This is a genomic window from Sphingomonas sp. BE138, from assembly GCF_031456125.1.
Taxonomy (GTDB): Bacteria; Pseudomonadota; Alphaproteobacteria; order Sphingomonadales; family Sphingomonadaceae; genus Sphingomonas.
Genome location: NZ_JAVDUC010000001.1, coordinates 1 through 229,778, shown reverse-complemented (window position 1 = coordinate 229,778; position 229,778 = coordinate 1). Strand labels below are relative to the sequence as shown.

Genomic DNA, 229,778 nt, shown 5'->3' with positions numbered 1-229,778 from the left:
GGCGAGGACGCGCCCCCTTCCCCCGCCAACGTCGGCCAGCGCGTGTCGGCGCTGCGCCATGCGCGCCGCCACGCCGGGACGAAGCGACGCGCCCCGATCGCGCTGGTCACCACCGGCGAGGCGCTCGCCCGCGCCTATCCGCCGCCCGCCGCCTTCGATGCCGAGCCGCCGACGGTGAAGATCGACACCGCGCTCGATCTCGCCGCGCTTCACGCCGAGCTGGCCGACCTCGGCTATATCGCCGACGAACGCGTCGACGAACCCGGCGAGATCGCGCTGCGCGGACAGGTGCTCGACGTCTTTCCCGCCGACGCCGCGCTGCCGCTGCGCATCGAGGTGGCGGACGGCAAGGTCGTGTCGCTGCGCTGCTACGACCCCGCCGACCAGCGCTCGATCGACGATGTGGCGGAGCGCGAGCTGGGCCGCGTCGCCGAGCCGGCGCTCGGCGACGATCGCACCACCCTGCTCGATCACCTGCCCGAGGCGCGGGTCGTCATCGACGACGCCGCCGACGACCGCCGCCGCCGCTTCCTCGCGCTCGTGAACGACGCCACCCGCCGCGCCCGCAAGCGCGCCGCGCGCGACGTGATCGAGGACGCCGCCTGGAAGAAGGCGGTCGCCGCGCGCACGCTGGTCACCCCCGCGCGCGCCGGCGACCCGCCCCCGCGCTTCGCCGAACAGAAGGCGCCGTTGCGCGCCTTCGCCACCCTCGCCCGACAGGCGCGCGAGGAAGGCGAGCGCGTCGTCCTGCTCGGCAGCGCGCGCGACCTGCGCTTCCTGCGTCGCCGCGTCGCCAAGGCGTTGAAGGAGGACCCCGCCACTGTCGCCTCGTGGAGCGCGGTCGCGGAGGCCAGGCCGGGCGCGTTGCTTGCGCTCGAACTCGCCGCCGACCGCGGCTTCCGTCGCGACGGCGTGCTCGCGATCGCCGCCGCCGACCTGCTCGGCAGCCGCGCCGATCGCGAACAGATCGCCGGCGCGCCGGCCGACCCGACCCTGCTCGACCTGGGCGAGATCCGCATCGGCGACGTGGTGGTCCACGAGGATCACGGCATCAGCGTCGTCGCCGGGCTGGAGCGATTGCCCGACGACGGCGGCGACGCGATCAAGCTGACCTATGCCAATGACGGCGTGCGGCTGGTGCCGGTCGGCGAGGCCGATCGCATCTGGCGCTACGGCGCGGAGGCCGATGCGGTCACGCTCGACCGGCTCGACGGATCGAGCTGGCAGAAGCGCCGGGGCGAAATCGACGCGGCCATTGCGCAAAGCGCACGCGACCTGACCGCGCTCGCCGAGGAACGCAGCCGCCGCGACGCGCCCGCGCTGGAGCCCGACACCGCCGCCTACGAACGCTTCGCCGCCGGCTTTGCCTTCACCGAAACCGCCGATCAGGCCAAAGCGATCGCCGCGGTCCGCGCCGACCTGGCCGCCGGCCGCCCGATGGACCGGCTGGTGATCGGCGACGTCGGCTACGGCAAGACCGAGGTCGCGCTGCGCGCCGCCGCGCTTGCCGCGCTCGCCGGCAAGCAGGTGGCGATCGCGGCGCCGACCACCGTGCTCGCGCGCCAGCATCTCGAAACCTTCACCGCGCGCTTCGAAGGCTCCGGTATCGCGGTCGCCGGCCTCTCGCGGCTGTCGAGCGCCGCGGAGAAGAAGCGCGTCAAGGCGGCGCTCGCCGACGGCTCGGTGCAGATCGTCGTCGGCACCGGCGCGGTCGCGGGCAAGGGCGTCGTCTACAAGGACCTCGCGCTCGTCGTCATCGACGAGGAACAGCGCTTCGGCGCGGCCGACAAGGACAAGCTGCGCACGCTCTCGGCCGGACACGTGCTGACATTGTCGGCAACCCCGATCCCCCGGACGCTGCAATCCGCCTTGGTCGGGCTGCAACAACTCTCGATCATCGCCACGCCCCCCGCACGTCGCCAGCCGATCCGCACCGCGGTCGGCGCGTTCGCGCCCGAGACGCTGCGCGCGGCGCTGCTGCGCGAAAAGAGCCGCGGCGGGCAAAGCTTCGTCGTCGTGCCGCGCATCGCCGACATGGCGCCGCTTGGCGAGCAACTCGCCCGGCTGGTCCCCGAGCTCGAGGTGCTGGAGGCGCACGGCAAGCTGCCGGCCGACGAGATCGACGCCGCGATGGTCCGCTTCGGCGCGGGCGAGGGCGACGTGCTGCTGGCGACCAACATCATCGAGGCCGGGCTCGACGTGCCGCGCGCCAACACGATGGTGATCGTCCACGCCGACCGCTTCGGGCTGTCGCAGCTCCACCAGCTGCGCGGGCGGGTCGGGCGCGGCAGCCGGCGCGGCCAGGTGCTGCTGTTCACCGATCCCGACCATGCGATCGCGCCGCGCACGCTCAAGCGGCTGCGTACGCTGGAGGCGTTCGACCGGCTCGGCGCCGGCTTCGCGATCAGCGCGCGCGACCTCGACATGCGCGGCGCAGGCGACCTGCTGGGCGAGACGCAGGCCGGGCACATGAAGCTGATCGGCATCGACCTCTACCAGCAACTTCTGGAAGGCGCGCTGCGCCGCGCCCGTGGCGAGGAAGTCGAGCGCTGGACGCCCGAGCTGCACCTCGGCATCGACGGTCGCCTGCCCGAGACGTGGATCCCCGACGAGGAACTGCGCGTCACCCTCTACACCCGGCTGGCGCGGATCACCGACGGCGAGACGCTCGATGCGCTAGCCGACGAACTGGAGGACCGCTTCGGTGCGCTGCCCGACGAGGCGCGCACCTTGCTGGCGACCGCGCGGATGCGCGTCGATGCGCGCGCCGCCGGCATCGCGAAGATCAGCGCCGGTCCCGCCGCGGTCGCGCTGGAGCCGCACAACGGCACTGCGATCGACGCCGCCGCGTTCGGGCTGGAGGAGAAGGACCGCCGCTTCCTGCTGCGCGAGCGCATCGACGACCCGCTCGCCCGGCTGGAGCGCACCGGCGAGCTGGTGCGGGAGATGGCGGAGGCGTAACACCCTGCCGTTCGCCCCGAGCTTGTCGAAGCCTGTCCTGAGCGCCTGCCTTGGCAGGCAGTCGAACGGGGCGTGTCACAAACCACGCGCTAGCGGCATGTGCTTCGACAGGCTCGGCACGAACGGCGTGGGCGGCGATCTGGCTGTGAGCGCCCCGCCCCCGCTTGCACCGCCCCCCCGCGCCGGTTAGGCAGCGGCCTTGATGACCCGATCGGACCACCGCCCCGCCACGCTGATCCCCGGAGGCGCGGTGTTTCCGCACCGTCACCTGACCGGCATCGAAGGTCTCGAACCGCACGAGATCACCTTCCTGCTCGACGAGGCGGAAACCTGGGTGGCGGCGAACCGCACCCGCGCCGCCCCCGATCAGCGGCTGGCCGGCTTCACGCAAATCAACGCCTTCTTCGAGAACAGCACCCGTACGTTGCTCAGCTTCGAGATCGCGGGCAAGCGGCTGGGCGCCGATGTCGTCAACATGCACGCCGCGCAGTCGAGCGTGAAGAAGGGCGAGACGCTGATCGATACCGCGATGACGCTGAACGCGATGCGCGCCGACGTGATCGTCATCCGCCACATGTCGTCGGGCGCGGTGCGGCTGATCGCCGACAAGGTCGATTGCCCGGTGCTCAACGCCGGCGACGGGCGCCACGAGCATCCGACGCAGGCGCTGCTCGATGCGCTGACGATCCGCCGCCGGCTGGGCGGGATCGCCAACAAGCGCGTCGTGATCTGCGGCGACCTGCTGCATAGCCGCGTCGCGCGCTCGAACATCCTGGCGCTGACCGCGCTGGCGGCGGAGGTACGCGTCTGCGCGCCCTCGACGTTGATGCCGCCGGCGATCGAACGCTTCGGCGTCACCGCCTTCACCGATTTCGACAAGGCGATCGAGGGCGCCGATGTGGTCATGATGCTGCGGCTCCAGACCGAGCGGATGGCGGGCGGCTACGTCCCCTCCACCCGCGAATATCACCTGCGCTACGGCCTGACGCTGGAGCGGCTCAACACCCGCGCGCCCGGCGCGCTGGTCATGCACCCCGGCCCCATGAACCGCGGGGTCGAGATCGATTCGGCCGTCGCCGACCATGTCGAGCAATCCGCGATCACCGAGCAGGTGCAGATGGGCGTGGCGGTCCGCATGGCGTGCCTCGACGTACTCACCCGGCGTGCGCGCGGGGTGGAGGGATGGGCATGACGCAGGCACTTGCCCTCACCAACGCCCGCATCGTCTGCCCGGCGGGCGGCGAGCGCACCGGCGACCTGCTGATCGTCGACGGCATCATCGCCGCGGGGGAGGCGCCGAGCCATGCCGAGCGCGTCGATTGCCGCGGCAAGCTGCTGGCACCGGGCATCATCGACGTCGGCGTCGCGCGGATCGATCGCGCCGCGGCACGCGCCGGCGGCGTGGTGCGGGTGGCGCCGATGCCCGACCAGAATCCGGTGCTCGACGAACCCGGCGCGGTGCAGCGCCTCGCGCTGATCGGCCGGCCGGATCTGTGGATCCACCCGATCGCGGCGGCGACGCGCGGGTTGGCGGGCAAAGATCTCGCCGAGATGGCGGTCTGCCTGTCGGCGGGCGCGCGCGCGGTCGGCACCGGGCGCGGCTGGATCGCCGATTCCGGCGTCATGCACCGCGTGTTGATGTACGCGCGCGACCTCGACGTCACGGTCGTCGCGCATGCCGAGGACGGCGGTCTCGCGGCAGGCGCGGTCGCGACCGAGGGCGAGACCGCCACCCGCCTCGGCCTGGCCTCTGCGCCATCGCTTGCCGAGCCGCTGGCGATCGCGCGCGACCTGATGCTCGCCGAGGAGACCGGCGCGCGTCTCCACCTGCGCTGCGTCACCACCGCCGCCGGCTTTGCGCTGGTCCGCGCCGCCAAGGCGCGCGGGGTGCGCGTCACCTGCGGGACCACGCCGGCCTATGCGCTGCTCAGCGACAATGCGATGAGCGACTTCCGCACCTTCGCGCACCTCTCGCCGCCGCTGCGCAGCGAGGACGATCGCAAGGCGACGCTCGCGGCGATGTCGGACGGAACGATCGACCTGCTCTGCTCGGGGCACGACCCGCGCGGGCCGGAGGAGAAGCGCCTGCCGTTCGCCGACGCCAGCCCCGGCGCCGCCGACGCCGCGACGCTGCTGCCGCTCGCGCTCGGGCTGGTCCGCGACGGCCGGCTGACGCTCCCGCGCCTCTTCGCGCTCCTGGCGCAAGCACCCGCGACGCTGCTCGGGCTGGAGGCGGGGACGCTCGCCGAAGGGATGTCGGGCGACGTGATCCTGATCGACGAGCACGCGCCGTGGCGGATCGACGCCGACGACCTGCCCGGCATGGCCGGCAACACGCCGTTCGACGGCCTGCCCGTGCAGGGCCGCGTGCTGGCGATGTGGAAAGGCGGCCGCGCGATCGGATGACCTTCGTCGCCCCTGCGCAGGCAGGAGCGACGACGAGTTACCCTTGCGTCATCTCTTCACCCGTTCGCGCCGAGCCTGTCGAAGCACGTGCCGCACACACCACGGGCCGAAAGCCTGGCGCCGCTTCAGTTCACCGCCTTGGGCGGCACCACCGGCAGCGGCAAGGGCGCGATCGGCACGCCCTCGTCGGCCAATTGCTTCGCCTCCGCCAAGCTCGCCTGCCCGTGGATCGGCGCGTCGGGCTTCTCGCCGACATGCATCGCCCGCGCCTCTGCGGCGAAGTCACTGCCGACCCACCGCGACCCGGCCAGCGCCTGCTTCTGCGCCGCCGCGACCTTCGCGAGCAGCGCCTTCGCTTCCGCCGCCATCACGCCGCGATTGCCCTTGGCGGCGACATTCGGCGCCATCAGCGCCTTCTCGACCTCACCAGCGCCGCACGCGGGACAGCTCAGCAGCCCGCGTGCCTTCTGCTCGTCGAACGCCGCCGACGACGCGAACCACGCCTCGAACACATGCCCATCGCGCGCACACCGCAGGTCGAAGACGATCACGCCGCGCGCGCCGCGTCAGCGGCCGAGCATCGCATCGAGCTTGCCCGCCCGCTCCAGCGCCGCGAGATCGTCGGAGCCGCCGACATGCGTGCCGTCGATGAAAATCTGCGGCACGGTGGTGCGCCCGCTCGCGCGGTCGATCATCTCCCCGCGCTTCGCCGTGTTCATGCCGATGTCCGTCTCCTCGACCGCGACGCCCTTCGACGCCAGCAGGTTCATCGCGCGCGCGCAATACGGACAGAACGCCTTGGTGTAGATCTCGACCCGTGCCATCCCGCCTAGGTGTGATCGCCACCCCGCGCTGTCAATCGCCGATCACGCGCGCCCATGCCAGGATCGTCACCGACGCCGCTCCCGCCGTCTTCAGCACGCGCACGCACGCCTCCGCCGTCGCGCCGCTGGTGTAGACGTCGTCGACCAGCACCACCGCGCGCCCCCGCACCGCGTCGCGTCCCGCGTCCGTCATCCGGAACGCCCCTGCCACGGTCGCGCGCCGCTCGCGCGGGGAACGATCGCGCAACGGCGGAGTCGCGCGATGTCGCTCCAGCGCATGCAACGCGACCGTCATTCCCGTCCCGCGCCCCAGCGCCCGCGCGATCAGCGCCGCCTGGTTATACCCGCGCCACCATAGCCGCCGGCGATGCAGCGGCACCGGCACCAGCAACGCCGGTCGCTCGGGCAAGTGCCGCCGCATCAGTGCCGCCATCGCCTCGGCATAGGCCGTCCGCCCGCCGTATTTCAGTCGCAACGCCACCGTCCGCGCGACCGCGCCATAGGCGACGGCCGCGCGCACCCCGTCGTGCGCCGGCTGATCGGCAAGACACTGGCCGCAGCGCGCATCGTCGCCGCGATGATGCTCGAACGGCAGGTTGCATCCCGCACACCACGGCGGTCCCAGGAACCGCAGGCTCGACCAGCAGCCGGCGCAGAACCGCCCCTGCCCCGCCACCGTCGCGCCGCAGCCGGGGCAACGCGGCGGCAGCGCAAGGTCGATCAGCCGGTGGAGCACGCCCACCCTTGTGGCGGCGCCCGCGAACGGGCACAAGTCGCCGCATCGCCATGGCCTCGCCCGACATCTTCGATCGCTCCGCGCGCCGCCGACGCCGCGACCGCGCTGCCGCCGGGTACGGCGCGCACGACTTCCTGCGCGCCGCGATGCTCGACGGGATTGCCGACCGGCTGGGTGCGGTCACGCGCGACTTCACCGACGTGCTCGACCTCGGCTGTTTCGACGCCGCCTTCGTCCCGCCGCCCGGCACCCGCGTCGCCCGGCTCGATCCCGGCTTCGGCTTCGCGAAGGCGGGCGGCGGAGTGCAGGCCGACGAGGATCGGCTGCCGTTCGCGGACGGCGCGTTCGACCTGGTGGTCGCGGCCGGCACGCTCGACAGCGTCGGCGACCTGCCCGGCGCGCTCACGCTCATTCGCCGCACGCTCCGCCCCGACGGCCTGTTCCTCGGCGCGTTCGTCGGCGGCAACAGCCTGTCGACGTTGCGGGCGGTGCTGCGCGAGGCGGAGGGCGACCGCCCGGTCGCGCGGCTCCACCCGATGGTAGACCTGCGCTCGGCCGGCGACCTGCTGGTGCGCGCCGGCCTGACGCTGCCGGTCGCCGACAGCGAGACGCTGACGGTCCGCTACGCCTCGTTCGGTCGCCTGCTCGACGATCTGCGCGGCATGGCGGGGAGCAACCTGCTCGCCTCGCGTCATCCGCTCCGCCGCGACGCCCTGGCGCGCGCCGCCGCCGCCTTCGCCGCGCGCAGCGGCCCCGACGGCCGCACCGACGAGCGCTTCGACCTCATCTTCCTGACCGGCTGGTCGCCGTCGCCCGACCAGCCCAAGCCGGCACGCCGCGGCAGCGCCGGTGCCTCGCTCGCTGCGGCGCTGCGCCCGCCTTCGGGATAAGATCGAGGCACGCCCCCTCCGCTCGTGCTGAGCCTGTCGAAGCCGGTCCTGAGCGCCTGCCTTGACAGGTAGTCGAAGGGCACGTGCCCGGAACACGCCCTTCGACACGCTCAGAACGAACGGCGGATGAGGGTCACGTCGGTCGCCCCGGCGCAGGCCAGGGTCCACCGCTCCGCACACTCGGGACTTTCGGGCCCTGCGGGCACCGTCTTCCCGGCTTACGCGGGAAGACGGAAGGACGTGACCAAAAACGTGGCCGCATCATCCCCGCGCGCCCTGCCCCTCAGAAGTCGCGCGAATACCGTACCTGCACGTTCGACCCGCCGAACGACCCGGCCTGCGACAGGATGCTGATCGACTTGGTCAGCGCGATCGTCAGCTGGGTCGCGGTGAAGCCGCGCGCGTCGGTGACGATCTCGATATAGATATCGTTCGTCAGATACTTGCCCGCCGCCAGCGCCGATCCGCGCCCGCTCGCCTCGTCCGCGCCCAGGATGCGCAGTCGGTCGAACCCGGTCGCCGAGCGCAGCTTGCCGAGCGGGTTCAGCCCGCCGCCCGACCCGCGCAGCGAGTTGAGCGCGGAGGCGAGTTGCAGCGCCTCGGTCGCCGACAGATTCTCCGGGTTGGTCCCGAACAGCAGGCGGCTCAGCACCTCGTCCTGCGGCAACGAAGGGGTGGAGGTGAAGGCGATCTGCGGGCGCTGCCCGGTGCCGGTGATGTTGATGTTGAACGTCACCCCGTCGTTGCTGGTCGTCGCCAGGATGTTGATGTCAGGATCGGTCAGCGCCGCGCCGCCACGGAACCGCACCTGCCCGCGCTGCACGTCGAAGCGCTTGCCGGCGAAGGAGTAGGTGCCGCGCACGAGGTCCAGCCCGCCCGCGATCGTCGGCGCCGCGCTGGTGCCGCCGATGCGCAGGTCCATCGACCATTCGCTCTCCAGCCCCATGCCCGAGACATACAGCTGGTTGTCGGCGCGCACGCGCAGGTCCAGCTTGAACAGCCCCACCGGCGGCGGTGTCGGCCGGTCGGTCGGCTTGGGCGCGCGAATGTCGCTCTTGCGGCGTACGCCGGTCAGCTCGGGCACCTCGGCCGAGCCCTGCCGGATGATCTCGTACCGCGCATTGGGCACGCGGATATCGCCCGAGATCAGCCCGCCGTTTGCGCCGTTCTGGATGCGGATGTCGCCGCTGGCGGTCGCGCCGAGCGCGTCGGAGCGCGCCAGCTGCGCATTGCGCATCGCGACCCGCACGTCGAGCGGGAAGCCCTGCGCCGCCGCCAGGCTGACGTTGCCCTGCGCCTGCACCGTGCCCTGCCCCGCGCGTGCCTGCAGTTGCGACAGTTCCAGCCGGTCGTTGTTGAAGCGCGCCGCGACCCGCATGTTGGTCAACCGCGTGCCATAGGTCTCGTTGGTATAGGTCAGGTTGTCCGCGCGCACGAGGCCGTTGATCCGCGGCGCGCCGACCGTTCCGCCGAAGTCGGCGGCGATCGCCACCGGCCCCGACAATTGCTGCTCCGCCAACCCGGCGAGGCTGAAGAGTACCCCCGACGGCCCGTTGTAGCGGATCCCGCCCGACAGCGGCCCCTGCATCAGCCGCGTGGTCCAGCTACCGCTGCCGCTCGGCGTCAGCGTCGCCACCATCCGCCCGACCGGCGTGCCGCCACGCTTGATCAGCGCACGTCCCTCGCCCGCCGCGCTGGTCAGCCGGCCCTGGAACACGATGTCGACCGGCTCCGAGACCGAGGTCAGGCTGGAGCGCGTGAAATTGGCGATGTTCAGCCGCGCGTCCGCGCGCGGGAACGCCTCGCCCGCCGCCTGGACATAGTCCACGCTGCCGGTGGCCTGGCCGCCGACGCCGATATTGGGCACCAGCGCGCTGATCAGCGACAGGTCGAGCCGGTCGAGCCGCATCTGCGCCTCGGTCGCACCGCCGCCGAACCGCCCGGCGACCCGCAGCGAGCCCTTGTCGAAGTCGATCCGCGCCGGCTGCAACCGGTATCCGCCACGCTCGGCGACGATCCGCGCCGGCGCGGCGGTGCGGAACGCCACTTCGTTCGCCGCGCCCTGAAGCGCGACCAGATACTGGCCCGGCGACAGTCGCGCGTTTGCCGCGAGGCGGAACGGCACGCTGTTCGACCCGGTCAGGAACGCCTGCGCGGTCCCGGATCCGCCGGCATAGTTCACGCGCACCCGCCCCTTGTCGAGCACCGTCGCCCCGTAGCGGAGGTCGGCCACCTGCGCATCGGCGCGCACCTGCGGCTTGTCATAGAGCACCACGTCGGCGTTGATCAGCGCGCGCCCGATCGTGAAGTCGACCATGCCCGGGATCTTTGCCGACAGCGCCCGCGCGTTGACGCTGGCGCGCTGGTACTTGCCCTGCGCGCCCAGCGTCGCCAGCCCGTTCAGCCCCTGCCCGTTGAAGCGGACCTGGCCCGCGAACGGCCCCGCGGCGGTCTGCACGACGCGTCCCGCGAACTGCACGCCCGCGAACAGCACGCGGCGGATGTCGACCGCCAGTTGCCGGCCCGGCGTCACCAGCACGTCGGCGGTGAACGGCCCGTAATTGGTGCCGCCGGTCGCGTTGACCTGATACGATCCCCCGCGCCCGACGACCCGCGCATCGAGGTTGGCGAGCCCGATCCCGACACCCGGTCGCGGCGCGCGCAGCCGCACGACCGGTGCGGTCGCCGATCCGGTCACGCGCGCGAACAGCGGGCCGTATTGCGTCGAATAGGCGTCGGCATCGACCAGCAACGCGCCGCTCGCCGGATCGAACCGCCCCTGCCCGCGCGTGATGCGGAACTGCGGCGCATTCATCTTCAGGCTCTCGAAGGTGACGACCCCCTCGGGCGAATAGCCGAAACGCGTGCTGAGCACCGCATTGCCGCCCAGGAAGGTGCGCGCGCCCTCGTTGAACAATTGCTTGGTCTGCACCGCGACGCGGCCGGTGATCCCGAACCCGCCGCGCGCACCGGGCACCAGCTTGGCATCGGTCTGGATATTGAGGATGCCGACGCTGTCGACGCGGAAGTTGTTGACGCGCCCCTGCAACCCGCCGGTGTAGCGCCCGGTCTGCATGTTCGCCGCGATGATCGCGGTGGCATCGATCGTGTCGGACCGGATGCGCAGATTGTCCGACAGGATGTTGGGCATCTGGATCGCCAGATCGCCGTCGACGCGCGCGTTGGTGGTGAGGCCGCCCAGCGCCGGGTTCAGCCCCGCAATGCGCTTCGCACGCGCATGGACCGGCACCAGGATGCGGTCGCTGTTCACGCGCGCCAGTCCCTCGGCGTACAGATTCTCGACGCTCATCGCGCCGAAGCCGAGCGAGGTCGCCCGCACCTTGTAATCGACGGTCGGGGTCGCGAACGCGCCGTTCAGCACCACGCGCGCCAGCACGTCGCGTCCGCGCAGATTGGGCGCGATCGCACCCGGCGTCAGCAGCCTGGCGTCGACCGCGAAATTGCCGAAGCGACTGTTCTTCAGGTCGAGCATCCCGCCCGCGTCGACCGCCAGCGCGCTCGACGCCAGCTTGATGCGCGTGTCGGCGCTGCGCTCGCCCAGCGTCACGTCGGCCGCGACCTGCAAGGCGGGGGCGGTCAGCCGCTCGACCGGGCCCTCCAGGTACAGCCCCGGCCGCGTCGGCCCGCGCACCTCGATGTGCCCGTTTCGCGCGGTGAGCGACAGGTTGGCCAGCTCACCGCCGCCCAGCGTCGCCAGCGCGCGACCCTGCCACGACGCCCAGCTACCACGCCCGGTGACGGTCGCGGTCAGCGGCGCCTTCAACCCCGCCAGCTGCGCGACGACGCCGCCCGCCGGCGCGGCCAGCCGCACGTCTACGTCCAATTTGTTGTCGTCGGGCACCGCGTCGATCTTCACCCGCGCCGTGTCGCCGCCCGCGACGCCCGGCGCGCGCAGCGCCACCGCGTCGACCGTCAGCTGCGCGCGGCGATCGGCGATATGCGCCTGCCCGTCGAAGCGCGCGATATGCCGCGCGCCCGACACCGCCGGCTCCATCACGAACCGCGCGACCTGCAAGCGGCCGATGTCGATATCGAGATCGGGCAGCAGCGGTGCGTTGGGATCGGTCGGCTCGGTCGACGGCTTCAACTCGGGGTTGCGTCGCAGCGTGATCAGCTCGCTACCGACGCTGCGCACGTCGACATGGTTGTTCACGAACGCGAACGGTCGCCAGTCGACGTCCAGCCGCGGCGAGGTCAGGAACACGCCCTTGGGATCGCTGACCCGCACGTCGCTCAGCCGCATCCGGCCGTAGAGCGATCCGTCGATCCGCCCGACCTTGATGTTCAGCCCCGATGCCGTCGTATAGCCGCCGATCTGGTCGGCCACGAACCGCCGGCCGGGATCGGTGTTGATCCCCAGCACGATCACCACCACCAGCATCAACAGCGCCAGCAGCGCGATGCCGATCCACTTCAGGATGCGCAGCCACAGCGGCCGGTGCCGCTCCTGCACGACCACGTTCTCGCCTTCCGTGCCACGGGGCGCCAGCGTGTCGTCAGCCATCAGAACGCCTGCCCGATCGAGATGTACAAAGCGACCTTGGCATCGCCCGGACGCGGGTTGAGCGGCGTCGCGACGTCGACGCGCATCGGCCCGAAATTGGTATAGAAGCGCCCGCCGATGCCCGCGCCGAAGCGCAGGTCGCTGGCGTTGGGCAGCGTGCTTTCATACGCATTGCCGGCGTCGAGGAACGGCACGATCCCGAAGTTGCCGAAGCGATAGCGCGCCTCGATCGAGAATTCGTTGAGGCTGCGTCCGCCGATCGGGCGCAGGTCCTTCACCTCGTCGCGATCCTCGTCACCCGGCACCAGCGAGCTTTCCGGTTCGAGCGGCCCGAGCCGCTGGAAGCCATAACCGCGCACCGATCCGCCGCCGCCGCCGTAATACCGCCTGGACGGCGCGATATCGTCACGCGCGATCCCGAAGATGCTGCCAGCGCGCACGCGGCCTGCGATCACCAGCTTGTCGGACACCGGGTAGTAAGCGGTCGCCTCGACCAGGCTGCGGCCATACGGACGCACCGACCCCTGCACCGAGGTTTCCGGGCTCAGGCTCAGCTTCAGGCGATAGCCGCGCGTCGGATTGAGCAGGTCGTCGGACGTGTCGAACTGCACTTGCCCCGGCAGCGCCAGCACGCCGTAGGTGCGGCGCACGCGGTCGTTCTCGCCGAAGTCGAACACGCTCTCGTTCGTGCCGACCAGTTCGAAGCCATAGGCATAGGTGAACTTCTTCTGCCAGATCGGCGTCGAATCGTACGAGATGCGCCCCGACAGCGTCCCCGTGAACGCCTCGAACGCATCGTAATTGGCGCGCAGCGCGCTGGCGACAAGCGTCACGGTGCGGTCGCGCTTGCCGGCGTTCTGGCGGCGGAACGTACCCGAAATCCCCTGCTGCTGCGTGCCCGCGATCGCGCCCAGGATCAGCGCGCCTTCGGGCGGGAAGCGGTTGCGGTTGGTGAACGTGCCCTCCACGGTCACGCCCTGCCCGGTCTGGAACCCCGCGCCGCCCGACAGGCTCTTGGCCGGTCCGCGCGTCTGGCGCACCATCAGGTCGACCTGCTCGGTCCCGTCGGGCAGGATCGTGCCGGTCCGCACCGGCTGCACGCCGACGCCGTTGAACAGCCCCGTCGCGACCAGCGCCTCGCGCAGGTCGTCCGCCTTGCGGTTGTCGTAGAGCTGCCCCTGTTCGAAACGCGGGAAGACGTTCAGATGCTTCAGGTCGAACACCGGGTCGCCCTCGGTCCTGAGCACCCCGAACGACGATCGCGGCCCGGTGTCGACCGGCAGCGTATAGTCGCCGCGCGCGGTCTGCTCGTCGAGCAGGATGTCGCGCTCCCCGACCTTCACGAACGGATAGCCCTGCTGCGGCAGCTTCAGGCTGACGTTCGCCTCCGCGCCCTGCACCCGCGCCGCCTCGATGGGGTCGCCGGTCTTCAGCGGCAGCTCGCGCCGCACCAGGTCGGGCGGCGTCGTCGGCTGCGCCTGCACGGTGATCGTGCCCAGCTTGTAGAGCTGCCCCGGCGTCGCGCTGACGATCGCCTTCACCTGCTGCTTCTCGCCCGGCACATTCTCGATCCGCGAGATCGCGGTGCCGTCGTAATAGCCGAGCGACTTCATCAGCCGCACCGCCAGCTGCTCGTCCTCGCGCCCGCGCGCGGCCACCTGCGTGGCATTGTCGGCCTTGCCCTTGCCCTCGCGCAGCGCCGACAGCGCGTTGAATTCGTCGGTCAGCCCGAGCGGATCGAGCCCGCGCACCTCGCTGACATAGCGGATGTCGGGCGCGTCCTCGCCCTTCACGTCCGCGACGCTTTGCAACGGCGTGGAATTGAACGCCGACAACGGCTCCAGCGGTTGCGCCAGCGCCGGATCGGCGGGCGGCGCGGGCGGCAACGTGCCCGGCGTGATCGGTGCCTGCGCGGCGTCCTGCGCCGGGGCGGGCGCCGGAGTCGCGGTGCTGGTCGCGGGGGCGGTCGTGGTGCGCGTCGCATCGGCCGGCATCGGCTCCAGCGGCGCGTTGATATCGCCCGACAGCGGCGGCAGCGCCTGGTCGAACTCGGCGTCGGGCACGATCGGCGCATTGCCCTGGCTGTCGGGGCCGGCGGGATCGCGCGGTGCATCCGGGCCCCGCGCCGGCGCGGTACCCGGGGTCTGGATCTGTGCCTGCGCCTGTCCCACGACCAGCGCGAACCCGGCGGTGGCCAGGAGCAGACGGGAGTGACGAACCGTAAAAGCCAAGTATGACGCCCCTTTGCGCGAGCAAACGCCGGCATTCCGGTACGTTTCCGCGTCAGGTGCCAACGATCCACACGCGAAACGGTTGCGCGCCTGCGACCGGCAACGCGGCTGGCGCATCGCGAAGGGAGGTCGTAGGAGGTCGGCAACGACGGCTGGGAGAGCGCATGAACTTCGATCTCGACGACGATCACCGCATGATCGCGGAGCTGGCGCGCCGCTTCGTCGACGACGAACTCGTGCCGCTCGAAAACGCGCTGCTGGAGCGCGAGAGCCAGGGCCACGGTCTCGAACTGACGCCCGCGGAACGCGCGCGCATCGACGCCGTCTCGCGCGACCTGGGGCTGTGGGGGCTCGACGCGCCCGAGGACGTCGGCGGGCATGACCTTCCCGCCGTGGCGATGGTGGCGGTCAACGAGGCGCTCGGCCGCACGATCGTGCCGTGGACCCTGCCCCCCGACTCGCCCAACCTCCGGATGCTCGCCGCCACCGTCGACGATCGCCAGCGCGCGGCGTATCTGGCGCCGTATGTCCGCGGCGAGACGATCTCGGCGATCGGCATCTCCGAGCCCGGCGCCGGGTCCGACCCGGCGGGCATGAAGACCACCGCGGTGCGCGACGGCGACGACTGGGTGCTCAACGGCCGCAAGATCTGGATCACCAAGGCCGATCGTGCCGACTTCACGATCGTGATCGCGGTCACCGACAAGGAGAAGCGCCAGCGCGGCGGGATGAGCGCGTTCCTCGTCGATCGCGACGCGCCGGGCTTCTCGGTCGTACGCCCGATCCCGATGATCGGGGGCGAGACGACCTATGAGGTCGCGCTCGACGATTGCCGCGTCGCCGCATGGAAGCTGCTCGGCACCGAGGGCCAGGGGTTCGCGCCGATGCAGCTGCGCCTCAACACCCGGCGGGCGGAGATGGCCGCCAACGCGATCGGCATGGCCGCCCGCGCGCTCGACATGCTGGTCGACTATGCGCCGCAGCGCACGACCTTCGGCAAGCCGCTCAGCGAGCGCCAGACGATCCAGAACTGGGTCGCCGACGCCGCGATCCGCATCCATGCCGCGCGGCTGATGGCCTATGACTGCGCGTGGAAGATCGACCAGCGCCGCGACGCGCGCACCGAGGTGTCGATGCTCAAGAGCTTCGCGCTGGAAATGGCGTGGGAGGTGCTCGACCACGTCATGCAGGCGTTCGGCGCGATGGGCATGACGCGCGAGATGCCGCTGGCGCAGATGGCGGCGCGCATCCGCCTGATGCGCATCTACGACGGCCCGACCGAGATCCACAACTGGGTCGTCGCCCGCAACCTCCTGGGAACCCGCGCATGAAGCAGCATATTTCGGTCACGCGCGACGGCCATGTCGCGACCGTCGTCATCGACCGCGCACCGCACAACCACGTCAACGCCGCGCTGATCCATGCGCTCGCCGACGTGCTCGACGCGTGCGACGCCGATCCCGAGGTGCGCGCGGTGGTGCTGGCCACCGAAGGCCGCGTGTTCTGCGGCGGCGCCGACCTGACCGGCGACACGCCGCTGGTCGACGAGCACGGCGAGAGCGAGACCCCTGCGCTCTATCGCGGCGCCGTGCGGCTGTTCTCCGCCCGCAAGCCGATCGTCGCCGCGATCCAGGGCGCGGCGGTCGGCGCCGGGCTCGGCCTCGCGCTCGTCGCCGACTTCCGCGTCGCCGCCGCGGAGGCGCGCTTCTCCGCCAATTTCGTCGCGCTCGGCTTCCACGCCGGCTTCGGGATCAGCCTGACCCTGCCGCGCGTCGTCGGCGTGCAGCACGCCAGCCTGATGCTGCTGACCGGCCGCCGCGTGAAGGCCGAGGAGGCACTGCGCTACGGCCTCGTCGACCAGATCGCGCCGCTCGCCGAGGTCCGCGCCGCCGCGCAAGGACTCGCCGCCGAGATCGCCGCCAACGCGCCGCTGGCGGTCGAGGCGACGCGCGCCACCTTGCGCGCCGACATCGCCGAGGCGGTCCGCCAGCGCACCGAGCACGAGCGCGCCGAGCAGGACCGGCTGATGCAGACCGCGGACTTCCGCGAGGGATTGCAGGCGGTTGCCGAGCGCCGCGCGGGCAATTTCCGCCGCGGCTGACAAATAAAAGGTCGCCGCTGCGAAACATTTGCGACAAATAGCGCTTAGCCGGTGCATTCCCCCGGTTCGGACAAGGCACAGAGTGGCGACAGCGATGATGGGACGGCGGGCGCGCGACGCGGCCGGGCTGGTGACGCTTGCGGCGGCGCTTGCGCTTGCGGCATGCAGCGGCGGCAGCGGCAGCGAGGGCGGGCAAGGCAGCGGACAGGGCAAGGGCAAGGGCGGCCCCGGCGGCCCGGGCGGCGGCCCGACCACCGTCGGCTATGTCGTCGTGCAACCGACCGCGGTCGAGACGGTCAGCGAACTGCCCGGCCGCACCGTCGCCTATGAAAGCTCGCAGGTCCGCCCGCAGATCACCGGCGTGATCCAGAAGCGCTTCTTCACCGAGGGCGCGCTCGTCAGGCGCGGCCAGCCGCTCTACCAGATCGACCCCTCGATCTACCGCGCCGCCGCCAATCAGGCGCGCGCCAACGTCGCCAACGCGCAGGCGACCTTCGCCGCCGCCAAGATCCGCGCCGACCGCTACAAGCCGCTCGCCGAAATGGAGGCGATCAGCGCGCAGGACTATACCGATGCGGTCGCGCAGCAGCGGCAGGCCGCCGCGCAGATCGGCGTCAACACCGCGCAGCTCGACAGCGCGCGCGTCAACCTGCGCTTCACCACCGTTCCCGCCCCGATCACCGGGCGGATCGGCCGTTCGCTGTTCACGGTCGGCGCGCTCGTCAGCGCGACGCAGGCCGATCCGCTCGCGACCATCCAGCAGCTTGATCCGATGTTCGTCGACATCCAGCAGTCGAGCGCCAACCTCCTCGGCTTGCGCCGCGCGCTCGCCGCCGGCGGCGCCGCCCCGGCGCGCGCCGAGGTGACGCTGAAGCTGGAGGACGGCACCGACTACGGCATCAAGGGAACGGTCGAGTTCGCCGAGGTCGTCGTCGACCCCAGCACCGGCACCGTTACGCTGCGCGCGCGCTTCCCCAATCCGCAGGGGTTGCTGCTGCCCGGCATGTTCGTCCGCGCCGCCTTTGCGCAGGCCATCCAGAAGAACGCCTTCCTGGTGCCCCAGGTCGCGATCAGCCGCGATGCGAAGGGCAATGCGACGCTGTTCGTCGTCGGCGCGAACGGCAAGGCCGAGCAGCGCTCGATCAAGGCCGACCGCACGCAGGGGCAATATTGGGTCGTCACCGACGGGCTGAAGGGCGGCGAGCACGTCATCACGCAGGGGCTCGCCAACCTGCGCCCCGGCGCCGCGATCCGCGCGGTGCCCGCCAACGCGCCGCAACCGGTAAAGGCGCCTTCGCCCGAACAGATGGAGAAGATGGGCGGTACCAAGGGCAAGGCAGGCTAACCGGCCATGTCCCGCATCTTCATCGACCGCCCCATCTTCGCATGGGTGCTGGCCATTATCGTGATGCTGGCCGGGGTCGGCGCGATCCTGTCGCTGCCGATCGCGCAATATCCCGACGTCGCGCCGCCGCAGGTCTCGATCCGCGCCACCTTCCCCGGCGCCAATGCGCAGACGATCCAGAACAGCGTCACCCAGGTGATCGAGCAGCAGCTGACCGGCATCGACGGGCTGCTCTATTTCCAGTCGAGCTCGTCCAGCCGCGGCTCGGTGACGATCACCGCCACCTTCGACAAGGGCACCGATCCCGACATCGCGCAGGTGCAGGTCCAGAACCAGGTCCAACAGGCGCTCAGCCGCCTGCCGCAACAGGTCCAGCAGCAGGGCCTCGTCGTCCGCAAGTCCAACCCGGACTTCCTGCTGATCGTCGGCGTGTACGACACCACCGACAAGCTGACCAACCAGGACATGTCGGACTTCCTCGTCTCCAACCTCCAGGACCCGCTCGGGCGCATCCAGGGCGTCGGCGACACCAACGTCTTCGGCTCGCAATATGCAATGCGCATCTGGCTCGACCCGGCCAGGCTCAACAGCTTCCAGCTGATGCCCGGCGACGTGGTCACCGCGATCCAGAACCAGAATACGGAGGTCGCCGCCGGCGAGATCGGCGGACAGCCCAGCCCCGCGACGCAGATGCTGAACGCGGTCGTCACCGCGCAGTCGCGGCTCCAGACGCCGGCGCAATTCGCGCAGATCATCCTCAAGACCGAGCAGGACGGCGGCACCGTCCGCCTGTCTGACGTCGGCCGGATCGAGCTGGGCGCGGAAAGCTACAACGCGTTCAGCCGCGTGAACCGCCACCCCGGCGCCGGCATCGCGGTGCTGCTCGCGCCCGGCGCCGATGCGCTCAAGACCGCTGAGCTGGTCAAGGCGCAGGTCGAGCAGGCGTCGAAGGGTTTTCCGCCCGGCCTCACCTACGCGTTCGCCAACGACACCACCGACTTCATCAAGCTGTCGATCGAGGAAGTGGTCAAGACGCTGATCGAGGCGATCATCCTCGTCGTCATCGTGATGTTCGTCTTTCTGCAAAGCTGGCGCGCCACGCTCGTCCCCGCCATCGCGGTGCCGGTCGTGCTGCTCGGCACCTTTGCGGTGTTCTACGTCGCCGGCTTCTCGATCAACACGCTGACGCTGTTCGGGCTCGTGCTCGCGATCGGCCTGCTGGTCGACGATGCGATCGTCGTCGTCGAGAACGTGGAGCGCCTGCTGGAGGAGAACCCCGGCATGACCCCGCGCGAGGCGACGATCGAATCGATGAAGGAGATCACGGTCGCGCTGGTCGCGATCGCGCTCGTCCTGTCGGCGGTCTTCATGCCGATGGCGTTCTTCGGCGGGTCGACCGGCGTGATCTACCGCCAATTCTCGCTGACGATCGTCTCGGCGATGGTGCTGTCGGTGCTGGTGGCGGTCATCCTGTCGCCCGCGCTGACCGCGACCCTGCTCAAGCAGACGCACGACGAACACGGCGATCCGATCGAGCAGAGCTGGGTGGGCCGCAAGTTCCCGCGCGTCGCGCACGCGCTGGAGCGGGCGCGCGACGGCTTCAACGACACCTTCGACCGCGGCGTGGCGCGCTATGTCGCGGGCGTGCGGCGGGTGATCGACCGCAAGGCGCTGTTCCTGCTGATCTACCTGGCTACCGTCGCCTTGCTCGCGGTGCTGTTCCTGCGGATGCCCACCGGCTTCCTGCCCACCGAGGACCAGGGTTCGGCAATTGTCCAGTTCCAGCTCCCCGCCGGCGCCACCCGCTCGCGCACCGAGGAGGTGCAGCACAAGGTCGAGGATTATCTCGCCACCAGCGAGGGCGCGAACGTCCGGACGATGTTCACCGTCAGCGGCGGCGGCGGCGGCGGCGCCAGCGGCCAGAACACCGGGCAGGGCTTCGTGAACCTCGCGCCGTGGGAGGATCGCCACGGCAAGGAGAACACCGCCGACGCCATCGTCGCGCGCGCCTCCGCGGCGTTCCGGGGCTTGCGCGACGCGCGCGTCTTCGCGCTGGTCCCCCCCGCAGTGCGCGGCCTCGGCCAGTCGAACGGCTTCACGATGGAATTGCAGAACAGCAGCGGGCTGACGCAGGAGCAGTTCGCCGCGGCGAAGGACAAGTTGCTCGCCGCCGCCAATGCCGATCCCGAACTGGAATCGGTGCGCCTCACCGAATTGCCCGATACGCCGACGCTGAAGGTCGACATCGACCAGCAGAAGCTCGCCGCGCTGGGGCTGACGCAGGCCGACGTGAACACCACGCTGTCGACCGCCTGGGGCGGCCGCTACGTCAACGACTTCGTCGACCGCGGCCGCGTGAAGCGCGTGTTCGTGCAGGGCGATGCGCCGTACCGCGCCGCGCCGACCGACCTGAACCAGTGGTTCGTGCGCGGGTCGGCCGGGCAGATGGTGCCCTTCGCCGCCTTCGCGCAGATCGGCTGGAGCCAGGCGCCGGTCACGCTGTCGCGCTTCAACGGCATCCCGTCCTACGAATTCCAGGGCTCGGCCGCCGAGGGCAAGAGTTCGGGCGAGGCGATGACGCGTATCGAGGAACTCGCGGGCCAGATCCCCGGCACCAGCGTGTCCTGGGCCGGCCTGTCGTTCCAGGAACGGCTGTCCGCCGGGCAGGCGCCGCTCCTCTACGGCCTGTCGATCCTCGTCGTCTTCCTGTGCCTTGCCGCGCTGTACGAAAGCTGGTCGATCCCGTTCGCGGTGCTGCTCGTCATCCCGCTCGGGCTGATCGGCGCGATCCTGTTCACGACGCTGCGCGGCCTCGTCAACGACGTCTACCTCCAGATCGGTCTGCTGACGACGATGGGGCTGGCGGCGAAGAACGCGATCCTGATGATCGAATTCGCCGAGCAGGAGGAGAAGAAGGGCAAGCGCGTCATCGACGCGGCGCTGGCCGCCGCCAGGATCCGCCTGCGCCCGATCCTGATGACCAGCCTCGCCTTCATCTTCGGCGTGCTGCCGCTCGCGATCTCGACCGGCGCGGGCGCGAACAGCCGCATCGCGATCGGCACCTCGGTGATCGGCGGCATGATCACCGCGACCGTGCTGGCGATCTTCTACATTCCGCTGTTCTTCGTGCTGGTGCGCCGCGGCTTCCGCGACGGCTGGAAGGGCCTGCGCCGCGGCGCCGATCCCAGCCCTGATTCCGGCCCGGACGACGACGGCCCGCACGACCACGGCGGCCACGCCGCACCCGACGCGCCGAAGCAACTGCCGCGTCCGATCGACAAGCCCGCGCTGCCCGCGCCGGAGGGGGCATGATGTTCCGCCGTATCGCCGCCCTTTCCGCGCCCATGTCGGCTATGGCCGCGCTCGCCGGCTGCTCGCTCGCGCCCACCTATGTCCGCCCGACGCCGCCGATCCCGGCCTCCTGGCCGGTCGGCGACGCCTACCTGCGGCAAAGCGAGGCGACGCTGCCCAGCGTCACCTACCGCGACATCTTCCGCGACGCGCGACTCCAGGCGCTGATCGACCAGGCGCTGGCCAACAACCGCGACCTGCGCGTCGCGGTCGCCAACATCGCCGCGACGCGCGCGCAATATCGCATCCAGCGCGGCGACCTGTTCCCGCAGCTCAACGCCACCGGCGCCTACAGCTATCGCGAGAGCAGCCGCTCGGGGGTCACCACCGGGATCAACACCGGCGCAGGTGGCGGAACCGGCGGGACGGGCACCGGCACGGGCGGCACCGGCACCGGCACCGGCGGGACGGGCACCGGTACCGGCGGCACCGGCAACACCACGGTCGTTTCCAATTCCAACAGCACCTTTCAGGCGCAGCTCGGCGTCACCGCGTTCGAGATCGACCTGTTCGGGCGCGTCCGCTCGCTCACCGGCGCGGCGCTGTCGCGCTATTTCGCGCAGGAAGCCGCCGCGCGTGCCACCCGCCTCACGCTGATCGGCGACATCGCCAACGCCTGGCTCACCTATGCCGCCGACAAGAGCCTGCTGACCGTCGCCGAGCAGACCGCTGCCGCCGCGCGGATCAGCGTCCGGCTCACCGACGCGCGGCGGCGCGGCGGCGTGTCGCCGCGCACCGACGTGCGCCAGGCCGAACAGATCCTCGCCACCGCCGAGGCCGACCTCGCCGAACAGCGCACGCTGCTGGCGCAGGACGTCAATGCGCTGCAATTGCTGGTCGGCGCGCCCGTCGACCCCGCGCTGCTGCCCGCCGGGATCGAGCAGGCGGCGCAGACGATCGGCGAACTGCCCGCCGGCATCGACTCGGGCGTGCTGCTGCGCCGTCCCGACGTGGTGCAGGCCGAATATTCGCTGCGCGCCTTCAATGCCGAGATCGGCGCGGCGCGCGCGGCGCTGTTCCCGCGCATCACGCTCACCGGGCTGGTCGGCTTCGCCAGCACCGCGCTGCGCACGTTGTTCGCGGGCGATTCGTTCAACTGGTCGGTCGCGCCCAACGCCAGCTACCCGATCTTCCGCGCCGGCGCCGGGCGCGCGGGCGTCGAATACAGCGTGGCGCAGCGCGACGCCGCGCTCGCCACCTACGAACAGACGATCCAGACCGCGTTCAGCGAAGTGTCCGACGCGCTCGCCCGCCGCGGCACGATCACCGAGCAGCTGGCCGCCAACCAGCGTTTCTATGTCGCGGCGCAGGACACGCTGAACCTGACCAACGCGCGCTACCGCGGCGGCATCGACACGTATCTGACCTCGCTCGACGCGCAACGGCAGCTCTATTCGGCGCAACGCACGCTGGTCGCCACGCAACTCGTGCGCGCCACCAACCTGGTCACCCTCTACCGCACGCTGGGCGGCGACTCGCTGCTCGACGCGACGGATCAGGGGCCGAGGCCGGTCGGGAGCGCGGCGGTCCGCCCTGCCCCAGGATCGTGATCGATAGTCCCCCGTTCGTGCTGAGCCTGTCGAAGCACGTGCCCGGAACACGCCCTTCGACAAGCTCGGGGCGACCGGTGGAGGGGCGGCGAAAACTCGCCGCTACCAGAGCGACTTGACCTCCCCGCCGCCAGCGGGAACGATGTTCGCCGCCCTCACGGCAAGGACCGCGCCGATGCCGCAAACCCGCATACGCCGCCTTCAGGAACGCGACCGGCTGCCGACGCAGGTCTTCGCCGCCGGCGTCCCCGAACACGACCTGCTGTTCCTGGGTCGCGACCTGCGCCAGCCGCGCGTGATCGCGGCCTGGCTGGAGGCGATCGCGCAAGGCTGGATCGACGGGCTGGTCGCCGAGGAGGACGGCGCGCTCGTCGGCACCGCCGCGCTGGTCCGCGATCCGCTGAGCTGGAGCGCGCACGTCGGCGAGATCCGCCTGCTCGTCGCCCCCGACCGCCGCGGCACCGGGCTCGGCCACGACCTGCTCCAGGCGGTGATGCAGATCGCCGCCACGCACGGGCTGGCGAAGCTCACCGTCGCGATGACCGCGGACCGCGTGCGAACGCTCGCCCTGTTCGACAGCCTCGGCTTCGTCGTCGAGGCGCGGCTGCGCGACCATGTCCGCGACGGCAGCGGCACGCCGCACGACCTGGTCGTGCTGGCGCACCACGCCGCCGGGTGATCCTCAGCCCTGCTGGCCGCTCCCGCCGCTGCCCGGGGTTACCGCCGCGCGGCCGAACTGCATGATCAGCTGACCGATCTCGCGCGCCTGCTCCATCGATCGCTGGCCCTGGCTGCGCAGATAGTCGCTCTGGATCTGCATCACCTGCGACAGGTCCTTGGCCTGCGACGCCGCGCGCATTGCGGCGAACGCTTCCTGCGTGTTGGCCTCGACCTGATCGAGGATCTTGCTGCTGATCGTCTGCCCGCTCTCCACCATATGCTGGCCCGACGCGCGCAGCCGGTCGGTCGCCTGCTGCGCCGCATCCGCCGCCGCCCGGCCCATCTGGTCCGCGCCCGTCTCGTTTCGCTGGTCGGTCATCGTCGTTCTCCCCTTGCCGTTGCGGCAGGCTGCCTGTCCGCGCTCAACCCGGCAAGGCGGCGCTTGGTTGCTGCGGATCGTCGCGCCGGGCTGGCCGAAGCGGCACGACGGGTTTATGGAAGCGCCATGTTCCCGCTCGCGCCGAAACCCGCCCTCCTGCTGGCACCGATGCTGCTGTTGTCGCTGCCCATGGCGTCGCTGCCGGCACGCGCGCAGGATGCCCCGCTGCCAGATGCCGCCTGCACCGCGGCCCGCCCGCTCCTGCCGGCGGGGTTCGAGAGCTGGAACACGCGCATGCCCGTCGAGGCCGGCGCCGGCACGCGCAGCGCTCCCGTGATCGTGATCGGCCGCGCCGCCGAGCTCCGGCTGGTGCCCACCGACCGGCTCACTCCCGCCGCCCCGCCGACCCGCCCGGTCGAGGGGGGCAGCAACGCCGGCATGGCGCTGTTCCAGGTCGCGCGCGCCGGCACCTATCGCATCGCACTCGGCGCACCGGCGTGGATCGAGGTCGTCCGCGCCGGTCGCGCGCTGCCCGCCGCCACCCACGCGCACGGCCCGGCGTGCAGCGGCATCCGCAAGATCGTCGACTATTCCCTCGCACCCGGGCGTTACGTCCTGCAACTGACCGGCGCGCAGGCCGCCGTGCTCCCGGTCCTGATCGCCCCGGCACGGCGGGCCGCGGCATGATCGCCGCCCTCGCGCTCCTGCTCGCCGCGCCGCAGGTCACCGCGCCCGCGCCGCCTCCGCCCGCGCCCGCCGCGACGTCGGTGCCCGCTGCGCCCCCGTCCCCCGCCGCTCCGGTCCCCGCGACGCTGACCCGCGTGGTCCTCACCACCGCCGCCGGCCCGATCGTGATCGGCGTCGATACGAAGGCCGCGCCCGTCACCGCCGCCAACTTCCTCAAATATGTCGACGGCAAGCGGCTGGACGGCACCAACTTCTACCGCGCGGTGAAGGTCGGCGACGGCTACGGCCTCGTCCAGTTCGGCACCCGCAACGATCCCAAGCGCACGCTGCCGGCCATCAAGCACGAGCCGACGACGCAGACCGGGCTCAGCCACACCGACGGCACGATCTCGATGGCGATGGCCGCGCCGGGCACCGCGACCGGCGACTTCTTCGTGACGGTCGGGAATTTGACATCGATGGACGCCGCGGACGGCCAGCCCGGCTTCGCCGCCTTCGGCCGCGTGCTGGAGGGGATGGACGTCATCCGCACGATCCTCGCCGCGCCGACCTCCCCGACGCTCGGCGAGGGCGCGATGAAGGGGCAGATGCTGGCACCTGCGATCCGCATCGTCACGGCGCGACGCCTGCCCTGACGCGCTTCCGCGTGGGTGACGGATCGGTTACAGCGGCCACCCAAAGGAGTCCGTCCATGACCAGCACGCTCGCCGACCGAACCGACTGGAGCGCGATCGGCGCCGCCGAGCTTGCCGAGATCGTCGCCCTGCGCCGCGCGATCCATGCCGAGCCCGAGGTCGGGCTGCACTGTCCGCTGACCACCGCCAAGGCGAAGGCAGCGCTCGCCGGACTGCCGCTGGAGATCCACGACAGCACCAGCACCACCGGCTTCATCGCGATCCTGCGCGGCGGGCGCGCGGGCGCGGGGTCGAACGGGCGCACCGTGCTGCTGCGCGGCGACATGGACGCGCTGCCGATGACCGAGGAGACCGGGCTGCCGTTCGCCTCTACCATTCCGGGCCGGATGCACGCCTGCGGCCATGACGCGCACACCGCGATGCTGGCCGGCGCGGCGCGCGCATTGGCGGCGCGGCGCGAGGAGCTGTCCGGAACGATCGTGTTCATGTTCCAGCCCGGCGAGGAAGGCCATCACGGCGCGCGCCACATGATCGCCGACGGGCTGCTCGACATCGCACGGCCGGAGGCGGCGTTCGCGCTCCACATCCTCCCCAACGCCCCCGCCGGCATGTTCGTCGGGCGCGACGGCGCGATGCTCGCCTCCACCGACACCGTGCTCGCCACGATCCGCGGCAAGGGCGGTCACGCCGCGATGCCGCACGAGGCGATCGACCCGATCCCGGTCGCCTGCGCGATCGTCACCGCGCTGCAACAGCATGTCGCGCGCCGCGTGCCGGTCGCCGATCCCGCGGTGCTGACGATGACGCAGATCCACGCCGGCTCCTCGCACAACATCATCCCCGGCGAAGTGCAGCTGATGGGCACGCTGCGCACGCTGTCCGAGGCGACCCGTGAGCAGATGCGCGCCGCGTTCCACCGGATCGCGCAGGGGATCGCGGCCGCGCACGGCTGCGTCGCGGACACGTCGATCGAGGAAGGCTATCCGGTCACCGTCAACGATCGCCGCGCCGCGCGGCTGCTGCGCGATCTGTCGTCGCAGGTGCCCGGCGGCGCCGGCTGGACCGCGATGCCCGCGCCGATGATGGGCGGCGAGGATTTCAGCTACGTGCTGCGGGAAATACCCGGCGCGATGGCGTTCCTCGGCGTCGCCGCACCGGGCAGCGACTGGCGCACCAACCCGCCGCTCCACAACACCCGCATGACGATCGAGGAGGACGTGCTGGCGACCGGCGTGGCGATGCACTGCGCGGTCGCGGAACGCTTCCTGGAGCGCGGACTGGACTGACGCCGGTGTCCGCGATGACGATGCTGCGCGACGCCACCGGCGCGGCGCACGAGCAGGTCGATGCCGCGTTCGGCGCGCACCACCTTGCCGCGCCCGCGGCGTACCGCGCGTTCCTGCTGGCCCACGCCCGCGCGCTGCCGGTCGCCGAGGCGGCGATGGCCGCGCTGCCGTTCGCCGCGACGCTTCCCCCGCGCACCCCGCTGCTCGCCGCGGATCTCGCCGATCTCGGCGCGGCGCTGCCCGCTCCCCTGCCCTTCGCGCCCGGCGAGGATGCGGCGAGCCGCTGGGGCGTGCTGTACGTCGTGGAGGGATCGCGGCTCGGCGGCGCGCTGCTGGCGCGACAGGTGCCCGCGGGCACGCCCTGCCGCTACCTGGGCGCGGTCCACGCCCCCGGCCAGTGGCGGGCGGTTCGCGCGGCGCTGGACGAGGCCGCCGCCGGGCAGGACGCCGACTGGACCGGCCGGATGATCGCCGGCGCGCTCGCCACCTTCGCGCTCTACGCCGCGGCGGCGCGGGACGATTGATCCCGGGCGCTTCTCCCTAGCGCCGGCCGACCCACCCAGCCGTTCGCACCGAGCTTGTCGACGTGCGTGTCTCAGCCGCCGTGCCCGGACGCGCGTGCTTCGACAGGCTCGGCACGAACGGAACGGGTGGTCCGCCCCTCAGTCCGCCTCGATCGGTGCGGTCAGCACCGCGCGCAACCCCGGTGCGTTGTCGAGGTAATCGATCTCGCCGTCGATCCGCTGGATCACCGCGCGCATCATGCGGCTGCCGAACCCTTCGCCGTCACCCTGCTTGCCGGCGCCGTTGTCCGCGACGATCAGGCGCAGCCGGTTGCGATATTGCTCCAGCACGATCTCGATCGGCCCGCCGCTCTGCCCCGGATAGGCATATTTGGTCGCGTTGATGACCAGTTCGGCGGCGATCAGCCCGATGTTCACCGCGCGATCGGCGGGGATCAGCACCGGCGCCAGCGACAGCGTCATCGCGCGCGACCATTCGTCGCCCAGCGACGCCTTCAAATCGTCGATCAGCTCGCCCAGGTAGCGGCTGAGGTCGATCGTCTCGATCTGGTCGTCGCGGTACAGGCGGCGATGCACCAGCGCCACCGCCGACAGCCGCGAGCGTGCCTCGCGCAGCTGGTCGGCGACCACCCCCGGCCCGGCGTCGCGCGCCTGGATCGCCAGGAACGACGACACGAGCTGAAGGCTGTTCTGCACGCGGTGGTCGACCTCGCGCATCAGCAGGTCCTTCTGCGCCAGCAACGCGTCCTTCTCCGCCCCCGCGCGCTCCAGCTCCTGGTTCAGCCGGCGCAGCTCGGTCGAGGCGCGCGCCTCGCGCAGCAGCCGGCGCAGCCGCACGGCGCCCTCCACCTGCTCCAGCGTCCAGCGCCGCGCGCGCCCGCGCACCGTCTCGTGCCACGATTCGAACGAGGCGCGCGGGTGGAGCGTCGCCTGCGGGTCGAGCGGGACCGCCTTGTGCGGATTGCCCGCCCATTCGATCTCCTCGATCTGCTCGACGCGCGTCCAGACCAGCACCTGCCGGTCGTCGACGCGCATCGCCAGCACGCCGCTGTTCGCGCCGAAGCGCCCGGCCGCGGGCCAGTCGACCGCCAGCTCGCGCGTCGCGAACGGCGCGGCATCCTCGCGCAGCCGCAGGCCGCGAACCAGCTCCAGCACGTCCTCGTCCGCGGGCACCACGCCGCTCGACGCCAGCGTCCGGTCGCGGATCAGCACCAGGCCGTCGGCATCCAGCATCCGCCGCAACTCGTCGGCACGCCGGGTCAGCGTCGCGAACGGATCGCCGTCGTCCGCCAGCAATTGCCGCAGCGCGTCCTCCTCGCTGCGCAGCGCCAGCCGGGTGCGATACGCCTCCGCCTCTTCCTTCGCCAGGATCTGCCGCGCCAGCGCGCTCGCCATCGCCGCGCCGGCGGCGCGGATGCTGCGCGGCATCAGCCGGGGGGTGAGATTGTGGCACGCCACCAGTCCCCACAGCAGCCCGTCCTTGACGATCGAGATCGACGCCGACGCCGCAACCCCCATGTTGCGCAGGTATTCGACATGCACCGGCGAGACGCTGCGGATCGCGACGTCGCTCAGGTCGACGGTCTTGAACCCGGCCGGGCGCAGCGCGGCGGGCGTGTAGTTTATGTCGGGGATCACGCGCGTGCGGTTGCGCACGTACAGCGCGCGCGCCTGCCGCGGAATGTCGGTCGCCGGGAAATGGTGGTGGAGGAACGACGACAACGCCGGGTCGCGGTCCTCCGCAACGACGCACCCCGCCTCGTCGTCGAGGAAGCGGTAGATCATTACCCGGTCGAACCCGGTCAGCGCGCGAAACGCCGCCGCGGCGCGGTCGCACAGCATCTTCAGCGTGCCGGCGCGCTCGAACCCTGCGGCGATCGCGTCGAGCCAGCCCAGCGTCGCGGCGACGCTGCCCGGCTGTTCCTCGATCGGCTCCAGCTCGGCGATCAGCCACGGCCCGGCGCGGTGCAGCGCGACGTCGTGCCCGAGCAGCGGCGCGGCCAGCACCGTGCCCCCCGGGCCGACCGGCGCGGCCTGCGCCACCGCGGCGACATCCTGCCGCAACAGCACCGACAGGTCCTGCCCCAGCCAGTCGTCGCCCAGCTTGTCCTCGATCGCGCCCGCCCCGGCGACGACACGCAGCGTGCGCGGGTCGGCGACCAGCATCAGCCCGTGGGGCTGAACCGCGCCCGACAGGTGGATCGGCTCACGATCGCACGGCGTGAGTTCGGCAGCGTCCGGAAGAAGCGCGCCCTCCGACGCCGTTTGCGGGTCCATCGCCGGCCACTAGGACAAGACGCCCGCCGCTGGCAACCACCGCGGGTCAAACTCATGACTTTTTGGGTACGTACAACCGAAACGGTGACGAAACAATCTATCTTCCATCGCGCGCCGTCATGCTAAGGGACATCGGCGATGTCCGATTCGACACCCCGTGAACCGCGCAGCAGCGTCATCCTGTATGCCCGCATCGACCATGTCGACCGGGCGGTCGAGGTCCGCGTGCGCAATCTGTCCGCCACCGGCGCCTGCATCGAAAATCCGGGCGAACTGCATCAGGGCGATCAGGTCGCGGTGACGATGGGCACGCTGGTCGCGCTCCCGGCCGAGGTGATGTGGACCTCCGCGGCGCTCGCCGGGCTGCACTTCAGCGACGGTGCGATCGACATCGCGGAGGCGCGCCGCCCGCGCGAACGCGGCGCCAACAACGTGAAGGCGAGCGCGGGCTGGATCAGCAACATCCAGCACGCCTACCGCCGCCGCGACAGCTGAGCGCATCTCCGAACCGACCCTGACCGTCGCGCGCGCGCATATTGCCGCTGCCCCGGTCGCTTCGTAGGGAAGGCGGCATGACCCGCCTGACCGTCAACAACGAGGCCGTCGAATATCGCCTGCCCGCGGACACTCCGCTGCTGTGGGCGTTGCGCGATGCCTCCAACCTGACCGGCACCAAATACGGCTGCGGCACCGGCAGCTGCGGGGCGTGCACCGTCGATGTCGACGGACGCGCGCTGCGGTCGTGCCAGGTGACGCTGCGACAGGCGGAGGGCGCGTTCGTCACCACGATCGAGGGGCTGTCGCGCGACCGCACCCACCCGGTGCAGCTTGCGCTGATCGCCTGCAACGTCCCCCAATGCGGCTATTGCATTCCCGGCATCACCATGGCCGCCGCCGCCCTGCTGAAGCGCGATCCCGCCCCGTCGGAGGCGGCGATCCGCGCCGCGATCACCAACATCTGCCGGTGCGGCATCTATCCGCGGCTGGTGGAGGCGATCCAGCGCGCCGGCCGCGCGATCCGCGGCGACGAACGCCTGCCCGCCGCACCGCGCCCCGGCATCGACCCGGCCGAGGCCGCACGGCTGGTCCCCGCGCTCGATCCGGGCCACCGGCCTTCGGATCAGAGGTGAAGCGCTCATCCCGTTCGCACTGAGCCTGTCGAAGTGCGTGCTTCATACGCCCGCCTCGTTCACGTGCTTCGACAGGCTCAGCACGAACGGCGCAGGTGACTCAGCTTCGGAACGCTTCCGATCCCGCCGGGCCCTTCACCCGTCCCGCCCGTAGACATCGTCGCGGAACGCCAGCTGCGCCCCCGTGCTGCCGGCGGTCAGATAGGTCAGATACACCGGCGTCGGCGCGGTCAGCGCCACCGCCTGCTCGGGCTTGCCGCCCGCGCGCAGCGGACGCCCCATCAACCACCGCGCCAGCCGCGGCGCATCCTCCAGCCGGATGCACCCGTTGCTGAAATGGCGGTCGTCCTTCGTCAGCAGCGCGCGGTTCGGCGTGTCGTGCAGGTAGATGCCCTCGTCGTTCGGGAACAGGAACTTGACCTTCCCCATCGAATTGGCCGGTCCCGGCAATTCCCGCACCCGCAGGTCGCGCTTGCCCGCCGCCACCGCGCGCCAGTCGATCGTGTCGGCGGGCAGCGGCCGCGCCGCATCGCTCCAGTCGCTCAGCGCCTCCATCTTCATCGACGCCAGCGTCCGCCCGCCCAGGATCTTCACCGCGACGTTCTTGCGGACCAGATAGTCGGGCACATTCCAATACGGGTTCACGATCGCCCATTGCAGCGTGCCGGCCAGCATCGGCGTCTGCGTCTCGCGCGTGCCGACCACGACGCGCATCGTGCCCTTCTGCTCGCCCGCCTCGTAGAACCACAGCCGCCCCGACGAGGCATCGACCTCGACATGCCGCGTCCACGGCCCCGGAAGGATCCGCGCGCGGTCGAGGTTCAGCCGCAGCCGCGTCAGCGCCGCCGGCGTGATCCCGCCGCGCCGCGCCAGTGCCGAGGCGCGCCGCAGCTCGACGTAGCGCGGGCTCATCCACGCCATCTTGCTCACATAGGTCGCGAAAGAGGGCGGAAAGGTCGCGGCGCGCAACACCGCCTCCGGCTTGGGACGGCTCGGCTTCAGGCGCTTGTCGGCCCAGGTCATGCCGACGTCGCGCGGGCGGCGCTGGTCGCGGACGTAATCGACGAACGCGGCGGACAGCGCCAGCTCGGCCGCGGCCACCGCCGCGGGCGCACCGCCGCGCGCGGCATCGATCCGCTGGCGCAGCTTGCCCACGTCGTAGGACGACGGCTTTAGGTTGTCGAGGTCGGCGTCGTTCAGATACGCGATCAGCGTGCCGGCGGCCGGGCCGATCGTCGCAGCGCCCGTCTCCCCGCCCGTCCACAGCGGGCGATAGCCGCGCTGCGCATAGACGCGCGCCATCCACCCGCCGGCGGCGGCGCGGATCGCGACCGCCAGCGCCTGGTCGCGCGCGGAATCGACCCTGGCCTTGGCGGCGCGCGGCGCGGGCGACCGCTTGCCCTTCGCGACGGCGTTCGCCTTGCCAACCGGCTTTACCTTGGCGGCGGGCTTCGTCTTGACGTTAGCCTTGGTCCTGACGGCAGCAGCCGCCGACGTCGCGGGCATCATCGGCACCGCGATCGCCAGCGACAGCGTCAGCAACCGAAAGGGAGAGCGGCACCGCCGCCCTCCCCGCATACGGACGATCAGCCCCGTTCCCCGCGGCGGGTCGGCGCGGGCGGCGGCGGCGGCGGGGCCGGCGGCGCATAGGGGTGATAGATGCCGTCGGAGGTGTAATAGCCGTCGACGATCCCGTCGCCGTCGCGGTCGGCGGCGTGGCTGCCCGCAACCGCGCCCGGGGGCGGCGGCGGGGGCGGCGGGGCCGGCGGCGCCTTCTTGGCGCAGGCACCCAGCATCATCATGCCGCACGCGGCCAGCATGATCGAACGGTAACGCATGAACATATCTCCCTTTGGACGTCAGCGACTTGGGGGTGCTGCGCCCGTCTCCCCTGTCCGCTTATGGCTGATCCATCGCCGCCGCTGCGACCATCCATGCTGCGACCGGACGTGCGCGGGGCGCGCCAGTATGGTTAAGCGGCGTCGATGCGCCGCATGCGGGAACATCGCCGCCGCTTCCGTTTTGTCGACGGCGACGATGACGAAAGGACATGGACCTATGGCGGCCGACCGGCTTGAGATCAGCCTCGACACGCTGCTCGACAACATCGACGAGCGGCAGGTGGAGTTCACCGGCGAGGCGGACGGCGACGAATATGAATTCGCGGTCCAGTACGACGTGCTGGAGGCGCTGAGCGGCGACGCGCCGGACGGCGACGCGGTCGACATGTTCAACCGCTTCTCCGACACGATCGCCGACGCTGCCCTCTCCGCGCTCGCCCGCAACGCCGACGCACAGCCGATCGTCGTCAGCGAGAGCGATCTCGAATAACGTAAGACACCATCCCTCGCCCCTCTCCGAGGGGAGAGGGACGCGCAGACTTGATCTTTGCGCAGCGAAGACCTGGTCGAAGCTGGATGCGGGGTGGCGCTCGCGCATGCGAGCGCGCGCGCCACCGGCTCGCTCGCTCCCTCCTCCCTCCGCACGAAACAATCATGCCGCCGCGACTTATCGGTTGCGGCCGCCCGTACTTGCGTCCACTCTCCGACGCACAAAACGAAAAGCCGCCCATGACGGCGGCAGGGAGAGGATGATGGACATACCGAGCTTCATGGTGATCGGCGTGGGTGCGGTCGGCGCGCTCGGCACGCTGGCGATGGTGGTGTTTCTGGCCCGTCGCGCGCCGCAGCGCTGATCGACACTGTTAATTTGCCGGCGTTGGACGTCCGCACGCCGGTATTTTCGCGGTCGTGCCGGCACCGCAGCGCAATGTTGCGGTACCGGCGCGCCCCCGCGTGATCGGCGATCGGACGATTGGTCCTGTCGGCCCGATCGTGCCCTCCATACCTGACCCTACCATTCACCATACCAATGTTGGTTGCGACCGACGCCAGGACGTGCATGCTAGCCGCACGCACGAAACGGGGTGGAGGGTGGAATGACGGACAGACGGTCGATGATGGCCGGCATCGCGGCGCTCGGCGCCGCCGCGCCGCTGGCGGCGCGCGCCACACCCGCCACCCCGGCGATCATCGTCTCCACCTGGGACTTCGGCGCCGCCGCCAACGACGCCGCTTTCGCCGCGATGACGGCCGGCGGCTCGCTGCTCGACGCGGTCGAGGCCGGCGCGAAAGTGCCCGAGGCCGATCCGAACAACCACTCGGTCGGCTATAGCGGCTACCCGGACCGCGACGGCCATGTGACGCTGGACGCGGTCATCATGGACGATGCCGGCGGCGTCGGCGCGGTCGCCGCGCTGGAGAATACGACCCATGCGATCTCGGTCGCGCGCCGCGTGATGGAGAAGACGCCGCACACGCTGCTGGTCGGCGAAGGCGCGACGCGGTTCGCGAAGGATCAAGGCTTTCCGCAGCAGGATCTGCTCACGCCGGAGGCCGAGCAGGCATGGCGCGACTGGCTGAAAACCGCCGATTATCAACCGGTCGCCAACAGCGAGACCGGCACCTACGGCACGCGGCGGCACGTCACGCCGGGCGGTGCGCTCGACCATGACACGATCGGGCTGCTCGCCCGTCGCGCCGATGGTCGCATGGCGGGCGCCTGCACCACCTCCGGCATGGCGTTCAAGATGCGCGGCCGCGTCGGCGATTCGCCGCAGGTCGGCGCCGGGCTCTATGTCGAGCGCGGCGTCGGCGGCGCGACCTCGACGGGGCTCGGCGAGGAGGTGACCCGCGTCTCCGGCAGCGCGCGCGTCGTCGCATCGATGCGTGGCGGGCTGTCGCCGCAACAGGCGTGCGAGGAGGTGGTCCGACACATCGCGCGGCTGCGCGGGCCGGCGATCAAGGGGGTGCAGGTCGGCTTCCTGGCGCTCGATCCGCGCGGACGCGTCGGCGCCTTCTGCCTGCTGCCCGGCTTCACCTATGCGGTCACCGACGCGGCCGGGCGCACGACGGTTCACAAGGCCGCATCGCTGTTCGCGGCATGAACGGACCGCTGCTGGAAGTCTGCGTCGAGGACGCGCGCGGCATCGCGGCGGCGGTCGCCGGCGGTGCGGACCGGATCGAACTGTGCGCGGCGCTCGACCTCGGTGGGCTCACCCCGCCCGCCTCGCTGGTGCGCGCCGCCGCGCAGGCGCCGCTCCCGGTCCACCTCCTCGCCCGCCCCCGCGCTGGCGGCTTCGCTTACGACGTCGCCGAGCGTGCGCTGGTCGCCGAGGACATCCGCACCGCCGCCGACGCCGGGCTGGCCGGGGTCGTGATCGGCGCCAGCCGCGACGACGGTCGGCTCGACATCGATACGCTTGCCGACTGGGTCGCGGTCGCGCGCGAACGCGGGACGGCGCGCGGCCACCCGCTGTCGCTGACGCTGCACCGCGCCTTCGATCTCGTGCCCGACTTGCCCCGGGCGCTGGAGGACGCGGTCGCGCTCGGCTTCGATCGCATCCTCACCTCGGGCGGCGCGCCTCACGTGGCCGACGCGCTGCCGATGCTGGCGCGGCTGGTCGCGCAGGCCGGCGAGCGCATCACGATCCTGGCGGGCAGCGGCGTGTCGGCGGCGACGCTCCCGGCGCTGCTGTCGACCGGCGTCCGCGAGGTCCACGCCTCGTGCCGCACCGCCGTCCCCGCGGGCGATCCGGCGCTCGCGCGCTTCGGCTTCAGCGCGACGATCGAAAGGCGCACCGACGCAACGACGGTCGGCGAACTTGCCGCCATCTTGCGTTCGCAGCGGGCTTGAACAATACCAATCTATGACTTAGGACGATGTGCAGCGGGATGACCGCTCCGGGGAAGCGCCTCTACATGACCACTCGTGCCGACCAGACGTTGATGTTCGCCGAAGCCGGCGAGGCTTCCGCCGCGGTCGCGCGGATGCTGGACGCCAATCGGAAGACGGCGCGCGATCTTGCGCGGCTGCTGCGTGCCGCGCCGCCCGCGGTGGTCGTCACCTGCGCGCGCGGCTCCTCGGATCATGCTGCAACCTATGGCAAATATCTGATCGAGACCGTCGTCGGCGTGCCGGTCGCTTCTGCCGCTCCCTCGGTCGCGTCGGTGTACGAATCGGCGGTGAAGACCCCGGCCGCGCCGCTGTGCATCGCGATCTCGCAAAGCGGGCGCAGTCCCGACCTGCTCGCCACCGTCGCCGCGCAGAAGGCGGCGGGCGCGCACGTCGTCGCGCTGGTCAACGATACCAATTCGCCGCTCGCCGCCGCCGCCGACACGCTGGTGCCGCTGATGGCCGGACCGGAAAAGTCCGTCGCGGCGACCAAATCCTACATCACCGCGCTCGCCGCGCTGGCGCTGCTGGTCGCGGAATGGGCGGAGGACGACGGTCTGCGTCAGGCGGTCGCGCGGCTGCCCGAGCGGCTCGCCGCCGCCTGGGCGCTCGACTGGCGCGAGGTGGTCGACATGCTGGTCGACGCCAACAACCTGTTCGTGATCGGGCGCGGGCTCGGCTTCGGCATCGCGCAGGAAGCGGCGTTGAAGCTCAAGGAAACCTGCGCACTCCATGCCGAGGCGTTCAGCGCCGCCGAGGTTCGCCACGGCCCGATGGCGATCGTCAACGAAGGCTTTCCGCTGATCGCCTTCGCCACCTCCGACACCGCCGGCGACGGCGTGCGCGAGGCGGCGGCCGAGTTCGCGGGGCGCGGCGCGCGCGTCGCGCTCGCCGACGCGAGCGCCGACGGCGACAGCCACCCGCCCGCGCTCGCCGATCATCCCGCGATCGAGCCGATTCTGGCGATCCAGAGTTTCTACCGCATGGCCAATGCCCTGTCGGTCGCGCGCGGGCTGGATCCCGACGCCCCTCTCCACCTGAGCAAGGTTACCCGCACGCTATGACGCGGCACAGCTTCACCAACGGCCATGTCGTCACGCCCTCGGCCACGCTGACCGACGCGACCTTCACCGTCGCGGACGGGCGGATCGTCGCGATCGACGCGGCGGCCGATGCGGACGCGCACGACCTTGGCGGCGGCTGGGTCATGCCCGGCTTCATCGACACGCAGGTGAACGGCGGCGGCGGCGTGCTGTTCAACGACACGCCGACGGTCGACGGCCTGGCGACGATCGCTGCCGCCCACGCACGCTACGGCACCACCGCGACGATGCCGACGCTCATCAGCGACACGCCCGACGTGATCGCGCGCGGGCTGGAGGCGGTGGATGCCGCGATCGAGGCGGGCGTGCCCGGTGTGATCGGCATCCACGTCGAGGGTCCCGTCATCAGTGTCGCGCGCAAGGGCATCCACGATCCGGCGCGCTTCCGGCCGCTCGACGACGAACTGCTGGCCCTGCTCACCGCGCCGCGCCGTGGGCGGGTGATGGTGACGCTGGCGCCCGAGCGCGTCTCCGCCGAGCAGATCGCCTCGTTGGTCGCCGCCGGCGTGCGCGTCTGCCTGGGGCACACCGACGCCGATTATGCGACCGCCACCGCCGCCTTCGCGGCGGGTGCCAGCGGCGTGACGCACCTGTTCAACGCCATGTCGCCGCTCGTGCACCGCGCGCCCGGCGTGGTCGGCGCCGCACTCGACAACGACAGCGCCTGGTGCGGGATCATCGTCGACGGCTTCCACGTCGACGATGCCGCGTTGCGTATCGCGTTGCGCGCGCGCCCGGCGGATCGCTTCATGCTGGTGTCGGATGCGATGCCGTGCGTCGGCGCCGCGCAGAAGGACTTCGTGTTGCAGGGCAAGCCGATCCGTGTCGAGGGCGGCCGCTGCGTCGGCGCCGACGGGACGCTGGCGGGTTCGGATCTCGACATGGCGGGCGCGGTGCGCGGCGCGGTCACGCGGCTCGGCCTCGCGCCCGAGGCGGCGGCGGGGCTGGCGGCGACGAGCCCGGCGGCGTTCCTCGGCCTGTCGGACGAGCGCGGGACACTGGCGGTCGGACAGCGCGCGGACTGGGCGATCCTGACGCACGACCTCCATCCCGCCGGCACCTGGATCGGTGCGCAACCGGTCGCCTGACCCTTTCTCCGGAGACGCCATGGCCCCCCTTTCGCTGTTCGCGCCGCTCGACGGCTGGGCCGGTCCGCTGGACGAGGTGCCGGACGCGGTCTTTGCGGAGCGGATGCTGGGCGATGGCGTGGCGATCGATCCGATTGGCGATACATTGGTCGCACCCTGCGACGCATGCGTGATCACCGTGCAACCGACCGCCCACGCAATCACGCTCCGCGCCCCCCAAGGGCCGGAGCTGCTGATCCATATCGGGCTCGACACCGTGAACCTGGGCGGCCGCGGCTTCACCCCGCTGGTCGCGGCAGGAGAGCATGTGACGCGCGGGCAGCCGCTGATCCGCTTCGACCTGGACCTGATCGTGCGCGAGGCGCGCGCCGCGGTGACCCCGATCGTGGTCACCAACGGCGAGCGGTTCGCGGTCGACACGCACGTCGCGCCGGGCACCGTCGCGGTCGGCGACGCCTTCATGACGCTCACCCCGCGCGCGGCATCGGCCGCACAGGCGACGAGCGACGGGCCGAGCGCCACGCGCACCATCGCCGTGCCGCTGCCGCACGGCCTCCACGCCCGCCCCGCGGCACGCATCGCCGAAGTCGCGCGCGGCTTCGACGCCGTCGTGACGCTCGCCAAGCAGGGCGGCGCCCCCGCCAGCGCAACCAGCCCTGTCGGGCTTCTCTCACTGATCGTCGCGCACAACGATGCGGTGACGATCACCGCAACCGGCGCGCAGGCCGAGGCAGCGGTTGCGGCGGTCGCCGATCTGATCCTGCACGGCATTACCGAAGAACCCGCCGCGCCCCCGCGCCAAGCCGCGCCGCCTCGCCACACCGAGGTGCCCGCGGGCGCGATCGCGGGCGTCACCGCCGCGCCGGGGCTGGCGATCGGCCCGGTCGCGCGCTGGGACGTGCAGGATCTCGACGTGCCGAGCGACGGCTGCGGGATCGCGGCGGAAGAAGCCGCCTTTGCGCATGCCTGCACCGCGCTGTCCGGCGAATTGATCGCCCGATCCGCCACCGCCAGCGGCCCGATGCGCGCGATCCTCGACGCCCACGCCGCGATGCTGTCCGACGAGGCGCTGCTCGGCACCGCGCGCGCCATGATCGCGGACGGGCGCAGCGCCGCTTTCGCGTGGCGCGCCGCGATCCGGCCGCAGGCCGATGCGCTACGCTCCGGGGGTGACCCGCGGCTTGCCGAGCGCGCGGACGACATGCGCGACCTCGAACGCCAGCTGATCGCGCGGCTGATGGGGGTGGAGGACGCGGGCGTGGCGCTTCCGCAGGGCGCGATCCTGGTGGCCGACGACTTGCTACCCTCGCAGTTCATGGCGCTCGATCTCGATCGGCTCGCCGGGTTGGCGGTCGTGCGCGGCGGGCCGACCTCGCACGTTGCGATCCTCGCCGCGGCGCGCGGCGTGCCGATGCTGGTGGCGCTGGGCGATGCGCTGCGCGACGTGGGCGCCGGTACCCGCGTGATCCTGGACGCCGGGGCCGGGCTGCTCCATGCCACGCCCTCTGCCGAAACGCTGGCCGATGCCGAAGCGCGCGTCGTTGCCGCCGCCGCCCGCCGCGTCGCCGCGATGGCGCGCGCGGATGAGGAATGCCGCACCGCCGACGGCACGCGGATCGAATTGTTCGCCAATTGCGGTTCGCCCGCGGATGCCGCCGTTGCGGTGAGGAACGGCGCGGAGGGCTGCGGGCTGCTGCGCACCGAATTGCTGTTCCTCGATCGCGATACCGCACCCGACATCGCGGAGCAGACGGCCGATTACCAGGCGGTCGTCGACGCGCTGGACGGTCGTCCGCTGATCGTCCGCCTGCTCGATATCGGCGGCGACAAGCCCGCGCCGTACCTGCCGATCGACGGCGAGGAGAACCCGGCGCTCGGACTTCGCGGCGTTCGCGTCGTCCTCGCGCACCCGCACATTCTCGAGGATCAACTCAAGGCGATCCTCGCCGTCCGCCCGCGCGGACGCTGCCGGATCATGGTGCCGATGGTCGCAGGCGTCGACGAACTGCTCCGCGTGCGCGACGTGCTCGACCGGCTGAGCGGCGGCGTGCGCGATATCGAACTGGGCGTGATGGTGGAGACACCCGCCGCAGCGATCGGTGCCGACCTGCTGGCGGCGGAGGCCGACTTCCTGTCGATCGGCACCAACGACCTAACCCAATATACGCTGGCGATGGATCGCGGCAATGCGGCGGTGGCAGGCGCGCTCGACGGGTTGCATCCCGCGGTGCTGCGGCTGATCGGCGAGACGGTGCGCGGTGGGGCCTTGCGGCACCGCTGGACCGGCGTCTGCGGCAGCCTTGCCTCCGATCCGCTCGCCGTCCCGATCCTGCTCGGGCTCGGGGTCACCGAATTGTCGGTGGCTCCGGCGGCGGTGCCGGAGATCAAGGCGCTGGTTCGCGACGTCGATCTGGCGGCGGCGCGCGATCATGCCCGCGCCGCGCTCGCCTGTCCGGATGCCGCCGCAGTCCGCCGCCTTGCACGGGAGTTTGCGCGATGAAGTCAATCCTCGGCACTCTCCAGCCGCTCGGCCGTGCGTTGATGCTGCCGATCGCGGTGCTGCCGATCGCCGGGCTGCTGCTCCGCCTGGGCCAGCCGGACCTGCTAGACATCGCCTTCGTCAGCGCGGCGGGTGACGCGATCTTCTCGCATCTCGGCCTCCTGTTCGCGATCGGCGTCGCCACCGGGTTCGCGCGCGACGGCAACGGCGCCGCATGCCTGGCGGGCGTCGTCTGCTTCCTGGTCGCGACGGAAGCTGCCAAGGTGCTGCTGGCCGTCCCGCCGGACGTGACCGCCGGGCTCGCCGCGCCCTCCGCCGATCTGGCGGTCGCGGCGTGGAAGGCCAAGGCGATCGCGCGCCTCGACGTGCCGGCCGGCATCCTCTCCGGGCTGGTCGGCGGGCTGTTCTACAATCGGTTCTCCACGATCAAGCTGCCGGAATATCTCGCCTTCTTCGGCGGCCGCCGCTTCGTGCCGATCGTCAGCGGATTGGCGGGCCTTGTCCTCGCGGTCGTGATCGGCACCGGCTTCGCCGCGATCGCCAGCGGCATCGACCGGCTCAGCTACGGCATCGCGGCATCCGGCGGAGCGGGATTGTTCCTGTTCGGACTGCTCAACCGGCTGCTGCTGGTCACCGGGCTGCACCATCTGCTGAATAACATCGTGTGGTTCGTGATGGGCGATTATCACGGCACCACCGGCGACCTCCGCCGCTTCTTCGCGGGCGATCCGAGCGCGGGCGCGTTCATGGCGGGGTTCTTCCCGGTCATGATGTTCGGCCTGCCCGCCGCCTGCCTGGCGATGTACCATGCCGCCCTGCCGGAGCGGCGCAAGGCGGTCGGAGGAATGCTGTTCAGCCTCGCGCTCACCTCCGCGCTGACTGGCGTGACCGAGCCAATCGAGTTCAGCTTCATGTTTCTCGCCCCCGTGCTCTACGCGGTGCATGCGGTGCTGACCGGCGCGTCGATGGCGCTGATGAACGCGCTGGGCGTGAAGCTGGGCTTCGGCTTCTCCGCCGGGCTGCTCGACTATGTGCTGAACTACAACCGCGCGACCCGCCCGCTGCTGCTGCTACCGGTGGGGGCGGTGTATTTTGCGCTTTATTACGGGCTGTTCCGCTTCTTTATCGCGCGCTTCGACCTGAAGACGCCGGGGCGCGAGCCGCTCGAGGCCGGTGCCCCGGCGAGCGTCGCGGCCGGCGAGCGCGGCGCCGCCTTTGCGCGCGCGCTGGGTGGGGCCGCGAACCTGACCGAGGTCGGCGCCTGCACCACCCGCCTTCGCCTCAACGTCCGCGATCAGGCGGCGGTCGACGATGCGGCATTGAAGGCGCTGGGCGCGCGCGGGCTGATCCGCCCGTCCGCGACCGCGTTGCAGGTGGTGCTCGGCCCGATCGCGGACGTCGTCGCGGTGGAGATCCGCGATGCGTTGGCGGCCGGCGGCGTCTCGGTCGCCCCGACATCGGTGGCGGACCCGATCAGCGAAGCCCCCGTCGTGCTGTCGGCCGAGACGCTCAAGGCATTGGGCGGGGCTGCGAACGTTCGCGGCGCGAGCCTTCACCCCGGCCGCGTCCGCGTGACGCTCGCCGGCGCGTCGGTGGACGAGGCGGCGCTGCGGTCGCTGGGGGTTCGTGCCGTGGCACGCCCGGCCGACCGAACGCTGCACCTGCTCGTTGCCGACGCGGCGGTACTTACCGCCTGACCTGGATCGTCATCCCCGCGACGTCGGGGATGACGACGCTGCCCGCCTTACAGGTCCGACAATTCCGCAACGAAGTCATAGGCGTCCCCGCGATAATAGGAGCGCGTGAACTCCACGGCACGCCCGTCGCGGCGGAACCCGCGCCGTTCGATCAGCAGCCCGGCATGCCCGGCGTCGACGCCGAGCATCTTCGCATGTTCCGGCCCGAACGGCACCGCGCGCAGCCGCTGAAGCGCGCGCACCGGCCGGCTCCCCGCCTTGTCGAGCGCGCTGTAGAGCGAGTCCTGCACCGCATCCGCCGACGGCAGGCAATAGCCGGCGATCGCCGACATCTCGAGCGCCATCGGTTCGTTGTCGGCGTGACGGATACGCTGGAACCGGAAGACGGGCGCGCCGGGTGACAGACCCAGCGCCATGCTCTCCTCCGGGTTCACCGTGCTTGCGACCCGGCTGATCCAGCTGCTGGACGCCGTCTTGCCGCGCGCCGCCATGTCCTCCGAAAAGGACGACAGCTTGGAAAAGCTTTTCTCGACCCGGCCGGCGACGAACGTTCCCGCCCCGCGGCGCCGCGTCAGCAGGCCGTCCTCGACCAGCCCGCCGATCGCCTTCCTGACCGTGATCCGCGACACGTCATATTCGGTCGCCAGGTCACGCTCGGCGGGGATCGCGTCGCCTTGGTTCAGGATCCCGCCCTGGATGGCGTCACGGATAACCTGTTGTAGCTGCAGATATAGTGGCGCCGCATTGCCCTCACGAAACCGTCCCACCTCGTCCGAAAAGGCCATCCACGTCGCTCCCCATTCCTTCGGACGCACAGCCGGCGCGCGACGGAGCCGGACCGTAACCAAAGGCGGCCCGCACCACAACCGATCCGCGACATCCCTTGCGGTGTCGCAAAAAAGTCACATCCATCCGAAAACATTAAAATTTCATTTTGCAGATGAAATTCTAACGTAACTTTTCATATCCTTCGGTATAATTTGGTCCTATTACCAATTGTGGATCTGGTCGGGAGGAAACGCGGTGCACAAGCACCGCCCTCCCGCCGGCATACCGAGGGACAGGCGCGACCGTGTCGCGCCTTTGAGGGGATTTGACATGCGCTTGCGTCGATACATGCTGGTCACCACCGCCCTGCTGGGTTTTGCCGGTACGGCGCACGCGCAGGAAACGACCACGCCGCCGTCGACCACGCCGCCCAGCGGCGCGGCGTCTACCGAAGACGCGGTCGGCGACGACATCGTCGTCACCGGCTATGCCGGCAGCCTTCGCCAGGCGATCGAGCTGAAGCGCAACGCCAATGCGGTCGTCGACGCGATCTCGGCCGAGGACATCGGCAAGTTTCCCGATCGTAACGTCGCGGAATCGCTGGCACATATTCCCGGCGTGTCGATCGACCGCCGCTTCGGCGAGGGCGAGAAGGTCGCGATCCTCGGCACCGATCCGGCGCTCAACCGCATGCTGCTCGACGGCCATGCCCTCGCCTCCGCCGACTGGGGCGGCAACGACAACGATCCGTCGAGCCGCACCTTCAACTATTCGCTGCTCGCACCGGAACTGGTCGACCGGCTCGAGGTCTACAAGTCGCCCGAAGCGCGGCTGGAGGATGGCAGCCTCGGCGGCACGGTGATCGTGCGCACGCGGCGTCCGCTGGAGCTGGACGCCAATTCGCTGTTCGCCTCGGGCGGCTACACCTACAACGACCGTTCCGAGAAGGGCAGCATCCGCGGCTCGGGCCTGTACAGCTGGAAGAACGCCGACGAGACGTTCGGCTTCCTCGTCGCGGGCACCTATGACAAGCAGCAGCTGGTCCGTTCGGGCATCGAATTCTTCGGTTACGAGCGGGGCGATGGTCGCTTCTTCCAGACCGTCAACGACGCCAACGGCGATCCGACGCGCGATGCGAGCGGCAACCCGATCTTGGTGCGTGACGCGTCGGGCCAGCCGGTACTGAAGAACCCGAATGCGACCATCACCGGCGGCAACCGCAACGATCTGGCCAACGCCACGCTGCCGTTCGGCATCAATTATGCCTATTTCCAGCAACAGCGCGAGCGCACCAGCGTGTCGGGAACGGTGCAATATCGTCCGGCCAGCAACCTGACGCTGACGCTGAACGGGCTGCACATCGACGGCAATTACAACAACTACAGCCAGTCGATGTACACCATTCCGGGCGCGTGGAGCGGTGCGGACCTGCAATCGGCCACCATCACCAACGGCCTGGTCACCGCCGCCTCGTTCGGCGCGGCCACCAGCCAGCGCAATGCGCAGCTCGACACGCTGGTCCGCTCGACGAAGCTGAAGACCGACAATCTGAACTTCTTCGCCGACTGGGAAGGCGACAACGGCGCAAAGGTGTCCTTCCTCGGCGGCTGGAGCAAGGCCACCGGCGGGCGCAATCCTGAATATCTGTTCAACGTGCAGACCAAGCTGCCGTTCAGCTATGCGATCACCCCGACCACGGCAGAGGTGAACTTCACCGGCGACCTGACGAACCCGGCGAACTACTTCACCAACCCCAGCAATCAGCTGGTGACGATCGAAGGCCGCCCGTTCAACGTCAACGGTACGCAGCTGAATGCGGCGCAGATCGGCGGTCTCGACTATAGCGTCACCACCGACCGCGACATCTTCGGCGGCTTCGACGCGGTCGTTCCGCTCGGCGACGGCTTCTTCAAGCAGGTCCTGATCGGCGCGCGCATCACCGACCACGTCAACCGGATCGACGCGCGCGGCATCAACAGCTATTTGACCAGCTCGCAGCTAGGCAATCAGCTGGGCGTGACCACGCTCACGACCCCGGACGGTATCTTCGACGGCACCGGCGGTTCGGGCACCGCCACCAAGTATCTGAATCTGCCGCGCGAAGCCGTGATCGACATTCTGGCGAACAGCATCAACACCCCGCTGTTCACCAAGGTCGGCGCGTCGACCCGCGTCGAGGAGCGGACCGCCGCCAGCTACGTCCAGGTCAATTTCGACGGCAACGGCCTGCGCGGCAACCTGGGTGGTCGCCTGGTCTATACCCGCGACGTATCCTATTACGCGCTGTCGCTGCCAACGGCGGCGAACCCGAACCCGGTACCGGTCCCGACCAGCACGTCGACCGACTACCTCAAGTTCCTGCCGGCGCTGAACGTCGCGTATGAAGTATCCCCGCAGTTCATCGTACGCGGTGCGGCGGCCAAAGTGATCTCGCGGCCGCGCTATCAGGATCTGGCGGCGTCGATTTCGCAGAACGACACGACGCTCGACGCGGGCGGCGGCAACCCGAACCTGAAGCCGTACGAGTCGACCAACTACGAGATCACCGCAGAATTCTACCCGCGTGCCGGCGCCTTGCTGTCGCTCGAACTGTACCGCCGCGAGATCGACAATTACATCCTGTCGACGACCATCACCAACCAGAGCTTCTTCAACTCGCTCGAGGGACGCGTGGTCAACACCTATCGCCTCTCCAGTCCGATCAACGCCGGCAAGGCGAAGGTCAACGGCGTGCTGGTGAACGGTCAGGCGGAGATCTGGGGCGGCTTCGGCATTCAGGCGAACTATGCATATCAGGACAGTTCCACGTCGGTGATCCCGGGAATTACGGGAGATCTCAACCTGCCGTACCTGTCCAAGCATACCGTCAACGTCATTCCGTATTTCGAGAAGGGGCCGTTCCAGGCGCGGGTGAGCTACAATTATCGCTCCTCCTATTTCCGGGCGATCGGTCGCCTGAACTCGGTCGACATGGTGGCGCCGTACAACCAGCTCGACGCCTCGGCGTCGCTGGCGCTGACCAAGAACATCTCGCTGACTGTGAACGCGCAGAATCTGCTCGACGAGACCTACCTGCAGTACAGCGGGACGCGCGATCGTCCGGCGGCATTCTACAAGAACGGCCGTACCTATGTCGGCAGCATTACTTTCCGCTTGTAATTTTAACCGGTTGTTCGATCCCTGTCCCGGGCCTCCGCAGATCGCGGGGGCCCATTTTTTTTGAGCTGCGGCATGGACGCGGGCGGTGGCGGGCGGCATGATGTGCCCAATACCAAAACAGAACCAAGGAGCTGCGATGCGCCGCCGCATGAAGACCGGAATGGCCGCATTCTCGCTGACGTGCCTCGCCGTTCCGGGCTTTGCGCAGTCGCTGCTGCCGCTGCCGCGGTCGATCGTGCGGGGTGCGGGGAGCATCACGGTGGCGGACGGGGCCACGATCGGTGCGGTTCCGGAGGCTTCGGGGGCCGCCAAGGTGCTCATCGAGCATGTGAAGGCGACACGCGGGTTGTCGCTGGCGATCACCGACGGTGTCGCCCGGATCCGCTTCGAGCGCGAAAATAGCAGCCCCGGGGCAGAAGACTATCGGATCATCGTCGCCAGGGATGCCATCCGGGTGCGCGCGGGCACACCGGCGGGCTTCCTGAACGGCGCGATGACCGTCGCGCAGCTCTTGACCCCCGACGCGCAGGTCGGGCGCCCGGTGCGCGTGCCGGCGATGACGATCGACGACGGCCCACGTTTCGGGTGGCGCGGGTTGATGATCGATCCGGCGCGGCACGTCCTGCCGATGGCGGAGCTGCGGCGGATCGTCGACCAGATGGCGGCGGTGAAGCTCAACACGCTGCACCTGCATCTGACCGACGATCAGGGCTGGCGGTTCGAGGTGAAGCGCTATCCGAAGCTGACCGAGGTCGGCGCGTGGCGGACGCCGCCGTCGATCGGCGGACCCGCCCCCGCCACGCGCGTCGGCGGTTTCTATACGCAGGACGCGTTGCGGGCGCTGGTCGCCTATGCCGCCGAGCGCAACGTGACGATCGTGCCCGAGATCGATCTGCCCGGCCATGCGACCGCGTTGGTTTCGGCCTATCCCGAGCTCGGCATCCTCGGCGACAAGCCGCCGGTCGGCAACCGCTGGGGGATCGAGCCGTACCTCTTCAATCCGGGGCCGGAGGGAATCGCGTTCGTCAAGGCGGTGCTCGACGAGCTGACCGACGTCTTCCCGGGCACCTACGTCCATCTCGGCGGCGACGAGGCGCTGAAGGACCAATGGCAGCGCAGCGCGGCGGTGCAGGCGCAGATCAAGGCGCTGGGGCTGGCGAACGAGGAAGCGCTGCAAAGCTGGATGATCGACCAATTCGGCGCCTATCTGCAGACCAAGGGCCGGCGGCTGATCGGCTGGGACGAGATCCTGGAGGGCGGCCTGCCCGCATCGGCGTCGATCATGTCGTGGCGCGGCGAGCAGGGCGCGATCGCCGCCGCCAACCAGGGGCATGACGTGGTGCTGTCGCCGGGCACGCCGCTGTACCTCGACCGCGTGCAGAGCAACCTGGCCAGCGAGGTGCCGGGGCAGAATGTCGTCAGCTCGCTGGCCGACGTCTATGGCTATGAGCCGATCCCGGCGGGCATCCCGGCCGACCGCGCACACCATGTGCTGGGCGCGCAAGGCAATGTGTGGAGCGAGTATCTGGTCACGCCGGCGGCGGTGCAGTTCCACATCTTCCCGCGCGCGGCCGCGATCGCCGAAATCACCTGGTCGGCGAAGGACAAGCGCGACCTGAAAGGGTTCCTGCCACGGGTGCGGCAGCAGTCGGCGCGCTGGACCGGTGCGGGGATGGATGTCGCGGACAGCGCGTTCGCGGTCGATTTCACGATCGCGGGCAGCCGCGGCGATGCGCTGCGCGCGAACCGCGTGCCGCTGACGCTCGCCACGCAGAGCGGGTACGGGACGATCCGCTACACGACCGACGGCAGCGCGCCGACCGCCCGGTCGCGCGCCTATCGCGCACCATTGTCGCTGACGCCGGGTACGGTGGTGCGCGCCGCCGCCTTCGATGCTGCAGGCGTCGCGACCGCGGCGGTGCGGCAGTTCGATACGTCGCGTCGTGCGCTGCTGACGCGCGGCAACGGTGCGCTGGTGCCGTGCGCGGGCACGCCGTTCGGGTTGCGCGTGCCGCTGACCCCGGACGCGCCCGAGCGGACGCCCGCGTTCAACCTGAATTTGTTCAACACCTGCGCGGTCTATCCCGCCGCGCCGCTGGACGTGGCCGGCAGCTACTCGGTCGAGGTGACGCGGCTGGCGCGCAACTGGGCGCTGGGGCACGATCAGGCGAAGCTGCGCGACTATTATCCGGTGTCGCCGCACGGCGAGTTGCTGGTGCAGATCGGCTGCACGGCTCCGGTCAATGGGCCGTTCAATGGGTCGACGAACGGTCAGCAGGCCGCAGCCAGGAACGCCAGACCCGTGCCGATCGGCACCTTTCCGCTACCCGATCCGGCCACCGCGCCGCAAACCTTCACCTTTACCGGCACGCTGCCGAAGACGACCGGGGATCAGGACCTTTGCCTTCAGTTCACCGCCCCGCTCGGCGATCCCTATTACGCGGTCGCCAGCGTGCAATTGACGGAGCGGCGCCGATGAAGTGGCTGGCGCTGCCGTTGCTGCTCGCCTCGACCGCGGCGGTCGCGGCGCCGAAGACGGTGACCGCGCTGGATAGCGGATGGCAGGTGCGGATCGACCCGCAGGACGCGGCGGCGGCCAGGGCGCATCCGCGCGCGGCGACATGGTTTGCCGCGACGGTGACTGGCAGCGTGCAGCAGGCGTTGATCGCGACGAAACAGGTGCCCGATCCCTTCAAGGGCACCAACGAAGCGGCGATCCAATGGGCCGGGCTGACCGGATGGCAGTATCAGCGCACGCTGACGCTGACGCCTGCGCAGCTGGCGCGCGATCACCTCGACCTCGTCTTCGACGCGCTGGACACGTTCGCGATCGTCGCGGTCAACGGGCAGGAGGTGCTGCGCACCGACAACGCGCACCGGCAGTGGCGCGTCGATGCCAAACGCTTCCTGACGGCGGGGAAGAACACGATCACCCTCACCTTCGCGTCGCCGATCAGGACGATGCAGCCGAAGGTGCTGACCGAGGCCCATCCGCTGCCGGGCGAATATGATTCCGCGTTCGGCGACGAGCCCAAGGGCAAGCAGACCTCGCCCTACATCCGCAAGCCCAAGTACGACTGGAGCTGGGACTGGGGGCCGCGGATCATCAACATCGGGCCGACGCAGCCGATGCGGCTGGAGGCGTGGGACGATGCGCGGCTGGCGATGCTGCGCGTCGAGCAGGTCGCGCTGAACGAAGCCGAGGCGCGGCTGGACACGAAATTCGACGTCGTCGCGGATCGCAGCGGCCCCGCGCTGGTGCGCGCAGCCGTCACCGGTCCGGACGGCATGGTGGTGACCGCCGAGCAGCGGGTCATGCTGGCGGCGGGCGACAATCGCGTCACGGTGCCGCTGACGATCGCGCAGCCGCAGCGCTGGCAGCCGGTCGGTTATGGCGCGCAGCCGCTGTACCGGGTGGCGGGGACGCTGGTCGAGAACGGCGTCGACAGCGACCGGGCGGAGCGGCGCATCGGGTTGCGGACCGTGGAGTTGATCCGCGGGGGCGCTGGTCAGGATCGGGGCGCGTTCGGGTTCAGGGTGAACGGCACGCCGATCTTCGCCAAGGGCGCCAACCTGATCCCGTTCGACAATTTCCCCGCGCGCGTGACGGCGGAGAAGATGCGCGCAATCCTGACCGACGCGACATCGGTTCATATGAACATGATCCGCATCTGGGGCGGCGGTTATTACCTGCCTGACGCGTTCTTCGACGCCGCCGACGAACTGGGGCTGATGATCTGGTCGGACTTCATGTTCGGGGGCGCGGTGACCCCGCCGGACGCGGCGTTCCGCGAGAACGTGCGGATCGAGGCCGAGCAGCAGGTCGCGCGCGTCGCCGGCCACCCGTCGATCGTGCTGTGGGCGGGCGGGAACGAAGTGCTGTCCGGCTGGGAGAACTGGTCGGATCGCAAGGCGTTCAAGAAGGCGGTCGGTGCGGACGCACAGGAGCGGATCGGCGCCGGGATGGCGGTGCTGTTCGACGGCGTGCTGCGGCAGGCGGTGCGCGACTTCGATCCGGCGGTGCCCTATTGGCCGGGGTCGCCGTCGACCGATTACGACGGCCCGGTCGATACCGATGCGGCGGGGGACCGGCATTTCTGGGACGTATGGTCGGGGTCGAAGCCGGTCGCGAATTATTTGAACTCCTGCCCGCGCTTCATGTCCGAATACGGGTTCCAGGCGATGCCGGACCTCGCGACAATCAGGGACTTTGCGGGGACGCTGGACGTGTCGCCGACCGACGCGGTGATGAAGGCGCACCAGAAATTCCTGGCGGGCGAAGGCAACGACCGGCTGCTGTTCTACATCCGCGAGCGGCTGGGCGAGCCCCGGGGGCTGGCGGACTACGTCTATCTGAGCCAGGTCAATCAGGCGCAGGCGATCGAGATGGCGGCGCTGCACCAGCGCGCGTGCCGTCCGGTGACGATGGGATCGCTGTACTGGCAGTTGAATGACACGTGGCCGGCGATCTCGTGGTCGAGCATCGATTATGACGGGCGGTGGAAGCTGCTGCATCATGCCGCCCGGCGCTTCTTCGCGGATCAGGTGATCGTCGCTGAGCACACGGGCGGGTCCGGCGACGGCGCGACGCGGGTCGCCCTGGTCTCGGATGCGACCGCGCCGGTGGCGGCGGTCTGGCGGGTGCGCGCGCTGCGCACCGATGGTCATGTGATCGACGAGCGTAGCGGCGCGGTGACGCTCGCGCCGCTGTCCGCAACCGAGGTGGCGACGCTGCCCGATGCCGAGATGTTCGGGATGACCGATCCGAAGGACAGTGTCGTGCTCGCCGAATTGTCGATCGGCGACCGGGTGGTCGATCGCCGCATCGTCGAGCGCGTGCTGCCGAAGGACGTGCGCTGGCCCGATCCGGGGCTGTCGGCGCGGTGGGACGGGCGGACGGTGACGATCACCGCCACCCGCCTCGCCCGCGCGGTGATGCTCGATTTCGGCGCGGTATCGGCGCGGCCGTCCGACGACGGCTTCGACCTGTTGCCGGGCGAGCGCCGGACGATCACCGTGGCGTCGCCGGCGACGCCGGCACAATTGCGGCGCGCGTTGACGCTGCGCTCGCTGGGAGGACGCAAATGATCTGGTTGCTGCTGGCGAGCGCCGCCGCCGATCCGGTCGCGGCGACGGTCGCGACGATGACGATCGAGGAAAAGGCCGCGCAATTGCAGAGCACGGCGCCGGCGGACGCGAAGGCCGGGCTGCCCGCCTACGACTGGTGGAACGAAGGGCTGCACGGCCTGGCGCGCAACGGCCATGCGACGGTGTTCCCGCAGGCGATCGGGATGGCGGCGACGTGGGATGCGCCGCTGGTCCATCGCATCGGCGACGTGGTCGCGACCGAGGCGCGCGCGAAGTTCAACGCGAACCCTGTGGGCGCGGACCGGCGCATCTACGAAGGGCTGACGATCTGGTCGCCGAATATCAACATCTTCCGCGATCCGCGCTGGGGCCGCGGGCAGGAAACCTATGGCGAGGACCCGTATCTGACCGGCAGCATGGGGGTGGCGTTCGTCACCGGCCTGCAAGGGCCGGACCCGCTGCACCCCAAGGTGATCGCCACGCCGAAGCATCTGGCGGTGCACAGCGGGCCGGAGGCGGGGCGCGACGGGTTCGACGTCGATCCCAGCCCGCAGGATCTGGAGGCGACGTACCTGCCCGCGTTCCGGATGGCGGTGACGCAGGGCAAGGCGCAGTCGCTGATGTGCGCCTATAACTCGATCCTGGGAACGCCGGCGTGCGCGTCGGGCATGTTGCTCAACGACCGGGTGCGGCGCGACTGGGGCTTCACGGGCTTCACCGTGTCGGATTGCGACGCGGTGGCGAACATCCACCTGTTCCATCACTATCGCCTGGATGCCGCCGCCGCCGCGGCCGCGGCGATCAGGGGCGGGAACGACCTGAATTGCGGGAACACCTATGCCGCCCTGCCCGAGGCGGTGAAGCGCGGGCTGGTGAGCGAGGCGGAGGTGGATACCGCGCTCGCCCGCTCGCTGGAGGCGCGGCGGCGGCTGGGGATCGCGTTCGGGGCGACCAGCCCGTGGGCGTCGGTGAAGGCGGATGCGGTGAACACGCCCGCTCACCGCGCGCTGGCGCTGGAGGCGGCGCGCAAGGCGATCGTGCTGCTCCAGAACCACAACCAGCGGCTGCCGCTGGCGACGGGCACGAAGCTGGCCGTGATCGGCGCCAACGCCGACGATCTGGGGGTGTTGCAGGGCAATTACCACGGCACCGCGGTGGCGCCGGTGACGCCGCTGGAGGGGCTGCGGCGGCGGTTCGCGGATGTGACCTATGCGCAGGGATCGGTGCTGGCGGACGGCGCGCCGGTGGTGTTGCCCGAGACGGCGCTGACGGGACTGACCGCCAGCTACAGCGTCGACGGGCGCGAGGTGTTGCGGCGGGCGGAGCGGCGGGTCGACCTCGACCTAACGCGGGTGCCGCCGGCGCCGGGGCTGCCGGTGCAGGGCTATGTCGCGCGCTGGACGGGCACGCTGACCCCGCCGGGGCCGGGCGCGTACCGGCTGGTGCTGGATCAGGCGCAATGCTGGAAGGATTGCAGCACCCACGACACCGCGACGCTGTCGCTGGGCGGCCGGGTGCTGCACGACGGCGCGCTGTCCAGGGGGCGGGTCGAGATCGCATGGGACAGCGATGGACGCGCGCAGCCGCTGGAACTGGTGCTGAACCATGCGAGCCAGGACGAGACGTTCCGGCTGCTGTGGCTGCCGCCCGAGGCGCCGTTGATCGCGGAGGCGGTGAAGGCGGCGCAGGCGTCGGACGTGGTGGTGATGGTCGGCGGGCTGTCGCCCGATCTGGAGGGCGAGGCGTTGCAGGTGCAGGTGCCCGGCTTCGTCGGCGGCGACCGCAGCGACATCGCGCTGCCGTTCGCGCAACAACGGCTGCTCGGCGCGCTGAAGGCCACGGGCAAGCCGGTTGTGCTGGTGCTGGCGAGCGGGAGTGCGGTGGCGGTCGATCCCGGGGCGGCCGATGCGGTGGTGGAATTGTGGTATCCGGGCGAGGCGGGCGGGACGGCGCTGGCCGACGTGCTGTCGGGCGCGGTCAATCCGTCGGGGCGGCTGCCAATAACCTTCTACAAGGCGACGACCGACCTGCCGGCGTTCGTCGACTACGGCATGAAGGAGCGGACCTATCGCTACTTCACCGGCACCCCGCTGTGGGGGTTCGGGCACGGGCTGTCCTATACCACGTTCGGTTATGACCAGGTGGCGGCGGCGCCGAGCGTCGCGAGCGGGCAGCCGCTGCGCGTCTCGGCGCGGGTGACCAACAGCGGCGCGCGCGACGGCGAGGAGGTGGTGCAGGCGTATCTGGTGCCGCCGAAGGTCGCAGGCGGCGGGTTCACCGCGCCGGTGCTGCAACGGCAGCTGGTCGGATTCCAGCGGGTGCCGTTGCGTGCGGGCAGGAGCGCGACCGCGCGGTTCACGATCGATCCGCGGATGATGAGCGTCGTCGACCGCAACGGGCGGCGGCATATCGTGCCGGGGGCGTATCGCCTGTGGATCGGGGGCGGGCAGCCGGGGAGCGCGGCGGGCCAGTGGACCGAGTTTGCGGTGACCGGGCAGGACGTGGAGCTGCCGAAGTGATGTTGGTGGTGACCTCACCTCCTGCTCGTCACCCCGGCGAAGGCCGGGGTCCAGCTGCGGAACGTTGATGACGACGCGCAGCGCTCCCTTACGACGCCCTTCCCGACTGGGCCCCGGCCTTCGCCGGGGTGACGGTGGTGGGTGGGGTGAAGGCATGTTCAGCCAATCGAGGACCCCCGCATGACCATCGACCGCCGCGCCTTCCTTGCCGGGACCGCCGCGTTGGCCGCGACGCCCGCCATCGCTGCGCCCGCCGCCGGCTATGCCAGCAAGCGCCCTGCCCCGGCCGACCGGCGCTTCACCTCGCCCGCGGTCGAGCGCGAGCTGGCGCGGGTGGCGAAGCAGATCGCCGACCCGAAGCTGCGGTGGATGTTCGGGAATTGCTATCCCAACACGCTCGACACCACCGTCAAGATGGCGACGGTCGACGGCAAGCCCGATGCGTTCGTCATCACCGGCGATATCGACGCGCTGTGGCTGCGCGACAGCTCGGCGCAGGTCACGCCGTACCTGCACCTCGTCCGCGAGGACCCGAAGCTGGGCGAGCTGTTCCGCGGACTGATCGCGCGGCAGGCGCGGTCGATCCTGATCGATCCCTACGCCAATGCCTATACGCATGATCCGCGGGCGATGACGCAGCTCGAATGGTCGCTGAAGGACCAAACCGAGATGAAGCCCGGGGTGGCGGAGCGGAAGTGGGAAATCGACTCGCTGTGCTACCCGATGCGGCTCGCGCACGGTTACTGGCAGGCGACGCGTGACGCGCGGCCGTTCGACGCGACCTGGGCGCAGGCGGCACGCGCGAGCATCCGCACCTTTCGCGAGCAGCAGCGCAAGGACGGGCGTGGGCCGTACCGCTTCCTGCGCACCTCCAACCGCAATACCGAGACGATGCCGCTGGAGGGCTGGGGCAACCCGATGCGCCCCGTGGGGCTGATCGTCTCCGGATTCCGCCCCTCGGACGACGCGTGCCAATATCCGTTCCTGATCCCGTCGAACCTGTTCGCGGTCACCGCGCTGCGCCAGCTGGCGGCGGTCGCGAACGAGGCGGCGCACGACGCGGCGCTCGCCAGCGACGCCACCGCGCTGGCCGCCGAGGTGGAGGCGGCGCTGCGCCAGTACGGCACGATGCGGCTGCGCGACGGCGGCGAGGTGTGGGCGTATGAGGTCGACGGGTTCGGCAACGCGCTGTTCATGGACGACGCCAACGTGCCGTCGCTGTCGGGACTGGCCTATCTCGGCTGCGTCGCGCCCGACGACGCGCTGTGGCGGCGGACGCAGGCGGCGGCGTGGAGTGAGGCCAATCCGTATTTCTTCAAGGGTAGCGCCGGCGAAGGGATCGGCGGGCCGCACGTCGGGCTGGGGCAGATCTGGCCGATGTCGCTGATCGTCCGCGCACTGTCGACGACCGACGCGGCGACGATCCGAGCGTGCCTGAAGACCTTGCGCGATACCGATGCCGGTACCGGGTTCATGCACGAGAGCTTCGACATGAACGATCCGACGACATGGACCCGGCACTGGTTCGCCTGGGCCAACGGCCTGTTCGGCGAATTGATCGTGCGCCTTGCCCGCACGAACCCTGCGATCCTGAAGGAAGCATTCTGATGATCAGCCGCCGCGCGCTGCTCGCGACCACCGCCACCGTCGCGGTCACCCCCCTGCCCGCCTTCGCCGCGCGGCCCGCGCGGACGACGCCGAACCTGTTCGTCGGCACCGGCGGCGACGGGCACACCTATCCGGGCGCGACATTGCCGTTCGGGATGGTGCAGCTGTCGCCGGACACCGATGTCGCGCGCTGGGATACCTGCTCGGGCTATCACCACGGCGACGGGTCGATCATGGGGTTCAGCCACACGCATCTGTCCGGCACCGGGATCGGCGACATGCTGGACGTGCTGGTGGTGCCGACGCGCGGGCCGGTGCAGTTGCAGCCCGGGCCGATCGAGAACCCCGACGCGGGGTACCGGCAGCGGTATTCGGACGAACATGCCGAGCCGGGATATTACCGCGTCGCGCTGGAAAGCGGGGTGCGGGCCGAGCTGAGCGTGACCGACCGCACCGGCTGGCACCGCTACACCTTCCCCAAGGGCGCGGGGCACATCCTGATCGACATGGCGCACATGATCCTGGACAAATGGGACAATCCGCCGCTGATCGACGACGGCAGCCTGGCCATCGGCACGGACGGCGTGCTGACCGGCAGCCGCCGCGTCCATCGCTGGGCCAAGGGGCGGCGCATCCATTTCGCGATGCAACTGTCGCGCAAGCCCGATCGCATCGCCTTCTACGGCGACGAGGATGCCGCACAGCCGCAGGGCGCGACCAGTGTCGCGGGCAAGCGCGTGAAGGCGGTGCTGTTCTACGACGATGCCGGAGCCGCGCCGATCGTGATCCGCTGCGGCATCTCGGCGGTCGACGTCGCGGGGGCGCGGGCGAACCTGAACGCCGAGGCGGCGCGTGGCGACTTCGACGGCGTGCGGCGGGCGGCGGCGCGGCGCTGGGCCGAGGCGCTGGGCGCGATCACGGTCGAGGGCGGGACACCCGACCAGCGCACGATCATGGCGAGCGCGCTGTATCACGCGATGGTGGCCCCGACGCTCTATTCGGATGTCGACGGGCGCTATGTCGGGCTCGACCGGCAGGTGCACACCGTGCCGGCCGGGCAGCACGCCTATTCGACCTATTCGCTGTGGGACACGTACCGGGCGCTCCATCCGCTGCTGACGATCGTCGCGCCCGATCGCGTGAAGTCGCTGGTCGACGACCTGATCCGCCAGACGCAGCAGAGCCCGTATGGCCCGCCGGTGTGGCCGTTGCAGGGCGTCGAGACGGGGACGATGATCGGCTGGCACGCCGTCCCGGTGCTGGCCGAGGCGCAGGCCAAGGGGATCCCCGCCGATTATGCCGCGGCGTGGCCGGGGATCCGGAAGCGCTCGTTCGATTTCACCGCCCCCGACCTCGACAACAGCAAGGGCCGCGACCTGTACGATGCCAAGGGCTATGTCCCCGCCGACAAATGGTTCGAGAGCGTCAGCCGCACGCAGGAATATGCCTATGACGACTGGGCGGCGTCGAAGCTCGCCACGGCGGCGGGGGCAACGGCGGACTCGGCGCGGCTGCTCAAGCGATCGGGCAACTGGCGCAACGTAATCGACCCCTCGATCGGCTTCGCGCGACCGAAGTTCGACGACGGCAGCTGGTGGACGCCGTACGATCCCATCCAGCTCGGCCATATGCCCAAGCCCTGGTGGCGGGATTATACCGAGGCGAACGGCTGGCAGGCGACGTTCCTGAACCAGCACGACGTATACGGCCTGATCGCGCACATGGGTGGCGACGCCAAGTTCGAGGCGAAGCTGGACGCGCTGTTCACCGCGCCCTCCACCCTGCCCAAGAACGCGCCGCCCGACATCAGCGGGCTGGTGGGGCAATATGCGCACGGCAACGAGCCGGACCAGCATGTCGCCTATCTCTATGCCTTCACCGGCGCACCGTGGAAGACGCAGAAGATGGTGCGGCGGCTGTGCACCGAGATGTACAGGAACGATCCCGACGGCGTGATCGGCAACGACGATTGCGGGCAGATGAGCGCGTGGTTCGTGCTGTCGTCGCTCGGCTTCTATCCGGTCGATCCGGTCGAGGCGGCGTATGTGTTCGGCTCGCCGCTGTTCGAGCGCACGACGGTCGCGCTGCCGGGCGGCAAGCGGCTGGTGGTCGAGGCGCCGGGGAATACCGAAGCGACGCCGTATGTGACCGCGGTGACGTGGAACGGGCGACCGTGGACGAAGAGCTGGATCGCGCATGCCGATCTGGTGAAGGGCGGTACGTTGCGGTTCGCGATGAGCTCGACGCCGAACCCGGCCTTCGGGCGCGCGCTGGCGGACCGTCCGCCGTCGTTCGGACGGGTGCCGGGGTGACGCGCGATTGTTTCAGGAGCCATCGATGACCGACCTCACCCGACGCGCGCTGCTGGCCGCCGGCGCCGCCACCACCGCGCTTCCCGCGCTGGCGCAAGGGACCGCCGCGCCGACACCGTGGGGGGCGACGCCGTCGAAGCGGCAGCTCGCGTGGCATATGCGCGAGCAATATGCCTTCATCCATTTCTCGATCAACACCTTCACCGATCGCGAATGGGGTTATGGCGACGAGAGCCCCAAGCTGTTCAACCCGAGCGATTTCGACGCCGACCAGATCGTCGGCGCGGCGAAGGCGGGGGGGATGCGCGGGATCATCCTGACCGCCAAGCATCACGACGGCTTCTGCCTGTGGCCGACGATGCTGACCGACCATTGCATCCGCAACAGCCCGTACAAGAACGGCAAGGGCGACATCGTCGGCGAGATGGAGCGCGCGACGCGGCGCGCCGGGCTGGCGTTCGGATTGTACCTGTCGCCATGGGATCGCAACCACGCCGAATACGGGCGCCCGGCCTATATCGATTATTACCGCAAGCAGGTGGTGGAGTTGTGCACGCGCTACGGCGAGCTGTTCGAATTCTGGTTCGACGGCGCGAACGGCGGCGACGGCTATTACGGCGGCGCGCGCGAGACGCGGAAGATCGATGCGCCCAAATACTACAACTGGCCGTCGATCATCGCGCTGGTGCACCGGCATCAGCCGATGGCGTGCACCTTCGACCCGCTGGGCGCCGACATCCGCTGGGTCGGCAACGAGGACGGCATCGCGGGCGATCCGTGCTGGCCGACGATGCCCGACCATCCGTATGTCCAGTCGGAAGGCAATTCGGGGGTGCGCGGCGCGCCGTTGTGGTGGCCGGCGGAGACCAACACCTCGATCCGCCCCGGCTGGTTCTATCACGCCGACGAGGATGCGAAGGTGAAGAGCCCGGCGCGGCTGCTGCGGTATTTCGACGAGTCCGTGGCGCGCGGGACCAACATGCACCTGAACATCCCGCCCGACCGGCGCGGGCGCATCGCGGATCACGATGCAGCGGTGCTCAGGAGCTTCGGCGAGGCGCAGGCGGCGACCTATGCGCGAAACCTGGCGCAGGGCGCGGTCGCGCATGCCAGCGCGGAGCGCGGTACGGCGTATGCGGCGTCGCGCGTGCTGGACGGCCGCCGCGATACCTATTGGTCGACCCCGGATCGCGACACGACGCCGACGCTGACGCTCGACCTGCCGCCGGGGCGGTCGTTCGACCTGATCCGCGTGCGCGAGTTCCTGCCGCTCGGCGTGCGCGTCACGCGCTTCGCGATCGACCTGGAGGAAGGCGGCGCGTGGAAGACGGTCGCCGAGCATGAATGCATCGGTGCGCAGCGCATCGTGCGCTTGCCGCAGCTGTCGTCGGCGCGGCGGGTGCGGCTGCGGATCCTGGAGGCGCCCGCCTGTCCGGCGATCAGCGAGATCGCGCTGTTCCGGCAGGTGCAGCCGGTGGCGGTGGCCGCGCCGAAGGTGAGCGATCCGACGATCATCGCGCGCGACGGCTGGCAGATCGCGGCGGCAAGCGGCGCGGGCGCGGAGGCGCTGATCGACGGCGATGCGCAGACGCGCTGGACGGTGCCCGCGCCGACCGTCGCTGCGCCCGCGAGCGTCACGATCGACCTCGGGCGTGCGCTGCCGCTCGCCGGGTTCAGCCTGACGCCATCGCGGACGATCGCCAAGGATACCGCGCCGCCGCGCGGCTATGTCGCGGAGACGAGCGTCGACGGAAGGGTGTGGACGCCGGCGGCGACCGGCGAGTTCGGGAACATCGCCTATGCGCTCGCCACGCAGCGGGTGGCGTTCGCAGGCCGGCGCGCGCGCTTCCTGCGGCTGCGCTTCGATGCGACGGCGGTACCGGCGGGGACGCTGACGGTGGCCGATATCGGAGCGTTTACGGGGTGAGGTAGCGAAACGGTCCAACCCCCGTTCGTGCTGAGCTTGTCGAAGCTCGTGCATCGTGCGCCGCGTCTGGAACACGCACTTCGACAGGCTCAGTGCGAACGGATTGGATCGCCCCGTCGCCCGTCGCCCCGGCCTTCTGCGGGGTGACGGGCGGTGGCTTCGCTCAGAACGACGACCAGTCGTCCTCGCTGGTCGCCAGCGCGGTGTTGCCGAGCGTACGCGGGGCGGCGCGCACGGCGCGCGGCGGGGCGGTGATGTGGCGCGCGCGCGGTGCGGGGGTGGCGGCGACGGTGCGGAGCGGCGCATCCTCGACGGTGAAGATCGCGACCGCACCCGCCAGCTGCTCGGATTCGCGCGCGAGCAGGTTGGCGGCGGCGGTCGATTCCTCGACCATCGCGGCGTTCTGCTGCGTCACGCCGTCCATCTCGTTGATCGCGATGTTGACCTGACCGAGGCTCTGCGCCTGATGGTCGGAATTGCGCGCGATCGTGTCCATGATGACGCTGACGCTGCCGACGCGGTCGATGATCCGGTGCAGCGCCTGCCCGGTCGCATCGACCAGCTCGACCCCCGACTGGACGTGGTGGATCGCCGACATGATGCGCGTCTTGACGTCCGACGCGGCGTCGGCGGAGCGCTGCGCCAGTGCGCGCACCTCGCTCGCCACGACCGCGAAGCCCTTGCCCGCCTCGCCGGCCCGCGCCGCCTCGACCCCGGCGTTCAGCGCGAGGAGGTTGGTCTGGAAGGCGATCCCGTCGATGACGCTGATGATGTCGGCGATCTCGCGGCTGGCCTGGTCGATGCCGTTCATCGCCGCGACCGACTTCCGGACGACCTCGCCGCCGTGCTCCGCGGCGTCGCGTGCCTCGGCCATCGCCTTGTTCGCATCCGCCGCGTTCGCCGCGCCTTCGCGCACGGTGCCGGTGATCTCGTCCATTGCCGCTGCGGTTTCGCGCAGGGACGACGCCTGCTGCTCGCTGCGCGCCGACAGGTCGCGCGCCGACTGGCTGATCTCGTCGGCGTTCTGCTTGATCGTCTCGACGCTGCGCCGCACGTTGCAGGTCAGGTCGGACAGTTTGCCGACCGCATCGTTGAAATCCTGCGCCAGCGCCGCGAACGAGCCCGGCAGCGCGCCCAGCCGCACCGTCAGGTCGGCATCCGACAGGCGGTGCAGCCCGTCGCCGATCGCGCGCATCGCCTGCTCGCGCTCCTGATCGGAGGTCAGCTTGGCCTGCGCGGCGTCGCGGAAGACCAGCACCGCGCGCGCCATGTCGCCCAGCTCGTCGGCGCGGCCCGCATCGGGCACGTCGACGTCGTTCTTGCCCGCCGCCAGATCGGCCATCCGCCGCGTCAGCGCGGTGATCGGACGCGCGATGCTGCGGCTGAGCGCCATCTGCAACATGACCGCGATGCCGATGAGCGCGAGACCGCCCAGCACCAGCGCGATCGTCGCGGTGGTCAGCGCCTGTTCCTGCTTCGCCGCATTCTGCTCGATCGCGGCGGTTTCCTGATCGCGCAGGTCGCGCAGCGGCAGGACCACCGCGCTGGTCAGCACCTTCTTGCCGGCGTCGCGCACCGCCTGCTCGGCGGCCTCGCGCTGCCCGGCCTTGACCATCGCGGCCAGCCGGTCGCTCCAGTCGCGCCGCCACTTCGCGGTTTCCTGCCGCGACTTCAGCACCAGGTCGCGCTTGGCCTCGTCCGGCAGCAGCTTCTCCAGCGCGACGGTGGTCTCGTCATACTCGTCGCGCGCCTCGTTGTACGACTTCAGGTACGACGAGTCCGCGGTCACCAGATAGCCGCGCAGCTGGCTGTTCTCGCGCAGGATCGACGTCTCCAGCGTCAACGCCTTGGCATAGACTTCCTGGCTGTGGTTGTTGTTCGCGGTCGCCGTGCGGATCATCCACACGTTCGCGAAGAAGACGACCATCATGATCGCCGCGGAAGCGTTGATCACGAGGAAGGATACGCCCAGCTTCCTCGGAATGCTAAGAGCCTTGAACATCAGCCGTCTCTTTTCCCGGATGCAGGGGTGATGGGTGCGGCGGCGCGACACCGCCCGGTGTGGTGCGCCGCCGCCATGTCAGAAGTCGAACCGGGCAGTGGCGGACACGGTGCGACCGTTCAGGACGCGCCCGCGCACGATCCCCGACGCCGGCAACGTCGCGTCGTCGATCGCGACGAAGGCGCGCGTGTCGAACAGGTTGCTGGCGTTCAGCGACAGCGTCAGGCGGTCCGCGGGGCGGACCTGCACGAAGCCGTTCGTCGTCACGTAGCCGGGCATGCGCAGCAGGTTGCTGTCCTGCGCGAACGATCCGGTGGTGCCGACGAAGACCGCGCCGACGCTGAACCGGCCGGTGATCACCTGCGGCGTCGCCTGGAAGATGAACTTGGCCTGATGCCGCGGCGTGTTGCCTTCGAGCGCGGGGGTCACCTGATCCTTGTCGATCTCGGCATGGGTGTAGGTCGCCCCGCCGTTCAACTGGAAGATTCCGCGGCGCACCCCGCCTTCGAACTCGAGCCCATAGGCCTTGTAGTCGCGCGAGATCAGCGCCGAGATGACCGGATCGGTGTTGGTGTCCTGGGTCTTGGCCCAGAAGCCGGTCAGGTTGAGCGTCACCTGCTCGGTACGATATTTCACCCCGATCTCGGCCTGCTTGACGGGATCATAGGCGGCCCGCTCCTGCACCAGCTTGCCGGTGTTCGCGTTCACGCCGCCGCCGACCAGCAGGCGGTCGCCGGGCGCGCGCGCACCTCGGCTGTAGCGGGCGAAGACCGCCAGCGGCTCGGAAATGCGGAAGTTGATGCCGGTGGAATAGGAGAGGTAGTTGTACGTGTAATCGACCAGCGCCGCCCGCGTCTGCGGCAACACGCCCACCCGCGTTTCCGGTGCGGTGATCACGCCGTCGCCGTTGATGTCGCGGGTAACGGTGTTGACACCGCCGGTCAGGTTCGCACCGGCAACCTGTCCCTGCGCGCTGCCGTAATCGTAGCGGATGCTGCCGCCGATCGCCACGCGCCCGATGTGGTAGTTCAGCGAGGCGAAGGGCGCGTTGACGGCGTAATCGACCGCGACGTGGAAGCGCCGGCCGCCCCCCACCAGCGCCAGATTATAGGCGTAATAGCCGTCCTGCGTCACCGGCACGCCGGCGGCGGTCGTCACGTCGATCAGCGCCGCACGGCCATCGCCGCGCACGTCCGACACCTGCGTCGTCCACAGCACGCTTTCGTCCACCGTCTGACGAGCGGCGTAGAAGCCGGCAGTCCCGGTCAGATCGCCGCCACCGACGTCCCAGACGCGGCTACCGCGGATGTCGTTGGTGAAGTTGTTCAAATCGTTGACCCGCAGGTCGAGCATGTTGATCAGCGTCAGCAGGCCGTTGCCGTTCAGCCCCTGCGGGTCGGCGATCGCCTGCCCGGCCAGCGGACCGTTGGCATAGCTGAGCCGCGCACCGGGACCGCCGAGCAGCTGCGACGCGGCCGTCGCGGGCGCGAACACACTGGTGTACGGCGCGATCAGCGTGCCGGACTGCGACGCGTAGCGGAAGCGTTCGGTGATGGTCCATCCGGCCAGATCGATGCGGGTTTCGACGCCGAAGGTCGCGGCCTTGGCGCGCTGCCCATCGGCCACGTCGTGGCGCACCGGATTGTTGTTCTGGTCCAGCACCAGGTTCGAGCGGATGTTGCGCGACAGGCTGGTGTCGCGGCGCCCGTCGAAGCCGGGCAGCGCGCCGAAGCTGGGATCGGCGTCGGTGCCGGTCGCCAGGAACGGCACCGCATCGTAATGGGGCGTGCGATCGTCCAGATACTTGCCATAGAAGCGGATATAGCCGCCGGCGAAGTCACGCGTGACGTTCACCTTGATCTGGCCGCCCTTCTGCGCGTCGTACCCGGCGCGGCGCGGCCCCTCGCCCTGGCGGTAGAAGCCGCCGACGTGGAAGCGCAGGTTCTCGCTCAATCGCGCGCCGTAATCGAAGTCCGAGCGATACGACTTGTAATCGAGCCCGGCGGTGACCGCGATCGCGCCGCCCTCGACCTCGCCGGTCTTGGACTGGAAGTTGATGATGCCGCCGGGCGAGTTCGACGCGAAGGTCGATGCCGAGCCGCCGCGGATCACCTCGACCTGCGCCAGGTTCATGTCGAGGCGCAGGTAGCTGTCCGCCGACTTGCCCAGCAGGTCGCCGAACTCGAGGATCGGCAGGCCGTCCTCCTGGAGCTGCACGAACTTGGCGCCGGTCGTGGCGATCGGCAGCCCGCGGATCGACAAGCTGTTCTGCCCGTCATCGGTCGAGGCCTCCGACCGGATGCCGGGCGCGTCGCGCAGCAGATCGGCAACGGAGCGTGGGCCGAATCGCTCGATGTCGGCGGGACGCAGGACGCTGGTCGAGGTCGCGCTGTCCAGACGATCGCGTCCCTTAGCGACGCCGGTCGTGATCGTATCCTTGTCCTGTACGGCGCCGGCGGCGGAAGTTGAGTCCGGCTCTGGGCTGGTTTCCGCAAAGGCGGGAAGCGACATCATGAGGGCGAGTGGGGAAACGACGGAAAGAAGAAAGCGATTTTGCACGAAGGTCCCTCTTTTATGATGCTGCTTATTGTTCGAGGGGCATAATGTTGATCAGTTAAATTAGAATAAACCGACGCGTTTTACGCCCGCCAGTCGATCCAGTTGCCATAGGGATGACAGGTGGCGAGGACGCACGTGTTTCCGTCCGGCCAGCACGTCAGCCGCAATTCGACCTCGCTGCGTGTCGCATTCCATTCGAAGCCGATCCGCGCGAGCGGGCGCGTCGCATCGGCGCGCGCGCCGGCGGCGGCGATCGTCGCCAGCCCGGCGCGCCGATGCTCTGGCTCGACGTATTGCAGCACCATCGAATGAAAGAGGACGCGGACCCGCCCGGCCGGCTGCGGCTCGGCCAGCCGCTCCGCCAGCCATGACACCGCATCGCCGCGGGTCACCGCCGGACGGTGTACGCATGCGATCGACAGCGCATGCGCCAGCCGCGCCGATCGTGCCGGCTGGTCGGCGAAGACATAGGCCATCAACCGCTCGCAGGTCGCCGCGTCGCGCGCGTCGAGCGGGTGAAGGTCGACCCCGCACGCGGCGGCGATCTCGACCGGCGCGTCGGGCGCGGGTGCACCGCGCCATTCCGGCGCGATCCGCACCGGCGACGAAGGATCGCCCGCCGCGACCCCGCCCAGGTCATAGGCATAATGCGCCAGGTTCAGGTTCAGTCCGACGCTGGACCCGATCTCCAGCAACTCGACCGGCATCGCGAAGCGCTGCCGCACCGTCATCAGCGCCGCCAGGATCGCCGCGGCGCGCCCGACCTCGTTGGTCTGCGGCGTGTCGCGCATCCACGCGGCGATGAAGCCATCGTGCGCGGCCAGCGCGGCGGCGACCGCGCCGTCGACATCGTCGTGCGCGCCGCGATAGAGCGCCCCCAGCGACGCCGGCGTGTCGCGCCGCGCCAGCGCGTGGAGCGCGGCGTTGAAGCGGCTGGCGACCGCTGCGGCGGCGGGATCGCCGGGCCAGTCGGCCAGCATCGCGCGCGTCAGCGGCGCATGATGCAGCTGCCGCTCGGCCGCGGCCAGCACGTCCGCGACGAACGGCGAGCCGATCGCCCGCATGACGATCGACTGGCGCCCCAGTTCGCCCACTTCCCTCTCCGCTTCGATCGGTTTCAACGCTGTGAACAAGTGGACCCGTCCGCTGGGCAGGATTGCCCCTGGCCCCTCAATGGTGGCGATTGGTTGTTATCGGATTAACCGGCCGCAGGCCCGCAGGGGGCTTTTCCCGTGATCTCCGTGATTAACGTCATTTTAGGACCGCACGGGCACATAAGCGCACAACCCGCCGTTCCCTTGCCTTCCGGGCGAGAGGGCCGGCGATCACGAAGGGGATCGGGGAGACGTCCGTCGCGCCGCTCTCCCGCCGCCTGACAGGAAGCCTTGCGATGTCGATCGTCCTTACCTCCCGACTGGATACCGCCGCCGCCGGGCCGTTGCGCCAGTCGTTGAAAAAGCTGGTCGAAGAAGGGCAGCCGATCGCGATCGACGCCAGCGAGGTCGACCAGATCGGCCAGGCGTGCCTTCAGGTGCTGGCGGCGGCGCGTGCCGCCGCGGTGGCGCGCAGCCTGGCGTGGCAGGTCGCCGCGCCCAGCATGGCGATGATCGAGGCCGGGCAACTCGCCGCGCTCGACGTGCTGACCGCCGCCTGATCCCCCTATCTCCAGACATTCTCGCGCAGGAGCCCGACCTTGGACCTCGACGCAATCCAGCAGATCTTCTTCCAGGAATGCGAGGAAGGGCTGGCCGGCATGGAAAGCGCCTTTGCCGCGCTTCGGGACCAGCAATATGACGGCGAGACGATCAACGGCATCTTCCGTGCGGTCCATTCGATCAAGGGCGGCGCGGGTGCGTTCGGGCACGAGCGGCTCCAGGCCTATACCCACCAGTACGAGACGCTGCTCGACCTGCTGCGCAGCGAATCGCTGGCGCTGACCCCGCCGCTGGTCGACCTGATCGTCGCGGCGTTCGACATGCTGGCCGATCACGTCGCCGCCGCGCGTGACGGCGGCGAAGCCCCCGACGACGCGGCGATGCTGGCGCGGCTGATCGCGGCCGCCAGCGGCGAAGCGCCGGTTCCGGCGGCGGCAACCGCCGCGGCCGCCACCGACTCGGCCGGCGAGGCGCCGGCGGGGATCGCCGACGATTTCGACGACCTGATGGCCATGCTCGACGATGTCGGCGGTGCCGCCGCCGCGCCCGAGCCCGCGGCGGCCGAGCCGGTCCCGCCGGCGTGGCTGGTGACGTTCCGCCCGACCCGCAACGCATTCGACCACGGCGCCGAGCCGCTGCTGCTGGTGCGCGAACTGCTGCGGATGGGCGGGGTCGTGCTGTCGTGCGACGCCGATTCGCTGCCGACGCTCGCCGCACTCGATCCCGAGATATCGTACCTGGCCTGGCAGATCGGGGTGCCGGGCACGGTCGAGGAAGACGATATCCGCGCGGTGTTCGAATTCACCGACGGCTGCGCGGTAACGCTGCTGCGCGGCGACGGTCCGATGCCGGTGCCGTCGGCGCCGACGATCGTGGTCGAGCCGGTGGTGGCGGCGCCGACCCCGGCGCCTGCCCCTGCACCTGCCCCTGCTCCCGCACCCGCGCCCGCCGCCGTACCGCTGGCGGCAGCCGCTGCCCCGGTCGTCGCAGCGGCTCCGCCCGCGCCGCGCCCGGCCGCCGCACCGACGCCAGCAGCGGCCCCCGCCGCGCAGACGATTCGCGTCGACCTCGACAAGCTCGACCGGCTGGTGAACCTCGTCGGCGAGCTGGTCATCACGCAAGCGATGCTGGCGCAGCGCCTCAGCGAAAACGACATGGCCGGCATCTCCGAGCTGACCGACCTCGACCACCTGACGCGCGAGCTGCAGGAATCGACGATGGCGATCCGCGCGCAGCCAATGAAGACCGTCTTCAGCCGCGTGCCGCGCATCATCCGCGAACTGGAGGGCGAAACCGGCAAGCGCGTCCGCCTGGATATCGAAGGCGAGATGACCGAGGTCGACAAGACCGTGGTCGAGCGGATCGGCGAACCGCTGACCCACCTGATCCGCAACGCGGTCGACCACGGGCTGGAGACGACCGAGGAGCGCATCAAGGCCGGCAAGCCCGAGACGGGCGTCGTCACCCTGTCCGCCGCGCATCATTCGGGGCGGATCGTCATCACCGTCGCCGACGACGGGCGCGGGATCGACCGGACGCGCGTGCGCGCCAAGGCCGTGGAGCGCGGGATCATCCTGCCCGACGCGGTGCTGAGCGACGAGGAAGTCGACAACCTGATCTTCGCGCCCGGCTTCTCGACCGCCGCGACCGTCTCGAACATCTCGGGGCGTGGCGTCGGGATGGACGTGGTGCGCAAGAACGTCCAGGCGCTGGGCGGCCGCATCGGCATCCATTCGCGGTTCGGCTCGGGCTCCAGCTTCTCGCTCAGCCTGCCGCTGACGCTGGCGGTCGTCGACGGGATGATCGTCACGGTCGGCGACCAGACGTTCGTGATCCCGCTCAGCCATATCGTGGAGAGCCTGCGCCCGTCCGATCGCGCGGTGACCGGGATCGGTATCAGCGGCGCGGTGCTCGACGTGCGCGGCTCCTACGTGCCGATCTATCCGGTTGCCGAGCAGCTGGGCATCGGCGGCGGCGAACGCGATCCGCAGAAGGCGGTGCTGATCGTGGTCGAGGGCGACCAGGGTCAGGCGGCGCTGCTGGTCGACTCGATCCAGGACCAGCGGCAGGTCGTGGTGAAGAGCCTGGAAGCCAATTACCAGGCGATCGACGGCCTGGCCGGTGCGACGATCCTGGGCGACGGTCGCGTCGCGCTGATCATCGACGTCGACGCGCTCACGTCGCAGCGCGCGCGCCGCGGCCAGCTGGCGCACGCGGCATGAGCGCGGCCGCGGCCATGGCGGCCGGAAGCCGGCGTGAATTCGACTTCGCGCCCGCGGATCATCAGGCGATCGCCAAGATCGTCTACGACACGCTCGGCATCCTGTTGCCCGAGGGCAAGGCGCAACTGGTCTACGGTCGCGTCGCGCCGCGCGTGCGCGCCTGCGGCGTCGCCAGCGTGTCGGAGTATCTGCGGATCGTCGCGCAGGACGACGAGGAACGCGGCCGGATGCTGGACGCGCTGACCACCAACCACACGAGCTTCTTCCGGGAGGCGCACCATTTCGAGGATTTCGTCGAGCGGATGTGGCCGACGCTGGCGCAGCGGCTGGCGAGCGGCGGGCGCGTGCGGCTGTGGTCGGCGGCGTGTTCGAGTGGCGAGGAGCCGTACACCTGGCTGATGGCGGCGCTGGGCAGCGACAAGAACGCAGCGCAGCGGCTGCTGAAGGGCGACCTGCGGCTGTTGGCGACCGACGTGTCGCCCAGCGTCCTCGATACCGCGCGGGCCGGTCGCTACTCGGCCGACACGCTGCGCACCGTCCCGGCCAAGCTGCGCGCGACGTGGGTCGACAGCCGGCTGACCGTCGACCCGCTGCTGCGCGACGCGATCTCGTTCCGCCCGCTCAACCTGCTCGGCCCGTGGCCGATGAAGGGGCGGTTCGATGCGATCTGCTGTCGCAACGTCATGATCTATTTCGACGAACCAACGAAGGCCAAGCTGCAAGGGCGGCTGGCCGATCATCTGGAGACCGGGGGGATGCTGTATATCGGTCATTCAGAGCGGCTGTCGCCCGACGTGGCGAAGCGGTTCGAGTGCGTGGGGCGCACCGCCTATCTGAAGGTGCGCGCATGAGCGTCCGCACCCTCGTGGTCGACGATTCGCTGACCATGCAGGCGCTGATCCAGCGCACCCTCGCCAGCGATCCCGCCATCCAGGTCGTCGGCACCGCATCGAGCGCCGAGGAGGCGCGCGCGCGAATCAAGGAACTCGACCCCGACGTCGTCACGCTCGACATCGAGATGCCGGGAATGAACGGGCTCGACTTCCTCGAGCGGCTGATGCGGCTGCGGCCGACCCCGGTCGTCATGCTCTCGACGCTGACCTCCGAGGGCGCCGACGCCAGCATCGCGGCGCTGGAGCTGGGCGCGTTCGAGTGTTTCGACAAGCTGGCCCTGCGCCGCCCCGAGGAGGCGATCCGGCTGCCGGCGCTGGTCCGCGCCGCCTCCGGTTCGCGCGGGCGAAGCGCCGCGGCGGCGCCGCGCGTGCCCGAGAGCGCGCCAGCCGCCGATTACGTGCCCCGCGATCAGGCGATGATCGCGGTCGGCGCATCGACCGGCGGGGTCGAGGCGCTAATCGAGCTGCTGTCGGGCTTTCCCGCCGACTGTCCGCCGACCGTGATCGTGCAGCACATGCCGCCCAGCTTCACCGCCAGCTTCGCCGCCCGGCTCGACCGGCTGTGCAAGCCGAGCGTCGAGGAAGCGCGCGCCGGTGCGGTGCTGCGCGTCGGAAAGGTCTACCTCGCCCCCGGCGGCGACCAGCATCTCGAGATCGCCGGCCCCGCGACGCGCCGCTACTGCCGCCTGCTGCCGGGCCCCAAGATGAGCGGGCACCAGCCGTCGGTCGACGTGCTGTTCCACTCGGTCGCGCGGATCGCCGGGGCCGATGCGGTCGGCGCGATCCTGACCGGCATGGGTGCCGACGGCGCCGAGGGGATGCTGGCGATGCGCCAGGCCGGATCGGTGACGATCGGCCAGGACGAGGCGTCGAGCGTCGTCTACGGCATGCCCGCGGTCGCGCACCGCATCGGCGCGGTCGTGCAGCAGATGCCGTTGCGCCGGATCGCCGCGCGCCTGCTCCAGGAGTGCCGCGCATGAACGGCCTCACGCTTCGCGACGGGCTGCGCCGGCTGACGGTGGCACAGGGCGAGACGCGCGTCAGCGACGAGGCGGACGTGGTGCTGACCACCGTGCTCGGCAGCTGCATCGCCGCCTGCTTCTACGATCCGGTCGCCAAGGTAGGAGGTATTAACCACTATCTGTTAGCGGAAGGGGGTCATGCCAACGACCCCGCCTCGATGCAGCGCTACGGCGTCTATGCGATGGAAGTGCTCATCAACGCCATGCTGGCGATGGGCGCGGCGCGCACGCGGCTCAAGGCGCGGATCTTCGGCGGCGCCACGATGCGCAGCGGGTTCCGCGACATCGGCGGCGACAACATCGCCTTCGCGCGCCGTTTCCTGCGCGACGAGCGCATCCCGCTGGTCGGCGAGGACGTCGGCGGCAGTGGCGCACGCCGGGTCGAATTCCGTCCGGCGCTGGGCCTCGCGCGGTGCCGAGTCGTGACCGAACAGTCGATCCCGGCCCCGGTGGCGCGCCCGCGCCCCGCCCCGCCGCCGCCACCGCCCGCGTCGCTCGGCGACGTCGAATTCTTCTGATGATGACCCTGATTTCTGCCCAGGAGCCGTAACCCGTGACCAAGACGATCATGACCGTGGACGACTCGCCCAGCATGCGGATGCTGCTGCGCGCCGCGCTGACCGACCTCGGCTACCACGTCGTCGAGGCCGAGGACGGCGTGCATGCGCTGGAGACGCTCGCCAGCTTCGACGAGGAGGACGAGCCCGACCTGCTGATCACCGACATCAACATGCCGCGCATGGACGGGTTCGGGCTGATCGAGAACGTCCGCGCCGACGGCCGCCGCACGCTGCCGATCCTGGTCCTGACCACCGAAAGCTCCGACGAGAAGAAGCAGCGCGCGCGCCAGGCCGGCGCGACCGGCTGGATCGTCAAGCCCTTCCACCCCGAGAAGCTCGCCGCCGCGATCCGGCGCGTGCTGCACTGATGCTACAAGGAACGAACCCGATGTCCCGTCAGCTCATCACCTTCCAGCTCGGCGACCAGTACCTCGGCGTCGACATCATGGCGATACGCGAGATCCGCGCCTGGTCGCCCGCGACCCCCCTGCCCAACGTGCCGAGCCACGTGCGCGGCGTCGTGAACCTGCGCGGCGTCGTGCTGCCGGTGCTCGACCTGCGCCACCGCCTGGGCTGGGGCATGACCGACCCGACCGCGCGCCATGTCATCATCGTCGTGCGCATCGGCGAGCAGTTGCAGGGCATCATCGTCGATGCGGTCAACGACATCGTCACCGTGCAGACCGAGGACATGCAGCCGCTGCCCGACATGGGCGACACCGCGGCGCAGCAGTTCCTGGACGGGCTCGCCACGATCGACCAGCGGCTGATCCTGGTGCTGGCGCTGGACCGGCTGGTCGAGCGCGCGGCGATGGCGGACGCCGCCTGAGCCCGCGACGGCCGGCAACACATAGTTAACGCGCGTGAAGTAGGACAGGGTCATGGCTGGAACGAAAGTATTGGTGGTCGACGATTCGCTGACCATGCGCGCGCTGATCTCGGGCGCATTGGAGCGGATCCCGGGCGTGGAAGTGGTCGGCATGGCCGACGGCGCAGCGGAAGCGCGCGGGCTGGTGGAAAGCGCACGGCCCGACGTGATGACGCTGGACGTCGAGATGCCGGGGATGAGCGGCCTCGAATATCTGGCCGAGATCATGGACACCAAGCCGATGCCGGTCATCATGTTTTCGACCCGCACGCAGGACGGCGCGGCGGAATCGATCGAGGCGCTGCGGCTCGGCGCGATCGATTGCTTCCCTAAGCCGCGCGTTGCCGCGCCCGCCGAGCTGGACGCGATCATCGCCAAGCTGGCCAAGCGGCTGAAGGCGGCGAAGAAGGCCGAGCTGAAGCCCAAGAGCGCGCCGAAGGCCGCCAAGGCGCCGCCGATCGACTGGAACGGCCGCGTGCTGCTGGTCGGTGGCGACGCATCGAACACCAAGGCGATCTTCGACCTGTTCGCCGCCTTCCCGGCCAACTGCCCGCCGACCGTCGTCGTCCAGCACCTGGGCCCCGGCATGGTCGAGAGCATGGTCGAGAAATTGGCCGAGCAATGCGCCCCCAAGGTGGTGGTCGCCGCCGACGGCATGAAGCCGGAACAGGGCACGATCTACCTCGCGCCGCATGGCGACGCGCATCTCGTCATCGACAGCTGGCCGAACGGCACGCTGCGGCTGCTGCCCAAGGACCCGGTCGCGGGCGAGCGCCCGTCGATCTCGCTGCTGTTCGCCTCCGCGGCGAAGGCGGCGGCGGCGAATGCGGTCGGCGTGCTGTTGCTCGACGCCAACGAAGACGGTGCCGGCGGCCTGCGCGCGCTGAACGCGGCGGGCGGCTACGCCTTCGCACCGGCCGAGAGCGGCGGCGGCTTCACGCTGACGCGCGGCATGGTGTCGCAGCCGGTCGCCACCGACGCGCTGGTCGCGGGCGTCATGAAGATGTGCTCGAAATGAGCGCCGCGGCGGGGCTGCCCCTGCCGATGGGGACGGCGGTGGAGCCGGTGCCGGCGGCGGGCGTGCCCCGCCCGCTGGCACAGGCGCTTGCCGCCGAGCTGGTGCTCGCGTCGAGCATGCTGGCCGAGCTGGCCTATGACCTGGGGAGCGACGGCGACACGCTGCGCCGCCACATGGGGAGCCTGCAACGGATCGATCATATCACGCAGATCCAGCTCGCGATCGCCGACCTGCTGCGCACCGGCGACGGGGCCGACGATATCGGGCAGGTCACGCTGCAGGACATGGCCGACCGGCTGCGCGCGTTCGTGGCGGGGGTCGGGACCGCCTAGGGTCAGTCGTGCGTCGTCGCCGCCTCGGCCGCATGGAGGTTGATGGTCAGCTGTAGCGTGAGCGCATGATCCATCTGCCCGCGGGCGCCGTCGCGGCCGGGGCGGAACTGGTTGAGGTAACCGATGTCGAGGCTGGTGTCGGCGAGCGGGCGGATCATGACGCCGGCGATGTTGCGCATCCGCTCATACCCGCTGCGCTGGCCCCAGTCGGTGGTGTTGGGCAGCCAGAAGCTCTCGTGGCTGACGAACAGCGCGGTGCCGCGACGGCCGAGGCGGTGGTTGTAGCGGATCAGCGGGCGCACCCGGAAGCCGACCTCGCCGCCGCGCGGATGGAAGCGTTCGTCCACGCGGAAGCGCGTGACGAACGACCCGAAACTCGCCACCACCTGTTGCCGAACGCGATCCTCGTTCGCCGCGGTGTTGAGGTTATGCGCCCCGACCTTGCGATAACCGACGCCGATCTCGACCCCGCGCGTCACGCGGCGCGACAGGAGCGCCCCGAATTCGGTCTGATAAAGACCGTCCTGCCGGTCGCTGAACCGCCCGATCTGCTCCAGCGTCACCCGCGTGTTCTCGCCCACCGGAACGTTGGTGTTGATCTGTAGCCAGAGCTGCTCGTCCTCTTGCTGCGCAGCCGCGCCGGGGGCGACGCCGGCCGCGACGATGGCCGCGACGGCGCCGGCGATCCGCCAGTATCGTGAAGGTCGGGCCGGGGGGATGCGCATCGTCGGCGCGCTATGGCTGCAATGAAATGATACGGCAATGACATGGTTTGCGCCGCGTAACGGGTCCCGGCGGCCTGCGACGGCGGCCGTGCGCGCTTGTCCCACGTCACATCCGGTGCGATAGCGGCGGCGGGTGTCGGTCGTCGAAGACGATGACGGGCAGGTATCGTGCGCTGGTCGGGCCGCCAGCGACGCCGATCGTCGCCGGACCTCCGTTCATGCATCATCACGCCCCTGCGCGCCGCGGCGCGCTCCGCACCGTCCTCCACGCCCCCGCGGCACCGGGCATCGTCCTGCTCGCCGCCGCCGCGCTGGCGTTGATCCTCGCCAATTCGGCGGCGGCGGCCGCGTACGAACGGATGCTGCACGCCGGGCTCGGCCCGCTGTCGCTCGGGCACTGGATCAACGACGGGCTGATGACGGTCTTCTTCCTGCTGGTCGGATTGGAGATCAAGCGCGAACTGGTCGACGGGCAGCTGTCGACCTGGCGTCGCCGTGCGCTGCCCGGCATGGCCGCGGCGGGGGGGATGGCCATCCCGGCGCTGATCTATCTCGCGTTCAACCGCGCGGGCGAGGCCGCGGGCGGCTGGGCGATCCCGGCGGCGACCGACATCGCCTTTGCGCTCGGCGTCGTCGCGCTGCTGGGCGAGCGCGTGCCGCGATCGCTGCGTGTCTTCCTTGCCGCGCTGGCGATCGTCGACGATCTGGGCGCGGTCGCGATCATCGCGTTCTTCTATACCGCGCATGTTTCGCTGCCCGATCTCGCCGGGGCGATCGGCGCGCTCGTCGTGCTGGTCGCGCTCAACCGCGCCGGCGTGCGACGGATCGCGCCCTATCTGCTCGTCGGCGCCGTGCTGTGGGTGCTGGTGCTGCGCTCGGGCGTCCATGCCACGCTGGCCGGGGTGATGCTCGCGCTCGCCATCCCCATGGATCGTGCGCGCGCCGGCAGCGACGGCAGCGGCAGCAGCCCGCTCCACCGGCTGGAGCGTGCGCTGCATCTGCCGGTCGGGTTCGTCGTGGTCCCACTGTTCGCGCTCGCCAACGCCGGGGTGCCGCTGCTTGGGTTATCCGCTGCGGCGGCGGTCGCGCCGGTGACGCTGGGCGTCGCGCTCGGGCTGCTTGCGGGGAAGGTCCTCGGCGTGCTCGGCGCGGCGACACTGGCGATCCGGCTGCGGCTGGCGGAGATGCCGGCGGGCGCGACGCGGCCGCAGCTGCTCGGCATCGCGCTGCTGTGCGGGATCGGGTTCACGATGAGCATCTTCATCACGCTGCTTGCCTTTCCCGCGCAGCCGCTGCTGCAGACGGAGGCGAAGCTCGGCGTGCTGGGAGGATCGCTGCTGTCGGGTGCGCTGGGGTATCTGGTGCTGCGCGGCACGGCAGGGGAGCGCGGGTCTTCATAGAGGACCTACCCGAGTCGCCCGCTTCGGCGGAGTGCCCGGGGGCATGTGCTTCGACAGGCTCAGCACGAACGGAGAAGGAGCGCCCGCACGAAAAGAGCGGCCCGTTGCCGGACCGCCCCTTCGCAACCGTCGGCCGGAACGCCACGCCATCGGACATCGCCGGCCTTGCCGGCGCTGCCGCCCGCCGTGGCGGGTCTCCGGATTGCCTCGGCAACCCGGAGCCGCCCGCGTCTTAGCGCTTCGAGAACTGGAAGCTGCGGCGTGCCTTGGCGCGGCCGTACTTCTTGCGCTCGACGACACGCGGGTCGCGGGTCAGGAACCCTGCGGCCTTCACCGGGGCGCGCAGCGCCGGCTCGTAGCGGGTGATCGCCTGGCTGATGCCGTGCTTCACCGCGCCGGCCTGGCCCGACAGACCGCCGCCCTTGACGGTGCAGATCACGTCATACTGGCCCTCGCGCTCGGTGATGCCGAACACCTGGTTGATGACGAGACGCAGCGTGGGACGCGCGAAATAGACTTCCTGGTCACGACCGTTGATCGTGATCTTGCCCGAGCCCGGCTTAAGCCATACGCGCGCGACGGCGTCCTTGCGGCGACCGGTCGCATAGGCGCGGCCGTACTTGTCGAGCTCCTGCGCGCGCAGCGGCGCACGCTGCACCGGCTCGTCGATCTGGCCCGAGAGATAGGCCTCGGCCGACGCATCGGCCTGCTCGACCGCGGTCTCGCGCTGCTGCTGGAGCGCCGCGCCCAGGTCGGAAAGGGACTGGCGGTTGTCGGACATTATGCGCCCACCTTGTTCTTGCGGCTCATGGCCGCGATGTCGAGGACTTCCGGGTTCTGCGCCTCGTGCGGGTGCTCCGAACCGGTGAAGATGCGCAGGTTGCGCATCTGCTGACGGCCCAGCGGACCGCGCGGGATCATGCGCTCGACGGCCTTTTCCAGAACGCGCTCCGGGAAGCGGCCTTCCAGCACCTTGGCGGCGGTGACGCCCTTGATGCCGCCGGCATAGCCGGTGTGCTTGTAATAGATCTTGTCGGCCAGCTTGTTGCCGGTGAACCGCACCTTGTCGGCGTTGATGACGATGACATTGTCACCGCAATCGACGTGCGGGGTGAAGCTGGTCTTGTGCTTGCCGCGCAGCACGTTGGCGATCACCACCGCCGCCCGGCCGACCACGAGGTCGGTGGCGTCGACGATGTGCCACTTCTTTTCCACCTCGTGCGGCTTGGCCGCCTTGGTGGTCTTCATCAGCGCCTTCATGGTGCCTGGTGACCTTCATTTCGCGTCGAAAGAGAAAAAACGCGCCACCCCGCCGGGTGCACGCGTCGATGGCGGCGCAATGCCGCGCGGGGGCGATCCTGTCAAGGTTTCCGCGGCTTTGCTGACGGGTATCATGATACCGGGACAAGCGAGATGGTGGTGCGGTCGGTGATCGCGTAGGTGGTGCCGGCCACGGTCGCGGTGGCGCGCTGTTCGTCGTTCTGGCTGACCAGCAGGCCGGTGCGACGATCGACGACGCGGCGGCGCGACAGCGTGCCGCGCAGCCCGGCCGCCCGGGTGTCGAGCGTCGCGTAGTGCCCGGTGAGGCCGACACGCTCGGTGCCCGTCAGCACGTCGCCCTGCCCTGCCCCCGCTGACGGCAGCGTGACGGTACGTTCGCCGGGGCGCCGCTCCGCGTCGTCGGGGGCGAGCGCGGTGAGCAGGACGCCGGCCACCACCTGCTCGCGCGCCGCCGTGGTCGCGGCATCGTGGAGCCGCCACAAGGCGAGCCGCAGGTCGTCGCGCGTCGCCGCCCGCCCGATCGCGACGCGCAGCCTGGCCCAGATCGCGTCGAGATCGCGGATGCGTCGCAGCCGTCCGGTGCGGTCGAGTTCTACCCAGATCGCCTGACCGTCCAGGGCGGCGGCGAGCATCGCATAGTCGCTGCCCGGCTGGCTGTCGCGGGTGTCGTCGAGCGCGACCCGCGCGACATAGCCGTCCGTCGTACGCGTGAAAATGACTTGCCGCGCGCTGTCGAACCGGCGCGCGCCGCGCGCATCCTCATGTTCCTGCACGCGCAGCAGCCGGTAGGGTGCGTCCAGCCTTGGCGCGAAGCGTGCCTCGGCCGCGCCGCTCGCCAGCACGACGGCGAGCGCCAGTGCCCTCACGCGCGGCGGCGGCTGACCGCGTGCGCTGCGACGACGGTGGCGATCAGCAGCAGCGCGGCATTGGCCTGGTGCGCGACCGCGACGACGATCTCCACCCCCGAGAGCAAGGTCGCGATCCCGAGCGCGATCTGGACGACGACCAGCCCGCCGACCGCCACCGCGGCGCGCATCGCACCCACCGCCCGCGCACGATACGCCAGCCACAGCAGCGCCGCCGCGGCGACAAAGGCGATCCAGCGGTGGAGGAATTGCACGACGATCGGGTTGTCGACCACGTTGCTCCACGCCGGGGTCAGCATCGGCACGTCGGCGGGGAACCACGCGTCGCCCATCAGCGGCCAGCTGGAAAAGGCATAGCCCGCGTCGAGCCCGGCGGTCAGCGCGCCCAGCACGATCTGTACCGCCAGCGCCGCGATGACGAGCGCTGCGCCGATGCGCAGCCGCGCCGGGCGTGCCGTCGGGTTGTTGGCGAGCACGCTCAGGTCACGCGCCGTCCACACGATCCCGCCGAGGATGAACAGCGCGGTGCCCAGATGGGTGGCCAGTCGCAGGTGGCTGACGTCGGTGCGGACCGAAAGGCCGGACGCGACCATCCACCAGCCGATCGCGCCTTGCAGGCCGCCGAGCGCGAGCAGCGCGGTCAGCCGCCAGCCGTAGCCGCGCGGGATGCGCCGCTTCACCGCGAACCAGATCAGCGGCACCGCGAACGCCAGCCCGATCACGCGCCCGAGCAGCCGGTGAAGATACTCCCAGAAGAAGATCGCCTTGAACCCGTCGAGCGTCATGCCGCGGTTCAGTTGCTGATATTCGGGGATGCGCTGGTAATTGGCGAATTCGGCCTGCCACTGCGCCTGGGTCAGCGGCGGGATCGCCCCGCTGACCGGCTTCCATTGCGTGATCGACAGCCCCGATTCGGTGAGCCGCGTGATCCCGCCGACGACCACCATCGCCACGATCAGCGCCGCGACCCAATAAAGCCAGCGCGCGATCGCCGCCGGACGCGTGGAGAGCGAGAAACCCGGGCTTGCCTGCAACATGGCGCCTTCTACGCACCCGGAGGCGCGAAGGAAAGCGCGCGCTGGGCTCTAGAGCTCGATCCAGCGACGCTGGATCAGAGGGCGGCACCGGCCCGCTTACACGTCAGTGGATCAAACTCTAACGCAGCGCGCCTTCCAGCAGCTCGAGCGCGACCTCCAGCGCGCCCTCGCGCACCGGACCGCGGCCGATATCGCCGAAATGGCATTCGCGGTGCCAGACCATGTCGTCGCTGCGCCGGCGGCAGGCCAGGTGCACCAGCCCGGGCTCGTCGCCCGGCGCCCCCGCCCCGGCGAAGCCGGTGATCGCCAGCGCGAGGTCGCCGTCCGAATGGAGCAGTGCCCCTTCCGCCATCGCGCGCGCGACATCCTCGCTCACCGCGCCGCAGCGATCGATCTTCTCCGCGGCGATCCCCAGCAGCTCGCACTTGGCCTTGGCCGAATAGACGACGAAGCCGCGCTCGAACGCGTGGCTCGCGCCCTCGATGTCGGTCAGCAGCGAGGCGAGCAGCCCGCCGGTGCAGCTCTCCGCGGTGACGATCGACATGTCGCGCGCGCAGGCCGCGTCGAGCACGCGCCGCGCGGTCTCCACGACGCCTGCGGGGATTCCGTGGAGCGGCTCGGTCATGCCGACACCGCCGCCGCGCGCGGGCGGCGCCCCCATGGTTCCTCGCGGAACCATTTGGTGATGATGTATTTCGTGCCCTCCAGCACCGCCATCCCCTCGTGCAGCGTCGCGGTGTTGGGGCTGCCGTCCGCCGCCATGTTGTTCCACGCGAGCAGCATGCCCTTGCGCGGCGCGACGCGAACCCCGCCCTTCGGGAACCACGTCGCCCCGCCCTCCTCGACATCGTTGAGGTAGATCATCGCGGTGAAGGTCCGCTGTCCGCCGTTCTCGCGCATCGCCGGCCAGTAGCTTTCGGCCTCGTGGAAATAATCGTGGTGGGCGCGGAACAGCTGACCGGGGGCGTAGCGCTGCCCCTGCATCGTCTCGCCGAGTTCGGGTGCGAGCCCGAGCGAGGCCGCGATATACTGATCGATCTGACGGATGCCGTCGGCGTTGCGGTCCATGTCGCAGCTGTCGCTGGTGCGACTGCCCGGTCCGCCGCGATCGCTGAACAAGGTCGAGGGCCGACGGTTGGCGTCGATGACCTGCACCAGCCAGTCGCAGTTCGCCGCATCAAGGAAGTCCGGGCAGCGCCACGCCGTGATCGCATCGCTCGGCAGCCGCTGCATCCGCGGATCGGCATCCAGCCGCGCGGCGACCGCCGCCCCCTGTTGCGCGCGGACGGACGAGGGCTGGCCGGGGGGAAGATGCGCGATCGACATGATCGCGCCTGTCTCGCCCGCCCGCGCCCGCGTTTCAAGTGACCTGGGTCAAGGCCCTAATCGAAGATGCCGTGGATGACGTCGACGACCGTACCGTCCTCGATATCGACCAGCAGCGCGTCGCCGTAATAGCGCACCCAGCGGTACGGCTCCTCCGCCTCCGGCAGCCGGTAGGCATAAGGGTCGTAGATCCAGTAGCGTGGCGTGTAGAGCATCGGCGCCAGCCCCGTGCCGATCCCGAACCGCCGGTACCCGCCGTCCCAGCCGTAAGGCGCGTAGTAGCGCGGCAGCCGGAAGGCGGAGCGCCGCTCGGCCCGGTAGCGGTTCCAGTCGTAGCGCGGCTGGCGGCGCCAGTCGCGGTCCCAGCGATCGTCCCGTCCCGAGCGCCACGCCGACGACGGCGGCGGCGGCGGGCGGTCGCGCCCGTCGTAGCGGCGGCGCGGTTCGGCCCGTTCGCTGCGCCAGTCGGCATCGGGCGCCGGTCGTGCCATCGGCGGCATGCCGTCGCGGCGATCCTGCCCGCCGCGCTCCTGTCGCCAGTCGTCACCGCGCCCGGGTTCCGGCGGCCGCGGTACCCCGTCGCGGCGTGCGCCGCGTGCGCCGCGCCAGTCACGTTCCGGCGACGCGGGGCGATCCGGCCGCGGGGCGTCGGCCTCCGCCCGCCCGGGCGTACCGGCACGTTCCCACCCGCGCTGCTCGGCGGGTCGCACCGGCCCGTCCTGCACCGGCACCGGCCGCTCGGCGCGGTCGCGGCGCCACTGGCCGCGATCCATCGCGCGCGGTTCCTGCGCCAGCGCCGGCGGCACCAGCGCCGTCATCGACAACAATCCCGCCACCAACGCCTTCATCATCGCGCATCCCTCCGCCGCATCGTGCCCGCGGCTATGCGCCCGCCTCCGACAACGAATACTGAACCGCGTCGTCAGCCGATTGAAAGCTCGTCTCCGGGGTCGCGCGGGAGCAGCGTGCCGACATGGTGCAGCAGCACGCGGCGCGCATAGGGTTTGCGGATCAGCCGGTCCTCCGCGACGCCGGGGATCTGCGCGGCGTCGCCATGGCCGGTCACGAACAGGATCGCGACATGCGGATGCGCCTGCGCTGCGCGCTCGGCGAACTCGATCCCGTTCATCCCCGGCATGGCGATGTCGGTGACGACCAGCGCGACGTCCGGCTCGTGCTCCAGCGCGTCGAGCGCGGCGGCGCCGTCGCCCGCCTCCACGACGGGGCACCCCGCCTCGCGCAGGATTTCCACCGCGACCTGCCGCACGCGATCGTCGTCGTCGAGGACCATGACCGTGGCGCCCTCCAGCGATCCGGTCGTATCCGGCGCCGCCACGACGGAGTCGGCCGCCTCCGCCGCAACGGCGCGCGGCACGAACACGCTGACCGTGGTGCCCTGCCCCGGCACGCTGTCGATCCGCACGCCGCCGCCCGACTGCTTGGCGAAGCCGAAGACCTGCGCCAGCCCGAGCCCCGACCCCTTCCCGACCTCCTTGGTCGTGAAGAACGGCTCGAACGCGCGCGCCAGCACCGCCTCCGACATGCCGGTTCCCGTATCGGCCACCGCGACCCGGACATAGTCGCCCGGCGGCGGCTCCTCCGCCCGGCGCGGCGCGTCCAGCGTCACGTTCTCGACCGACAGCACCAATCGTCCCCCGCCCGGCATGGCGTCGCGCGCGTTGATCGCCAGGTTCAGGATGATGAGCTCCATCTGCGTCGGATCGACCAGCGCCGGCCAGACCGGCACCGCGCTGCGCGTCTCGATCGCGATCCCGCGCCCCAGCGTGCTGCCGAGCAGGTCGAGCAGCCCGGTGATCGTGCGGTCGAGCTCGACCACGCGCGCCTCCAGCCGCTGGCGCCGCGAGAAGGCGAGCAGTTGCGCGGTCAGGGCGGCGCCGCGCTCCGCCGCGATGCGGATATGGTCGAAGCGCGGCAACAGGCGCTGGTCGACCAGCCCGCGCCGCCCCGCCGCGCTCAGCACGTCGACATTGCCCAGCACGACCGTCAGCAGGTTGTTGAAATCGTGCGCTACCCCCGAGGTCAGCTGGCCGATCGCCTCCAGCCGCTGCATCTGGTGCAGCGTCTCCTCGACGCGCTCGCGCTCGGCGATCTGCTCGGTCAGCTCCGCGGTGCGCGCCGCGACCCGCGCCTCCAGCCGCTCCCCGGCCAGGTGCGCTTCGGTGACATCGATCGCGCAGGCGGTATAGCCCTGGAAGACGTCGCCCAGGAAGCGCGGGCGCGCCTCGACATGCATCCAGCGCTCCTCGCCGTCGCCGGTCACCAGCGGATGCTCGCCGCTCATCGACTGCGGCTCGGCCAGCCAGATCGCGCGTCGTCGCATCGCATCCTCGCGCCGGTCGGCGCGCAGCAAACCGGCCCATCCGCGCGCCGCCACCGCCTCGGGCGCGATGCCCATGATCGTCTCGAAGCCCTTGCTGGCAAACGAGATGCGCCCGTCGGGCTCCGTCATCCACACCAGCGCGGGCAGGCTGTCCGCCAGCGCGCGGAAGCGCTCCTCGCTCTCGCGCCACGCCTCGGCCTGCAACTTGCGCGCGGTGATATCGACCACCGTGCCCACCATGCGCACGCAGCTGTCGCCGTCGAAGATGCCGCGCCCGCGCGCCGACAGCCACCGGACGGGGCCGCCACGCCGCACGACCCGGTATTCCACGTCGAACACCGTACGCCGCGCCGGGTCGGCCGTGGCAGCGAACGATGCGCGCATCATCGGCACGTCGTCCGCTTCGATCAGCGCGGCGAACTCCGCCATCGTCAGCGTCCGCCCGTCGGGCGGCAGGCCGTAGAAGGCGAGGCCGCGCGGCGAACAGAAGAAGCGGTCGCGGACCAGATCATATTCCCAGATCGCGATCTCGCCCGCCTCGGTCGCCTGCTCCAGCGAGGCGCGTCCGCGCGCCAACGCCTCGCGCGCGCGATGCCGGTCGCTGCGATCGATGCCCTCGATGAAGATCGACGCCACCTCTCCGCTCGCGTCCACGATCGGCTGGCAGATGAAGTCGATCCAATAATCGCGCAGTACGCCCGGTTCCTCGGTCGGCAGCTTGACCGGCATATCCACCGCGCGGAACGGCTCGCCGGTGCGGCGCACCTCGTCCAGCCGCTCGATGAAGCCGATCCCGGCGACCTCGGGCAGCGCCTCGGCATAGCGCCGCCCGACGAGCGCCCGCCCGCCGACCATGCGGCGATAGGTGTCGTTGGCCAGTTCGATCACGTAATCGCGGCCGCGCAGCACCGCGATAAAGCCCGGCGCCTGGTCGAACATGGCGCGCAGCCGCTCGCGCTCCTGCGCCATCGTCTCCACGGTGCGGACGTGGTCGGTGGTTTCCGACACGATCGACAGCACGCCCCCGACGTCGCCGTCCACCATGATCGGCGAATAGGAGATGTCGAAGTGGATCCGCTCCGGCCCGTCATGCCCCTCGCGGTGAAAGGCGCGGTCGCGGTCGGACACGGTCTGGCCGGTCATGCGCGCGCGCTCCAGCAACGGGCCCACCTGCGCCCACAGGGCCGGCCCCATCCACTCACGCGCCGGCCGCCCCAGCGCGGCCGGATGCATCGTCCCCATCGCCGCACCATGCGCGTCGTTGTAGAAGGTAAGGTGATCCTCCCCCCAGAAGATCGCGATCTGCGCCGCCGACGGCAGGAACAGGATCAACGCGCTGCGCAGCGCCGCCGGCCATGCCGCAGGGGGGCCGAGCCGCGACGCCGACCAGTCCATCGCCAGGATCCGCCGCCCCATGTCGCCACCGGCGGCCAGCGCCGCCGCAAAATCGTCTACCCCTGGATGCACTCCCCCCATAACCTTCTGATCTAGCCCAGGTGCATGACGGCGAACAGCTGGCAAAGCGTTCGTTTGGCCGGTATTTGCAGGCCATGAACCCTGCTTTCCGCTCGCTGCATCGCCATGGTCTGGTGCGCGTCGCCGCCGCCACGCCGCCCGCCACGGTCGGCGATCCCGCCGCCAATGCGCAGGCCGCGATCGCGATCGCGCGCACCGCGCACGACGCCGCGGTCGATCTGGTCGTCTATCCCGAGCTGAACCTGAGCAGCTATGCGATCGACGACCTGCATCTGCAATCGGCGTTGCAACGCGCGACCCGCGCGGCGATCGCGGCGGTGGTCGAGGCCAGCGCGGCGCTGCGTCCGCTGCTGCTGGTCGGTGCGGCGCTGGAGCGTGGCGGGCGGCTGTACAATTGCGCGCTCGCCATCGCGCGCGGCCGCGTGCTGGGGGTGGTGCCCAAGACCTTCCTGCCCAACTACCGCGAATATTACGAAAAGCGCTGGTTCGCGAGCGGCGCCGGGCTGACCGGACTGACGATCGCGATCGGGGGGCAGGAGGTGCCGTTCGGCACCGACCTGATCTTCGCCGCCGACGACCTGCCGAACTTCGTCATCCATGCCGAGATCTGCGAGGATTATTGGGCCCCCACCCCGCCCTCGACCGTCGGTGCGCTGGCGGGTGCGCTGATCTGCGCCAACCTGTCGGCGTCGAACGTCGTGATCGGCAAGTCGCGCGAGCGGATGATGCTGTCGGCATCGCAATCGGCGCGTGCGATGTGCGCCTATGTCTATTCCGCCGCCGGGCCGGGCGAGAGCACCACCGACCTGGCCTGGGACGGTCAGGGGAGCGTCCACGAGCTGGGCGAGTTGCTCGCGGAATCGGAACGCTTCGCGCACGAGCCCTCGCTGACCATCGCCGACGTCGATACCGAACGGCTGGTGCAGGAGCGGCTGCGCAACGGCACCTTCAACGATTCCGCCGCGCTCGCCGGGCAGCCGGAGACACGGTTCCGCCGGATCGGCTTCGCGCACGCGCCCGATTTCGCGGATGTGGGGTTACGGCGCGAGCTCCGCCGGTTTCCCTTCGTCCCCAACACGCCCGCGACGCTGGACCAGGATTGCTACGAGGCGTTCAACATCCAGGTCGAGGGGATCGCCAAGCGGCTGGTCGCGGCGCGCGCGCAGCGGCTGGTGATCGGCGTGTCGGGCGGGCTCGACAGCACCCACGCGCTGATCGTCGCGGCCAAGGCGCTCGACCGGCTGGGGCGGCCCCGGTCGGACATTCTCGGCATCACCATGCCCGGCTTCGCGACCAGCGAGGGAACGAAGGGCAATGCGTGGAAGCTGATGCGCGCACTGGGCATCACCGCGGAGGAGATCGACATCCGCCCGGCCGCAACGCGGATGCTCGCCGACATGGGGCATCCGTTCGGGCGCGGCGAGCCGGTCTATGACGTGACGTTCGAGAACGTACAGGCGGGCCTGCGCACCGACTATCTGTTCCGCATCGCCAACCAGCGCGACGGGCTGGTAGTCGGCACCGGCGACCTGAGCGAACTGGCGCTCGGCTGGTGCACGTACGGCGTCGGCGACCAGATGAGCCATTATGCGGTCAACGCCGGCGTCCCGAAGACGCTGATCCAGTTCCTGATCCGCTGGGCGATCGGCACCGATCAATATGATCGCGAGACCGACGCGGTACTGGAGGCGATCCTGGGGCAGGAAATCAGCCCGGAACTGGTCCCCGGCGAGGAATTGCAGAGCACCGAGAGCAAGATCGGCCCGTACGCGCTCAACGACTTCTTCGCGCACTACCTGATCCGCCACGGCCAGGCGCCGTCGAAGGTCGCGTTCCTGGCGTGGCATGCGTGGCACGATGCGTCTGCGGGGCGCTGGCCGCTGGGCTATCCGGAAGCGGCGCGGACCGCCTACGACCTGGAGACGATCGTGCATTGGCTGGAGCGATTCCTAGTGCGCTTCTTCCAGACCAGCCAGTTCAAGCGATCGGCACTGCCCAACGGGCCGAAGGTATCGGCGGGCGGCGCCTTGTCTCCCCGCGGCGACTGGCGCGCGCCGTCCGACGGAACGGCGGCGCCGTGGTTGGCGGAACTGAAGGAAAACGGGCCGCAACTATAAGGCCGACCCTGCACAGGCAGGGCCATGTCCATACCCTGCATCGACGAAGCTGGCACACGCACGACGCGCCTGTGTCAGCGGGGACTGCCTCAACCGTTCGCCCTGAGCCTTTCGAAGGGCGTGTTCCGGGGCACGTGTTTCGAAAAGCTGAGCGCGAACGGCTCAGCTTTGTCACCCGCGCGCGATCACGCGCCGACCAGCAGCCCCTCGCGCGCGATCTTCTCCTTCCAGACCAAAGGTGCGAGCTGGTGGACGTTGTTGCCCTCCGCATCGACCGCCACCGTCACCGGGAAGTCGGACACCTCGAACTCGTAGATCGCCTCCATGCCCAGGTCCTCGAACCCGACGACCTTGCTGCCCTTGATCGCGCGCGCGACCAGATAGGCCGCTCCGCCGACCGCCATCAGGTACGCGCTCCTGGCCTCGCGGATCGCGTCGGTGGCGGCAGGGCCGCGCTCCGCCTTGCCGACCATCGCCAGCAGGCCCTGATCGAGCATCATGCGCGTGAACTTGTCCATGCGCGTCGCGGTCGTGGGGCCGGCCGGGCCGACCACTTCCTCGCCGACCGGATCGACCGGGCCGACATAATAGATCACGCGGCCCTTGAACTCGACGGGCAGTTCCTCCCCCTTCGCCAGCATGTCGGCGATCCGCTTGTGCGCGGCGTCGCGGCCGGTCAGCATCTTGCCGTTCAGCAGCAGCCGGTCGCCCTGCTTCCACGACTGCACCACCTCCGGCGTCAGCGTATCGAGGTCGACGCGGATCGCCGCCTTGTCGGGCGTCCAGTTGACGTCGGGCCATTCCGCCACCTTCGGCGCCTCAAGATAGGCCGGCCCGCTGCCGTCGAGCGTGAAGTGCGCGTGACGGGTCGCGGCGCAGTTCGGAATCATCGCGACGGGCTTGCCCGCGGCATGGCACGGTGCGTCCTTGATCTTGACGTCGAGGATCGTCGACAGACCGCCCAGCCCCTGCGCACCGATGCCGAGCGCATTGACCTTGTCGAAGATCTCGATGCGCAGCGCCTCGATGTCGTTCTTCGGCCCGCGCGCCTTCAGCGGCCCCATGTCGATCGGCTCCATCAGCGCCTGCTTGGCCAGCAGCACGCAATGCTCGGCGGTGCCGCCGATCCCGATGCCGAGCATTCCGGGCGGGCACCAGCCGGCGCCCATCTGCGGCAGCATCTCGATCACCCAGTCGACGATCGAGTCGCTGGGGTTCATCATCTTGAACTTCGACTTGTTCTCGCTGCCGCCGCCCTTGGCCGCGACATCGACCGAGACGGTGCTACCCGGCACCATCTCGACATGCAGCACGCACGGCGTGTTGTCGCGGGTGTTGCGACGCGTGAACGCGGGGTCGGCCAGCACCGAGGCGCGCAGCTTGTTCTCCGGGTGCAGGTACGCGCGGCGCACGCCCTCGTCGACGACCTCCTGCATCGACCGGCTGTTGTCGTCCAGCCGGCAGTCCATGCCCCATTTGACGAAGACGTTGACGATGCCGGTGTCCTGACAGATCGGGCGATGCCCCTCCGCGCACATGCGGCTGTTGGTCAGGATCTGCGCGATCGCATCCTTGGCGGCGGGCGACTGCTCCGCCTCGTACGCGGTGCCCAGCGCGCGGATGTAATCCATCGGGTGATAGTAACTGATGAACTGGAGCGCGTCGGCGACGCTCTCGATCAGGTCGGCGGTACGGATCACGGTCGTCATGCGCGAAGGCTCTATAAGGCGTGCCGCCGCGGGGCAACATCGCCGTCGACGCATTCACCGCCCTTTCACGCCTTCCGCTTAGCCTCTACGGACAGGGACGCGGTACGCGGGGGCGGGGCCGCACGGCGTTTGGGGACAGCAGTGACGTTGAACGAGCAGACCGTCGGCGCGGCGCCGCCGAGCACGACCGCGGGCGCGACGCCCGCCGGCCGGCCGCCGGTCGCGCGCGGTCATTACCGCCCCGACATCGACGGGTTGCGCGCGCTGGCCGTGCTGATGGTCATGGCGTTCCACTTCACGCTGACGCCCGCGTTGGGGGCAGGCTTCATCGGCGTGGACATGTTCTTCGTCCTGTCGGGCTTCCTGATCGTGCCCGCGATCCGCAGCGACCTGTCCACCGGGCGCTTCCGCTTCCGCACCTTCTATGCGCGGCGGGTCCGGCGGCTCGCGCCCGCGCTGCTGGCGACCAGCGTCGCGACGCTCGGCGTCGGGCTCGTGCTGCTGACGCCGGTCGAACTGAAGGAGCTGGGCAAGGAACTGCTCGCCGCGCAGCTCTACGCCTCGAACATCTATTATTGGCGCTACCTCAACTATTTCGGCTTGCAGGCCGATCTCGCTTTCTTTCTCCATGCCTGGAGCCTGGGGGTCGAGGAGCAATTCTACCTCGTCTTCCCTGCGTTGTTGTGGATCGCGGCACGCGTGGCGCCGCGCCGGGTGACATCGTTGCTGGTCGCGGCGCTGCTGGCGTCGTTCCTGCTCAACATCGGGATGATGCACCGCAAGCCCGAGGCGACCTTCTACCTGCTGCCGACCCGCGTATGGGAATTCGCGGCGGGCGCACTGGTGCCCGGCATCGCGGCGTGGTGCGCCGGGCGGCGGATCCCGTCATGGATGTTCGCCGCGATCGGCGTCGCGACGCTGGCGGTTGCGCTGGCGATCCACCAGCCGACGATGATCTTCCCCGGCTGGTTCGCGATCCTGCCGGTGGTCGCCACGATGGCGCTGCTGATCGCCGGCACCGACACGAGCGGCTTGTGGACGCGCGCGGCGAGCCGGCCGGTCCCCGTCTACGTCGGGCGCATCTCCTACGAATTGTATCTGGTCCACTGGCCGGTCCACATCCTGGCGCCGCTGCTGGTGCTCGACATGACGCTGGCGGCGCGTGTCGCCGCCTTCGCCTTGTGCTTTCCCCTGGCGGCGTTGATCTACCATGTCGTCGAGGCGCCGGTGCGCGGACGGCGCGTGCTGGCGCGCGACCGTGCGCTGATCGCGGTCTATGCCGCCACCACGCTCGCGATGGTCGCGGCCTTGACCGCGACGATCGCGAGCGGCGGGTGGCCCGCGCGCCTGACCCCGGCCGCACGCACGCTCGCCGCCGCCAGCGACGACGCCGACGCATCGTTCCGCGCCTGCGAGAACCGCGCGGGCGCGCCCTGCCCGATCGGCGCCGCAGCGGCGCCGGCGACATGGCTGGTGTATGGCGATTCGCACGCCGATGCGATCGCACCTGCGATGCAGGCGGTGCTGCGCGCACGCGGACAAAGCGGCTATTTCACCTTCCGCTCCGGCTGCCTTCCGCTCCGGAACAGCGGCGACGCCGGCTGCCGTGCCTTCAACGCCGGGGTCGCCGCGTTCCTGGCGCAGCATCCCGGCGTCACGCGCGTCATGATGGTGTCGACGTGGCGGCAGGCGCTGGAGCCCGGCTACACCGATCCCGACGGCGCGGTGGTGACCGGCGCCGCGGCGATCGCCGCCCATGACCGGATGTTCGATCGCACCGTCGCGGCGAACGGCGCCAACGGTCGCCTCGTCTACCTGTGGCTGCCGGTACCGGGCGCGCGCCGCTCGGTCCCGCTGACGCTGTCGCGCGACGCGATGCTGCACCGCCAGTGGCCGCTCGCCTATTCGCTGGCCGAGCACCGGGCGCGATTCGCATTCCTGACCGCGGCGCTGGCGCGGCACCCTGGGGTCTTGGCGATCGACCCGGCGGCGGCGATCTGCCGCGGAGGCACGTGCCGGATCATGGAAGGCGGTCGACCGCTCTACCATGACGACGCGCATCTCGCGGGCTCGCAGCGCGCGTTCATCGAGCGGATGATTACCGATCAGATCGGCGATCGCTGAACCGGGCCGCGGCGCGCAAAAAATTTTTGGCGACTTGCATTCCGCAAACTCCGCGGATTCCCGTGCGTCGCCGCGATAGGGTCGGCAGCGGTACTATCGCGAGGTCTTGCCGCCCGGTCGCTTCTGCCACAATCTGTAGAGGTAGCAGCCGGACGTCGGCGCTATCGGTGGTAAGGTGGCGCACGCCGCACCTACCGATGGCGCGACCCGGCTCCGGGTTTGGAACAGTCGATCCGTCGATGGATCGCACCATGGACAGGCGGGCCAGAGCATGAATTTCACCACCACCGATGCCGAGGCGATGGCGACCGACACGATCGAGGCGGCGAGCACCGCCGCCGCCGAACAGACGATCAGCCGCCACGGCGCGCGCACCGCGCCCTATCCGCTCGACGTCGACCACGGCCGCGACGCGCTGCTGACCGATTTCGGCAAGGAGACGCTGAAGGACCGTTACCTGCTGCCGGGAGAAAGCTACCAGGACCTGTTCGTCCGCGTCGCCAGCGCCTATGCCGACGATCAGGCGCATGCGCAGCGGCTGTACGACTATATCTCCAAGCTGTGGTTCATGCCCGCCACGCCGGTGCTGTCGAACGGCGGCACCGGGCGCGGGCTGCCGATCAGCTGCTATCTCAACTCGGTCCCGGACAGCCTCGACGGCATCGTCCAGACCTGGAACGAGAACGTCTGGCTCGCGTCGCGCGGCGGCGGGATCGGCACCTATTGGGGCAACGTGCGCGGGATCGGCGAGCCGGTCGGGCTGAACGGCAAGACCAGCGGCATCATCCCGTTCGTCCGCGTCATGGATTCGCTGACGCTCGCGATCTCGCAGGGGTCGCTGCGCCGCGGCTCGGCGGCCTGCTACCTCGACATTTCGCACCCGGAAATCGAAGAGTTCCTGGAGATCCGCAAGCCGTCGGGCGATTTCAACCGCAAGGCGCTGAACCTGCACCACGGCGTGCTGATCCCCGACGCGTTCATGCACGCGGTGCGCGACGGCGCCGAGTGGCAGCTGACCTCGCCCAAGGACGGGTCGGTGCGCGCGACCGTCGACGCGCGCGCGCTGTTCCAGAAGCTGGTCGAAACCCGGCTGGCCACCGGCGAGCCGTACATCGTCTTCTCCGACCACGTGAACTCGACGATGCCGCGGCATCACCGCGAGCTGGGACTGAAGGTGTCGACCTCGAACCTGTGCAGCGAGATCACGCTGCCGACCGGGCGCGACCATCTCGGCAACGACCGTACCGCGGTCTGTTGCCTGTCGTCGCTCAACCTGGAGACGTGGGACCAGTGGAAGGACGAGAAGGGCTTCGTCGAGGACGTGATGCGTTTCCTCGACAACGTCCTGCAGGACTATATCGACCGCCACGAACCCGGCATGGAACGCGCGGCGTATAGCGCGGCGCGCGAGCGCTCGGTCGGGCTGGGCGTCATGGGCTTCCACTCGTTCCTGCAGGCGCGCGGGCTGCCGTTCGAGGGCGCGATGGCCAAGAGCTGGAACCTGCGCATCTTCAAGCACATCAACGCGCAGGTGAACCAGGCGTCGATGACGCTCGCCGCGGAGCGCGGGCCGTGCCCGGACGCCGCCGACGTCGGCGTCATGGAGCGCTTTTCCTGCAAGATGGCGATCGCGCCGACCGCGTCGATCTCGATCATCTGCGGCGGCACCAGCGCCTGCATCGAGCCGATCCCGGCCAATATCTACACCCACAAGACGCTGTCGGGCAGCTTCGCGGTCAAGAACCCGTATCTGGAAAAGCTGCTGAGCGAGAAGAGCAAGAACAGCGACACGATCTGGAACTCGATCCTCGAGCACGGCGGGTCGGTGCAGCACCTCGACTTCCTCAGCCAGGAGGAAAAGGACTGTTACAAGACCTCGTTCGAGATCGACCAGCGCTGGCTGCTCGAACTCGCCGGGGATCGCACGCCGTACATCGATCAGGCGCAGTCGCTGAACCTGTTCATCCCGGCCGATGTCGAGAAGTGGGATCTGCTGATGCTCCACTTCCGCGCGTGGGAACTGGGCATCAAGTCGCTCTATTACCTGCGCTCCAAGTCGGTGCAGCGCGCCGGATTCGCGGGCTCGGAAGGCTCGGGCGGGGTCGAGGCCGACAACACGATCGCCACGCCAAAATTCTCGATCGGCGAGACGACCGACTATGACGAATGCCTGGCGTGTCAGTAATCCAGCTGGACTGACCGGACAGCCGTCCTCCCGGCGAACGCCGGGGTGACGGCCAACGGAGGTGGATCGAAACCCTCGCGCGATCATTCCGTCAGCCTCACTCAACGGTCAGGACGGACGCGTGCCGGTCATCGCCAGGATCGCCAGGGCCGTGTTCTACGCCGTCCTCCTGCTCGTCATCGCGATCGGGCTGGCGATCACGATCGTGCCGCGATTCCTCGACCGCCGCTATTACGAAGGACCGCCCAGCGGCCATTACGACGGCGCCCGCTTCTTCAACCCCGATGGCGACGACACCGGCGCCCCGCCCGCTGACGGCAGTCGCGCCAGCTTCCTCTGGCGACAGCTGACCGGCGACGACGACCGCCCGGCGTGGCCCGATACCGTACGCGTCACGCCCACGCGACCGCCGGCGCGGGTCGCGGGCACGCGGATGCTGGTGACCTGGATCGGCCACGCCACGGTGCTGGTCCAGACGCAAGGGCTCAACATCCTGACCGACCCGGTGTGGGCCGAACGCGCCGGGCCGTTCGGCCTCGGCCCGCGCCGCGTCGCCGCGCCGGGCGTGCGGCTCGAGGATCTGCCGCGCATCGACCTCGTGCTGGTCAGCCACAATCACTACGACCATCTCGACCAGGCGACGCTCGCGCGGCTGTGGCAGCGCGACCGCCCGACGATCGTCACCAGCCTCGGCAACGACAGCGTCATCGCGCAGACCGGCGCGCGCGCCACCGCGCTCGACTGGCAGGGCGCGGTGCAGGTGAAGCCGGGAGTGCGCGTGATCGTGACGCGCAACCATCATTGGGGCAGCCGCTGGTTCGCCGACCGGAACCGCGCATTGTGGTCGAGCTTCGTGGTGCAGCTGCCCGCGGGCGGCAACCTGTTCTTCGCGGGCGACACCGGCTTCGGCGACGGCGGCTGGCCGGCCGAGGCCGCCGCGCTCGGCCCGATTCGGCTCGCCTTGCTCCCGATCGGCGCGTTCCGGTTCGTCCAGGGACAGATGGTGTCGGGCGCGCACATCGGCCCCGCGCACGCCGCGTTGGTCTTCGAGCGGCTGCGCGCCGCCCGCGCGCTCGCGATCCATTGGGGTACGTTCCGCCTGTCCTACGAGGCGCGCGATACCCCGCCGCGGATGCTGGCGGCGGCGATGCGCTGCCTGAACCGCACCGGCTTCGACGCGGCGCCGATCGGCGGCACGATGGAGGTGCCGGTCGCGGGCGCCGTCCCGCCGCCGCGCACGACCGCGCCGTCCGCGGTGCTCGCCTGCCTCGACACGCCGGCGGTGCGCGCGCTGCGCTGACGACCATATACCCGCTTTGTTCCACATGGCGGTGGTGCCGGCGAACAGGCCATGCTATCGCGCAAGTCGTTGACGACACGATCCGACAGCGTGACCCCACCCCGCAAGATCATCCATATCGACATGGACGCCTTCTACGCGTCGGTCGAGCAGCGTGATGCGCCCGAGCTGCGCGGGCGGCCTGTGGCGGTCGGCGGCAATCGCGCGCGCGGGGTCGTCGCCGCCGCCAGCTACGAGGCGCGCGCGTTCGGCGTCCGCTCGGCCATGCCCTCGGTCGTTGCGGCGCGGCGCTGCCCGGAGCTGGTCTTCGTCCCCCCGCGCTTCGACGTCTATCGCGCGGTCAGCCGGCAGATCCATGCCATCTTCGCCGATTACGCCGATGCGATCGAGCCGCTGTCGCTCGACGAGGCGTATCTCGACGTCAGCGCCGATCGTCGCGCGCTCGGCTCGGCCAGCGCGATCGCCGCCGAGATCCGCGCGCGGATCAAGGCCGACACCGGGCTGACCGCCTCGGCCGGGGTCAGCTACAACAAGTTCATCGCCAAGCTCGCCTCCGACCAGAACAAGCCCGATGGCCTGTGCGTGATCCCGCCCGCGAAGGGGGCGGCGTTCGTCGCCGCGCTGCCGGTCAAGCGCTTCCACGGCATCGGCCCGGTCACCGCCGAGAAAATGGCGCGGCTCGGCATCCATACCGGTGCCGATCTGCGCGATCGCCCGATCGAGTTCCTGCGCGCGCATTTCGGCAGCCACGCCGATTATCTGCACGGCGCCGCACGCGGCATCGACGATCGTCCGGTGCGTGCGGAGCGCCGCGCCAAGTCGATCGGTGCCGAGCGTACCTTCGACACCAACCTGACCGACCCCGCCGCGATCGACTCCGCGCTGGAGACGGTCGCCGCCGCCGCGTGGGTCCGGGTGGAGCGGGCGGACGTGCGCGGGCGCACCGCGACGCTGAAGCTGCGCCGCGCCGACTTCACCACCCTCACCCGCGCGCGATCGGTCGCCGGGGCGATCGCGACGCAGGCGGAACTGCTCGATCTCGGGCGCGGGCTGCTCGCCCCGTTGCTGCCGGTGCCCGGCGGGATTCGCCTGCTCGGCTTGACGCTGTCGGCGATCCTGCGCGACGAGGATGTGGTGCAGCCTGCCCTGCCCTTATGATCGCCCGCGATCGCCCTGCCTCTTGATTGAAGGAAAAGCCCGATGAAGCCGCCGATCGGCCCCACCACCCGCCTGTGCATGTCGCTCGCCGCGCGGCCCGGCACGTTCGGCTCGCGCTTCCACAACCATCTCTACGATGCGCTCGGGCTCGACTATGTCTACAAGGCGTTCACGACCACCGATCTGGCGGGCGCGGTCACCGGCATCCGCGCGCTCGGCATCCGCGGCTGCGCGGTATCGATGCCGTTCAAGGAAGCGGTGATCCCGATGCTCGACGGTCTGCGCGACAGTGCGGCGGCGATCGACAGCGTCAACACGATCGTCAACACCGACGGCGAGCTGCTCGGCTACAATACCGATTACAGCGCGGTGCGCGACCTGATCGCCGACCTGCCGCGCGTGCCGTTCCTACTGCGCGGCAGCGGCGGGATGGCGAAGGCGGTGGCGACAGCACTGGTCGACGCCGGCTTCAACGACGGCACGATCGCCGCGCGCAACGAAGCCGCCGGACGCGCCCTGGCCGCCAAGCTCGGCTGCGGCTGGCAGGCGGGTGCGGACGGTCGCGCGGCATTGCTGGTCAACGTCACCCCGCTCGGCATGACCGGCGCCGATCAGGACGCGCTGGCCTTCACCCCAGAACAGATCGAAGCGGCGGACATGGTCATCGACGCCGTCGCCAAGCCGGTCGAGACGCCCCTGCTCCGCGCTGCGCGGGCCGCGGGCAAGCCGGTCGTCACCGGCGCGCAGATCGCGACGCTCCAGGCGCTCGAACAGTTCGTCCTCTACACCGGCGTCCGCCCGACCGACGAACAGGTCGCCGCCGCAGAGGCGTATGCGCTGGCCTAGGGCCTCACCCCGCCAGCACCTTGAGGCCCGTGCGGTCCTCCAGCGCCTGTGCGCCCAGCACGACCGCGCCCAGCGGCCCGGCATTGCCGCCCAGCGCGGCGGGAACGATGAACGTCTCCATGTCGGCGACCGCGGGCAGCGCGACATAGCCGTTCAGGTTCGCCGCGGTGGCGGCGCGCAGCCGCGGCAGCAGCCAGGGGTTGCCGACCATCACGCCCCCGCCCAGCACGATCCGCCGCGGTACGCCGGTCAGCGTCAGCGTCGCGAACAGCGAGGACAGCGCGCCGACCACCGTTTCCCATGCCGGGTGGTCGTGCGGCAGATCCTCGCCCTTGATACCCGTGCGCGCCGCGATCGCGGGGCCGGCCGCCAATCCCTCGACACACGCGCCGTGATAGGGGCATGACCCGGCCCAGTCGTCGCCGGGTACGCGTGCCGGGCGGACATGGCCGAACTCGCTGTGCGTCAGCCCGTCGACCGGCCGACCGTGCGCGATCATCCCCGCGCCCACGCCGGTGCCGACCGTGACATAGGCCAGGTCGCCCAGCCCCTGCCCCGCGCCCCAGCGCGCCTCCGCCATCGCCGCGCCGACCACGTCGCTGTGGAAGCCGACCGGCACGTCGTAGCGCGCCGCCAGCCGCCGCGCGATGTCGGTGCCCGCCCAGTGCGGCTTGGGGGTCGAGGTGATCTTGCCGTAATCGGGCGACTGCGGATCGATCGAGACGGGACCGAAGCTGGCGATGCCGATCGCCGCCACCCCGCGCCACTTGTCCATCGCCGCCTCCAGCGCCGGCAGCGTCTCCTCGGGCCGCGTCGTCGGAACGCGCACTTCCTCCAGGATCGCGTCGGGTCCGCTGGAGAGCACCGCGATGCACTTCGTGCCGCCAAGTTCCACGCCCGCGATCAACGGCAATTGCGCCATTTCCGTCTTACTCCTCGGCTGCGGCGGCATCGATCCGGCGCAGCATGTCCGTGAATTGCGCCAGTTCGGCCGCGTCGAAGCGACCGAAGATCCGGCGCTCCAGCGCGGCTGCCTGCGGCGCGACCTGCGCGTACAGCGCTTCGCCCTCCGCGCTCAAGCGGAGATGGTGCGACCGCCGGTCGGTCGCGTTGGGCGTTCGCGTCAGCAGTCCGCGCTCGGTCAGCGAAATCGCCGCGCGACTGACCGTCACCTTGTCCATGCGGCTGCGCTCGCACAATTGCGCCTGCGTGATCGGCGCATGCTCCGCGATCAGCGTCACCAGCCGCCATTCCGGCACCGTCAGCCCGAACAGCGTCTCATACGCCCCGGCGATCCGCCCGCTGACGCGGTTGGAGGTCACCGACAGCAGGTACGGCAGGAACTGATCGAGATGAAGGCGTTCTACCATGGGACACCCAGGCTAGCACGGTTGGGAAAGGGTCGGAACCAGAACCAGAAACGTTGCATTAATGTGACAAGGGGTACAAGCGTACCCGTGTATTTGGACGAAGCGGCATTCGAGGTGGCGCGGACGGAGCAGGCGATGGCATCGGTGACGGCGAACGGCATCACGATCGAGTACGAGGACGAAGGCCCGCGCGACGGGCAGCCGATCCTGATGGTCATGGGGTTGGGCGCGCAACTGGTGCGATGGCCGCAGGAGATGGTCGATGCGCTGGTCGCGCATGGCTACCGCGTGATCCGCTTCGACAATCGCGACGTCGGCCTGTCCGAGAAGTTCGACCATCTGGGCGCCCCGCACATCGTGTGGACCGCGATGCAGATGCAGTTCGGCCGTGTGCCCGCCGTTCCCTATACGCTGACCGACATGGCGCAGGATGCGATCGGGCTGCTCGATGCCTTGGGGATCGAGCGTGCGCATGTCGTCGGCGCGTCGATGGGCGGCATGATCGCGCAGCTGATCGCGGCACGCTGGCCGGAGCGGGTGCGCACGCTGACCTCGATCATGTCGACGACCGGGCATCCGAACTGCTCGCGCCCGACGATGCGGGCGACCGCGTTGCTGCTGCGCCATCCCAAGAGCGACGACATCGAGGCGATCGTCGCGCACGGTACGATGGCCGGGCGCGCCGTCGGCGGGCGCTTCCCGATCGAGGATGCCATCATGGCCGACCGGATCCGGGCCGAAACGCTGCGCAACCGTTGCCAGGCCGGCTTCATCCGGCAGATGGCGGCGATCATCGCCGACGGCGATCGCACCGATCGCCTCCGCCGCATCACCGCGCCGACGCTGGTGATCCACGGCAGCGCCGATCCGCTGGTGCCGGTCGCCGGCGGACGCGCCACCGCGCAGGCGATCGCGGGCGCGCGCCTCATGGAGATCGACGGCATGGGCCACACCCTGCCCTCCGAACTGATCGACCCGATCGTCGCGGCGATCGACGACCATATCCGCCACCGTCGCCATCATCCGATCCCGCAGGCCGCGTAACGCGCCGCGGATCGAAGTGCGCGACCGCGCGCTGTAGGCGGGGACCATCCCGTCTTCCCGCAAAGGACGCGCATGTTCGTCGACTTCCGCGACCAGCCGCCACCGCCGCCGTGGGAGCCACGCCCGCGTCGACCGCGGCTGACCGCGCGGCAGGAGAAGACGCTGGCGGCGATCATCGCGCTGAACGTCGTGCTCCTGATCGTCGCGCCGATCGGCGGTGCGACGCTGATCGGTGCGATCGCGCTGCTGTTTCGCTGATCGGATCGCCTTCCACCCTCCGGTGCGCACCGCCTGATCCGGCCGCGCCCGCCTGCTGCGGCGGGGTGCACGTCAGACCACGATCTCGCCCGGCGCCGGATGCCCGAGGAACTCCGCCGGGCTGGCGGTCGCGCCGTACGCGCCGGCCAGGAAGATCGCGATCACCTCGCCCGGTGCGACCGGCGGCAACGCCACCCGGTCGCCCAGCCGGTCGAGCGGGGTGCACAGGCATCCCACGACCGACGCCTCGCCGGCCGCCGCCGTCCCCATCCGCGCCGCCACCGCCAACGGATAATTGCGCCTGACCACCGTCCCGAAATTGCCGCTCGCCGCCAGCTGGTGGTGCAGCCCGCCGTCGACCACCACGAACGTCTCGCCGCGGCTGTCCTTCACGTCGACCACGCGCGTCAGGTACACGCCCGCCTCCGCGACCAGCCACCGCCCCAGCTCGATCGCGAACCGGCTGTCGTGCAGCACGTCGCCGCGCGTCGCCAGCGCTGCGCCCAACGCCGCGCCGACCGCCTCCACGTCCAGCGCGGCATCGCCCGCGAAATACGGCACGCCGAACCCGCCGCCCAGGTTGACGAGCGGCGGCACCGCGCCCGCCTCGTCCGCCAGCCGCGCCGCCAGCGCGATCGTCGCTTCCTGCGTCTCGATCAGCGCACCCGCATCCAGCGCCTGCGATCCGGCGAAGATGTGGAATCCGCGCCACTCCGCCCCGCCCGCGATCACGTCGCGCACCAGCGCCGCGGCGCGCTCGGCATCCACCCCGAACGGGGAGGCGCGTCCGCCCATCTTCATCCCCGATCCACGCAGCTCCAGGTCGGGATTGACCCGCACCGCCAGCCGCGGGCGCACGCCCTGCCGCTCGCCCGCCGCCAGCGCGCGTTGCGCCTCGCCGGCCGATTCGAGGTTGATCGTCGCGCCCGCCGCCACCGCCGCGTCCAGTTCGTCGTCGCGCTTGCCCGGCCCGGCGAAGCTGATCGCCGCCCCCGGCTTCACCGCCAGCGCGCGCGCCAGCTCGCCCGCCGAGGCGACGTCCAGCCCGTCCACCAGCGGCGCGACGCGCGCCAGCAGCGCGGGCAGCGGATTGGCCTTGATCGCATAATGCAGGTCGACCCCCGCCGGCATCGCCCGGCGGAACCGCGCCACCTGCGCCGTCACCAGCGCGGCGTCGTAGACGAACAGCGGCGATCCGTGCGCGGCGACCAGCGCCGTGGCATCCTGCCCGCCGATCGCCAGCGCGCCGTTCTGCGCCGCGAAGGCGGGCGGGATCGGTCCGATCGGTTTCATGGCTGCACGTCCCTCACCGCCGCCGCGACCCCGGCGCGGTCCAGCTTGCCGTTGGCGTTGCGCGGCAGTTCGCGTTGCCACACGATCCGCTGCGGCTGCATATAGGCGGGCAACTCGCGCTTCAGCCGCTCGCGCAATGCCGCCTCGTCCGCGCCGTCGCCGCGCGCCACCAGCACGATCGCCTGCCCCAGCCGCGCATCCGCGACCCCGACCGCCACCGCCTCGGCGGTCTCGCTTCCCGCGGTCGCGGCCTCCTCCACCTCCTGCGGGCTGATCCGGTGGCCGGCGCTCTTGATCATCTCATCGTGGCGCCCGACGAAGCGCAGCAGCCCGGCGGCATCGGCGACCACCGTGTCCCCCGACCACACCGCCGTCCCGCCATATCGCGAGCCGGCCGGCGCGGGGCGGAAGCGTGCCGCGGTCCGCGCGTCGTCCCGCCAATATCCTTGTGCGACCAGCGGCCCGGCATGGACCAGCTCGCCCGGCTCGCCCGCGCCCGCGATCCCGCCGTCGGGGCGCACCACCATCACCTCCGCGAACGGCACCGCCCGCCCGATCGAATCCGGATGCGCGTCGACCAGCGCCGGATCGAGATAGGTCGAACGGAACGCCTCGGTCAGCCCGTACATGGGGAACAGCCGCGCCTGCGGGAACCGTGCCCTGAGCGCGCGCACCATCGCCGGGGTCAGCGCACCGCCCGAATTGGTCAGCCGCCGCAATTGCGCCGCGCTCTCCGCGGGCCAGTCGCCCTCCAGCAATTGCGTCCATAGCGGCGGCACCCCGGCCAGCGTCGTTGCCCCGAACCGCGCCACCGCCTTCACCACGTCGCGTGGCGTCAGATAGTCGAGCGGCGCGACGCACGCTCCCGCCGCCCAGGTCGACAGCAACTGGTTCTGTCCATAATCGAACCCCAGCGGCAGCACCGCCAGCACGCGGTCGTCGGGCGCGATGTCGAGGTAATGCGCGACCCCGATCGCACCGAGCCACAGGTTCGCATGGCTCAGCATCACGCCCTTCGGCCGGCCGGTGGACCCGGACGTGTAGAGCAAGGCGACCAGCGCTTGCGGGTCGGCCGCCGAACGCGGCAGGGCATCGGCCTCCCCCACCTCGGTCACGACCGCGCAGCCCGCCGGCACGTCGCCCGGCGCCAGCGTCGCCGCGCGCGCCTCCTGCGTCACCAGCAGTTCGGCCCCGCTGTCGGCCAGGATATGCGCCACCTGTGCACGGCGCAGCACCGGATTGACCGGCACATGCACCAGCCCCGCACGCGCCGCCGCCAGCGGCATCCAGCAGGCGACCCGCGTCTTGGGCAGCCACGTCGCGACCCGCGCGCCCGGCGTCAGCCGCCGTGCCGCCAGCCACCCCGCCAAGCGCGCCACCGCTTGCTCGGCGGCGGCATAATCCACTTGGCCGTCGCGATCGGCCAGCGCAGGCGCATCGGTCGCGCCGCGCAGCACATGGTCGATCGGGCGAGGCGTAGCATCAAGGGACACCATGCCGCCGCTTCTAGGCTCAGGCGTTGCGGAATCCACCCCTTGCGCCTAACGCCACCCGCATCGCCGCCCATGTTGCGGCGCGAGATGGCGGAGGATGCGTGATTCCGGAAGGCACGAGCGAAATCGAGACGACCGTGCGCGCGGTGCTGGCGGACGTGCTGGCGCTGTCACCCGAGCGCGTGGCGGCGTTCCGCGCCGAGACCCCGCTGTTCGGCGCGCTGCCCGAACTCGACTCGATGGCGGTCGCCGGCGTCCTGACCGAACTGGAGGACCGGCTCGGCATCGCGATCGAGGACGACGAGGTTGACGGCGAGATGCTGGAGACCTTCGGCGCCCTGGTCACCTTCGCCGCGGGCAAGGCGCTGGTCTAAGGCTTACGCGGAACGCTCCACGGCCGTTGTCCCCGCACACGCGGGAATCCAGAACCTCCGACGCCCCGGCGCTTGCGAGGATCAGCGCGTCCGGATTCCCGCCTCCGCGAGAATGGCGGCGGTAGCGGAAGCGGTTACTCCGCCGCTTCCTTCACCGCCTCGAACTCTGCCGCCGCCAGGAAGCGCTCGGCATCCAGCGCCGCCATGCACCCGGTCCCCGCCGCGGTCACCGCCTGGCGATAGACCTTGTCCATCACGTCGCCGCACGCGAACACGCCCGGCACGCTGGTGCGCGTCGACCCCGTCTCGACCGCGATATAGCCGTCCTCGTCGAGCGCCAGATGGCCGCGGAACAGCTCGGTCGCAGGATGGTGCCCGATCGCCACGAACCCGCCGTCGACCGCGATGCGAGAATGCTCGCCGGTTTGCGTGTCTTCCAGCTCCAGCGCGACCAGCCCGGCGGTGCCGCCGCCGTCGACGAATGCGCGGACTTCCTTGTTCCACAACACCTTGACGTTCGGATGCGCGAACAGCCGCTCCTGCAGGATCCGCTCGGCGCGAAGCGAGTCGCGCCGGTGGATCAGCGTCACGTCGTCGCTGTGATTGGTCAGGTACAGCGCCTCCTCGACCGCGGTATTGCCGCCGCCGATCACTGCCACCTTCTTGCCGCGATAGAAGAAGCCGTCGCACGTCGCGCAGGCGCTGACGCCCTTGCCCTTCATCGCATCCTCGCTGTCGAGCCCCAGCCACTTGGCCTGCGCACCGGTGGCGATCACCAGCACCTCGCCCTCGTACACGTCGCCGCCGTCGCCGATCAGCCGGAACGGCCGCGCGGTCAGGTCGACCTTCACGATCGTGTCCCACATCAACCGCGTGCCGACATGCTCCGCCTGCGCCTGCATCTGCTCCATCAACCACGGTCCCTGGATCACCTCCTTGAAGCCGGGGTAATTTTCCACGTCGGTGGTGGTGGTCAGCTGGCCGCCTGGTTGAATGCCCTGCACCACGATCGGCGCCATCCCGGCGCGCGCGCCATAGATCGCCGCAGAAAGTCCGGCCGGTCCCGAACCCAGGATCAGCATGCGAGTCGAATGTGTCGTCATGCGCGCGGATGTAGGATGGCGATGCGCACAAGGGAACCGCGCGTTGCGTGCGGCGCGAAGTCCTGCTTTGGTCCGCCCATGACCGACTTCTCCGCCCTTCTTCAGCCCGACCGCGGCCAGCCCGCGCGCGACATCCACGTCGTCCATCCCGACCGCTTCGCCACGTGGCTGGCGACGCAGCCCGTGCGCGTCCGCACCGCGATCGCGGCGAACAAGGTGACGGGGCGTGCCGGTAACCGCGCGGTCCTGCCGGGCGAGGCGGCGGAGGACTGGTCGATGCTGCTGGTCTGCGACGAGCCGCTCGATTCGCCGTGGCGGATCGCGTCGCTGGGCGATGGCCTGCCCGAGGGCACGTACCGGCTCGCCGGCAATGGGGCGATCGGTGCCGCCGGGCTGGGCTGGCTGCTCGCGCAGCACCGTTTCACGCGCTACCGCAAGGCCGAGCCCGCCGCACCCCGCGTCCTGCTGACCGCCGACGTCGCGGGGATCGAGGAGATCGTGCGCCTCGCCGCCGCCACCGCGCGCGTCCGCGATCTGGTCGACACCGGCGCCAGCGACCTCGGCCCCGCCGAGCTGGAGGCGGAGGTCGACACCCTCGCGGCGCAGCACGGCGCGACCGTCACCGTCACGCGTGGCGACGCGCTGGCGACCGGCTATCCGATGATCCACGCGGTCGGGCAGGCCGCGGCGAAGGACCGTGCTCCCCGGCTCATCGAGCTGGAATGGGGCGACCCGTCGCAGCCGCGGCTCGCGCTGGTCGGCAAGGGCGTGTGCTTCGATTCGGGCGGACTCGACATCAAGCCGTCCTCGGGGATGCGGTTGATGAAGAAGGACATGGGCGGCGCCGCGCACGCGCTGGCGCTGGCCGCGCTGGTGATGGAGGCGCGGCTGAAGGTCCGGCTCCATCTCCTCATCCCCGCGGTCGAGAACGCCATTGCCGGCAACGCCTTCCGCCCCGGGGACGTGCTCCCGACGCGCAAGGGGCTGACGGTCGAGAACACCAACACCGATGCGGAAGGGCGGCTGATCCTGGGCGATGCGCTGACCAAGGCGGTCGAGGGAGCGCCCGACCTGCTGATCGACTTCGCGACGCTGACCGGTGCGGCGCGCGTCGCGCTCGGGCCCGACCTGCCCGCCACGTTCGTGCAGGACGAGGCGCTCGCCGCCGAGCTGCTCGCCGCGGGCCAGGCGGTGCGCGATCCCTTGTGGCGGCTGCCGCTGTGGGACGGCTATGACGACATGCTGAAGTCCGACGTGGCGGACATGGTCAACGCCCCCGATGGTGGCTTCGCGGGCGCGATCACCGCCGCGTTGTTCCTGCGCCGCTTCGTGCCGGGACACGTGCCGTGGGCGCACCTCGACACCTTCGCGTGGCGCCCCTCGGCGCGACCCGGTCGTCCGCGCGGGGGCGACGCCTGTGGCCTGCGCGCGACATGGGCGCTGGTGAAGCAGCGCTTCGGCTAGGCCCCAAACGTCGCGCCAGCGGAAGCTCGGGCCTCCCGAGGCGCCAGCGTCGCCCTCGCGGCACGAAATCCCAGCGTCCGCCGGGAAGACGCTTCATCCCGTCGCCCCTGCGCAGGGGCGCGCGCTCACCTCAAACCGCCCCCTCGATGATCGGCACGAACTTCGCCGCGGTCAGGCTCGCGCCGCCCACCAGCGCGCCGTCGACATCCGCCACGCCCATGATCGCGCGCGCATTGTCGCCGGTCACCGATCCGCCGTACAGGATCCGCACGTCGTCCGCCGCCGCGCCGATCAGCTGCCGGATCTTCGCGCGCGCGATCGCGTGGATCGCGGCGATGTCCTCCAGCGTCGGGGTCCGCCCGGTCCCGATCGCCCAGCGCGGCTCATAGGCGATCGTCAGCCAGTCGCCGCTCGCGCCCTCGGGCAGCGATTTCTCGATCTGCGCCTGCACCACCCGTTCGGCACGTCCGGCGTCGCGCTCCGCCCCGGTCTCGCCGCAGCACAGGATCACCGACAGCCCCTGCCGCCGCGCCGCCGCCGCCTTCGCCCAGGCGTCCTGGCTGGTCTCGTTCTGATATTCGCGCCGTTCCGAATGGCCGACGATCGTGAAGCGCGCCCCGGCCTCGCGCACCATCGCCGCCGACACGCAGCCGGTATAGGCGCCGCTCTCCGCCTCGTGCACGTCCTCCGCGCCGATCGCCAGCGTCGGCACGCGTGACGCGGCCGCCGCGATCAGCGTTGCGGGCACCGCCACCGCGACGTCCACCCCCGGGTGTGCGGCGGCGGCCGCGGCGATCACGTCCAGCTCGGCCAGCATTGCCAGATTGCCGTTCATCTTCCAATTGCCCGCTACCAGCTTGCGCCGCACCGACGTTCTCCCGTGACTTGTTTAACGTGTTATACGAAACTGGCGCGCAACGCCAGCCGGAACGGGACAACGGGCACTGCATGTCGCGACCTTGCTGCGACTGACGACAGACCCTAAAGCGGCGCACTTCACTCCTTACCGGTCGTTCGCCTCACATGCTCAGCTCTCTTCGCGGGATCATCTATTCGAAGGTCGGGATGGTCGTCACCTTCGGCGTCCTGATCGTGATCGCGCTGGCGTTCGCGGCCGGCGACGTCACCGGCCTGTCGAACGCGGCCGGCGGGCTGCTCGGCCATCCGCTTGCCAGCGTCGATGGCGAGAAGGTGACCGCCGACGACATCCGCCGCCGCGCGCAGGACGAAATCCGCGCCGCGCGCCAGCAGCAGCCCGACCTCGACATGGCGGGCTTCGTCAACGCCGGCGGGGTCGAGAGCCTCATCACCCGTTCGTTGACCGGCCTGGCGCTGGAGACGTTCGGCGAGGAACAGGGAATGCGCGTCAGCCGCGCCTTGGTCGGCAGCGAGCTGAAGGCGATCCCCGCCTTCGCGGGCGCCACCGGGCAGTTCGACCAGCAGGCATACCTCCGCCTGATCGCGCAGCGCGGGATGACCGACGCGCAGGTGCAGCGCGAGATCGCGCGCGAGACGATGGCGCAATTCCTGGTCGTACCGACGGTGGGCGCGACGCAGGTGCCGCAACGCCTCGCGCTGCAATATGCCTCGCTGCTGCTCGAGAAGCGCGCCGGGGAGGCGGCGCTGATCCCCGCGACCGTCGCCGGCCCCGCCCCCACCGACGCGCAGGTGCAGGACTGGTACAAGCGCAACGTTGCCCGCTACACCACGCCCGAGCGCCGCGTCGTCCGCTATGCGCTCGTCACCCCGCAGCAGGTCGCCGCGCAGGCGGTGCCCAGCGAGGCGGAGATCCAGCAGGCGTACAATGCCGACAAGGCGAAGTACGCGGCCAAGCCGCTGCGCGACGTGACGCTTGTCACCGTCCTCGACCAGAAAGCCGCGCAGGCGCTCGCCGACAAGGTGAAGGCCGGAACCCCGCTGGCCGCCGCCGCGCGCGCCGCCGGGCTGGAGGCGCGCACCGTCGCGGCCGCCGAGCAGTCGTCGCTTTCGACGCAGACCGCCCCCGCGGTCGCCGCGGCGCTGTTCGCGGCACCGCAAGGCCAGGTCGTCGGCCCGCTGCGCGGCGCGATCGGCTTCGTCGTCGCCCGCGTCGACAAGGTGACGCAGGACGCGGGCAAGACGCTGGCGCAGGCGCGTCCCGAAATCGTCGCCGCCCTGACCAAGCAGAAGGCGGCCGACGCGATCGGGAAGGTCCGCGACGCGGTCGAGGATGCGCTGGCCGACAACGCCAACATCGCCGAGGTCGCCCGCGACCAGAAGCTGACGGTGCAGGCGACCCCCGCACTGTTGTCGAGCGGCATCAATCCCGACCAGCCGCAGGCGCAGCCTGACGCGACGCTCGCACCGGTGGTTGCCGCCGCCTTCGCCGCGGAGGAAGGCGACACGCCGACCACCGTGCCGATCGGGCAGGACGGCGGCTTCGCGATCGCCGCGCTCGACCGCATCGTCCCCGCCACGCCGGTGCCGCTGGCACAGGCGCGCGCGAAGGTCGTCGCCGACCTCACCGCCGACCGGGCGCGCCGCGCCGCCCAGGCCGCCGCGAACGCGGTCGTCGCGAAGGTCAACGCCGGCACGCCGCTGGCCGCTGCGATCGCGCAGGCCGGCGTCAAGGCGCCGGTCGAGCGCGTCGATGCCACGCGCGCGCAGATCACCGCCGCACAGGGTCAGGTGAACCCGGTGCTCGCGATGATGTTCGGCATGAAGCAGGGCAGCGCGCGCGCGATGCAGGCGCCGGACGGTCGCGGCTGGCTGGTGCTGCGCGTCGACACGATCGTGCCCGGCGACGCCAGCAAGCAACCCGCCGCGATCCAGGCGACCCGCCTTGACCTGGGCCGGGCGATCGGCGGCGAATATGCGCAGCAATTCGCCAACGCCGTCGCCGCCGCGCAGGGTGCGAAGCGCTACCCCGACGCCATCGCCCAGCTGAAGAAGGACCTGCTCGGTGGCGACACCGGCCAGTGACACCGCCGCGGCGGCGGTCGCGCAGCTCGCCGCCGGCCGCCCCGCGCTCGTCTGGCGGCGGCGGATCGCCGATACGGAGACGCCGGTCGCCGCCGCGCTCAAGCTGATCGAGCCCGGCCGCGGCGACTTCCTGCTCGAATCGGTCGAGGGCGGCGCGGTGCGCGGTCGTCACTCGATGATCGGGCTCGCCCCCGATCTCGTGCTGCGCGCGCAGGGCGACCGCGCCGAAGTGAACCCGCGCTGGCTCGACGATCGCGACGCTTTCGCACCGTGCGCGGTGCCGACGCTCGCCGCACTGCGCGATCTCGTCGCCTCGATCCGCATGGACGTACCCGCCGAGCTGCCGCGCGCCTTCGCCTGCCTGGTCGGCTATTTCGGCTATGAGACGATCGGGCTGGTCGAGAAGCTGCCCCCGCCCAAGGAGGATGCGCTCGGGCTGCCCGACCTGATGTTCGTGCGCCCGACCGTCATCCTGACGTTCGATCGTCTCGCCGACGAACTGTTCCTGGTCGCGCCGGTGTGGCCCGATGCGACGCGTGACCCGGCCGCGCTGGTCGCCGCTGCCGAGGAACGGCTCGATGCGGTCGAGGCGCGTCTCGCCGCCGCCGCTCTCCCGCCGCGCGCGCGCGCCGACGCGGCGCTGCCCGATCTCACCCCGGTCCTGGGGCCGGGCGCCTATGCCGCCATGGTCGGACGGGCAAAGGAATACATCTCCGCCGGCGACATCTTCCAGGTCGTGCTGGCGCAGCGCTTTACGGCGCCCTTCCCGCTCCCGGCGTTCGAGCTGTACCGCGCGCTGCGCCGCATCAACCCGTCGCCGTTCCTCTACCATCTCGACCTGCCCGGCTTCGCCCTGACCGGCTCCAGCCCCGAGATCCTCGTGCGCGCGCGCGACGGCGAGGTCACGATCCGCCCGATCGCCGGCACGCGCCCGCGCGGGCGCACCGCGTCGGAGGATGCCGCCAACCGCGACAGCTTGCTCGCCGATCCCAAGGAGCGCGCCGAGCACCTCATGCTGCTCGACCTCGGCCGCAACGACGTCGGCCGCGTCGCAGCACCCGGCACGGTGCAGGTCACCGACAGCTACGGCATCGAATTCTACAGCCACGTCATGCACATCGTCTCGAACGTCGTCGGCCGGCTGTCGTCTGCGCACGACGCGATCGATGCGCTGTTCGCGGGCTTCCCCGCCGGCACGGTCAGCGGCGCGCCCAAGGTCCGCGCCTGCCAGATCATCGCCGAGCTGGAGGGCGAGAAGCGTGGCGCGTATGCCGGCGGCGTCGGCTATTTCTCGCCGGACGGGTCGATGGATTCGTGCATCGTGCTGCGCACCGCAGTGGTCAAGGACGGCACGATCCACGTCCAGTCCGGCGCAGGGATCGTCGCCGACAGCGACGCCGCCTACGAACAGCGCGAGTGCGAAGCGAAGGCCGGCGCGATCCTCGCTGCCGCCCGCGAGGCGCTTCGCCAGGCCGGGACACCCGACTTCGGGCAGTAGGCCGCAGCGGTGCGGTTCGCTCGACCGGACGCGTACGCCCGACCGGTCGGGGCGAGGCGATGGGGGCGGTGCCAATGACGACCGACGCTTCCGCCGGATGGGACGAAGTGGCCGAGCAGTTCATGGCCGTTCGATCGGCTGTCGGCACGGCCCTCGTCCGCTCGTGGGCGGCCGATTGCCTCCCCGCGGCGGCGACGATCCTCGATGTCGGATGCGGGTCCGGCGTACCGATCGCCACCGCGCTGGTCGAGGACGGCTTCCGGGTCTGGGGCGTCGACGCCGCGCCGCGGCTGATCGCGGCCTTCCGGCGAGAATTGCCGGAGATGCGGGCCGCGTGCGAAGCCGCGCAGACGAGCGCGTTCTTCGACCGCACCTTCGCTGGCGTCATTGCGATCGGGCTGATCTTCCTTCTGGGCGAGCGTGAGCAGCGCCAGTTGCTGAAGAACGTCGGCCGGGCGTTGCGGCCAGGCGGACGGTTCCTCTTCACCGCGCCCGCTCAGGCGTGCCGCTGGCGCGATACGCTGACCCGCCGACCATCGCTGTCGCTGGGCACGGAGGCCTATGCCGAGCACCTCGCTGCGGCCGGCCTTCGGGTGATCGGGTGCCAAGCCGATGAAGGCGGCAACAATTATTTCGACGTCATTCGGCCGGAGCACACGCCGGCCAACTGAACGAGACTGAGGTGATCCCGCCGCCGCTACCGTCGCGGCGCTCACCGCCCGCCGGGGATCATCGAATCGTTCTTCTCCGCCGCGCGCCGCTCAGCGGCCCAGGCGCGGTTGATCGCCAGCGCGCAGCCGGTCTGCCCGCCCGACCCGACCGGTGAGCATGTGTCCGGCAAGCCCGCCGCGACGCGGCTCGCCTGGTCGGCCACCGCGACGCGGTTCGTCCACGCCTGGTTCTTCGCCGCCGGCTCGGCGCTGTCGCGCAAGGGCTTGGGGATGCGGAACTGCTCGTCCGGGTTGATGCGGCTGCACACCACCACTTCGTCGCCCTGCGCCTTCGGGCACGCCTCGTTGCCCTGCAGCGTCACGCTGCGCACCCGTTGCGGGGCACGGCCCGTCTCACCGGCCGATTCGACCTGCGCCGACACGGCGCTCGGCAGCAGCATGGCGGCAAACACAAGGGTGACGGCTTGGCGACGCATCGACGATCTCCTCCTGCCAGCGAACGCGCCGACTGCTGCTTTTATCCGCTGCAATTGTCGCACGCGCATGTCGATTGTTGGCTGGCCTGCAATAATCCTTGCGCGCACCCGGTCGCTCGACGGTTGCGATGCTGTGCGCATCGGCTATGGCGGCGCCATGATCCTGGTGATCGACAATTACGACAGCTTTACCTGGAACCTGGTCCATTACGTCATGGAACTGGGCGCCGAGGTTCGCGTGGTCCGCAACGACGCGCTCACCGCCGCGGAGGCGCTGGCGACGGGCGCGCGCGCGATCCTGATCTCGCCGGGGCCGTGCACCCCGAACGAGGCCGGGGTCAGCCTCGACCTCGTGGCCGCCTGCGCAGAGGCCCGCCGCCCGCTGTTCGGCGTGTGCCTGGGGCACCAGGCGATCGGCCAGCATTTCGGCGGCAAGGTGGTGCGCGGCGGGCTGATGCACGGCAAGACCTGCCCGGTCGACCATGACGGCACCGGCGTGTTCGCGGGGCTGCCTTCCCCCTTCACCGCCACCCGCTATCATTCGCTGATCGTCACCGACGTACCGGACGATCTGGTCGTCAACGCCACCGCCGCCGACGCGTCGGTGATGGGGCTGCGCCACCGCGAGTTGCCGATCCACGGGGTGCAATTCCATCCCGAAAGCATCGCCACCGAGCATGGCCACGACCTGATCGCCAACTTCCTGCGCCTCGCCGGCGTGAACCACGCGGGCCGGATCGCGGCGTGACCACGGTTGCGCTGCTGCCCGATCCCGCCTCGCCCCTGTCGCGCGAGTCGGCGGCGCAGGCGTTCGCCGACATCCTCGACGCGCGCACCAGCGAGGAGGCGGTCGCCGACTTCCTCGTCCGCCTCGCCGAACGCGGCGAGACCAGCATCGAGATCGCCGAGGCCGCACGCGCGCTCCGCCAGCGGCTGATCCCGATCAGCGCGCCCGCCGGCGCGATCGACGTCTGCGGGACCGGCGGCGACGGGCAGCACACGCTGAACGTCTCCACCGCCGTCAGCCTCGTGGTCGCCGCGTGCGGCGTTCCGGTCGCCAAGCACGGCAATCGCGCCGCCTCGTCGAAGGCCGGCGCCGCCGACACGCTGGAGATGCTCGGGCTGGACATGGACCGCGCCGGCGCGCAGGCGGAGGCGACGCTCGCCGAACTCGGCATCTGCTTCCTCTTCGCTGCCAATCACCATCCTGCGATGAAGCGCATCACCCCGATCCGCCGCCGCATCGGCCGCCGCACGATCTTCAACCTGATGGGGCCGCTCGCCAATCCCGCGCACGTCACCCGGCAGCTGATCGGCATCGCGCGCCCCGATTACGCGCCGATCTATGCCGAGGCGCTGGCGCAGCTCGGCAGCGACGCCGCCGCGGTCGTCGCCGGGGAGGAAGGACTGGACGAAATCTCCGGCGCGGGCGCGACGCGCGTCGTGACGGTCGGCGATGTTCCGCTGCCCGCACGCATCGTCCCCGAGGATGCCGGGGTCGCGCGCCACCCGACGATCGCGATCCGTGGCGGCGATCCGTCCTACAACGCCGCCGCGCTGCGCCGTCTGCTCGCCGGCGAACATGGCCCATACCGCGACGCGGTGCTGCTCAACGCCGCCGCCGCGCTGGTGCTGGCGGGTCGCGAGCGCGAGCTGCGCGATGCCGCTGCGCACGCCGCAGAAGCGATCGACGCCGGGCACGCCACCACCCTCCTCGATCGCTGGATCGCCTGGTCATGACCATCCTTGCCGAGATCTGCGCGACCAAGCGCGCCGAGGTCGCCGCGCGTCGCGCCGCCGTATCGCTCGCCGACCTGTCGGCCCGCGCCGCGACGCAAAGCCCCCCGCGCGGCTTCCGCGCCGCGCTGGATGCCACCGCTGCGGCCGGCCGCCACGCGCTGATCGCCGAGATCAAGAAGGCCAGCCCGTCCAAGGGCCTGATCCGCGCCGACTTCGATCCCCCCGCGCACGCCCGCGCCTATGCGGCAGGCGGCGCGACCTGCCTCTCCGTGCTCACCGACGCGCCCTATTTCCAGGGGCACGAGGACTACCTGATTGCCGCACGCGCCGCCTGCACGCTACCGGTGCTGCGCAAGGACTTCACCGTCGATCCCTGGCAGGCGCTGGAGGCGCGCAGCATCGGCGCCGACGCGATCCTGCTGATCGTCGCCGCGCTCGACGACGCCTGCCTTGCCGAATGCGAGGCCGCCGCCATCGAACAGGGGCTCGACGTGCTGGTCGAGGTGCATGACGAGGCCGAGCTGGAGCGCGCCGGCCGGCTGCGTTCGCGCCTCATCGGCGTCAACAACCGCAACCTGAAGACCTTCGAGGTCGACTTCCGCCGCACCTATGCGCTCCTGTCGCACGCGCCGTCGGACGCCACCTTCGTGGCCGAGAGCGGGCTGACCACCCGCGCCGACCTCGACGAACTCGCCGCGCACGGCGTACACTGCTTCCTGATCGGCGAGGCGTTGATGCGCCAGCCCGACGTCGCCGCCGCCACCCGCGCGCTGGTCGGCTAGGTGACCGCGCTCACCCATCTCGACGCCGATGGCGCCGCGCACATGGTCGATGTCGGCGACAAGGCGGTCACCCGCCGCGAGGCGGTCGCGACCGGCCGGATCGTCATGTCGCCCGACGCGCTGGCCGCGATCCGCGACGGCGCGGTCAAGAAGGGCGACGTGCTCGCGGTCGCGCGTGTCGCCGGGATCATGGCCGCCAAGCGCACCAGCGACCTCATCCCCTTGTGCCACCCGCTCCCGATCACGCGGGTCGCTCTCGACCTGTCGCTCGCCGACGACGGTCTCGCCGCGGTCGCGACGGTCGCCACAGACGGCAAGACCGGCGTCGAGATGGAAGCGCTCACCGCCGTCTCGACGGCGCTGCTAACCGTCTACGACATGGCCAAGGCCATCGACAAGACGATGACGATTCAGGACATTCGGATCCTCCAAAAACGCGGCGGCCGCTCCGGCGACTGGCGCGCGCCATGACCCTGCTTCCCGTCGCAGCGGCACAGGCGCGGGTCCTTGCGCTCGGGCGCGCGGTCGACAGCGTCGAGGTGCCGCTTCACGAGGCGCTGGGACGCTGGGCGACCGCCGCGGTCGTCGCGCGACGGACCCAGCCCGCGAGCGACCTGTCCGCCATGGATGGTTATGCGCTGCGCTTCGCCGACCTCTCCAGTCCCTTCCACGTCATAGGAGAGAGCGCCGCCGGCGCGCCGTTCGCCGGCACCGTTGCTGCCGGTCAGGCGGTGCGCATCTTCACGGGCGCCGCGATGCCCGCCGGGGCCGACACGGTGCTGGTCCAGGAAGAGGCCGCGCGCGACGGCGCGATCCTGACGCTCGCCGGCGAAGGCCCCGCGCACGCTGGTCGCAACGTTCGCCCGCGCGGGCTCGACTTTGCGTGCGGCGACATATTGGTCGCGCCCGGCGAGCGGCTGACGCCCGCGCGGCTTGCGGTCGCCGCGACCGGCGGGGTGGCGCGGATCGCGGTTGCGCGGCCGGTCCGCGTCGCGCTGGCCGCGACCGGCGACGAACTGGTCGAGCCCGGCACCGCGAGCCCCCTCACCGCCGACGACGCGCTGCCCGAGTCGAACCGCCTGCTGCTGCGCGCGCTGCTCGCTGACCTGGGGGTCGAGATCGTCGACCTGGGCATCCTCCCCGACCGGCTCGACCGCCTGACCCATGCCTTCGCGACGGTCGATGCCGACGTGCTGGTCACCACCGGCGGTGCGTCGGTCGGCGACCACGACCTCGTCCGCCCGGCGCTCGCCGCCGCGGGCGCCACGCTCGATTTCTGGCGCATCGCGCTGCGCCCCGGCAAGCCGATGCTCGCCGGGCGGCGCGGCGACATGGCGGTGGTCGGGTTGCCGGGCAATCCGGTGTCGGCGTTCGTCACCGCGTTGCTGTTCGTCCGCCCGCTCGTCGCGCATCTCGCCGGCGCAGCGCAGCCGTTCCCGCCCGTGTCCCGCGCGCTCCTCGGCGAGGACCTGCCCGCCAACGGCGAGCGCACCGACTATCTGCGCGCCGAACTGCGCGACGGACGCGCCTTTGCCTCGACCATCCAGGACAGCTCGATGCTGCGGACGCTGGCGCGCTCGACCTGCCTGATCGTGCGCGAACCGCACGCTCCCACGGCGCGCGCAGGCGACTCGGCGGAAATCCTGATGATCGCTTGACGGACAGCATTATGTTCCATAAAGGTTCGCAATCCGTTCACTAGGGAGGCGCCGGAACATGCTGACGCGCAAGCAGCACGAGCTGATCTGCTTCATCGAGGACCGGCTCGCCGACAGTGGCGTGTCCCCCTCGTTCGAGGAGATGAAGGACGCGTTGGAGCTCAAGAGCAAGTCCGGGGTCCACCGTCTCATCAGCGCGCTCGAGGAGCGCGGCTATCTGCGCCGCCTGCCCAACCGTGCCCGCGCGCTCGAGGTGCTCAAGACGCCCGAGCGCGGGGGCGAGACGAAGAAGGTCGCGCCGCCCTCGATCAAGCGCAGCATGCCCGAGCCGGCCAATGACGTGGTCGAGATCCCGCTCCACGGCCGCATCGCGGCTGGTGTGCCGATCGAGGCATTTGAGGGGTCGACGATGCTGCCGGTCCCGGCGGCGCTGCTCGGCGCGGGCGAGCATTTCGCGCTTGAGGTAGCCGGCGATTCGATGGTCGAGGCGGGCATCTTCGACGGCGACTATGCGCTGATCCGCCGCCAGGAAGTGGCGCGCGACGGCGAGATCGTGGTCGCGCTGATCGAGGACAGCGAGGCGACGCTGAAGTATTTCCGCCACGAAGGCGGGATGATCCGCCTCGATCCCGCCAACCGCGCCTACGACCCGCAACGTTATGCTCCTGCGCAGGTCCGCGTTCAGGGCAAGCTCGCCGGGCTGCTGCGCCGCTATTCCTGAACACAGACGATCTCGTCGCCCCTCTTAGGGGCGTAAGGGATGCGCAGACCTAGTCTGTGTGCGGCAAAACTTTAGTCGAAGCTGGTGGAGGGATGGCGCGATTGCCGTCGTGCGATACGTTCAAACAGGGCCGCGTACGCGACTTCTGCAAGCATCCGAGCGGCATGCCTGGAAAGAGCGCCTCGACGCCATCGCTTGTCACGATGTCGCCGCTGGACTCCGGTGGCCGTTCTCGCACGTTCGATGACACCATCCGCACGCAGCTTCGACAATCGCACGGACCGGTGCAAGCATCCGATGCGCGGCGCCGCGGTCACTTGTCCGGATCGCCGGTGCGCGCCGCCACGACCCACGGATGCGCATCGCCCGCGCGTCGCACCGTTGTCACCCGACCGGTGGCGAACGTCACCGCCACCCCGCCAGTGTACGCCAGTGTCGCGCGGTCGAGCGTCAGCCACCGCCCGCGGCACCGCCGCGGCAGTCGCCGCTCGCTGATCACCACATCCGCCTGCCGGCATAGCGGCACCAGCGCCGCGGCCGGCACCAGATAGCCGCTGCGCGTCGCCAGCACTCGCCACCGTCGTTCATCGACCCGCCGCTCCATCCAGCACAAGTCGCGGTTGCACCGCGCACCGCTCGCCTCGCTCAGCAGGTGCGGTTCGCCGTCCAGCCCGCCCGCCTCCGCGAGCAGCCCGCGCATGTAGTCGCCCGTGCGGTCGCGCAACACCGCCACCCCGCCCGCTTGGTCGCGCAGCGCCAGATGCCGGCCGTCACCGGTGACGATCAGGTCGGGCACCGGCGTCGCCACCGTCCAGGCGACCCCGATGGCGATCGGCAGCCATCCGGCATGGCGCCACCGCGTCCGCCAGATCGCCAGCCACAATCCACCGGCCACGATCGCAGCGAACGCGGCGTGGGGCATCACCGGCACCGCCGCCACGGCGCCAGGCGCCGCTGCCACGCCCCGCGCGATCCGCAGCAGCACCGCCAGCCCCTGCCCGACGATCCACCATGCCGGCGCACCCAGCCCCACGCCGTCGAGCAGCAGCGCCGCCGCCTCCGCGGGCATCACCACGAACGTCGTCAGCGGGATCGCAACGATATTGGCGAGCGCCCCGTACAATCCGGCCTGATGGAAGTGGAAGATCGCAATCGGCATCAGCGTCAGCTCGACGGCCACGCCGGTCAGCAGCAACGAGGCGAGCTCGCGCATCAGCCCGCGCCATCGTGGCTCGTCATGCGCCGCGAACCAGCCGCGCACGCGTGGATGCTCGTGCAGCGCGACGATCGCGGTCACCGCCGCGAACGACAGCTGAAAGCTGGCGCCCACCAGCGACTCGGGCCAGGCCAGCAGTACGACCAGTGCGCCGGCCGCCACCAGCCGCAGCGTCAGCGCCTCGCGGCCCAGCGCCAGTGCTGCGAGCACCATCAGCGCCGCGACGCAGCTGCGGATCGTCGGTACCTGCGCGCCCGTCAACCAGGTATATCCGATCGCCGCCACCGCCCCCGCCGCGGCGGCGATCAGCGGCAGCCGCCCGGTCAGCGCCAGCCGCGGCGACAGCGCCAGCAGCCGCAGCGTCAACCACATCACCAGCCCGACCGCCGCGGCGATGTGCAGCCCGCTGACCGACAGCAGATGCGCCAGTCCGGCTTGGCGCATCGCCTCGGCGTCGGGCTCGGCGATCGCGCCGGTGTCGCCGGTCGCCAGTGCCGCCGCGACCCCGCCCGCGCTGCCCGGCAGCCGCGCCTCGATATGGCGGGCCAAGCGTGCGCGCACCTCTGCGCGATCGTCCGCCGCCGGGCGCACCACCGTCACCGGCACAAACCCGCGCCCGCTTGCGCCCAGCCCCTGGAACCACGCGACCCGCGCGAAGTCGTAGGCGCCGGGCACCGCCGGCGGCGCAGGCGGCATCAGGCGCGCGCGAATCCGGATCGTCGCCCCCGCCCCCAGCTCGTCGGGCACCGCGGCGCTATCCAGATTGACGCGCACCCGCGCCGGCGCCGGGCCGGCGCCGTCCCACGCCTGCACCACCAGCGTCACGCGCGTCAGCTTGCGCGCCGGCAGCGGCTCGACCCGCTCCACCACGCCGGTCATCCACGCGATCGCCGGCCGTGCCAGCACCGGCGCGGCGACCCGCTCGGCGCGCGCCCAGGTCATCGCCAGCCCGATCGCCGCCGCCAGCGCGCACCCCGCCACCAGCACCGCCGCACGGCCGCCGCGCGCGCCCGCCAGCGCCGCAAGCCCGGTCGCCAGCGCCACCATCAGCGCCGCGCTCCACGCGCGCGGATCGCCCAGCACGAACCACGCCGCCACGCCCGCGCCCAGCGCCACCGGCACCCATAGCACCAGCTGGTCGCGCTCCGCCTCCAGACGTCGCTCAATGCCGTCCTGTATCAAAGCGATGCCCTGCCGTGCGCGCATTTGAAGCGCCGACGATGCTTTGCTAGAGGCGGGCGCGGCTGAATGGGCCATTCGAATTTCCAGCCTGGGAGCAAGCGCGCTTGAGCGCAACCGACAAAACCGCCAGCGCGGACGGCCGCGCCGTCGTCACCCGCTTTGCCCCGTCGCCGACGGGGTTCCTTCATATCGGCGGCGCCCGCACCGCCTTGTTCAACTTGCTCTACGCGCGCCATCACGGCGGCACCTTCCGCCTGCGGATCGAGGACACCGACCGCGCACGCTCGACCCAGCCTGCGATCGACGCGATCCTGAACGGCATGCGCTGGCTCGGGCTCGATTGGGACGGCGAAGAAGTCTATCAGTTCGCGCGCGCGGATCGTCATGCGGCGGTGGCGCAGACGATGGTGGAACACGGCCACGCCTATCGCTGCTACCTGACGCAGGAAGAACTGGAGGCGATGCGTGCCGCGGCACAGGCCGCCAAGCAGCCGTTGCGCATCCGCTCGCCGTGGCGCGACCGCACCGATCATCCCGCCGACAAGCCTTATGTCGTCCGCCTGCGCGCGCCGAGCGACGGCGCGGTGACGATCGAGGATCGCGTCCAGGGCAGCGTCACCGTCCAGAATGCAGAGCTCGACGACCTCGTCCTGCTGCGTTCCGACGGCACGCCGACGTACATGCTCGCGGTCGTCGTCGACGATCACGACATGGGGGTGACGCACGTCATCCGCGGCGACGACCATCTCAACAACGCCTTCCGCCAGCTGCCGATCTACCGCGCGATGGATGCGGTGGAAGGCGGGTGGCCGGACCCCGTCTACGCGCACATTCCGCTGATCCACGGCAGCGACGGCGCGAAGCTGTCGAAGCGGCACGGGGCGGTCGGGATCGAGGCGTATCGCGACGAGCTCGGCATCCTGCCCGAAGCACTCGACAATTACCTGCTCCGCCTCGGCTGGGGACACGGCGATGCCGAGATCATCTCCCGCGAGGAGGCGATCCGGTGGTTCGATCTCGGCGCGGTCGGCAAATCGCCCAGCCGCTTCGACCTGAAGAAGCTGGAGAACCTCAACGGCCACTACATCCGCGCGTCTGATGACGCGCGGTTGGCCGATCTCGTCGCCGAGAAACTCGAGCTCGATCACGACGATACCCGGCGTTCGATCCTGCTGGCGGCGATGCCGTCGCTCAAGCCGCGCGCGGCGAACCTCAACGAGCTGAGCGAGGCGACCGCGTTCCTTTTCGCCACGCGCCCGCTCGCGATCGAGGAGGCCGCGCAGCCGCTGCTCGACGGCGCGGCGCCCGCCTTGCTCGCGCGCCTGCACACGGCGCTTGACGCGGTGCACAACTGGGATACGGAGACCACCGAAGCGGCGGTGCGTTCGGTGGCCGAGGAGGCGGGCGTCAAGCTCGGCCAGGTCGCCCAGCCCCTCCGCGTCGCACTGACCGGCCGCAAGACCTCGCCGGGCATCTTCGACGTACTCGTCCTTCTAGGACGCGCGGAAAGCCTGGCCCGCATCGCGGACCACATGACCCCCATCGGGGCCTGACAGGAGAAGATCATGACCGAAGCCGCCAAGTTCACGCTGTCGGGCAAGGAGCTCGAATACCCGGTCCTCTCGGGCTCCGTCGGCCCCGATGTGGTCGACATCCGCAAGCTGTACGGCCAGACCGGCGCCTTCACCTACGATCCCGGCTTCACCTCGACCGCCTCGTGCCAGTCGAAGCTGACCTATATCGACGGCGACGAGGGCGTGCTGCTCCACCGTGGCTATGCGATCGGCGAACTGGCCGAACAGTCCAGCTTCATGGAGGTCTGCTACCTGCTGCTGAACGGCGAATTGCCCGATCAGGGCGAGCTCGACTCCTTCTCGCGGACCATCACCCGCCACACGATGGTGCACGAGCAGCTGGCGCAATTCTTCCGCGGCTTCCGTCGCGACGCGCACCCGATGGCGATCATGTGCGGCGTCGTCGGCGCGCTGTCGGCCTTCTACCACGATTCGACCGACATCCACGATCCGCAGCAGCGCATGATCGCATCGCACCGGCTGATCGCCAAGATGCCGACGATCGCGGCGATGGCCTACAAGTACAGCGTGGGGCAGCCGTTCCTGTATCCCGACAATTCGCTGAGCTACACCGGCAACTTCCTGCGCATGACCTTCGGCGTGCCGGCCGAGCCGTATGAGGTGAATCCGGCGGTCGAAAAGGCGATGGATCGCATCTTCATCCTCCATGCCGATCACGAGCAGAACGCGTCGACCTCGACCGTGCGTCTCGCCGGCTCGTCGGGGGCCAATCCGTTCGCGTGCATCGCGGCCGGCATCGCCTGCCTGTGGGGCCCGGCGCACGGCGGCGCGAACGAGGCGGCGCTCAACATGCTGCACGAGATCGGCACGCCCGAGAAGATCCCGGAATATATCGCCCGCGCCAAGGACAAGAACGATCCGTTCCGCCTGATGGGCTTCGGCCACCGCGTCTACAAGAACTACGATCCGCGCGCGACCGTGATGCAGAAGACGGTGCGCGAGGTATTCGAGGCGCTGAACGTGCAGGACCCGCTGTTCGAGACCGCGCTGCGGCTGGAGGAGATCGCGCTGAACGACGATTACTTCGTCGAGAAGAAGCTGTTCCCGAACGTCGACTTCTATTCGGGCGTGATCCTGTCGGCGATCGGCTTCCCGACCAGCATGTTCACCGTGCTGTTCGCGCTGGCGCGCACCGTCGGCTGGGTGGCGCAGTGGAACGAGATGATCACCGATCCCGACCAGAAGATCGGCCGTCCGCGTCAGCTGTACACCGGTCCGACGCAGCGCCCGTACGTTCCCGTCGGCCAGCGCTAAGCCCCGACGTGGCCCGGCTCCGCCCGATCCTGACCGTCGTCGGCGTGCTCTGCGCATTGATGGGAGTGCTGTGGATCGCGCAGGGGCTGGGCTATGTGAACTGGCCGCGCTCCAGCTTCATGCTGGGGCGTGGCGAGTGGGCGGATTACGGCAGCGGGCTGACGATCTTCGGCTTGCTGATGATCCTGCTCGCGCGCCGGCTATAAGGCGGCCGGAGGCAGATCCAGCCGGAAGGTCGCGCCCTCGCCCGGCTCGCTCTCGACGGTCAGCGACCCGTCCATGGCCTGCGCCAGGCGTCGCGCGATATACAGCCCCAGTCCGCTGCCGCCCGGCTCGCTGTCGTCGCCGCGCGCGAACTTGTCGAAGATGCGCTGCTGCTCGTGGACGGGGATGCCGCGGCCCTGGTCGGCGACCAGCAGTCGGATCTGGCCGTCGCGCCGCTTCAGCCGCATGCGCACGATGCTGCCGGCGGGCGAATAGGTCACGGCATTGCCGAGCAGATTGACGACGATCTGCAACGCCCGGCGATATTCGCCCGTCGCCAGCGCCGAGCTTTCGCCGGCAAGCGGCGCGATCGTTACCTCGCGCGATGCCGCGCGCGCCGCCAGCAACCCGGCGGCCTCGCGCGCCACCTCGGCCATGTCGATACGGTCGCGTACGGTGCTGAAATCGGCCCGTTCGATCGCCTCCATGTTGACCAGATCGTCGACCAACCCCAACAGGTGCCGCCCCGCGCTGGCGATGTCGGCGGCATAATCGATGTAATGTGCGTCGACCGGCCCGGCGTCGGCGGCGCGGATGCTCTCGGCACGCGCGATGATCTCGCCGAGCGGCGTGCGCAGCACGCGGTGCAGCCGCGTGTTGAACTCGCCGGTCAGCCGCGTCTCGCCTACGTCGGGAACAACCGTGAAAACACCGCCGACGAACCCCGCGAACGCACCGGCGGCGTCGCGCCGTACCGAAGCGGCAAGCGCGATCCGCACGCCGTTCGCGCGTAGCCGTGCGACCTGCCCGGCAAAGTCACGGACGGTCGAAACCGCCTCCAGGAGCGGCATCGCGCCGTCGTCACGCGCCTCCAGCACGAACAGGCTGGTCAGCGGGTGCCCGATGATCGCCACCGGATCGAGGCCCTCCCGCCCCAAGGCTTCCGCCCCGACGCGCACGACGCGCAGCCCGGCGTCGACCTCCCATGTCCAGGCCGCCCCGACCGGTGGCTCGACGGCCACCACCGCGCCGGGCGCCGGCGAGGCGATCGGGCGCTCGCGGACCAACGTCGCGGCCAGCGCGACCGTATGGTCCTCGCCGGGCACCGCGCGTACGTGCCAGTCGCCGTCGACATGCTCGTCGCCGATCGTCAGCGTCCGCGCGACCGGAACGCGCAGCCCCCGCGCGATGCGTACCAGCGCGCCCACCGTCGCCAGCGCCAGCCCGGCGCCGCTGCAACCGGCCGCGCGGTCGTTGAGCTCGGCGAAACGCGCGTCACCGCTCAACACGCGGTCGTCGGCATCGACCAAGGCGTGGAAGGCGCCGCGCGTCATGCCGTAGGCCGCGCCAGTGCACGCATCGCTGCGCGAAAATCGTGCGGCAGCCGCAACGCCTCCAGCGCGTGCGCCGCGGCCGCCGGCTCCAGCGCCGCCAGCGCGTCGAGCGTTTCGATCAACATCGTCAGATCGCGCTCGCGATCCGCCTCCGACAACAGGAACCCGGCATGCGCGATCGAATCGCGGGGCATCCCGACGGCGCGCAGCGCCAGCCACAGCCGGTCACTCGACGAATCGAGCACCAGCGCGCGCGCGGCCGCCGCGTCGATACCCAGCGCCGCCGCCAGCAGCATCGCGAACAGCGTCAACCGTGCGCTGTCCAGCGCCTGCACCATCAGAACAACCCGCTCGTCGGGCGTCGGGTCAAGCGCATGGACCAGTGCCGCCGCCGTATCCTCCACCGGCGCCTCGTCATGAAGCGCGATATGGTGCTGCGCCGCCTCGCACAGCGCCACGTCCGCCTCCATCCCGGCGGCACTGCCCACCCGCTCGCGAAGCGCCGCCGCCACCCACCAGACGACCCGCGCATGAAGCGACATGGGCAGGGCGGCCTGCCGGCCGTCCAGCGCCAGCCGCCGTGTGCCGTCGGCGATCAGATATGCCATCGCCGCCGCTCGCTGCGCGGCCGTGCCGCGCTCGACCAGCGTGGTGGCCAGCGTCGGTCCGCTCTCGTGGACGCGCAGCATCGCCAGCGATTCGTCGAGCAGGTCGATGCGTGCCTGCGCGATCAGTTCAGCGATCAGCTCGGCATCGTGCATCAGCCCGGCGTCGCGCAGGCGCGGCCACGCGATCGCCTCGTTCGACTGGAGCGCCGCGGCCGCCTCGTGCCGGCCGGTCGCCGCCAGCGCGCGGGCGGCATTGCCCGCGACCTGCCGCTCGATGGCTCCCACGGTCGTCTCGGCGAGTCGCAAGGTCGCGGCGCGCGCCCGGTCATCCAGTCGCCCGGGCTGCGACAGGAAGACATCCTCGATCGCTACCGCCAGGCGATCCGCGGCGAAACGCTCGGCGTCGGCCGCATGCGAGCGGAGTCGCGCTGGATCGCCGAGAACGCTGGCGCGAGGAGAAGTGGCCGACATAACGGCCCATTTAACGCATTTTCTTTAACGCACGGCTAAGCCTTGCGTAGGCGCTCCACCGCGGCTGCCAGAGTTGCCGTCGCATATGCCGCGACGATCGCCATTCCCGCGGTGGGAAAGCCGAGCAGCGCGAACAGCGTCAGCAACGCCAGATACGCCGGCGCAACGCCCCACCAAGGGCGGCGCCCGGCCGCGCCCGCAGCGCGCTCCCCTACGCCCCCGGTCACCAGCGCGAACAGGGCAAGCAATCGGGCGGTCGTGGTCGCGGCTTGCGCATCGACGACATGCGCCAGCAACAGGATCGCCGCCGCTGGCGCAACGAGGATCGCCGCGCGGTTCGCCTTCAGCAGCCCCGGCTCGTCGCGAAACAGCGCCAGCGCCCCGGCCAGTTCGGCCGCCAGCACGCCGACCAGCATCAGCGCAAGGCCGGTCGCGGTCAGCCCGGATCCGATCGTCACCAGACCGGCGAGCATGGCGCCGCCCGCGCCGGCGGTGCACGCCTCGGTGCCGATACCGTGCCGCGCGATCCACGGGATCGCCATCCGGGCGAGCGGACGCAGCACCAGCCGCTCGAACCAGCTCGGCCGCACCGCCATCGAGGCCGACAGCACCGCACGCCCACGCTCCTCCAGCGCGACCGCACGTCGTTCGATCCCGTGCCCCATCGCGACATCGTCGAGCCGCAGCACGACGTGCCGCGCCCCGGCCTGCTCGGCAGTGTGGACCAGCGTGGATTGCAGGTCGTAATCCTCGGGCAGCCGTGCGGCGTCGGCGACCCGCCCCGCCTCGATCCGCGCCACGCCTGCCCACGCCGCGCCGCCGCCGACCCGTTCGAAGCCCGGCGTCGCCTGCGCGCCCGGCACGACGAGCAATGCGTCCCCCGGCTCGCCCGCAATGGTGCTGACCACGTCCTCGGTCGTCACCAGCCCGTCGGCGATCATCACCACGCGCGCCAGCGGGTGCAGCTTGGCCAACGCGTCGGCGGCGCTGCGCACGGTGTCCACCGCCACCCCGCGCCGCCCGATCCGCGCCAGCGCGCCGATCAACTCGGGGGTCAGCCGCGACACCACCACGACGATCTGCGCCGCATCGCACGCCACCAGCAGCCGCGCCTGATATTCGATCAGCGTGGCGGCCGCGAACGGCAGCGTCGCCGCGAGCATTCCGGAGCGATCCTCCGCCTCGTGGGTCGCGAATAATAGGCCAGCCAGCATGGTCACGGCTGTTACGGGCGACGCGGACGGCTGGCAACAATCCCCGACACGCCCCCGCTGCGCGCCGAACCGAGCCGGCGGATTGACCGGAAACGGCTTTTCGCGCGCGGCAAACGTGATACACCCGCGCGATGAACGGGGGGCCGTCTTCCATTTTCGACATTCGACCGGCCGGCGCCGAGACGCCGGCAGCATCCATCGTCCCTACCTTGCCTGCGGAGCCGCTCCAGTACGTGACCGATCCCGTCTTTTCCGACGACGAGGCGACCGCCGCGCCGCTGCGGCGCCGCGCCGCCCTGGGATGGGTCGCGGTGGTGCTGGCGCTGGTCTGGGTGGCGGCACTGTTGTGGATGGCACGCGGCGACCTCGCGGCGATGCCGCCGCTCGCGCTGGCACAGTTCGGGGCTGCCGCCGCGATGGTGCCGGCGCTCGCGGGTATCGTCTGGCTGCTGGCGCTGCGCACCAGCGATGCCGAGGCGCGTCGTTTCGGCGCCACCGCCCGTGCGATGCGCGCCGAATCGCAAGCGCTCGAAAGCGCGGTCGCGGCGCTGGGTGACGAGATCGAGGCGCGCCGCACCGCGCTGGCCGAACAGGTACGGCTGCTCACCGCGCTGGGCGAGGCGGCGACCGCACGGCTGGCGACGATCGGCGAGGACCTGTCGGGAGAGATCGCCCGCGCCGATGCGCATGCCCGCGCACTCTCGAACGTCACCGACCATGCACACGAGCAGCTCGACGCGCTGCTCGCCGCGCTGCCGCGTGCCACCGACGAGACGCGCACGCTCGCCACCACCATCGACCAGGCCGGGCTGGTCGCCTACGAACACAGCGCCGCGCTCGACGCGCAGGTCGCAGCGCTCGCTGCGCGCGGGCGCGAGGCCGAAACGGTTGCCGGCGGCGCCGCCGAGAAGCTTGCCGCCTATATGCAGCGGATGGAGGCGACCAGTGCGACGGCCGGCGCCCGGCTGGAGGCGGTGACCTCCGACGCGGCGGTCGCGGTGGATGCGCTGCTCGACCGCACTGCCAGCGCGATCGACGAATCGCGCAAGGGCATCGTCGCGCAGGGCGAGGCGATGCTGGCGATGGTCAACGCCGGCCAGCAGGCGCTTGACCACGCCGCGCGCGGCAGCGCCGAGGCGCTCGGCGAGCGGATCGCACTGGTCGAGGTGGTGATCGAGCGGATCGCCGCGCGGCTGGATTCGCAACGCGGCGCAGGCGAGATGCTGTTCAGCACGCTCGACGATGCGATCGACCAGGCTGCGGCGCGGTTCGAAACGCTGCATCGGCAGGGGACCGAGCGTAGCCGCGAACTCGCCGCCACGATCAGCGCATTGCAGGCCTCCACCGAAGCGCTGACCGCGGCGATGGATCACGGCAACGGCTCCGCCGAGCGTACGATCGTCACCACCGAGAACCTGCTCGTCGCGCTCGACGCCGCCGCGCGCGAGATGGACGAAACGATGCCAGACGCGATCGCCAGGCTCGAATCGCGGGTCGGCTCGACCAAGCAGGTGATCGTCGCCGCCAAGCCGGAACTGCTCGCGCTCGTCACCGCGGCGGAGAGCACCCATGACGCGATCGAGGCCGTCGCGCAGGTCGTCGCCGAGCAGCGGCAGACCGTCGAGACGCTGACGACACGGCTGAGCGAGGGACTCGAGCGCGGGCGCGCGCAGGCCGGGCTGATCGGCGACGCGGTCGAGGACGTCACGCGCCGCGCCGACGATCTGGCCGAGGAAGCCGCACCGCGGCTGCTGGAAGCGCTGCTCCGCGTCCGCGAGACCGCCGCGGCCGCGGCCGATCATGCGCGCGAAGCGCTGGCGCGCGTCATTCCGGAGGCGGCCGATGCGCTCGAAAGCGCCGGGGTCGCCGCGCTGGAGCGGGCGGTCGAGAGCGGCGTGCAGCGACAGGTCCAGCAGGTCGCGCGCCTTTCCGAAACCGCAGTCGTCGCGGCGAACCGCGCCGGCGAACGCTTGCAGGTGCAACTGGAAGGAATCGAGGCGACGATCGCGCTGATCGACCAGCGGCTGGAGGAAGCGCGTGAAGCGGGCGAGGAAAACGAGCGCGACACCTTCGCGCGCCGTGCCTCGCTGCTGATCGAATCGCTCAACTCGGCTTCGATCGACCTCACGCGTACCTTTGCGCCGGAAATCTCCGATAGCGCCTGGGCAGCCTATCTGAAGGGCGACCGCGGCGTCTTCACGCGCCGCGCGGTCCGGTTGCTCGACGGCAGCGAGCAGCGCGACGTGGCGCGGCTCTATGACGACGACGCCGGCTTCCGCGAGCAGGTCAACCGCTACATCCACGATTTCGAGGCGATGCTGCGCACGATCCTGGCGCAGCGCGACGGCTCGCCGCTGGGCGTGACGTTGCTGTCGTCGGATATGGGCAAGCTGTACGTCGCGCTGGCGCAGGCGATCGAACGGCTGCGCTAACCCGCGGTGGTCACCCGTACGCCTGACCGATCCGCCAGGCGCGCCTCACATCTGCTCCGCCGCCAGCAGGTAGTCGCGCATCCGGTGCGATCCCTCGTCGGTCAGGCACAGCAGCACGCGACGCCGGTCGACCGGATCGGCCTCCCGCGCCACCAGCCCGCGGTCGACCAGCGTCGCGATCTGGCGCAGCGCGGTGGTGAGCGGCGCGCCCGAGGCGACCGCGGCACTGGTCGTGTAGGTGGCGCGCCCCGCCAGCGCCTGCGCATAGAGGTCGAGCAACAGGTCGAACGCCGGCTCGCCGAACAGATCCTCGTCGAAGAACTGGTGGCGTAGCCGCCGCTTGGCCAGGATACGCTCGGCGGCGAGGCGGAGGACACGCCGCTCGTCGTCCGCCGGTACACTGTCGAGCAGTTCGACCGTCGCCATTATCCGCCGGTTCGCACCGGCATGGAACAGGCTGACATGGCTGGTCGCCCAAAAGGCATGCCCATCGCCGGCGACATAGCGCTTGGTGATCGAAAACGGCGTGCCGCCGCTGACCAGCGCCTCGGCCTGTTGCCGCGCGATGTCGCGGTCGTCCGGATGCGTCAGCGACAGCACGCTGCGCCCGATCAGCGCGTCGCGCGAATAGCCCAGCATCGCGGCATAGTCGTCGTCGGCATCGAGGATGCGCAACTGTTCGTCCGTCAGGCAGCTCAACAAGCCGCGTGCGCCGCCACGACCGACGGTCCGATCCATGTCCGTATTGCCCCCAACGACCCTTTTTGCCGCCGCGCCTTTTCCGATCGCGTGCGGTGAACGACAGGATTCCAAGGGTATCCCGGTTAGGCAACACCTATATGGTCGTACATGGACAGCCGGGACGGCCGTGCTCCGCCGTCCCGGATATCAGGCGTCAGAGGCGACGATCGCCGGGATAGGCGAAAATCAGGTCGGCGTCTTCGGACGCGTGCAGTTCCTCGGTGCCGGTCACCGTCACGCACTCGCCCGCTTTCCACGCCACGCCCGCTACCACGCCTTCGCCGCGGATCGGCACCAGCCAGCCGGTCTTGCCCTCGGGCAGCGCGATGTCGCGCTTGCCGCCGGTCCAGCGCTCCAGCACGAACTTCGGCCCTTCGACCATGATCGTACGGCCGGGCGCGACCTCGCCGGGCTGCGGCGGCGCGACATAGGGCGTCAACTCCGCGACCGCGACCCCGTCATCCAGGTGCAGCTCGCGCGGGCGGCCATAATCGAACAGGCGGTAGGTCGTGTCCGAATTCTGCTGCACCTCGATCAGGGTCAGGCCGGCGCCGATCGCGTGGATCACGCCGGAATGCGAGTAATAGAAGTCACCCGCCTTGACCGGCTTCCAGTCGAGCTTGTGCTCCAGGCTGCCGTCCTCGGCGCTGGCGCGAAGCTCCTCCTTCGTCATCGGCTGGAGCGGCCCGACCGCGATCGTCGAATCGGGCTCGGCCGCCAGGATCGTCCAGCATTCGTCCTTGCCACGCGGCAGCCCGCGCTTGTGCGCTTCCTCGTCGGACGGGTGGTTCTGCACGGACAGCTTCTCGCTGGTGAAGAGATACTTGATCAGCAGCTCGGGCTCTTCGGGATGCGGCGACTGAAACCACACCTCGCCGATCGGCTCGCCGCCCGGCGCCGGATCGGGGAAACCGGGATACAGGTGGTGCCGCCCCCACGGCTTCTCGACGCGCTTGGTGGCGAGCAGGGTGGCGGGCATGGCATATGTCCTTCGGTTCGGGTCGCTGACGGTCGCATCAACGCCCCTTCGCTAGCCAGTGTTGCGCCCGCGCGAAAGCCGTTGTTCGCAGGGCCGGGTGTGAGCTAAGAGCCGGGACGATGCGTACCCTCACCTTTCGCCCGCTTCCTTCCCGCTCCATCGCCGTCGGGGTCGTCGCCGCATTGGCGGTCACGCTCGCTGGCTGTGCCGGCGGCGGGCGCAACCGCGCCGATCTGCCCTACGTCGCGCGCGACGTCGGCACGCTCTATTCGGCGGCCAAGCAGCGGCTCGACCAGGGCCGCTACAAGGAGGCCGCGGCGCTGTTCGACGAGGTCGAGCGCCAGCATCCGTATTCGATCTGGGCGCGCCGCGCGCAGTTGATGGGATCGTTCAGCTATTATCTGGGCGGAGAATATACGCAGGCGATCCAGGGCGCGCAGCGCTTCCTGTCGGTCCACCCGGGCAACCGCGATGCGCCTTATGCCTATTATCTGATCGCGATGAGCTATTACGAGCAGATCAGCGACGTCACCCGCGACCAGAAGATCACGCAGCAGGCGCAGGACGCGCTGGGCGAGCTGATGCGGCGCTACCCGACGTCGCGCTATGCCGCCGACGCGCGGCTCAAGCTCGACCTGGTGCGCGACCACCTGGCGGGCAAGGAGATGGAGATCGGCCGTTTCTACGAGCGGCGTCGCCAGTGGCTGTCCGCAACGCTGCGCTTCCGTCGCGTCGTCGACCAGTATCAGACCACGACCCACACGCCCGAGGCGCTGATGCGGCTGACCGAGACCTATCTGGCGCTCGGCGTCCGCAACGAGGCGGAGAAGGCTGCCGCGGTGCTCGGCGCCAACTATCCCGGCACCGACTGGTACAGCCGCGCCTACAAGCTGGTGAAGGACAATCCCCCCGCGACGATCGCACCGGTGCCGCCGGGCACGCCGATCGTGCCGGTAGCGACCAGGCCCGCCATCCCGGGCGAGGCGACCGGCGCGGCGCCCAAGGCCGAAGCGCCGGTGCCCTCCACCCCCGCGACGACCGGCGGCGATGCGCAGGCCGGCGTGCCCGCGCCGGGCGTCGGCGCACCCTCGCCCGCAACCAGCCCGACCGGCGGCTGAGCACGCCCAGCCGGAACAAAAAGGGTAACCATCCGCGCTTTTTGCGGGTAAGGAGCGGCTGTCCATGTTGACCGCGCTTGCCATCCGTGACGTCGTGCTGATCGAGGCGCTCGAGCTGGAGTTCGGCGCCGGACTTGGCGTGCTGACCGGCGAGACGGGCGCGGGCAAGTCGATCCTGCTCGACGCGCTCGGGCTGGCGCTGGGGCGGCGCGGCGAAAGTACGCTGGTGCGCAGCGGTGCCACGCAGGCGGTGGTGACCGCGACCTTCGACACACCGCCCGCGGTAGCGGCGCTGCTCGCCGACAACGGGCTGGAGATCGATCCGGGCGAACCACTCATCATCCGCCGTTTGGTGAAGGCCGACGGTGGCAGCCGCGCGTTCGTCAACGACCAGCCCGCCTCGGCCGCGCTGCTGCGTGAGATCGGGCCGATGCTGGTCGAGATCCACGGCCAGCACGACGATCGCGGCCTGCTGGCGGCGGCGGGACACCGCGCCTTGCTCGACACCTATGCCGGAGAGGGCGTGCGCGACGTCGCCAGCGCCTTTGCCGCATGGCGGACGGCGCGTGACGCGTTGACGCAGGCGCGTGACGCGATCGCCGCGGCGCGCGCCGACCGCGACTGGCTCGAACATGCCGTCGCCGAACTGGAGGCGCTCGCCGCCGAGCCCGGCGAGGAGGAGACGCTCGCCGAGCGTCGCCGCGGCATGCAGCGCGCCGAAAAGACCGCCGGCGAACTGGAGGCGGTGACCGAGCATCTCGAGGGCAGCGCCGGCGCGCTCAGCCACCTGCGCCAGGCCGCGCGCGTGCTGGAGCGGATCGCGGAAGATCACCCCGCGCTGGGCGACGCGTTGGCCGCGGTCGACCGCGCGCTGATCGAGGGGGCGGTCGCCGAGGAGAAGCTCCGCGACGCAGCGGCGGCGCTACTCTACGATCCGCGCCAGCTGGAGGACGACGAAGCGCGGCTGTTCGAGCTGCGCGCGATGGCACGCAAGCACCGCGTCCAGCCCGATGCCCTCGCCGGCCTCACCGACGAGCTGCGCGAGCGGCTGGTGCGGCTCAACGCCGGGGAGCAAGGGCTCACCGATCTGGAAGCGGCCGTGGCCACCGCGCGCGCGCGTTTTGACGCTGCGGCGACGGAGCTGACGCGCATCCGCACCGCCGCCGCGAGCAGGCTCGACGCCGCAGTCGCCGCCGAGCTGGCGCCGCTCAAGCTGGATGCCGCGCGCTTTCGTACGGTCGTGGCGCCGTTGCCGGAGGCGGAATGGTCCGCGGCGGGTCGCGATCGGGTAGAGTTCGAGATCGCCACTAACCCCGGCGCGCCGTTCGGCCCGCTCGCCAAGATCGCCTCGGGCGGCGAACTCTCGCGCTTCATTCTGGCGCTGAAGGTGGCGCTTGCCGAGAAGGGCGGCGCGGCGACGATGATCTTTGACGAGATCGACCGCGGCGTCGGCGGCGCGGTCGCCAGCGCAATCGGCGAGCGGCTCGGGCGGCTGGCGCAAACCACGCAATTGCTGGTCGTCACCCACAGCCCGCAGGTGGCGGCACGCGGCGCGGCCCATCTGTTGATCGCCAAGGCCAGCGACGGCACCGTCACCCGCACCGGCGTCCGCCCGCTCGACGCCGCCGGCCGGCGCGAGGAAATCGCGCGGATGCTGTCGGGTGCGACCGTCACGCCCGAGGCGCGCGCACAAGCCGAACGGTTGCTCGAGACCGCCTGAGGCGCAACGCCGCCGGCCTCTGCCGATCTGGACAACGTGTACGAACCATGGTTATGTTACAATGTATCATAACCATGGGATCGATCGATGTATCTGCCCGACAGCGCCGCCCCCGACCGCGCCCACGGCGACGTGGTCGTCAGCGACACGGCTGACGGACTCCACGCGATAGGCGCGGCGCACGTCGCGCTCGCCATTTGGGCGCGACCGACTCTCCCGATCGTCGCATCGCTCGACCTCGACGCAGTCGACGATCTATCGTTCGTCCTACCGTTCGCCGACGACGGCGACCCCGCTTTGCTTGCCGACGCGCATCTGGTCGCCGGTGGCTATCCGTCCGCTGCCGCTGCCACGATCGGAGTCGATATCGCAGCGCTCGCCGGGCTGCATCGGCGCATCGCAGATGCCACAGCGATCACGGTGAGGTTGGACGTCATCGAGGGCGACGCTTGCCGCCGCTTTCATGCCGACTACGTATCGCTGCGGATGCTATGCACCTATTGGGGAGCCGGGACGCAATGGTGCCGCACGGCCACCCCGCAAACGGTGCACGATCTGCCGACCGGTACGATCGGCATCTTCAAGGGAAGGCTCGCGATGGAGGCACCGACGATCCTTCATCGCTCTCCCCCCTCGCATACCGGCTGCGATCCGCGACTTCTGCTGGTGCTCGACCCGGCCTGATCTAGCGAATCACTCGCGTCGCCGCGCCGTCTCTGCCGGCGCGGTGTCCGTCTCCGCGTCGTCCTGACGCTGCTCACGATCGCTGCGCGCCGTCATCCCGGTCGCTGACGCGTCGTCCATCATCTGCGCATCGGGCGCGGGCTCCTCGGGGGGCGGCAGCATGGCCGTGTCGTTGCTCGGCTCCGGGCTGGGCTCGACCACCGGGGACGGTTCCTCGGTCGGCGTCGGCTCGGGCGTCGGCTCCAGTTCCTGCACGGTCATGTTCATCTCGGGCGGCTCGGGCTCCGACTTGGAGCAGCCTGCCACGCCGAGACCCACCAGCGCGATCAGTGCCAATCCCCGTACCGACCGGTGCCGCCATGCCGTCATTCGTGCTTCCTTCATTTCGCCGCCAGCGCCTGTACCGCCGAACGCCGCTCGACCGTAGCAGCCAGTTTGCCGTCCCAGCCATAGGGATCTTCGCGGAAACCGACCTGCCCGTCGCCGCCCGCGAACGCCGACCAGTAGAGCAAATAGACACTGACCGGCTCGGCCATTTTGGCACGCACCGTCTTGCCCGCCGCCAGGGCCGCGTCGATCGCCTCCGGCTGCCATTCGGGTGTCGTCGCCATCAGCAATTTGGCAAGATCCTCGGGCTTTTCCAGCCGCACGCAGCCGTGACTGGCGAGCCGATCGAACTTCGAGAAACCCGAGCGCGCCGGCGTGTCGTGCAGATACACCGCGAAATTGTTCGGGAAGTCGAACTTGAACCGCCCCAACGCGCTCTGCTCCGAGGCCTGCTGCAACCGCTTGCCGCCGTTCCCCGTGTCGATCACGCGGAAACCGTTGCGCTTCAGGTAACCCGGGTTGGCACGCTCCTTGGGCCACAGCTCCTTGGTCGCGATCGAGTCAGGCACGTTCCATGGCGGGTTGATGACGATGCTGTTGATCTGCGAGACCAGCATCGGCGTCTCGTTGCCCGGACGGCCCGTCACCGCGCGCATCGACATGACCGGACGATCGCCGTCGAATGCGGTCAGCACCGCCGCCGCGATGTTCACTTGCACGCGCCGCCGGTCTAGCGTCGGCGGCAGCCAGCGCCAGCGCTCCAGATTGGCCATGATCTGCTGCACGCGCTGCTCGACCGGCACGTTCAGCGCCGCCAGCGTCTGCGCCCCAACCTGCCCGGCCGGGTTCAGCCCGTAGCGGCGCTGCGCGCGCCGCACCGCTTCCAGCAGCGACGCATCGAACCGGTCGCCGGTGCCGGTCAGCGCCGGATCCTCGATCGCCAGCCGCTCGCGCAGCTTCGCCACGGCGGGGCCGCTGCTGCCATAGACCGGCGCGACCGACAGCGTCGGCCAGCCCCCCGCCGCCGCGATCCTGCGGTACCGCGCCAGTCCCTCGACCAGCAAATCATAGCCTTGGTAGGGCGGCGGCAGCGAGCGGAACCAGGTCGTCAGCTTGTCGCGCGCCACCGCCTCGGTGAAGCCGGGCAGCGGATCCCACGCCGCCGGCCGGATGCCCCAGTCGCGCTGGAAATCGGACGGCATCAACCGGCCGCCGTGCACCGCGCGCGCATGATCGAGCGCGACGCGCACCAGCGAGGCCTGGTCGAGCCGGTCGAGATCGCCACGCGGCGCCCGGCTCAATCCCTGCGCCACCTCGTCCTTGGCGATCAGCGCGGCCAACTCGCGCTGCTGCGCGTCGGTCAGCGTCGGCAGCGGCAACTGCGCTTGGACAACCGGTACGGCTGTCGCGATCGTCGGTGCCGGCGGCACGACAGGCGTCGGCGGAGCAACGGGTACTTGCGCGGTCGCCGCCGGAACGGTTGCGAGCGCGGCCAGGAACAGGCTTCGATACGTGAACGGGATCATGGGCGCGGGTTTATCACCTTTGGCGTGCAGGAGGGAGCCGGCCCGTCGCACAATCGCGATCGTGGAAGGAATGGCGTGTCGAGCAACGGCGCAGCGTCATGCCTGCCTAACGATCAAGCGCGGGAAATGTCGCGCTGCACCTACGGCATTAACCAATCTTTATCGCGTCCCGGCTTACGAGCCGGGGCGCAAATTACGGGATTTAGGGGAAAATGATGTCGAAGGCGGGGCTCTATCTGTCGGCGGCGATGATCGCGTTCGTTTCGGCGCCGGTCGCGGCGCAGGATCTGCGCGGGTCGGCGGCGGATGCGAAGACGGCGGGCAGCGCGCAAGAGGCCACACCCAACACGGCCGATATCGTGGTCACCGCCACCCGCCGCTCCGAACGACTGTCGAACGTGCCGATCGCGGTGTCGGCGTTCGGCCAGGCCGCGCTCCAGAATTCGGGCGCAACCGACATTCGCCAGATGACTCAGATCGCCCCGTCGCTGCTCGTCTCCTCGACCGGCAGCGAAGCGAACGCCGCCGCGCGCATCCGCGGGGTCGGCACGGTCGGCGACAACCCCGGCCTGGAAAGCTCGGTCGCGGTCTTCATCGACGGCATCTACCGCAGCCGGACCGGCGCAGGCCTCAACGATCTGGGCGAGGTCGAGCGGATCGAGGTGCTGCGCGGGCCGCAGGGCACGTTGTCGGGCCGCAATTCGTCGGCCGGTGCGATCAGCATCTATACCAAACTCCCCGAATTCACCTTCGGCGGAATGGCCGAAGCCACCTACGGCAATTATGATGCCGCGCGCGTGCAGGCCGCGCTCACCGGCCCCGTCATCAAGGACTTGCTGGCGTTCCGCATCGACGGTGTCGCCAGCCGCCGCGACGGCTTCCTCAAGGACGTCGTCAACGACACCGATTTCAACAACCGCGACCGCTACTTCGTGCGCGGGCAGTTGCTGTTCACGATTACCCCCGACCTCGCGATCCGCTTCATCGGCGACTATACGCACCGCGACGAAAAGTGCTGCGGCGCGGTCTATGTCGACACGCGCGAGAAGCTCGATCCGACCCCTGGCGTCCCCGGCGACTATGCGATCAACCCGGCCGGCAATCCGGTCACGTCGATCCTGCGGAGCCTGGGCGGCATATTGCCGAGCGAGGGCGATCCCTACAACCGCCGCATCGCGCAGACCCCCGGCCGTGCCTATTCGAACCTCACCACCGACGGTGGCATCTCGATGCGCGTCCGCTGGAACCTGGGCGCGACGCAGCTCACCTCGCTGACCGCCTACCGCGAATACAAATCCGCAGGTGCGGGCGACATGGACTATTCCAACGTCGACCTCGTCTACCGCCCGAACGATGGCCAGAACTATCGCCAGTTCAAGGTCTTCAGCCACGAGAGCCGCTTTTCGGGCACGATCCTCAACGACCGGCTCGACTGGCTCGTCGGCGGTTATTACGCGCACGAGAAGCTGGCGGTCGTCGACAATCTGCGCTTCGGCGCGCAATATGGCGCGTTCGCGGCGTGCCGCATCGTCGCGACGATCAACCCGCTCGCCGCGCTGCGCAACCCCGCCAATCCGGGCTGCCTGAGCGCCGCCGGGCGCGGCGCGCTGACCGCCGGCGTCGGCAGCGCCATCGTCGCGGGCATCGACCGGCTCGGTACGATCAACAATGTCGGCAGCCTGCGCGACGCCTATGACCAGACCAGCGAGAACTTCGCCTTCTTCACCCACAATATCTACCGTGTCACCGACCGGCTGAGCATGACCGTCGGCCTGCGCTACACCAACGAGCACAAGACGCTGGCGGCCGGGTTCAACAACAACAACACCGTCTGCCCCGCGCAGCAGGCGGCGCTCCGCCCGCTGCTGGGCAGCAGCAACGCGACCTTGCGCCAGCTCGCGGGCGGTCTCATCACCTTCTCCTGCATCGGCAACTCGACCTCGGCGCTCAGCGCGGTGCGGCTCGGCGACCAGATCCGCGAGGGCCAGCTGACCGGAACCGGCGTCGTGTCGTGGAAGCCGGTCGACAGCACGCTCGTCTACGCCTCCTACGCGCGCGGCTACAAGGCGGGCGGCTACAACCTCGACCGGTCGGACCTGACCGCCAACGTCTTCGGCACTCCCGCCGCGGCCGATGCCGTCAACCTGCGCTTCGATCCGGAAACGGTGAACGCCTATGAGCTCGGGCTGAAGTTCAGCTCGCGTCAGTTCACCGCCAACGTCGCGGCGTTCCGCTCCGAATTCACCAACTTCCAGCTGAATACCTTCAACGGCACCAGCTACATCGTCCAGAACGTCGGCGGGTGCGACAAACCGCTCGACGGCGCGGATCGCGACGCCTCGTCGACCACCGGCGCGTGCACCGGCAAGGTCGGCAAGGGGCTCGTCACGCAGGGGGTCGAGCTGGAGGTCGGCATGTACCCGACGCCCGACGTCACCGTGAACCTCGGCTACACGCTGGCTGACGCCAAATACGCGCGCAACCTGGTCGGCAGCAAGGCGGGCGAGCCGCTCAATGCCGCGCTGTTCCTGCTGCCGGGTGCGCAGATGTCCAATGCGCCCAAGCACACGGTGACCAGCTCGATCGGCTGGACGCCGGCGATCGGCGAGCGCGGCCTCAGCGCGCTGTTCTATGTCGACGGTCGTATGACCAGCGACTACAACACCGGCTCCGACCTGTTCTTCGAGAAGCGTCAGGACGGCTTCTTCCTGATGAATGCCCGCGTCGGCCTGCGCGGCGCCGAGCAGCGCTGGGCGGTGGAGCTATGGGCGCAGAACCTGCTCGACACCGACTACCAGCAGGTGGCCTTCAGTGCGCCCTTCCAGGGCAGCAATTCGCAATCGCAGGTCCAGGCGTTCGGCGCGCCGTCGTTCGCCAGCGCGAACACGCTGTTCACCTCGTTCATCGCCGAACCGCGGACCTACGGCGTGACGATGCGCACGCGGTTCTGATCTGACATGGGCGGGTGGCTTCCGTCACCCGCTCCAGCCGCTGTCGATCAAATCGGCCGCCGCCCTCGCGAAGCCCGTGAAGAGGAGACAAACGACCGACGCGACGTCCGTTGTCGGATCACCGTGCGGAGCGGATCATCCGCCGCGGCCCTACCGTCAACCGGTCGCGTTCCGCCTGGATCTCCCCGAATTGGCCGAATTGGTGGTGATGCCCTGCCGGTCAGTAACGACCCAGTCTGCGCGTCAGTTTCTCGGAGGAGTGTTCCGGGCGGCACCGGCGTGCCGCTGATGTCGCGCATCTGGTTGGGCGGAAGTGGCGCGCGTACCGCCGATTGCCAGCACCGCCCCCCCCGGCAGGATCGCGCGAACTCGAACCCGCTCACGATCAGGCGTAAGCATACGGTCCGCCCGCTGCCAACGCACGCTGGTACGCCGGGCGGGCATGGATGCGCTCCAGCCACGCGGTCGTATGCGGGTGCCGCTCGCCAAGCCCCGCGCGGCTCCGCGCCGCCTCCAGCGGAAAGCTCATCATGATGTCCGCGCCCGTGAACGTGTCGCCCGCGAACCACGGATGCTCGCCGAGCGACGCCTCGACGAAATCGAGGTGACGGTCGATCATGGGCTGGATACGGCCGGCGACGCGTTTGCCGAGCAGCGGAATGCGCGAGACCACCAGCTTCACCAACAGCGGCGGCATCAGCGAACCTTCGGCATAGTGCAGCCAGAACCGATACGCGAGCGCCTCGTCGCGCCTGGCGGGGGGTCCGAGCTTGCCATCGGCGCGGTCGACCAGATATTCGACGATCGCCCCGGTCTCTGCGACCACGCGCGCTCCCGTTGCCCCTGGTGCGGCGGTGTCTTCGATCACCGGCGATTTGCCGAGCGGATGCACGCGGCGCAACGCGGGCGGCGCGAGCATCGTCGCCTTGTCGCGCTCATAGCGCTTGACCTCATACGGCAACTCCAGTTCCTCGAGCATCCACAGGATGCGCTGCGACCGCGAGTTCTCGAGGTGGTGGACGATGATCGTCACGGCAAATCCTTCCCCGCGTGCGCGGATACGACCCATGTCGCGGCAGTGAACGTGATCGTGCCGCTGTGTATCCGTGCCGCGAACAGATCGCGCAGCCGCGCCTCGATCCGCCCGCGCTCGCCGGCACTGGCCGCGGCAAGCACCGACGCCGCCGGCCCGATCGAGCGGTAGAAGTCCAGCGCATCCTCGATCGGCGCGGCGCCGCCGCCAACCGCATAGGCGACGTCGTGCGCGGTCGCGTCGACGTCGGTCCACCCGGCAGCCGCCAGCACGGCGCGAAGCCGCGCTTCGTCACTTAAGGCGAACGGCCCCGGTGCGTAGACGTCATCACGCGCCGACACCGCAATATCGAGCGCTGCGTCGACCGTCGTCGCCCATTCGTTATCGGCGCGGGGCCGAAAGCAGGAAAAGACCAGCGGCGCCCCAAACGCTACGCTGCGCCGAAGCGCAGCGAAGCCCGCCACGGGATCGGCGAAGAACATCACGCCGTGGCGCGACACCAGCAGGTCGAGCGGCGCGAGCGTCGGCAGCACCGCTTCCACATCGCCAGCGACGAACGCCGGTCCTCCGACGCCGCCGCGTTCGCGCGCAACCGCGAGCAGGGCCGGCGACAGATCGATACCGGTGACGTGCAATCCGGGCCGCGCCGCCGCCAGCGCAAGCGTGGTGCTCCCGACCCCGCACCCGATGTCCGCCGCTCGCCCGCGTTCCGGCGCGTGGCGCAGGATCGCATGGTCGAGGACCGCCGCCACCCCTGCGAAGGCGCGCTCGGTGCGGGCATGTTCGCGCGCCCACACCTCACCGACGCGCCCGCGCCACGCCGCCGCGTCGGTCATGCGGCCGGCCACCCGCTTGCGCCGCGGCCGGTCAGATGTCGTCGTCCTCGCTCGGCCCGGCCATCATGCCGTCGGACACCTGCTCGGTCCGGCCGCGGATCGCCTTCTCCAGCCGATCCATCATCTCGGGATTTTCGCGCAGGAAGTTCTTGGCGTTCTCGCGCCCCTGCCCGATGCGGACCGAATCATAGGAGAACCACGCACCCGCCTTCTCGACCAGCCCGGCCTTGACCCCGATGTCGAGGATCTCGCCGATCTTCGAGATGCCCTCGCCGTACATGATGTCGAACTCGACCTGCTTGAACGGCGGGGCGACCTTGTTCTTCACCACCTTCACCCGCGTCGAATTGCCGATCACCTCGTCGCGATCCTTGATCGCGCCGGTGCGACGAATATCGAGCCGGACCGAGGCATAGAACTTCAGCGCATTGCCGCCGGTCGTGGTCTCCGGATTGCCGTACATCACGCCGATCTTCATGCGCAGCTGGTTGATGAAGATCACCATGCAGCGCGAGCGACTGATCGAACCGGTCAGCTTGCGCAGGGATTGCGACATCAATCGTGCCTGAAGGCCGACGTGGCTGTCGCCCATCTCGCCCTCGATCTCGGCGCGCGGCACCAGAGCGGCGACCGAGTCGACCACCAGCACGTCGATCGCGTTCGAGCGCACCAGCGTATCGGTGATCTCCAGCGCCTGCTCGCCGGTATCGGGCTGCGACACGATCAGTTCGTCGATGTTGACGCCCAGCTTCTTGGCATAGACCGGGTCGAGCGCATGTTCGGCGTCGACGAAGGCGGCGGTACCGCCGTTCTTCTGCGCCTCGGCGATGACGTGGAGCGCCAACGTCGTCTTGCCCGAGCTTTCGGGGCCATAGACCTCGATCACGCGTCCGCGCGGCAGTCCGCCCACGCCGAGCGCTATGTCGAGCCCGAGCGAGCCGGTCGAGATCGCCTCGACCTGCATCGTCTCCTTCTGACCCAGTTTCATCGCCGAGCCCTTGCCGAAGGCGCGGTCGATCTGCGCGAGGGCGGCGTCGAGCGCCTTCTGACGGTCTGCGTTCGCGGTTGCCATGCCGGTATCGATCACCTGAAGTTTGGCGGCCATTGCCGTGGAGCCTTTCGCTAGAGCAACCGCGCGCCGCATTCAACGCGCGACGCCGTTGTACTCACTTCGTTCCATAAGAACAAGTGGTGAACTTGGCCGTGAAATCAATCCTTCAGCCGATCGTCGTCGCCATCCGCCACCACCGCGGCGCGTGATGCGCGACGATCGCGGCCGCGGAGTCGCGACGAGCCGCCTCGTCGAACAGCGCAAAGCACGTCGCCCCCGACCCCGACATGCGCGCCATCACGACCCCGTCGCACGCGGCCAGCACCGCCAGCACGTCGCGGATCACCGGCGCGACGGACTCGGCAGGAGCTTGCAGATCATTGCGTCCGGCCAACGCACGCGCCAGCGTCGTGCCCTCCCCCGGCAAGGCGCCGCGATCGACCCCGTCCCAGCCTGCGAACACTGCCGCGGTCGACACCGCGACCAGGGGATTGACCAGCAACGCGGGCATGTCGCCCAGCCCCGCGACCGGCACCAGGGCGTCGCCGCGCCCGCTGCCGAGGGTCGGTCGGCCGAGCAGGCACGCCGGCACGTCGGCGCCGAGCCGCGCCGCGATCGCCATCAGCCTTGCATCGTCGTCCGCGACACCGTGGATCGTCGCCAGCGCGCGCAATGTCGCCGCCGCATCGGCCGAACCCCCGCCGATCCCCGATGCCACCGGCAGGTGCTTGTCGAGCACGATCGCATGCGCAGCTCGTAATCCGAAGGTGTCGCGAAACGCGCGTTCGGCGCGCGTCACCAGATTGTCGCCGTCCGGCCCGACCGCCGCCGCGAACGGCCCGGTCACCGCGAACGACGGCGCATCGGCGCGTTCGACCGTCACCGTGTCGCCATCGCGCGCGAAGACGAACAGCGTCTCCAGCTCGTGATAGCCGTCGGCGCGCCGCGCACGGACGTGCAGCGCGAGGTTGAGCTTGGCGGGTGCGACCTCCACCGGCATCTAGCGGAGTCCCTCCAAGATCTTGTCGTCCAGCCGCGTGGCGACAGCGTCGCTTGCCGTCGCACGCGCGGCGGTCCAGGCATAGCGCGCCTCGAAGCGGCGCCCCGTGGTCCAATAAAGATCGCCGAGATGCTCGCCGATCTCGGCGTTGAGCGGGTCCGCGGTTCCGGCGCGCTCTACCAGCGGCAGCGCGCGCGCAGGCTGGCCGCGCAAATACAGCGCCCATCCCAGCGAATCGGCGATCGCGGCATCGTCGGGCTTCAGCCGTGCGGCCTTCTCCAGCATCGCCTGCGCCGCCGCCATCCGCTCCTTGTGCAGGGTCAGCGCATAGCCGAGATAGTTGAGCGCCAGCGGCTCGTCCGGCCCCTTTTCGACCGCCTTTTCCAGCGCCGAACGCGCCTTGCGCCAGTCCCCGGCCCCGTCGAGCGCCGCGCCATATTGCAGCCAGTCGGCCCAGTCCGCCCGCGCGCCGGCACGCTCGACCAGCCGCGCATAGAGCGGTGCCGCGGCAGCCGGACGATCGAGCTGCATGTTCAGGTCGGCCAGCCGCTGGAGGTCGCCGCTCGCCGCGTCCGCCGCGAACGACAGCCGGTCGAGCGCCGCTTGCGCCGCCCCGTCGCGCCCGCCCGCCGCCAGCATCTGCACCCGCCCGGTCGCCGCGACCGAGGCGTAGGCGCTGTCCGCGGGCACCTCGTCCAGCAACGCCAGCCCGGCGTCGAGCGCATCGTCGCGTGCCAGCACCCCGGCGAGCAGCAGCCGCGCACGGTCGTTGCCGGGATCGGCCCGCAGCGCCGCCCGCAGAAGCGTATAGGTCAGCGGCCCGGACTCGCCGGTCGCGAGATCGGCGGCGACGCGGGTGAACAGATGCGACGCGCCGAAGGCGAACGACGGCATAGCCCCGCGCGTCGGCGAAACGCGAAGCGCCACTTGCCCGTCGTCGTCGTCGAGCAGCACGCGCGCGTCGGCGGCCTTGCCCTGCCCGATCAGCAGGCGCGCGGCGGCCACGCGCTCGTCGAGGGCGGCGAGGTCGTCGGCGCCTCCAAGCGCACGAACCGCCGCTATCCCCTCGCCGGTGCGCCCGGTCGCTATCAGCAGCAGCGCGCGCGTCTCCGCGGCGAAGCGGCGCGCGACCGGCTCGTCCGGCACCCGCGCCAGCGCCGCGAACGGATCGCCGCCGCTATCGAGCGCCAGCCAGGCGCGCAGCGGCGGCGCGAGGATGCGCAGCCGGTCGTCCTCGAACCGGGCCAGCGCGGCCGCCGCCGCCGTACGGTCGCCGTCGTGCGCCGCATCGGCCAGCGCGATCAGGATTGTGTCGGACGGCGCGGCCTTCTGCGCCGCCAGCATGGCCGCGGCACGATCGGCCAGCGGCATGTCGCCAGCACGGATCGCGGCCCGATAGCTGCGCACCGCCAGGTCGGTGTTGCCCGCGTCTTCCGCGAGCGCACGCGCATAGTCGCGCGCCGCGACCGCGACCGCCCCGTCCCCTTCCGCAACCCGCGCGTGCATATAGGCGGCGATGTCACCTGTGGCGGCGACCGCCGGCATCGCCGCGACGGGCGCGTTTGCGGCGATCAGGAGCGCGAGGCGGCGGATAAGCGTGGCGGCGGCCTTTCGGGAGCGAGCGGAGCGTGCCGCGCCGCGGTAGGGAAACGCGGCGGCGAGGTCCAGTGGCGGCACGGCGATCATCCCCGACCAACCCGCGAGCGCGCCGCTCGTTCAGCGCCCGGCATCCCACAGCTTACATGCCGGGCTCACATGTTCGGATAGTTCGGCCCGCCACCGCCCTCCGGCACCACCCAGTTGATGTTCTGGGTGGGATCCTTGATGTCGCACGTCTTGCAGTGGACGCAATTCTGCGCGTTGATGACGAACTTCGGGTCGCCGGTCTCCTCGCCCACGATCTCGTACACGCCCGCCGGGCAATAACGCTGCGCCGGCTCGTCGTACATCGGCAGGTCGTATGCGACCGGGACGTTCGGGTCCTTCAGCGTCAGGTGGACCGGCTGGTCCTCCTCGTGATTGGTGTTCGACAGGAACACCGACGACAGCCGGTCGAAGGTCAGCACGCCGTCCGCCTTGGGATAGTCGATCTTCTTGACCAGGTCCTTGCGCCACAAGGTCTCGTGATCGGGGTGGTGATGCAGCGTGAACGGCATCCTGAGGCCCAGATACTCCGCCCACATCGTGATGCCCGCCAGCCCCGAGCCGAGGAAGTCGCCGAACTTCTTGACCAGCGGCACGACGTTGCGGACGATCGACAGCTCCTTCTTTATCCAGCTGCGCTCGAACGCTTCCGGATACGCGACCAGCTCGTCGCCGCCGCGTTGCGACAGGATCGCGTCGACCGCCGCCTCGGCCGCCAGCATCGCGCTCTTCATCGCCGTATGCGTGCCCTTGATGCGCGGCACGTTGAGGAAGCCGGCGCTGTCGCCGATCAACGCGCCGCCGGGGAAGACCAGCTTCGGGATCGACTGCAACCCGCCGTCATTGATCGCGCGCGCCCCGTAGCTGACGCGCTTGCCGCCCTTCAGCAGCGCCGCGACCTGCGGGTGCGTCTTCCACTTCTGCATTTCCTGGAACGGCGAGACGTACGGGTTCGAATAGTTCAGCCACGTCACGAACCCGATCGACACCTGCCCCCCGGCCTGGTGATAGATCCACCCACCGCCGTTGCCGCCATGCTCGCTCAGCGGCCATCCCTGCGTATGCACCACCTTACCCGGCTCGTGCAGCGCGGGGTCGATGTCCCACAGCTCCTTGACGCCCAGGCCATAGACCTGCGGATCGCAGTCGCGCCGCAGGTCGAAGATCCGCATCAGTTCCTTCGACAGGTGCCCGCGACATCCCTCGGAAAAGAAGGTGTATTTGGCGTGCAGCTCCAGCCCCGGCTGATACTCGGGCTTGTGCGTCCCGTCGCGCGCCACCCCCATGTCGCCGGTGGCGACACCCTTCACGCTGCCGTCCTCGTTGAACAGGATCTCGGCCGCCGCGAAGCCGGGGAATATCTCGACCCCCAGTTCCTCGGCCTTGCCTGCCAGCCAGCGGCACAGATTGCCCAGCGATCCGGTATACGTTCCCTTGTTATGGAGGAACGGCGGCGTCCACAGGTGCGGCAGGTTGAACTTGCCCTTCTTCGTCAGCACCCAATGATGGTTCTGCGTCACCGGCACCTCCGCCAGCGGACAGCCGTCGTCGCGCCAGTCGGGCAGCAGCTCGTCCAGCGACTGCGGGTCGATCACCGCGCCGGACAGGATGTGCGCGCCGACCTCAGAGCCCTTCTCGAGCACGCACACCGAAATGTCGGCCTCGCGCTGCGCGGCCAGTTGCTTCAGGCGGATCGCCGCCGACAGCCCCGCGGGGCCGGCACCGACGATCACCACGTCATAGGGCATGGATTCGCGGTCGCTCACTTCGTCATCTCCTGCGCGCGCACCCGCACCGGGCGCTCGTCGTATCGTGCCAACGTTCTGTCGGCATCGGCGGTGCCAGCAAGTTGACCTTCGCGTCAACTGTCCATCCTAATGCCGCGAATGGGGGCCGATCAGAATCTCGACTGGGCGAAGGCGGCCGCGAGCGCGCTCGACTGGTGGCAGGACGCCGGGGTCGACGTGGTCGTCGGCGACGAAGGCTTCGCCTGGCTGGAAAGCGCGGCGCAGCAACTGGCCGCACGACAGTCCGCCCGGCCCGCGCCATCCGCTCCTGCCGACGCGCCGACGGCCGCCGATACGCTGCCTGAGGACGCCGCGGCCTTCGCCGCGTGGCGCATCGGCGCCGCCGCGCCCGAGGCGCGCTGGGGCGGCGGGGCGATCGCCGCCGCCGGCCCCGCCGATGCCGAGGTGATGGTGTTCGTCGACTGCCCCGAACGCGACGATCGCGACATGCTGATGGAGGGCGAGGTCGGGCGGCTGTTCGACCGGATGCTCGCCGCGATCGGCCGCTCGCGCGCCGACACCGCGCTCGCCTCGGTCTGCGTGCGTCGTCCCACCACCGGCCGCGTGCCCCGCGATATCGAGGCGCGGCTCGGCGAGATCGCGCGGCACCATGTCGCGCTCGCCGCGCCCAAACGCCTGCTGGTGATGGGCGATGCGGCCAGTCGTGCGATCCTGGCGATGAACGTCGCCGACGCGCGCGGGCGTTTCCACGTGCTTAACCATAAAGATGGCAGGGTCACGCATGTCGTGGCGAGCCACCACCCGCGGTTTCTGCTGGACCGCCCGGCTGCCAAGGCGGAAGCGTGGAAGGACCTGTTGATGCTGACCGGGGAGGTCGAACGGTGACGCGTGCCTGTGCCATGGGGCTGCTGCTGGCCACTGCTGCCGCCCTGTCCGGGGCGCCCGCGCAGGCCGCGCCGGTCGGCGGCGGTCTGCCGGTGGTCGCGCCCCCTGCCCCCCCGGCGATCCCGGCCGATGCCGGCATCCCGCCGCAGCTCACCCCCGAACAGCGCAGCGGCTATCGCAGCGTCTTCGCCGCGCTCCACGACGGACGCTGGACCGATGCGCAGATCGCGCTGGATACGATGCCGACCGGCCCGCTCCACGCCTATGCGCGAGCCGAGCTGTTCACCGCGAAGGGCTCGCCCAGGGCCGATGGCGCCGCGGTGGCGCGCTTGCTGGCCGAGGCCCCCGAGCTGCCGCAGGGCGACGCCTTGCTGCGCGTCGCGAAGGCGCGCGGGCTGACCGACCTGCCGACGCTTCCGGAGCAACAGCGGCTGATCTGGAACGACGGCGCGCCGATCCGCGTCCGTGCCAAGGCGACCGCCAGCGACCAGATCGCCGCCGATCTGGCGGTGAGGATGCAGCCGCTGGTCAAGGGCGATCTGGGTGCCGAGGCGCAGGCGCTGCTGGAGTCGACGCCCGGCCTCTCCCCCGAGGCGCAGACCGAATGGCAGGCGCGGATCGCCTGGATCTATTTCCTGCAGGGGCTCGACCGACAGGCGCGCGACATGGGCGCGCGCGCCGCGCTCGGCACCGGCGATTGGGCGATCCACGGACGCTGGACGCAGGCGCTGGCGGCGTGGCGGCAGCAGGATTGCGCGACCACGCAGATCGAGTTCGAAAATGTCGCCGCACGCAGCCTCGATATTGACCTGCGCGCCACCGCCTTGTTCTGGGCGGCGCGCGCCGACATGGCGTGCGGTCGCCCCGACCGGGTCGAGGCACGGCTGAAGATCGCCTCGCAATATGGCGAGACGTTCTACGGGCTGCTCGCGCGACAGGCGCTCGGGCTCGGGATGCCGGTGGTCCGGCCGCAACGCGTGTCGGACGATTGGGCGCGGCTCGAACGCCGGCCGAACATCCGCGTCGCCGCCGCGCTCGCCGAGATCGGCGAGATCGACGATGCCGATCGCGTGGTGCGACAACAGGCGCGGATCGGCAATCCGGCCGAGTTCACCAGCCTCGTCCGCTTCAGCGAGACGCTGAACCTGCCAGCCACCACGGTCTGGCTGGCGCACAATCTGCCGCAGGGCGCGGTCGCTACCGCCGACACGCGCTATCCGATGCCGAACTGGACCCCCGATACCGGCTGGCGGATCGACAAGGCGCTCGTCTATGCCCACACCCTCCAGGAATCGGGCTTCCGCAACAAGGTCCGCAGCCCGGCCGGTGCGTTCGGGCTCATGCAGATCATGCCCGCCGCCGCGACCGATTACATGCGCGAACGCGGCGTGGCGATCGACCAGAACGCGCTCGCGCGCCCCTCCACCAACATCGACATCGGGCAGCGCCATATCGAACGGCTGCGCGACATGGGCGCGACCGGCGGGCTGCTTCCGAAGGTGATCGCGGCCTACAACGCCGGTCCGAAGCCGGTCGGCGAGTGGAACGCGCTGGTCCGCGACGGTGGCGATCCTTTGCTCTATATCGAGAGCATCCCTTACTGGGAGACGCGCGGCTATGTCGTCACGGTGCTGCGCAACTATTGGATGTACGAGGCGCAAGGCGGCAAGGCCAAGAGCCCCAGCCGCGTCGCGCTGGCGCAGGGCATGTGGCCGCGCTTCCCCGGTCTTCCGGGCGCCAGCGCGGTGCGGATGAACCCCGCCCCGAACACCGCACTGGCCGTGAACGCCAGCGTCGGCGTGCAGACCCCGATCCAGTCGAACTGAGCGGCCGCCGGAGCGAGATCGACAGGGGGAGCCGCAAAGCCCGACGAGCCGAGCTTCCTTCCGCCGCGTCAGTCCAGGGCCGTCACGCGGCGACGCCGCGACCGTTCACGATCCGCCGTCCGCCGGCCGATAGACGATGTCTTCGCGCCCTTGCCGGTTGGCCACCTTCTTCGCGCGTGCCGCCTTGATCTCGGGATTGCCGATCCAGTCGATCAGCTCCTCCTGCAAGGCCTTTGCCAGGAAAACGGCTTCGTCCATGTCGCCCCCTTTTGCGCCAGGATCTCGACCGACGCAGCGAAAGCCAAGCGGCGATTGACTCGAAACGGACGAGCTATCGATCGCCGCGGCCCGGTCGTTTCCAGCCGCACCGCCATCGCGGCGCGCTCTGGACGCAACACCGGCATCCGCTTAGTCCGTGAGCATGCCGATCGACGACAGCCGCCCCTTCCTGCCCGTCCGCATCGCGGTGCTGACCGTCTCCGACACGCGCGGGCTCGCCGAGGATCGGTCCGGCGACACGCTGGTCGCGCGGCTGACTGCGGCCGGGCACGTGCTGGCCGACCGGGTGATCCTGCGTGACGACGTCGACGCGATCGTCGCGCAGCTTCACCGCTGGATCGATGATGCCGCCGTCGATTGCATCGTCACCACCGGCGGCACCGGCGTCACCGGGCGCGACGTCACGCCCGAGGCGGTCGAGCGCGTCGCCGACAAGATGATCCCCGGCTTCGGCGAGCTGTTCCGCTGGCTCAGCTTCCAGACGATCGGCACCTCGACGATCCAGAGCCGCGCCTGCGCCTGCGTGGCGCGCGGCACCTACATCTTCGCGCTGCCGGGCTCGACCGGCGCGGTGAAGGACGCATGGGACGGCATCCTCGCCTCGCAGCTCGACAGCCGCCACCGCCCCTGCAATTTCGTCGAACTCATGCCGCGACTGATGGAGCGGTAACGCCGTACCTCGCCGGTTCGTCGTCCAGGGTGGTGACCGCGGACGAACGTCCTACAGGCTGGCGCCGTCGATCTCCTGCACCGTGAGCGAGGCGAGGTCGATCGACGGCACGCATCGCAGGTTCAGCGCCACCACCGCCGCGCCTGCCGGATCGGCACCCAGGCTGAACGGCTGGCAGCCGCACGTCGTACAGAAACGGTGCGATATCGCATGCTTGTTGAAGGTGTACGCGCCTAGTCCTTCCTCCCCGCGGATTGTCACCGCGTCTCCGGGCACGAACGCGAGGAGGAAGCCCTTCCGACGGCAATGCGAGCAATTGCAGCTCATTGCCGAGTCGGGCAGATCGCCCGCCACCTCGAACGTCACCGCGCCGCAATGGCAGCTGCCCTCATAGCTCATCAGCCCACTCCATGTTCTTTATTCGTTCCGCGCGATGTCGTACAAGGCCGCATGGATACCGGCAAGACCCGAGCAACGCGCGGCGCCACGCAGAACGCGGCCAGCACCCGCTTCAACTTGCCGCAGACGCAAGCGGACGGCGACTGGCTCGACGCGCGCGCGGACGTCGACGGCGCGCCCCCGCCGATCCGCACCACGGTAACCGTCGAGCATCCGCGCACGATCATCACCCGCAACCAGTCGCCCGACGTACCGTTCGACCGCTCGATCAATGCGTATCGCGGCTGCGAGCACGGCTGCGTCTACTGTTTCGCGCGACCCAGCCACGCCTTTCACGACCTCTCGCCGGGCCTGGACTTCGAGACGAAGCTGTTCGCCAAGCCCGATGCCGCTGTGTTGCTGCGCGCCGAATTGACGAAGCCCGGCTACGCAAGCGCCCCGATCGCGCTGGGCACCAACACCGACCCCTATCAGCCGGTCGAGCGCGAGTGGCGGATCACCCGAGGTATCCTGGAGGTGCTCGCCGAATGCGACCATCCGCTCGTCATTACCACCAAGTCCGACCGCGTACTGCGCGACCTGGACCTGCTGGCCGCGATGGCGCGCAAGAATCTGGTCGCGGTGGCGATGTCGGTCACCTCGCTCGATCCGCGCATCGCAATGACGCTGGAGCCGCGCGCGACCACGCCCGAACGGCGACTCTCGGCGGTGCGCGCGCTGACCGACGCGGGCGTGCCGACCTATGTCAACATGGCACCGGTGATCCCGGCGATCACCGACAGCGAGGTCGAGGCGATCGTCGCGCGCGCCGCCGCCGCCGGAGCGCTCGGCGTCTCCTACATCCCGGTGCGGTTGCCATGGGAGGTCGCCCCGCTCTTCCGCGCGTGGCTCGACGAACATTACCCGGATCGCGCCGCCAAGGTGATGGCGATCATCCAGAGCCTGCGCGGCGGCAAGGACAACGATCCGCGTTTCGGAATGCGGATGAAGGGTCAGGGGCCGTGGGCCGAACTGCTGAAGACACGCTTCCGGATCGCACGTTCGAAAGCCGGCTTCCCCGACCGGCGCCGCGAACTCCATCTGCGCTGCGACCTGTTCCGACGCCCGGCCGGCGCGCAGGGCGAATTGTTCTGACGCTTACCGCCCCAACCGTCCGCGCGCCGACAGCAGCCGTCCATGCGCGGGCACTTGCGGCGCGAACGCGCCCAGCGCGGGGGCCGCGTCCATGTCGACATAGATCGCCTTCATCCCGCCCCGCGCCGAATAAGCCTCGTGCCAGAAGCCGTTGCCGTGGCGATCGGTGAGAAAGTCCTTCCACCACCCGCCGTGCGGCATCGCGCGCGTGAACGCCTCCAGGCTGTCGAGATCGCACCAATATTGCCGGAAGCCGACGTGGTTCCAGCCATAGAGGCACGATTGCGACCCCAGCAGCCCGTCGGGCGGTGAGCGCCGGATCTCCGCCAGCCCACGCCCGATGCGCAGGAACGACGGCACACCGCGTAAATGACCGACGCGAAAAGCCGAGTTGCACCACGACCAGATCGGGCCACGCGGTCAGATCGACCGTCATCCGACGCGCATCGTTCGCTTGCACGACGCCTCTTCCGGCCGACCGTTTCAACCCGGCCTAGCCCACCGAGCGCAGCCGGGTTTCCTCGATTTCGAACTCGACCTTCGTCACTCCCGGCAACGCCTCGATCTGTTCCGCGAGTTCCGCATCCAGCGCGAAGTCGCGGTCGAGGATCACCGTGGCCACCTCGCCCTCACCGATCGGCACCTTCAGCGTCACCTTGCCGCGCGCGCCGCGCAACGGCCCGATCAGCGCCGCCAGCGCCGCCACCGCGCGAGCATCCTCGACATGCACCTCCAGCGCAAAGCGCGTCGCCGTCGCCAGCGTCTCGAACGGCTTGATCGACTTGACGGTGACCCGCGGCGTCTCCTCCCCCGCGCGCCGGTCCAGCTCGACCGTCGCCAGCCCGCACCCGCCGTTCTTGGCCGCTTCTTCCAGATCGGCCGCCGGCCCGTCGTCGAAGCAGGTCGCCATGAACTGCCCGGTCGCATCCGACAGCGTGGCCATCATATAGCGCTTGCCGCGCGCCGAGGTCCGCCAGCGTGCTTCCTCGACCAGCACCGCCATCGTCGCCATCACCCGCGCGCCGTCCGCGATCTGCAGGTCGCCCAGCGCGACATAGCTGCGCGCGCCATGCGTCTTGGCGAGATGGCGATAGCGGTCGACCGGATGCGCCGAGAAATAGAACCCGAACGCCTCCTTCTCCTGCTCCATCCGCTCGGCCAGCGACCAGCGTGCCTGCGCGGGCAGCTTGATCGCGTCGCCCGCCCCGGCATCGTCGCCGAACAACCCGCCCTGCCCGCTTGTCCGCCCCTCGTGCGTGCGCGCCGCGATCGCCAGCATTGTCTCGGTAACCGCATGGACGCCCGCGCGGTTCGCATCGAGGCAGTCGAACGCGCCGCCCGCCGCCAGCGTCTCCACCTGCCGCTTGTTGAGCAGCCGCGGATCGACGCGCGCGGCCAGGTCGTCGAGGCTCCGGAACGGTCCCGCCTTGACGCGCTCCTCGCACAGCCGCTCCATCGCGCCCTCGCCGACCGATTTCAGCGCGGCCAGCGCGTAGCGGACCGCCGGTTGCCCCTCCTCGTTCAGCTCGACGTCGAACTCCGCGACGCTGCCGTTGATGCACGGCGGCAGCAGCGGAATACCGAGCCGCCTGGCATCGTCGACGAAGATCGCGAGCTTGTCGGTCAGGTGCAGGTCGTAGCACATCGACGCGGCGAAGAATTCGGCCGGATGATGCGCCTTCAGCCACGCGGTCTGATAAGCGAGCAGTGCATAGGCCGCGGCGTGCGACTTGTTGAAGCCGTACCCGGCGAACTTGTCGATCAAGTCGAACAGCTGGTTGGCATAGGGTGCCGGGATCTGGTTGTGCTCGGCACACCCCGCGACGAAGGTCGCGCGCTGCGCGTCCATCTCCGCCTTGATCTTCTTGCCCATCGCGCGTCGCAACAGGTCCGCGCCGCCGAGCGAATAGCCCGCCAGCACCTGCGCGGCCTGCATCACCTGTTCCTGATAGACGAAGATCCCGTACGTCTCCGCCAGGATCGGCTCGAGCAGCGGGTGCGGATAGGTGATCTCCTCCGTCCCCTGCTTGCGCCGCCCGAACGACGGGATGTTGTCCATCGGTCCGGGGCGATAAAGCGAGACGAGCGCGACGATATCGCCGAAATTGGTCGGGCGCACCGCGGACAGCGTACGCCGCATCCCCTCCGATTCCAGCTGGAACACGCCCACCGTGTCGCCGCGCTGGAGCAGTTTGTAGACGCCCTCGTCGTCCCACGGCAGCGCGTCGAGATCGACGTGGATGTCGCGCTTCTTCAGCAGCTCGACCGCCTTCTTGAGCACCGACAGCGTCTTCAGGCCCAGGAAGTCGAACTTCACCAGCCCCGCACCCTCGACATATTTCATGTCGAACTGCGTGACCGGCATGTCGGACCGCGGATCGCGGTAGAGCGGCACCAGCTGCGCCAGCGGCCGGTCCCCGATCACCACGCCCGCCGCGTGGGTGGACGAGTGGCGGGGCAGTCCCTCCAGCTTCGTCGCCAGGTCCCACAGGTGTCGGACCTGATTGTCGTTCGAATATTCGCGCGCGATCTCGGGCACGCCGTTCAGCGCACGCTTCAGGTCCCAGGGATCGGTCGGGTGGTTGGGCACCAGCTTGGCGAGCCGATCGATCTGACCATAGCTCATCTGGAGCACGCGGCCGGTGTCCTTCAGCACCGCGCGCGCCTTCAGCTTACCGAAGGTGATGATCTGCGCCACCTGATCGCGGCCGTATTTTTCCTGGACGTAGCGGATCACCTCGCCACGCCGCGTTTCGCAGAAGTCGATGTCGAAGTCTGGCATCGACACGCGTTCCGGGTTCAGGAAGCGCTCGAACAGCAGCCCCAGCTTGATCGGGTCGAGGTCGGTGATCGTCAGTGCCCAGGCGACGACCGAGCCCGCGCCCGAACCACGCCCCGGTCCGACCGGGATGTCGTGATCCTTCGCCCATTTGATGAAATCGGCGACGATCAGGAAGTAGCCGGGGAAGCCCATCTGGATGATGACGTCGACCTCGAACGCCAGCCGCTTGCGATACGTCTCGCGCCACGCCGGATCGCCCGCGGGCTGCGCGCCCAGTTCCTCGATCCGGTCGAGCCGCGCTTCCAGCCCGGCGGCGGCGTCGGCACGCAGCATCGCCGCCTCGCCCTCGCGGTCGCCCGCGAGGCTAGGGAGGATCGGCTTGCGCTTCGGCGCCGCGACCGCGCAGCGTTGCGCGACGACCAGCGTGTTCGCCAGCGCCTCGGGCAGATCGTGGAACAGCGCCGCCATCTCGATCGCGGGCTTCATCCACGCGTGCCCGCAGCTACGCGGGCGATCCTCGCTCTCGACATAGCTGGACGAGGCGATGCACAGCATCGCGTCGTGCGCGTCGCCGAAATCGGCTTCCTCGAAACAGCACGGATTCATCGCGACGATCGGCCAGTTGCGGTCGTAGGCGAGATCGAGCAGCAGCGGCTCCGCCTTGTCCTCAATCGCGTCGTCGCGCCGGCATAATTCGATATAAAGCCGGTCGCCGAAGATCGTCGCCAGCCGGTCGGCATAGGCCGCGGCGCGCTCGGGCTGGTCCTCGGCGAACAACCGCGCCACCCCGCCCTCGCCCCCGGCGGTCAGCGCGATCAGCCCGCCGGAATGCCGCTCCAGCACGTCGAACGCGACATGCGGCGCAAGCTCCAGCGGCCGGTCGAGGTGCGCACGGCTGACCAGCGCACAGAGGTTGTCGTAGCCGCCCTCGTCCTGCGCATAGAGTGCGATCCAATCGATCGCCGCCGCGACCCCCTCGGGCATGTCGGGGCGCGCCACGCCCAGCATCGTGCCGATCACGGGCTGCACGCCCGCCCCCATCGCCGCGTCGGAAAAGGCCATCGCGGCATACAGCCCGTTGCGGTCGGTCAGCGCAGCCGCGGGGAAGCCGAGCTTGGCCGCGCGCTTGGCGATCGCCTTCGGCTCGATCGCGCCGTCGAGCATGGTGTAGCTGGAAAAGATGCGGAGCGGCACGAACCCGGAATGCGGCATCGCGCATAGCTAGGCGCATTGACCCGATTCGGCCATCCCCGCCGCGGGGAGAGGAACCGCGTTCACGCCGATCCGTTCGCCGTACCCGAACAGGAGTGATCGACATGACGCCACTCGGCAACGCGCCCGCAAACGAGTTCCACCCGGCCGGTGCGAGCACCGGCGCCGGCTGGGGATGGATCATGGCGTACGGCGTGGTCTCCGTCCTGCTCGGCGTCGCGGCGTTCGTCTGGCCGTTCGCGGCCACCTATGCCGCCACCGTCGTGATCGGCGCGTTGCTGTTCGTATCCGGCGTCTTCTCGATCGCCGCCGGGCTGTTCGGGCAGGGCCATGAAGGCCGCGTCTATGCGGTGCTGTTCGGCGTACTTTCGGTGATCGTCGGTGCGGTGATGGTGTTCGAGCCGGTGACCGGTGCGCTCTCTTTGACCCTCATGGTGACGGTCTGGCTCACGGTGCGCGGCGTGCTGGAGATCGTGCTGGGCTTCCGGATGCGGCGGCGGCGCGGGCTGATGATCGCGCTCGGTGTCGTAAACCTGTTGCTGGCGGCATTCATCCTGATGACCGTGCCGTGGTCGGCGCTGACGCTGCCGGGCTTCATCCTTGGGGTCAGCTTCCTGATCGGCGGCATCACCGCGATCACCGCCGCCGGCGACCACCGCAAGGGCGCCCAACCGTTCGCGATGCCCGCTTGACGCCGACCACGGCCGCCTAGGATCGCACCGCGACGTGCGTCGCGGCCAGCGCGAGCAGCAACAACGACAGGATCGCGAGGATCAGCGCGAACATGCACCCCAGCACGACGCGATCCCCGAACATCGCCTACAGCAACGCCTCGATATCGGCGGCCAGTTCCTCGGGCTTGGTCGTCGGCGCATAGCGACGCACCACCCTTCCCTCGCGATCCACCAGGAACTTGGTGAAGTTCCACTTCACCGCTTTGGTCCCCAGCACGCCGGGCGCCTCGTGCTTCAACCGCTCGAACAACGGATCGGCCGTCGCACCGTTGACGTCGATCTTCGCGAAGACCGGAAAGGTCACGTCATAGGTCAGTGAGCAGAAGTTCGCGATCTCGGCCGCATCGCCCGGCTCCTGCGCGCCGAACTGGTTGCACGGAAACCCCAGCACCGCGAAGCCGCGCCCCGCGTAACGACGATGCAGCGCCTCCAGCCCTTCATATTGCGGCGTGAACCCGCATTTCGATGCGGTGTTGACGATCAGCAGCACGTGACCCCGCCAGCGGTCGAGCGGCACCGACTGCCCGTCCGCGCCCTTGACCGCCAGATCGGTGATCGCGCTCATCCCGCCACCTCCAGTTGCCCCTCGTGCAGCCGCACCACCCGGTCCATCCGTGCCGCCAGCCGCTCGTTATGCGTCGCGACCAGCGCCGCCGAGCCCTCGCCGCGCACCAGCCGCAGGAACTCCGCCAGCACGCGGTCCGCGGTCTTCTCGTCAAGGTTGCCGGTCGGCTCGTCCGCCAGCACCAGCGCCGGGCGGTTGGCCAGCGCGCGCGCCACCGCGACGCGCTGCTGCTCGCCGCCCGACAGTGCGGAGGGTCGATGCGTCAGCCGGTGTCCGACCCCCAAGGCGGTCAGCAACGCCGTCGCGCGCTCCTCGGCCGGCGCGCGCTCGCTGCCGTGGATCAGTTGCGGCAGGACGACGTTCTCGATCGCGTTGAAATCGGGCAGCAGGTGGTGAAACTGATAGACGAAGCCGAGCCGGTCGCGACGCAGCGCGGTGCGCCCCGCCGCATCCAGCTTCGCGGCCTCGGTCCCGGCGATGCGGATCGAGCCCGAAAAGCCGCCCTCCAGCAAGCCCACCGCCTGCAACAACGTCGACTTGCCCGAGCCCGACGGCCCCAGCAGTGCGACGATCTCGCCCGGCTGTACCGCCAGGTCGACCCCGCGCAGGACGTGGATCGTCGTCTCGCCCTGCGAGAAGCTGCGCGCGAGACCGGTGGTTTGCAGAACCGGGCCGGCGCTGTCGGACGCGGCAACGCCGTGCCGGTGCGCCGGTTCGCTTGCCTCATTCATAACGCAGCACCTCGACCGGATCGGTATTGGCCGCCTTCAACGCCGGATAGACCGTCGCCAGAAACGTCATCAACAGCGTGATGACGACGATAGCGGTCACCTCGACCGGATCGACCTTCGACGGCAGCTCGGTCAGGTAGCGGATCGACGGATCCCACAGGTTCTGCCCCGTCACCAGCTGGACGAAATTGACCACCGACTGGCGGAAGGCGAGGAATACCGCGCCGAGCAGCAGCCCTGCGAACGTGCCCAGCACCCCGATCGTCGTGCCCACGGTCATGAAGATGCGCAGCATGGCGCCGCGGCTCGCTCCCATCGTGCGCAGGATCGCGATGTCGCGCGTCTTGGAGCGCACCAGCATGATCAGCGAGCTGGCGATGTTGAACGCCGCGACCAGGATGATGATGCACAGGACGACGAACATCGCCACCCGCTCGACCGCCAGCGCATCGAACAGCTCGGCGTTCAGCCGCCGCCAGTCGCTGACCACCGCATAGCCCTGCACCGCGCGTGCCAGCGGGGCCAGGATCGGACCGACCCGGTCGGCATCGCTGGTCTGCAGCTCGATCATGCCGACTGAGTCGCCCGACAGCAGCAGCGTCTGCGCGTCGGGCAACGGCATGATCACATAGGCCTTGTCGTAATCGTACACGCCGACCTCGAAGATCGCGGTCACGGTGTACATCACGCTTCGTGGCATGGTGCCGAACGGGGTCGAGGGGCCGAGCGGGCTGATGATGGTGATCTGCGAACCGATCGTCGCGCCCAGTTGCTCGGCCAGTCTAGCGCCGATCGCGACATTGCTGGAGTTCGGCGTCAGCGTCGAAAGACTGCCCGCCACCACCTTCGAGCGGATCGTCGGATTGTTCTGGATGTCCTCCGGGCGCATGCCGCGCAGCAGGATGCCCTCGGCACGCCCGTTGTAGGTCGCGAACAGCGGCTGCTCGATCATCGGCACCGCGCTGGTGACCCCCGGCGTCGCCTTGGCCAGCGCCACGACGCGCTGCCAGTCCGGCAGGCGGCCGTTATAGCCCTGCACCACCGCGTGACCGTTCAGTCCGACGATCTTGTCGAACAGCTCGGCGCGGAAACCGTTCATCACGCTCATGACGATGACGAGCGCCGCGACCCCCAGCATCACCGCGCCGAGCGAGAAGCCCGCCACCAGCACGATGAAGCGTTCACCCTTGCCCGGCAGCAGATACCGCCGCGCGATCATGCTTTCATAGCGCGACAGCAACATGGATGTGCCTGTAGGGAGCCGGTGTGGGCTTCGCAATGGGCGCTGTTGCGGAATCGTCACATAGTCGCCGCAATCGGTTTTGCTGCGGTTCATTTGTATCGACAGCGAACCCGCCGCCCCGCATACCGCGGGCACTGGCACACAGGCAAAGGCCGTGGTTCGGGGAACGCCATCAAGCCCCGCTGATCCCTCGGGAAAGGCGTGCGGGCGGACGGCAGGATAGGGGGCTGACGAGCGATCGTCACGCAGGCGCCCGGGTCGTGAAAAACGGCCCGGGCGTTTGCCGTTCGGTCGCAGTTTCGCTGCACGGATCGACGCGCGCCGCGCGGCGGCCGAACCGGCCGGCGGGTCGGCCGTGGCCGATCCCGTCCGACGTCACGACGACGGCTCCGCCGTCGGCGCGTGGCCCGCAAAACCGATCACCCCGGCACGCGCCTCACTAACAACGGTGCTACCCCCACCCCGTTCGCCCTGAGCCTGTCAAAGCTTCGACAAGCTCAGCACGATTGGTGGAAGTCACAGACCCTCAGAACCCGAACGCCACCGTCAACCCATAGGTGCGCGGATCGCCGACATTGCCCGCGATCAGCCCCGTGTTCCCCGGCGTCGTCGCCAGCACTTCGTAATATTCGGTGTCGAACAGGTTCCGCACCCACCCGAACACGTTGATGCCGCCATCGGTCCGGAAGCCCAGCCGCGCGTTGACCAGCGTATAGCCATCGACATCGGTATAGATCGACCGCGACGCGTTCGACGAGAACTTGGTACGCGAATTGGCGTCGACCCCGACATAGGCCTCGCCCGCCTCGCCGAACACCGCAGCGGGAAGGTTATACTCGCCGCCGTAGGAGAAGGCGAACTTCGAGATCCCCGGCAGCCACTGCCCCGAAATGTCGCAGGCCACCGGGCTGTTCGTTCCCGGCTGCCCCGGCGCGCCGATCACCGCGCCGCTCCCGCCGCCCGACAGCTCGGGCGGGCACGGCGCGTTCTTGAAGTCGACATACTCGTGGTCGGTGAACGCGCCGTTGGTATACAGGCTCACCCGGTCGCTCGGCCGTACCGAGAAGTCGGCCTCGATGCCGCGCACCCGCACCTTGCCCGCATTCGCCAGATAACCGCGCAGCGTCGATGTCGAGCTGTTGTTGACCACCGCCTGATAGTCGCTGATCTCGGTCCAGAAGCCGGTGACGTTCAGCGTCACCCTGCGATCCCAGAATTGCGACTTCGCGCCCAGCTCGAAATGGTCGACCTTCTCGGGCGCGACCTGCGCCAGCTGCGTCTGCACCACGCCGTTCACCACCGGCACGCCGTTCAGGTTCAGCCCGCCCGATTTGAAGCTGTGCGCATAGGTGGCGTAGAGCAGCACGTCGCGTGACGGCTTGTACGACGCGGTGAAGTCGTAGGAGACGTTCCACTCGCGGAATTTCTGGTCGCGGAATTCCTGCGGCTGGATCGCGTCGCGTTGCGCGGCCTGCCGCGCGTTGCCGCCGGTCGCAGGGACCAGATTGCCCTGCCCGTCACGCACCACGCTGATATAGCTGCCGATCTTGTCGTCATAGTTCAGCCGCACGCCCGGCGACAACGTCACGTCGTCGGTCAGCTTCCAGTTCAGCTTCCCGAACAGCGCGCCCGAGAAATTTTTCAGGCTGATGTCGTTGGCGGCGGTCAGCCCGTCGAGCACCGATGGGTCGCGCGACAGGGCGCTCGACGGATTGATCAGCCAGCGGCTCGCCGCCGGTCCCTGGCGCTGCGTGCCGGTCGTCTTGATCGTCTGGTAGAAACCGAACGCGCCCAGCACGTAATCGAACCCGCGCCCTTCGCCGGCGTAGCGGAATTCCTGCGTATATTGATCCTGCCGGCTCGGGTTCTGCGACAAGGTGGTGATCGGCAGCCCGGTGAAGTCGCGATCGTTGGCGGGCAGCCAGTCCCAGAAGCGCCACGCCGTGATCGAGGTCAGCGTCCCCTCGCCCAGCTTCTGCTCGGCGCGTAGCGACAGCCCGCCCAGCTCGTTGCGCGCGCTCAGCTTCGCGTCGAGGTCGGTCAGCCGGTCGAACGGATTGCGGCTTGGCGGCTCGTAGCCTTGCGCGGCGGCCAATTGGTCGAACTGCCGGTTGAGCGGGCGCTGCGTCGCGCCGACCCGCACGAAGATCTGCGCGCAGCAATCCGGATTCTGGCGCGAATAATCGCCGGACAGCGTCACGTTCAGGTCGTCGGTCGGCTTCCACAGGATCGCGGTGCGGATGCCGAGATTGTCCTGCGAATTGACGTAATCGCCGGTCGCGACGTTGAAGATCGTCCCGCGCCGGCTGGTCGTCGCCAGCCCCAGCCGGATCGCGATATTGTCGGTCAGCGGACCGGAGACCGAGGCCTTGGCCTGCTTGAACTCCAGATTGCCGACCGTCACCTCCGCACGGCCCTGCGGCGTGAAACTGGGTGCCTTACTCGTGATGCTGATGGCACCCGCGACGGTATTCTTGCCGTAAAGCGTGCCCTGCGGTCCACGCAACGTCTCGATCTGCTGCACGTCGAGGAAGTCCAGCGTCGCCGCGGCGACCCGGCTCAGGTAAACCTGGTCGATATAGATGCCGACACCCTGCTCGATCCCGTCATTGGTGAGACCCAGCGGCGCCCCGAGGCCGCGAATGTTGATCGAGGAATTGCGCGGATTGGTCGAATAGAATTGCAGCGTCGGCTGAAGTTGCTGCAACCGCTGGACATTGAAGCTGCCCGTCGCATCCAGCTCCTTCACGCCGACCACCGAGATCGGGATCGGCACGTTCTGCGCCGACTCGCTCCTGCGCCGCGCCGTCACCACCACGTCCGCCGCCGCGGAGCTGCGCTGGACGTCCGCCTCGGTCCGGTCGGGATCGCCCGGCGGCGGCGGGGCCGCCGCCTCCGGATTGCCGACCACGACGGGCGCGGCGGGCGACCCCTGCGGCGGTTGCGCCTGCACCTGGACGGCCAGCAGCATGGCGAACGTGACGGACATGAAAGCTTCCCCCTGTGATCTTCGGTCTTGGCGCAAACCTGCCGCAGCGGGGAATGTCTATCAACAAAGTAGGTGTTTACGCGACCCCTTGAAACGCTTCGCCGCGGCCCCATTTTCTGGAGCGAACGGCGCCGACCATCGGGCCGCTCGCGACAGGCGCCGCGGTTGTCCGGGCGCCGCTTTCAAATAGCTCATCGGAGGATTTGACATGCGTTTCGACCTTACCCCCTATCGCCGCTCCACGATCGGTTTCGACCGGCTGTTCGACCTGATCGAAGCCAACGCGCGGAGCAGCGCCGAGAATTATCCGCCGTTCAACCTGGAGCGCGTGGCGGAAGACCGCTACCGCATCACGCTGGCGGTCGCCGGGTTCGCGCGCGAGGAGATCGAGATCACCGCGCAGCAGAACCTGCTTCTGGTGACCGGCAAGAAGGACGACAAGGCGGACGGTAACCAGTTCCTCCACGTCGGCATCGCCAACCGCAGCTTCGAGCGGCGGTTCGAGCTGGCCGATTTCGTGTTCGTGGAGGACGCACGCCTGAACGACGGCCTGCTGGTGATCGATCTGGTCCGCGAGGTGCCGGAGGCGATGAAGCCGAAGACGATCGCGATCAAGACCGGCGCACCGCTCGCCGCCGTCGAGAACAAGGCCGACACCGCACAGGCGGCCTGACCGGGATCGGCGTCCCTTTGCTCCCTTTCGGGACGCCGGTGGGGGCGTCCGGGCCGCAAGGCTCGGGCGCCTTTCCCTTTTCTGGAGGGTGCGACGTCGGTTGCGGCCGTCCGTCTTCCCGTATTTCCGTCACCCCGGCGAAGGCCGGGGGCCAGCACCGAAACGCCGATGACGACGCCCGGCGCCCCGTTGCCGAGGCCTTCCCGCCCGGCCTCCGGCCTTCGCCGGGGGTGACAGAGATAAGGAAGTCGACGGCTAAAAGGGGAACAGTGCCTTAAACCAGTCGACTCTGCTTCACCGCTGCGGCGATGAAGCTGGCGAACAGCGGGTGCGGCTCGAACGGCTTGCTCTTCAGCTCCGGATGGAACTGCACGCCGACGAACCACGGATGGTCGGGCCGCTCGACGATCTCGGGCAACATGCCGTCCGGCGACATGCCCGAGAACACCAGTCCGCCCTGCTCCAGCGCCTCGCGATATTGCGTGTTCACCTCGTAGCGGTGGCGATGCCGCTCGCTGATCGTGTCGCTGCCGTAGATCGAGGCGACGACGCTGTTCCCGGTCAGTGCGGCCGGATAGGCGCCCAGCCGCATCGTGCCGCCCAGATCGCCGTTCTCGGCGCGCTTCTCCAGCCCGCGCTCGCCCATCCATTCGGTGATGAGGCCGACGACCGGCTCGTCGGTCGCGCCGAATTCGGTCGACGAGGCCTGCTTGATGCCGGCCAGATCGCGCGCGCCCTCGACGCACGCCATCTGCATGCCGAAGCAGATCCCGAAGTACGGGACGTTATGCTCGCGCGCGAAGCGGACCGAGGCGATCTTGCCCTCCGCGCCGCGCGACCCGAACGCGCCGGGGACCAGGATCGCGTGGCACGGCTCGAGATGCGCGGCGATCTCGCTGTCGTCGTTGCCCTCGAACAGTTCGGCGTCGATCCAGCGGATGTTGACCTTCACCCGGTTCGCGATCCCGCCGTGGACCAGCGCCTCGTTGAGCGACTTGTAGGCGTCTTGCAGCCCGACATATTTGCCGACGACCCCGACCGTGACCTCGCCCTCGGGGTGCATCAGCCGCTCGACGATCTCCTCCCAGCGGCTGAGGTCGGGCGGCGACGACGGCGTGATGCCGAACGCGCGCAGCACCTCCGAATCGAGCCCCTCCCCGTGATATTGCAGCGGCACCGCATAGATGCTCTTGGCATCGAGCGCGGGAATCACCGCCGTCTCCGGCACGTTGCAGAACAGCGCGATCTTGGCGCGCTCCGACTCGGGCAGCGGCTGTTCGCAGCGGCAGACGATCACGTCCGGCTGAACGCCGAGCGCCGCGATCTCGCGTACCGAATGCTGCGTCGGCTTGGTCTTCAGCTCGCCCGCCGCCGCGATATACGGCACCAGCGTGACGTGGATGCTGATCGCATTGCCGCGCCCGACCTCGTTCTTCAGCTGGCGGATCGCCTCGATGAACGGCAGCGACTCGATATCGCCGACCGTCCCGCCAATTTCGCACAGCACGAAATCCAGGTCGTCGGTCTCCGCCTTCGCGAACGCCTTGATCGCATCGGTGACGTGCGGGATCACCTGCACCGTCGCGCCGAGATAGTCGCCGCGCCGCTCGCGCTCGATGATCGTCTTGTAGATGCGGCCGCTCGTCACATTGTCCGACTGGCGCGCCGACACGCCCGTGAAACGCTCGTAATGGCCGAGGTCGAGATCGGTCTCCGCACCGTCATCGGTGACATAGACCTCGCCGTGCTGATACGGGCTCATCGTGCCCGGATCGACGTTGAGATAGGGGTCGAACTTGCGGATACGCACGCGATAACCGCGCGCCTGCAGGAGAGCCGCGAGGCTCGCCGCCATAAGACCCTTGCCGAGCGAGGAAACCACGCCGCCGGTGATGAAAATGTACCGCGCCATGGGACGCAACCCCTAACCTTCAACTACGCAAAAGGGCAAGCGCGCGGGCACCCCGCGCGCGACGAACCGACCGTGAATGCCGGATGGATCAGCGCGCGAGCGGCACGCCGTTGTCGGCCGCGGCCGGCGTGGGCGCCTGCCCGGGCGCGGCGACCGGCGGCTGCTGCGCGGGCACCTGCGCCTGCGGCGCGGGCGTGCGGCGCTCGAGCGAGGTATCGACCGACACCGCCCCGCGGCTCGCCGCCAGGAAGGCCAGCAGGATGCTCATCGCGATGAACAGCCCGGCGAGTACCGACGTGGCGCGCGTCAGGAAATCGGCGGCACCGCGTGCCGACATCAACCCCGACGGGCTGCCCGAGGAGGTCAGGCCGCCGCCTTCCGACCGCTGCATCAGGATCACGGTAACCAGCGCCGCCGCGATAATGGCCTGGAGGACGATCAGGAAGGTGAACATGGGCGGGGCGCGATTCCGATTGAACGAAGAACAGCCGCCGGCACGAGGGCCGCGGACCGACGCGCACATAGGGGAGCGGCGCGCCGGGATCAACCGCGCTCCCCGCCCCCGCGGCGCACGACCCGTGCCAATTTCGTGCCATAGCTGAAACCAGCCGCGAAAGCGGGCGTTAGTCCGCAACAAACCGGGATCATCCGGCCGGAGCGATCCGGGCTTCCTTTCGAGCGGGACGAGGACGTGGCAACATTGGCTCAACCCGAACTGAGTTCGTGGATGAACGCGCTGGTCGATTACGTGCGCTCGGGCGAACCCGATCTCACCAATCGCCAGATGGCGCTTCTGCTGGTCGTCTATCTGCGGCCCGGACCGCATACGGTCCGCGGACTGGCGCGGATATTGAACGTGTCGAAACCGGTGGTGACGCGCGCCTTGAATCGATTGGGCGCGCTGGGCTATCTGCGCCGCCAGCGCGATGACAGCGACAAACGCAACATCTTCGTCGCCCGCACGACCGAGGGGGCAGATTTTCTTGAAGAGTTCGGCCAGTTCATCGGCGAAGGGGAAGCCGCCCCCGCCGCCGCCCGTCCCGTCGGCACCGCCGGTGAGGCCAGGGCGTAGCGGATTCGCGCTTACCGGGCGGTCGCGGGTGCTCGACCCGCGCACCAACGCAGTGCGCGCCGACATCGCCGACGTCCGGCTCGCGGACCGCGTGTTCGCCCCTCATTACGCGGCGCCTCTCCGCCGCTGTGTCGCGCGCGAGGCCGTGCTCCAGGAGGGGCGCGATCCCGCAAGCGCGCCGCTCACGACACTCCCTGCCGGTGCGGCCTTCGACCTGCTCGACATGACCGGCGGCCGCGCCTGGGGAATCGCGGTCGACACCGGGCTGGTCGGCTATCTCGACCTCGACGCGGTGCAGCCGCAGTGACGGTGCGCGTCTTCATCGACGGCGCGGTCGGCACGACCGGGCTCGAGATCCGCGAGCGGCTCGAGTCGCGACGCGACATCGCGCTGGTCACGCTCGACGAAGCGCGGCGCAAGGACGAGGCGGCACGACGCGCGGCGATCAACGACGCCGATTATGTCGTCCTGTGCCTGCCCGACGATGCCGCGCGCGAGGCGGTGGCGATGATCACCAACGACCGTACCCGCATCATCGACGCCTCGACCGCACACCGCGTCGCCGACCGCTGGGTCTATGGCTTCGCCGAGCTCGATCCCGACCAGGCCGACCGGATCGCCGGCGCGCGTTTCGTCAGCAATCCCGGCTGCTACCCGACGGGCTTCCTCGCGCTCGTTCGCCCGCTGGTGCGCGCCGGGCTGCTCGGCGCCGATGCACTGCTCAGCGTCAACGCGACCTCCGGCTATTCGGGTGGCGGCAAGGCGATGATCGCCGAGTTCGAGGGCGGCGAGACCAACACCGCCTATCGCGCCTATGCGCTCGGCCTCGCCCACAAACATGCGCCGGAAATGCGGCGCCACGCCGGGCTGTCGACCGCGCCGATCTTCCAGCCCGCGGTCGCGCGCGCCTACCGCGGGATGGTCGTGCAGGTGCCGTTGCACCTGGCGCAGCTGACGCGCCGCGCGTCGCTGACCGATGTCGCGGAGGTGCTGGCCACCGCCTATGACGGCAACCGCGTGGTCCGCTTCGCGCACGAGGCGGTAACGACCGTGCGGATCGAGGACGATGCGAACACCGATCGCATGACGGTGCGTGTGACCGGCAACGAGGCGACCGGGCAGGCGCTGCTGATCGCGACGCTCGACAATCTCGGCAAGGGCGCCGCCGGTGCGGCGGTGCAGAACCTGAACATCATGGCCGGGCTCGATCCCGTCGCCGGCCTGACCCTGTAGGAAGGAGATTCGCAGTGGAGCGCAATCCGGTCGGAAAGCTGCTGCTGTTCGGTGCGACGGGCGATCTCGCCAAGCGGATGCTGTTGCCTTCGCTCTACGGCCTGCACGCCGACGGGCTGCTGCCCGAAGGGCTGACGATCACCGGCTCGGCGCGCGGCGACCTGTCCGACGACGGCTTCCGCGACGCCACGCGCAAGGCGCTGGACGAGTTCCTGCCCGCCGATCGCAAGGACGAAGCCGCGTTGTCGTCCTTCCTCGACCGCCTGTTCTTCCAGCCGGTCGACCTGTCCGACCCGTCCACCTACCAGGCACTGGCCGACAAGATCGGCGACGTCTCGGGCGGGCTCGCCATCTATCTCTCGACCGCGCCGTCGCTGTTCGAACCGGCGGTGAAGGGGTTGCAGAGCGTCGGCCTGGCCGGCGACACGGTGCGGATCGGTCTGGAGAAGCCGCTCGGCTACGACCTCGAATCCAGCCGCGAGATCAACGACACCGTCGCCTCGGTCTTCCCCGAGGACCGCATCTTCCGCATCGATCACTATCTCGGCAAGGAGACGGTGCAGAACATTCTGACCTTGCGGTTCGGCAACTCGATGTTCGAGCCGATCTGGAACGCGCAGGGCATCGACAACGTCCAGATCACGATCGCCGAGACGGTTGGGCTGGAGGATCGCGCCGGCTATTACGAAGGCGCCGGCGCACTGCGCGACATGGTCGCCAACCACATGCTGCAGCTCGTCGCGCTGATCGCGATGGAACCGCCGGCCTTGTACGACGGCACCGCGATCCGCGACGAAAAGGCCAAGGTCTTCCGCAGCCTGCGCAAGATCGCGCCGGAGGATGTCCAGCAGAACACCGTCACCGGCCAGTATGAGGAAGGTGCGGTCGGCGGCAAGGTCGTGCGCGGATACGACGAGGAGCTCGGCTACGACAGCGATGTCGAGACCTTCGTCGCGATCAAGGCGCATATCGACAACTGGCGCTGGCAGGGCGTGCCCTTCTACCTGCGCACCGGCAAGCGCATGGCGAAGCGCCGCAGCGAGATCGCGATCCAGTTCAAGCCCGTTCCGCACTCGATGTTCTCGGGCCGCGGCGGCCGGCTGCAACCGAACACGCTCGTCATCCGCCTCCAGCCCGAGGAATATATCCAGCTGCTGGTGATGACCAAGGAGCCGGGGCTGGACCGCGACGGGCTGAAGCTGCGCGAAGTGCCGCTGAACCTCAGCCTCGACGCCGAATTCGCGGGCAAGCGCCGCCGCATCGCCTACGAACGCCTCCTGCTCGACCTGATCGAGGGCGACCAGACCTTGTTCGTGCGCCGCGACGAGGTGGAGGCGCAGTGGAAGTGGATCGACGCGATCCGCGCCGGCTGGTCCGCCAACCAGACCAAGCCCAAGCATTATGCCGCCGGCACCTGGGGCCCGGCCGGTGCGATCGCGCTGACCGAGCGCGACAACGTGACCTGGCAGGACGATTGATACCTTCGTCATTCCCGCGCAGGCGGGAATCCAGACGCGCAGGTGGTGCGATCGACCGGGAGGTCAGCGTTGCTGAATCCCCGCCCTCGCGGGGATAACGTGATTTCATAAGGCAGTACGACATGACCGAAATCGAATGGTGGGAATATGACGACGCCGCCGAGTTGGCCGATGCGGTCGCGGGCGATATCCAGTTCGTCATCGAAAGCGCGATCGACGCGCGCGGCTCGGCGGTGATCGCGCTGGCGGGCGGCAAGACTCCCCTGCCCGCCTATGAAAAGCTGGCGAAGGCGAAGCTCGACTGGAAGCGGGTGACGATCATTCCCGGCGACGAACGCATCGTGCCGCTGGGCGACCCGCTGTCGAATGTCACCTCGCTCGGCAAGATCTTCATTCCGAAGGGCGCGCGCGTGATGCCGATCGTGCCCAAGGCGACCGACGACTACAAGGCCGCCGGCCGCTCGGCCGATGCGCTGATGCAGGACCTGCACTGGCCGCTCGATCTGTGCCTGCTCGGCGTCGGCGGCGACGGCCATACCGCGTCGATCTTCCCCGGCCCCGATTTCGACGAGGCGCTGAACGGCCCCAAGGAGCGCCGCGCGACCGGCGTGATGCCCGATCCGCTGCCGCCCGAGGCGCCCGTCGCGCGCGTCACGCTGACGCGCCAGGGGATCGTGACCGCGCGCGCGCTGATGATCGCGGTGACCGGCGATGCGAAGCGCAAGGTGATCGAGGACGCGATCAAGGAAGGCGCGGGCTCGCCCTACCCGATCGGGCGCGTGCTCGCCGACGCCGAACTGCCCGTCGACATCCACTGGGCGGCGTAAGTACCGAATACGTATGCCGCAACGTCACCCCGGACTTGTTCCGGGGCCGATGCTGTCGCTACAGACGCGGCCGGGGCGTTCGCGGCGCCATGATGTCCGGTCGCTGGCCGGGGTGACCGGTCCGCGGTGTGGCGTCCGATTTGCCATGTTCGAGGTCAGCCAATGAACCCCGCCGTCAGCGCCGTCACCGACCGGATCATCGAGCGCAGCCGCCCGACCCGTCAGGCCTATCTCTCGCTGATCGAGCGCGAGCGGCAGGGTTGGATCGGCCGCCCGAAGCTGGGGTGCGCCAATCTCGCGCATGCCTATGCCGGCACGCCCGAAGACCGCGACGCGATGAAGACGCAGGCGCAGGCGATGAACATCGGCCTGGTCACCGCCTATAACGACATGCTGTCGGCGCATGCGGTCTACTATCGCTATCCGGAGCAGATGAAGGTCTGGGCGCGCGAGGCCGGCGCCACCGCGCAGGTCGCGGGCGGGGTCCCCGCGATGTGCGACGGCGTGACGCAGGGTTATGCCGGCATGGAGCTGTCGCTGTTCAGCCGCGACACGATCGCGCTGTCGACCGCGATCGCGCTCAGCCACGGCACGTTCGAGGGCGCGGCGCTGCTCGGTATCTGCGACAAGATCGTGCCGGGGCTGCTGATGGGCGCGCTGCGCTTCGGTCACCTGCCGATGATCCTGATCCCCGGCGGGCCGATGCCCTCGGGCCTGCCCAACAAGGCGAAGGCGGCGGTGCGCGAGCGGTTCGCGACCGGCGAGTGCGGGCGCGAGGAGCTGCTGGAGGCGGAGATCGCCGCCTATCACACGCAGGGTACCTGCACCTTCTACGGCACCGCCAACACCAATCAGATGATGATGGAGGTCATGGGCCTTCACATGCCCGGCGCCGCCTTCGTCAATCCGGGCACGAAGCTGCGCCAGGAACTGACCCGCGCCGCCGTCCACCGCCTGGCAAGGATCGGCGCGCACGGCGACGACTACCGCCCGCTCGGCGCCTGCGTCGACGAGAAGGCGATCGTCAACGCTGCGGTCGGGCTGCTCGCGACCGGCGGATCGACCAACCACCTGCTCCACGTTCCTGCGATCGCGCGCGCGGCCGGGATCGTCATCGACTGGGAGGATTTCGACCGCCTCTCCGCCGCGGTGCCGCTTCTGGCGCGCGTCTATCCGAACGGCTCGGCGGACGTGAACGGGTTCGAGGCGGCGGGCGGCATGCCGTATATCATCAAGGAACTGCTGGCCGGCGGCTACCTCCACCGCGACATCATGACGGTCGCGGGTGACGATCTCACCGCCTATGCCGCGGCGCCGAGGCTGGACGGCGACGCGCTGACATGGAGCCCGGCGGGCGACAGCCGCGACGAGACGATCCTGCGCCCGGTCACCCAGCCCTTCTCCCCTGACGGCGGGATGCGCATCCTTCAGGGCAATATCGGCCGCGCCTGCATCAAGGTGTCGGCGGTCGAGCGCGAGCGCTGGATCGTCGAGGCGCCCGCGCGCGTCTTCGCCGACCAGCTCGAGGTGCTCGAGGCGTTCAAGAACGGCGAGCTGGAGCAGGATGTCGTCGTCGTCGTCCGCTTTCAGGGGCCGCGCGCCAACGGCATGCCGGAATTGCACAAACTTACCCCGCCGCTCGGCGTGCTCCAGAACCGCGGGTTCAAGGTCGCGCTGGTCACCGACGGCCGCATGTCGGGCGCCAGCGGCAAGGTGCCGTGCGCGATCCACTGCTCGCCGGAGGCCTTGCCCGGTCTGAACGGAGTGGGCGGCGCGATCGGGCTGATCCGCGACGGCGACCTGATCCGCGTCGATGCGGAGGCGGGGACGCTGGACGCGCTCGTGCCCGCCGACGAATGGGCGATGCGCGAACAAGCCGCTGCTCCCGCTCCCGCGACGGGCATGGGTCGCGAGTTGTTCGGCATGTTCCGCGGGCTGGCGGACGAGGCCGAGAAGGGCGCGAGTGCGGTGCTGGCCGGCGCGGGGCTGTAACGATACATAGCCCTCTCCCCTTCGGGGAGAGGGTTGGGAGAGGGGCGCCACGAGCGGTGCCGCCAGTGGCGGGGCCCCCCCCCCCCCCCCCCCCCCCCGGGGGGGGGGGGGGGGGGGCCGCCCCCCCGCCACGAGCGGTGCCGCCAGTGGCGGCCCCTCACCCCGGCCCTCTCCCCGAAAGGGAGAGGGAGGAATTTATGCAGGTCGTAGCGGTCGATATCGGGGGCACGCACGCGCGCTTCGCCATCGCGGAGGTCGAGGGCGGCCGTGTCGTGTCGCTCGGCGAACCGGTGACCCAGAAGACCGCCGAGCACGCCAGCCTCCAGACCGCATATGAGGCGTTCCGCGAGCGGATGGGCGGCACTCTTCCCAACGCCGCCGCGATCGCGGTCGCTTCACCGATCACCGGCGACGTGATCCGCATGACCAACAACCCGTGGGTGATCCGCCCGTCGCTGATCCCCGAGCGGCTGGGCGCGGACACCTGGACGATCATCAACGATTTCGGCGCGATCGGCCATGCGGTCGGGCAGCTGCCTGCGGCCGATTTCGAGCATCTGTGCGGCCCCGACGTGGCCCTGCCCACCGACGGCGTCACCACCGTCTGCGGCCCCGGCACCGGGCTGGGCGTCGCGCAGGTCTATAAACAGGACGGCCATTACCGCGTCCTGCCGACCGAAGGCGGGCACATGGATTATGCCCCGCTCGACGGCATCGAGGATGCATTGCTCAAGCGGCTGCGCAAGACCTACACCCGCGTCTCGGTGGAACGGATCGTCGCCGGCCCCGGCATCGTCGCGATCTACGAAACGCTCGCCGAGCTGGAAGGCCGCGCGTACATCCACAAGGACGACAAGGCGATCTGGACCGAGGCGCTGGAGGGCACCGATTCGATCGCGCTCGCGGCGCTCGACCGCTTCTGCCTCGCGCTCGGCGCGGTCGCCGGCGACCTGGCGCTGGCCCACGGTGCGAAGGGCGTCGTCATCGCGGGCGGTCTGGGGCTGCGCATCAAGGACAAGTTGCTGCGCTCGGGCTTCGACCAGCGCTTCGTCGCCAAGGGCCGGTTCCAGTCGCTGATGTCCAGCCTGCCGGTCAAGCTCATCACCCATCCGCAGCCGGGCCTGTTCGGCGCCGCGGCCGCCTTCGCGCAGGAGCACCGTTCGTGAGCACTATCGAAACCGTCATGCGCACCAGCCCGGTCATCCCGGTGCTGGTCATCCACGACGCCGCACAGGCGCGCCCGCTCGCCGAGGCGCTGGTCGCCGGCGGGCTGAAGGTGCTGGAGGTGACGCTGCGCACTCCCGCCGCGCTCGACGCGATCCGCGAGATGCGCCAGGTGCCCGGCGCGATCGTCGGCGCCGGCACCGTCGTCACCACCGATCAGGTCGCGCAGGTGAAGGACGCCGGGGTGGAGTTCATCGTCTCGCCCGGCCTGTCGGCAAAGACCGGCGACGCGATCATGGAAGCGGGCATCCCGTGGCTGCCGGGTGTTGCCACCGCGGGCGACATCATGCGCGGGCTCGACATGGGGCTTGAGCATTTCAAGTTCTTCCCGGCCGAGACCAGCGGCGGGGTGAAGGCGCTCAAGGCGCTCGCCGCGCCCTTCTACCAGTGCAAGTTCTGCCCGACCGGCGGCATCACCGAGGCGAGCGCGCCCGACTGGCTCGCGATCGCGCCGGTGCTGTGCGTCGGCGGCAGCTGGGTGACCGAGGGAACGCTGCCGGAGATCGAGGCGCGTGCCCGCGCCGCAGCGGCGCTGGCGCGCTGACGCGAGCCCAGCGTCGGCCCCTCACCCGGAGCACATCGCCGTTCGCCCTGAACGTGTCGAAGCGTGTGTCCAAGCTACCATAGCTCGAAAAAGCCCCGCCGCGACCGAGCGTCGCGGCGGGGTTCCGAGACACGCGAGGGAGGAAGGCGTCGTCATGCGACGTGACGCCTCCTCCTCACGATATCACTTCTTGTTCTTGCCCGACGCGTCCTCGACGGCGGTGCCGGCGGATTTCACGTCCTTGCCGACGCCGTTCACGGTGTTGCATGCCGACAGCGCCAGCATCGCCAACGCGGCGGAGGTGAGAGCGATCTTGCGGTTCATGGTCGTCTCCTTCTGAAAACACGAGGGTCGGCGGGCGGACAGGCCAGGCCCGCCGCGAGAAGTCACTGCAGCCGCCGACGCGTCGCGCTCGTCGCGCCGAACGCCGCCGCCCCGGCTCCGACGAGCAGCGCCAGGACCAGCACGAACGACGTGCTGGCAGCGGCACCGGCGGCGGCGTCGGTCGCCGACTTGGCGGTCGCGACCGCGTCGTTCTTGGTCTGCACGACGTCCGCCTTGGCCTTTGTCACCTGCGCCTGCGCCTGCTCGCGGGGGATCTTGCGCTGTGCGGCGACGATGTCGACGATGCGGCTCTCGGCGCGCTGCCCTGCCGCGCCGCCGCCGGCCAGCGCCGGCAGCTGCTTGGCGATTTCCTTTTGCGCCTGCTCCGGGGTCATCTGCGCCGGATCGCTGGGCGCGTCCGACAGATAGGCTGCGGCCTCCTGCCGCACGTCGCCGACATCGACGCCCGCGACCTGTGCCGCGCGCGGTGCCACCGTGCCGACCGTCGCTCCCGCCGCGCCCGCGACCGAGCCGATGGTGCGGAACGCGCCGCCGATGATGCCGCCGACCGCGGAGGTCAGCAGGTACAGCGTGAGGATCAGCGTGACGCCCCACACGACCAGACCGTGGACCAGCGCGTCGAACCGCTCCGTCACGCCCGACACGCGCGCCGCGGCATAGCCGCCCGCTCCCAGCGCGACGACGGTGGTGATCAGCCAATAGATGCCAGCCCCGATCCCGAAGCCCGCCGCGCCCGGCGTCGTGCCCTCGACCGGGTCGACCATCGACAGGCCGATTCCGGTACCGAGGATGCCGAGCACCAGCTGCACCGCCACGGCGATCACCACCCCGGCGAAGATCGCGCCCCACGACACGCGACGCCCGGCGCGGACGATCGCGTTATCCTCCAGCGGCCTGATGCCGGTCGAGATGTTCGTTGCCATACGCACTCCTGTTACTGACATGTCTTGCCCGGGCCGGCGGGCGTCGCCGTCGCCGCACGCCTGTTTGCGACGCCGCCGTTCAATCGCGCCGGGCGAACAGCAGCCAGCCGAGCGCCAGCCCGCCGATCGCGGCGGCCAGCACGCCTGCCGATGCACCCGGATGCTGGCGCACCGCGACATCCGCACGGCGCGCACCGTCGCGGGTCGCGGCAGCCGCGCGGTCCGCCGCCGTGCCGATCGCCTCGCGCGCCTCGCCGATCAGCGCCGGAGTCGCGTCCACGACGTCTGCCGCGATCGACTGCGCGCGCCCGAACAGATGCTCCGCGCTGCCCGCCACCTGATCGACGACGCCGCCGACCTGCCAGTCGCGGCGATCGGCGACATCGCCGGCGACCTTTTCGACCTTGCCGCCGACGTGACGAACGCCGCCGTGCAGCTCGTGATTGTTCATGATCGTTCCTCCGGGAAAAGTGCAGCCGGAGCCGGGATCAGACCGCCGGGCACGACGTCACGCCGGCCGCGCAGCCGATGGCGGGCAGGCAGTGAATATCGGCACAGGCGAAGCGTGCGATCAACCGGGCTCTCCGCGCGACCAGCCGCCCCGTGCAGCGGCCAAGCGGATAAACCTGCTCCAGATTAGTAAGTTCCATTAGTCGCCCGAGTATTCCTGCCGCGGGCGCGATCCCCATTGCGCCGCTACGCCGTCGCGCTACGCTGCGGGAAAAACCTGGGGGTCTTGCCATGCGTCATTTGCTTCTCGCCGCCGCCGCGTTCGGCGCGCTCGCGCAACCTGCCTCGGCCGAGCCCGACTATGCCGCCGCCATCCGCGCCGACTATGACCGGTCGCTCGCGGCGATGTGGGACGACTTCCACCGCCACCCCGAATTGTCGTTCAAGGAGGAGCGCACCGCCGCGAAGATGGCGGCGGCACTACGCGCGATCTCCGGCGTCCAGGTGACCGAGAAGGTCGGCGGCACCGGCGTCGTCGGCGTGCTCAGGAACGGCGCCGGCCCGGTCGTGCTGGTCCGCGCCGACATGGACGGCCTGCCCGTCGAGGAAAAGTCCGGCCTCGCCAACGCCAGCACCGCGCGACAGGTCGGCGTGGACGGCGTCGAGGCGCCGGTGATGCACGCCTGCGGCCACGACACGCACATCGTCGGGCTGGTCGCCACCGCGCGCCGGCTGGCGGCGATGAAGGACCGCTGGGCCGGCACGATCGTCTTCGTCGTCCAACCCGCCGAGGAACGCGTCGGCGGCGCCGCCGCGATGGTCAAGGACGGCCTCTACACGCGCTTTCCGAAGCCCGACTACGCACTCGCCTACCATTCCAATTCCGAGGGGCTGGCAGGCACCGTCTCGGCATCGGAGGACATCCAGTACAGCTCCTCCGACAGCGTCGACATCATCGTCCCCGGCATCGGCGCGCACGGCGCCAGTCCGCAGGCCGGCAAGGACCCGGTCTACATGGCCAGCCAGCTCGTCGTCGCGCTGCAAGGGCTGGTAAGCCGCGAGCGTCAGCCGCTGCGCCCCGCCGTCATCACCGTCGGCAGCTTCCATGCCGGGCTGAAGCACAACATCATCTCCGACCAGGCCAGGCTGCAGGTGACGGTGCGCGCCAACGACGAGGCGACTCGCGCGCAGCTGCTCGCCGGGATCAAGCGCGTCGCGCGCGGCATCGGCGAGCTGAACGGTATGCCCGCCGACAAGATGCCGGTGGTGACGGTGATCGAGGGTACGCCGACGACGATCAACGACGCCGCGCTCGCCCGCCGCCTCAACGCGGTGATGGCGACGACGCTCGGCGCCGACAAGGTGATTCCGTTCCAGCAGAAGGGCATGGGCGCGGAAGACTTCGCCGCCTTCATCGAGCCGAAGTACGGCATCAAGGGCTATTATTTCGCGGTCGGCGGCACGCCACAGGCGGCCTTCGATGCCGCTGCCCGGGGCGGCCCTGCCATCCCGTCGCACCATTCCCCGCTGTTCAAGGTCGATCCGCAAGCGGTCGTCACGACCGGCGCCACCGCGATGACCGCCGCGGTGCTCGACCTGCTGAAGCCGGGCGCCGCGCCGCAGGGCAGCGCGCTTTAGGTTGCCCGTCCCTCACCCCCTCGCAGAGCGGAGAGCGTTGCGCAGACGTAGAGCCGGCTGACATATACAGCCGTTCTCGTCATCCCCGCGCAGGCGGGATCCAGAACCCCTGCCGTTGCGGCTCTACAATGAACCGGAGCGTGTCTGGATCCCCGCGTTCGCGGGAATGACGTCGGACGTCATTTGGGGTCGCTCGCCCGCTAACCAAGCTGCGCTGGCCAGCGATCTGGCAAGCTCCGCTAGCCCCCTACCGTTCCACGGACACTGACAGGAAGATGCCGGCGCGACCGCGTGATCGTCATTGCGAGCACCGCGAAGCAATCCAGTGGTCCTGGTCCGGCTCTGGATTCGCCACGCTCGCAATGACGAACGGCGTCACTTCGCCAGGATCGGCGGCGAATAATCCGCCGCGGTCATGAACACGCTGTCGACCTTCGTCACCAGCTTGCCCGCCGCCTCGGATGTCGCGACCACCTTCTGCCACTCGGGATCCTTCCCGAACGCAGCCCAGTCCGCATCGCGCGCCGCGCGGCTCGGATAGGCGAGCACATAGACCAGCCGGCCCTCCGGCGCCGCCTCGGTCGCGATCTCGTTCCAATAGGCCACGTTGGTCATGCCGTGCTTGGCGAACAGCGCCGTCGTATGCTCGCGAAACCGCGCGTTCAGCGCCGCCGCCTTCCCCGGCGCGGGATAATAGGTGCGCAGTTCATAGATCGCCGTCCTGGGATCGAGCTTCGCCGGTTCGGCCTGCGCCGCCCCTCCCGCCAGCACCATCGCCAGCGCCGCACCGATCGTTCCACGCATATCCGTCTCCCTGCTGTTTCTGCTCGATCGGTATCGCCGCCAAGCCACTGACGCGGCAAGCGCTTCCTCTTCGCCGACGGCTACGAACACCTTAACCTGCGTCGCGCCCGATCGTCGGACGGGAAGATGTCCGTTGCGACGCCCGGTCGCCTTCGGCGGTCGCCGCCATGACAGCGGGCCCTCCCCAGCTCCCGAAGACCGGCGCGTTCACCCATGCGGCACCCGCGGCGCACGCCCGATCGGCTGGCGCGGCGCGCCGAAGCGGCTAGGATGGCGCGATGACCGACATCTCGATCCTGATGCCCGCCCCCATGCCGGAGCCGGTCATCGCCGCGCTCGACGCGCGCTTCACGCTCCACCGCCTCTGGGAACAGCCGGACGCCGACGCCTTCCTGGCCGCGCACGGCACCGCGATCCGCGGGCTTGCCGCCAACACGCTCGCCGGCCCGGTCGGTGCCGCGCTGTTCGACCGGCTCCCCGCGCTGGAGATCGTCGCCAATTTCGGCGTCGGCTACGACAATATCGACGCCGGTGCAGCGGCCGCGCGCGGCATCGTCGTCACCAACACTCCCGGCGTGCTCGATGCCGAGGTCGCCGACCTAGCGATCGGGCTGCTGCTCGCGACGATCCGCCGCCTGCCGCAGGCCGACCGCTACGTGCGCGACGGCAGATGGGAGGATGCGCCCTTCCCGCTCTCGCCCACGCTGCGCGGGCGGACGGTCGGCATCCTCGGGCTCGGTGCGATCGGGCAGCAGATCGCCAGGCGGCTGGAGGGCTTCGACGTCGCGGTCGCCTACCACCAGCGCACGCGCCGCGACGATGTCGCCTACCCCTATCACGACACGCCCGTCGCGCTGGCGCAGGCCTGCGACGTGCTGATCGCGATCGTCCCCGGCGGCGCGGCGACGCGCCACCTCGTCGATGCCGAGGTGCTCGCCGCGCTCGGGCCGGACGGCATCCTCGTCAACGTCGCGCGCGGCAGCGTGGTCGACCAGCCCGCGCTGATCGCCGCGCTGCGCGATCGCACGATCCTTGCCGCCGGGCTCGACGTCTATGCCGACGAGCCGCACGTGCCGCCCGAGCTGCGCGCGATGGAGAACGTCGTGCTGCTCCCGCACCTCGGCTCGGCGTCAGAGCACACGCGCGCGGCGATGGGGCAGTTGGTCGTGGACAATCTGCTGAGCTGGTTCGGCCGCGGCACGGCGCTCACCCCGGTGCCCGAAACCGCCTGACCTGGCGCCTGATCCATCGACGTGGAAGCGTCACCGGCTTTGCTGGGTCAGACTCCGAAGCAAGGGGCAGCGACGCGCGCCGCCCCCCTGCTTCACCTCAGGTCCGCGGGGCGGCCGGGGGCGGCGGCACCGGCGCTCCACCGCGGACGGGCGGCTGCGCACCGGCGGCCGGCGGCGGAGGCGCACCCGCACCGGGCGGGGGCGGCGGCGGTGCGCCGGCACCCGGCGGCGGCGGCGGAACACCCGCGCCGGGCGGCGGAGGCGGCGGCGGTGCGGCGGCACCCGGCGGCGGCGGCGGCGGCGCACCGGCACCCGGCGGCGGCGGGGGAGCCCCCGCGCCCGGCGGTGGCGGCGGCGGCGGCGGTGCGCCGACCTCGCGCACCCCGGCCTGATCCGCCAGGAAGCGCGCGCGCAGCTGCCCGTCGTCGAAGCGGCCCTGGACCAGCACCGGCGCACCCCTGGTCAGCGTGCCGGCGCCGCGCCCGGCATCCACCAGCGTCCGCCCGGTCGCATCCTCCACCAGGAAGCGCTGGCCATAGACCGCTGCCACGCGCCCGCGCACCGTCACGATGCCGTCGCTCGCCGGCAGCTTGGCGATCGCGGTCGGCACCGTCGGCGCCATCTCGACGCTCGGCCGCGTCAGCTGCACCGCACCGGCGCCGCCCGCGGCGCCCACCGCCAGCAAGGCCGCCCCGGCCAGCGCCACGCGCTGCGGTCGGGTCAGGTGCGGGATCATCGTCGCCTTCATCGCTCACTCCTCTTGGTTGATGACCGCGGTGTAGAATCGTCCCGTGCCACCCGCGCTGAACCGGATCGTTCAGTTTCGGTTTAACCGCGCGGCATAGGGCGAAGCGGACGACGAAAGGGGACAAATGCGCATCCTGCTGGTCGAGGACGACCGCGATCTCGGCCCCGCGATCGCGCGCGCGCTGCGCGAGGAAAATTTCGCGGTCGATCTCGTCGACAACGGCATCGACGCCGCGCATCTCGGCGAGACCGAGCGCTTCGACGCCGCGGTCCTCGATCTGGGCCTTCCCGGGCTCGACGGCGTGGGCGTGCTCAAGGCGTGGCGTGCCGCCGGTCGCGACCTGCCGGTGCTCATCCTCACCGCGCGCGACGGCTGGTCCGACAAGGTCGCCGGGTTCAAGGCCGGCGCCGACGACTTCCTCGTCAAGCCGTTCCGCATCGAGGAACTGGTAATGCGGCTGCGCGCGCTGATGCGCCGTGCCGCCGGCCACGCGCAGGCGCTGCTCGCGTGCGGCCCGCTGTCGTTCGACGCGCAGACCGGCGTGTTCGAGCTCGACGGCCTGCCCGTCAAGCTTACCGCGTTCGAATGGCGCGTGCTCTCGCAGCTGATGCTCCATCGCAACGCGGTGATCGAGCGGCTCGACCTGCTCGAACGCGTCTACGAGGGCGATGCCGACGTCGATTCGAACAGCCTGGAGGTCATCGTCGGCCGGCTGCGCAAGAAGGTCGGCGCCGCGCTGATCGAAACCGTCCGTGGCCGCGGCTATCGCCTAGTCTGCCCGGCCTGATGCCGCGCTTGCTGCCCCGTTCGCTGCCCCGTTCGCTACAGGGCCGGATGCTGCTGGTGTCCGCGGTCGCGACGCTGCTGGCGCTGGCGATCGCGGGCGCGGTGATGGCCGGGCTGCTCGGCCGCTTCGTCACCGAGGGGCTCGACCGCCGCCTCGATGCGCAGCTGCTGGTGCTCGCCTCGGTCGTCGACGGCGACGGCCGGGTCGACCGTGCACGGCTGACGCAGCGCGTCGCGGCGTTCGGTGCCGACCCCGGCTGGCAATGGCGGATCGCGGGCCCGGGCGGTGCGCTCGGCGCCGCCGACATCCCCGCTCCCGCCGCCGGTCCCCCGACGCCGCCACCGCCCCCCGCACCGCCCGCGCCGCCCGGCCCCCGCCCGATCGAGGCGCGTGCCCCCGGCGGCGCGGCGCTTCACGCGCGCACGATCACGCTCGCCACCCGCCGCGGCCCGGTGACGTTGACCGCCGCCGCGCCGCGCGCGGTCGTGGCGCGGCCGATCGAAGGCGCACTCGCTCCGTTGCTGATGGCGCTGGCGGCGGTCGCGGCGCTGTTGACCGCCGCGCTGCTGCTGCAACTGCGCATCGCCCTGCGTCCGCTGCGCGCGCTCGGGGAGCAGGTCGCGGCGATCCGCACCGGGCAGCGCGACCGCGTCGACACCGACCAGCCCGCCGAGCTCCAGCCGCTCGCCGTCGAGCTCAACGCACTCGCCGCCGACAATGCCGCCGCACTTGCCACCGCGCGCGCCTCGGCCGCGAATCTGGCGCATGCGCTGAAGACGCCCGTGGCCGCATTGTCGCTATTCTTGCGCGATCAACCGCACCACGCCGCCGCCGTCGCGCGCATCGACCGCACCATCCGTCACCATCTGGCCCGCGCCCGCGCCGCCGCGGTCAACCACCGCACCACCACCGCGCTCGCCCCCGCCGTCGACGATCTCGCGTCGGTGATCGCCAGGCTCCACCGCGACACCGCGCTCGCCATCGACCGCGACGTTCCCGACGATCTGGCCGTGGCGGTCGATCAGCAGGATCTCGACGAACTTCTCGGCAACCTCCTCGACAATGCCGCGCGCCACGCCCGCGCGCGGATCGCGGTCGCCGCCCGCCGCGACGGCCGCCACGTCCGCGTGACGATCGCCGACGACGGCCCCGGCATCCCCGCCCACGCCCGCGCGCAGGTCCTGCAACCCGGCACGCGCCTCGACGAGCGCGGCGGCGGACACGGCTTCGGCCTGTCGATCGTCGCCGAACTCACGGAATTATATGGCGGTTCGCTCACGCTCGCCGCCCATGATCCGCACGGGCTGCTGGTCACGCTGACCCTGCCCGCCGCCTGATCGCTCACCAGTCGGCGATCGCCTCGCCCGCGCGGATCGCCTGCCCCTCGCGCAAGCCCGCGCGCAACCGCGCGCCCGCGGGCAGGAACATCACGATCGTCGAGCCATGCTCGAACCACCCCATCTCCGCGCCCTTCTCGAGCCGGACGTCGCATGCGCGCGTCCCCGGTCCGTGCTCGCGCAACGTCCGCTCGGTGTCGAGGAAGGTCAGCCGGATACTCGCCACCAGAATCGCCGCGACCGGCACCAGCAGCAACGGCCGCGTGCCGCCATGCCCGGCGATCACCGCCCGCTCGTTGCGACAGAACAGCCGCTCGACGCGCTTCAACGCGATCGGATTGACGTTCCAGCAATCTCCCGACTGATAGGTCACGCTGTCGACCGTCATGTCGGCCGGTGCATGGAAGCGGTGGTACATCCCCGCCGTCAGCCGCAGCGTCACGAACCACCCGTCCGCGAAACGCGCTGCGGCCTCGGCATCGGGCACCAGTTCGTCGATGCGGTAGGGAAAGCCCTTCACCTGATAGAGCTGCCCGTCCTCGACCCGCCCATGGGCACCGACGATCGCGTCGCACGGGCTCGCCACGACATCGTCGCCGGGTGCGAACGCGCGCGCGCCCTCGCGCAATCCCCGGATGAACCCGTCGCGCAGGCTCGCGAATTGCGTCGTGGCCGCATCCGACAGATCGACGTCGCAAAAGAACCGCCACGCCGCCAGCGCCGGTTTCGCCACGACCGGATGCTCGGCCGCCGCGACACGCCCGACCAGCGTCGTGGCCCAGCGCCGCGGCAGCCGGTTGGTCAGCAGGAAGTTCAGGTCTTCCTGCATCAGCACGCGCATCAGTCCGTTCCGCATTGTCACACCTGCGTCATCGCGGCGCGCGTAGTGGCGCCATGGAGAAAAAGACCCTCGCTGCCGTCGCCGGGCTCGTCGCCGGCACCCTGTTCGCCGCGACGAGGGGCCGGGATCGGCTCGCCCTGTCGCGCGCCAAGCATCCCGGCCCGGGCGGGCACGTCCGCATGGCCAAGCGCCTTGCCGCGCAAATCCCCTATTATGCGCATGTCGAGGAGCGGTTCTTCCGCGCCGACGGCTGCGACACGACCGTCGCCGCGCGCCGCCGCGCCGCGTTCGAGCGGCTGGCGGCGCTCTATGCGGAGCGCTTCCCCACGACGTTGGCGCTGACTGCCGAGACGCGCCCCGGCCTGTCCGACCTGCAATTCACCGGCCGCTACCGCGCACCCTTCCCGTTCGCGCAGACGGTGCGCGAGCATTTGCCGGTCGGCGCGTTCATGGCGAAATCGGACGGCGCGTGGCTGACCGATCTCGACGGCAATCGCTTCATCGATCTGACCGGCAGCTACGGCGTCAACCTGTTCGGCAACGATTTCTACAAGGAGACGATGCGCGAGGCGCTCGACACCGCCGAGCCGCTCGGCGGGGTGCTCGGCAGCTACCACCCGGTGGTCGCGGACAACGTCCGCCGCCTGCGCGCGCTGTCCGGGCTCGACGAAGTGTCGTTCCACATGTCGGGTACCGAGGCGGTGATGCAGGCGGTGCGGCTCGCGCGCTATCACACCGGGCGCAAACGGCTGGTCCGTTTCGCCGGCGCCTATCACGGCTGGTGGGGCGACGTGCAGCCGGGCATCGGCAATCCGATCCCCGCCGACCACACGCTGACGCTCGCCGACCAGTCCGAACAGACCCTGGCCGTCCTCGCCACACGCAACGACATTGCCTGCGTGCTGGTCAACCCGCTCCAGGCGCTGCATCCCAACGGCGGCGCGCCGTCCGACAGCCAGCTCGTCGACAGCGCGCGTGCCGCCGGTGCGGACCTGCCCGCGTACATCGCGTGGCTCCGTCGCCTCGCCGACACCTGCCGCGCCAACGGCATCGTCCTGATCGTCGACGAGGTCTTCATGGGCTTCCGCCTCGCCCCCGGCAGCGTCGCGCGCGCCTGGGGCATCGATCCGGACATGATCGTCTGGGGCAAGACGCTGGGCGGCGGGCTGCCGATCGGCGTGCTGACCGGGCGCGCCACGCTGATGAAGCGCTGGCGCGACGATCGCCCGGTCGACATCTGCTTCGCGCGCGGAACCTTCAACGCGCATCCCTATGTCATGGCCGCGACCGACGCCTTCCTGCGCCGGCTTGAGACGCCGCAGGTCGCGGCGATGTACGACGGCATGGCCGCGCGCTGGAACGCGCGCGCCGCGCGGCTCAACGCGCTGCTCGCCGCAGCGACGGTGCCGGTCGCGATCGCCAACCTCGCGACGGTCTGGACCTTCCTCTACACCCGCCCCTCCCGCTACAATTGGATGCTGCAATATTACCTCCGTGCCGAGGGGCTGGCGCTGTCGTGGGTCGGCACCGGGCGACTGATCTTCAGCCTCGACGTGGACGATGGGCTGTTTCACGAGATTGCGGAGCGGGTGGTCGCCGCCGCCCGCCGGATGCAGGCGGACGGCTGGTGGGACGGCCCGGCCGCGACCAACAAGCAGCTGAAGCGTCGGGCGCTCAAGGAAGCGCTGGGGGCAAGGCTACGGGGGCGATAACGCCCCCACTCGTCATCCCCGCGAAGGCGGGGATCCAGAACCCATGTGGTAGCGATAGACGCGAAGCAGTCGCCGCAAGGCCGCGCAACCACCGTCCCGATCATCCGCCTTCTCAGCGCGTCTGGATCCCCGCCGGCGCGGGGATGACGGACGCTCGCGGTATCACGCCGCTGCGTGATGGTCGTCGACCCGCCCGTACTTGATCAGCCGCGCCGGCGCGGTGCGATACAGGCGGAAGTCGCTGAACGGATCGGTCACGATCTTCGTCGCCCACACCAGTCCCGTCTCCAGATCGCGCTCGATCCACAATTGCCCGACCCGGAACAGGATCGCCGCCACCCCGAAGAACAGCCACCCGAACCCGACGTGCCGCAGGAAGCCGATCGCCCCCTCCGGCCGCTCGAGCACCCCGAACAAGGTCGGCGACAGCGCCAGCACCACCGGTATCGCCAGCCACAATCCCATCAGCACATATTTGCGCATCAGGTTGTAGCCGACCTTCACCTCTTCCTTATATTCGTGGCTGACGCCGTTCTCTTCGTCGTAATCCTTCGGCTCGAAGAAGAAATGCCCCGCCTGCCGGCTGGTCATCGCCACGCCCCACGCCAGCAGGCTCGCCAGCGCGGCGTCGACGAACAGCAACGCATAAGCGGTGATGAACGTGCAGGCGCTGACGAAATGCAGGCTCTGGTTGATCAGATCGTGGTGGTAATAGCGGTGATCGTCCCAGCGCTGCTCCTTCAACTGCGCGCGGAACCCGGGATTGCCTTGTTCATCCTCGAAACGGAGCTTGCGAAGCGACGGCATCATGCGGTCTCCTTGGCGATGCGGACCAGCGAGAAATGGCCCAGCGGCGGGATCGCGCGCCGCTCGACCAGCGACACGTCGCCACGGTCGGCGATCCAGTCGGTGTAGAGCGCGAACGGAAAGTCGGTGCGGAAGCCGAGCCGCTCGGTGACCGGCATCAGTGCGCGCTCGATCCCGCCACGCAGCCCCTGCTCGGCGCCGACACGGGTGGTGATGACGATCTCGCCGCCCGGCCGGCACACGCGCGCGAACTCGTCGAGGGCGCGACGCGGGTTGGCCACCGCGCTGACCACATACTGCGCGACGACGACGTCGAACGACTCGTCGGCGAAATCCAGCGCCTCGGCATCGCCGACCCGGATCGCCTCGACATTGGGCAGGTTCAGCCGCCGGGTGCGCGCGCGCGCCTTGTCCAGCATGTCCTCGGAAATATCGATCCCGGTCACGCGGCTGGTCGCCGCATAGCCGGGCAGCGAGATGCCGGTCCCGACGCCCACCTCCAGGATGCGCCCGCCGATCCGGTCGGCGGCGCGGATCGCCGCGGCGCGGCCCTGCCGGAAGACGGGTCCGAACACCAGGTCATAGACCGGCGCCCAACGGTCGTATGCCAGCGCCACGCCGGCCGTCGTCATCGTCGCTGTCATTCCCGCCGCTTACCTTCGCTAGGGGCCGCTCCCGGCCCGGAACGGCGACCCTTGTGCGACGGACAGGTGTCAGCGTGACGACGTTTGGGTGACGGCACGCGTCATCGAAGCGACACGCGAATGACACATGAGTCAGCGATCACGCTGATCTCGCTCAACTTAATGAGGATCATGGACATAAGCTGTTCGCTCCTCGTTCGCGACCTCGGGACTGACCCCGCTCCGAAAGGAAGAAGCCGATGGCCGTGAAGTTTGCCGGAACGATGAACGCGATCAATCGCGGGCTGGACGAGACCAAGCCTGCCAAGGGCGTCGACATGATCGAGGATTGGGAAGCCGCACTCGCCGACACCGACGTGCCCGGCGCCAAGGGCATCCTGCGCGACCTCACCTCGCTGCGCAAGCAACTGGAAAAGGACGAGCCCGACGCCGACCGCGTGCACGCGCTGCTTCACCGCCTGGGTGCCGCGACGACCAAGATCGCCGACAAGGCCGAGAAGTCGCAGGACAAGCTGAAGGCGCTCGGCGAAGCGCTGACCGAGGCCGGCGAGGAAGAAGCGGACGAGGAGGAAGACACCGAAGCCGCCGCCGCTCCGAAGCGCGCGCGCAAGAAGAAGTAAGGCAGGCGGGCGGGCGGCTGGGCAAGGCCGTCCGCCAACACGTCATCCCCGCGAATGCGGGGATCCAGACGCACAGGTTCTCGCAAAAGCCGCCACGTCAAAGGTTCTGGATTCCCGCCTCCGCGGGAATGACGAAGGTTGCGGCGGCACCCTCGAGGGCGCCGCCGCCGTCACCCGATCAGCCCGCGCTACCCAGCGCCTCGGCCACCACCTTGTTGACGATCTTGCCGGCGCGCACGTTCACGCCCTCCATCAACCCGGCGTCCGCTTCCGCCGCCGCATAGCCGCGGTCGGCCAGCGCCAGCCCGTACGGCAGCGTTGCGTTGTTCAGCGCATGGCTGCTGGTCAACGGCACCGCGCCGGGCATGTTGGCGACGCAATAGTGGATCACGCCGTCTACCTCGTACGTCGGCTCGGCATGGGTGGTGGCATGGCTCGTCTCGAAGCACCCGCCCTGGTCGATCGCGACGTCGACCAGCACCGCTCGATGCTTCATCAGCTTCAGCATCGGGCGCGTCACCAGCTTCGGCGCCGAGGCACCGGGGATCAGCACCGCACCGATCACTGCATCGGCCTCCGAAATCTCGTGCTCGATCGACTCCAGCGTCGACACGCGCGTGCGCACGCGGCCCTGGAACAGCTCGTCCAGTTCGCGCAGCCGCGGGATCGACCGGTCGATGATCGTCACCTCCGCACCCAGGCCGACCGCCATGCGCGCGGCATGGGTGCCGACCACGCCGCCGCCCAGCACCACGATCCGCGCCGGCTGCACCCCCGGCACGCCGCCGATCAGCACGCCGCGCCCGCCGTTCACCGCCTTCAGCGCGGTGCCGGCCGCCTCGATCGACAACCGCCCCGCGACCTCGCTCATCGGTGCCAGCAGCGGCAGGTGCCCGCGCGCGTCGGTGACGGTCTCATAGGCGACCGCGGTGACGCCGGACGCCTGCAATCCCTTCGCCTGCTCGGGATCGGGGGCGAGGTGGAGATAGGTGAACAGGATCTGGTCCTCGCGCAGCTGTACCCATTCGCCGGGCTGCGGCTCCTTGACCTTCACCACCATCTGCGCGGTCGCGAACACCTCCTCGGCGGTGTCGACGATGCCCGCCCCGGCCGCGCGATACGCCGCGTCGTCGGCGGCGATGCCCACGCCGGCGCCGGTCTGCACGATCACCTCATGGCCATGTGCGACATATTCGCGCACCGCGCCCGGGGTCAGCCCGACGCGATATTCGTGGTTCTTGATTTCCTTGGGCACGCCGATGCGCATGGTCCGTCTCCTGCCGTTTGCACCGATATAGCGCAGCTCGGGCGGTGGAACCGGGCGAAGTGCGCAATGCGCCAGTGACTTTGCGGCGGAATCCGCCATGATCGGCGCCGATGACGCCGAAAAGCTACGCCCCCGATCGAATCGACCGCCGCCTGATCGCGCTGCTGCTCGACAACGCCCGCGCCACCGCCTTCACGCTGGCCGAGGCGATCGGGCGATCGGCGACCGCGGTCGCGCGCCGACAGCGTGCGCTTGAGGAAGCGGGCGTCATCACCGGCTATGCCGCGCGGCTCGACCTGGCCAAGCTCGGTTGCGAGACGATCGTTCACATCAAGATGACGCTGGAGAGCCAGCGCATCGACGTGCTCGACGCCTTCGAGACCGCGATCGTCGCCAGCCCGTCGGTGGTCCGTTGCGAGCTGATGTCGGGCAGCTACGATTATCTCGTGACCGTCCGCGCGCGCGACCTTGCCCATTTCGCGCTCATCCACCGCGACGAGCTGTCGCGGCTGCCCGGCGTCACGCAGATGGAAAGCGGCTTCGTCCTGCGCGAAGTGGTCGCACCGCGACTGCCGCTGGCATTGCTGGAATAATAGATCATTGTCATCGGAACAATCCATGTCCCGCTGAACCCTTTGAGAAGACTTCTTTTTCTATCGACGCCCGGTGATCGGACATCGCCGCCCGCCCTGGTCGGGCAGGAGATTAACCGACCGTTTAACAAGTCGCGCCACAGCTTTCGCCATCCTAACCGGGATTAGGACGATTGTTTGGCGGGGGGGCTCGAAAGGAATAGCGATGATCGATTGGTTCCAGTGCCACGCGCCTATTCGGGTCAAATTCGCCATCATGGCGGCGTTGTATGTCGGATTGTCGGCGCTCTCGCTCGGCGCGACGGCGGGGGCCGTTTACGGCTGGCTGCCGGCGCCGGTCGCGATCGGCATCGCCGCGGGCGTGGTGGGCTGCGTGCTGGTGATCGCGCTGGCCACGCGCCGGCTGATCTGCGACCCTTATGTCAACACGGTGGTTCGCATGGAAGGCATCGCCGCGGACGACGTCGACACCCCGATCGCCTATACGCATTACCGCGACTGTGTCGGGCGCATGGCGCGCGCGATGCAGGTCTTCCAGCGGAACGCCAGGACGCTGGCCGCCACGTCGGTGGAACAGCGCGAGGTGGTCGACGCGCTGAGCGGTGGGCTGGGTCGGCTGGCCGACAGCGACCTGACCCACCGGATCGTCCAGCCCCTTCCGGAGCAGTACGAGACGCTCCGCCGCGACTTCAACCGTGCGATGGACGCGGTGTCGACCACCATCGCCACGGTCGCGACCGCCAGCAGCGGCATCAACAGCGGCGCCGCCGATATCCGCCAGGCCTCCGACGACCTGTCGCAGCGAACCGAGCAGCAGGCGGCGAGCCTCGAGGAGACCGCCGCGGCGATGGACCAGATCACCGCCACCGTTCGCCAGACCGCGGAAGGTGCGCGCCGCGCCAACGCCGCCGTCGGCGACGCGCGGGCGGAGGCGCAGAGCTCGGGCGAGGTCGTGCGCCGCGCGGTCGACGCGATGGGCGGCATCGAGCGCGCGTCCGCCGAGATTTCCGAGATCATCAGCGTCATCGACGGCATCGCCTTCCAGACGAACCTGCTCGCGCTGAACGCCGGCGTGGAGGCGGCGCGCGCCGGCGACGCGGGCAAGGGCTTTGCGGTCGTCGCCAGCGAGGTCCGCGCGCTCGCGCAGCGCTCGGCCGACGCCGCCAAGGATGTGAAGACCAAGATCATCGCCTCCTCGGAACAGGTCGAGGCCGGCGTGGAGTTGGTCAGCGAGACCGGCAAGGCGCTGGAGCGGATCATCACCCGCATCGGCGAGATCAGCACGCTCGTCTCGACGATCGCCGCCTCGGCCGAGCATCAGGCGACCGGGCTCCAGCAGGTCAACGCCGCCGTCTCGGAAATGGACGGCGTCACCCAGCAGAATGCCGCGATGGTGGAGGAGGCGACCGCCGCTGCGCGCAGCCTGGCGGAGGAGGCCGACCGGCTGCTCAGCGAGGTCTCGCGCTTCCGCAACGCCGCCGGCGACCGCCCCGTCCCCCATCGCGCGCCGTCGCCGGTCCACGATCTGCAAGCCCGCGCCGCGCAGGCCGGCCGCGACCTCGCCCGCAGCGCGCGCCGCCCGGTCACCGGCACCCGCGGAAATGCGCTGGCCGTCGCCGCGGAAGAATGGAGCGAGTTCTAAGGCGCAGGGCGGCCCGGCGCATCCTGCGCCGGGACACGCCCGAGCCGGGCCGGCGAGCCAACGCCTTGATCGACGACGCGGCGCCGCCGCGGCGCTGCGCTTGTCGGCCCGCCATCCTGGCAGACGCGACGACACCCACCTCGCGATCGAGGCCCCGGCGTTACGCTCCCCTTACCGTCCCGCCGCATAGATCGCGTCGAGCACCCGCGCGGTCACGACATATTCCTCCGCCGCCGCGTCGAACCGCGCCCCTGCCGCCAGCCGCTGCGCCCAGTCGACCGCCGCACGTCCGCCCCACTCGTCCGGCGGCACCGCCAGCGTCTCGCGCGACGTGCCGCGGAAATGCTCGGCGGTGAAATCGTAGAAGGAGCCGCCGACGTTGCGCAGCGCCGCCCCGCCCTCGGTGCCGTAGAACGCCGCCTCGACCACCGCATCCTGCCCGGCGTGCAGCCGCCACGAACACGCCAGCCGCACCGTCACGCCGTTGTCGAGCCGGATCGTCGCCGCCGCGTAATCCTCCACCGCCTCCGCGGTAACCGGCACGCCGCCCGCATAGAGCGCGGCATCGACGCCCGCGACCTGCGCCCCCGGATTGAGCCACAGCGCCAGGTCGGCCAAGTGGATCCCCAGATCCATCACGCACCCGCCGCCCGATTGCGCGCGGTCGTAGAACCACGGCTTGTCGGGGCCGTAGGCATTGTGGAAGGTCAGGTCGATCGCGAACAGCCGCCCCAGCGCGCCGCTGCGCACCAGCGGCGCGATCGCGCGCATCCCCGCGGTGTGGCGGTAGGACAGGTCGACGCCGAGCAGCCGGTCGGCGGCCCGCGCCGCCGCGACCACCGCCGCATTCTCCGCCGCGTCCCGCCCGAGCGGTTTCTGGCAGAACACCGCCGCCCCCGCCTCCAGCGCCGCGATCGACTGCGCGGCGTGCAACGCGCTCGGGCTGGCGATCACCACCCCGTCGAGCCCAAGGGCGAGCATCTCGCCCAGCGACCCGCACACCTGCGCCGCGGGCGCGGCCTTCAGCGCCTCGGCGACCATCTCCGGCGACGGATCGCTGACCGCCACGGCCTCCACCGCACCGCTGTCGACCATCGCCGCCATCCGGTGCCGCCCGATCCAGCCGGTGCCCAGAAAGCCGACACGCGGTTTGGTCTTGTTCGCCTGCAAACTCTTCTCCCTCCGTCAGTCCCGCGGAGGCGGGAATCCAGAACCCATACCGTTTCGACAGAAGCGCGAGGTCAGCGCGTCTGGATTCCCGCTTCCGCGGGAATGACGGACGAAATCAAAACGTCACCACCGCCTTTACGAAGCCGGCGGGCTTGTCGCGCGTCGCCGCCACCGCCTCGTTCAACTCCGCCAGTGCGAAGCGATGCGTCAGCAGCGCGGCGAGATCCACGCGCCCGCCGGCCACCGCCGCCACCGCCTCGTTCAACCCGCGCAGATTGACGCGAGGGTCGCGCTCATGCGCGTTGATCACGTCGATCCCCTTCCAGTTCCAGTCCTGCATGTTCACCTGCCGCGCGCCGTCCTGGTGATAGCCCGCCACCACCAGCCGCCCGCCGAACCCGACGATCGCGGAGGCGAGGTCAAGCGGCCATTGCTTGCCGACCGCCTCGATCACCCGCTCGCACAGCGCCTCGCCGGTCAGCTGCCTGACCCGCTCGATGATCGCCCAGTGATCGTCCATCGCGATGGTCTCGGCCGCGCCGTTCGCACGCGCCAGCGCCAGCGACTCCTCGCGCCGGGAGATCGCGATCACCCGCGCGCCCGCATCGCTCGCCAGCTTCGTCAGCACTGCGCCCAGGAAACCGATCCCGACGATCGCCACCGTCTGTCCCGGCAACACGTCGGCGCGGCGGAAGATGTTCATCGCGCACGCCAGCGGCTCGCCCGGAAACGGCTGCCCGTCCAGCGCAGCGGGCAGCCGCACGAGCTGGTCGATCGCCGCCACGTCGTACGGCGCGAAGCTGTGCCCCGACAGCATCGTCACGCGCTCGCCGACCGCGACATCGGCCACGCCCTCGCCCAGCGCATCGACGACGCCCCAGCCTTCGTGCCCCATGCCGCCGGGTGCGCCGGGGAAGGTGGACCACGGCTGCCCTTCCCACGGCTCGACGTTCGAGGCGCAGACGCCGCACCCCTCCAGCCGCACACGCACCTCGCCCGGGCCCGGCTGCGGCACCGGTGCGTCCTGGATCTCGAACCGCCCCGGCGCGACCAGGACCGCAGCGCGCATCATGCTTCCATTATCGTACGACAAACGTTGGACTTTCCATGAATGACCCCCGTGATCTGAACGGCGCGCTCGCCGACAACATCCATCGCCTGGCCGAACGCCAGCGCCGCGTCGAGGCGGATGCGCCATGGTCGGACCGGCTGGCCGGGCGGATCACCGCCTTCACCGGTTCGATGCTGTTCGTCGGCCTGCACCTGACTTTCTTCGGCGGGTGGATCGTGTGGAACCTGTGGCTGTCGCCCAGGTTCGACCCGACCTTCGTCGTGCTCGCGATGATCGCGTCGGTGGAGGCGATCTTTCTGTCCACCTTCGTCCTCATCAGCCAGAACCGCATGGGCGCGCAGGCGCAGGCGCGCGCGGACCTCGACCTGCACATCAACCTGCTTGCCGAGCACGAATTGTCACGCCTGACCGCGCTCGTCCGCCAGATCGCCGAGCGCGTCGGCGTCGAACCGCCCGCCGACACCGCCGAGATCGAGCGCGACGTGCGCGCCGAGGACGTGCTCGACACGCTCGATCAGGTCACGCCGCCGCAATCTGCGGGGTGACGGTCGCCGCCGTGCCGGTCGTCGCGGGCGCATAGCGGTCGATCATCCACGCGCAGAAATCCGCAAACGCCTGCGGATCGCGCGCCGCGCTGGTGTGGTGCGGCTGGATGCCGAGATGCTCGGGGGTGAAGCAGAAGGTGACGGTGGTGTCGAAGTCGGCGAGCGCCTCCATCTGCCGGTCGAACCAGTCGATCGCGTTCGGGCGGAAGCTGTCGGCCCAGCTCAGCCCGGTACGCAGCTTCTTCGTTCCCAGCCGCTTCATCCAGGCGACCGCATCGTCGAGCCGCGGGTCCTGGTAATGGAACCACTGCATCAGCCCCATCTCGCCGGCGACCTTGGCGTAGCTGTCGAGCGACGGCTTGGGCGTGCCGTCGGCGCGGATCAGCCCCATGTAGAAGTGGCGGTAGTAGCTCGACCCTTCCGCCTCGCGGTGGCGCGTGGTCGCGCCCCATTCCTGCGGCAGGTCGAACAACGAATACCAATAAATGCGCGGTACGCGCCCGACCAGCAGCTCGGCGGTCTTCTCGACCCCGAAGACCTGCACCTCCTCCGCGCCGAACGAACCGACGCCGACCTCGGTCACCCACACCGGCTTGTCGGTCACCGCCTCGATCTCGGCGATCTTGGCGGGCCAGTCGTGGATGCTCCACAGGTTCCAGTCGAGCGGAAAGCCGTGCACCGCGACCACGTCCACCGCGTCCAGGCAGCCGTGTCCCTCCAGCCGCTTCACCCACAACGGGTCGATCGGAGACATGCCGCCCAGCACGCGCGTCACCGCCGGATTGACCGCCGCGATCGACGCGCCCGCGCGCTTGACCGTGTCGGCGAACAGCGACCAGTCGGGGTCGACCTCCGGATCCCAGTGCGACTTGTTGTTCGGCTCGTTCCAGATCATCGCCGCTTCGATCACGCGCGCACTCCCCCCTTGGATGGATATACCGCCGCGGGCACGCCATGCTCCGCGAAGGGCACGTCGGCGATGCGGCATAGATAAACGTCGTCCTGCGGATGCGCGGTCACCGTGAAGCCGGCGGCGCGCAGCATCGCTTCGGAACAGGCGCGGTTGGGCGCCCACCAATTGGTCCAGTCGCCCGCGAATTTCCGCTCGATGAAATGCATCTTGGGATATTCGGGCGCGTCGAAATAGGCCGGGGGCGTCCAGGTGCCCGGCATGTAGAAGGGGTGGTCCTCGGGCACGACCGCATCGTCCTTCGACCCCTGCTGCATCGTCTGGAACAGCATCAGGTCGCCCGCGACATGCTCGCGGATCAGGTCGAGCGCCAGCAGCGGGTGACGCAGGTGATAGAGCACGCCCATGAAGATCACGAGGTCGAACCGCTCCCCCAGCTGCGCGACGTCATAGACCGACAGCTTGCGGAACTCGACGCTGTCGGCGAATCCCAGCGCCTCGCTCGCCAGCCGCGCCTGCGCCAGATAGCGTTCGTCCCAGTCGATCCCGACCACGCGCTCGGCACCGCGCCGCTTCATCTCGACCGAATAGAAGCCGGCGTTGCACCCGATATCCAGCACCGTCTTGCCGGTCATGTCCTCGGGCAGGCACACGCCGAACTCGGCGAACTTGTTGCCGGGATAATCGAGCAGGAAGTGATCGGGCGCGGTCTGGATGCCGCCGGGCAGGTGGATGTTGTGGAACCACGGCGCGAGCCGTTCGACACGCGCACGCAAATCGGTCGTCATTTCGCCCCCGTCACCCATTGCAGCATCAACCATCCTGTCGACCCGCCGTTCCATTCGCCTGATCGCAATCAAGTTTTTCATCCGGAACCGCCGCCGGGGTGTGCAGCGTTTGCGGCGGGATGACCGATCGCGGCTGGACCGAGGCGATGCGCGCGGAGCGTTACGAGGACGCCTGGGCGATCGAGCAGGCGGTCCTCGCCGCGCGCGACCCCGCGACGCGCGACGACCCGCGCCTTCCCTATCATCAGCGCTGGGTCTGGGACGGCCGCGCGCTCGACGGCTGCGACGTGCTGGTGCGCTGCTACCACGGCCTCGGCGACACGCTGCAATTCGCGCGCTTCCTGCCCGCGCTGGCGGCCCGCGTTCGATCGGTGACGCTGGAGGCGCCCGCCCGCCTCCACGCGCTGCTCCGCTTTCCCGGCGTGACGCTCGCCGCCTTCGACCCCGCGCACCCGCTCCCCCCGGCCGAGCGCGACGTGGAGATCACCGAACTCTGCTCGGCGCTCCGGCTCTCGCCGCGCGACGCCCCCGCACCGTACCTCCACGTCGCCCCCGCCCCGCTGCCCGCGGCCACGATCGGGCTGTGCTGGCAGGCGGGCGACTGGGACGCCGATCGCTGGATCGCCCCGGACCTGCTCGCCCCGATCGCCGCGCAGCACCGCTGCCTGTCGCTGGTCAGCGCGCCCACCGACCTGCCGGTCGTCAATCCACAGGGGTGCCCGTTCGACCTGCCCGCCACCGCCGCGCTGGTCGCCGGCTGCGCGCTGGTGGTCACCGTCGACACGATGATCGCGCACCTCGCCGGGGCGCTCGGCCGCCCGACCTGGCTGCTGCTCAAGGCCGCGCCCGACTGGCGCTGGAACCCCGCGCGAACCGACAGCGCCTGGTACGGCAGCATCCGCCTCTATCCGCAACCCGCGCCCGGCGACTGGGCGACCCCGCTCGCCGCCGTCGCCCGCGACCTCGCCGCCTTCGAAGGAGTCCATCATGGCCAGTCTTCCCGCCCCGTCGGTGCCCGTCTCCTGGGGTGAGTTGCTCGACAAGATCACCATCCTCGAGATCAAGCAGGATCGCATCGCCCGCGCCGAGGCGCGCGCCAATGTCGCGCGCGAACATGCCTTGCTCGCCGACATCGGCGCCGGCGTGCTGGGGCAGGAGGCGGTCGCGCCGCTGTTCGAACAGCTGAAGACCGTCAACGAGGATCTGTGGGAGATCGAGGATGCGATCCGTCGTCAGGAGGCCGCCCGCGCCTTCGGCAGCGAGTTCGTCCGCCTCGCCCGCGCGGTCTACGTCAAGAACGACGAGCGCGCCGCCTTGAAGCGCGCGATCAACCTCGCGCTGGAATCCGACCTGATCGAGGAAAAGAGCTACGCCGCGCTGAACTGACCACCCGTCGCCCCTGCGCAGGCAGGGGCCCATGTCTGTCAGATCCGTCGCACCGCCGACCCTTACACCGACGCTTCTGTGTCACCCCGAACGCTCGTTCAACGCCACCAATCGCGCCCCCTCGCCTTCCAGCACCAGCGTCGTCACCGATCCCGGATCGCACCCCAGCTGGAAGATCCGCGCCATCGGCAATCCCAGGTAGTGCGCGACCACGCCGCGGATCACGTCGCAATGCGACACGCACAGCGTCACCCCCGCCGGCAACCCGGCCACGAACCCGACCGCGCGCGCCACCGCCTCGCCCATCGTCTCGCCGTTCGGGCAGCGCGCCGTCCCGCGCGCCGCATTCCACTGCGCCCAGTCGGGATCGTCCGCCAGTGCCGCGAAGGACAGGCCCGTGAACCGGCCGAAATCCACCTCGTCCAGCGCCGCCGCCTCCTCGACCGGCAACGCCAGCGTCGCGGCGACCGCCGCTGCGGTCTCGCGCGTCCGCGCCCGCGGGCTCGATACGATCCGCGTCACGCCGCGCGGCCTGACCAGCCTCGCCAGCCCGTCCGCCTCCGTGCGCCCTTGCGCATCCAGCGCAATCTCGGAGCGCCCGCTCAGAACCTGCCCCACTTCGGCATGATGCCCGTGCCGGGCGAGCAGCACCGTTCGAATCGCCATGTCCCGATGTCTATCGATCCAGAAACGCCCGTCCGGAAAATTACGCTTGCGCAATAAATTACGGAACCAAGCTAAGTAGAAGATGTTCTTGCCCACGTAATCAAACAGCAATGCACGCGCGTGTCATTGATCCAAATCAATCGTGGGGCGGGAGAATATCGGCGTGGAATCCATTCTCATCACCGGCGGGGCCGGTTTCATCGGCCGTTTCGTTGCCGATGAGTTGCTGTCGCGCGGGCACAAGGTACGCGTGCTCGACAGCCTGATCGAGCAGGTCCACGGCGATTGCGAACGTCCCCCGCTCCTCAATGACGAGGTCGAGCTGATCCGCGGCGACGTCCGCAACGGCGACGTGGTTACCAAGGCGCTCGACGGCGTCGACAGCGTCATCCACCTCGCCGCCGAGGTCGGCGTGGGCCAGTCGATGTACGAGGTCGAGCGCTATACCTCGACCAACGACGTCGGCACCGCCGTGCTGTTCGAGAAGCTGATCGACAAGCCGGTGCGCCGCGTCGTCACCGCTTCGTCGATGTCGATCTACGGCGAGGGGCTGTATCGCGACGCTGACGGCAACATGGTGCAGGATGCCGAGCGCAAGGGGCTGCGCGACGGCCTGACCAACTGGGAACCGGTCGACGCGCAGGGCCGCCCGCTCACCCCGGTCGCCACGCCGGAGTGGAAGCAGCCGAACCTCGCCTCGATCTACGCGCTGAACAAGTACGTGCAGGAACGCACGACGCACATCATGGCGGCGCCCTACGGGATCGAGGGCGTCTGCCTGCGCCTCTTCAACGTCTACGGCCCCGGCCAGGCGCTCTCCAATCCCTATACCGGCGTGCTGGCGATATTCGCCTCGCGGCTGCTCAACGGGCAGCAGCCGATGATCTTCGAGGACGGCGAGCAGCGCCGCGACTTCGTGCACGTCAGCGACGTGGCGCGCGCCTTCGCGGATGCGCTGTTCCTGCCGCAGGCGGTCGGCGGCACCTTCAACATCGGTTCGGGCCACGACCGGTCGGTGACCGAGGTCGCGACCGAACTCGCGAAGGCGATGGGCAAGAACGAACTCGCGCCCGAAATCGTCGGCAAGGCGCGGATCGGCGATATCCGCCATTGCTTCTGCGACACCACGCTGGCGCAGGACCGGCTCGATTTCCGCGCACGGCAGGATTTCACCGCCGGGCTCGCCGAGCTGGCCGAATGGGTCGCGCAGCAGACTGCCGAGGACAAGGTCGCGACGATGCGCGCCGAGCTCGAGAAGCGCGGGCTGGTCGCATGACGCCGGAAGGAACGGGAGGGCCGGTGCTGGTGACCGGCGGCGCCGGCTTCATCGGATCGAACCTCGCCGACCGGCTCGCGGGCGACGGCCATGACGTGGTCGTCTACGATCGGCTCGCGCGCGCCGGCGTGGAGCGCAACCTGGACTGGCTGCGCAAGCGCCACGGCCACCGCATCCGCTTCGTCCACGCCGACGTCCGCGACGCCGCGCGCCTCGCCGACGAGGTCGCAAGGGCGAAGGCGGTGTTCCACTTCGCCGCGCAGGTCGCGGTCACGACCAGCCTCGACGACCCGGCGGACGATTTCTCCACCAATATCACCGCCACCTTCCAGCTGCTCGAGGCGCTGCGCACCCGTGCCCCGCACGTTCCGCTGATCTTCGCTTCCACCAACAAGGTGTACGGCGACCTCGCCGACCTCGATTTCGCGCTGGAGGACGACGCCTATCGCCCCGTCGACGCGCACGTCCGCGCGCACGGCATCGGCGAGGCGCGCCCGCTCGACTTCCACACGCCCTATGGCGTGTCGAAGGGCGCAGCCGACCAATATGTCCTCGATTACGCGCGCAGTTTCGGGCTGAAGACCTGCGTGTTCCGGATGAGCTGCATCTACGGGCAGCGGCAGATGGGCACCGAGGATCAGGGCTGGGTCGCGCACTTCCTGATCCGTGCGCTGAACGGCGAGCCGATCACGCTGTACGGCGACGGGCATCAGGTCCGTGACGTGCTCGACGTGCGCGACGCGGTGAACGCCTATCTCGCCGCATGGCAGCGGATCGACGATGTGGCGGGTCGCGCCTTCAACCTTGGTGGCGGCCCCGACAATGCGGTCAGCCTGCGCCAGTTGCTCGCGCATATCGCGACGCTCACCGGTCGCCCGGTCGATGTGCGCTATTCGAGCTGGCGTGCCGGCGACCAGCGCTACTTCGTCGCCGATGCGCGCGCTGCGCAGGCCGCGCTGTCGCTGCCGCCGCGCCGCGACTGGCGCGAGGGGGTCGGCGCGCTCGCCGACTGGCTGACGCGCGAGCGCGGCGTACCAGAGGTCGCCATCGAGGCCGCTGCGTGACAGCTTGTCGCAGCGGGCGCTTGTTGATGACCGCCGATACGGTCGGCGGCGTCTGGCAATATGCGCTCGGCCTCGCCGCCGATCTGGTGCGCGCCGGCTGGTCGGTGGATCTCGCCACGCTTGGCCCCGCACCCCGCGAGACGCATCGCACGCAGGCACAGGCGGCGGGCGTCACGCTGATCGACACCGGCCTGCCGCTCGACTGGCTTGCAACAGACGCGGACGCGGTGGCGCGGTCCGCCGACGCGATCGCCGCGCTCGCGGCGGCGCGCGCGGTCGATGTCGTCCAGCTCAACCAGCCCGCGCTCGCGGTCGCGCGCTTCGCCATGCCGGTCGTCGCGGTCGTGCACAGCTGCGTCGCCAGCTGGTGGGACGCGGTCGAGCACGGCCCGCTCCCCGCCGATCTGGCGTGGCAGACCGATCTGGTCGCGCGCGGCCTTGCCCGCGCCGACACGATCGTCTGCCCCACCCGCGCCTTTGCCGCCACCGTCCAGCGGCGTTACGCGCTTCCGGTCGCGCCGCTGGCGATCCACAACGGCCGCACGCTCCCCGCCGCGACCGGCGCGCTCGACGCGCGCGCCTTCACCGCCGGGCGGTTGTGGGACCGCGCCAAGAACGTTGCCGTCCTCGATGCCGCCGCCGCCGCGCTGTCGCTGCCGTTTCGCGCCGCCGGGCCGGCGCGCGGCCCGCACGGCGAACGTGTCGCGCTGCGCCATCTCGAACCGCTCGGCCGGATCAGCGACGCCGCGGTCGCGCACGCGCTGTCGGGTCGGCCGATCTTCGCCAGTGCCGCGCGCTACGAACCGTTCGGGCTGGCGGTGCTGGAGGCGGCGCTGACCGGCTGCGCGCTCGTCCTCTCCGACATTCCCACCTTCCGCGAATTGTGGGACGGCGTCGCCACCTTCGTCGCCGCCGACGATGCCGCCGGCTTCGCCGCCGCGATCGCGCGGCTCGCCGCCGAGCCGGACCGTCGCGCGGGCGCGGGTGCCGATGCCCGCGCGCGCGCGCTCGCCTACACGCCCCAGCGTACCGCCGCCGCGACCGCCGCCGTCCTTCGGCGCGCCATCGACGCCAACCGGCGCGCCGCGGCATGAGGTTCGTCTATTTCACCCACAGCCTGGCGTCGTGCTGGAACCACGGCAACGCGCATTTCCTGCGCGGCATCATGTCCGAACTGCTCGCGCGCGGGCACGACGTGAAGGTCTATGAGCCCGCCGGCGCGTGGAGCCTCGACAACCTGCTGTCGGACAGTGGTGAGGCGGGGCTGGACGCCTATCGCGCCGCCTATCCCGAATTGTCGTCGCGCACCTTCGCCGCCGATGCCGACGTGGCGGCGCTGGTCGACGGCGCCGATGTCGTGATCGTCCACGAATGGAATGCGCACGACCTCGTCGCCGCGCTGGGCAAGCTGCGTCGCGACGGCGCGCGGTTCACGTTGCTGTTCCACGACACCCATCACCGCGCGGTCAGCGCGCCCGAGGAGATGCGCGCCTACGACCTCGACGGTTACGACGGGGTGCTCGCGTTCGGCGAGACGCTGTCGCGCGTCTATCGCGACTGGGGCTGGGGCGACCGCGTCTGGACCTGGCACGAGGCCGCCGACACCCGCCGCTTCTTCCCCGTCGACGGTGAACGGCGCGATGGGCTGGTCTGGATCGGCAATTGGGGCGATGGCGAACGCACTGCGGAGATCGAGGACTATCTCCTCGCTCCCGCCCGCGCCGCCGGGCTGCCGCTCGATATCTACGGCGTCCGCTACCCGGACGAGGCCAGGGCGATGCTCGCCGGTTACGGCGCACGCTATCACGGCTGGGCACCCAATGCCGCCGCGCCGGCGATCTTCGCGCGCGCGCTGGCGACCGTCCACGTGCCCCGCCGCTATTACACGACGATCCTGCCCGGCATCCCGACAATCCGCGTGTTCGAGGCGCTCGCCTGCGGCCTGCCGCTCGCCAGCGCGCCGTGGGACGATGCCGAGGGGTTGTTCCGCCCCGGCACCGACTTCCTCTTCGCGGACACGCCCGACGACATGACGCGGATCCTCGGCGATCTTCGCCACGATCCTGCGCTTCGTGCGTCGCTGGCGACCGCAGGGCTCGACACCATCCTGAAACGCCACACTTGCGCGCACCGCGTCGACGAATTGCTCGCTATTTTGGGCACGATCGATGCACCCTCGCACTCCCGGAGCACACCTGCGTGAAGATCGCCTTCTACGGATCCAGCCTGCTGTCCTCCTATTGGAATGGTGCAGCTACCTATTATCGCGGCATTTTGCGTGCGCTCGGCGAACGCGGCTACGACATCACCTTCTACGAACCCGACGCCTTCGACCGCCAACAACACCGCGACATCGATCCCCCCTCGTACGCGAAGGTGGTCGTCTACCCCGCCACCCCGGAAGGCTTGCGTAACGTATTGGCGGAGGCCGCGAATGCCGACATCGTCGTCAAGGCGAACGGCGTCGGCGTGTTCGATCGCGAGCTGCTCGAAGGGGTTATCGCGAACGCTCGCCCGGGCGCGCTCAGGATCTTCTGGGACGTCGACGCCGCCGCCACCCTCGACGAAATGCGCGCCGACCCCGACCATCCGGTGACCGCCGCGCTGCCGCACCTCGACATGGTCCTCACCTACGGCGGCGGCGACCCGGTCGTGAACGCCTACCGCGGGTTCGGCGCGGTGGAATGCGTCCCCGTTTACAACGCCCTGGACCCGCAGACCCATCACCCGGTGCCCGCCGACGATCGCTTCGCCTGCGATCTCGCCTTCCTCGGCAACCGCCTTCCGGACCGCGAAGCCCGCGTCGAGGAATTCTTCCTCCGCCCCGCCGCCCTGCTGCCCGGACAACGCTTCCTGATCGGCGGGAACGGCTGGGATAGCAAGGCGATGCCCGCCAACGTCCGCCACCGCGGCCATGTCTTCACCGCCGAGCACAACGCGTTCAACTGCACCCCGCGCGCCGTCCTCAACGTCGCGCGCGATTCGATGGCGCACATCGGCTTCTCCCCCGCCACCCGCGTGTTCGAGGCGGCCGGCGCCGCCGCCTGCCTCATCACCGACGCCTGGGAGGGAATCGAGCTGTTCCTGGCCCCCGACCACGAAGTGCTGGTCGCGCGCGACGGGCAGGACGTCGCCGACCATCTCGCCGCCTTGACGACCGAACGCGCGCAGGCGATCGGCCAGGCGGCGCTCCGGCGCGTGCTCGCCGAACACACCTACGACCTGCGCGGGCAGCAGGTCGACACGCTCTTCAAGGCGCATGCCGCGCGCCAGCGCGAGGCGGCGTGATGAAGCTCGTCGTCCTCGGCCTCTCGCTCAGCTCCAGCTGGGGCAACGGCCACGCCACCACCTTTCGCGCGCTGCTCCGCGCCTTCGCCGCACGCGGGCACGACGTGCTGTTCCTCGAACGCGACATGCCCTGGTATGCCGCGCACCGCGACGAACCCGCCCCCGATTACTGCCGCCTCGAACTCTACGGCAGCCTCGAGGCATTAGCCGACTGGCGCACCGAGATCGCGCAGGCCGATGCGGTGATGGTCGGCTCCTACGTTCCGGACGGTATCGCGGTGGGTCGCCTCGTCCAGCAATGGGCGCACGGCACCACCACCTTCTACGACATCGACACGCCGGTGACGCTCGCCAGGCTGGATCGCGGCGCGTGCGACTATGTATCGCCGGAGGTCATTCCCGGCTACGACGTCTATTGCTCCTTCACCGGCGGCCCGACCTTGCGGCTGATCGAGGAGCGCTACGGCAGCCCCGCGGCGCGCGCGCTGTATTGCTCGGTCGATGCCGATCGCTACCGCCCGACGGGCGCCGCGAAGCGCTGGGATCTGTCCTATCTCGGCACCTACAGCGACGATCGCCAGCCGACGCTCGAGCGGCTGCTGATCGAACCCGCGCGCCGCCACCCCGACAAGCGCTTCGTCGTCGCCGGCCCGCAATATCCCGCGACGATCGACTGGCCCGCGAATGTCGAGCGGATCGAGCATCTTGCGCCCGCCGACCATGCCGATTTCTATTCCGCCAGCCGCGCGACGCTCAACGTCACCCGCGCGGACATGATCGCCGCCGGCTGGTCGCCCTCGGTGCGGCTGTTCGAGGCGACCGCGTGCGGCACCCCGATCGTCTCCGATCGCTGGCCCGGCATCGACGAGCTGCTGACCCCCGATGCAGAGATCCTGCTCGCCGACACCGCCGCCGACGTCGAGGCGGCCCTCGCCCGCCCGGACCTCGACGCGATCGGCACCGCCGGGCGTGCGCGCGTGCTCGCCGAACACACCGCGCAGCACCGCGCCGCGGAGCTGGAGGCGCATCTCCACGAAGCGTCCGCTGCGAAGCTCGCGCCGGTGCGCTAGGCAGGGAACGAAGCACGCCTGATCCCGGTTTAGCCGTCGAACCCGCATCGGGCGGTCCCGGTGCGGTCCATTCCAACCAAGGAGACGTTCGATGAACAGCGACACGCTGACCGGCACGACCAACGATCTGGGCGGCAAGCTGAAGGAAGGCCTGGGCAAGGCGTTCAACGACGATCAGCTGCGCGCCGAGGGCACGGCCGACCGCGTCGACGGCACCGTCCAGAAGACCTACGGCGAAGCCAAGGACGCCGTCGCGCCGTTCCTCGATCAGGCACGTCGCTTCGTCAACGAACGCCCGTGGGCCGCGGCCGCGGTCGGCGGCGTGGTGGGCCTCGCCCTCCTGAACACGCTGCGCGGCAAGTAAGATCGGCCAGGGGGGCGCTGCGAGGCGCTCCCCTCGGCACCGTACGCCGGCCAAGCAAGGTCAGGCGCCGGATCGGAACGCTCCGGATCTGCTCCGCTGCGCCGCAGTCACATGAACTCGTCGGCAATTATGTCGATGCGCATCGACGGCAAAGCGTAAGCCTTCGAACGGGTGACCGGTGTCGCCGTGCCCCGCCGACGCCCATGATCCGTCAGGCGGCCCGTCGCCGGTCCGCACACCGCCGCAGCGCCGCTGCCAGCGTATCGGGCGCGCTCGGCTTTGGACATACCGTCGCGGTCGGATACCGCTGCCTCAGCGCCGCATCGTCGGCATGGCCCGAATGGAACAGCAGCGGCACGCCCGCGTCGTGCAACCGGTCGGCGGCCGGGAAGACCGCGCCGTCCGCCAGCCGCATGTCGAGCACCGCCACCGCGAACCGCCCCGCGTGGCGATCGATCTCGGCCTGCGCCTCGACGATCGTCGCGCACGGGCCGACCACGCGAAACCCGGCCTCCTCGATCGTTTCCTGAAGGTCGAGCGCGATGAACAGCTCGTCCTCCACCAGAAGCACGTCGTCGATATCGCGATCAGTCACAGGCCAGCACGCTCGTCGGAAGTTTCATACGCAGCCGAAACGATCGACCCGCCGCCTCGCTCCCCACCTCGCCGCGCATTTGTCGCACGCTCGTCTCGACCAGCAACGATCCGAACCCGCGCTGCGTCGGCGTCGCCGCCTGATCGTCGCGCCCGGTTTCCTCCCACACCAGCTCCAGCCCGTCCGCATCGGTGCGCCAGCGGACGCTCAACCCGGTTCCTTCCGCCTCCGCCGCCTCCGCCTCGCCGTGCAGCGCGCCATACTTTACCGAGTTCGTCGCCCACTCGTGGAGCACCAGCGCCAACGACGACAGGCAGTTCCGCTCCAGCGCCACGACCGGCCCCTCGATCGTGATCCGCGAATGGTCCCGGTACGGCGCCAGCGTTGCGTCCACCAGCGCCGCCAGCCCGATCGCCTGCGGCTGCCCGGCCGGCGAGGCAAGCGAGTGCGCCGATCCCAGCGCGGCGATGCGGCGGCGCAGATCGCCGGCGAAGGCGCGCACCTCCTGGTGGTTGCGCGCCGCGACGGTGATCATTCCCGCGATCACCGCGAACAGGTTCTTCACGCGGTGGTTCATCTCGCGCAGCATCAGGTCGCGCGTGTCGGCGAGCGTATATTCGGGGGTCACGTCGATCGACACGCCCAGCAATCGCGGGGGATGGCTGCCCGCGATCACGCGGCCGAAGCCCTTGATCCAGCGCGTGGTATCGCCGGCGACGACCCGGAAGGTCGCTTCGAAGTCGCCGTTGCGCTCCACCGCGCGACGCAGCGCTGTCTCCACCGTGCCGCGGTCGCCGGGCTCGATCCGGTCGAGCAACGGGTCGATGCGCGCGGCCTCGGTGCCGGCCACACCGAACAATTCCCGTTCGACCGGATCGAGCACCGTCTCGCCGGTTTCCGGGCAATATTCCCACACCCCGATCCCGGCCGCCTTGATCGCCAGGTCCAGCCGCTCGCGCTCGGCCGCCAGCTGTCGCTCGAGCGACAACGCCTCGGTGATATCGGTCAGCACCAAAGTCGTGCCGTCGACCTTGCCGGTTTGCGTCCGGTACGGCAGCACGCGCAGCGACAGCACCCGCGCACCGTCGCTGGTCGTCACCCGCCGCTGCGTCGCCGCGCCGCCTGCCGCCACGGCGCGCGCATCGTCGAGATACTCGGTCCCGCGCAACCGGCTGGCGACATCGCTCAGCGGGCGCCCCCGGTCGCCGGGCTGCAACGGGAAGATCGACACCGCCGCCTCGGTATAGCTGCGCACGTGCAGCTCGGCGTCGAGCACCACCACGGCCAGCTCGGTCGACTGGTGGAAATTGCGCAGGTCGGCGATCGCGACCGTCAGCTGCTCGACCTTGCTCTTCAGTTCGTCGTTGACCGTCGACAGCTCCTCGTTGGTCGACTGGAGCTCCTCGTTCATCGACATCATTTCTTCGTTGGAGCTCTTCAGCTCCTCGTTCGCGGTCTCCAGTTCCTCGATCGCCGTACGCAAGCGGTGCCGGGTGAGCCGCAGTTCGTCCTCGATCGCCTCCAGATGATCGTCGGTGGCGGCCAAATCCTCCAGCTCGTCCTGGTCGGACGGGCGGAACGCGCCGCTGTCGCGGAACACGAACAGCAACGTTCCGTCGCCCAGCGGGTCGCAGATCACCTCGACCGGCTGGATGCCGTAATCGGTCTCGACCTCGACATCGCGCGCCACCACGCGGCGGCGCTCGTCGCGTGCCTGCCGCAGCAGCGGACCGATGACGGTGCGCAGGCCCGCCCGCGCCAGATTCACCGCGCTGCTCCCGCCGGCCCGCGTTACCGGAAATTCGAAGTAGCGGCTCAGCTTGCCGTAGGCGGACAGGATCGCGCCGTCCTGGTCGACGATCAGGCTGGCGGGCGCATAGCGTTCGACGATACGGCGGATCGCGACGCTCTCGTTCGCCAGCGCCGGGCCGTCGCGACTGCCCGGATCACGCCCGCGCCGCGCCGTGGACGGGATCGTGTTGCCCGGCAGGTCGATCGGATAGCTCGGCGCCCCCGGCGCACGCTCGTACAGCCGCGCATGCTGGTCGACGGGCGTGAACAATTGCTCGAAACGGCCGACGCTCTCGGACGGTCCCAGGAACAGGTAACCGCCGGGCCGCAGCGCATAGTGGAACAGCGGCACCACCGATCGCTGCAACCGGTCGTCGAAATAGATCAGCAGGTTGCGACACGACACCAGGTCCACCCGCGAGAACGGCGGATCCTTGACCAGGCTGTGGTTGGAAAAGCGGATCATGTCGCGGATCGACGCCGCGATCGTGAACCGGTCGGCATGCGGCACGACATAGCGCTCGCGCAAGCCCGCCGGCAGGTCCATCAGCGCCGCATTGGGATAGCTGCCCGCGCGCGCGATCGTCAGCATCTGCTCGTCGATGTCGGTGGCGAAGATCTGCACGGCCAGCGGCGCCCCCGTGGTGCGCGCCGCTTCCGCGAACAGCATCGCGATCGTGTACGCTTCCTCGCCGCTCGAACAGCCCGGCACCCAGATGCGCAATTCGTCGTCCGTCGCGCGCTCGCGCAGCAGCGGCTCGATCACGCGCGTGCGCAGCGTCTCGAACGCCTCCGGATCGCGGAAGAAGCGGGTGACGTTGATCAGCAGGTCGCGGAACAGCGCCTCGCACTCGTCGCTGTCGCTTTTGATCCGCGCCAGATACGCGCGGCCGGTGTCGATCCCCAGCACGTGCATCCGCCGCTCGACCCGGCGGATCAGCGTCGAGCGCTTGTAGCCCGAAAAGTCGTGCCCGATTGCGGTACGCAGCACGCGGCACAGCTCGTCGACGTGATCCGCGACCACCCCGGCCTCGCGCTCGCGCGGGTCGGTGTTCCGGCGCTGGAAGAAGCCTTGCAGGCATTCCAGGATTTCGCCGGCCGGCTTCACGAAGTCGATCAGGCCGGTGCCCACCGCCGACAGCGGCATCCCGTCGTAGCGCGCGCTCTCGGGCTGCTGGACGACGCCGACCCCGCCGTTCTCCTTGATGGCACGCAACCCGGTCGTTCCGTCCGCGCCGGTGCCCGACAGGATCACGCAGGCGGCATTCGATTGCTGGTCGCTGGCCAGCGACAGGAAGAAGTCGTCGATCGGGCGCCGCAGCCCGCGCGGCTGCTGGAAATCGGTGAGCTCCAGCACGCCGTCCCGGATCGCCAGCCCCCTTCCCGGCGGAATGATATAGACCGTATCCGCCCCGATCCGCTCGCCGCCCGCGCATTGCAGCACCTCCAGCGACGTGGCGCGGTCGAGCAGCTGCGCCAGCATGCTTTCGTGATGCGGATCCAGGTGCTGGACGACGACGAACGCCAGCCCGGTCGGCATCCGCGCGGGCGCCAGCATCTCGCGCAGCGCCTCCAGCCCGCCCGCCGATGCGCCGATCCCCACCACCGGCACCGCGACCGACGCGGGGCGCGCGGGTGCGGGCGTACGGGGCGCCCCACTGCTATGCACGGACGTCCGTCTCCAGCCCGGCCAGCATCATCTTGGCCTGGGCGACGGTCGCCGCGCTGTTGGCGATGGTCAGCAGCGTGCCCTCCACCACGATCCCGGCGTCACCGGCGATCGGGGTCAACCGGCCCAGCGTCTGTGCCAGTTGCGCATCGTAATCGCTCAGCAATTCGGGCTGCGATCGGCTGACATCGAACTGCGAGGCGAAGATATAGGTCGTCGCGCCGTCGATCGACCGCAGCCGCGACATGTAGAGCAGGTTGACGAACGGCGTGCCGTCCTTGCGGAAGTTGACGATCGGCGTGCGTACGTTCGCCTGCCGCGGCTGGGCAAGAAACTCGCGCAGCCGCGCGCGCGGTTCGTCGTTCGATGCGTCGCGCTGCAACATCCGGCAGTTGCGCCCGACGACATCTTCGGGCGCGTAGCCCGTCAGCGTGCAGAAGCGGGCGTTGACCATCAGCAGATGGTTGTCGTCGTCCGCCGCCGCGATCGCCAGGGCGACGCGCGACTGTTGCAGATACTCCACCAGTGCTGCGGGAAGTTCCGGGGGCACGCACTCTCCGATCTCGACGCGGTATCCGGGGATTACGCACGAAGGCGACACAATAACAACCCGCTTTGGCACAGTCGCCGTTCCGGTGGCGGCGATCGGCGACCGGCCGTTCGGCGCGGCGATGCGGCCGGTTCGTACGTAACGGAAAATCAAAACCTTAGCGCGTAGCAGGGCTCGTTCGCGGCTGAAGCAGTCGCCAGGAGGGGATCTTTCGTTGACACGCTGTTTTCTCATGACCTCGGCCGCCCTTGGCGTCATCGCCGCCACCGCGGCGGCTGCCGATCCCGCCCCTGCGATGCCGCAGGCCGTCGCGCCCGCGCAGGACGTGGTGACCACCGGCGTCGCCAAGGGCCGCGACCGGCTCGACAGCGCCACCTCGACCAGCGTGCTGCGCGAGGCGGAGATCGCCAAGCTGGCGCCGCGCTCGGTCGGTGAGCTGCTGCGCGACATCCCCGGCGTGCTCGCCGAGGCCCCCAATGGCGAGAGCATCGCCAACATCACGATCCGCGGCCTGCCGCTGTCCTCTTCGGGCGCCAAGTTCGTGCAGCTTCAGGAAGACGGGCTGCCGGTGATGGAGTTCGGCGATATCGTCGGCGCCAGCTCCGACAGCTTCCTGCGCGTCGACCTCAACCTGGCGCAGGTGGAGGCGATCCGCGGCGGCTCCGCCTCCACCTTCGCCAGCAACTCGCCGGGCGGGCTCATCAACTTCATCTCCAAGACCGGGGAGCGTGAGGGCGGCGCCGTCGCGCTGACCGCCGGGCTCGACTTCGACCAGTATCGCGCCGACTTCGACTACGGCGGCCATCTCGGCGACGACTGGCGCTTCCACGTCGGCGGCTTCTACCGCCAGGGCGAGGGCCCGCGCCGCATCGGCTTCGACGGGCAGCGCGGCGGCCAGTTCAAGGGCAACGTGACCCGCCAATTCGCCAACGGCTACATCCGCCTCTACGCCAAGTATCTCGACGACCGCTCGCCCTTCTACGATTCGGTGCCGCTGCGCGTGACCGGCAGCGACGCCGATCCCAAGCTGGCGGCGGTGCCCGGCTTCGATCCGACCCACGACACGCTGTCCACGCGCGCGCTGCAATCGGTCGTGCTGCTGGACGAGCAGAACCAGCCCGTCCGGTAGGACATTCGCGACGGACAGCACGTCAAGGAGCGCGCGCTCGGCGTGGAAGGGCAGTTCGCGCTGTCCGACTGGACGATTACCGAGCGCTTCCGCGTCGCCGGCCACTCGGGCGGGCTGATCGGACCGTTCAGCAGCCTGTACCTGTCGCCCGCCGCCGCGCTGACGCGGCTCGGCGCGACCGGCGGCTCGTTCCGCTACGCCAGCGGTGCCGCCGCCGGCCAGGCGATCGCCGAGCCCGCCGCGCTGAACGGCAACGGCCTGATCGCGATCTACAACATCCGCGATCGTCGCCAGCAGGATGTCGGCAACGTCACCAACGACCTGCGCGCCAGCCGCGTGTGGAACCTGGGCGGCGGCGACCTGACGACCACCGCCGGCTTCTACGCCGCGCGCCAGCAGATCGACACCTCGATCCTCTACGGCGTGGCGGTGACCGAGGTGAGCGGCGGCGGCGACGCGGCGCTGCTCGACGTCTTCGACAGCGCCGGGCGCGCGCGCACCGCCAACGGCATCTATGCCCTCAACCCGCTGTCCGGCACGCAGCGCCGCACGCTGCGGCTGTCCTATGCGGTCAACGCGCCCTTCGCCTCGGCCAATTACCACATCGGCCGCGTGTCGATCGGCGGCAGCCTGCGCTACGATTTCGGCAGCGCCCACGGCCAGGTCTACGGCGTCGAGCTGGGCGGCGGTCGCGTCGGGCAGGTCGCGCGCGACGTCGATGGTGACGGCGTGATCTCGCCCGCCGAACAGCGCGTGGGCGTGACCCCGTCCGCGCCGGGCAATGTCGACTACGACTATCGCTACCTGTCCTATTCGGCGGGCGTGAACTTCCGCATTGCCGAGCCGCTGGCGGTGTTCGCACGCTACAGCCGCGGCGCGCGCGCCAATGCCGACCGCCTCACCTTCGGCGCGGTGATCGACAATGCCTCCGGCGGACTTGCGATCCCGCAGGCGGCCTACGACCCGGTCAAGCAGGCCGAACTGGGGGTCAAGTTCCGCCACCGCAACGTGACGCTGAACCTGACCGGCTTCCACGTCGATGCGCAGGATTCGAACATCAACACCTCCAACGGTTCGGTGATCGCGCGCGACTACCGCGCCAAGGGGCTCGAGTTCGAAGGCGGGCTGCGCTACGGCCTGTTCTCGCTGACCGGCGGCGCGACCTACACCGATGCGACGATCGTGCGCGACTTCGTCAATTCGGCGCTGAACGGCAACACGCCGCGCCACCAGGCCAGCCTGATCTTCCAGGCGACGCCACAGATCAGCAACGATCGCTTCGCGCTCGGCGCGGTCTTCATCGGCACCACCGACAGCTATGCGCAGGACGTCAACCTGCTCCGGATGCCGGGCTATGTGACGACGAATGCCTTCGTGCAGGTGCGCCCGACCGAGCGGCTGCTGGTGTCGGTCAACGCCACCAACCTGTTCGATGCGGTCGCGCTGACCGGCATCGACGAGGATCGCATCCCCGCCAGCGGGATCGTTCGCGGTCGCCTGCTGACGGGCCGCGCGATCTCGACGACGCTGCGCCTCGACTTCTAGGGTCTGATCCACTGACGCGGAAGCGGCGCCGGGTTCGCCCGGCGCCGCTTCAACACTCGACGACGTTCACCGCCAGCCCGCCCAGGCTGGTTTCCTTGTACTGCGTCCGCATGTCCTCGCCGGTCTGGCGCATCGTCTCGATCACCGCGTCCAGGCTGACGACATGGCTGCCGTCGCCGCGCAGCGCCAGATAGGCGGCGTTGATCGCCTTCACCGCGCCCATCGTGTTGCGCTCGATGCACGGGATCTGCACCAGTCCGCCGATCGGGTCGCAGGTTAGCCCCAGATTGTGCTCCATCCCGATCTCGGCGGCGTTCTCCACCTGCCGGTTGCTGCCCCCCAGCACCGCCGCCAGCGCGCCCGCCGCCATCGAACAGGCGACGCCCACCTCGCCCTGGCACCCCATTTCCGCGGCGGATATCGACGCGCGCTTCTTATAGAGCATCCCGATCGCCGCCGCGGTGTAGAGGAACCGCCGCGCGCCCTCCTGCCGCACCGTCGGCGGCTTGGTCGGCGCCACCAGCGTCTCGTAGAAGCGCAGCACCGCCGGCAGCACGCCGGCCGCGCCGTTGGTCGGCGCGGTCACCACCCGCCCGCCGGCCGCATTCTCCTCGTTCACCGCCAGTGCCCACAGGCTGACCCATTCGAACACCTCGGCCGGGTTGCGGCCCGGCGTGTTCCCGGTCAGCGCCTGCTCCAGCGCCCGCGCGCGCCGCCGCACCTTCAGCCCGCCCGGCAGCACGCCGTCGTGTGCGATCCCGCGGTCGATGCAGTCGCTCATCGCGTCGCGCACCGCGTCCAGGAACGCGTCGGCCTCGGCGGGCGAGCGCCACGCTTCCTCGTTCACGCGCACGATCTCGGCGATCGACAGCCCGGTCGTGTCCCCCAGCGCCAGCAGCTCGGCGCTTGACGAGAACGGGTGCCGGACCGCGATATTCTCCGCCAGCACCGGCGCACCCTTGCGCAGGATCGCGCCGCCGCCGATCGAGAAATACGTCTCGGCATAGCCGGTCCCGTCCGCCAGCCGCGCGGTGAAGCCGATGCCGTTGGGATGCTCCGGCAAGAAGTCGCGCGGGTGGAAGACGATGTCGATCGCCTCCGCGAAGGGGATCGTCCGCTCCCCGGCCAGCATCAGCTTCGATCGCTCGCGGATGTCGGCCAGCAACCCGGGCGCGGCATCCGGATCGACGCGTTCCGGCTCCCACCCCGCCAATCCCAGGATCGCCGCGGTGTCGGTGGCATGACCGCGCCCGGTCAGCGCCAGCGATCCGTACAGGTCGCACCGCACCCCCGTCACCGCCTGCTCCTGCGCCACCGCGCGCTGGGCGAAGTCGAACGCCGCGCGCATCGGCCCGACCGTGTGCGAGCTCGACGGCCCGATCCCGATCGTGAACAGTTCGGCGATGCTGATCGGCCGCGACGCGCATCGGTCCAGCGCTGGGGTCGGAAAATCGGGCTGCATGTATCCTCGCGGGTCGGAGTGCATGCCCCATCTGTCCCTTGCGCCTGAGATCGCTATCCCGTCGGCGGGCGCCGGATCTCCCCGCCGCCTCTCTCCAGATGTCCTTGGCCGATGTGGTCCTTTTGCCTGAGAGTTTCCGGGGCGGTTGCTCCTTCGGCGCCGGGGCACGCCCGGTCTCTCCCACATCGACGTCGTCGGCCGCGGTATCGGCGCGCATCGCGAACCGGTCAAGCCGCCCCTCGACGCCGGGCTGCCGCCGCATTATATACCGGCCGTTATGGAATCGACCGTGCTTGCCGACGCCCCCGCCCCCACCCGCGGGCGTCCGCGCGAATTCTGCCCCGAGGCCGCGCTCGGCGCCGCGCTCGGCGTGTTCTGGGCCAAGGGCTATGACGGCGCCTCGATAGCGGACCTCACCGCCGCGATGGGCATCACCAAGCCCAGCCTGTACGCCGCCTTCGGCAACAAGGAACAGCTCTTCCACCAGGCGCTCGACCGCTACGAGGCGGAAAAGCTCGCCTACACGCGCGAGGCGTTGAAACAGCCGACCGCGCGCGGCGTCGCCGAGCATTTCATGCGCGGTGCGGTCGCGGCGCAGACCAGCAGCTGCGACCCGAAAGGCTGCATGGGCGTCATCAGCGCCACCGCGTGCAGCGCCGCCGCCGACTCGATCAAGGCGCACATCATGGAACGCCGCGCCTCGTCGAACGCCGCGCTGGTCGCGCGCTTCGAACAGGCCAAGACCGAGGGCGACCTGCCCGTGCACGTCGATCCGCAGGGGCTGGCGCATTACCTCTATGCACTGCTTCAGGGGATGGCGGTGCTCGCTACCTCCGGCGCCACGCGCGCCGATCTCGACCGCATCGTCGATCTCAGCCTGTCGATGTGGCCGACCGCCTGATGCGCGGCTGTAAAAAATAAATTACCGACCGGTACAGAAAGTCGTTGACGGTCCGTCGGACGGTTTATATACCAGGCGGTACGGAATGGGGAGCCACCCCGGCACCTCAGCATCGCAGGAGCCGCTGATGGATCCTCGTTCCCACGCCCGCCCCGGCGCGACCTGATCGCCGCGCCCCGACCGACCGTTTTTCCCGCGTACCGTTCCCGCTCGCGCTTCCCCCGTCGTCGCTGACGCCGGGAACGGTGGCGCCCGCCCTGTCCTGCCCACATTCTCTTGGGGAGATCGCCCATGGCCTATCTGATGCTCGACGACGACCGCGCGGTCGTCACCACCCCGCTTTCCGGCGCCCCGCTTGCCGCCCCAGCTCCCTGCGCCGATCCGGTGCCGGAGGCGCCCGCGCGCCTCTCCGCGCTGGAATGGTCCGTCGTGGCGCTCGCCCGTCAGGACCGGCTGTCGTCGCTGAACCGCCCGGGTCGCATCGCCACCGCACTCGCGATCCTCTTCAAGCCGCCGCACAACCGCATGCTCGCCGACGAACGGCTGGAGGCGCTGCGCCGTATCGCGGTCTTCGGCTGGCACTATGGCTACACGATTCCCACGGAGGAGCTGAAGCGCTTCCTCAAGGCCGGCTTCTCGCCCGCGCAATACGAACTGATGATGGACAGCATCGGCGTCGCCAAGCTCGGCAACGCACGCCGCCAGGCGTAACGTCGGCGCGGCTGCCTTTTTCCCCCGTTCGGCCTGAGCGTGCCGAAGGACGTGTGCCAAACGCACGCGCTTCGACAGGCTCGGCATGAACGGGGTGAAGCGACCGACTTTTCCCTTTCCGGCCCGGCCCCCGGCGCGCTCACCCGATCAGCAACCGCGCTCCCAGCGCCGCCACCAGCGCCGGGATCATCGTCGCCGCCCCGACCTTCAGAAACCGCCAGAAACCGACGTCCTCTCCCTCGCGCCGGATCGCCTGCAGCCAAAGGATGGTCGCCAGGCTCCCCGTGATCGACAGGTTCGGCCCCAGGTCGACCCCGATCAGCAGCGCGTCGACGATCACCCGCGGCGGCTGCGCCTGCGCCACCGCGGTGCTCGCGATCAGGCCGGCGGGCAGGTTGTTCATCAGGTTCGACGCGAACGCCAGCACCGTGCCCGACCAGGCCGCCCCGCGCACCGGCTCCGCGGCAAGGTCGCGCAGGCCCACCGCGACCCGCGCGATCACGCCGGTGCGATCGAGCGCCTCGACCAGCACGAACAGCCCCGCGACCAGCGGCAGCACGCTCCACGACACCGCCCGCACCGTCGCTGCCGGCGAGCGCCGCACGAGCGCCGCGACTGCCCCCATCGTCGCTGCGCCCGCGATGCACGTCGGCAATCCCAGCGGCCGGTCGAATGCCGACACCGCCAGCAGCAGCACCGCCGTCGCGGCGATCCCCGCCAGCGCCGCCTTCCCCGCCGGGGTCAGCGGCACCCGCGCCACCGTGCTCTCGCACACCCCCGTCAGCCGCGCGCGCTCGACGCAGCGCAACGCCACGAACGTCACCACGATCGCCGCCACCGACGGCACCGCGAACGACGCGAACCATTCACCCAGCGGCGGCATCCGCCCCCCGTACAGCACCAGATTGGCCGGATTCGAGATCGGCAGGACGAAGCTCGCCGCATTGGCGATCAACGCGCAGGCGAACAGCAGCGGCAGCGGCTCCGCCCGCGCCGTGCGCGCCGCGGCATACACCGCCGGGGTCAGCACCACCGCGGTCGCATCGTTGGACAGAAACGTCGTCGTCACCACGCCCGTGGCATTGACCAGCAGGAACAGCCGCCGGGGCGATCCCCGCGCATGGCCGACCGCCGTCGCCGCCACCCAGTCGAACAGCCCCTGCTCGCGCGCCGTCTCGCTGAGCAGCATCATGCCGATCAGGAACAGGTAGACGTCCGCCCCCTTTCCGACCGCGAACAGCGCCTCGCGCGGCGTGACGAGCCCGCATACCAGCAGCATCGCCGCGCCGGCCACCGCCCAGATCGCCTCGGGCCAGCGGAACGGTCGCGCGATCACTCCTGCGGTGGCGGCGGCGCAGATGCCCCAGGTCGCGGCGGTGGCGATCGTCATGCGGCGCCCCTGCCCGATCGCGTGCGCGCGCACCAGCGCCCGGGCGCCGCACGCCCGCTTTCGTCAGAGGTTGGCCTGCTCGTCCTCCGGCAGATCGGCGTCGGGCGGGTAATAGAGCTCGGCGCACTCCGCGCGCAGGCACCCGCCCTCGATCACGATGTCGTCGCGATACGCATCGGCGATGAAGGTCAGCGTGTCGACATGCCGCGCCTCGAAATACATCGCGTGCACGTCGTCGCGTCCCGCGCCGTAGACGACGCGCCCGACCTTCGACCAGATCGACGCCATGGTGCACATCCCGCACGGTTGCAGCGTCGAATAGAGCGTCGCATCGCGCAGCTCCAGCGCGCCCTCGCTCTCGCACCCGCGCCGGATCGCCATCATCTCGGCATGGGCGGTCGCGTCGGGCAGCTCGTGGGTCTGGTTGCGCTCGGCCGCGATCACCCGCCCGCCGCGCACGATCACCGCCCCCAAGGGCGAGGTGGAGGGATCGCTCCCCTTCGATCGCGCGATCTTGATCGCCTCGCGCATCCAGCGTTCGTCTTCCTGATCCATCGCCCCCCAACGCCGCCGCACGGGATTTGGGTGCACGGCCCGACGCTCAACCGTCATTCCCGCGAAGTCGGGAATCCGGACGCGCAGGTCCAGCGATCGGCCCCCGTCGTCAGAGGTTCCGGATCCCCGCCTCCGCGGCGATGACGCTGGTGGGTGCGGCGCCCGCCACGAAACGACACACTGACGACACCGCTGGCGATCCGCCGCAGATGATGACACACAGCCGGCCATGACCCGATGGCAGTTCTGGATCGACCGCGGCGGCACCTTCACCGACGTGGTCGCGCGCCGCCCCGACGGCACGCTCGTCACCGCCAAGCTGTTGTCCGAGGATCCCGACCGCCGCCATGACGCCGCCGAGGCCGCGATCCGCGCGCTGACCGGTGTCGGCGACGGTGCGCTGCCGCCCTGCGACATCCGCATCGGCACCACCATCGCCACCAACGCACTGCTGGAACGCGCCGGCGAACCCGTCCTCCTCGCGATCACGCGCGGCTTCGGCGACGCGCTGTCGATCGGCTATCAGGACCGGCCCGACATCTTCGCGCGCGCCATCCGCCGCCCCGCTCCGCTGTTCGCGCAGGTGGTGGAGATCGACGAACGCGTCGCCGAGGACGGCACCATCCTCACCCCGCTGGACGCGGACGCTGCCGCCGCCGCCTTCGCCCGCGCCTATGCCGGGGGTCTGCGCGCCGTCGCGATCGTCCTGATGCACGGCTGGAAGCACACCGCCCACGAGGAGCGGCTCGCCGGTTTGGCCCGCGCCGCCGGCTTCACCCAGGTTTCGGTCAGCCACCAGGCCGCGCCCGTCATCCGCCTCGTCACGCGCGGCGACACCACGCTCGCCGACGCGTACCTCTCGCCCGTCCTGCGCCGCTACGTCGCCGGGCTTGAAGCATCGCTCGGCCCCGATCTGCTCTTCATGCAATCCAGCGGCGGGCTGGTCGCGGGGTCGCGCTTCCACGGCAAGGACGCGCTGCTCTCCGGTCCGGCCGGCGGGATCGTCGGCATGGCACGCACCGCCGAAGCCGCCGGGTTCGACCGCGTCATCGGCTTCGACATGGGCGGTACCTCGACCGACGTCTCACTCTACGCCGGGCGATACGATCGCCGCACCGACGCGATGCTCGCGGGCGTGCGCGTCGCGGTGCCGATGATGCGGATCGACACCGTCGCGGCCGGCGGCGGCTCGATCTGCCATTTCGACGGCGGCCGGTTGCTGGTCGGCCCCGCCTCGGCGGGCGCCGACCCGGGCCCGGCCTGCTACCGTCGCGGCGGTCCGCTGACCGTCACCGACTGCAACCTGATCCTCGGCAAGATCCAGCCCGCGCACTTTCCCACGCTGTTCGGCCCCAACCGCGACCAGCCCCCCGACGCCGACGCCGCGCACGCCGCACTCGCACGCCTCCTCGACGAGGTCGAGGCGACGACCGGCGACCGCCTCGCCCCGCAGGCCGCCGCCGAGGGCCTCGTCGCGATCGCCGTCGCCAACATGGCGCGCGCGATCCGCGCCGTGTCCGTCGCGCGCGGCGAGGATCCGGCCGCCTACGCGCTCGCCTGCTTCGGCGGCGCGGGCGGGCAGCACGCCTGCCTCGTCGCCGACGCGCTCGGCATGGAGCAGGTGCTGATCCACCCGCTCGCCGGCGTCCTCTCCGCGGTCGGCATCGGCCTCGCCGCGCGCAGCACCGTCCACGACGCCACCGTGGCCTGTCCGCTCGACGACCCCGCACTGGACGACGCCCGCGCGCAGGCCGAACGGACCGCCGCCGCCACGCTCGCCGCGCAGGGCGTCGCGACGGAGACGATCCGCACCGACACCCACGCCCACCTCCGCTACGCGCGCACCGACCAGACGATCCCGGTCGCTTGGAGCACGCCGCGCGCGATGCGCGCCGCCTTCGCGGACGCACACCGGCAGCGTTTCGGCTTCACCAGCGACGACGCGCTGGTGGTCGAGCAACTTCGCGTGGAGGCGACCGGCGGCGACACCGCCTCGCTTCCCCCGCCGACGCTTCCCGCGACGACCGGCGCGCCGATCGACACCGCGCGCATGTACCTTGCCGGCGCACTCCATGACCTGCCGGTCTACGACCGCGCGCAGCTCGCCCGCGACGCACACCTGCCCGGCCCCGCGCTCCTGATCGACCCCGTCTCAACCGTGGTGGTCGAACCCGGCTGGTCGGCGCGCGTCCTGCCGGACGCCACCCTGCTACTCGAACGCACCGCCGCCCGTATCGAGCGAGCCGCCGACGCCGCCGCCGATCCGGTGCGGCTGGAGATCTTTGCCGGGCTCTTCATGGGCATCGCCAAGGAGATGGGCGCCGCACTCCAGCGCAGCGCCGCCTCGGTCAACATCCGCGAGCGCCTCGACTTCTCCTGCGCGCTGTTCGATGCGCACGGCGGGCTCGTCGCCAACGCCCCGCACATCCCGGTTCACCTCGGCTCGATGGGCGAAAGCATCCGCACCGTGATCGCCAATCGCGCCGGGACGATGCGCCAGGGGCAGGCCTATGCGCTCAACGACCCCTATCGCGGCGGCACCCACCTCCCCGACATCACCGTCGTCATGCCGGTCTTCGCCGGCGGGGACGCGCCTGCGTATTTCGTCGCCGCGCGCGGCCATCATGCCGACGTCGGCGGCACCACCCCCGGCTCGATGCCCCCCGACAGCCGCACGCTGGCGGAGGAAGGCGTGGTCTTCGACGACGTGCTGATCGTCGACGATGGCGCGCTGCTCGAATCGCCGATCCGCAACCTGCTGGCCGGCGGCCGCTACCCGGCGCGCAACATCGACCAGAACATCGCCGACCTGGCCGCACAGGTCGCCGCCTGCGCGCGTGGCGCCGATGGCCTGCGCGGGCTCGTGGCCCGTCACGGCGCCGCGGTCGTCACCGGATACATGGCGCACGTCCAGGCACATGCCGAGGCGATGGCGCGCCGCCTGATCGCCACGCTCCCCGATGGCCGTTTCCGCTACCCGCTCGACAACGGCAGCGCCGTGGAGGTGCGCGTCGTCGCCGACGACGGCAACCTCACGATCGACTTCACCGGCACCAGCGAGCAACATCCGGGCAATTTCAACGCGCCCCTGGCGGTCACCCGCGCCGCGGTGCTCTACGTCCTGCGCCTGCTCGTCGACGACGCGCTCCCGCTCAACGACGGCTTCCTCCGACCGGTCACGCTGATCGTCCCGCAAGGCTCGATGCTCAACCCTCGCGCCCCCGCGGCGGTGGTGGCGGGCAATGTCGAGGTCAGCCAGGTCGTCACCGACGCGTTGCTGGGCGCGCTCGGCGCGATGGCCGCCAGCCAGGGCACGATGAACAACCTCACCTTCGGCGACGCGACCTACCAATATTACGAGACGATCGCCGGCGGCGCGGGCGCCGGCCCCGACCATGACGGCGCCGACGCGATCCAGACCCACATGACCAACAGCCGCCTGACCGATCCCGAGGTGCTGGAAACCCGCTACCCGGTGCTGGTCGAGCGCTTCGCGATCCGCCGCGGCTCGGGCGGCGCGGGCGCGCACCGCGGCGGCCACGGCACGATCCGCCGCCTGCGGTTCCTCCGGCCGCTGCGCGCCGCGATCCTCAGCAACCGCCGCCTCGTCGCGCCCTTCGGCCTGTCCGGCGGCGCGGACGGCCGACCCGGCGCAAACCGCGTGGAGCGCGCCGGCGGCACGACCGAACCACTCGCCTCCACCGCCGCGGTCGACATGGCGGCCGGCGACGTCCTCGTCATCGAAACGCCCGGCGGTGGCGGGTATGGAGAGGCGGCGCGATGATCGATCAACCACCCCGCCCGCATCAACCACCCCGGCGAACGGAGCGGGACAGCACGACCTCCAAGCTGTCGCGACCTCTACAAAACGCCTCCCAAGATATTGGCGGTGAAGGCGAGACTATCAAAAGGCGCGCACACCCTGCTCCCGTTCCGCGCCACCTTCGCCAATATTTGCCCCGTCGGAGCCCGCGCTGACATGCTCGTCCTCGCCGGCATCGCCGTCATCGCCGCGGGTTTCCTGCTGCGCTTCAATCCATTGCTGGTGATCGTCGCCGCCGCGCTCGTCACCGGCCTCGCCGCCGGGCTCGATCCGCTCACCGTGCTCGCCACCTTCGGCCGCGCCTTCAACGACACCCGCTACGTCACCGCCATCTACATGGTCCTGCCCGTCATCGGCCTGCTCGAACGGCGCGGCCTCCAGTCGCGCGCCCGTGCGCTCGTCGCCGGCTTGCGCGGCGCGACCGCCGGCCGGCTGCTGGCCGGCTACCTCCTCTTCCGCCAGGTCACCGCCGCGCTCGGCCTCACCTCTGTCGCCGGTCCCGCACAGACGGTCCGCCCGCTGGTCGCCCCGATGGCGGAGGCCGCCGCCGAGCGGCAAGGCGCCGCCGATTGGGCCGAACAGGTCAAGGCGATGGCCGCCGCCACCGACAATATCGGGCTGTTCTTCGGCGAGGACATCTTTATCGCGATCGGCTCGATCCTGCTGATGAAGGGCGTGCTGGAGGGCTATGGCATCGTCCTCGAACCGTTCCAGCTCTCGGTCTGGGCGATCCCCACCGCGGTCGCCGCCTTCCTGATCCACGGCACCCGCCTGCTGCTGCTCGACCGCCGGCTGAAGCGGCGATGATCGGCCTGAACCTCGTCTACGGCGTCGCCGGCCTCGTCTTCGCCTCGTTCGCGCTGCTGTCCGCACGCGACCGCCGCTGGGCCAACGCCGCCTTTCACGCATTGATCGCATTGTCCTTTCTGATCGGCGACCGGCTCGGCGACATTGCCAACGGCGTCCTGGTGCTCACCCTCGTCGCGCTCGCCGCCTCCGGCCGCATGAGGCGCAGCACCCCCGCCCCGCCCGCCGACGACCGTCACGGCGCACGCGTCTTCATCCCCGCGCTCGTCATCCCCGCCACCGCGCTGCTCGGCACGCTGGCGTTCAAGCAATTCCCCGCCCTCGTGGACCCTAGGCAGGCGACGCTCGTCGCGCTCACGCTCGGCACGCTGGTCGCGCTCGTCCTGTGCGGCCTCCTGCTCCGCGCCCGCGCCGCCGAGCCGTTCGCCGCCGGGCGCGGCCTCATCGACGACATCGGCTGGGTCGCGATCATGCCGCAGATGCTCGCCAGCCTCGGCGCGGTCTTCGCGCTGGCGGGCGTCGGCGAGGTCGTCGGCGCGCTGATCGGCGCGGTGATCCCGGCGGGCAGCATCCTCGGCGCGGTGCTCGCCTATGCGCTCGGCATGGCGCTCTTCACGATCGTGATGGGCAACGCGTTCGCCGCCTTCCCGGTGATGGCCGCCGCCATCGGCGTGCCCTTGCTCATCCGGCAATCCGGCGGCGACCCCGCGATCGTCGCCGCCGTCGGCATGCTCGCCGGCTTCTGCGGCACGCTGATGACCCCGATGGCCGCCAACTTCAACCTGCTCCCCGCCGCGCTGCTCGACCTGAAGGACCGCTACGGCGTGATCCGCGCACAGGTGCCGACGGCACTCGCGCTGCTCGCCTTCAACATCCTGCTGCTCTACGCGATGATCGCATGACCACCCAGCTCGACCGCGCCACCGCCGACCGCTTCGCCGCCCTGACGCTCGGCCATGTCGGGCGCGAATATCCGAACGTCCTACTCCACGTCCTGACCGCGCCGGAGGACGCGCAAACCCCGTCGCAACTCCACCCCGCCTTCTACGGCAGCTTCGACTGGCACAGCTGCGTCCATGGCTGGTGGCAGCTGCTGCGGCTGCTCCGCCGCCACCCCGATCTTGCCGCCGCCGCCGACATCCGCGCCCGCGCCGACGCCACCTTCACGCCCGACAAGATCGCCGGCGAGATCGCCTATGTCGGGCGCCCGGCCAGCGCCGGGTTCGAACGCCCGTACGGCTGGGCGTGGCTGCTCGCGCTCCATGACGAGGCCGCCCGCCACCCCGCGCCCTGGGCCGCGACGATCGAGCCGCTCGCCCGCCTGATCGCTGCGCGCTTCCACGCCTTCCTGCCGCGCCTGACCTATCCGATGCGCGTCGGCACGCACTTCAACACCGGCTTCGCGCTGACGTTGGCGCACGACTGGGCCGCCCGCCACGACCCCGATCTGCAAGCGCTGATCGCCGCCACCGCGCAGCGCTGGCACGCCGGCGACCGCGACTGCCAGGCGTGGGAGCCGGGCGGCGACGAATTCCTCTCGCCCGCGCTTACCGTCGCGCTGCTGATGACGCGCGTCCTCGATACCGCAGCCTTCCGCCGCTGGTTCGACGCCTTCTTGCCGCGCATCGCGGCCGGCGAACCCGCGACGCTCTTCACCCCCGCGATCGTCTCCGACCGCAGCGACGGCAAGATCGCGCATCTCGACGGCCTGAACCTCAGCCGCGCCTGGTGCTGGCGCACGATCGCCGCCACGCTCGGCCCCGACCACCCGGTCGCCGGGCGCGCCGAGCAGGCCGCACGCGACCATCTCGCCGCCAGCCTGCCGCATCTCGGCGACGATTACATGGGCGAACACTGGCTCGCCACCTTTGCGCTGCTCGCGCTGGAGCCGTAGTCCCTGCCCGCGCGTAGGAGGCACAACCTCCTGCAACCGTGAGCCTTTCCGATGACCGACCATCCCGACTGCCGCGTCGCGCTGATCCTGGGCGGCGGCAATGCGCTCGGCGCCTATCACGCCGGCGTCCATCAGGCGCTGGAGGACGCGGGCGTCAGCCCCGACTGGATCGTCGGCGCATCGGTCGGCGCGATCAGCGGCGCGATCATCGCCGGCAACGCCCCCGCCCAACGTACCGCGCGGCTCACCGACTTCTGGCGTCCGGCTCCCGAAGACACCCGCGACTGGAGCGCGATCCCCGACGACTGGCGGCGCAGCGGCGAGGTGCTGGGAACGATGCTCGGCGGGCGCAGCGGCATGTTCCACGGGGTCGGCACCACGCTGCTGGACGGCAAGCCCGCCCTCTACGATACCGCGCCGCTCGCCCGCACGCTGGCCGCGCTGATCGACGTCGATCGGCTCAACGGTGGCCCGATCCGCTACACCGCCACCGCGGTCGAACTCGACACCGGTGCCGACGCGATCTTCGACACGGCCGAGCGATGGGTCACCCCCGACCACGTCCGCGCCAGCGGCTCGCTGCCGCCCGGCTTCCCGCCGGTCACGATCGACGCCACGCGCTACGTCGACGGCGGCCTCTCCGCCAACCTGCCGCTCGATCCGGTGCTGTCCGCGCCGGGCGACGCGCCCCGCCTGTGCATCGCGGTCGACCTCCTCCCGCTCGCCGCCCCGCGCCGCGATACGCTCAGCGCGATGGTCGAGCGCATGCAGGACCTCACCTTCGCGATCCAGTCCCGCCGCAGCATCGCGGCGTGGCAGGCACGCTATGCGCACGACCCGGCCCTCGCCGACCGCTCGGTCACGCTCGCGCACCTCGCCTATGCCGATCAGGACGCGGAGGTCGCCGGCAAGGCGATGGACTTCTCGCCCCGCTCGGTCCGCGCGCGCTGGGACGCCGGCCGCCGCGACGCGGCCGCGCTGCTCGCACGGTGGCGCGCCGGCGGGTTCCCGATCGGCCGCGCCGGCCTCCACCTGGTCTAAAGCAGCTTGTCCAGCGTGATCGGCAGGTCGCGCACCCGTTTTCCGGTCGCATGCCACACCGCATTGGCGACCGCCGCGGCGACACCCGTGATGCCGATCTCGCCGATCCCGTGCGCGCCCATCGGGGTGTGCGGATCGGGGATGTCGGTCCAGATCACGTCGATCTCGGGCACGTCCAGGTGCACGGGGATGTGATATTCCGCCAGGCTGGGGTTCATCACCCGCCCGTTGCGCTCGTCGAACTGCGTCTCCTCCATCAACGCCATGCCCAGCCCCATGATGATCCCGCCGCGGAACTGGCTGATCGCGGTGCGCGGGTTCAGGATTCGGCCGCAGTCGAACGATCCCAGGATACGGTTGACGCGCAGCTCGCCGGTCACCGCATTGACCCGCACCTCGCAGAAGATCGCGCTGTGCGAGTGCATCGACCAGTGCATCAGCTCGAGCGGCATCGACCCCGCCTTGGTCACCGACACCTGCGGCCGCTGCGCCCGCGCCAGGATCGAGGCATAGCTTTCGCGCCGCGCCGGATCGCTGCGGCTCGCCAGCCCGCCGTCGACGCTGCCCACCTCGGCGGCCGACAGCCCGGCAAGCGGCGAATCGTTCCCCGCCAGCTTCAGCAGGTCGGCGACCAGCGCATTGTGCGCCGCGATCACCGCCGCGCCGATCGCCGCGGTCTGTTGCGACCCGCCAGCCATGATCGCGCCGGGGATCGCCGAATCGCCGTAGTCGACCGTGACGCTTTCGATCGGCAGCCCCAGCCGCTCGGCCGCGACCATCGCGGTGGTGGTGCTGGTGCCCATCCCCATCTCGGCCGCCGCGACCGCCACGTGTGCGTGCACCTCGTCGCCGTCGCGCGTCAACGTCAGGCGCGCCTCCGCGCCCGGCATCCGGTAATAGGGATAGGTGCCGGTCGCACAGCCGGTGCCCACCCACCATTCGCCCTCGCGCCGCATCGCCGGTCGCGGGTCGCGCACGGCCCAGCCGAACTTCTCCGCCCCCTGCCGCCACGCGGTGACGATATGCCGCGAGGAGAAGGGCACGCCGGTCGTCGGATCCTTTTCCGGCTCGTTGATGATGCGCAGCTCGACCGGATCGATCCCCAGCCGCTCGGCCAGCTCATCCACCGCCACCTCCAGCGCGAAGGTGCCGACCGCCTCGCCCGGCGCGCGCATGAAGGTGTTGGCCAGCATGTTCATCCGCGCCACCTCGACCTTCAGCGCGAAGCTGCGCGCGGCATAGGTGCAGCGCGTGCCGAGGATGAACGGCTCGGGCATGTTGTTGTGCGGGGTCATGACGGACAGGCCGGTGTGGACGATCGCGTCGAACGTCCCGTCCGCCTGCGCGCCGATCGCGACGCGCTGCTCGGTCAGCGTCCGCCCGCCGACCGTCCGGTACACGCCCTCGCGCGACAGCGCGATCCGCACCGGGCGCCCCGACAGCTTGGCCGCCGCCGCCGCGATCACCTGATGGTCCCACAACCCCTTGCTGCCGAACCCGCCGCCGACATAGGGCGAGGTCAGCCGCACCTTCTCGGCCGGCAGCCCGAACGCCGCGCCGATCGTCTCGGCCTGCTGCGACACCATCTGGCTGGCGTCGTGGATCACCAGCGCGCCGTCGACCCATGCCAGCGTCGCGGCGTGCGGCTCGATCGGATTGTGGTTGTGCCGCGGCGTGCGGTAGACCTCGTCGACCTTCACCGGCGCCGCCGCCAGCGCCGCCTCGGCATCGCCGATGTCGGTGCGCAGCGGCTGGCCGAAGAACATGCCCTGCTCGGTCCCGTTCGCCACCGCGCCCGCGACCGTCGTTGTCGATGGCTCCTCGGCATAGCGGACCTGCAACAACGCGGCGGCATGGTCCGCCTGCTCCTGCGTCTCGGCCAGCACGCACGCGACCGGCTGCCCGTTCCAGTGGATGCGGTCGTCCTGCATGATCGGCAGGTCCGCCGGGCCGACCGCATTGGCGCCGCTGCCGAACGGCGGCGGTGTCTTCATCCGCGGCGCGTTGCGGTGCGTCATCACCAGCACCACGCCCGCCGCCGCCTCCGCCGCGCCAGCGTCGATCTCCGCGATTCGCCCGCGCGGCACCGTGGCATAGACGAGCGCGGCATAGGTCAGCCCGTCGAACCGGAACTCGGCCGCGAACCGCGCCGCGCCCTTGACCTTCAGCGCGCCGTCCAGCCGCGACACCGGCGTCCCGATCAACCCGTGCTTGCGCGCGATCAGCGGATCGGGCTTGCCGCCGGGAATCCAGCTGTCGGGCGCCAGCGGTACCAGCTTCTGCATCGCCCCCATCATCAGCCCTTGCGCCGCCTGCTTGGCGCTGTCGACGATGCTCATGCCGCCTCTCCCCCAGCTGTTTCGCCTTTGGCCAGTTCGCCCAGCACCGCCACCAGGGTGCGCGTCGCCAACGCCGGCTTGAACGCATTGTCGCGCAGCGGCTGCGCATCCACGAATTCGCGCGCCGCCGCCTCGCGGATCGCTTCGTCGGTCAGCGTCGCCCCGCGCAACGCATCCTCGATCCGCGATGCCCGCCACGGCTTGTGCGCGACCCCGCCGAACGCGACGCGCACGTCGGCGATGCGATCGCCCTCCATCTCCAGCGCGGCGGCGACCGAGATCAGCGCGAAGGCGTAGCTCGCCCGGTCGCGCACCTTGCGATAGGTCGACCGCGCCGCGAACGGCAGCGGCGGCAATTCAATCTCGGTGATCAGTTCGCCCGGCGCCAGCACCGTGTCGAGATCGGGCCGGTCGCCCGGCAGCCGGTGCAGCCCGGCGAACGGCAGCGTCCGCGCGCCCTCCGCCCCCTCGACATGCACGGTCGCGTCCAGCGCGGCGAGCGCGACGCACATGTCGGACGGATGCGTCGCCACGCACGCCTCGCTCGCGCCCAGCACCGCATGGATGCGCGTGAACCCGCCGCGGGCGTCACACCCGCTCCCCGGCTGCCGCTTGTTGCAGCGCGACCCGGCCGTGTCGTAGAAATAGGTGCAGCGCGTCCGCTGGAGCATGTTGCCGCCGACGGTCGCCATGTTGCGGATCTGCGCCGACGCTCCCGCCAGGATCGCGCGCGCCAGCATCGGGTAGCGCGCGCGCACCGCCGGATGCTCGGCCAGCGCGGTGTTGCGCACACCGGCGCCGATCCGCAGCCCGCCGTCCGCGGTCTCCTCGATCCCGGTCGACAGCCCCGACACATCGACCAGCTGCCCCGCGCTCGCCACCGTCTCGCGCAGCAGGTCGACCAGGTTGGTCCCGCCGCCCAGATACGCGACGCCCGCCCCCCCGCCGGTCCGCACCGCCTCGGCGACATCGCCGGCGCGTGCATAGCTGAACGGCGTCATGCCGCCACCTCCGCCGCGACCGTGCGCCGGATCGCCTCGATGATCCCGTTGTGCGCGCCGCACCGGCACAGGTTGCCGCTCATCCGCTCCTGCACCTCCTCGCGCGTCAGCGCGACGGCGCCCGACAGATCGGCGGTGACATGGCTCGGCACCCCGCGCTTCGCCTCCGCCGCCATCCCGATCGCCGAGCAGATCTGCCCCGGGGTGCAATAACCGCACTGGAAGCCGTCATGCTCGATGAACGCCGCCTGCAACGGGTGCAGCGCGTCGCCGTCGGCCAGCCCCTCGATCGTGGTCACCGCGCGCCCGTCGTATTGGACGGCCAGCGCCAGGCACGACAGGATGCGCTCGCCGTCCACCAGCACCGTGCAAGCCCCGCACGCGCCCTGGTTGCAGCCCTTCTTGGTGCCGGTAAGGTGCAGCGTCTCGCGCAGGTGGTCCAGCAACGACACCCGCGCATCCGCCGGAGGTGCCGACGGCACCCCATTGACGACGATCGACATCTTTCCTCCGTTTCGCCGGAGCCGGCCGGCAGACATAAATCATAACAGTCCGTTCGGCGCCGGATAGTCCCCCCGACGAAAGCCTCATGCGGCGCTGCGAGCCGCCTGCGCCCGATCCTCCCGCTCCCGCGTTCATGCCGGCACATGACCACCCCTCGACCTGCCTCCATCCGCTCTCCACGATCCGCCGGCCATCGCCGCATCGTTCGGCGGGAGCGATAACCGACGATGCGGTGGCGACGGCGTAACCTGGCCTCGATGAGCGCGGATGTCGGCGACGGGCTCGCCCCCGGTGTCGAAGCGATCGCTACCCCGCGTGAGGCCACCGCCGCCGAACGCGCCCCGCCGGCGCGCGGCTACCGCGTGATCGCGCTCGTCGTCGCCTCCGCATTGTTCATGCAGCAACTCGACGGCACCGTGCTCACCGTCGCGCTGCCGACGATGGCGCGCGACCTCGGCACGTCGGCGACCAGCCTCAGCGTCGCGCTGACCAGCTACCTGCTCGCGCTCGCCCTCTTCATCCCGGCCAGCGGGACGCTCGCCGACCGGTTCGGCTCGCGCAACCTGTTCTGCGCCGCGATCGGCGTGTTCCTGCTCGGCTCGCTCGCCTGCGCACAGTCCGCGTCGCTGCCGATGCTGGTCGGCGCACGCTTCGTGCAGGGGATCGGCGGCGCGATGATGGTGCCGGTCGGCCGGCTCGTCCTGCTGCGCAGCGTGGCCAAGGAGGACATGGTGCAGGCGTTGTCGTGGCTCGTCATGCCCGCGCTTGCCGGGCCGATCCTGGGGCCGCCGCTCGGCGGGTTCATCGTGACCTGGCTCGACTGGCGCTGGATCTTCTACCTCAACATCCCCGTCGGCATCCTCGGCGTGGTCGGCGCGTTCCTGCTCGTGCCCGACGTGCGCGGCGACCCGCGCGCGCGCTTCGACCTCATCGGCTTCCTGCTGTCGGGCGTCGCGCTCGGTTGCCTGCTGTTCGGGTTCGAACTGGCAAGCCGCCCCGGCACCGGCCTGGCCGCGCTCGCGCTGCTGGCGGTCGGGGCGTTGCTGGCGATCGGCTACGTGCGCCACGCTCGCCGCACGACCGACCCGATCCTCGATCTCACGCTGATGCGCGTGCCGACCTTCCGGCTGTCGGTGTTCGGCGGCTCGCTGACGCGCATCACGCAGGGTGCGCAGCCGTTCCTGCTCCCGCTGATGTTCCAGATCGGCTTCGGCCTCTCGGCGGCGCGCACGGGCACGATCACGATGGCGGGCGCGATCGGCGCGCTGGCGATGAAGGCGCTTGCCCCGCGCGTGCTGCGCCGCTGGGGATTTCGCCGCAGCCTGATCGTGTCCGGTCTGGCGAGCAGCGCGGGTTACGCGACCTGCGCCTTCTTCCGGCCCGACTGGCCGGTCGCGGTCATGTTCGGCGTGCTGGCGCTGTCGGGTTTCTTCACCTCGTTCCAGTTCACCGGCTACAATGCCATCGCCTATGCCGATGTCGACAAGGACCGGATGAGCGCCGCGACCAGCTTCTACGCGACCTTCCAGCAACTGACGTTGTCGCTCGGCATCTGCACCGCCGCCACCGTGCTCGAACTCGGGACATTGGTGCAGCGCGACGGCCGCCCGACCCTGACGACCTTCTCGGTCGCGTTCGTGGTCGTGGCGACCATCTCCGCCGCCGCGGTCGTGTGGAACCGCCGCTTCGCGCCCGACGCCGGCGCGGAAATGAGCGGCCATCGCGACCACGACTGATCGGGTGGTGGAAGGGTTGTTAACCGCTCCGCTTTAGAAAAGGGAGCGTCCTCCACACGATCGGAAGCGCCCTGTATGATCGTCATCGCCGGATATGCCATCGGCTCGCTGTTCACGCTGGCCGCGGTCGGCAACCTGTGCCTCGCCCGCCGCCCGGCCCGCGTCCGCGCGCCGGTTCGGCAACGGTAACGTCGACGGGTACGTGGCGGAGCGGCGTCCCGCCCTTCAAAAAACGCGCGCAGGTCGCTCCCGACCGTGCGCCGCTACCGCTGCAACTCGCCACGAACGATATCGGCGGTGCCGTCGCGCCTAGATTTGCGAATAGGGCGTCGGGCTGAGGATGCGATTGTCGATGCCGGTCGTGATGTCCGGGTCGGTAAGCCCGGGCGTCGTGATCAGGCGCTTCCACGCCGGGTCGGCGCCGAAGGTGCGCCAGGCGCGCTCGCGCGCCGCCATGTCCGTGAAGGTCAGCATGTACGTGAGGCTCGGCAGACGCTCGCCGGTCAGGTCCTGCGCGAAGAAGACCGGGGCAAGCCCGGCGCGCCGGAAGATCTCGATCTCGCCGCCGGTATCGAACATGTCGATCTTGGTCGCTCCCGCCTTGTCGCTATGGCTGAAATAGGTCCGCAGCTCAAAGATGCGGCTGCTGCCGCCGGGCACCTCCAGGCGTGCGAAATGGGGAAAGGCGCGCATCAGCTTGATGTCGAGCGACGCATGGGGCGGTTCGCCGGGCGCGGTGTTCGAGAACGGCGCGGCGGCCTTCGCATACGTCGCGTCACCGGCCAGCTTGCCGGGTAGCGCCACGAAGTCGGCGGCGCCGGCGTGGGGGATGAGGACGAGCAGGCTCGGACTGCCGGGCCCGATCGTGACGGTGAAGACGCCCACCGGCCCGCAACCAGCGCGCCGGGCGGCGGGAATGAACGCGTCGCGCAGGTAGGCGTCGAGACGCTCCCTCATCGGTCCGTTGACCAGGCGATAGGTACGAAGCTCGTAGATCTCGCGTTGCGACGCCGTCGCCGTCGTCGGACGCGCCAGCGCCCCGCCGCTCGAGATAGCGACTCCTCCCGCCGCAGCGGCGGTCAGCATCGACCGTCGATCCATCGTCTTCGCCATCGTTCCCCCGGAAAGCTGTAGCGCTACCAACGGAGCGCATTCGGCCGATCCCGTCAATCAACGAGGTTTAGGGACAAAACGTTTACGCGCGGCGATCATCCTTGATCCGCGAGAGCGACACCCCGCTTCACGCCTCCGCTCATCCCGCGCCCGGGTCGGACGGATCGGGATCATCCTCGACGCCGATGAAGCACGCACAGCGGCTCTTGGTGTCATTCGGGCCAGGCTGCAAAGGGTAAATGGCGGAGAGGGTGGGATTCGAACCCACGGTACCCGTGAGGGCACGCCGCATTTCGAGTGCGGTGCATTCGACCACTCTGCCACCTCTCCGCGAGGTCCCTGCGGCCGTTCGGCGCGCCCGGGTTGCTGGTCGAGGCGCGGCCCCTAGCGTGCCGCTGCCCCCCGCGCAAGCGCCTTCGCGTGTTGTGCGGTGCGATTTCCGCACTAGATGGGTCGCATGAGCCCGAACCTGCCGACCGACCGACTGCCCGACGATCCCGCCCCGCCCCCGATCGCGCATGCGCGCTTCTCGATCGGCGACGTGGTGCGCCACCGCATGCTCGACTTCCGCGGCGTGATCTTCGACGTCGACCCGGTCTTCGCCAACAGCGAGGAATGGTATCAGTCGATCCCGGAGACGCTGCGTCCGCGCAAGGACCAGCCCTTCTACCATCTGCTCGCCGAGAACCTCGAATCGAGCTACGTCGCCTATGTCAGCCAGCAGAACCTGGAGCATGACGACAACGACGAACCCGTCGAGCATCCCGCGATCGCCGGCTTGTTCGACCGGCTCGACGACGGCCGCTACGGGCTGAAGCGGCTTCATCGCCACTGACGGGCCGTCAACCGCCGGCAACGCCGGGGAATCGGTTGACATGTGCGAAGGGCTATCCTAACCGCCACGCTTCAACCGTGCGGTACGGCCGTCGCGGTCCATGACATTTGGGAAGCAATTCCCCTTGAAGGAATGAACGTAGCCATGTTCGCAGTCGTGCGCACGGGCGGCAAGCAGTACCGCGTCGCCGCCGGAGACAAGATCGTCGTCGAGAAGATCGAGGGCGAGGCCGGCGCGTCGGTGACGCTGGGTGACGTGCTGCTCGCGGGCGAGGGTGCGGAGCTCAAGGACGTCGCGGGCCTGACCGTCGCCGCCGAGATCATCGCCCAGGCGAAGGGCGAGAAGGTGATCGTTTTCAAGAAGCGTCGCCGTCACAACTATCGTCGCCGCAACGGCCATCGCCAGAACCACACGATCCTGAAGATCGTCTCGGTCGGCTGAGCCCCAACGCGCGAAAGGAACAGACACAATGGCACATAAGAAAGCAGGCGGTTCGTCGCGTAACGGTCGTGATTCGGCCGGCCGTCGCCTTGGCGTGAAGAAGTTCGGCGGCCAGGAAGCGGTCGCGGGCAACATCCTCGTGCGTCAGCGCGGGACGAAGTTCTATCCGGGCCGCAACGTCGGCATCGGCAAGGATCATACCCTGTTCGCGCTCGTCGACGGCCGCGTGGTGTTCCATGACGGCAAGCTGGGCCGTAAATTCTGCTCGGTGGACATGATTGCGGCCGCGGCCGAATAACATCGGGTGACCACACGGGTTGCCCACCAGGGCGACCCGGGGTTCCAGCAGGAACCCAGCCAGACAAGGGAGACGGGTCCGCCCCGGCTCCCTTTTTTTCATGCTCCCTCCCCTGATCGTCCCCGTGTCGCGCGCCCGTCATGGCGCCGTGCCACGGCCCGTCGAAGGAGATGGAGCATGTTCGCGTTGACGCCCCGCTTGACGTTACGGCCCGGCTGGCTGGAGGATGCGCCCGCGCTGACCCGCGCGATCGCGCACGAGGCGGTGGTCGGCCGCCTCGCCCGCGCGCCCTGGCCTTACGCACTGGACGATGCCGAGGCGTTCCTGTCGCTCCCGCGCGGGGCGACCGAGCCACGCTTCGCGATCGTCGAACGCGCGGCCGGCTACCGGTTGATCGGCGGCATCGGCCTGCACCGCGCCGAGGGCGGCGACCACGAACTCGGCTATTGGCTGACCCCGGACGCGTGGGGCCGCGGCTATGCGACCGAGGCGGGGCGCGCGGTGATCGCGATCGCGCGCCACGCGCTGCCGATCACGCGGCTGACCGCCTATCATCACGCCGACAACCCGGCGTCGGGCCGCGTCCTGCGCAAGCTCGGCTTTGTCGAAACCGGCCGGTCGCAGCGTCATGCGCTCGCCCGCGGGGGCATGGTCGAGGCGGTCGACTTCGCGCTCGACCTCGACGCGGACGATGCCCGTCCCATGCAAGCGATGGCGATCGCGGCCTGACCTCGTGCCGCCGCCCGGCCGTCGTGCGACCGACGACCGCCGGGCGGCGAGAAGCGAACGACCGGGCGGCTAGCGCGCAGCCGCCGCGCACGTACCGCCGTAGGCGATGCGGTACGACCGGCCGAAGCAGCGTATCAGCGCATCCACGACGGCCAGATTGGGCGGCCATGGCCGATCCGCGGGCAAACCCGCGGGCCTCTTCACCGCGTCCAGCCGACGTCGTGCGACGAGCAGGGCCTTTCGATCGTTGCCCAAGAAGGCGATCGTGGCATCGGCATAGGGGTTCCAGCCGAATCGATCGTCCTCCGGTGCCCTTCGCGACTTCTCCATCAACGGAATCGCGGCGGCGTGGTCGCCGTTCAGGGCGCGCAGCTGCGCCTCGTGCCAGTATAGAAGCGGGATACGCTCCTGCGAGTTCATGCGGTACGCCCGGATCAGATCGGCCGCGGCGCCGCCGCAGCCCGGCTTGTCCGCCAGTTCACGCCAACCGCCCGTCATGTCCTGATCGAACGCCTCGAACCCCAGCGCCAACATCTTGTCGTCACACCGGCAGGCCTCCGACGCGGGGACGGCGCGCGGAGAGGGCGTCGATGCCTGAAGCGGCGACGAGAAAAGGACAGCCATCAAGATCATCGATCGTTTCCGTTCGGAAAACCGCGCCTGCCGGTAAGCGCGGCTCGACGATAGGACCACGAGCGGCGATGCGTCGACTCGCGATCGCCCCGCATGATCCCGACGCGCACCGCCCGCGCTTTCGTCTAGCCCGCCGCGCGCGGCATCACCGCCGCCTCGTAATCGCTCTCCGCCAGCCCGATCAGCGCACGGTCGTCATGCTTCCACGGGTGGAAGCCGGGCAGGAAATAGGCCGCCCACACGCCCGCCACCTTGCGCGCCATGCCGGGATTGCCGAACGCATACCACGCCATCCGCGCCCACACCCTCGGCCCCGTCAGCCCGTCCTGCCGCAGCAGCTCGGTCATCCCGCGCGCGCGACCGGTCACGAACCGCCACGTCGTGATCAGCATCACCAGCGCCTTCACCCGCCAGCGCGTGAAGCGCGGCCAGTCGCGCGTCGCGTGCAGCCAGGTGTCGTACGCGACGCCCTTGTGCTCGATCTCCTCGGCGGCGTGCCACAGCCACAAGGCGCGCGCCTGCTCGTCGCCGCCGGCCAGATGCTTCGGATTGGCGATCAGCTCGTGCGCCAGCATCGCGGTGAAATGCTCCAGCGCGCTGGTCGCCGCCAGGCTGCCGATCGGCGGGCGATCCCTGGTCAGCGCCAGAGCGGCATCGACGTCGCGGTCGAGCAAGGTCGTGTCATAGCCCTGGTCGGTGACATGGCGGTTGAACGCGACATGCTCGCGGGTGTGGATCACCTCCTGCTTCACGAAGGCGTTGATCTCGCGCGCCAGCCGCGGCGGCGTGCCGTCGCGGAACTTGCGCACGCTGTCGACAAAGAACCCCTCGCCCTTCGGGAACGTCACCGACAACGCGTTGTAGAAGGCGGTCGCATAGGGATCGTCGTTCAGCCACCAGCGCCGGATCGCGGCACCGCGCCCGAAGCGCCGGTCGCGCGGAGTGATCGTCAGGTCGGCAGGGGTGGTTGCTTTCGCCACGGAAACCTCCACTAAGGACGGACACAATCCGTTAACTTACACTGGTGTCAGTTAGTTGCCCCTCGCCGCCAATGCAACCCCCCGTCGCCGGCTGAGCCCCGCGGCGTCGCGCGACGCGGCGCTGGAGGCGGCGCGCGTGCTGCTGGTGGAGGAAGGGCCGCAGGCGGTGACGCTGAAGGCGGTCGCGGCGCAGATCGGGCGGACGCACGCCAACCTCCTCCACCATTTCGGCTCCGCGGACGGGTTGCAGCGCGCGCTGATCGCGCGGATGACCGCGCTGGTCGTCGCCCCGATCCGCGACGCCGCCCGCCGCTCGCGCGAGCGCAAGGATCCGGCGGAACTGGTCGACGTCGTCTTCGACGCGTTCGGGGCCAACGGCGCGGGGGCGCTGGCGACGTGGATGATCCTCAACGGCAACCAGGACGCGCTCGATCCGATCCTGACCGCGGTCCACGACCTCGTCGAGGAACTGTCCCGCGACGAGGACCGCCCCGACGTGCCGATCAAGGACGAGACGCTGCACCTAGTGCTGGCGGCGCTGGGCGACGCGCTGCTCGGCGCCCCGATGGCGCGTGCCCTGGGGCTGCCGCGCGACCGGGCGCGGGGGATCATGCGAGCGATGTTGCTCAGGGACCGGGCGTGAGAGATGGGGTGCGCGGTCTAGCGGCCGCTTACGCCCACTTTCCGACATACCGCGACCTGCTACGATGTCTCGCAGGAGGCTACGTGACGATCTACCAGCGGTTTCGAATTTGGGTCGATGAAGTTCAGTCGGGAAGCCTCTACGCGGGCAAGCTGCTGTATGCCGCTGGCGCGATTCCGCTGTTCGCCACTCCTATTTTTTGGCGATTGGTGGCGTATTCCGGGGGTCGTCCTCGCGATTGCGTGGATGGTCTTCTTGCTTTGGAGGCTTTGGCTGATGGCGAAAACTGGCCTGATCGCCAGTGACGTTCCGCAGGGCCGCTTAGTAGATAAGGTCCTGAAGCGGCCTTCCGACGATATGACGAAGAACGGCAGCTAACCACCGAGGCTGTGTGGAAACGCGTTGATGTGGTAGCCTTCCCTCATTGATGGAGGCGCTAGAATGAGCCGTTTCATCGAGGGTTTGGATCGGCG

Annotated in this window: 196 protein-coding genes, 1 tRNA gene and 1 riboswitch (1 of these 198 running past the window's edge); of the genes, 115 read left to right on the top strand and 82 right to left on the bottom strand. The window is 70.1% G+C overall.

Translation table 11 applies throughout. The features are described 5' to 3' along the window. The 3 genes from J2Y58_RS00985 to J2Y58_RS00975 form a co-directional block, all read left to right on the top strand. Positions 1-2,961, top strand: partial view of a TRCF domain-containing protein gene (locus J2Y58_RS00985; RefSeq protein ID WP_310097334.1) — the 3' portion only. The gene continues 210 nt to the left of window position 1, outside the view; 2,961 of the gene's 3,171 nt are visible here — the last part of the coding sequence; its start codon lies off the left edge, out of view; its stop codon occupies positions 2,959-2,961. Between the two features lie 202 nt (positions 2,962-3,163). Next, entirely contained in the window at positions 3,164-4,153 is a 990-nt protein-coding gene (locus J2Y58_RS00980) for an aspartate carbamoyltransferase catalytic subunit (protein WP_310097331.1), read from the top strand. Continuing rightward, positions 4,150-5,367 (top strand): dihydroorotase, encoded by a 1,218-nt coding sequence (locus tag J2Y58_RS00975; RefSeq protein ID WP_310097329.1) that lies wholly within the window; start codon positions 4,150-4,152, stop codon positions 5,365-5,367. The genes J2Y58_RS00980 and J2Y58_RS00975 overlap by 4 nt, the downstream gene beginning before the upstream one ends. Before the next feature lie 125 nt (positions 5,368-5,492). Here the strand turns inward: J2Y58_RS00975 and J2Y58_RS00970 are convergent, their stop codons facing one another. The 3 genes from J2Y58_RS00970 to J2Y58_RS00960 are packed head-to-tail and all read right to left on the bottom strand — an operon-like array spanning position 5,493 to position 6,963. Beyond that, a complete protein-coding gene (locus J2Y58_RS00970; RefSeq protein ID WP_310097327.1) occupies positions 5,493-5,918 on the bottom strand; it encodes a DUF1178 family protein in 426 nt (141 codons plus the stop codon). Positions 5,919-5,933: 15 nt separating this feature from the next. Continuing rightward, on the bottom strand, positions 5,934-6,191 hold the full coding sequence (grxC, locus tag J2Y58_RS00965; protein WP_310097324.1) for a glutaredoxin 3: 258 nt from the start codon (positions 6,189-6,191) through the stop codon (positions 5,934-5,936). A gap of 31 nt (positions 6,192-6,222) precedes the next feature. Further along, on the bottom strand, positions 6,223-6,963 hold the full coding sequence (locus J2Y58_RS00960; RefSeq protein ID WP_310097321.1) for a ComF family protein: 741 nt from the start codon (positions 6,961-6,963) through the stop codon (positions 6,223-6,225). Between the two features lie 14 nt (positions 6,964-6,977). Between J2Y58_RS00960 and J2Y58_RS00955 the strand changes: the two genes are divergently transcribed. Further along, entirely contained in the window at positions 6,978-7,817 is an 840-nt protein-coding gene (locus tag J2Y58_RS00955) for a methyltransferase domain-containing protein (protein WP_310097317.1), read from the top strand. A 283-nt stretch (positions 7,818-8,100) separates the two neighbouring features. Here J2Y58_RS00955 and J2Y58_RS00950 read toward each other — a convergent pair whose 3' ends face one another. Together J2Y58_RS00950 and J2Y58_RS00945 are read right to left on the bottom strand one after the other, a co-directional pair. Beyond that, a complete protein-coding gene (locus J2Y58_RS00950; RefSeq protein ID WP_310097314.1) occupies positions 8,101-12,342 on the bottom strand; it encodes a translocation/assembly module TamB domain-containing protein in 4,242 nt (1,413 codons plus the stop codon). Then, on the bottom strand, positions 12,342-14,540 hold the full coding sequence (locus J2Y58_RS00945) for an autotransporter assembly complex family protein (RefSeq protein ID WP_405053056.1): 2,199 nt from the start codon (positions 14,538-14,540) through the stop codon (positions 12,342-12,344). The genes J2Y58_RS00950 and J2Y58_RS00945 overlap by 1 nt, the downstream gene beginning before the upstream one ends. A 197-nt stretch (positions 14,541-14,737) precedes the next feature. Here J2Y58_RS00945 and J2Y58_RS00940 point away from each other — a divergent pair, with 197 nt between their 5' ends. The 6 genes from J2Y58_RS00940 (at position 14,738) to J2Y58_RS00915 (ending at position 23,599) form a co-directional block, all read left to right on the top strand. Next, positions 14,738-15,904 (top strand): acyl-CoA dehydrogenase family protein, encoded by a 1,167-nt coding sequence (locus J2Y58_RS00940; RefSeq protein WP_310097311.1) that lies wholly within the window; start codon positions 14,738-14,740, stop codon positions 15,902-15,904. After that, positions 15,901-16,674, top strand: a complete 774-nt coding sequence (locus tag J2Y58_RS00935) for an enoyl-CoA hydratase-related protein (protein WP_310097309.1) — start codon at positions 15,901-15,903, stop codon at positions 16,672-16,674. Before J2Y58_RS00940 ends, J2Y58_RS00935 begins: the two co-directional genes overlap by 4 nt. Positions 16,675-16,771: 97 nt before the next feature. Continuing rightward, entirely contained in the window at positions 16,772-18,019 is a 1,248-nt protein-coding gene (locus J2Y58_RS00930) for an efflux RND transporter periplasmic adaptor subunit (RefSeq protein WP_310098321.1), read from the top strand. A 6-nt stretch (positions 18,020-18,025) separates the two neighbouring features. After that, positions 18,026-21,331, top strand: a complete 3,306-nt coding sequence (locus J2Y58_RS00925; protein ID WP_310097306.1) for an efflux RND transporter permease subunit — start codon at positions 18,026-18,028, stop codon at positions 21,329-21,331. Next, positions 21,331-22,920, top strand: a complete 1,590-nt coding sequence (locus tag J2Y58_RS00920; RefSeq protein WP_405053055.1) for an efflux transporter outer membrane subunit — start codon at positions 21,331-21,333, stop codon at positions 22,918-22,920. The genes J2Y58_RS00925 and J2Y58_RS00920 overlap by 1 nt, the downstream gene beginning before the upstream one ends. Positions 22,921-23,095: 175 nt before the next feature. After that, positions 23,096-23,599: a GNAT family N-acetyltransferase gene (locus J2Y58_RS00915; protein ID WP_310097300.1), complete on the top strand. Its 504-nt coding sequence runs from the start codon at positions 23,096-23,098 to the stop codon at positions 23,597-23,599. Positions 23,600-23,602: 3 nt separating this feature from the next. Here the strand turns inward: J2Y58_RS00915 and J2Y58_RS00910 are convergent, their stop codons facing one another. Further along, on the bottom strand, positions 23,603-23,959 hold the full coding sequence (locus J2Y58_RS00910) for a phasin family protein (RefSeq protein ID WP_310097297.1): 357 nt from the start codon (positions 23,957-23,959) through the stop codon (positions 23,603-23,605). Between the two features lie 126 nt (positions 23,960-24,085). Between J2Y58_RS00910 and J2Y58_RS00905 the strand changes: the two genes are divergently transcribed. From J2Y58_RS00905 to J2Y58_RS00890, 4 genes are read left to right on the top strand one after another with little or no spacing between them, the layout of a single operon-like run. Further along, positions 24,086-24,646, top strand: a complete 561-nt coding sequence (locus J2Y58_RS00905; RefSeq protein WP_310097295.1) for a hypothetical protein — start codon at positions 24,086-24,088, stop codon at positions 24,644-24,646. Beyond that, positions 24,643-25,281 carry a peptidylprolyl isomerase gene (locus J2Y58_RS00900; RefSeq protein WP_310097292.1) on the top strand — a complete coding sequence of 213 codons (639 nt, stop codon included), beginning with the start codon at positions 24,643-24,645 and terminating at the stop codon, positions 25,279-25,281. The genes J2Y58_RS00905 and J2Y58_RS00900 overlap by 4 nt, the downstream gene beginning before the upstream one ends. Before the next feature lie 56 nt (positions 25,282-25,337). Then, entirely contained in the window at positions 25,338-26,567 is a 1,230-nt protein-coding gene (locus tag J2Y58_RS00895) for a M20 family metallopeptidase (RefSeq protein ID WP_310097289.1), read from the top strand. Positions 26,568-26,581: 14 nt separating this feature from the next. Continuing rightward, a complete protein-coding gene (locus tag J2Y58_RS00890) occupies positions 26,582-27,091 on the top strand; it encodes a biliverdin-producing heme oxygenase (protein ID WP_310098318.1) in 510 nt (169 codons plus the stop codon). Positions 27,092-27,229: 138 nt separating this feature from the next. Here J2Y58_RS00890 and J2Y58_RS00885 read toward each other — a convergent pair whose 3' ends face one another. Next, on the bottom strand, positions 27,230-29,368 hold the full coding sequence (locus J2Y58_RS00885; RefSeq protein ID WP_310097286.1) for a histidine kinase dimerization/phosphoacceptor domain -containing protein: 2,139 nt from the start codon (positions 29,366-29,368) through the stop codon (positions 27,230-27,232). A gap of 138 nt (positions 29,369-29,506) precedes the next feature. Between J2Y58_RS00885 and J2Y58_RS00880 the strand changes: the two genes are divergently transcribed. Together J2Y58_RS00880 and J2Y58_RS00875 are read left to right on the top strand one after the other, a co-directional pair. After that, complete coding sequence (locus J2Y58_RS00880) at positions 29,507-29,863, top strand: PilZ domain-containing protein (protein ID WP_310097283.1); 357 nt, start codon at positions 29,507-29,509, stop codon at positions 29,861-29,863. Positions 29,864-29,940: 77 nt separating this feature from the next. Beyond that, a complete protein-coding gene (locus tag J2Y58_RS00875) occupies positions 29,941-30,498 on the top strand; it encodes a 2Fe-2S iron-sulfur cluster-binding protein (protein ID WP_310097280.1) in 558 nt (185 codons plus the stop codon). 135 nt (positions 30,499-30,633) lie between these two features. Here J2Y58_RS00875 and J2Y58_RS00870 read toward each other — a convergent pair whose 3' ends face one another. Continuing rightward, positions 30,634-32,076 (bottom strand): L,D-transpeptidase family protein, encoded by a 1,443-nt coding sequence (locus tag J2Y58_RS00870; protein ID WP_310097277.1) that lies wholly within the window; start codon positions 32,074-32,076, stop codon positions 30,634-30,636. 8 nt (positions 32,077-32,084) lie between these two features. Beyond that, a complete protein-coding gene (locus J2Y58_RS00865; RefSeq protein ID WP_310097275.1) occupies positions 32,085-32,336 on the bottom strand; it encodes a hypothetical protein in 252 nt (83 codons plus the stop codon). A gap of 220 nt (positions 32,337-32,556) precedes the next feature. Between J2Y58_RS00865 and J2Y58_RS00860 the strand changes: the two genes are divergently transcribed. The 7 genes from J2Y58_RS00860 (at position 32,557) to nagE (ending at position 41,620) form a co-directional block, all read left to right on the top strand. Continuing rightward, positions 32,557-32,829, top strand: a complete 273-nt coding sequence (locus J2Y58_RS00860; RefSeq protein ID WP_310097273.1) for a DUF1488 family protein — start codon at positions 32,557-32,559, stop codon at positions 32,827-32,829. Between the two features lie 607 nt (positions 32,830-33,436). After that, the gene (locus J2Y58_RS00855; RefSeq protein ID WP_310097270.1) at positions 33,437-34,444 is read left to right on the top strand and encodes a N(4)-(beta-N-acetylglucosaminyl)-L-asparaginase; all 1,008 of its coding nucleotides are present in this window, start codon (positions 33,437-33,439) and stop codon (positions 34,442-34,444) included. Beyond that, entirely contained in the window at positions 34,441-35,193 is a 753-nt protein-coding gene (locus tag J2Y58_RS00850) for a copper homeostasis protein CutC (protein WP_310097267.1), read from the top strand. The genes J2Y58_RS00855 and J2Y58_RS00850 overlap by 4 nt, the downstream gene beginning before the upstream one ends. Positions 35,194-35,258: 65 nt before the next feature. Further along, the gene (locus J2Y58_RS00845) at positions 35,259-36,296 is read left to right on the top strand and encodes an SIS domain-containing protein (RefSeq protein ID WP_310097264.1); all 1,038 of its coding nucleotides are present in this window, start codon (positions 35,259-35,261) and stop codon (positions 36,294-36,296) included. Beyond that, the gene (nagA, locus tag J2Y58_RS00840; protein ID WP_310097261.1) at positions 36,293-37,423 is read left to right on the top strand and encodes an N-acetylglucosamine-6-phosphate deacetylase; all 1,131 of its coding nucleotides are present in this window, start codon (positions 36,293-36,295) and stop codon (positions 37,421-37,423) included. Before J2Y58_RS00845 ends, nagA begins: the two co-directional genes overlap by 4 nt. Before the next feature lie 19 nt (positions 37,424-37,442). Further along, positions 37,443-39,923, top strand: coding sequence for a phosphoenolpyruvate--protein phosphotransferase (gene ptsP / locus J2Y58_RS00835; protein WP_310097257.1), 2,481 nt, complete (start codon positions 37,443-37,445; stop codon positions 39,921-39,923). Then, positions 39,920-41,620, top strand: coding sequence for an N-acetylglucosamine-specific PTS transporter subunit IIBC (gene nagE / locus J2Y58_RS00830; protein ID WP_310097253.1), 1,701 nt, complete (start codon positions 39,920-39,922; stop codon positions 41,618-41,620). Before ptsP ends, nagE begins: the two co-directional genes overlap by 4 nt. Positions 41,621-41,667: 47 nt before the next feature. Here nagE and J2Y58_RS00825 read toward each other — a convergent pair whose 3' ends face one another. Then, a complete protein-coding gene (locus tag J2Y58_RS00825) occupies positions 41,668-42,405 on the bottom strand; it encodes a GntR family transcriptional regulator (RefSeq protein WP_310097250.1) in 738 nt (245 codons plus the stop codon). A 313-nt stretch (positions 42,406-42,718) separates the two neighbouring features. Here J2Y58_RS00825 and J2Y58_RS00820 point away from each other — a divergent pair, with 313 nt between their 5' ends. The 7 genes from J2Y58_RS00820 to J2Y58_RS00790 all read left to right on the top strand — a co-directional run bounded on the left by J2Y58_RS00820 (position 42,719) and on the right by J2Y58_RS00790 (position 59,001). Then, positions 42,719-45,547 carry a TonB-dependent receptor gene (locus tag J2Y58_RS00820; RefSeq protein WP_310097247.1) on the top strand — a complete coding sequence of 943 codons (2,829 nt, stop codon included), beginning with the start codon at positions 42,719-42,721 and terminating at the stop codon, positions 45,545-45,547. Positions 45,548-45,683: 136 nt separating this feature from the next. After that, entirely contained in the window at positions 45,684-48,026 is a 2,343-nt protein-coding gene (locus J2Y58_RS00815; RefSeq protein ID WP_310097243.1) for a family 20 glycosylhydrolase, read from the top strand. Further along, positions 48,023-50,635, top strand: coding sequence for a glycosyl hydrolase 2 galactose-binding domain-containing protein (locus J2Y58_RS00810; RefSeq protein ID WP_310097240.1), 2,613 nt, complete (start codon positions 48,023-48,025; stop codon positions 50,633-50,635). The genes J2Y58_RS00815 and J2Y58_RS00810 overlap by 4 nt, the downstream gene beginning before the upstream one ends. Next, a complete protein-coding gene (locus tag J2Y58_RS00805) occupies positions 50,632-53,154 on the top strand; it encodes a glycoside hydrolase family 3 C-terminal domain-containing protein (RefSeq protein WP_310097237.1) in 2,523 nt (840 codons plus the stop codon). Before J2Y58_RS00810 ends, J2Y58_RS00805 begins: the two co-directional genes overlap by 4 nt. 180 nt (positions 53,155-53,334) lie before the next feature. Further along, positions 53,335-54,762: a glycoside hydrolase family 125 protein gene (locus J2Y58_RS00800; protein WP_310097233.1), complete on the top strand. Its 1,428-nt coding sequence runs from the start codon at positions 53,335-53,337 to the stop codon at positions 54,760-54,762. Further along, positions 54,762-57,074: a GH92 family glycosyl hydrolase gene (locus J2Y58_RS00795; RefSeq protein WP_310097231.1), complete on the top strand. Its 2,313-nt coding sequence runs from the start codon at positions 54,762-54,764 to the stop codon at positions 57,072-57,074. The genes J2Y58_RS00800 and J2Y58_RS00795 overlap by 1 nt, the downstream gene beginning before the upstream one ends. A gap of 25 nt (positions 57,075-57,099) precedes the next feature. Further along, positions 57,100-59,001 (top strand): alpha-L-fucosidase, encoded by a 1,902-nt coding sequence (locus J2Y58_RS00790; RefSeq protein ID WP_310097228.1) that lies wholly within the window; start codon positions 57,100-57,102, stop codon positions 58,999-59,001. A 163-nt stretch (positions 59,002-59,164) separates the two neighbouring features. On the opposite strand, the gene J2Y58_RS00785 is transcribed toward J2Y58_RS00790, so the two are convergent. The 3 genes from J2Y58_RS00785 to J2Y58_RS00775 all read right to left on the bottom strand — a co-directional run bounded on the left by J2Y58_RS00785 (position 59,165) and on the right by J2Y58_RS00775 (position 64,656). After that, a complete protein-coding gene (locus J2Y58_RS00785; protein ID WP_310097225.1) occupies positions 59,165-61,003 on the bottom strand; it encodes a methyl-accepting chemotaxis protein in 1,839 nt (612 codons plus the stop codon). A 78-nt stretch (positions 61,004-61,081) separates the two neighbouring features. Then, entirely contained in the window at positions 61,082-63,517 is a 2,436-nt protein-coding gene (locus tag J2Y58_RS00780) for a TonB-dependent receptor domain-containing protein (RefSeq protein WP_310097222.1), read from the bottom strand. Between the two features lie 125 nt (positions 63,518-63,642). Continuing rightward, positions 63,643-64,656, bottom strand: a complete 1,014-nt coding sequence (locus tag J2Y58_RS00775) for a DUF2332 family protein (RefSeq protein ID WP_310097219.1) — start codon at positions 64,654-64,656, stop codon at positions 63,643-63,645. A 296-nt stretch (positions 64,657-64,952) separates the two neighbouring features. Here J2Y58_RS00775 and J2Y58_RS00770 point away from each other — a divergent pair, with 296 nt between their 5' ends. Genes J2Y58_RS00770 through J2Y58_RS00730 form a run of 9 tightly spaced genes read left to right on the top strand, consistent with a single transcriptional unit; the run spans position 64,953 to position 72,132 of the window. Beyond that, complete coding sequence (locus tag J2Y58_RS00770) at positions 64,953-65,216, top strand: STAS domain-containing protein (RefSeq protein ID WP_310097216.1); 264 nt, start codon at positions 64,953-64,955, stop codon at positions 65,214-65,216. 39 nt (positions 65,217-65,255) lie between these two features. Further along, on the top strand, positions 65,256-67,439 hold the full coding sequence (locus J2Y58_RS00765; protein ID WP_310097213.1) for a chemotaxis protein CheA: 2,184 nt from the start codon (positions 65,256-65,258) through the stop codon (positions 67,437-67,439). Next, the gene (locus J2Y58_RS00760) at positions 67,436-68,290 is read left to right on the top strand and encodes a CheR family methyltransferase (RefSeq protein WP_310097210.1); all 855 of its coding nucleotides are present in this window, start codon (positions 67,436-67,438) and stop codon (positions 68,288-68,290) included. The genes J2Y58_RS00765 and J2Y58_RS00760 overlap by 4 nt, the downstream gene beginning before the upstream one ends. Beyond that, complete coding sequence (locus tag J2Y58_RS00755; RefSeq protein WP_310097206.1) at positions 68,287-69,312, top strand: chemotaxis response regulator protein-glutamate methylesterase; 1,026 nt, start codon at positions 68,287-68,289, stop codon at positions 69,310-69,312. Before J2Y58_RS00760 ends, J2Y58_RS00755 begins: the two co-directional genes overlap by 4 nt. After that, positions 69,309-69,872, top strand: a complete 564-nt coding sequence (locus J2Y58_RS00750; RefSeq protein WP_310097204.1) for a chemotaxis protein CheD — start codon at positions 69,309-69,311, stop codon at positions 69,870-69,872. The genes J2Y58_RS00755 and J2Y58_RS00750 overlap by 4 nt, the downstream gene beginning before the upstream one ends. Before the next feature lie 35 nt (positions 69,873-69,907). Next, on the top strand, positions 69,908-70,282 hold the full coding sequence (locus J2Y58_RS00745; protein ID WP_159757834.1) for a response regulator: 375 nt from the start codon (positions 69,908-69,910) through the stop codon (positions 70,280-70,282). 20 nt (positions 70,283-70,302) lie between these two features. Continuing rightward, a complete protein-coding gene (locus tag J2Y58_RS00740; protein WP_310097198.1) occupies positions 70,303-70,743 on the top strand; it encodes a chemotaxis protein CheW in 441 nt (146 codons plus the stop codon). Between the two features lie 52 nt (positions 70,744-70,795). Continuing rightward, positions 70,796-71,800 (top strand): chemotaxis protein CheB, encoded by a 1,005-nt coding sequence (locus J2Y58_RS00735; RefSeq protein ID WP_310097195.1) that lies wholly within the window; start codon positions 70,796-70,798, stop codon positions 71,798-71,800. Continuing rightward, positions 71,797-72,132, top strand: a complete 336-nt coding sequence (locus tag J2Y58_RS00730; protein WP_310097192.1) for a hypothetical protein — start codon at positions 71,797-71,799, stop codon at positions 72,130-72,132. Before J2Y58_RS00735 ends, J2Y58_RS00730 begins: the two co-directional genes overlap by 4 nt. A gap of 2 nt (positions 72,133-72,134) precedes the next feature. Here the strand turns inward: J2Y58_RS00730 and J2Y58_RS00725 are convergent, their stop codons facing one another. Further along, positions 72,135-72,857, bottom strand: coding sequence for a DUF2490 domain-containing protein (locus tag J2Y58_RS00725; RefSeq protein WP_310097189.1), 723 nt, complete (start codon positions 72,855-72,857; stop codon positions 72,135-72,137). A gap of 218 nt (positions 72,858-73,075) precedes the next feature. On the opposite strand from J2Y58_RS00725, the gene nhaA reads away from it, so the two are divergent. Then, positions 73,076-74,257, top strand: a complete 1,182-nt coding sequence (gene nhaA, locus J2Y58_RS00720) for a Na+/H+ antiporter NhaA (protein WP_310098316.1) — start codon at positions 73,076-73,078, stop codon at positions 74,255-74,257. A 232-nt stretch (positions 74,258-74,489) separates the two neighbouring features. Here nhaA and rpsI read toward each other — a convergent pair whose 3' ends face one another. From rpsI to J2Y58_RS00680, 8 genes are all read right to left on the bottom strand, one after another. Then, entirely contained in the window at positions 74,490-75,038 is a 549-nt protein-coding gene (gene rpsI / locus J2Y58_RS00715; protein ID WP_310097185.1) for a 30S ribosomal protein S9, read from the bottom strand. Further along, positions 75,038-75,517 (bottom strand): 50S ribosomal protein L13, encoded by a 480-nt coding sequence (gene rplM, locus J2Y58_RS00710; protein ID WP_310097182.1) that lies wholly within the window; start codon positions 75,515-75,517, stop codon positions 75,038-75,040. The genes rpsI and rplM overlap by 1 nt, the downstream gene beginning before the upstream one ends. A gap of 131 nt (positions 75,518-75,648) precedes the next feature. Then, positions 75,649-76,404 carry a hypothetical protein gene (locus J2Y58_RS00705; RefSeq protein ID WP_310097180.1) on the bottom strand — a complete coding sequence of 252 codons (756 nt, stop codon included), beginning with the start codon at positions 76,402-76,404 and terminating at the stop codon, positions 75,649-75,651. Continuing rightward, positions 76,401-77,441 carry a COX15/CtaA family protein gene (locus J2Y58_RS00700; RefSeq protein WP_310097178.1) on the bottom strand — a complete coding sequence of 347 codons (1,041 nt, stop codon included), beginning with the start codon at positions 77,439-77,441 and terminating at the stop codon, positions 76,401-76,403. The genes J2Y58_RS00705 and J2Y58_RS00700 overlap by 4 nt, the downstream gene beginning before the upstream one ends. A gap of 118 nt (positions 77,442-77,559) precedes the next feature. After that, a complete protein-coding gene (locus J2Y58_RS00695) occupies positions 77,560-78,066 on the bottom strand; it encodes a CinA family protein (RefSeq protein WP_310097175.1) in 507 nt (168 codons plus the stop codon). After that, the gene (locus J2Y58_RS00690) at positions 78,063-78,767 is read right to left on the bottom strand and encodes a 2OG-Fe(II) oxygenase (protein WP_310097172.1); all 705 of its coding nucleotides are present in this window, start codon (positions 78,765-78,767) and stop codon (positions 78,063-78,065) included. Before J2Y58_RS00690 ends, J2Y58_RS00695 begins: the two co-directional genes overlap by 4 nt. A 56-nt stretch (positions 78,768-78,823) precedes the next feature. Next, positions 78,824-79,618 (bottom strand): RcnB family protein, encoded by a 795-nt coding sequence (locus J2Y58_RS00685; RefSeq protein ID WP_310097169.1) that lies wholly within the window; start codon positions 79,616-79,618, stop codon positions 78,824-78,826. Positions 79,619-79,689: 71 nt separating this feature from the next. Next, positions 79,690-82,575: a PAS domain-containing protein gene (locus J2Y58_RS00680; protein ID WP_310097167.1), complete on the bottom strand. Its 2,886-nt coding sequence runs from the start codon at positions 82,573-82,575 to the stop codon at positions 79,690-79,692. An 83-nt stretch (positions 82,576-82,658) separates the two neighbouring features. Between J2Y58_RS00680 and J2Y58_RS00675 the strand changes: the two genes are divergently transcribed. After that, positions 82,659-84,701, top strand: a complete 2,043-nt coding sequence (locus tag J2Y58_RS00675; protein ID WP_310097164.1) for an NAD(+) synthase — start codon at positions 82,659-82,661, stop codon at positions 84,699-84,701. 185 nt (positions 84,702-84,886) lie between these two features. Here J2Y58_RS00675 and J2Y58_RS00670 read toward each other — a convergent pair whose 3' ends face one another. Further along, positions 84,887-86,410, bottom strand: coding sequence for a fumarate hydratase (locus J2Y58_RS00670; RefSeq protein WP_310097161.1), 1,524 nt, complete (start codon positions 86,408-86,410; stop codon positions 84,887-84,889). Between the two features lie 147 nt (positions 86,411-86,557). Here J2Y58_RS00670 and J2Y58_RS00665 point away from each other — a divergent pair, with 147 nt between their 5' ends. From J2Y58_RS00665 to J2Y58_RS00645, 5 genes are all read left to right on the top strand, one after another. Next, positions 86,558-88,534 (top strand): acyltransferase family protein, encoded by a 1,977-nt coding sequence (locus tag J2Y58_RS00665; protein WP_310097160.1) that lies wholly within the window; start codon positions 86,558-86,560, stop codon positions 88,532-88,534. Positions 88,535-88,805: 271 nt separating this feature from the next. Then, on the top strand, positions 88,806-90,719 hold the full coding sequence (locus J2Y58_RS00660; RefSeq protein WP_310097157.1) for a ribonucleoside-diphosphate reductase subunit alpha: 1,914 nt from the start codon (positions 88,806-88,808) through the stop codon (positions 90,717-90,719). A 121-nt stretch (positions 90,720-90,840) separates the two neighbouring features. Continuing rightward, positions 90,841-92,019, top strand: coding sequence for an MBL fold metallo-hydrolase (locus tag J2Y58_RS00655; RefSeq protein ID WP_405053052.1), 1,179 nt, complete (start codon positions 90,841-90,843; stop codon positions 92,017-92,019). Positions 92,020-92,070: 51 nt separating this feature from the next. Beyond that, positions 92,071-93,177 carry a DNA polymerase IV gene (gene dinB / locus J2Y58_RS00650; protein ID WP_310097155.1) on the top strand — a complete coding sequence of 369 codons (1,107 nt, stop codon included), beginning with the start codon at positions 92,071-92,073 and terminating at the stop codon, positions 93,175-93,177. A 42-nt stretch (positions 93,178-93,219) separates the two neighbouring features. After that, positions 93,220-94,023, top strand: coding sequence for a shikimate 5-dehydrogenase (locus J2Y58_RS00645; protein WP_310097152.1), 804 nt, complete (start codon positions 93,220-93,222; stop codon positions 94,021-94,023). A 4-nt stretch (positions 94,024-94,027) separates the two neighbouring features. Here J2Y58_RS00645 and J2Y58_RS00640 read toward each other — a convergent pair whose 3' ends face one another. Both J2Y58_RS00640 and J2Y58_RS00635 read right to left on the bottom strand, forming a co-directional pair. After that, positions 94,028-94,945: an ROK family protein gene (locus J2Y58_RS00640; protein ID WP_310097149.1), complete on the bottom strand. Its 918-nt coding sequence runs from the start codon at positions 94,943-94,945 to the stop codon at positions 94,028-94,030. A 7-nt stretch (positions 94,946-94,952) separates the two neighbouring features. Further along, positions 94,953-95,393: a MarR family transcriptional regulator gene (locus J2Y58_RS00635; RefSeq protein ID WP_310097146.1), complete on the bottom strand. Its 441-nt coding sequence runs from the start codon at positions 95,391-95,393 to the stop codon at positions 94,953-94,955. Positions 95,394-95,528: 135 nt separating this feature from the next. On the opposite strand from J2Y58_RS00635, the gene J2Y58_RS00630 reads away from it, so the two are divergent. Both J2Y58_RS00630 and J2Y58_RS00625 read left to right on the top strand, forming a co-directional pair. Then, positions 95,529-96,437: an alpha/beta hydrolase gene (locus tag J2Y58_RS00630; RefSeq protein WP_310097143.1), complete on the top strand. Its 909-nt coding sequence runs from the start codon at positions 95,529-95,531 to the stop codon at positions 96,435-96,437. Positions 96,438-96,509: 72 nt separating this feature from the next. Beyond that, positions 96,510-96,695 (top strand): hypothetical protein, encoded by a 186-nt coding sequence (locus J2Y58_RS00625; RefSeq protein WP_310097140.1) that lies wholly within the window; start codon positions 96,510-96,512, stop codon positions 96,693-96,695. Positions 96,696-96,767: 72 nt separating this feature from the next. Here the strand turns inward: J2Y58_RS00625 and J2Y58_RS00620 are convergent, their stop codons facing one another. Beyond that, a complete protein-coding gene (locus J2Y58_RS00620; RefSeq protein ID WP_310097138.1) occupies positions 96,768-97,988 on the bottom strand; it encodes a pyridoxal-dependent decarboxylase, exosortase A system-associated in 1,221 nt (406 codons plus the stop codon). After that, positions 97,985-99,484, bottom strand: coding sequence for an AMP-binding protein (locus J2Y58_RS00615; RefSeq protein WP_310097134.1), 1,500 nt, complete (start codon positions 99,482-99,484; stop codon positions 97,985-97,987). The genes J2Y58_RS00620 and J2Y58_RS00615 overlap by 4 nt, the downstream gene beginning before the upstream one ends. Before the next feature lie 98 nt (positions 99,485-99,582). On the opposite strand from J2Y58_RS00615, the gene J2Y58_RS00610 reads away from it, so the two are divergent. Further along, a complete protein-coding gene (locus J2Y58_RS00610; RefSeq protein ID WP_310097131.1) occupies positions 99,583-99,855 on the top strand; it encodes an acyl carrier protein in 273 nt (90 codons plus the stop codon). 134 nt (positions 99,856-99,989) lie between these two features. Here the strand turns inward: J2Y58_RS00610 and trxB are convergent, their stop codons facing one another. Then, a complete protein-coding gene (trxB, locus tag J2Y58_RS00605) occupies positions 99,990-100,958 on the bottom strand; it encodes a thioredoxin-disulfide reductase (protein ID WP_310097127.1) in 969 nt (322 codons plus the stop codon). A 78-nt stretch (positions 100,959-101,036) separates the two neighbouring features. Between trxB and J2Y58_RS00600 the strand changes: the two genes are divergently transcribed. Then, the gene (locus J2Y58_RS00600; protein ID WP_310097125.1) at positions 101,037-102,422 is read left to right on the top strand and encodes a leucyl aminopeptidase family protein; all 1,386 of its coding nucleotides are present in this window, start codon (positions 101,037-101,039) and stop codon (positions 102,420-102,422) included. A 130-nt stretch (positions 102,423-102,552) separates the two neighbouring features. On the opposite strand, the gene tpiA is transcribed toward J2Y58_RS00600, so the two are convergent. Beyond that, positions 102,553-103,290, bottom strand: a complete 738-nt coding sequence (gene tpiA / locus J2Y58_RS00595) for a triose-phosphate isomerase (protein WP_310097122.1) — start codon at positions 103,288-103,290, stop codon at positions 102,553-102,555. Between the two features lie 155 nt (positions 103,291-103,445). Here tpiA and J2Y58_RS00590 point away from each other — a divergent pair, with 155 nt between their 5' ends. From J2Y58_RS00590 to J2Y58_RS00580, 3 genes are all read left to right on the top strand, one after another. Continuing rightward, positions 103,446-105,383 (top strand): peptidyl-prolyl cis-trans isomerase, encoded by a 1,938-nt coding sequence (locus J2Y58_RS00590; RefSeq protein ID WP_310097118.1) that lies wholly within the window; start codon positions 103,446-103,448, stop codon positions 105,381-105,383. Further along, positions 105,364-106,881, top strand: coding sequence for a chorismate-binding protein (locus tag J2Y58_RS00585; protein WP_310097114.1), 1,518 nt, complete (start codon positions 105,364-105,366; stop codon positions 106,879-106,881). The genes J2Y58_RS00590 and J2Y58_RS00585 overlap by 20 nt, the downstream gene beginning before the upstream one ends. Before the next feature lie 74 nt (positions 106,882-106,955). Next, positions 106,956-107,552 (top strand): class I SAM-dependent methyltransferase, encoded by a 597-nt coding sequence (locus tag J2Y58_RS00580; RefSeq protein WP_310097111.1) that lies wholly within the window; start codon positions 106,956-106,958, stop codon positions 107,550-107,552. Between the two features lie 41 nt (positions 107,553-107,593). Here the strand turns inward: J2Y58_RS00580 and J2Y58_RS00575 are convergent, their stop codons facing one another. Beyond that, positions 107,594-108,028 (bottom strand): hypothetical protein, encoded by a 435-nt coding sequence (locus tag J2Y58_RS00575; protein WP_310097108.1) that lies wholly within the window; start codon positions 108,026-108,028, stop codon positions 107,594-107,596. Between the two features lie 157 nt (positions 108,029-108,185). On the opposite strand from J2Y58_RS00575, the gene J2Y58_RS00570 reads away from it, so the two are divergent. The 6 genes from J2Y58_RS00570 to lexA are packed head-to-tail and all read left to right on the top strand — an operon-like array spanning position 108,186 to position 112,929. Beyond that, the gene (locus J2Y58_RS00570) at positions 108,186-108,776 is read left to right on the top strand and encodes an aminodeoxychorismate/anthranilate synthase component II (RefSeq protein WP_310097105.1); all 591 of its coding nucleotides are present in this window, start codon (positions 108,186-108,188) and stop codon (positions 108,774-108,776) included. Then, positions 108,773-109,768 carry an anthranilate phosphoribosyltransferase gene (trpD, locus tag J2Y58_RS00565; RefSeq protein WP_310097101.1) on the top strand — a complete coding sequence of 332 codons (996 nt, stop codon included), beginning with the start codon at positions 108,773-108,775 and terminating at the stop codon, positions 109,766-109,768. Before J2Y58_RS00570 ends, trpD begins: the two co-directional genes overlap by 4 nt. Continuing rightward, complete coding sequence (gene trpC, locus J2Y58_RS00560; protein WP_310097098.1) at positions 109,765-110,550, top strand: indole-3-glycerol phosphate synthase TrpC; 786 nt, start codon at positions 109,765-109,767, stop codon at positions 110,548-110,550. The genes trpD and trpC overlap by 4 nt, the downstream gene beginning before the upstream one ends. Further along, positions 110,551-111,021 (top strand): cyclic pyranopterin monophosphate synthase MoaC, encoded by a 471-nt coding sequence (moaC, locus tag J2Y58_RS00555; protein ID WP_310097093.1) that lies wholly within the window; start codon positions 110,551-110,553, stop codon positions 111,019-111,021. It abuts the gene before it with no gap. After that, positions 111,018-112,208 (top strand): molybdopterin molybdotransferase MoeA, encoded by a 1,191-nt coding sequence (locus J2Y58_RS00550; RefSeq protein WP_310097091.1) that lies wholly within the window; start codon positions 111,018-111,020, stop codon positions 112,206-112,208. Before moaC ends, J2Y58_RS00550 begins: the two co-directional genes overlap by 4 nt. 58 nt (positions 112,209-112,266) lie before the next feature. Further along, positions 112,267-112,929 carry a transcriptional repressor LexA gene (gene lexA / locus J2Y58_RS00545; RefSeq protein ID WP_310097088.1) on the top strand — a complete coding sequence of 221 codons (663 nt, stop codon included), beginning with the start codon at positions 112,267-112,269 and terminating at the stop codon, positions 112,927-112,929. A 313-nt stretch (positions 112,930-113,242) separates the two neighbouring features. Here lexA and J2Y58_RS00540 read toward each other — a convergent pair whose 3' ends face one another. Then, complete coding sequence (locus J2Y58_RS00540; protein WP_310097085.1) at positions 113,243-115,351, bottom strand: ComEC/Rec2 family competence protein; 2,109 nt, start codon at positions 115,349-115,351, stop codon at positions 113,243-113,245. A gap of 80 nt (positions 115,352-115,431) precedes the next feature. Between J2Y58_RS00540 and gltX the strand changes: the two genes are divergently transcribed. The 3 genes from gltX to J2Y58_RS00525 are packed head-to-tail and all read left to right on the top strand — an operon-like array spanning position 115,432 to position 118,382. Next, the gene (gene gltX / locus J2Y58_RS00535) at positions 115,432-116,880 is read left to right on the top strand and encodes a glutamate--tRNA ligase (protein ID WP_310097082.1); all 1,449 of its coding nucleotides are present in this window, start codon (positions 115,432-115,434) and stop codon (positions 116,878-116,880) included. 12 nt (positions 116,881-116,892) lie between these two features. Further along, the gene (gltA, locus tag J2Y58_RS00530; protein ID WP_310097080.1) at positions 116,893-118,176 is read left to right on the top strand and encodes a citrate synthase; all 1,284 of its coding nucleotides are present in this window, start codon (positions 116,893-116,895) and stop codon (positions 118,174-118,176) included. 8 nt (positions 118,177-118,184) lie between these two features. Next, the gene (locus J2Y58_RS00525; protein ID WP_310097077.1) at positions 118,185-118,382 is read left to right on the top strand and encodes a hypothetical protein; all 198 of its coding nucleotides are present in this window, start codon (positions 118,185-118,187) and stop codon (positions 118,380-118,382) included. On the opposite strand, the gene J2Y58_RS00520 is transcribed toward J2Y58_RS00525, so the two are convergent. The 3 genes from J2Y58_RS00520 to J2Y58_RS00510 are packed head-to-tail and all read right to left on the bottom strand — an operon-like array spanning position 118,377 to position 122,007. Then, complete coding sequence (locus tag J2Y58_RS00520; protein WP_310097073.1) at positions 118,377-119,714, bottom strand: HAMP domain-containing sensor histidine kinase; 1,338 nt, start codon at positions 119,712-119,714, stop codon at positions 118,377-118,379. The genes J2Y58_RS00525 and J2Y58_RS00520 overlap by 6 nt on opposite strands. Further along, positions 119,711-120,793: a hypothetical protein gene (locus J2Y58_RS00515; protein WP_310097070.1), complete on the bottom strand. Its 1,083-nt coding sequence runs from the start codon at positions 120,791-120,793 to the stop codon at positions 119,711-119,713. The genes J2Y58_RS00520 and J2Y58_RS00515 overlap by 4 nt, the downstream gene beginning before the upstream one ends. 35 nt (positions 120,794-120,828) lie before the next feature. Beyond that, positions 120,829-122,007: a hypothetical protein gene (locus J2Y58_RS00510; protein ID WP_310098311.1), complete on the bottom strand. Its 1,179-nt coding sequence runs from the start codon at positions 122,005-122,007 to the stop codon at positions 120,829-120,831. 233 nt (positions 122,008-122,240) lie between these two features. Between J2Y58_RS00510 and J2Y58_RS00505 the strand changes: the two genes are divergently transcribed. Continuing rightward, positions 122,241-124,439 (top strand): hypothetical protein, encoded by a 2,199-nt coding sequence (locus tag J2Y58_RS00505; RefSeq protein WP_310097067.1) that lies wholly within the window; start codon positions 122,241-122,243, stop codon positions 124,437-124,439. Between the two features lie 45 nt (positions 124,440-124,484). Here the strand turns inward: J2Y58_RS00505 and J2Y58_RS00500 are convergent, their stop codons facing one another. Both J2Y58_RS00500 and J2Y58_RS00495 read right to left on the bottom strand, forming a co-directional pair. After that, complete coding sequence (locus J2Y58_RS00500; RefSeq protein ID WP_310097064.1) at positions 124,485-125,138, bottom strand: PAS domain S-box protein; 654 nt, start codon at positions 125,136-125,138, stop codon at positions 124,485-124,487. A gap of 196 nt (positions 125,139-125,334) precedes the next feature. Beyond that, entirely contained in the window at positions 125,335-126,159 is an 825-nt protein-coding gene (locus tag J2Y58_RS00495; protein ID WP_310097061.1) for a class I mannose-6-phosphate isomerase, read from the bottom strand. A gap of 119 nt (positions 126,160-126,278) precedes the next feature. On the opposite strand from J2Y58_RS00495, the gene bamD reads away from it, so the two are divergent. The 3 genes from bamD (at position 126,279) to J2Y58_RS00480 (ending at position 129,681) form a co-directional block, all read left to right on the top strand. After that, positions 126,279-127,277: an outer membrane protein assembly factor BamD gene (bamD, locus tag J2Y58_RS00490; protein ID WP_310097058.1), complete on the top strand. Its 999-nt coding sequence runs from the start codon at positions 126,279-126,281 to the stop codon at positions 127,275-127,277. Positions 127,278-127,341: 64 nt separating this feature from the next. Next, complete coding sequence (gene recN, locus J2Y58_RS00485; RefSeq protein ID WP_310097055.1) at positions 127,342-128,997, top strand: DNA repair protein RecN; 1,656 nt, start codon at positions 127,342-127,344, stop codon at positions 128,995-128,997. An 87-nt stretch (positions 128,998-129,084) separates the two neighbouring features. Further along, positions 129,085-129,681 carry a DUF1826 domain-containing protein gene (locus J2Y58_RS00480; RefSeq protein WP_310097050.1) on the top strand — a complete coding sequence of 199 codons (597 nt, stop codon included), beginning with the start codon at positions 129,085-129,087 and terminating at the stop codon, positions 129,679-129,681. Positions 129,682-129,690: 9 nt separating this feature from the next. On the opposite strand, the gene J2Y58_RS00475 is transcribed toward J2Y58_RS00480, so the two are convergent. Together J2Y58_RS00475 and J2Y58_RS00470 are read right to left on the bottom strand one after the other, a co-directional pair. Further along, positions 129,691-130,050, bottom strand: a complete 360-nt coding sequence (locus J2Y58_RS00475; protein ID WP_310097047.1) for a hypothetical protein — start codon at positions 130,048-130,050, stop codon at positions 129,691-129,693. A gap of 11 nt (positions 130,051-130,061) precedes the next feature. Further along, on the bottom strand, positions 130,062-131,534 hold the full coding sequence (locus J2Y58_RS00470; RefSeq protein WP_310097044.1) for a L,D-transpeptidase family protein: 1,473 nt from the start codon (positions 131,532-131,534) through the stop codon (positions 130,062-130,064). 215 nt (positions 131,535-131,749) lie between these two features. Here J2Y58_RS00470 and J2Y58_RS00465 point away from each other — a divergent pair, with 215 nt between their 5' ends. Further along, entirely contained in the window at positions 131,750-134,485 is a 2,736-nt protein-coding gene (locus tag J2Y58_RS00465) for a TonB-dependent receptor (RefSeq protein ID WP_310097040.1), read from the top strand. 385 nt (positions 134,486-134,870) lie between these two features. Here J2Y58_RS00465 and J2Y58_RS00460 read toward each other — a convergent pair whose 3' ends face one another. From J2Y58_RS00460 to J2Y58_RS00435, 6 genes are all read right to left on the bottom strand, one after another. Continuing rightward, the gene (locus tag J2Y58_RS00460; protein ID WP_310097037.1) at positions 134,871-135,518 is read right to left on the bottom strand and encodes a glutathione S-transferase; all 648 of its coding nucleotides are present in this window, start codon (positions 135,516-135,518) and stop codon (positions 134,871-134,873) included. Then, a complete protein-coding gene (locus J2Y58_RS00455; RefSeq protein ID WP_310097034.1) occupies positions 135,515-136,354 on the bottom strand; it encodes a class I SAM-dependent methyltransferase in 840 nt (279 codons plus the stop codon). The genes J2Y58_RS00460 and J2Y58_RS00455 overlap by 4 nt, the downstream gene beginning before the upstream one ends. Positions 136,355-136,385: 31 nt before the next feature. Next, a complete protein-coding gene (gene recA, locus J2Y58_RS00450; RefSeq protein WP_310097031.1) occupies positions 136,386-137,459 on the bottom strand; it encodes a recombinase RecA in 1,074 nt (357 codons plus the stop codon). Between the two features lie 112 nt (positions 137,460-137,571). Next, positions 137,572-138,405, bottom strand: coding sequence for a 4-(cytidine 5'-diphospho)-2-C-methyl-D-erythritol kinase (locus J2Y58_RS00445; protein ID WP_310097028.1), 834 nt, complete (start codon positions 138,403-138,405; stop codon positions 137,572-137,574). Then, on the bottom strand, positions 138,406-140,082 hold the full coding sequence (locus tag J2Y58_RS00440; protein ID WP_310097023.1) for a tetratricopeptide repeat protein: 1,677 nt from the start codon (positions 140,080-140,082) through the stop codon (positions 138,406-138,408). Positions 140,083-140,156: 74 nt separating this feature from the next. Further along, positions 140,157-141,797: an electron transfer flavoprotein-ubiquinone oxidoreductase gene (locus J2Y58_RS00435; RefSeq protein ID WP_310098308.1), complete on the bottom strand. Its 1,641-nt coding sequence runs from the start codon at positions 141,795-141,797 to the stop codon at positions 140,157-140,159. Between the two features lie 138 nt (positions 141,798-141,935). Between J2Y58_RS00435 and J2Y58_RS00430 the strand changes: the two genes are divergently transcribed. Both J2Y58_RS00430 and J2Y58_RS00425 read left to right on the top strand, forming a co-directional pair. Continuing rightward, positions 141,936-142,682: a uracil-DNA glycosylase family protein gene (locus tag J2Y58_RS00430; RefSeq protein WP_310097021.1), complete on the top strand. Its 747-nt coding sequence runs from the start codon at positions 141,936-141,938 to the stop codon at positions 142,680-142,682. Between the two features lie 14 nt (positions 142,683-142,696). Further along, on the top strand, positions 142,697-144,508 hold the full coding sequence (locus tag J2Y58_RS00425; RefSeq protein WP_310098303.1) for a lytic transglycosylase domain-containing protein: 1,812 nt from the start codon (positions 142,697-142,699) through the stop codon (positions 144,506-144,508). Between the two features lie 105 nt (positions 144,509-144,613). On the opposite strand, the gene J2Y58_RS00420 is transcribed toward J2Y58_RS00425, so the two are convergent. Beyond that, a complete protein-coding gene (locus J2Y58_RS00420; RefSeq protein ID WP_310097018.1) occupies positions 144,614-144,766 on the bottom strand; it encodes a hypothetical protein in 153 nt (50 codons plus the stop codon). A 163-nt stretch (positions 144,767-144,929) separates the two neighbouring features. Between J2Y58_RS00420 and moaB the strand changes: the two genes are divergently transcribed. After that, the gene (gene moaB, locus J2Y58_RS00415; protein WP_310097015.1) at positions 144,930-145,457 is read left to right on the top strand and encodes a molybdenum cofactor biosynthesis protein B; all 528 of its coding nucleotides are present in this window, start codon (positions 144,930-144,932) and stop codon (positions 145,455-145,457) included. Between the two features lie 51 nt (positions 145,458-145,508). On the opposite strand, the gene J2Y58_RS00410 is transcribed toward moaB, so the two are convergent. Then, complete coding sequence (locus J2Y58_RS00410) at positions 145,509-145,856, bottom strand: GFA family protein (protein WP_310097011.1); 348 nt, start codon at positions 145,854-145,856, stop codon at positions 145,509-145,511. Between the two features lie 51 nt (positions 145,857-145,907). On the opposite strand from J2Y58_RS00410, the gene J2Y58_RS00405 reads away from it, so the two are divergent. Beyond that, complete coding sequence (locus J2Y58_RS00405) at positions 145,908-146,990, top strand: PA0069 family radical SAM protein (protein ID WP_310097008.1); 1,083 nt, start codon at positions 145,908-145,910, stop codon at positions 146,988-146,990. A 3-nt stretch (positions 146,991-146,993) separates the two neighbouring features. Here the strand turns inward: J2Y58_RS00405 and J2Y58_RS00400 are convergent, their stop codons facing one another. Next, positions 146,994-147,350, bottom strand: coding sequence for a monooxygenase family protein (locus tag J2Y58_RS00400; protein WP_310097006.1), 357 nt, complete (start codon positions 147,348-147,350; stop codon positions 146,994-146,996). Positions 147,351-147,483: 133 nt separating this feature from the next. After that, positions 147,484-150,984, bottom strand: coding sequence for a DNA polymerase III subunit alpha (dnaE, locus tag J2Y58_RS00395; protein ID WP_310097003.1), 3,501 nt, complete (start codon positions 150,982-150,984; stop codon positions 147,484-147,486). 104 nt (positions 150,985-151,088) lie between these two features. Between dnaE and J2Y58_RS00390 the strand changes: the two genes are divergently transcribed. After that, the gene (locus tag J2Y58_RS00390) at positions 151,089-151,676 is read left to right on the top strand and encodes an HdeD family acid-resistance protein (RefSeq protein ID WP_310097000.1); all 588 of its coding nucleotides are present in this window, start codon (positions 151,089-151,091) and stop codon (positions 151,674-151,676) included. 127 nt (positions 151,677-151,803) lie between these two features. Here the strand turns inward: J2Y58_RS00390 and J2Y58_RS00385 are convergent, their stop codons facing one another. From J2Y58_RS00385 to J2Y58_RS00370, 4 genes are all read right to left on the bottom strand, one after another. Beyond that, positions 151,804-152,283, bottom strand: coding sequence for a glutathione peroxidase (locus tag J2Y58_RS00385; RefSeq protein ID WP_310096996.1), 480 nt, complete (start codon positions 152,281-152,283; stop codon positions 151,804-151,806). Continuing rightward, entirely contained in the window at positions 152,280-153,014 is a 735-nt protein-coding gene (locus tag J2Y58_RS00380; protein ID WP_310096994.1) for an ABC transporter ATP-binding protein, read from the bottom strand. The genes J2Y58_RS00385 and J2Y58_RS00380 overlap by 4 nt, the downstream gene beginning before the upstream one ends. Further along, positions 153,007-154,257 carry a lipoprotein-releasing ABC transporter permease subunit gene (locus J2Y58_RS00375; RefSeq protein WP_310096991.1) on the bottom strand — a complete coding sequence of 417 codons (1,251 nt, stop codon included), beginning with the start codon at positions 154,255-154,257 and terminating at the stop codon, positions 153,007-153,009. Before J2Y58_RS00375 ends, J2Y58_RS00380 begins: the two co-directional genes overlap by 8 nt. Positions 154,258-154,783: 526 nt before the next feature. After that, positions 154,784-157,246, bottom strand: coding sequence for a TonB-dependent receptor (locus tag J2Y58_RS00370; RefSeq protein WP_310096988.1), 2,463 nt, complete (start codon positions 157,244-157,246; stop codon positions 154,784-154,786). A 208-nt stretch (positions 157,247-157,454) separates the two neighbouring features. Between J2Y58_RS00370 and J2Y58_RS00365 the strand changes: the two genes are divergently transcribed. Next, entirely contained in the window at positions 157,455-157,919 is a 465-nt protein-coding gene (locus J2Y58_RS00365) for an Hsp20 family protein (protein ID WP_310096985.1), read from the top strand. A 274-nt stretch (positions 157,920-158,193) separates the two neighbouring features. Here J2Y58_RS00365 and J2Y58_RS00360 read toward each other — a convergent pair whose 3' ends face one another. Together J2Y58_RS00360 and secG are read right to left on the bottom strand one after the other, a co-directional pair. Next, on the bottom strand, positions 158,194-159,831 hold the full coding sequence (locus tag J2Y58_RS00360) for a CTP synthase (RefSeq protein WP_310096982.1): 1,638 nt from the start codon (positions 159,829-159,831) through the stop codon (positions 158,194-158,196). 88 nt (positions 159,832-159,919) lie between these two features. Continuing rightward, the gene (secG, locus tag J2Y58_RS00355) at positions 159,920-160,285 is read right to left on the bottom strand and encodes a preprotein translocase subunit SecG (protein ID WP_310096979.1); all 366 of its coding nucleotides are present in this window, start codon (positions 160,283-160,285) and stop codon (positions 159,920-159,922) included. A 273-nt stretch (positions 160,286-160,558) separates the two neighbouring features. On the opposite strand from secG, the gene J2Y58_RS00350 reads away from it, so the two are divergent. The 8 genes from J2Y58_RS00350 (at position 160,559) to eda (ending at position 168,201) form a co-directional block, all read left to right on the top strand. Further along, positions 160,559-160,903 carry a MarR family transcriptional regulator gene (locus J2Y58_RS00350; RefSeq protein ID WP_310096977.1) on the top strand — a complete coding sequence of 115 codons (345 nt, stop codon included), beginning with the start codon at positions 160,559-160,561 and terminating at the stop codon, positions 160,901-160,903. Positions 160,904-160,931: 28 nt separating this feature from the next. After that, positions 160,932-161,210 (top strand): SH3 domain-containing protein, encoded by a 279-nt coding sequence (locus tag J2Y58_RS00345; protein ID WP_310096974.1) that lies wholly within the window; start codon positions 160,932-160,934, stop codon positions 161,208-161,210. After that, positions 161,207-162,136, top strand: coding sequence for an N-acetyl-gamma-glutamyl-phosphate reductase (gene argC, locus J2Y58_RS00340; RefSeq protein WP_310096971.1), 930 nt, complete (start codon positions 161,207-161,209; stop codon positions 162,134-162,136). Before J2Y58_RS00345 ends, argC begins: the two co-directional genes overlap by 4 nt. Before the next feature lie 14 nt (positions 162,137-162,150). Further along, on the top strand, positions 162,151-163,614 hold the full coding sequence (zwf, locus tag J2Y58_RS00335; protein ID WP_310096968.1) for a glucose-6-phosphate dehydrogenase: 1,464 nt from the start codon (positions 162,151-162,153) through the stop codon (positions 163,612-163,614). A gap of 122 nt (positions 163,615-163,736) precedes the next feature. Next, the gene (gene pgl / locus J2Y58_RS00330) at positions 163,737-164,441 is read left to right on the top strand and encodes a 6-phosphogluconolactonase (protein WP_310096966.1); all 705 of its coding nucleotides are present in this window, start codon (positions 163,737-163,739) and stop codon (positions 164,439-164,441) included. 162 nt (positions 164,442-164,603) lie between these two features. Continuing rightward, positions 164,604-166,433, top strand: a complete 1,830-nt coding sequence (gene edd, locus J2Y58_RS00325) for a phosphogluconate dehydratase (RefSeq protein WP_310096963.1) — start codon at positions 164,604-164,606, stop codon at positions 166,431-166,433. Positions 166,434-166,630: 197 nt separating this feature from the next. Continuing rightward, a complete protein-coding gene (gene glk, locus J2Y58_RS00320) occupies positions 166,631-167,599 on the top strand; it encodes a glucokinase (protein ID WP_310096960.1) in 969 nt (322 codons plus the stop codon). Beyond that, a complete protein-coding gene (gene eda, locus J2Y58_RS00315) occupies positions 167,596-168,201 on the top strand; it encodes a bifunctional 4-hydroxy-2-oxoglutarate aldolase/2-dehydro-3-deoxy-phosphogluconate aldolase (protein ID WP_310096958.1) in 606 nt (201 codons plus the stop codon). Before glk ends, eda begins: the two co-directional genes overlap by 4 nt. Before the next feature lie 183 nt (positions 168,202-168,384). Here eda and J2Y58_RS00310 read toward each other — a convergent pair whose 3' ends face one another. From J2Y58_RS00310 to J2Y58_RS00295, 4 genes are all read right to left on the bottom strand, one after another. After that, positions 168,385-168,525 carry an entericidin A/B family lipoprotein gene (locus J2Y58_RS00310; protein ID WP_310096956.1) on the bottom strand — a complete coding sequence of 47 codons (141 nt, stop codon included), beginning with the start codon at positions 168,523-168,525 and terminating at the stop codon, positions 168,385-168,387. A 62-nt stretch (positions 168,526-168,587) separates the two neighbouring features. Continuing rightward, entirely contained in the window at positions 168,588-169,469 is an 882-nt protein-coding gene (locus J2Y58_RS00305; RefSeq protein ID WP_310096953.1) for a hypothetical protein, read from the bottom strand. Between the two features lie 79 nt (positions 169,470-169,548). Beyond that, positions 169,549-169,920: a CsbD family protein gene (locus J2Y58_RS00300; protein WP_310096950.1), complete on the bottom strand. Its 372-nt coding sequence runs from the start codon at positions 169,918-169,920 to the stop codon at positions 169,549-169,551. A 37-nt stretch (positions 169,921-169,957) separates the two neighbouring features. Next, positions 169,958-170,119 (bottom strand): hypothetical protein, encoded by a 162-nt coding sequence (locus J2Y58_RS00295; protein WP_310096947.1) that lies wholly within the window; start codon positions 170,117-170,119, stop codon positions 169,958-169,960. Between the two features lie 91 nt (positions 170,120-170,210). On the opposite strand from J2Y58_RS00295, the gene J2Y58_RS00290 reads away from it, so the two are divergent. Then, complete coding sequence (locus tag J2Y58_RS00290) at positions 170,211-171,557, top strand: amidohydrolase (RefSeq protein WP_310096945.1); 1,347 nt, start codon at positions 170,211-170,213, stop codon at positions 171,555-171,557. Positions 171,558-171,932: 375 nt separating this feature from the next. On the opposite strand, the gene J2Y58_RS00285 is transcribed toward J2Y58_RS00290, so the two are convergent. Then, positions 171,933-172,361 carry an NIPSNAP family protein gene (locus J2Y58_RS00285; protein ID WP_310096942.1) on the bottom strand — a complete coding sequence of 143 codons (429 nt, stop codon included), beginning with the start codon at positions 172,359-172,361 and terminating at the stop codon, positions 171,933-171,935. Positions 172,362-172,639: 278 nt separating this feature from the next. Here J2Y58_RS00285 and J2Y58_RS00280 point away from each other — a divergent pair, with 278 nt between their 5' ends. After that, on the top strand, positions 172,640-173,593 hold the full coding sequence (locus J2Y58_RS00280) for a 2-hydroxyacid dehydrogenase (RefSeq protein WP_310096939.1): 954 nt from the start codon (positions 172,640-172,642) through the stop codon (positions 173,591-173,593). 97 nt (positions 173,594-173,690) lie between these two features. Here the strand turns inward: J2Y58_RS00280 and J2Y58_RS00275 are convergent, their stop codons facing one another. Then, positions 173,691-174,341, bottom strand: coding sequence for a hypothetical protein (locus J2Y58_RS00275; RefSeq protein ID WP_310096936.1), 651 nt, complete (start codon positions 174,339-174,341; stop codon positions 173,691-173,693). A 124-nt stretch (positions 174,342-174,465) separates the two neighbouring features. On the opposite strand from J2Y58_RS00275, the gene J2Y58_RS00270 reads away from it, so the two are divergent. Together J2Y58_RS00270 and J2Y58_RS00265 are read left to right on the top strand one after the other, a co-directional pair. After that, entirely contained in the window at positions 174,466-175,128 is a 663-nt protein-coding gene (locus tag J2Y58_RS00270; protein WP_310096932.1) for a response regulator transcription factor, read from the top strand. Between the two features lie 47 nt (positions 175,129-175,175). Next, positions 175,176-176,465 carry a sensor histidine kinase gene (locus J2Y58_RS00265; protein WP_310096929.1) on the top strand — a complete coding sequence of 430 codons (1,290 nt, stop codon included), beginning with the start codon at positions 175,176-175,178 and terminating at the stop codon, positions 176,463-176,465. 4 nt (positions 176,466-176,469) lie between these two features. On the opposite strand, the gene asd is transcribed toward J2Y58_RS00265, so the two are convergent. Then, the gene (gene asd, locus J2Y58_RS00260) at positions 176,470-177,321 is read right to left on the bottom strand and encodes an archaetidylserine decarboxylase (protein ID WP_310096926.1); all 852 of its coding nucleotides are present in this window, start codon (positions 177,319-177,321) and stop codon (positions 176,470-176,472) included. A 38-nt stretch (positions 177,322-177,359) separates the two neighbouring features. Here asd and J2Y58_RS00255 point away from each other — a divergent pair, with 38 nt between their 5' ends. Continuing rightward, positions 177,360-179,018 carry an aminotransferase class III-fold pyridoxal phosphate-dependent enzyme gene (locus J2Y58_RS00255; RefSeq protein WP_310096923.1) on the top strand — a complete coding sequence of 553 codons (1,659 nt, stop codon included), beginning with the start codon at positions 177,360-177,362 and terminating at the stop codon, positions 179,016-179,018. 162 nt (positions 179,019-179,180) lie between these two features. Here the strand turns inward: J2Y58_RS00255 and J2Y58_RS00250 are convergent, their stop codons facing one another. Further along, positions 179,181-179,828: a hypothetical protein gene (locus tag J2Y58_RS00250; protein WP_310096919.1), complete on the bottom strand. Its 648-nt coding sequence runs from the start codon at positions 179,826-179,828 to the stop codon at positions 179,181-179,183. Then, positions 179,825-180,457 carry a class I SAM-dependent methyltransferase gene (locus J2Y58_RS00245; protein WP_310096916.1) on the bottom strand — a complete coding sequence of 211 codons (633 nt, stop codon included), beginning with the start codon at positions 180,455-180,457 and terminating at the stop codon, positions 179,825-179,827. Before J2Y58_RS00245 ends, J2Y58_RS00250 begins: the two co-directional genes overlap by 4 nt. Before the next feature lie 251 nt (positions 180,458-180,708). On the opposite strand from J2Y58_RS00245, the gene J2Y58_RS00240 reads away from it, so the two are divergent. After that, the gene (locus J2Y58_RS00240) at positions 180,709-181,089 is read left to right on the top strand and encodes a hypothetical protein (protein WP_310096913.1); all 381 of its coding nucleotides are present in this window, start codon (positions 180,709-180,711) and stop codon (positions 181,087-181,089) included. 178 nt (positions 181,090-181,267) lie between these two features. Here the strand turns inward: J2Y58_RS00240 and ald are convergent, their stop codons facing one another. Further along, positions 181,268-182,356 carry an alanine dehydrogenase gene (ald, locus tag J2Y58_RS00235; protein WP_310096911.1) on the bottom strand — a complete coding sequence of 363 codons (1,089 nt, stop codon included), beginning with the start codon at positions 182,354-182,356 and terminating at the stop codon, positions 181,268-181,270. Positions 182,357-182,466: 110 nt separating this feature from the next. Between ald and J2Y58_RS00230 the strand changes: the two genes are divergently transcribed. Together J2Y58_RS00230 and J2Y58_RS00225 are read left to right on the top strand one after the other, a co-directional pair. Next, entirely contained in the window at positions 182,467-182,949 is a 483-nt protein-coding gene (locus tag J2Y58_RS00230) for an Lrp/AsnC family transcriptional regulator (RefSeq protein ID WP_310096909.1), read from the top strand. A gap of 205 nt (positions 182,950-183,154) precedes the next feature. After that, positions 183,155-184,591 (top strand): methyl-accepting chemotaxis protein, encoded by a 1,437-nt coding sequence (locus J2Y58_RS00225; RefSeq protein ID WP_310096907.1) that lies wholly within the window; start codon positions 183,155-183,157, stop codon positions 184,589-184,591. Positions 184,592-184,762: 171 nt separating this feature from the next. Here J2Y58_RS00225 and J2Y58_RS00220 read toward each other — a convergent pair whose 3' ends face one another. Both J2Y58_RS00220 and J2Y58_RS00215 read right to left on the bottom strand, forming a co-directional pair. Next, positions 184,763-185,761, bottom strand: coding sequence for a Gfo/Idh/MocA family oxidoreductase (locus tag J2Y58_RS00220; protein WP_310096905.1), 999 nt, complete (start codon positions 185,759-185,761; stop codon positions 184,763-184,765). A 115-nt stretch (positions 185,762-185,876) separates the two neighbouring features. After that, positions 185,877-186,830 carry a zinc-binding dehydrogenase gene (locus J2Y58_RS00215; RefSeq protein ID WP_310096902.1) on the bottom strand — a complete coding sequence of 318 codons (954 nt, stop codon included), beginning with the start codon at positions 186,828-186,830 and terminating at the stop codon, positions 185,877-185,879. 38 nt (positions 186,831-186,868) lie between these two features. Here J2Y58_RS00215 and J2Y58_RS00210 point away from each other — a divergent pair, with 38 nt between their 5' ends. Next, positions 186,869-187,378 carry a DUF1003 domain-containing protein gene (locus tag J2Y58_RS00210; protein ID WP_310096899.1) on the top strand — a complete coding sequence of 170 codons (510 nt, stop codon included), beginning with the start codon at positions 186,869-186,871 and terminating at the stop codon, positions 187,376-187,378. Here J2Y58_RS00210 and J2Y58_RS00205 read toward each other — a convergent pair. Further along, complete coding sequence (locus J2Y58_RS00205; protein WP_310096897.1) at positions 187,353-188,288, bottom strand: glycosyl hydrolase; 936 nt, start codon at positions 188,286-188,288, stop codon at positions 187,353-187,355. The genes J2Y58_RS00210 and J2Y58_RS00205 overlap by 26 nt on opposite strands. Beyond that, the gene (locus J2Y58_RS00200) at positions 188,285-189,076 is read right to left on the bottom strand and encodes a TIGR04290 family methyltransferase (RefSeq protein ID WP_310096894.1); all 792 of its coding nucleotides are present in this window, start codon (positions 189,074-189,076) and stop codon (positions 188,285-188,287) included. The genes J2Y58_RS00205 and J2Y58_RS00200 overlap by 4 nt, the downstream gene beginning before the upstream one ends. Positions 189,077-189,195: 119 nt before the next feature. On the opposite strand from J2Y58_RS00200, the gene J2Y58_RS00195 reads away from it, so the two are divergent. Together J2Y58_RS00195 and J2Y58_RS00190 are read left to right on the top strand one after the other, a co-directional pair. After that, positions 189,196-190,107, top strand: coding sequence for a glycosyltransferase family 9 protein (locus tag J2Y58_RS00195; RefSeq protein ID WP_310096891.1), 912 nt, complete (start codon positions 189,196-189,198; stop codon positions 190,105-190,107). Beyond that, the gene (locus J2Y58_RS00190) at positions 190,064-190,462 is read left to right on the top strand and encodes a DUF6165 family protein (RefSeq protein WP_310096888.1); all 399 of its coding nucleotides are present in this window, start codon (positions 190,064-190,066) and stop codon (positions 190,460-190,462) included. Before J2Y58_RS00195 ends, J2Y58_RS00190 begins: the two co-directional genes overlap by 44 nt. Positions 190,463-190,543: 81 nt before the next feature. On the opposite strand, the gene J2Y58_RS00185 is transcribed toward J2Y58_RS00190, so the two are convergent. Then, positions 190,544-191,128 carry a histidine phosphatase family protein gene (locus J2Y58_RS00185; RefSeq protein ID WP_310096886.1) on the bottom strand — a complete coding sequence of 195 codons (585 nt, stop codon included), beginning with the start codon at positions 191,126-191,128 and terminating at the stop codon, positions 190,544-190,546. Between the two features lie 163 nt (positions 191,129-191,291). Between J2Y58_RS00185 and J2Y58_RS00180 the strand changes: the two genes are divergently transcribed. The 7 genes from J2Y58_RS00180 to J2Y58_RS00150 all read left to right on the top strand — a co-directional run bounded on the left by J2Y58_RS00180 (position 191,292) and on the right by J2Y58_RS00150 (position 198,190). After that, the gene (locus tag J2Y58_RS00180; protein ID WP_310096883.1) at positions 191,292-192,404 is read left to right on the top strand and encodes an NAD-dependent epimerase/dehydratase family protein; all 1,113 of its coding nucleotides are present in this window, start codon (positions 191,292-191,294) and stop codon (positions 192,402-192,404) included. After that, positions 192,401-193,468, top strand: coding sequence for an SDR family NAD(P)-dependent oxidoreductase (locus J2Y58_RS00175; protein ID WP_310096880.1), 1,068 nt, complete (start codon positions 192,401-192,403; stop codon positions 193,466-193,468). Before J2Y58_RS00180 ends, J2Y58_RS00175 begins: the two co-directional genes overlap by 4 nt. 26 nt (positions 193,469-193,494) lie before the next feature. Continuing rightward, entirely contained in the window at positions 193,495-194,562 is a 1,068-nt protein-coding gene (locus tag J2Y58_RS00170; protein ID WP_310096877.1) for a glycosyltransferase, read from the top strand. Beyond that, positions 194,559-195,671, top strand: a complete 1,113-nt coding sequence (locus J2Y58_RS00165) for a glycosyltransferase (protein WP_310096874.1) — start codon at positions 194,559-194,561, stop codon at positions 195,669-195,671. The genes J2Y58_RS00170 and J2Y58_RS00165 overlap by 4 nt, the downstream gene beginning before the upstream one ends. After that, complete coding sequence (locus tag J2Y58_RS00160; RefSeq protein ID WP_310096871.1) at positions 195,668-196,756, top strand: glycosyltransferase; 1,089 nt, start codon at positions 195,668-195,670, stop codon at positions 196,754-196,756. Before J2Y58_RS00165 ends, J2Y58_RS00160 begins: the two co-directional genes overlap by 4 nt. Beyond that, positions 196,756-197,826, top strand: coding sequence for a glycosyltransferase (locus J2Y58_RS00155; protein ID WP_310096868.1), 1,071 nt, complete (start codon positions 196,756-196,758; stop codon positions 197,824-197,826). Before J2Y58_RS00160 ends, J2Y58_RS00155 begins: the two co-directional genes overlap by 1 nt. Positions 197,827-197,917: 91 nt before the next feature. Beyond that, entirely contained in the window at positions 197,918-198,190 is a 273-nt protein-coding gene (locus J2Y58_RS00150; protein ID WP_310096865.1) for a CsbD family protein, read from the top strand. 211 nt (positions 198,191-198,401) lie between these two features. Here J2Y58_RS00150 and J2Y58_RS00145 read toward each other — a convergent pair whose 3' ends face one another. The 3 genes from J2Y58_RS00145 to J2Y58_RS00135 are packed head-to-tail and all read right to left on the bottom strand — an operon-like array spanning position 198,402 to position 202,795. Continuing rightward, positions 198,402-198,785: a response regulator gene (locus J2Y58_RS00145; RefSeq protein WP_310096862.1), complete on the bottom strand. Its 384-nt coding sequence runs from the start codon at positions 198,783-198,785 to the stop codon at positions 198,402-198,404. Continuing rightward, positions 198,778-202,245 (bottom strand): CheR family methyltransferase, encoded by a 3,468-nt coding sequence (locus J2Y58_RS00140; protein WP_310096859.1) that lies wholly within the window; start codon positions 202,243-202,245, stop codon positions 198,778-198,780. The genes J2Y58_RS00145 and J2Y58_RS00140 overlap by 8 nt, the downstream gene beginning before the upstream one ends. Next, a complete protein-coding gene (locus J2Y58_RS00135) occupies positions 202,238-202,795 on the bottom strand; it encodes a PAS domain-containing protein (RefSeq protein ID WP_310096856.1) in 558 nt (185 codons plus the stop codon). The genes J2Y58_RS00140 and J2Y58_RS00135 overlap by 8 nt, the downstream gene beginning before the upstream one ends. A 232-nt stretch (positions 202,796-203,027) precedes the next feature. On the opposite strand from J2Y58_RS00135, the gene J2Y58_RS00130 reads away from it, so the two are divergent. After that, complete coding sequence (locus J2Y58_RS00130) at positions 203,028-203,924, top strand: TonB-dependent receptor plug domain-containing protein (RefSeq protein ID WP_310096851.1); 897 nt, start codon at positions 203,028-203,030, stop codon at positions 203,922-203,924. 42 nt (positions 203,925-203,966) lie between these two features. Then, complete coding sequence (locus tag J2Y58_RS00125; protein ID WP_310096849.1) at positions 203,967-205,469, top strand: TonB-dependent receptor; 1,503 nt, start codon at positions 203,967-203,969, stop codon at positions 205,467-205,469. Between the two features lie 49 nt (positions 205,470-205,518). Here the strand turns inward: J2Y58_RS00125 and J2Y58_RS00120 are convergent, their stop codons facing one another. Further along, positions 205,519-206,931 carry an L-serine ammonia-lyase gene (locus J2Y58_RS00120; protein WP_310096847.1) on the bottom strand — a complete coding sequence of 471 codons (1,413 nt, stop codon included), beginning with the start codon at positions 206,929-206,931 and terminating at the stop codon, positions 205,519-205,521. A 104-nt stretch (positions 206,932-207,035) separates the two neighbouring features. Then, a riboswitch (glycine riboswitch) is annotated at positions 207,036-207,124 on the bottom strand. A gap of 84 nt (positions 207,125-207,208) precedes the next feature. On the opposite strand from J2Y58_RS00120, the gene J2Y58_RS00115 reads away from it, so the two are divergent. Both J2Y58_RS00115 and J2Y58_RS00110 read left to right on the top strand, forming a co-directional pair. Further along, positions 207,209-207,832: a TetR/AcrR family transcriptional regulator gene (locus tag J2Y58_RS00115; RefSeq protein ID WP_310096845.1), complete on the top strand. Its 624-nt coding sequence runs from the start codon at positions 207,209-207,211 to the stop codon at positions 207,830-207,832. Between the two features lie 291 nt (positions 207,833-208,123). Then, positions 208,124-208,543, top strand: coding sequence for a hypothetical protein (locus J2Y58_RS00110; protein ID WP_310096842.1), 420 nt, complete (start codon positions 208,124-208,126; stop codon positions 208,541-208,543). Positions 208,544-208,682: 139 nt separating this feature from the next. Here the strand turns inward: J2Y58_RS00110 and J2Y58_RS00105 are convergent, their stop codons facing one another. Together J2Y58_RS00105 and J2Y58_RS00100 are read right to left on the bottom strand one after the other, a co-directional pair. Continuing rightward, complete coding sequence (locus tag J2Y58_RS00105) at positions 208,683-209,933, bottom strand: arsenic transporter (RefSeq protein ID WP_310096840.1); 1,251 nt, start codon at positions 209,931-209,933, stop codon at positions 208,683-208,685. Between the two features lie 63 nt (positions 209,934-209,996). Beyond that, entirely contained in the window at positions 209,997-210,488 is a 492-nt protein-coding gene (locus tag J2Y58_RS00100) for a nucleoside deaminase (RefSeq protein WP_310098299.1), read from the bottom strand. A gap of 229 nt (positions 210,489-210,717) precedes the next feature. On the opposite strand from J2Y58_RS00100, the gene J2Y58_RS00095 reads away from it, so the two are divergent. The 5 genes from J2Y58_RS00095 (at position 210,718) to J2Y58_RS00075 (ending at position 218,053) form a co-directional block, all read left to right on the top strand. Then, entirely contained in the window at positions 210,718-214,272 is a 3,555-nt protein-coding gene (locus J2Y58_RS00095) for a hydantoinase B/oxoprolinase family protein (RefSeq protein WP_310096838.1), read from the top strand. Positions 214,273-214,467: 195 nt separating this feature from the next. After that, the gene (locus tag J2Y58_RS00090) at positions 214,468-215,118 is read left to right on the top strand and encodes a DUF969 domain-containing protein (RefSeq protein WP_310096835.1); all 651 of its coding nucleotides are present in this window, start codon (positions 214,468-214,470) and stop codon (positions 215,116-215,118) included. Continuing rightward, positions 215,115-216,020 (top strand): DUF979 domain-containing protein, encoded by a 906-nt coding sequence (locus J2Y58_RS00085; RefSeq protein ID WP_310096832.1) that lies wholly within the window; start codon positions 215,115-215,117, stop codon positions 216,018-216,020. Before J2Y58_RS00090 ends, J2Y58_RS00085 begins: the two co-directional genes overlap by 4 nt. Continuing rightward, positions 216,017-217,012, top strand: coding sequence for a DUF2891 domain-containing protein (locus tag J2Y58_RS00080; RefSeq protein ID WP_310096829.1), 996 nt, complete (start codon positions 216,017-216,019; stop codon positions 217,010-217,012). The genes J2Y58_RS00085 and J2Y58_RS00080 overlap by 4 nt, the downstream gene beginning before the upstream one ends. A gap of 51 nt (positions 217,013-217,063) precedes the next feature. Further along, the gene (locus J2Y58_RS00075) at positions 217,064-218,053 is read left to right on the top strand and encodes a patatin-like phospholipase family protein (RefSeq protein WP_310096824.1); all 990 of its coding nucleotides are present in this window, start codon (positions 217,064-217,066) and stop codon (positions 218,051-218,053) included. On the opposite strand, the gene J2Y58_RS00070 is transcribed toward J2Y58_RS00075, so the two are convergent. Genes J2Y58_RS00070 through J2Y58_RS00060 form a run of 3 tightly spaced genes read right to left on the bottom strand, consistent with a single transcriptional unit; the run spans position 218,050 to position 221,896 of the window. Continuing rightward, positions 218,050-220,392, bottom strand: a complete 2,343-nt coding sequence (locus J2Y58_RS00070) for a xanthine dehydrogenase family protein molybdopterin-binding subunit (protein WP_310096821.1) — start codon at positions 220,390-220,392, stop codon at positions 218,050-218,052. The two genes, J2Y58_RS00075 and J2Y58_RS00070, sit on opposite strands and share 4 nt — an antisense overlap. Further along, on the bottom strand, positions 220,389-221,393 hold the full coding sequence (locus J2Y58_RS00065; protein ID WP_310096818.1) for a xanthine dehydrogenase family protein subunit M: 1,005 nt from the start codon (positions 221,391-221,393) through the stop codon (positions 220,389-220,391). The genes J2Y58_RS00070 and J2Y58_RS00065 overlap by 4 nt, the downstream gene beginning before the upstream one ends. Continuing rightward, a complete protein-coding gene (locus tag J2Y58_RS00060; protein WP_310096815.1) occupies positions 221,390-221,896 on the bottom strand; it encodes a 2Fe-2S iron-sulfur cluster-binding protein in 507 nt (168 codons plus the stop codon). The genes J2Y58_RS00065 and J2Y58_RS00060 overlap by 4 nt, the downstream gene beginning before the upstream one ends. A gap of 258 nt (positions 221,897-222,154) precedes the next feature. Here J2Y58_RS00060 and J2Y58_RS00055 point away from each other — a divergent pair, with 258 nt between their 5' ends. Further along, positions 222,155-223,633, top strand: a complete 1,479-nt coding sequence (locus J2Y58_RS00055; protein ID WP_310096813.1) for an MFS transporter — start codon at positions 222,155-222,157, stop codon at positions 223,631-223,633. A gap of 309 nt (positions 223,634-223,942) precedes the next feature. On the opposite strand, the gene J2Y58_RS00050 is transcribed toward J2Y58_RS00055, so the two are convergent. Both J2Y58_RS00050 and J2Y58_RS00045 read right to left on the bottom strand, forming a co-directional pair. Further along, entirely contained in the window at positions 223,943-224,746 is an 804-nt protein-coding gene (locus J2Y58_RS00050; RefSeq protein ID WP_310096810.1) for an NIPSNAP family protein, read from the bottom strand. A gap of 240 nt (positions 224,747-224,986) precedes the next feature. Further along, positions 224,987-225,076: transfer RNA gene (locus J2Y58_RS00045), tRNA-Ser, on the bottom strand. Positions 225,077-225,203: 127 nt separating this feature from the next. On the opposite strand from J2Y58_RS00045, the gene hspQ reads away from it, so the two are divergent. The 4 genes from hspQ (at position 225,204) to J2Y58_RS00025 (ending at position 227,049) form a co-directional block, all read left to right on the top strand. Beyond that, positions 225,204-225,581 carry a heat shock protein HspQ gene (hspQ, locus tag J2Y58_RS00040; protein WP_310096808.1) on the top strand — a complete coding sequence of 126 codons (378 nt, stop codon included), beginning with the start codon at positions 225,204-225,206 and terminating at the stop codon, positions 225,579-225,581. A 144-nt stretch (positions 225,582-225,725) separates the two neighbouring features. Further along, positions 225,726-226,022: a 50S ribosomal protein L21 gene (rplU, locus tag J2Y58_RS00035; protein WP_022687449.1), complete on the top strand. Its 297-nt coding sequence runs from the start codon at positions 225,726-225,728 to the stop codon at positions 226,020-226,022. 28 nt (positions 226,023-226,050) lie between these two features. Beyond that, positions 226,051-226,320, top strand: coding sequence for a 50S ribosomal protein L27 (gene rpmA / locus J2Y58_RS00030; protein WP_310096801.1), 270 nt, complete (start codon positions 226,051-226,053; stop codon positions 226,318-226,320). Positions 226,321-226,497: 177 nt separating this feature from the next. Next, the gene (locus J2Y58_RS00025) at positions 226,498-227,049 is read left to right on the top strand and encodes a GNAT family N-acetyltransferase (RefSeq protein ID WP_310096798.1); all 552 of its coding nucleotides are present in this window, start codon (positions 226,498-226,500) and stop codon (positions 227,047-227,049) included. A gap of 69 nt (positions 227,050-227,118) precedes the next feature. Here the strand turns inward: J2Y58_RS00025 and J2Y58_RS00020 are convergent, their stop codons facing one another. Together J2Y58_RS00020 and J2Y58_RS00015 are read right to left on the bottom strand one after the other, a co-directional pair. Continuing rightward, positions 227,119-227,580 carry a hypothetical protein gene (locus J2Y58_RS00020; protein WP_405053051.1) on the bottom strand — a complete coding sequence of 154 codons (462 nt, stop codon included), beginning with the start codon at positions 227,578-227,580 and terminating at the stop codon, positions 227,119-227,121. A 227-nt stretch (positions 227,581-227,807) separates the two neighbouring features. After that, the gene (locus J2Y58_RS00015; protein ID WP_310096795.1) at positions 227,808-228,662 is read right to left on the bottom strand and encodes a metal-dependent hydrolase; all 855 of its coding nucleotides are present in this window, start codon (positions 228,660-228,662) and stop codon (positions 227,808-227,810) included. A gap of 55 nt (positions 228,663-228,717) precedes the next feature. On the opposite strand from J2Y58_RS00015, the gene J2Y58_RS00010 reads away from it, so the two are divergent. Both J2Y58_RS00010 and J2Y58_RS00005 read left to right on the top strand, forming a co-directional pair. Then, the gene (locus J2Y58_RS00010; protein WP_310096792.1) at positions 228,718-229,305 is read left to right on the top strand and encodes a helix-turn-helix domain-containing protein; all 588 of its coding nucleotides are present in this window, start codon (positions 228,718-228,720) and stop codon (positions 229,303-229,305) included. A gap of 83 nt (positions 229,306-229,388) precedes the next feature. Then, a complete protein-coding gene (locus tag J2Y58_RS00005) occupies positions 229,389-229,610 on the top strand; it encodes a hypothetical protein (protein ID WP_310096790.1) in 222 nt (73 codons plus the stop codon). The last annotated feature ends 168 nt before the right edge of the window (positions 229,611-229,778 follow it).

Bases quoted from the DNA above. Each gene is read 5' to 3' on its own strand.
- J2Y58_RS00980 (WP_310097331.1), top strand. From the start codon at position 3,164: ATGACCCGATCGGACCACCGCCCCGCCACGCTGATCCCCGGAGGCGCG.
- J2Y58_RS00975 (WP_310097329.1), top strand. From the start codon at position 4,150: ATGACGCAGGCACTTGCCCTCACCAACGCCCGCATCGTCTGCCCGGCG.
- grxC (WP_310097324.1), bottom strand. From the start codon at position 6,191: ATGGCACGGGTCGAGATCTACACCAAGGCGTTCTGTCCGTATTGCGCG.
- J2Y58_RS00955 (WP_310097317.1), top strand. From the start codon at position 6,978: ATGGCCTCGCCCGACATCTTCGATCGCTCCGCGCGCCGCCGACGCCGC.
- J2Y58_RS00950 (WP_310097314.1), bottom strand. From the start codon at position 12,342: ATGGCTGACGACACGCTGGCGCCCCGTGGCACGGAAGGCGAGAACGTG.
- J2Y58_RS00940 (WP_310097311.1), top strand. From the start codon at position 14,738: ATGAACTTCGATCTCGACGACGATCACCGCATGATCGCGGAGCTGGCG.
- J2Y58_RS00935 (WP_310097309.1), top strand. From the start codon at position 15,901: ATGAAGCAGCATATTTCGGTCACGCGCGACGGCCATGTCGCGACCGTC.
- J2Y58_RS00930 (WP_310098321.1), top strand. From the start codon at position 16,772: ATGGGACGGCGGGCGCGCGACGCGGCCGGGCTGGTGACGCTTGCGGCG.
- J2Y58_RS00925 (WP_310097306.1), top strand. From the start codon at position 18,026: ATGTCCCGCATCTTCATCGACCGCCCCATCTTCGCATGGGTGCTGGCC.
- J2Y58_RS00920 (WP_405053055.1), top strand. From the start codon at position 21,331: ATGTTCCGCCGTATCGCCGCCCTTTCCGCGCCCATGTCGGCTATGGCC.
- J2Y58_RS00915 (WP_310097300.1), top strand. From the start codon at position 23,096: ATGCCGCAAACCCGCATACGCCGCCTTCAGGAACGCGACCGGCTGCCG.
- J2Y58_RS00910 (WP_310097297.1), bottom strand. From the start codon at position 23,959: ATGACCGACCAGCGAAACGAGACGGGCGCGGACCAGATGGGCCGGGCG.
- J2Y58_RS00905 (WP_310097295.1), top strand. From the start codon at position 24,086: ATGTTCCCGCTCGCGCCGAAACCCGCCCTCCTGCTGGCACCGATGCTG.
- J2Y58_RS00900 (WP_310097292.1), top strand. From the start codon at position 24,643: ATGATCGCCGCCCTCGCGCTCCTGCTCGCCGCGCCGCAGGTCACCGCG.
- J2Y58_RS00895 (WP_310097289.1), top strand. From the start codon at position 25,338: ATGACCAGCACGCTCGCCGACCGAACCGACTGGAGCGCGATCGGCGCC.
- J2Y58_RS00890 (WP_310098318.1), top strand. From the start codon at position 26,582: ATGACGATGCTGCGCGACGCCACCGGCGCGGCGCACGAGCAGGTCGAT.
- J2Y58_RS00885 (WP_310097286.1), bottom strand. From the start codon at position 29,368: ATGGACCCGCAAACGGCGTCGGAGGGCGCGCTTCTTCCGGACGCTGCC.
- J2Y58_RS00880 (WP_310097283.1), top strand. From the start codon at position 29,507: ATGTCCGATTCGACACCCCGTGAACCGCGCAGCAGCGTCATCCTGTAT.
- J2Y58_RS00875 (WP_310097280.1), top strand. From the start codon at position 29,941: ATGACCCGCCTGACCGTCAACAACGAGGCCGTCGAATATCGCCTGCCC.
- J2Y58_RS00870 (WP_310097277.1), bottom strand. From the start codon at position 32,076: ATGCGGGGAGGGCGGCGGTGCCGCTCTCCCTTTCGGTTGCTGACGCTG.
- J2Y58_RS00865 (WP_310097275.1), bottom strand. From the start codon at position 32,336: ATGCGTTACCGTTCGATCATGCTGGCCGCGTGCGGCATGATGATGCTG.
- J2Y58_RS00860 (WP_310097273.1), top strand. From the start codon at position 32,557: ATGGCGGCCGACCGGCTTGAGATCAGCCTCGACACGCTGCTCGACAAC.
- J2Y58_RS00855 (WP_310097270.1), top strand. From the start codon at position 33,437: ATGACGGACAGACGGTCGATGATGGCCGGCATCGCGGCGCTCGGCGCC.
- J2Y58_RS00850 (WP_310097267.1), top strand. From the start codon at position 34,441: ATGAACGGACCGCTGCTGGAAGTCTGCGTCGAGGACGCGCGCGGCATC.
- J2Y58_RS00845 (WP_310097264.1), top strand. From the start codon at position 35,259: ATGACCACTCGTGCCGACCAGACGTTGATGTTCGCCGAAGCCGGCGAG.
- nagA (WP_310097261.1), top strand. From the start codon at position 36,293: ATGACGCGGCACAGCTTCACCAACGGCCATGTCGTCACGCCCTCGGCC.
- ptsP (WP_310097257.1), top strand. From the start codon at position 37,443: ATGGCCCCCCTTTCGCTGTTCGCGCCGCTCGACGGCTGGGCCGGTCCG.
- nagE (WP_310097253.1), top strand. From the start codon at position 39,920: ATGAAGTCAATCCTCGGCACTCTCCAGCCGCTCGGCCGTGCGTTGATG.
- J2Y58_RS00825 (WP_310097250.1), bottom strand. From the start codon at position 42,405: ATGGCCTTTTCGGACGAGGTGGGACGGTTTCGTGAGGGCAATGCGGCG.
- J2Y58_RS00820 (WP_310097247.1), top strand. From the start codon at position 42,719: ATGCGCTTGCGTCGATACATGCTGGTCACCACCGCCCTGCTGGGTTTT.
- J2Y58_RS00815 (WP_310097243.1), top strand. From the start codon at position 45,684: ATGCGCCGCCGCATGAAGACCGGAATGGCCGCATTCTCGCTGACGTGC.
- J2Y58_RS00810 (WP_310097240.1), top strand. From the start codon at position 48,023: ATGAAGTGGCTGGCGCTGCCGTTGCTGCTCGCCTCGACCGCGGCGGTC.
- J2Y58_RS00805 (WP_310097237.1), top strand. From the start codon at position 50,632: ATGATCTGGTTGCTGCTGGCGAGCGCCGCCGCCGATCCGGTCGCGGCG.
- J2Y58_RS00800 (WP_310097233.1), top strand. From the start codon at position 53,335: ATGACCATCGACCGCCGCGCCTTCCTTGCCGGGACCGCCGCGTTGGCC.
- J2Y58_RS00795 (WP_310097231.1), top strand. From the start codon at position 54,762: ATGATCAGCCGCCGCGCGCTGCTCGCGACCACCGCCACCGTCGCGGTC.
- J2Y58_RS00790 (WP_310097228.1), top strand. From the start codon at position 57,100: ATGACCGACCTCACCCGACGCGCGCTGCTGGCCGCCGGCGCCGCCACC.
- J2Y58_RS00785 (WP_310097225.1), bottom strand. From the start codon at position 61,003: ATGTTCAAGGCTCTTAGCATTCCGAGGAAGCTGGGCGTATCCTTCCTC.
- J2Y58_RS00780 (WP_310097222.1), bottom strand. From the start codon at position 63,517: ATGATGTCGCTTCCCGCCTTTGCGGAAACCAGCCCAGAGCCGGACTCA.
- J2Y58_RS00770 (WP_310097216.1), top strand. From the start codon at position 64,953: ATGTCGATCGTCCTTACCTCCCGACTGGATACCGCCGCCGCCGGGCCG.
- J2Y58_RS00760 (WP_310097210.1), top strand. From the start codon at position 67,436: ATGAGCGCGGCCGCGGCCATGGCGGCCGGAAGCCGGCGTGAATTCGAC.
- J2Y58_RS00755 (WP_310097206.1), top strand. From the start codon at position 68,287: ATGAGCGTCCGCACCCTCGTGGTCGACGATTCGCTGACCATGCAGGCG.
- J2Y58_RS00750 (WP_310097204.1), top strand. From the start codon at position 69,309: ATGAACGGCCTCACGCTTCGCGACGGGCTGCGCCGGCTGACGGTGGCA.
- J2Y58_RS00740 (WP_310097198.1), top strand. From the start codon at position 70,303: ATGTCCCGTCAGCTCATCACCTTCCAGCTCGGCGACCAGTACCTCGGC.
- J2Y58_RS00735 (WP_310097195.1), top strand. From the start codon at position 70,796: ATGGCTGGAACGAAAGTATTGGTGGTCGACGATTCGCTGACCATGCGC.
- J2Y58_RS00730 (WP_310097192.1), top strand. From the start codon at position 71,797: ATGAGCGCCGCGGCGGGGCTGCCCCTGCCGATGGGGACGGCGGTGGAG.
- J2Y58_RS00725 (WP_310097189.1), bottom strand. From the start codon at position 72,857: ATGCGCATCCCCCCGGCCCGACCTTCACGATACTGGCGGATCGCCGGC.
- nhaA (WP_310098316.1), top strand. From the start codon at position 73,076: ATGCATCATCACGCCCCTGCGCGCCGCGGCGCGCTCCGCACCGTCCTC.
- rpsI (WP_310097185.1), bottom strand. From the start codon at position 75,038: ATGTCCGACAACCGCCAGTCCCTTTCCGACCTGGGCGCGGCGCTCCAG.
- rplM (WP_310097182.1), bottom strand. From the start codon at position 75,517: ATGAAGGCGCTGATGAAGACCACCAAGGCGGCCAAGCCGCACGAGGTG.
- J2Y58_RS00700 (WP_310097178.1), bottom strand. From the start codon at position 77,441: ATGTTGCAGGCAAGCCCGGGTTTCTCGCTCTCCACGCGTCCGGCGGCG.
- J2Y58_RS00695 (WP_310097175.1), bottom strand. From the start codon at position 78,066: ATGACCGAGCCGCTCCACGGAATCCCCGCAGGCGTCGTGGAGACCGCG.
- J2Y58_RS00690 (WP_310097172.1), bottom strand. From the start codon at position 78,767: ATGTCGATCGCGCATCTTCCCCCCGGCCAGCCCTCGTCCGTCCGCGCG.
- J2Y58_RS00685 (WP_310097169.1), bottom strand. From the start codon at position 79,618: ATGATGAAGGCGTTGGTGGCGGGATTGTTGTCGATGACGGCGCTGGTG.
- J2Y58_RS00675 (WP_310097164.1), top strand. From the start codon at position 82,659: ATGAACCCTGCTTTCCGCTCGCTGCATCGCCATGGTCTGGTGCGCGTC.
- J2Y58_RS00670 (WP_310097161.1), bottom strand. From the start codon at position 86,410: ATGACGACCGTGATCCGTACCGCCGACCTGATCGAGAGCGTCGCCGAC.
- J2Y58_RS00660 (WP_310097157.1), top strand. From the start codon at position 88,806: ATGAATTTCACCACCACCGATGCCGAGGCGATGGCGACCGACACGATC.
- dinB (WP_310097155.1), top strand. From the start codon at position 92,071: ATGCTATCGCGCAAGTCGTTGACGACACGATCCGACAGCGTGACCCCA.
- J2Y58_RS00645 (WP_310097152.1), top strand. From the start codon at position 93,220: ATGAAGCCGCCGATCGGCCCCACCACCCGCCTGTGCATGTCGCTCGCC.
- J2Y58_RS00640 (WP_310097149.1), bottom strand. From the start codon at position 94,945: ATGGCGCAATTGCCGTTGATCGCGGGCGTGGAACTTGGCGGCACGAAG.
- J2Y58_RS00635 (WP_310097146.1), bottom strand. From the start codon at position 95,393: ATGGTAGAACGCCTTCATCTCGATCAGTTCCTGCCGTACCTGCTGTCG.
- J2Y58_RS00630 (WP_310097143.1), top strand. From the start codon at position 95,529: ATGGCATCGGTGACGGCGAACGGCATCACGATCGAGTACGAGGACGAA.
- J2Y58_RS00625 (WP_310097140.1), top strand. From the start codon at position 96,510: ATGTTCGTCGACTTCCGCGACCAGCCGCCACCGCCGCCGTGGGAGCCA.
- J2Y58_RS00620 (WP_310097138.1), bottom strand. From the start codon at position 97,988: ATGAAACCGATCGGACCGATCCCGCCCGCCTTCGCGGCGCAGAACGGC.
- J2Y58_RS00615 (WP_310097134.1), bottom strand. From the start codon at position 99,484: ATGGTGTCCCTTGATGCTACGCCTCGCCCGATCGACCATGTGCTGCGC.
- trxB (WP_310097127.1), bottom strand. From the start codon at position 100,958: ATGACGACACATTCGACTCGCATGCTGATCCTGGGTTCGGGACCGGCC.
- J2Y58_RS00600 (WP_310097125.1), top strand. From the start codon at position 101,037: ATGACCGACTTCTCCGCCCTTCTTCAGCCCGACCGCGGCCAGCCCGCG.
- J2Y58_RS00590 (WP_310097118.1), top strand. From the start codon at position 103,446: ATGCTCAGCTCTCTTCGCGGGATCATCTATTCGAAGGTCGGGATGGTC.
- J2Y58_RS00580 (WP_310097111.1), top strand. From the start codon at position 106,956: ATGACGACCGACGCTTCCGCCGGATGGGACGAAGTGGCCGAGCAGTTC.
- J2Y58_RS00575 (WP_310097108.1), bottom strand. From the start codon at position 108,028: ATGCGTCGCCAAGCCGTCACCCTTGTGTTTGCCGCCATGCTGCTGCCG.
- J2Y58_RS00570 (WP_310097105.1), top strand. From the start codon at position 108,186: ATGATCCTGGTGATCGACAATTACGACAGCTTTACCTGGAACCTGGTC.
- trpC (WP_310097098.1), top strand. From the start codon at position 109,765: ATGACCATCCTTGCCGAGATCTGCGCGACCAAGCGCGCCGAGGTCGCC.
- J2Y58_RS00550 (WP_310097091.1), top strand. From the start codon at position 111,018: ATGACCCTGCTTCCCGTCGCAGCGGCACAGGCGCGGGTCCTTGCGCTC.
- lexA (WP_310097088.1), top strand. From the start codon at position 112,267: ATGCTGACGCGCAAGCAGCACGAGCTGATCTGCTTCATCGAGGACCGG.
- J2Y58_RS00540 (WP_310097085.1), bottom strand. From the start codon at position 115,351: ATGCGCGCACGGCAGGGCATCGCTTTGATACAGGACGGCATTGAGCGA.
- gltA (WP_310097080.1), top strand. From the start codon at position 116,893: ATGACCGAAGCCGCCAAGTTCACGCTGTCGGGCAAGGAGCTCGAATAC.
- J2Y58_RS00520 (WP_310097073.1), bottom strand. From the start codon at position 119,714: ATGACGCGCGGCGCCTTCCACGCCTTGGTCGATGCCGACGACCGCGTG.
- J2Y58_RS00515 (WP_310097070.1), bottom strand. From the start codon at position 120,793: ATGTCGGCCACTTCTCCTCGCGCCAGCGTTCTCGGCGATCCAGCGCGA.
- J2Y58_RS00510 (WP_310098311.1), bottom strand. From the start codon at position 122,007: ATGCTGGCTGGCCTATTATTCGCGACCCACGAGGCGGAGGATCGCTCC.
- J2Y58_RS00495 (WP_310097061.1), bottom strand. From the start codon at position 126,159: ATGCCCGCCACCCTGCTCGCCACCAAGCGCGTCGAGAAGCCGTGGGGG.
- bamD (WP_310097058.1), top strand. From the start codon at position 126,279: ATGCGTACCCTCACCTTTCGCCCGCTTCCTTCCCGCTCCATCGCCGTC.
- recN (WP_310097055.1), top strand. From the start codon at position 127,342: ATGTTGACCGCGCTTGCCATCCGTGACGTCGTGCTGATCGAGGCGCTC.
- J2Y58_RS00480 (WP_310097050.1), top strand. From the start codon at position 129,085: ATGTATCTGCCCGACAGCGCCGCCCCCGACCGCGCCCACGGCGACGTG.
- J2Y58_RS00475 (WP_310097047.1), bottom strand. From the start codon at position 130,050: ATGACGGCATGGCGGCACCGGTCGGTACGGGGATTGGCACTGATCGCG.
- J2Y58_RS00470 (WP_310097044.1), bottom strand. From the start codon at position 131,534: ATGATCCCGTTCACGTATCGAAGCCTGTTCCTGGCCGCGCTCGCAACC.
- J2Y58_RS00465 (WP_310097040.1), top strand. From the start codon at position 131,750: ATGTCGAAGGCGGGGCTCTATCTGTCGGCGGCGATGATCGCGTTCGTT.
- J2Y58_RS00455 (WP_310097034.1), bottom strand. From the start codon at position 136,354: ATGACCGACGCGGCGGCGTGGCGCGGGCGCGTCGGTGAGGTGTGGGCG.
- recA (WP_310097031.1), bottom strand. From the start codon at position 137,459: ATGGCCGCCAAACTTCAGGTGATCGATACCGGCATGGCAACCGCGAAC.
- J2Y58_RS00445 (WP_310097028.1), bottom strand. From the start codon at position 138,405: ATGCCGGTGGAGGTCGCACCCGCCAAGCTCAACCTCGCGCTGCACGTC.
- J2Y58_RS00435 (WP_310098308.1), bottom strand. From the start codon at position 141,797: ATGCCCTATGACGTGGTGATCGTCGGTGCCGGCCCCGCGGGGCTGTCG.
- J2Y58_RS00430 (WP_310097021.1), top strand. From the start codon at position 141,936: ATGGGGGCCGATCAGAATCTCGACTGGGCGAAGGCGGCCGCGAGCGCG.
- J2Y58_RS00425 (WP_310098303.1), top strand. From the start codon at position 142,697: ATGGGGCTGCTGCTGGCCACTGCTGCCGCCCTGTCCGGGGCGCCCGCG.
- J2Y58_RS00420 (WP_310097018.1), bottom strand. From the start codon at position 144,766: ATGGACGAAGCCGTTTTCCTGGCAAAGGCCTTGCAGGAGGAGCTGATC.
- moaB (WP_310097015.1), top strand. From the start codon at position 144,930: ATGCCGATCGACGACAGCCGCCCCTTCCTGCCCGTCCGCATCGCGGTG.
- J2Y58_RS00410 (WP_310097011.1), bottom strand. From the start codon at position 145,856: ATGAGCTATGAGGGCAGCTGCCATTGCGGCGCGGTGACGTTCGAGGTG.
- J2Y58_RS00405 (WP_310097008.1), top strand. From the start codon at position 145,908: ATGGATACCGGCAAGACCCGAGCAACGCGCGGCGCCACGCAGAACGCG.
- dnaE (WP_310097003.1), bottom strand. From the start codon at position 150,984: ATGCCGCATTCCGGGTTCGTGCCGCTCCGCATCTTTTCCAGCTACACC.
- J2Y58_RS00390 (WP_310097000.1), top strand. From the start codon at position 151,089: ATGACGCCACTCGGCAACGCGCCCGCAAACGAGTTCCACCCGGCCGGT.
- J2Y58_RS00385 (WP_310096996.1), bottom strand. From the start codon at position 152,283: ATGAGCGCGATCACCGATCTGGCGGTCAAGGGCGCGGACGGGCAGTCG.
- J2Y58_RS00380 (WP_310096994.1), bottom strand. From the start codon at position 153,014: ATGAATGAGGCAAGCGAACCGGCGCACCGGCACGGCGTTGCCGCGTCC.
- J2Y58_RS00375 (WP_310096991.1), bottom strand. From the start codon at position 154,257: ATGTTGCTGTCGCGCTATGAAAGCATGATCGCGCGGCGGTATCTGCTG.
- J2Y58_RS00370 (WP_310096988.1), bottom strand. From the start codon at position 157,246: ATGTCCGTCACGTTCGCCATGCTGCTGGCCGTCCAGGTGCAGGCGCAA.
- J2Y58_RS00365 (WP_310096985.1), top strand. From the start codon at position 157,455: ATGCGTTTCGACCTTACCCCCTATCGCCGCTCCACGATCGGTTTCGAC.
- J2Y58_RS00360 (WP_310096982.1), bottom strand. From the start codon at position 159,831: ATGGCGCGGTACATTTTCATCACCGGCGGCGTGGTTTCCTCGCTCGGC.
- secG (WP_310096979.1), bottom strand. From the start codon at position 160,285: ATGTTCACCTTCCTGATCGTCCTCCAGGCCATTATCGCGGCGGCGCTG.
- J2Y58_RS00350 (WP_310096977.1), top strand. From the start codon at position 160,559: ATGAACGCGCTGGTCGATTACGTGCGCTCGGGCGAACCCGATCTCACC.
- pgl (WP_310096966.1), top strand. From the start codon at position 163,737: ATGACCGAAATCGAATGGTGGGAATATGACGACGCCGCCGAGTTGGCC.
- edd (WP_310096963.1), top strand. From the start codon at position 164,604: ATGAACCCCGCCGTCAGCGCCGTCACCGACCGGATCATCGAGCGCAGC.
- glk (WP_310096960.1), top strand. From the start codon at position 166,631: ATGCAGGTCGTAGCGGTCGATATCGGGGGCACGCACGCGCGCTTCGCC.
- J2Y58_RS00310 (WP_310096956.1), bottom strand. From the start codon at position 168,525: ATGAACCGCAAGATCGCTCTCACCTCCGCCGCGTTGGCGATGCTGGCG.
- J2Y58_RS00305 (WP_310096953.1), bottom strand. From the start codon at position 169,469: ATGGCAACGAACATCTCGACCGGCATCAGGCCGCTGGAGGATAACGCG.
- J2Y58_RS00300 (WP_310096950.1), bottom strand. From the start codon at position 169,920: ATGAACAATCACGAGCTGCACGGCGGCGTTCGTCACGTCGGCGGCAAG.
- J2Y58_RS00295 (WP_310096947.1), bottom strand. From the start codon at position 170,119: ATGGAACTTACTAATCTGGAGCAGGTTTATCCGCTTGGCCGCTGCACG.
- J2Y58_RS00290 (WP_310096945.1), top strand. From the start codon at position 170,211: ATGCGTCATTTGCTTCTCGCCGCCGCCGCGTTCGGCGCGCTCGCGCAA.
- J2Y58_RS00285 (WP_310096942.1), bottom strand. From the start codon at position 172,361: ATGCGTGGAACGATCGGTGCGGCGCTGGCGATGGTGCTGGCGGGAGGG.
- J2Y58_RS00280 (WP_310096939.1), top strand. From the start codon at position 172,640: ATGACCGACATCTCGATCCTGATGCCCGCCCCCATGCCGGAGCCGGTC.
- J2Y58_RS00275 (WP_310096936.1), bottom strand. From the start codon at position 174,341: ATGAAGGCGACGATGATCCCGCACCTGACCCGACCGCAGCGCGTGGCG.
- J2Y58_RS00270 (WP_310096932.1), top strand. From the start codon at position 174,466: ATGCGCATCCTGCTGGTCGAGGACGACCGCGATCTCGGCCCCGCGATC.
- J2Y58_RS00265 (WP_310096929.1), top strand. From the start codon at position 175,176: ATGCTGCTGGTGTCCGCGGTCGCGACGCTGCTGGCGCTGGCGATCGCG.
- asd (WP_310096926.1), bottom strand. From the start codon at position 177,321: ATGCGGAACGGACTGATGCGCGTGCTGATGCAGGAAGACCTGAACTTC.
- J2Y58_RS00255 (WP_310096923.1), top strand. From the start codon at position 177,360: ATGGAGAAAAAGACCCTCGCTGCCGTCGCCGGGCTCGTCGCCGGCACC.
- J2Y58_RS00250 (WP_310096919.1), bottom strand. From the start codon at position 179,828: ATGATGCCGTCGCTTCGCAAGCTCCGTTTCGAGGATGAACAAGGCAAT.
- J2Y58_RS00245 (WP_310096916.1), bottom strand. From the start codon at position 180,457: ATGACGACGGCCGGCGTGGCGCTGGCATACGACCGTTGGGCGCCGGTC.
- J2Y58_RS00240 (WP_310096913.1), top strand. From the start codon at position 180,709: ATGGCCGTGAAGTTTGCCGGAACGATGAACGCGATCAATCGCGGGCTG.
- ald (WP_310096911.1), bottom strand. From the start codon at position 182,356: ATGCGCATCGGCGTGCCCAAGGAAATCAAGAACCACGAATATCGCGTC.
- J2Y58_RS00230 (WP_310096909.1), top strand. From the start codon at position 182,467: ATGACGCCGAAAAGCTACGCCCCCGATCGAATCGACCGCCGCCTGATC.
- J2Y58_RS00225 (WP_310096907.1), top strand. From the start codon at position 183,155: ATGATCGATTGGTTCCAGTGCCACGCGCCTATTCGGGTCAAATTCGCC.
- J2Y58_RS00215 (WP_310096902.1), bottom strand. From the start codon at position 186,830: ATGCGCGCTGCGGTCCTGGTCGCGCCGGGGCGGTTCGAGATCCAGGAC.
- J2Y58_RS00210 (WP_310096899.1), top strand. From the start codon at position 186,869: ATGAATGACCCCCGTGATCTGAACGGCGCGCTCGCCGACAACATCCAT.
- J2Y58_RS00200 (WP_310096894.1), bottom strand. From the start codon at position 189,076: ATGACGACCGATTTGCGTGCGCGTGTCGAACGGCTCGCGCCGTGGTTC.
- J2Y58_RS00195 (WP_310096891.1), top strand. From the start codon at position 189,196: ATGACCGATCGCGGCTGGACCGAGGCGATGCGCGCGGAGCGTTACGAG.
- J2Y58_RS00190 (WP_310096888.1), top strand. From the start codon at position 190,064: ATGGCCAGTCTTCCCGCCCCGTCGGTGCCCGTCTCCTGGGGTGAGTTG.
- J2Y58_RS00185 (WP_310096886.1), bottom strand. From the start codon at position 191,128: ATGGCGATTCGAACGGTGCTGCTCGCCCGGCACGGGCATCATGCCGAA.
- J2Y58_RS00175 (WP_310096880.1), top strand. From the start codon at position 192,401: ATGACGCCGGAAGGAACGGGAGGGCCGGTGCTGGTGACCGGCGGCGCC.
- J2Y58_RS00170 (WP_310096877.1), top strand. From the start codon at position 193,495: ATGACCGCCGATACGGTCGGCGGCGTCTGGCAATATGCGCTCGGCCTC.
- J2Y58_RS00165 (WP_310096874.1), top strand. From the start codon at position 194,559: ATGAGGTTCGTCTATTTCACCCACAGCCTGGCGTCGTGCTGGAACCAC.
- J2Y58_RS00155 (WP_310096868.1), top strand. From the start codon at position 196,756: ATGAAGCTCGTCGTCCTCGGCCTCTCGCTCAGCTCCAGCTGGGGCAAC.
- J2Y58_RS00150 (WP_310096865.1), top strand. From the start codon at position 197,918: ATGAACAGCGACACGCTGACCGGCACGACCAACGATCTGGGCGGCAAG.
- J2Y58_RS00130 (WP_310096851.1), top strand. From the start codon at position 203,028: ATGACCTCGGCCGCCCTTGGCGTCATCGCCGCCACCGCGGCGGCTGCC.
- J2Y58_RS00120 (WP_310096847.1), bottom strand. From the start codon at position 206,931: ATGCAGCCCGATTTTCCGACCCCAGCGCTGGACCGATGCGCGTCGCGG.
- J2Y58_RS00115 (WP_310096845.1), top strand. From the start codon at position 207,209: ATGGAATCGACCGTGCTTGCCGACGCCCCCGCCCCCACCCGCGGGCGT.
- J2Y58_RS00110 (WP_310096842.1), top strand. From the start codon at position 208,124: ATGGCCTATCTGATGCTCGACGACGACCGCGCGGTCGTCACCACCCCG.
- J2Y58_RS00105 (WP_310096840.1), bottom strand. From the start codon at position 209,933: ATGACGATCGCCACCGCCGCGACCTGGGGCATCTGCGCCGCCGCCACC.
- J2Y58_RS00100 (WP_310098299.1), bottom strand. From the start codon at position 210,488: ATGGATCAGGAAGACGAACGCTGGATGCGCGAGGCGATCAAGATCGCG.
- J2Y58_RS00095 (WP_310096838.1), top strand. From the start codon at position 210,718: ATGACCCGATGGCAGTTCTGGATCGACCGCGGCGGCACCTTCACCGAC.
- J2Y58_RS00090 (WP_310096835.1), top strand. From the start codon at position 214,468: ATGCTCGTCCTCGCCGGCATCGCCGTCATCGCCGCGGGTTTCCTGCTG.
- J2Y58_RS00085 (WP_310096832.1), top strand. From the start codon at position 215,115: ATGATCGGCCTGAACCTCGTCTACGGCGTCGCCGGCCTCGTCTTCGCC.
- J2Y58_RS00080 (WP_310096829.1), top strand. From the start codon at position 216,017: ATGACCACCCAGCTCGACCGCGCCACCGCCGACCGCTTCGCCGCCCTG.
- J2Y58_RS00075 (WP_310096824.1), top strand. From the start codon at position 217,064: ATGACCGACCATCCCGACTGCCGCGTCGCGCTGATCCTGGGCGGCGGC.
- J2Y58_RS00070 (WP_310096821.1), bottom strand. From the start codon at position 220,392: ATGAGCATCGTCGACAGCGCCAAGCAGGCGGCGCAAGGGCTGATGATG.
- J2Y58_RS00065 (WP_310096818.1), bottom strand. From the start codon at position 221,393: ATGACGCCGTTCAGCTATGCACGCGCCGGCGATGTCGCCGAGGCGGTG.
- J2Y58_RS00060 (WP_310096815.1), bottom strand. From the start codon at position 221,896: ATGTCGATCGTCGTCAATGGGGTGCCGTCGGCACCTCCGGCGGATGCG.
- J2Y58_RS00055 (WP_310096813.1), top strand. From the start codon at position 222,155: ATGAGCGCGGATGTCGGCGACGGGCTCGCCCCCGGTGTCGAAGCGATC.
- J2Y58_RS00050 (WP_310096810.1), bottom strand. From the start codon at position 224,746: ATGGCGAAGACGATGGATCGACGGTCGATGCTGACCGCCGCTGCGGCG.
- hspQ (WP_310096808.1), top strand. From the start codon at position 225,204: ATGAGCCCGAACCTGCCGACCGACCGACTGCCCGACGATCCCGCCCCG.
- rplU (WP_022687449.1), top strand. From the start codon at position 225,726: ATGTTCGCAGTCGTGCGCACGGGCGGCAAGCAGTACCGCGTCGCCGCC.
- rpmA (WP_310096801.1), top strand. From the start codon at position 226,051: ATGGCACATAAGAAAGCAGGCGGTTCGTCGCGTAACGGTCGTGATTCG.
- J2Y58_RS00025 (WP_310096798.1), top strand. From the start codon at position 226,498: ATGTTCGCGTTGACGCCCCGCTTGACGTTACGGCCCGGCTGGCTGGAG.